Genomic DNA, 230,686 nt, shown 5'->3' with positions numbered 1-230,686 from the left:
ATACGCTTTTCCTTGTGGCCCATTTCCACAACGTCCTGCTGCCCGGCGTTCTGTTTGGATTACTTGCAGCTTATAACTACTGGTTCCCAAAGGCTTTTGGCTTTCGCTTGAACGAAAGTTGGGGCCGCATTACGGTTCTGCTTTGGACTGTCGGGTTCATGCTGACTTTCCTGCCGCTGTATTTTGTCGGTCTGATGGGCATGCCGCGCCGGTCCTACAGTTGGGAGGATCCAAGCTTTCACCCTTATATGATCGTCGCCGTTCTCGGTGCGTTGGTCATCCTGTGTGCGCTTCTGTCTGTGCTGGTGCAGTTGTGGGTCAGCATCCGGGATCGTGACAAGACCCGCGTTCTGGTTGGCGATCCATGGGACGGGCGCACATTGGAATGGTCCATTCCCGCGCCGCCACCGCCCTATAACTTTGCGATCATCCCGAACGTAACCGACCGCGACGATTTCGCCGCGATGAAACAGCGGGGCGAGGCCTACCCGACACCGGACGCCTATGAAGACATCGAAATGCCGCGCAATACCGGCATTGGTTTCATTTTGTGTGTCCTCAGTGGCGTCTGGATGTTTGCTCTGGTCTGGTGGATCTGGTGGCTGGCCATTTTGATGACCGTGATGATGCTGTTGGCCTTCATCCTATGGAGCTTTGATACCAGCACCGAGATCATCATTCCGGCGGAAGAGGTTCGAAAGGATCACGAAGCGTGGCTGGCTCGGGTCCACGGCGCTCAGGCCGTGGATCGCGATCACGAAGCCGCCCCGGAAAATCAGGGCCTGGCCCGACCGGATATGGAGGCCATCACATGAGGCGCGCACCGTCGCATAGCTATCCGGGTCTGAACCTTGGCGAAGATCACGCCAGTGCCCATAAGTTCACCGAGGTCGTCACGTTCGGCTTTTGGGTCTTTTTGATGAGCGATCTGGTCTATTTCGGCCTGATGTTCGCCATCTACATCACCATGATCGACGCGCAGGCAGGCGGACCTGGTCCGCATGAGCTGTTCGATCTGAAAAGCATCTTCGCGCAGACCCTGATCCTGCTGACCAGCAGTCTGACAGTTGGACTGGCGATGCTGGCGCTGAAATACAACCTGCCGCGTGCACGGATTGTATTGTGGTTTGGCGTGACCCTGATACTGGGTCTCTGTTTCCTGGTGCTTGAAATCCGGGATTTCATGGCAATGGCAGAAAAAGGCGGTATTCCGCAACGCAGCGGTTTCCTGTCGGCGTTCTACGGCTTGGTTCCGCTGCACGGGCTCCATGTCGCGGCCGGGTGCCTGTGGTTGATTGTGCTGGGTATTCAACTGCGTGTGCTGGGTCTGACCGATCTGGTCATGTCACGCGTCGTGCGGCTGGCGTTGTTCTGGCATTTCCTCGACCTGATATGGATCGGGATCATCACAATCGTGTATTTCGGAGGGCTCAGCTATGGATAGGCGGACCGAGCTGCACCGGCGCGAGCGTCGCCGCTATGTAATCGGGTATGGCGGGTCGCTGTTGCTGACTCTGACCGTGTTTACCATCGCCTATCTCTACGGCATCCAAACGCCCGGCGTGTACATGACGATTGGTCTGCTGGGTCTGGCGCAATTGATCGTACAGCTGGTCTATTTCCTGCATATCGACCGCCGTCGCAGCAGCCGCGAAGATCTGGATCTGATCCTGTTTTCGACACTGGTCCTTTTGATCATCATTCTGGGAACTGTTTGGATTCTGGGGAATCTCGCCATTCGCATGCACGCAATGTGACAGCAGGATGGTCGCATCAGCGGATAGGAGCGTTTCATGAGATCAATGAAGACGATCGCGGTTGTCGCCGTGCTCGCTGCCATCAGCGCAGGTCTTTTGCTGTTTTGGCGTCATCAGGAACGGTACCCGTCGACCAAAGACGCCTATATCGGCGCGAATATCATCAACGTTGCCGCGCAAGTGACAGGACAGGTTGCCGAAGTGCGCGTGGATGAAAATCAACTGGTCAAAGCCGGGGATTTGCTGTTCACAATCGATGAGACGCAGTTCAAGGCATCGGTTGATCAAGCCAACGCAAATCTGGACAGCGCCATGCAACAGGCGCAGTCCTATTCGACGCAAATCGCCGCTGCGCAGGCATCGGTCGAAAGCTCGCAATCCGCCTATGACACGGCGCAAAAAAACCTGGAACGGGCCAAGGCTTTATTTGCCAGCGGGGATGTGGCGCAGGCATCTCTGGATCAAACAACATCGGATTTTGCGCAGTCCGCGGCGCAATTGACCTCCAGCCAGTCCAACCTTTTGGCGTTGCAAAGCGGTTTGGCTGCGAAACAAGATGACATCCTGGCGGCGCAGGCTCAGCTTGAGATCGCCAGTGCTGATCTGGCATGGGCCAAGGTTTACGCCACGGCGGATGGCTGGATTGCCAACCTGACACTTAGGCCCGGCTCGTCGGTTTCAGCCAATTCACCGCAATTTTCCATCGTGGAATCCTCGGACTGGTGGGTTGACGCGAACTTCAAGGAAACCTCGCTGCCGCGTATTCGCCCCGGGCAGCCGGTGACGATCGAAGTCGATATGTTGCCGGGGACCAAGCTGACCGGAAAAGTTGCATCGATCGGGCGTGGATCGGGGGATACGTTTTCATTGCTGCCGTCCGAGAATTCCAGCGGCAATTGGGTCAAGGTCACGCGTCGTTTCCCGGTTCGCATACAGCTTGATCCGACCGACGCACCGCTGCGCGTTGGCGGCAGCAGTAAAGTCGTCGTCGATACGACTGCAGCTCAGACAAATAAATGACGCCAACCGCAGCCAGCCGCGTCAATCCGGTAATCGTTGTTGCCGTTGTGCTCAGCGCCATTCTCGAGGTCTTGGACAGCACGATCGTCAACGTCGCGCTGCCGCATATTCAGGCGGCATTTGGTGCGACGACGGATCAGGCGACGTGGATCTTGACCAGCTATATCGTATCCGCCGTGGTCATTATGCCGCTGACGGGGTTTGTCGCCCGCCGCGTCGGACGGCGACGGCTGATCCTGACTGCCGTAACCGGTTTTGCAACCATGTCCGCGATGTGCGGCCTGTCCTGGAGCCTTGAGACCATCGTCGCCTTCCGCTTGGCGCAAGGCATGTTCGGTGCCTTCCTGATCCCCCTGTCGCAATCCATCCTGTTCGATGCCTTTCCAAGGGAGAAGCGCGGACAGGCTATGGCCGTGTTTGGCCTCGGTGTGGTGGTTGCGCCTGTGCTGGGCCCGACGATCGGCGCTATTCTGACCGAGTATTTCTCATGGCGGATGGTGTTCTTCGTGAACCTGCCAATTGCGGCGATGGCATTGTTGCTACTGGCCGGTGAACTTCCGGAGGACAAAACCGAAGAGGTCGTAATCGACTGGAAGGGTCTGGCGCTGCTCGCCCTCGGAATTGGCTGCCTGCAATTCATTCTGGATCAGGGCGAGACGCTGGACTGGCTATCCTCACGCGTCATCCAAGCAGCATTGTTGGCCTCGGTTCTGGGCGCGGCCTTCTTCGTCTATCATACGCTGACAGCCAAAAACCCGGTGGTTGACCTGCGGTTCTTTGCCGACCGCAACTTTGCCCTGTGCAATCTGGTTATCGCCGGATTTGCGATTTCGCTGTTTGGCGGCATCGCGATTCTGCCGACCTTCGTGCAATCTCTGCTGGATTATCCGGTGATCGAGTCCGGACATCTGTTCATTCCGCGCGGCATTGCCGCGGGGATCTCCATGGTTGGCACCGGCGCTGTTCTGGTAACCCGCTTTGATCCCAGGGTGCTGGCTGGTATCGGGATGCTGCTGACCGCGATCAGCAATTTCATGGTTGGTACACTCAATCTGAATGCCGGGTTCTGGCAACTGGCCATGCCCGGTGCGGTCAGCGGTCTGGGGATGGGGCTGGTCTTTGTGCCCATGTCCATTCTGGCGTTTGAAAGCATCAGCAAGACGCGCCAGGACGAGGCCTCGGGCCTGTTCAACGTGACTAGGCAATTGGGTTCGTCAGTCGGGATCTCCTTGGTGGGTACCTGGGTTGTTCGGGGGTTGCAGACGAACACCGCTGCGCTCAGCCAGAATGTGACCCCGTACAATCCAGCGGCACAGGCTTACCTGCAACCGCTTGGCCTGACCCCGGACAGCGCCGAAGGTGCTGCCATTCTCGGGCAGGAGATTTACCGGCAAGCCGAGATGATTTCCTATCTGACGGTGTTCAACAATCTTGGTCTGCTGGCGCTGGCGACGATACCGCTGTTGTTTTTCTGCAAGGCGCCCAAACGCGGTGCCGAGGCCCCGGTCGCCACGCACTAACCCATCAACAACAGCCCCAGCCACAAAGCGAGCCAGCACATTGCGAGGCTGAGCAGAATGTTCCCCGCTGCAATCGCGATCGAGCGGTTTCTGTGCAATTCCAGCGATTGATAGGCAAAGCTTGAGAACGTGGTAAACCCGCCGCAAAAGCCAAAGACCAGGCGTTTTTCTTCTTCGCCCATGTCGACGGGGCCACCAAGGATGCCAATCCACAGCCCCAACAGCAGGCTTCCCAATACGTTCACGATCAGGGTAGAGATCGGTAGGTCATGGGTTATGCGCTGCGACAACCAATGCCGCATGACCGCCCCTAGACCGCCACCCAGACCGAACATGGCGTGCAGGTACAGATCGGTCACGATGCAGAACCTTTGCCGTGGAATTTACGCCCGATGGCTTCGCCGATAATCGCAGCCCCCAGACCGAAAGCAATCTCTGCAACAATAGCCACCAGTACCAGTCCGCCCCCAGAGGCAGCCAATCGCTCCAATTCGGCGACAAATGACGAAAATGTCGACAAGCCGCCGCAGAACCCAACCGCGCCCAGATGCAAGACATGGGCGTGGACCCTGTGCCGAACCGCATAGAGCCACCCCAGAACAAAACAGGCCGCGATGTTGATGCCGAATGTAGCTGTCAGGAAAGGGGCCCCCGGAATCTCGAGCGCAAGCGCTTCGCGCAGCAGAGAGCCTGCCGCGCCGCCCACAAAAACGGCACCATACATCATGGCGCGGTGCCCGGTTGCGGGTGCTGCGTTTGCCACTGGAATGATCCTGCTCTGACCTGCGACGACCCCGGCATACCGTTTGCGCAGGCTCGGATCAACTGGCAGGCGGTTCGGACTTCACGAACCGTTTGTTCCGCGTGATGGGACAAATGCTTGCACTCAAACGGCAATCTGTACCACCTTGGGTCGAAAGACAGGGCATGTTTCGACCGCGCCCATTCAGGCCCCGCCATCACCGGCGACACCCAAGGAGATCAGGTATGATTGTACGCAGGCTCTATTACGTGCTGACTTATGTTGGTCTGCCGCTGACCGTGTTGCTTGGGTATTTCTGGCCGCCTGCCTATTGGCTGCTGATCTTTCTCGTCCCCTATGCGGTCATCGGTCTGTATGACATGCTGACCACCAAGCATAACGTGCTGAACAACTATCCGGTCCTTGGACACTTCCGCTATATGCTGGAGTTTGTGAGCCCGGAAATCCGGCAGTATTTCGTTGAAACCAACGAAAGCGGGCGCCCGTTCAACCGCATTATGCGCAGCCTGGTCTATTCCCGGGCAAAAGGGCAGGTCGATACCCAGGCCTTCGGTACCCAATACGACATCATGACCGTTGGCTACCACCGCGCCGATCACTCTCTTGCACCGCAACATGTCGACGAAAGCGAAGAGCGGGTGATGCTGGGCGGGCCGCAATGTGAAAAGCCTTATCTTGCCTCTCGCCTGAACGTGTCCGCGATGAGTTTTGGTGCGCTGAGCGCAAACGCCATTCGCGCGCTCAATGGCGGGGCAAAAGACGGCGGCTTTGCCCACAACACGGGCGAGGGCGGATTGTCTCCGCACCATCTGGCCGAAGGGGGCGATATCATCTGGCAGATCGGCACCGGCTATTTCGGATGTCGCACGCCCGAGGGTGGTTTTGACAAAGACCTGTTTGCAGAAAAAGCACAGAAAGACGTGGTAAAAGCCATCGAGATCAAGCTGTCCCAGGGGGCCAAACCGTCTCATGGTGGGGTATTGCCTGCCGCCAAAGTGGATGAAGAGATCGCAAAAATCCGCGGCGTCCCGCTGCATCAGGATGTAATCTCGCCACCGATTCACTCGGCTTTTGAGGGCCCCACCGGGCTGATGAAGTTCGTCCAACACCTGCGAGAGATGTCGGGCGGTAAGCCCATCGGGTTCAAACTGTGTATCGGAAAACGATCCGAGTTCATGGCCATCTGCAAGGCGATGCTGGAAACAGGTATTTTGCCGGATTTCATAACAGTCGATGGCGCAGAAGGTGGCACCGGCGCGGCCCCGGTCGAATTTACCAACCGGCTGGGCGTGCCCGCAAATGAAGGGCTGATCTTCGTCCACAACTGCCTGCGTGGTATTGGCGTGCGCGACAAGGTTCGGGTTATCTGTTCAGGTAAAGTCGCGACCGGGTTCGACATGGTCGAGAAATTCGCTCTTGGCGCGGATATGTGCAACTCGGCCCGGGCGATGATGTTTGCTGTCGGCTGTATTCAGGCGTTGCATTGCAATACCAACCGGTGTCCCTCGGGAGTAGCGACGCAGGACCCTATCCGGGGACGGGCCGTGAATGTCCCGCAGAAACGGAAACGGGTGCAGCGCTATCACGACGCGACGGTTGAAAGCTTCCGCGAGATTTTGGGGGCGATGGGCAAAGCGACAGTATCGGATCTGCGTCCTGGGGATATTCGCCGCCGCATGGCTGACGAAGGCGAGCGGTCCTATGCAGAGATGTACGAGTTCCTTGAGGATGGCGCGTTGCTTGGCAAAAAACTTCCCCAAAGCTTTGAGGCCGACTGGACGGCGGCAAATGCCAACCACTTCTGAGCGGTAAAAAAACTTTGGTCCCGCGCCAAGGATCAGCCATCGGCCTGCGTCTTATATTCCGAGATGCGTATGATGACGTCTGACGAAGATCTGGCCCGCGCGGCTGCGCAAGGGGATGCTGAGGCGTTCGCCACCCTGTTGGCGCGCCACTATGACGGCATGTTCCGCCTGTCATTCCGCCTGACCGGCAAAACCGATCAGGCCGAAGATCTGACGCAGGATATCTGCGCGGCGTTACCCGCAAAGATTAGCAGCTTTCGGGGCCAAGCCAAGTTCACCACCTGGCTCTACCGGGTTGTGGTGAACGCGGCGCAGGACATGCGGCGCAGACGGGCCAGCCAGGCACGTGCAGCAGAAGGGTGGGGCGATCTGGAACGTATGCAACGCAGCGCGGCGATAGAGTCCGCCGCCGCTTTGGATTGGTTGCAAAGCGCTATGCGCGCGCTGCCCGAAGACCTCCGCGACACGCTGGCGCTTACACTGGACCAGGAATTGACCCATGCACAGGCAGCTGACGTTCTGGGTGTTTCCGAGGGAACAGTGTCGTGGCGCATGTCCGAAATTCGAAAGCGCCTGCGGGCGATGAAGGAAAAGGAGCTTGCCGATGAGTGATGAGCTCGACGACCTGAGAACCTTGATGGATGCGGCGACACCCGCGCCGGATGCACAGCGCCGGGCGGAAAATCTGGCGCGCGCGCAGGAAAATTTCCGACAACGCCAAGGATTGCCGATTACGGCGCGTCCTACTGACAAGCGCGGCCCGATGGCCCGCCTGACAGAAGGAGCGAAGTCCATGTTGAATGCCATTTCCCATCGCGGCGCCCTGACCGCCACGACCGCCATCGCGGCGGTCGCCTTGGTGATGATCATCCCTCAAACACGGGATGCAGTCGTCGAGCCCTTGTCTCGCGGTGAGGCTCGGGTCGCCGAGCCAGAGACCCTGGCAGATTCCGAGTCCGATTTTGCCATATCGCAACTGGCGGAACCGGTGCTCGAAGCACCGGTTGTCGTTGAAGAGTTAGCCACGCCGATCGCCAAGCAAGAGCGTAGGGCAGTCGCGCAAAACGGTCTTTCGGCTGGTGCTGTTGGATCTGCGATGCCGCCTTTGGGGGCCACGGTCGAACCCGCGCCAATCCTCGAAGAGAATACCGAAGCCTTTGCAAACGCTAATACCAACCCCCTTAAAGTCACTGCCGAGGAACCGGTTTCGACCTTTTCGATTGATGTGGATACGGCCTCGTATGCAATTGTCCGATCGTCTCTGATGCACGGCTACATGCCCCCCAAAGACGCGGTTCGGGTTGAGGAGATGGTGAATTATTTCCCTTATTCTTATCCCGCACCGGAAGGCGAGGTGCCGTTTCGTCCATCGATCACGGTGACCCCAACCCCCTGGAACGCGGGCACGCATCTGGTTCATATCGGAATTCAGGGTGCGATGCCGGACATTCAGGACCGCCCGCCGCTGAACCTGGTGTTTTTGATCGACACATCCGGGTCGATGCAGCACCCAGACAAGCTGCCGCTGCTCAAACAGTCCTTCCGGCTCATGCTGTCCGAAATCCGCCCCGAGGATCAGGTCTCGATCGTCACCTATGCGGGCAGCGCCGGGCAGGTGCTTGAACCCACAGCCGCTTCAGAACGCAGCACGATTCTGGCGGCATTGGAACGCCTTGAAGCAGGCGGCTCGACCGCCGGGCAGGCGGGCTTGCAACAGGCCTATGACGTGGCTGAGTCTATGGCCCAAGAAGGCGAGATCAGCCGTGTCATTCTCGCCACCGACGGAGATTTCAACGTCGGTCTGTCCGACCCCGAGGCATTGAAGGAGTTCATCGCCGACAAGCGCGACAAGGGAGCTTATCTCAGCGTACTTGGCTTTGGTCGCGGCAATCTGGACGACGCCACAATGCAGGCGCTGGCTCAAAACGGCAACGGTCAGGCGGCCTATATCGACACGCTGAGCGAGGCGCGCAAGGTGCTGGTGGACCAGTTGACAGGTGCGCTCTTTTCGATTGCCGATGACGTCAAGATTCAAGTTGAATTCAACCCTGCGCAGATCGCCGAATACCGTCTGATCGGGTATGAAACCCGCGCGCTGCGGCGCGAGGATTTTAGCAATGACAAGATCGATGCGGGCGACATCGGCGCCGGACACAGCGTCACTGCGATTTACGAAGTGACCCCCGTCGGCTCGGGCGCCACTCGGAATGATCCGCTGCGCTATGCTACGACCGCAAATCAGGACGGGTCAGACGAGATCGGCTATTTCAAACTGCGCTACAAGGCGCCGGGAGAAACTGAAAGCCAACTGATCGAACAGCCGATGCGATTTGCACAAGGCGAGACAACCGATGACATTCTGTTTTCGTTCGCAGTCGCCGGTTTCGGCCAGCTTTTGCGCGACGGAACCTATCTGGAAGATTGGGGATACGACGAAGCGATCGCATTGGCGGGCGCATCCAAGGGCGATGATCCGTTTGGATACCGCGCAGAGGCGGTAACGCTGATGCGTCTGGCCCAGACCCTGTCCCGCTGATTGCACGGGCTGGTCAGCTGGGTGAATTCCGAGGGCTGTTGATGCTGTGGTTATGGATCCTGCGAATGCTCCATTCCACGGCATCACGCATCGTCTTGCCCAAAGCCTCGTCGAATCCGACGACCAAGTCCGGCGTTTCATCGGAGGCCGCGACCACGTTTTCCTCGAATGAGGAAGAGGCAATGATCTTGTCATCATATTCGTCGATGACCTTGATGTTGATACGTACCTTGATCTGAACGGTTTTCCCATTTTCCGACTCGCCGATCACATGGCCCTGAAATTCGCGCAGATCAGGTGCGATAACGTAATCCGGGCGCAGACCAACTGTGGATCGCCCGACAGCAGCAACCTTGTTGGTGTTCTCAAAGCTTTCGATCAACAATGCCTGCACGATCAACGGGGCGCGATCTGCCCATCTGGCGCGTGGCAGGTACTGTACCTGCAAAGGCGTTGGTTGAACCGCGATCTGATCCGTGTTGACGGCCGCGGTCGCGGTCGGTTCCTGCACCACAATCTGCCTTTGCACGCGGGGCAAGGACGAGGAAAACGTGCTTTTGGGCGTCAGCAGATACAAATCGTTGGGCTTGGACGCCTGCCGCAGAGTGCCAAGACCTGCGCATCCCGTCAGAGCGACCAGAGTCGCGACCAGAAAAATAGACCGGATCATTGGCGAAACTCCGATGCTTGAGTACCTAACAGAAACCGCGCGGGGTCGCGTTCGACCTTGTCGGCCAACCGATCGAGGCTGACGACCAGACGCTGGGCCTCTTCCACAAAGCGAACGAATTGCGGCAAACCAACACGCAGGAAATCCGAGACCTGTCGGCGGTTGTCCTGCACAATGCCATCCACCGTTCCCAGCAACTCGGACGCGGATTGCGAGGCGCTGAGCAGATCGTCTGAAATTTTATCGAACTTCCCGGCCATATTTGACACGGTTTCCGCAACCTTCTTGGCTGCGTTGCTGACCTCTTCGGCCACAGGCGAAATATCCGTGTCGAGAACCTTGTTTGCGGACTTGAAGGCGCGGTCAGCGGATGACAGCGTGGCTTTGGCCGCGTCCATGGTTGAGGTGATCGAGTTCAGCGTGGCGTTTGCATTTGATACAGTCTCGGTGATCACACCCAGGGAATAGCTTCCCTCTTGCGACAACGCATTGAGGCTTTCGGCAAGCTGCGTTCCCTTTTCGATAAAGGGTCGGATGTCCTGCTGGATGACCTTGTCTGCGTTGGCAATCGCGGTGTTGGCAGTTTCAAGCGCCGTCTTTGCAGATGCCGATGTTTCCGTGATGCTCTTCAACGTACTGTCCCCGGTGGTCAGGGCTGCTTCGGCCTTGGCGACCAACGGGTCCAGTTTCTTGGTGAACTCGCCAATATCCTTGGCCGCGCTGCCAAGATCGCCGGACAGCGATTCAAAATCAGAAAGCGTTTTGTCCAGCTTTCCCGAGGCGTCAGCAAGGTTGGTAAGGATGTCGGACACTGCCTTTCGGTTCTTGTCATCGACAATCTTGTTGAGGTCTTCCAGCAGCGACAAGGCCTTGTCCAATACCTGGGGGGCGCCTTCCAACAAGGACTGGATCGGGCTGCGTTTGCTGGGGATCACGCTGTTTTGCGGCAGTCTATCCGCATTTACCGAACCGCCGGACAGCTCGACATAGGCAACACCAGTCACGCCCAGAGACTGCAACTGCGCTATGGTCTCTTTGGTGACGGGAATGTCAGCATCGACCTCAAGCCGCACCCGAACCTTGGACGGGTCGTCATCGTCCAGTTTCAACGAGATGACCTGCCCGACCGGCAATCCGTTATAATTTACGCCACCGGCTGCAGACAGGCCTGACACATTGTCAAAGAGCACATCGTAATACGCGTATTGCCTTGTGACCTCGAACTTCGCGAGCCACAGGAAAAAACCGAAAACGCCCAGTATGCCCGCCAAAGTGAACGCACCGATCAGAATATAGTTTGCCCGGGTCTCCATCGCCTCTACCTGTCCTGCCCCTTCTGTTGCGCCGCGCGCGCCCGGGGGCCGGTGAAATACTCCTGCACCCAAGGATGATCGACCTTGGTCATGTCTTCAATCGGACCTTCAACCAACACGCGCTTTTCCGCAAGCACGGCGATGCGGTCACAAATGGCATAAAGGCTGTCCAGATCGTGCGTGACCATGAAAACAGTCAGCCCCAGCGTCTGCTGCAATTCTCGGATCAGATCATCATAGGCGGCTGCGCCGATGGGATCCAATCCCGCGGTGGGCTCGTCCAGAAACACGATCTCGGGGTCCAGCGACAGGGCGCGCGCCAGTGCCGCGCGCTTGCGCATGCCGCCCGACAATTCTGACGGGAACTTGCTGCAACTCAACTGCGGCAGGCCAACAAGGCTGATTTTTAACCCGCCCAATGCCGACATAAGCGTTTCACTGATACCAGTATGTTCGCGCAGAGGTGCCATGACATTCTGCAAAACGGTCAGCGAAGAAAACAGTGCACCGTCCTGAAACGCGACGCCCCAACTTTTCTCGATCCGCTTACGCTCGGCTTCCGGGCCGTTCAGCACGTCGACCCCCAGAACCTCGATGCTGCCGGCGGCGGGTTGGTTCAGCCCAACGATTGTACGCAGAAGAACCGATTTGCCAGTGCCCGATCCACCAACGACGCCCAGGACCTCGCCCCGCCAGACGTCCAGATTAAGGTTGTCGTGCACGACCTGCTCTCCGAACCTGTTGGTCAGGTTGCGGACGCGGATTACCGCCTCGCGCTGCGCGTCTGCCTGGGTTTCCCGCTCCAGGGTCGTGCCATCCATATCAGACCGCCAATTCCGAGAAAAAGATCGAGAACAGCGCGTCGATGGCGATGACCATGAAAATGGACTGCACGACCGAGGCCGTTGTGCGTTGCCCGACGCTTTCCGAAGACCCCTTGACCTGCATGGCTTGCCAACAGGCAATCACGCCGATCACAAGCGCAAAGAAAGGCGCTTTGATCAGGCCGATGGCCAGTTGCCAGACGTCGGTGTTTTCCTTCAGGCGCGTTACGAACATGCCGGGGCTTACGCCCAGATCGATCCAGCTCATCAATGCGCCGCCGATCAGGCCAGCCATGTCCGCAACGAAGCCGAGGATCGGCAACATGATAAGCAAGGCCAACACGCGCGGAATGACCAGCACTTCGATCGGGTCCAGCCCCAGCGTGCGCATGGCGTCAATCTCTTCCTGGACTTTCATCGATCCGATCGACGCAGTGAAGGCCGATCCCGACCGGCCAGCCACAATGATTGCAGTCAGCAGAATACCAAGTTCGCGCAAAATCGAGATCGAGATCAGCTCGACCACAAAAATCTCGGCCCCAAACTGCTTGAGCTGCGTCGCACCCTGAAAGGCCAAAACGACGCCGATCAGAAACCCCATGAGCGAGACGATGGGCAGGGCCTTCAAACCCGTTTGCTCCATCTGCGAAACCAATGCCGCGCGGCGTAGACGCCAAGGCATAACCAACGTACGTGCGAGACGATGCAGGGTCAGCCCCAAGAATTCTATGATTGAAAGCGTATCGGTCCAGGTGCCTGCGGTTCGCGCGCCCAAATGTGCAAGGGCCTCGACAAACCCGCGCGGCGGGGCCTGTTCGCCAACTGCGTCTGGCATATTGTCGGAAACGGTTTCGATCAGTGATGCATGTGACTCCCGCACGGCTTGCAACCGAACCTGTGCGCCACTGTTTTGTACCCGGCGTTCAAGATCCGCAACCAGCCAGGCACCGCCGGTATCCAGTGCGCTGACGTCCGCCATGTCCACGATCACGTCGTTGCCGTCCGGTCGGATCGCCTGAAACGCCGCTTCAATCTGATCCAATGACTGCGTCAGCAGATCGCCCGCAATCCGTATGCAGACGCCTTCAGCGTTCCGATCCTGGGTCACCGTTGGCTGTTTCATGGGCGTATGTGATGTGAAAAACCAAGCCGCTGCAATGGGTTTATGCAACCAAAACGAGATTTCCACAGCGGAAATTGCCGAGGCGATGCAGTTTCGCACAGCCCAGCGAACGAAACCGATGCGAAACCTGCAAATTGCATTTGCAAAAAAACAGCTAGCACCGAAGGTCATATACCACGCAGCCAGTGGTCTCAGGAGCAAAGCGGCATGGATTCCGACGCGATGACCCTCTACACCTGCATCAAACGGAATGTTACGCATGATCTCAGGGAGGACCCAGTTGGAGATCAGTGAAAAACGCATCAAAGAGATGACGACGGCTGGTCTGAATCTGATCGGGCAGGCGTTGTCGATCTATGATAGCCAGCTCAGGCTGGTCCAATGCAACTCCAGGTTTCAGGAAATGTTCGATCTGCCGGACAATTTGGTTCAACCCGGTGCGCGCTTTCACGACACAATTCATTTCCTGGCCAGCCGTGGGGAATATGGAACCGTGGATCAGGTCGATGAAATGGTTCGCCAGCGCGTCGAACAGGCGCTGGCATTCGAGCCCCATTACATGGAGCGGGTTCGCCCAAACGGGCAGGTGATTTCGGTCGAAGGGGCACCTTTGCCTACTGGTGGCTGGGTGGCGGTTTATACGGACATAACCCGCACCAAGCAGGACGAGAATCTGTTGCGCGCCCGGTCCGAGGAACTGTCGGAACAACTTCTGGGGCGGGCCGAGGAGCTGTCGGCCTCAAACCGGAAACTCGCCGCAACCATCACCGCTTTGGAAGAGGCCAAGCGTCAACTGACCGAGATCGAAGCCCGCACGCGTCTGACCACCGAGATGATGCCAGCTCATATCGCGCATCTGGATGCGGATGGTCGATATGACTATTCGAACCGCCGTCTCAGTTCGGTCATGCCTGGCCGCCCGTCCGACATTTTGGGATTGCACATCTCCGAAGCCCTTGGAAATACAGCTTTCCAACGGGTTGAGGCGCATCTGCAGCGTGCCTATGAGGGCAATACATCGGTCTTCGAGTTTACCGAAGATCGCGACGCCCGCCGGTTGCGTGTATCGTTCACCCCGGACGGGCAGGGTGGGGTCTATGTCATGTCCGTCGACATCACCGAAGAGACGCAGGCACGTGTCGCTCTGCAACAGTCGCGCCGGCGCGCGATGGCAGCGCAGATGACCAGCGGTATGGCGCATGACTTTTCGAACCTTTTGACGATCATTTTGGGTATGCAGGCGCGGTTGGAGAAAATGGACCTGCCCGAGAGCGCCCGCGAGCTTGTGACTGCAACGCAAAGCACCGCGCGGCGCGGTGGCCAGCTATTGAACAGGATCGCCGACATGACCGGCAACCGCACCCCGCATCCCAAAGCCACCGATATGCGCGGGCTATTGGAAGATTTGCGGGTTCTGGCGTCTCCCTCGCTGCCACGCGGGGTTGGCCTTTCTGTTGTGAATACGCTGCCCGACCAGCCGGTAATGCTGGATCCGGGAATGGTGCAGGATGCTTTGTTGAATCTGGTGTTGAACGCACGCGATGCCTGCGGCAACTCGGGTCAGATCACTATCAGCGCCCATACAATCGGGTCAATTTGGGCCGAAATCACCGTCTCGGACACCGGGCCCGGGTTTTCGTCCGAGGCTTTGGACAAGGCGCTTAACCCTTTCTTTACCACTAAAGGCAGCGAGGGGTCCGGGCTTGGGCTGCCGATGGTTTATGACACCGTCAAACTCGCTGGCGGAGATTTGAGCCTTCGCAACACGCCTTCCGGCGCTTCGGTTGTGCTGCGCCTTCCATACCGCCCCGCGCCACCCGCACAGGAAGGTCTGGTTCTATTGGTCGAAGACAGCGACGAGCTGCGCAGCCAATTTCGGGAAATGCTCGTCGATCTGGGCTTTTCCGTGATCGAGGCAACCTCGGCGGAAGAAGCTCTGGCATTGGCAACTGATATTGACGAGATTGTTTTGGTGCTGTCCGACATCCGGTTGGAAGGGCGCGGGACCGGGTTGGATGTCATGACCTCAATCCGGCCAGGACTGGCCTGTATCCTGATGACCTCATTGCCATATTCCGACCCGTTGCACAGGCAGGCGCTTGCACTGGCGCCGGTTTTGCGCAAACCGTTCTCGCGGGCGCAATTGTCCGCTCTGATCCGCGCCGAGGCTGCCTGATGACAAAACCGCTGGTCACTATCCTTGATGACGAGCCCGAAATCCGGCGAATCCTGACGGATACTCTGGAAGAAGCCGGGTTCCGAACCCAGAGCTTTTCCCGCGCCCGCGAGTTTGAGGCTGCGTTGAATCGTGTGACACCCGATGTGTGTTTGGTGGACCTGTCGTTGCCAGATACCGATGGTCTGGCGCTGGTCCATCGTCTGGCGCTGGAACAAGGGGCCGCAGTGATAATCATCTCGGGCCGCGCGCAGGTGCAGGACCGAGTCACCGGGCTGGAGCTTGGCGCGGACGACTATATCACAAAGCCGTTCGACCCTACCGAGGTTGTTGCGCGCATTCGGGCCCGTCTGCGATCGTCGCGACCGACAACACCCAGTTCCGAGATCGCGCGATTCAACGGTTGGACAGCGCACTTCGATCGCTACATTCTGGTGGACGCCACCGGTGCCGAAACCCAATTCAGCCACGCCGAGGGTGAGGTTCTGCGTTTGTTTCTGGAAAGTCCAAAACGCCTGATCAGTCGCGGCCGCATGCAAGAAATGCTTGGCGGAGGGGCAGGGGACAGCTTTGATCGCGCGATGGATGTTCGCATCTCGCGTTTGCGGACGAAACTGGCAGAAGACCATAAGAACCCACGCCTCATCAAAACGATCTATGGCGCCGGGTATATCTTTCTGGGTGATGTTGAATGGCTGTGATTGTCACTCGCGCAGGGCCTCGTCCTTGACCTTCAGCACCGGTTGAATCACGTAATCAAGAACAGATTTGCGCCCTGAAAGGATGTCGACTTCGGTAATCATCCCGGGAATGATTTCGACCGCGATACCATCCGCATCCAGCATCGTGTTCGTCGTTCGGATTTCAACCACAAAGACCTCTTCCTCGCTCCGCTCGGACCGTGTGACCGTATCGGCCCCGATCCGGGTGATCTGCCCGTCAAGACTGCCGTACCGTAGAAAGTCATAGGCCGTGATCTTGACTTTGACCAGCTGCCCGGCGTGCAGGAAAGCGATGTCTTTTGGCCGCACATAGGCTTCGACCAGCAAGGAGTCATCCAGCGGGACAACTTCGATCAGTTCCTCACCAGCTCGCGCAAGGCCGCCAAGGGTGGTGCGGTGAATTCGGTTGACGACGCCCCGAACGGGTGCGCGAATTTGCGCGCGCGCCGCGCGATCCCGCAAGGCGGGCAGGGCAGGCTGCAAGGCGGCCAGCTCTGCTGAGACAGTCGCCAGATCGGTCAGAGCGGCGCTACGAAACCGACTGTGCGCAGCCCTGATTCTGTCATCGATTTCGTCCAAGCCGGTCTGAAGCCGATGAACGACCGCTTCGGCCCGGGTTTGTCGGCCACGCCATTCCGCCTCGCTACGCCTGAGGGTCATTAACGTGGTGGCGGGTTCCATGCGCTGTTCGACCAGAGGCTCCATCATCGCGCGTTCCTCGGCCAATACTGCAAGCGTTTCTTTCGCGGTCACCCGATCGACCAGACCCTCTTCGTATTCTCGCTGCCGCTGTTCACGCTGCCGGTTGAGAATGGCAATTTCAGCCGCAAGTTCAGTTTGCCGTCCCTGAAACAAAGCTGTTTCCGAGCGTACAACCTCCGGCGCTTCGTTGATCAAATTAGGGGCAAAAAACAGTTCAGACCCCGAGATTTCAGCCTCAAGACGCTGCGCTCGGGCCATCAAGCCAAAGGCACGCTGTTGTTCCTGGCTTAACTCGCTGGCGATCTGGGATGAATCCAAAACCATCAGAACCGACCCCTGATCTACCACCTGACCTTCGCTTACGTGCAGAGCTTGAACCACGCCGGGTTCCGTTGCCTCGATCACCTGAATATCGCCCGAGGGAACGATACGACCATCAACACGGACAACGTCATCCAACTCTGTATGCGCCGCCCAAACCACTGCGGTCGTCAGACAGATCAAAATGACCAGCAACAACAGCGAACCCCGCAGCGGTGCCCGACCGCGCATTTCGCGCGCCAGAGTCTCCAGATCAGGATGCCGCGACATTGAGGTGTCTCCTGCCGTTGGCAGCGTATTGCGTCAGCAAGGATTTGGGTCCGTCAGCGCCAATCTTGCCGTCTTCAATCACGATAACCCGGTCGACCAGTTCCAAGAGGCTGCTGCGATGCGTGACAAGAACAAGGGTCGTGTCCTGCGTTGCTGCTTTGAGATTCTGAATGACTTTGGCTTCGGTTTTGACATCCATTGAACTGGTCGGTTCGTCCATCAGCAAAACAGGGGGGCGCCCGATTAACGCCCGTGCTAGGGAAATGGCCTGTTTTTGACCGCCGGACAAACCCTCACCCTGCTCTGCCAAACCAAGGTCATACCCCGATGGGTGCCGCGCAACAAAATCCTCGACCCCTGCGATACGCCCGGCCCTGATCAAGTCGGCATCACCGGGCTCGGTCGATCCGCTGGCAATATTGTCGCGCACAGAGCCAGAAAAGAGCCAGACATCTTGAAGAACCGAGCCGATGTTACGCCGCAAATCACCGGGATCCACCTGCCGAATATCCAGACCATCCAGCATCACTGACCCGGTCCGTGGTTGGTAGAGTCCCAACATCAAACGGGCCATTGTGCTCTTTCCCGATCCGATCTGTCCCAAAATGGCGACTTTTTCACCAGGGCTGATGTCAAAGGACACACCCTTTAATGCATCCTCGGCCTGATCCTGATAAGCGAAGTGGACGTTGTTGAAGGTGATGCGCCCGTCGAATGATGGCCGGCTGATCCAGCTTTTGCCAAGGGGCCGCTCACTTTCAGCCTGCATCAGCGCGTTCAGGTTCCGATAGGCACTACGCGCCTGGTTCACTCGTGTCAGCGTCTGAGCCAATTGCCCAAGGGGTGCGAGTGCGCGGCCGGTCAACATGACCGAGGCCACAAGCGCTCCCATGCTGGTCTGCCCTTCCATGATCAGAAAGACGCCGTAAAAAACAATGAGAACCTGCGCGCCTTGTTGGGTGAAGCCGGTCAGGTTCAACGCCAATTGCGTCACGGCTCGACTACGGGTCCCATGCTCGGACTGACGTTCGATCGCCTGTTCCCAGCGATTGCGCATCAGACGCGCGGCGGCGGTGGTCTTGATAGTCTCAAGACCGGACACAGTTTCTACAAGGACAGAGTGCTTCGATTGCCCGTCGGAAAAGCTTCGTTCGGCAAGGCGGGACAAAATTGGCTGTATCGCCAGACCGGTCAAGAGGACAATGGGAACCGCAAGCGCCGGGATTAGGGCCAGAGGACCTCCTACCAGATAAATCGTCAGGACGAAGACCATGATGAATGGCAGATCGACCACCGCGACAAGGGTTGCGGAAGTGAAGAATTCCCGAAGCGTTTCAAATTCCCGAACTGTGCTGGCGGTAGCACCGGTGGAACCTTGCCGCGCAGTCATTCGAATATTCAGCAACTGGTCAAAGATCCGCCGCCCCATGACCCTGTCTGCCTTTTGACCCGCGCGATCTATGAAACCTGCGCGCAGGATTTTTAGGACAAAGTCGAAAACCAGCGCTAGGCAAACCCCCCCGGTCAGGGCGATCAGGGAAGACGTTGCCTCGTTCGGCAGAACCCGATCGTAGACGATCATGATGAACACCGAGGTGGACAGCCCAAGGATGTTCGTCAGGGCCGCCGCCAGCGCAACCTGGCTATAGGACCACCGGTTCGCGATCAACGCTGACCAGAACCAATGCCCGCTGGAATCCCTGGCGGCAGCCATGTTGTCAGTCCGACAGGCACGCCGAAACAACAGCAGATAACCGGAATAGACCTCGCCCAGAGATTTTTCGCTCATCTCACCGATACCGTCTCCCAGATCGGGGTCGAAAATCCTGAGGTCGCCACTTACGGAACGCCCGTGATAGACAAGCGCTTGGCCACTCTCCAATACCAATATCGCCGGAGCCAGTGTGGCATCGAGTGCACTCAGCTTATGAGCGCCAAACCCAACCTGCATACCGGCGCGGCGCCCTGCCAGGATCGCATCTCGGACAGTCAATCCTCCCGCCTCGCCGGATTGTGCATCCTGTAGCGCAGCCCGGGTTAGCGGTCTTTCGAGGGATTTGCCCACATGTAACATACAGGCTTCCAGCCCGCTCAGTTCGAGAGACTTTTTCTTCATTACGTCTCACCTCTGGGCTGCGCTCTCAAGGCCGCTTGGCGTCCTTCGGGGCAATACGCTTCGGCATCTTCTCGAATTGATGGTTCTTCGACATCGTCACCCTGAAACATAAATCGCCTCTGAGGTTGAGTCGGGATAGGTCTCGCGGCCCATAGCCTCGATAAGCGCGCCCGCGCTTTCGCTGATCTTTGCGGAAACAGGGGTTTGATGCTGGACACGGTGCAACCAGCCGCAGTGCGACATGGATACTTGATGGGCATGGATCAGTTTGAGCGCGCCGCTGTTCATCAAAGTCGCAATCTGGTTTTGGGATAGCCGCAGCAGTCGCCCAGCCTCGATACCGAAAACCCCTTCGGGCATCGGAATTCCGTTATGGTGTTTGATCGGAACAAAAAGATCCTGATTGGCAATTTTCCGGCAAAGCTGTCGAGTCTCAGATACACCCGCCAGGCGCGATTGCAGGAACGCCCGAACTGCGCAGAGATCCGGCGTCAATTGCTCACCATCAACAAAAAACGGCTCATCCGCAGGATCATCGGTGACCAGGCCCGATGCTTCGTTGACCATCAACAGCGACCTTTCGGACGAGTCGTAACCATTTCCTGCCAGAAACGGATAGCAGCGCATTCCGGTCGGGATGTGAAATCCCAGCCATCGGCCGTCATCTGATACAAACGGTGTTCTTTGACCCGGTTGCAAAGAAAGCAATATGACGGGCTCGAATTGGTCGCGACGATTCCGAAAAACGACAGGAAATGAAGCCGCTGCGGGCAGAACTTCATTCGCGGTTATGGGGTAGTCCTGCGCCTCTGCCGCAAAGCGGTATGACGTGAAACGCCGCCAATATCGATCGCCATGCCGCGACAGGCTTACTGGGAAAAGACCATTCTGTTCCATTTCATCCCCCTGCTACAAAGGGATGTTGCGTCTCAGGACGCAACACCGTTTTCGTGTCGCTCAGGCCGATGCCCCGGTCGGGTCGGTCAAAAGCACATTGTCAGCATCAAATTCACTCAGATCAGACAACCCGTCGAACTGGGCCATTTTTTCAACGTTGGCGTTGTTCGGAGCCGAATAGTCGACCTTGACCAAAGCGCTGTTGGTTCCGTCGGTCGCAAGAAAATAGATTTCATCCCCCGCCTGAACCCCCAAAAGTGTTTCGGCTGCGTTTGCGATCGTGTCGTCGTTCAAATCTGCCAACTGTGTGTTCAAACCCACAAATCCGGTATTTGCACCGATGCTGTCGCCCACGCTAAGGGCTTCGACGACTGTGCCGCTTCCGCGCAACGTGCTGTTATCAAGGCCGCTGAACATGAGCGCGTTGGACACGTTCGCCTCCGGTCCCAGGCTAAATCCGGTAATCGTATCGATTCCGTTATCTGTGGCGCTGGCTTCGAGCACGACGATGTCTCGCCCTGCACCCGACAGATCAATCATGTCATCACTCGCACCGCCGCGCACAATATCATCGCCGTCGGTACCTGAGAGGGTATCGGCGTCACCGGTGCCAAATGAGACATGCAGCGGGCCACCCTGCAAGGACGTGAGATCCAGCTCGATCGGTTGACTGCTATCCAGAACCGTCAGCTCAAACGTTACAAGCGGTTGCGACAAGTCGCTAATGCTGAGCGCCGCCCCCCCAAATCTGACGGGATTGCCGCTGTCGTTGACCGAAAAGATCGTGAAGTCGTCGTGCTCAACATCTGATCCCGAATTGAACGAGACGACCAGCGGATCGAAACCCAGATCGACATCGAAATCCAACCCGCTGGAAACATCCCGATCAGGGTCCGCATAAACAGCAAATGTGACGGTCGATCCGCTGCGCCCGATTTCAGTAACCGCATAGGGCGCTGCGATATAGGCAAATGCCTGATCCGAAACCGGTAGCGGGTCCGGTCCGCCCGAAACAGTCGCCCGCGCCGCGAAATCCAACGCGTCACCTGCCGAAATTCCCGAAAACTCTGAACTCGGAATGTTCGCGCTCCAGGAACCATCAGCCGCCACCGTCGCGCTTCCCGCGGGGGTTCCGTTCAACGTTACGCTGATCGTTTGGCCCAAGGTCAGGCCGACTGAGCCACCAGAGACCGTTAGTCCACCGCTCTGCGCGTCACTCAGAGTGACGGCATTGTTTGCTCCCGCCGGATCGAGACTCAGGACAGGCCTGAAATCTGTGGTAAAGCTTTCGGTCGCATCGGTTGCGGCGTTGCCGTTGGCATCCTGAACCGCGGCGGTCACGGTGTAGCTCCCGCCATCTGAAAGGGCCGCCAGGCTGGCCGATGGGACATCGACACTCCAAACGCCGCTTGAAATTGCAGCGTTGTAGGTTTGGCCATTCAAGGTCACTGAAACCGTCTGGCTGTCTGCTGCCGAGGTGGTTCCCGAAACGGTCAGGTCAGAGCCGCGCTCGATCACATCAAGAACTGCCCCCACGGGAAGCGGGTCCATCGCGAGGCTCGGCGCGGTGAAATCCGTTCCGATACTGGTTGACGCCGAAGATTGGTTGGCCGCGAGATCAGTCACGGTCGCGTTCACGCTGTAGGTTTCGGCGTCCTGCAAACCGCTCAGGCTGGCCGAAGAGGCGGTAAAGGTCCACGACCCGCCGCTGACTGTAGCGGTGCCAGCGATATCTACCGTGTTGTCCGCCCGAACGATTTCGACCGATACAACCGTTCCGTTTGCAGCATCAGAAGTGCCGGTGACAACAAAATCCGTAGCGCGTTCCGAGGCGTTCATCACAAGCCCGTCCGCCAGAGGGTCAATGGTCAGGGAAGGTGCGGTGAAATCCGTGCTGAACGAGCCAGAGGCCCGCACCGCCGGGTTGCCCGCCGTGTCCGAGATATCAGCGCTAACCGAAATGGGTGCGCCATCCGGCAGCGCAGCGAGATCAGTTGCAGACACGGTCACAAACCAGTTGCCACCGAGCGCTGCGCCTGTGTAGGTCTGCCCGTTCACGGACACAGAGACCTCTTGCCCATCTTCCGCATTGGTCGTGCCCGAAATTGTCAAATCCGACCCACGCTCGGCCGCATTCAACACCGCGCCATGCGAAAAGCTGTCAATTGTGAGCGTCGGGGCAGTGACATCTTTCGAAAGCATCACATCGGCCTGAGGCGCATCCAGCCCGTCACTGTCGGACACGTCAGCCGTCAGAGTATAGTCCCCCCCGTCTGCCAGCGCGCCCAAGTCGGTGGCCGGGATCGTGACGCTCCAACCGTTAGCTGAGACCGCGCCGGAATAGGTCTGCCCATTCAGCTCAACGGTCACCAACTGGCCATCGGACACATTCCCCGTTGTTCCGGTAACGGTCAGAGCAGAACCGGCCTCGGCCGCATTCAAAACAGCGCCAACCGACAAAGGCGCGATTGAAATCGATGGGCCTGTCAGATCAACGGGAACGGTTGTTGTCGCTTGGGTCGCGAGGTTTCCCCCCAAGTCGCTGACAGCAACGCTTACCTCTACGGGTGTACCGGTGGACAAACCTGCCAGATCGGCTTGCGGGATGTTCACGCTCCAACCGCCGCCCGCGACGTTTCCGGTGTAGTCACGACCTTCGAACGTCACTTGGACTTCCTGTCCATCTTCTGCGGTCGTCGTGCCTGTCAACGTCAGGTCACCACCGACATCGACAAGGTCAATTGACCCCCCTGCAACCGGGTCCAGCGTTACGGTCGGTGCGGTAAAGTCAGTGTGGAAACTGCCACTGGCCTGTGGTGCCGGGTTTCCCGCTTCGTCATCAACATCGGCAGTAACCGCGATCGTGGCACCATCCGTCAAAGCCGCCAGATCCGCTGCAGGTACGGTAACGCTCCAGTTTCCGCCCGAAACGGTGCCCGTATAGATCTGTCCGTTCAGTCCAACTGTGACCGTTTGTCCGTTCTCGGCATCGGTGTTACCGCTGACGGTCAAATCCATTCCCTGTTCGGCGGCATTAAGGACGTTGTCTTCAGAAATCGGCGAGATTGCGAGCGTTGGTGGGATCGTATCGACGTCAAATTGTGACGTTGTCGAGGAAATTTCTTCCCCATCCGCATCCAGCGTTCGGATAGTGACGTCAGAATGACCCTGAGGAAGCGCAGCTGCCTCAGCTTGGGATAGGGACACGCGCCAGCTTCCATCGACGTCTGGTGCCACAGTTTTTGTGACCGAGCCGATTGTAACCTCAACCATCGCCGCATCGGCCCCCGCCAAGGTTTCCGTGCTGGTGCTGTTCAGGGCGTCCGCCTGCAATTCGGCCAGGTTCAGGCTCGGCAGAGGCGGAGGCGGCGTAACTGTTGGCTCGGGGGGTGTTACCTCGGGTCGGGGTTCGGGGTCGTCATCATCGTCACCCCCGCTTCCACCGCCGCCACCTGCAGCAGCTGCGGCACCCGCAACGCCGAGTCCCCCCAGCGCCAGGCCCGTACCGCTGACCCCGCCAACGGTCGCAGCAGCCGCGCCCGCTTCGGCAACCGCTGCGAACTGTGCGATCTGACCCGCCATTTCATCGGCAACCATAATCGCGCCATTTTCGAGGACCTGCACATTTTCGGACGAGACGACCAGAGTGCGGCCGTCCTCCATCCGCAATTGGACATCGCCGTTCGACAGGATCCTTGCAGAGCGCACACCCGGGATCGCATTGGCAAATTGAAATGACTCCAGCTGCTCGGTCGTGGCCTGCGCCAGGGCAGGCAGGGCCAACAATGTTGAACCCAGCCCACCGGCCAGACCACGTCCGACCCATCGTTGCAGCTTGCGGTCGATCCAATTTCGCACATGCCGCGCGCGCCCGGCCTCAGACAAGTTGTCCAAGGTCACGCTTTCATTTGAAACGGGTTCTTTGGTCATTTCGCCCCTCATAAGTGGTGCCCGTCGCCATCCGGCCAGAGCGGTGCTCTGTCTTTGGCTCTGTAACCGGATGTCTCATGCGGGCGATCCTGAAAATTCGATTTAAACTGAAGCCGAAATCCTTGCTTTCACCACATTCGTGTTCCGTTTTCGGTCTGGGCCTCAGATCATTCTGATCTCGGTGCCAGGGGTGGCACGGGGGTGAATGAAGATGAGACTTCAGTTCGAAAGAGTGGTTGCAACGGGGACCGCAGCGCTCGATTCAGGTATCGGCGATATCGCTTTAAAAACGTTTAACGGCGATACGTTCCTCTACACGATGACGGGTGTCGGCGGCGGCATCACGTCCCGGCGATTGACCGAAGGCGCAGGTCCGCTACTGGTGGACCAGCAACACTACGGTGTCACCATCAGCAATCAGGTCGGCCGCAGCGGCGTTCCGATCACCTTGGGCGCACAAGACCATCTGGCTCTGGATGTTAATACTGCCACCGGGCTTGTCAGCTATGATCTCGGTGCTGCCGGACAGATTGGCGATCTTCAGGAAACCGGTGCTTTAACATACAGCGGTGATATTTCTGCGGCGGCACAAATCTCGGTCAGCCTGTTGACGCTCGCTCATGCAGACGCTGGTCGAATCGCCAACTATACCATCAACCCGGATGGATCGTTGGGTGTTGCCGGAACGGCATTGGCACGCGCGGATGTGTTGCAATCGATGCAGTCCGGTTCGGGGCATTTCATCGTTGCCGCAGATACGATTAACAGCACGCTCACAACTTTCAGCGTCGATCAGGGCACCGGTGCACTCGCCGAGGTCGCCGAAAACACCGCAACCCAGACGTTGGGCATAAGCGCGCCGACAGCAATCGAAGTGGTGCAGGCCTATGGCAAGTCCTGGGTCGTCGTCGCGGGTGCCGGCAGCAACTCGCTAAGCGTCATGGAACTGGGCAGCGACGGGCGGCTGACGCCGACGGATCATGTTCTGGATTCGCTCCATACCCGGTTTGAATCGGTCCAGGATCTGGCCGTCGTCGACGTCGATGGCCGCGTTTTTGTTGCAGCGGGCGGGGGTGATGACGGGATCACTCTGTTCACAATGACGCAGGACGGACAGTTGATTTACCTGGACAGTTTTGCCGACACCCTGGCCAGTGGCTTACAGAATGTCGAAGCGCTGAGCATGGCTCATGTCGGGGATGAACTGCAAATTCTGGCGGCATCACAACAGGATGCCGGGTTAACACAGCTTACTGTGTCAGTGGCGGATCTTGGGGTGGTCCGACAGGGGTTTGGCACAATCAACGGGACGTCCGGAGATGACATGCTGCGAGGCGGAATTCTCGATTCTACGCTAAATGGTGGGGCAGGGGACGACATCCTGATTACCGGGACCAGCACTACGACTCTGACAGGCGGCTCAGGCGCGGATGTGTACTTTGTGCGTCACGGCAGCGGCCACACCACGATCACTGATTTCGAACGCGGCACAGATTCGCTCGATCTGTCCGACTTCTGGTTGCTGCGAACGCCTGCGCAACTGGATATCACAACAACCTCGGACGGCGCGCAGATACAGTACCGTGGACAGACGATATCGCTTGCGTCCTCGGATGGCGCAGCGCTGAGCAGCACCGACATCTTCGGATCAGGGTTCAACGGGCCCGACCACGTCCCGGTCATCATCAGCAACGGGCCAGACAGCAATGCCGGTCCGGGCGTTCTGGGTGCTGTAAGTATAGACTCGACCACCGCCAATCCGGCGCTTTCGGGGGCTGAGATTCGGTTCACACCATCTGGCGAGGGCGCGATCGTAGCGCAAGCAAATGCACAGGGAGAGTTTGACCTCGAGATGCCCGACGGCGCGTTCTCAGGCGAGCTGGAGATCGTCAAATCCTATTCCACGGCCAGCAATCAGATTTCGGCATTGGATGCATTGCAAGTCTTGCGGATGGCAATCGGGTTGGATCCGACCTTCGGCCCGGCTGCGCCCGAAAACCTGATCGCGGCAGATATCAATCGGGATGGCACCGTCAGCGCGCTGGACGCGCTGAACGTTCTTCAGAATGCGGTGGGGCAAACGGCTCAGCACCCGGCTGAATGGGTGTTTCTGGATGATAACGTCGATCTATCAGCAATCACCAGAACCAATGTCTCTTACAGCACTGGGGCACCGGTGACCGTCGTGGACGGGGAATTTGCGACCGACATGACCTCAATCCTGCTTGGCAACATTGAAGCTGTCTGAAGAGCGGTGATAACTGTCCGGCCTATTCTCGGAACGCCCGATAGAAATAATCCGCAAGCGGTTTGACCAGATAGCTCAGGGGAGTGCGTTCATCGGTCTTTATCATCGCCTCAACCGGCATGCCCGGCAACAATTCCTGCCCGTTCAGCAACTCAATCTGACCGTCATCCGGGATAACCTCAGCCCGGTAAAAAGTGAATCCGGTGCCTTCGTCGGTATATGTGTCTGCCGACACGTTCCTGACATGCCCGTTCAACTCAGGCGTTTCGCGCTGATTGAAGGCAGGAAAGCGCAGCGCAACCTCTTGCCCGCGATGTAGTTGGTCGACATGTAAGGCGTCCACCCTTGCCGCCACCAGCAGAGGCGTATCCTGAGGCACTACGTACAGCATCGGCTCGCCCGGCTGAATAACGGACTGAAGCGCAAAGACCTGGCTGTCATAGACCGTTCCCGCAACCGGTGCGCGGATATCGAGACGCGACAGGCGCTCATTCAACGACAAGCGCCGTTCCGCCAATTCGACAACCCGGGCCTGAACATCCCGCAATTGCGAGATCGCCTCTTCACGCCGAGTCGCCTTCAGTTCGACGATTCGAATCTCGGTGCTCGAAATCTCACCTTCCAAACGCGCGACCGAGGATTCCAGACGGCCGATTTCGCCCAATAAGCTGGCCTCTTCCCGTTGCAGGGCAGAGACCCGGCTGGCTTGCGTCAGGCCGCGCTCTAACAGCCCTTCCTGATCTACCAACTCGCTTTGGATCAGTTCAACCTGGGTCCGCAACGAAATCAATTGCGCCTGATTCCCTTCGATCTCATTTTCGATCTGGGTTTTCTGCTTGCTAAGCTGCTCGGTCTGTTGCTTCAACGTGTCCACACGCGCATTGAACAGGCGCTCTTGACCGGCCAAAAGATCAGCGGAGATACCTTCTCGGCTTTGCAATTCTTGCAGGCGGTTGGCCAATTCTGCGGCGTCGACCCCATCGCGTTCCGCCTCAAGTCGGACCATACGGGCCAGCAGTTCGAACAGTTGAGATTCCACGATGGTCTTTTCCGAGGCCAGGAATGTATCATCCAGCCGCAACAGCATATCGCCACGGGCGACAGCATCGCCATCGCGCACGAAGATTTCGCCGACAACGCCACCATCCGGATGCTCGACCACCTGTCGATTGCTTTGCACTTCGACCACACCTTGCGAGATGATCGCCCCGGCCAGTTCGGTCCGTACGCTCCACACCCCAAGACCCAGGACCAGAACGCCCAGTGCTAAGATGCCCACGGTTGCAGGAACCTTGATGCTCCACGCAGGTTTCTTGACAGACTTGGACATTAATCACCCACTTTGTTTAGGTGCCGTTTGATCACGTTTGCGTTTTGCACCATCGTGTTCAGAACCTCATCACGGCTGCCGGTCTTCACGATCTGACCCTTTTCGACAACAACAAGGTCATCGCATTCCGAAATGGCCTGTGGCCTGTGGGTCATGATAATCACCGACTTACCGACCGACTTGAACTCGCGCACCGCATTGTTCAGCGCCAGGGTCCCATCCGCATCAAGGGCCGAATTCGGCTCATCCAGGATCAGCAGAACCGGATTGCCATAAAGGGCACGTGCCAAAGCAATCCGTTGCTTTTGGCCGCCTGACAGTTGGCTGTCATTGCCTTCAAGGAACGTGTCGTACCCCTTTTCAAGGCCAAGGATCAACTCGTGCGCGTTTGCCGTTTTGGCAGCGGCCACAACTGCGTCCGGGTCAGGGGTTTCCGACATCCGGGCGATATTTTCAGCGACGGTGCCATTAAAAAGAGTCACCTGCTGCGGCAGGTACCCGATATGCTGGCCCAACGCGTCCGGATCATACTGGTCCAGAGTCGCGCCCCCCAGCCGGATTTCACCCGCCGCCGGGGACCAAAGCCCAAGCAAAGCCTTGGCCAGTGTCGTCTTGCCCGAGCCGCTTTTGCCGATCACCCCCAGGGCCTTGCCCGGCTCCAGCTTCATCGATGCATTGCGCAGGGTCGGCGTCGAGATTCCGGGTGGAATGACAGTCAGCGACTTGGCCTCAAGATGCGCTTTCGGAATTGGCAATCTGGTGCGCTTTTGTTCAGGAGGAGTGTTGTCGAGGAACTTGTTCAGGCTGGTCCAGGCGGTGCGCGCACGTTCGATCATCGACCATTGACCAACAGCCATTTCAATCGGGGCCAACGCTCGTCCCAGCAGGATCGTACCTGCGATCATCGCACCAGCGGTCATTTCGTTGCGCAGTACCAGCAGGGCACCCAGCGCCAACATGGCCGATTGAAGAAACAGCCGTAGTGATTTGGTAAGAGACGAAAAACTGCCCGTCCAGTCACTGGCGGAAATGGTCTGCGCCAAAGCCTCGGTCCGTTGCTTTAACCAACGGCTGGACACGTCTTCCTGCATGCCCTGCGACCGCACGACTTCGGCCGCTTGCCGAGCATGTTCGGAGAATGAGTTTGCCCGTGCCGATGCAGCCTGAGCCTCGGCCACTTTCCGGTGGGTCAATGCCTGGTTCAGCAGCGCGATGACGACAAGAACGGTACCCCCGGCAACCGCCAACCAGCCCAGCAACGGGTGGAACAGGAAGATCGCGGCGATAAAGATCGGCGTCCATGGTATATCCATTACGGCCAGCAAAACTGGCGACGCGCAAAGCCCTCGGATCGATTCCAGATCGCGCAACGCGGTTGCCGGTGCCGAGCGGATTTGCGGGAACAAGGCGCGGCGCATGGTGGCCTCAAACACACGCTCGTCCAGGGACGATTGAAAGCGTGCGCCGAACCGGGCGACGATCCGACCTCGGGCATAGTCCAGCATCGCCATCAGCGCGTAAAGCAGGGCCACCAACAAGAACAGGGCCGACAAGGTCTCGACCGAGCGGGATCCGAGCACGCGGTCATAGACTTGCAACATGAATAACGGACCGGTCAGCATCAGCAGGTTCACAAACACGCTGAAAAGGAACGCGAGGCCTATAAAGCTCAGGCCCTGATTTCTTGCCTTACGCAGCTCGCTCATCGGTGGCGCGGACATTCTATTCTTGGATTTCACGAGCTGTCGCCCTCAGTTCAGTCACCAGATGGGGCACAGACAAAAGCCAGCCGGGTATGAATCGATACCCGGCAGCAGCCCCCTTTTGACCAGAGTTTATATCTATCGGTTAAAATTTGAACAACGGGCGTTTTTTCGGCATCGGCACCCTTTGGCACCAGTTGTCACCCTCGACAGGCGAGAACATGCCGAATGCGGGACGGTCAGTACAACAGATTCAGCATCACCAGCGAAACAACCAGGAACAGTACGGTCATCATCCCGCCAGAGCGCACAAAATCCATCACCTTATATCCCGCAGGTCCCATGATCAGTGCGTTCACCTGATGCGTCGGAATAATAAAACTGTTCGAGGTCGAGATCGCCACCGTCAGCGCAAACAGCGACGGGTTGGCGCCGGCAGCTACAGCGATCGAGACCGCCAGCGGGACCAGAAGGACGGTTGCGCCCACATTTGACATCACCAGCGAGAACGCAGTCGCTAGGATCGCCACCCCGGCCTGAAGTGACCAGATTGGCCAGCCATTCAGCAGGATCATGATCTGCTGCGCAATCCAGGCCGCAGTTCCGGTGTTCTGCACCGCCTGACCCAGCGGGATCAGACAGGCCAGCAGAAACACGGTATTCCAACCGACGGCCCGATAAGCCTCATCCACGCTCAGCACCTTGGTCAGCATCATGCCTGCTGCACCTGTCAGAAGGCAAAGCGACAGGCGCACATCCGTAAACAGGATCAGGGACAGAGAGATTGCAAAGAACGCCAGAGCCCAGCCAACCTTTTGTGGTCGCAATTCGTCTTGCGGGAAATCCGTTGTCACGACGACAAAGTCCGGATCGCGCTTGATGCGCATCAGGTTGTCCCACCGGGTGTGCGCCACAAGCATGTCCCCGGCATGAAACTCTTCCAGTCCGATCTGCGTGGATTCGTGCGTGTCGGTTTCGACATGGCTCAGCGTTTCTTCGCCACGATGAATAGCCAACAGCGACATGCCATAGGTCTTGCGGAACAAAAGCTCGCGCGGGCACTTTCCGATCAGTTTGCTGTCAGGCGTGACAACCACTTCGGCAATCCCGGCATTTGTCGGCGCAAATTCTTCCACGAAAACATCAAGTTCCGGCAGGACTTTCAACCCGAACTTCTGGGCGAACTCTTCAACCACCCAACGCCTGCCAATGATCGCCAATCGGCAAGGCGCGGCGATTTCGGCAGTCAGAACCTGAACCATCGAGGTCTTGCCGCGATAGAAGGTCGAAATGATATACAGGTGATTTTCGTGATTGATCTCTGCCAGTATCTGCCCCACCAGCGGGCTGTCGGCGGGCACGATCACCTCAAACACATCCGCCTTCAAGCCGTATACACGTTGAAGATATTCCTGAGTGCCCTGGCTTGAGCCGGTGCTATCCGATCCGGTGTCTCCGGGTAGAACCCACCGGCCCAGCAGCAGGAAATAACCGATCCCGGTCAAGATCAGAACCGCACCAATCGGCGTGACCGAAAACAGGCCGAACGGCTCCATCTTCTGGCCTTCGGCCAGGCCGTCATTGGCTGTCTGGATCAGGTCATTCAAAAGGATCAGCGGCGATGAGCCAACCATCGTCATCGTGCCGCCCAAGATCGCACAAAACCCCATTGGCATCAGCAGGCGCGACAACGGAATGCCCGAGCGCGATGAGATGCGGCTGACCACTGGCAGGAACAGCGCAGCTGCCCCAACATTCTGCATGAAGGACGAGATCACCCCAACCGTGCCCGACACGATGGGCAGCACCCGGTTTTCCGATTTGCCCCCATATTTGAGGATAACCGCGGCCACCTTGTTCATGATGCCGGTCTTGTCCAAGCCTGCCCCGACAATCATCACAGCGATGATTGAGATCACCGCATTCGACGCAAAGCCATCAAACAGGTTCGGAACATTCGCAAGATTTCCAAGCCCGGGCGCATAGCTGAGCAAGCCAATAAGGACCAAGACCAAAATGGCTGACAAGTCTATTCGGACAACTTCGGATACAAACAGAAATACGGTGAAGGCCAAGAGAGCGCAAACCACGCCCATCTCGAAGGTAAACGCCAATTGCTCCACTAAAACCACCTAGTTACGGCATGGAATGAGTAATGGAGATACTTAAGCCAAACACACATGGTTGTCATTAACTTTCGAAATGACGTCGCTTTGTGGAATAATATTGCTTTCTCTGTCAGCGTGCATCTGAAGTTTCGGGTGTCATCGCAACCCCCGCATCCGCTTGAGCCTGTGCTTTGCGAGTTCGACAAAGGCCCGGATTTTGGCCGGTGCGCGCCGACCTTCGGCATGTACAAGGTGAATCGGCAATGGCGCGGGTTCGAACTCTTGCAGAATTGGCACCAAAGTTCCGTTTTCGATGTCAGGGGCCACCTGATAGGACAAGGCCTGACATATGCCCCAGCCGTTTCGCGCGACTGCGATGCTGGCGGCAACGCTGCCAATGCACAGGCGCGGTTTCACCCGAACAACGGTTTGCAATTCGCGCCCAAATCGCCATTCGGTCACCGAATTGACAGAGTCCGCGGACACGGCCTCGTGCAATTGCAAGTCTGTCGGTGATTTGGGAACCCCATGTTTCGCCAGATATCCCGGTGCTGCACATAGGACACGTCGAACCTGCCCAACCCGAACGGCGGATAATCCCGAAGAGGGCAAATGCCCGATCCTGACAGCCAGATCAAAGCCCTCTTCGACCAGATTGACAACGCGGTCGAGCATGACGGCGTCAGCGCTCATGCCCGGATGGGCATCCAGAAACTCCGTCAGAATGGGCGTGACATAGATGCGGCCGAACTCATGCGGGCAGGTCAGCCGCAATAGACCAACAGGGTTCGTCGCCGTTCCCTTGGCGGCATCATCTGCGGCCTGTAGCTGCGCCAGAATGTGCCGTGCATCCTCGAGATAGGTCTGCCCCGCATCGGTCAGGCGCACACGACGGGTTGTCCGCGTAAACAGGCGCACACCAAGCCGATCCTCCAGCGCATTGACACCGCGTGTGGCAGAAGGAGCGCTCAGGCCTAGGCTACGTGCACCGCCGGCAAAACTCTCTGCTTCCGCAACGGCGACAAATACTTCCAGTGTTCTCAAGCGATCCAAGGGGGTTGCCTCGTATTACTACCTGAACGCAAAATAATACATTTCATATTTAGTATATTCATTCAGATTGTGATGCAAATTATCTGCTTTGAACACGCAGCCGCCGCACTGCCTGACTGCGTCAAACCGGACAGAACATCGAACTCGACCCCGCGCGAATTCGGACATTGATTGCAAAAGGACTGACTGATGACACCGATCAAACTCTACCGAAACCCGAAATCCGGCCATTGCCACCGCGTCGAACTGATGCTGGCGCTGCTGGGACTGCCTTACGAGACCATTGATCTGGATATGGCCAATGGCGAGCACAAATCGCCCGACTATCTCAAGATCAGCCCATTTGGCCTGGTGCCTGCAATCGACGATTCAGGATTCACTCTGGCGGATTCCAACGCGATTTTGGTCTATCTGGTGCAGAGCTACGCAAAGGGCTCGCACTGGCTTCCCGAAGACGCCAAGACCGCCGCCGAAGTCCAGCGCTGGCTGACGGTGGCAGCGGACAACGTCTATTCCGGCCCCTGCGCAGCACGTCTGGTCAAGGTCTTTGGCGCATCGCTGGACCATGACGCCGCAGTCGCCAAGGCGCACGCATTGTTCAAGGTCATGGAAGTGCATCTGAAGGACCGCGAGTGGTTGGCCGCCGATACGATCACCGCCGCAGACATCGCCGGCTATAGCTACATTGCCCACGCGCCCGAAGGTGGAGTGGATCTTGAACCCTACCCGAGCATCCGTCGTTGGCTTGCCAGGATCGAAGCGCAACCGGGCTTTGTGGGAATGGCAACTTCGCCGATCCCGGAATTGGCCTGAGCATCTGGGTCAGCACAGTCTTGCTGACCCAATAAATCAAGAGGAAGCCGGACATGACTTTGAACAGCGCAGAAAACCCGTTTCACGCCGGCGAGCGCTCGGCGCAATTGCGCGCGGGTGCCGGTGATGTCGCTGCTTGGGCAGGCGGATTTATCCGCGACCACTTGCCTGAACAGCATCGTGGCTTTCACAGCGCGCTGCCTTTTCTGGTCTTGTCTGGTTCCGACGAAACTGACCGTACATGGGTGACATTGATTGATGGCCCCGAAGGGTTCATCCGTTCACCTGATCCCCAAACTCTGGAGATCGCGACGCAGTTGGACCCGCAAGACCCGCTGTTCACAACGCTGGACGCCGGGACAGATATCGGCGTCCTGGGGATTGAACTGGCCTCACGCCGGCGCAACCGGCTGAGCGGGTTTTTCCGCAAGTTCGACACTGGATACAAGATCGATGTGCGTCAGACCTTTGGGAATTGTCCTCAATATATCCATGAACGCCACTGGCATCGCGTTGAACATATCGATCACACGCCCGCGCAACATGCAGCTAGCCTTAGTCCGCGACAAATCACGCTGATTTCAAGGGCTGACACCCTGTTTCTTGGGTCCGGTCACATGCACGGCGGTGATGCGCCGTCGCGCGGGTATGACGCCTCGCATCGGGGCGGCGCACCCGGATATGTGAAAGTTGAAAGCCCGAACCTGCTTCGCATTCCGGACTATGCTGGCAACAATTTTTTCAACACGATTGGAAATCTGATCTCCGACCCAAGAATAGGCGTCACCTTTGTTGATTTCGACACCGGCGGGCTGCTGCAAATCTCCGGCCGGGCGAGCATCGATTGGGAACCGCAGAATACCCATGACTCAGATGCACGGCGCATGATTAACGTAACGGTCGAGGCGGTGATCGAGCGCCCCGGCGCTTTGCATTTGCGCTGGCGCCGCAAGGACAACCGCGCCCAGTTGCTGAGCATAGTGCGACGCGTGGAGGAAGCGCAGGACATCACCTCATTCTATTTACAGTCGCCGGAAAACGCCGACTTGCCTCGTTTCAGGGCGGGTCAGCACTTGCCGATCGAAGTCGAAATCCCCGGTTACACCGCGCCCATCCAGCGCAGTTATACTTTGTCTGGCGATCCGCAAGATACACAGCAATATCGCCTTACCATCAAACGCGAGCCGCAGGGCGTGGTCTCGCAGCACTTTCATCAGTCGTTGCATGTGGGGGCCCGGATCAGGGCCTCTGAACCCTCCGGTACGTTTCTGATCCCAAAAGGCGATACACCGCTTGTTCTGGTCAGCGCGGGCGTCGGGCTGACCCCTATGGTGTCGATGCTGCATAGCCTCGCGGCGTTGCAGGACCCCAGGCCGCTCTGGTTCGTCCACGGCGCTCGCGATGGGTCACGACATGCCATGCACGATGAGGTAACGCGCCTTGTGTCGCGATTGCCTAACGCGCGGCAACTGGTGTTCTACAGCAATCCCGACGAGCGGGATAAGCTGGGTGTAAATTATCACCAAACGGGGCGCATTTCTTCTCAGCATCTGCTTGATCTGAGCGCAGGTGCCGCGGCCCAGTACTTGCTGTGCGGTCCGGTGCCGTTTCTGTCGGATATCCGTCAGGGGCTGGAGGCAGCAGGTGTTCCTGCTACCAATATTCAGGCTGAAGTGTTTGGTGCGTAGCAAACCGAGCAGTCGCGGCGACCGAACCTAAATCAAACGATTTCTGCAGGATCGACAGCGCGGCCTTCGACGACAGAATTCAACGCCGCTTCGGCCAGAATCAGCGCCTGCAACCCGTCCTGCCCCGACGGTTGCGGGGCCGACTGGTCCCGGATCGCAGCGACAAAGGCCGCGATTTCGGCCGCGTATGCCTCGGTATAGCGGGTCATAAAAAAGTCATGCAGCGGCGGGCGCAGATACCCTTCGGCAGTTGCCACCTCGATGGCAACCGGACGCTGGTTTTCGGCCGAACACGCTCCGAGGGCGCCAAAAACCTCGATCCGCTGGTCGTAGCCATAGCTCGCTCGGCGAGAATTGGTGATCGTGCATTGCTTGCCGCTTCGGGTCGTCATCAGGACTGAGGCGGTGTCGTAGTCGCCATGATCGGCCACCTTGGCATCGACCAGCACTGAGGCGGTGGCCTGAACGCTTGTGACTTCATCCTCAAGCAAAAAGCGTGCCATGTCGAAGTCGTGGATCGTCATGTCCCGAAAGATGCCGCCGGAGACATCGATATATTCGAAAGGCGGCAGCCCCGGATCGCGAGAGATGATCGTGACTTGCTCGACCTCGCCCAAGATGCCGCTCTCGATCCGCTGTTTGATACCCGCAAAATGGGGATCGAACCGCCGATTGAACCCCAGCATCAGCTGCGCACCTGTCTGCTTGACCACATTCAGGCAGGATTTCACCCGCTTCAGATTCAGGTCGATCGGCTTTTCGCAGAAAATCTTCTTGCCGGAACGGGCAAAGGTTTCGATCAGATCGGCATGCGTATTGGTCGGTGTGCAGATCACCACCGCATCTATCGCGTCATCCGCTGCAATATCGTCGATCGAGCGAACCGGGCATCCATATTGGTCTGCTATGGCCTGGGCTGCCTGCGGAAACGCGTCGTTCACGGCACCCAGTACAGCATCGGGATCACGAGAGATCGCTTGCGCATGTACTTTGCCAATCCGGCCAGCGCCGAGAAGTGCGATGGAAATTGTCACGACGTGTCATCCTCAGTTCTGCCCACGCGACATCCGAGGCATGGGAGTTGTTCTAAGTCCGGGTCGACCCGGCAAAAATGGTTTAATCCTGTCTTTCGAATTTTTGAAAGCACATTCTTTGCTGCGGCCCATCCCGCACCCAAACAGCAAGAAACTTGAAGGAACGGTAACGCCAACAATAGAGCTCGGAAAAATAATTCGCATAGGCACCTTCCACCGTTTACAGAATGCTCTCTCTCTTTCTACTATTCCTCTGAATTTCTGAATATTTTTTGACAAAAGGACATCGGCAATGTCGCAACCAATAGACCTTCACAAATTCGAGAACCTCAGCCCTTTCGAGATCAAGGACGAGTTGATCAAACTTGCGCAGAAGGAATCACGCAAATCGACGCTGCCCTACCTGAATGCGGGCAGGGGCAATCCCAACTGGATTGCCACCAAGGCGCGCGAGGCGTTTTTTCTGCTGGGCCAGTTCGCGATGACCGAGGCGCAGCGTGACCGCTATGAGCCCGAGGTTGGATTGGCGGGGATGCCGCAGGGGCCGGGATGTTACGCGCGCCTAAAGGCCTATTGCGCAGCTTCCGAGGGGCCGAACGTGCCTCCGGGCGCAAAAATGCTGGCGGCGGCCGTGGACTTTGCCATCGAGAAATTCGGCTTCGACCCGGATACGTTTGTGCTGGAACTGACCGACAGCATCGTCGGAGACCACTATCCGATGCCCGACCGGTGTCTCGAACATAACGAAGCAATCGTGCACGAATATATCATGTGGGCCATGTGCGCCGGTCATCGACCGGATGCCAAATTCGATATCTATGCGGTCGAGGGCGGGACTGCCGCGATGTGCTACATCTTCAAGTCGCTCAAGAACCAGCGGCTGTTGAACGCCGGTGACACCATCGCGCTGGCCACGCCGATCTTTACGCCCTATCTGGAGATGCCCGAGCTTGAGGATTATGCCCTGAATGTCGTGCATGTGTGCTCGGACGAGGAAGATGAATTCCAGTTGACCGACGAAGATCTCGAGGCGCTCGCCGACCCTAACGTCAAAGCGTTGTTCATGGTCAACCCCGGCAATCCTTCGGCCGTCGCGATGAGCAAGGATGCCCTTGCGCGATTGGTCAACTTTGTCAAAACCCGCCGGCCGGATCTGATCGTCCTGACGGATGACGTGTATGGAACATTTGTCCCCAATTTCGAATCCGTCATGGGCCATCTGCCTGAAAACACCATCGGGGTTTATTCTTATTCCAAGTATTTTGGCTGTACCGGCTGGCGTCTGGGCACGATTCTGGTGGCCGAGAACAACATTTTCGACCGTATGATCGCTGACGCACCGGCCGAGGTTAAGCAGGTTGTCGAAGCGCGCTACACGACATTGTCGCCCGACCCGTCCAAAATGAAGTTCATTGACCGGATCGTCGCCGACAGCCGCGACGTCGCGCTGAACCACACCGCCGGGTTGTCGCTGCCTCAGCAGGTGATGATGACGCTGTTCTCGTTGGTGGAGATGATGGATGACGACAAAGCCTACCAGGCGTTTTGCCGTGGCATTCTTGAACACCGCTTTACGGAACTGGTCGAAGGTTTGGGCATCAATGTCCCCGAGAACCCACTATTTGATCGATACTACGGCATCATTGATTTCGAGTTCTGGCTGCGGAAATATATCGGAGAAGAAGTTGTCGACTGGATCAAGGAAAACGTGCATCCGCTGGATATCTCGTTCAAACTTGCGCAGGATCACGGGATCGTTTTGCTGAACGGGTCTGGTTTCGACGCGCCGAACTGGTCAGCGCGGGTATCCTTTGCCAACCTAGACGACAGCGCTTACCGTCAGATCGGGCGCGCGGTTCGGGCCGTTGCGACCGGGTATGTTCAGGCGTATCGCGCATCGAAAGGGTTGCCATTGCATGGATGAACCAAACACCGGCCTGGACGCCCTTTGATATGCAGTTCATCGGGTCGATTTTTGGCGCGCATCCCGAGCTAGCCCTGTTTTGCAGCCTTGCCTTGGGGTATGCCCTTGGCAAGATTTCAATTGGGTCATTCAAGGTGGGCTCGGTCGCCGGGTGCCTGTTGGCCGGAGTTCTGGTTGGCCAGACCGGCGTCGTCGTATCGGACGACGTCAAGCAGGCTTTCTTTCTGCTGTTTCTCTTTTCGATCGGTTATCGGACCGGCCCACAGTTCTTTCGGTCACTTAATCGCAGCGCGTTGCCGCAGATCGCGATCACAGTGCTCTTGTGCGTCGTGGCCTTGATTACGGCAGCGCTGCTTGCACCATTGATGAGTTTGTCCGTCGGCATTGCTGCGGGTCTGTTGGCGGGCGGCGTGACGGAAAGCGCAACTCTCGGGGTCGCGATCGACGCGTTTGCCAAAACCGGCGCGGACCCTGCTGCCCAACGTATTTTTGAAGCAGAAATCGCCACCGGCTTTGCCGTGGCCTATTTTGTTGGCGTGATCGCGACCATTGTTTTTCATACGCTCGTGGCGCCAAGAATCTATGGTCGGTCGCTGAAAGACGCCTGCGCGGAATACGAAGCCGAATTGGAAAGCGACGAACACCCGGTTGTTTCACAGCATCGAGATTTTGAGGCGCGCGCCTACCGCATCAACCCCGATTTCGCCGGCCAACGCGTAGACGAACTTGAAGCCCGGGTTCCGCAACATGTTTGCGCCTATTTCGACCGCGTGCGCCGAGGTGATCAGATATTACCAACATCGAAAGACATGATCCTGCAAGACGGTGACATCGCGGCAATCGCCGGATTACGCTCTTACCTGATCGACCACGCCCATGTGTTGGGAGAGGAAATCGAAGACCCGGAATTGCTGGATCTTCCGGTTGAAACCAGCGACATCGTTGTCACCAATAGCGCAGTGGTCAACAAAACGCTTGGTGCGATGTCGCAGCATCCTCAGGCCCGAACCATTTTTCTGCGCGGTATCATGCGCAGCGGCGAACGGTTGCCAATCTTTCGCGGCGTGACACTGCACAAGGGCGACGTTCTGACCGTCTCGGGAACGCGCCGCCATATCGAGGATGCCGCCGGCGCACTAGGCTATCTCGATCGAGAAACAAAAGAGACGGATATGGTGTTCGTTGCGTTTTTTATTCTTTTGGGCGGTCTTGTTGGCATTCCAGCCCTGAAATTTGGTGCGCTCGAATTGGGTCTGGGCACGTCGGTCGGTGTTTTGCTTGGCGGGCTGGTGGCGGGATGGCTTCGGTCGGTCCGCAGAACGTTTGGATTTGTGCCCGAAGCAACCTTGTGGATTTTCGATTCACTGGGCCTGTGCGTCTTTGTCGCCTGCGTCGGCATCACGTCCGGAACCAGTTTTGTCGAAGGTGTCTTGGACAGCGGCCCGTCGCTGATCATCGGCTCAGTGCTCATTGTCCTTTTGGCCCATGGCTCGGCTGTGCTTGTCGGACGCAAGATTTTTGGCATCAACGAAGGCGTCCTGGCAGGAACCTGCTGCGGGGCTGGCACTTCGGCGCCGGGCTTGGCCGCCGTTCAGGAAGCCGCCCAAAGCCAGGTCCCAACGCTTGGCTACGGTTTGGGCTATGCCGTGGGCAACGTGCTGCTGGCGCTTTGGGGCTCAATCATCGTGCTTCTGTTGATCTGACGGGTCAGGGCACGAAGGCGACAACCAGCGGCCCCCAAAGCGTCAGGAAGATGTTCGCGACTGCGTAGGTCATCGTGAACGCGGGTGTCGGCGTCGAGTTGCCCGTCTTTTCCAGGAGCGTCGCAAAACCGGGATTGCCGGACCGGGACCCGGTTACAACTGCACAAGCCTCAACCGGATTGCGGATGCGCAGGGCAATATAGTTGATTGGGAATTGTACGATCATGGGCATCAGAGTGACCACGAACCCCAGCAACAGCAAGGTGATCCCGTATTCCTGAATCGCTTGCAGGGCGGGTTGACCGGCATTCAATCCGACCACGCCGACAAACACCGCAAGGCCAAAGCTTTGCAGGAAATTGGCTGCCCCGCGGTTGATGCCGCCGATTTTCGGGCGACGAATGCGCAGGTAGCCAATGATCAGGCCGGTGACCAGACAACCCAGCCCCGATCCAAGGGCAACCTTTGTTCCGGCGATGACAAAGCTGATCTCGCCGATCAGGTATCCGACGGCCACGCCAATCCCCAGCGCGATGAAATTCGTCACCGAAGCCGACGGCGGCACATAGCCCGCCATTTTTGACACCCGGTTCAAGTCGTCCTTATGCCCGACGATGCTGACCTCGTCGCCTGCGTGAATCTCGGTATCCTGTAGCACAGGTATGTCATGCCCCATGCGGGTGATTTTCGAAATATGCACACCACGACGCTGGTCGGCGGTCAGCGCCGTGCGCAGTTCGCCCAGCGTCTTTCCGGTCAGTTTGCGGTTGGTGATAACCACGTTGCGCCGTTCCTCGACAATGGTGAGGGCAGGGGGGTATTCTCCGACCTCCTTGCCCGAGGAGGCTTCAAATTTTGCAAGCGCGCCAACAAGTCCGGACACCACGATCACGTCGCCACTGACAATTACAGTATCGGGTTTGGGGTTCACAGGCGCGCCATCTCGCAGCAGTTTTTCGACCAAAACATCGCTGTCATAGCCGCCTTCGATTTCTGTAACCGATTTTCCGACAACCTGGGCACCATCCTCGACCCGATAAGCACGCGCATCAAACCGGTTCATCGGCAGAAACTCACCTTCTTCCAACGACCGGCCGCCGCCGCTGAGCTTTTGAGCCAGCTTGATTGCCTCTTGACGCAGGTCCCAGCGCATGATGATCGGAATGACACTGACCGCCAGAATTGGTCCGATCGAGCCGAAAATGTAGGTGACCGAGTACCCCACCGCGATATTGGTTTTCAGCTTCTCCGCTTCGTCCGCAGCCAGACCCAGCAGGTCGATGGCGTTACCTGCCGTGCCTATAATCGCGGATTGCGTTAGCCCACCCGCGGCAAGGCCCGCTGCAAGCCCCTTATCCAACCCAGCCCAGGTGGCCACGGCAATTACAAAGAACAATCCCCAAAGCGTCATCATGAACGCAGCCAGTAACTTGGTCAGCGCGGTTCGATTGAGCGCGGCAAAAAACTGTGGCCCGCCATTGTATCCAACCATGAAGATGAAGAGCGAGAAAAAGACGTTCTGGACATCGGTACTCAGATTGATCCCGCCAATCTGGCCAACAAATACCGCGACCAGCAATGTCCCGGCAATACCGCCAAGTTCGAACTTACCAATCTTGAATTTCCCAACCCCATATCCCAGGCCCAAACACAGGAACAGAGCCATGATCGGGTAGGTTCTTAGCTGGTCGGCAATCAACTCCATCGAAAAATCCCCAGGTTGCAAGTCGGTTGGATTTGGCGCTGGGTGGGTCGCTCAGAACGCTGAAAATAAAAATAAATTAGGTTGCCTGCGCCATGTTGGTGTCAGGTAAACATCCGCCCTTGCTTCTGTCAATTGCAAGGATTTGCATAAGTGGAACAAAACTCGGCACGGCCCTGACATTCAAAGCCGCCCCGCTTCATCTGCGGCGTTAACCTCTACTTGCCTTTCCAGACCGGGTCGCGCTTTTCCGCAAAGGCGCGGGCACCTTCCAACTGGTCCTCGCTTGCATAAAGGACGTCCACTGAACGCAACTGGCGCTTGGTGATACGGTTCATAGCGTCCTGGAATTTGCTGTCTTCGGCATCCCGGACCACTTCCTTGATCGCTGCGTATACCAGCGGTGGACCCGAGGCCAGCAGGCGCGCCAGTTCCCAAGCGCGGTCGATCAATTGATCAGCAGGCACGATTTCGTTCACCAACCCCCAGCGGTTGGCTTCTTCGGCGTCAAACCAACGTCCAGTCAGCAGCAGTTCCATGGCGATATGGTACGGGATGCGCTTGGGCAGTTTGACGCTGGCCGCATCGGCAACGGTGCCCGAGCGGATTTCCGGCAGTGCAAAAGTCGCATGATCCGCCGCCAGGATCATGTCGGCCGAGATCGCCAGCTCCAGCCCTCCACCACAGGCGATGCCGTTCACTGCTGCAATGACGGGTTTGTTCAGGTCGCGCAGCTCTTGCAGACCGCCGAACCCTCCGACGCCATAGTCTCCATCAACCGCATCGCCGTCGGCTGCGGCTTTCAGATCCCAGCCGGGGCAAAAGAACTTCTCACCTGCACCGGTCAGGATGGCCACGCGCAATTCAGGGTCATCCCGAAACTCGGCAAAGACCTCGCCCATTTTGCGGCTTGTGATCAGGTCAATGGCATTGGCCTTGGGTCGATCCAGCGTCACTTCAAGGATTGCTCCATCGCGGCGGGTTTTGATTGGGTCCATTTCTCAGGCCTTTCTGATTAGGGCATCCACGGCAACCGCCTTGTCCGGCGTGCACAGAAGCGGGTTGATCTCGACCTCGTCAAGCGTGTCGGCGTTTTCCATGACATAGGCCTGAACGGCCTGTACGGCGGTAATGATAGCATCCATATCAGCCGCCGGTTGGCCCCGATAGCCTGACAGCAGCGGGGCAATTTTCAGTTTGCCCAAGGCGGCTTGGATCTGCTCGGCCGGGCTTGGTATCAGCAGGGATGCGGTGTCGCGAAGTACTTCGGTCAATACGCCGCCCGCGCCCAGGGTCAGGACAAACCCGTGCGCTGGATCGCGCACGACGCCGACCAGCAGCTCTGCGACGGTTCCGGTGATCATCTCTTCGATCAGAATCTCATCCGTTCCGATCTCTGCGGCGACACGCGTCAGGTCTTTTGCGTGAACGCCCAGACGGACTGCGGAATGTTCGGATTTATGCGCAAGACCGACGCCTTTGACCGCAAAGGGGCCCTCCATGCCTTGCACGGCAACTGCAGCGTCATCTGTTCCGCGCACCGTGCAGTTTCGTGGGGTGCTCAAACCGTATGCTGCGAGCGATTGTTTGGCCTCGCCTTCAGTCAATGTACGGCTTTCCGGTGTCGGACCTGGCTGCAAAACGGGGAGCGGTGAGGGCGCAGCGATCTGCCCTGCAGCGCGGGTTGCGCACAGCATCTCGCGCAGTCCCATAAATGGCACCACCCCGCCGCTCATAAGTTCCTGGGCGACGTCTTCCGGCAGAAGCTCGGGCAGCGTCGCCGCAACGGCAAACCGCGCACCGGTTTCGGCGCGCGCTCTGATCGCTGCGCGCGTTGCACAGGACCAATCGGTGGGATCGGTGGTCGGATAGTCCACAATCGAGACTGTCAGGTCGATGTCGTCCCCGGTCATACCTGACCACGCCTGCGTCATCGCGTCTTCATCGCGCCAGACATAGGTGTGATAATCCAGCGGATTGTTCAGAGCGACCATCGGCCCGAGTGCTGCACGCAAGCGGGCTCTTTTGTCGTCGGTCAGGCGCGGGAAGGTCAGGCCGGTGCCGACGGCCATATCCGCGATCAGGCTGGCCTCGCCCCCAGAGCAACTGATCGAGGCGATGTTGCCGCCTGGCAGCGGCCCACAGCAATGCAATAGTTTCAGCGTTTCAAGAAAGTCGGGCAGGGCAGCAAGACGCGGGATCCCCAAGCGTTCCAGCAGCGCTTGCGCCCCGGCGTCGCTGCCTGCCAGAGACGCAGTGTGCGATATGGTCGCCATTTGCGCTTGTTCTGACGCGCCGACTTTCAAGGCGACCAGCGGGATACCCTTGGCATATGCTTTGGCGGCCAGTGCTTCCCACTCGCGAATGTCCTGGAAGCCTTCGATATGCAGGCCGATGGCCGTCACCCGCGGATCGGCGATCAGGGCCGCGGCAATCTCGGCCTGACTGGTCTGCGCCATGTTTCCGCAGGCCACCATATAGGCGATCGGCAGGCCACGTCTCTGCATTGTCAGGTTGATCGAGATGTTCGAACTTTGCGTCAGGATCGCAACACCGCGATCGACCGGTTTGGCCCCATGTTGATCCGGCCAAAGCAACGCTCCGTCGAGCGCATTGATAAAGCCGTAGCAGTTCGGGCCAAGAATGGGCATGTCGCCTGCTGCAGCGATCAATTGGTCTTGTAGGTCGCCCCCTGCATCATCTTCGGCCAAGGCTTCGGAAAAGCCCGAGGCAAAGCAGACCGCTCCGCCTGCGCCCATGTCGGACAAGGTTTGCACCGCCTCGACCGTCGCGTTCCGGTTGATGCCGATGAAAACCGCATCCGGCGGTCCAGGAAGGTCCGACAGACGTGCATAGGCTTTGTGCCCTGAAACCTCAGCGTCGCTGGGGTGTACCGGCCAGATATGCCCGGCATAGCCCATACGCTCGGATTGCAGAATGACCTGATGGCACCAAGCGCCGCCGCCGATGACGGCGATGGATTTCGGGCGTAGCAGCCGGGCAAGGTCTTTGCTCACCTTTTACGCCCCCAACGGACGCAGAAGATCGCGGCTGATGATGTGACGCTGGATCTCGCTGGTACCATCCCAGATGCGCTCGACGCGGGCGTCGCGCCAAAAACGCTCCACCGGGAAGTCATCCATCAGCCCCATACCGCCGAAAATCTGCAATGTGGTGTCGGTAACCCGCGCCAGCATCTCGGAGGCATAGAGTTTGGCCGAGGCGATCTCGCGATTTGAGGGCAGTTTCTGATCCAATCGCCAGGCAGCGGATAGGGTCAGCCAGTCGGCAGCGTCAATTTCGGTGATCATGTCGGCGATCTGAAAACCGACACCCTGAAACTTGCCAATGGGCTGACCGAACTGCTTACGTTCGGCGGCATAGTTCAGTGCATAATCAAAGCAGCGTCGGGCACGCCCGACCGAAAAGGCAGCGACCGTCAGGCGCGTCGCATAAAGCCATTCGTTCATGACCGCGAATCCACCATCAACCGCGCCCAGAACCTGCGCATCCGGCAGGCGGCAATTGTCGAAATACAGGATGCAGTTCTTGTACCCTTTGTGGCTGACCGAGTTGTACCCATCGCGCACCTCGAACCCCGGAGTGCCGCGATCCACAAGGAAAGTGGTAATGCGTTTCTTCGGTCCCTTTGGCGTCTCATCGACACCTGTGGCGATAAAAACGATAAAGAAATCGGCGTGTTCCGCACCCGATATGAAATGTTTCGAGCCGTTGATGACCCAATCTCCGCCATCGCGCACGGCCTGGCATTTCATGCCCCGCACATCCGAACCCGCGTCCGGTTCGGTCATCGCCAACGCATCCATCTTTTCTCCACGCACGGCTGGCAGCAAATAACGTTCGCGCTGGTCATCATTGCAGGCCATCAGGATGTTCTGTGGGCGCCCGAAGAAATGCGTCAGGGCCATCGACCCGCGTCCCAGTTCCCGCTCGACCAGGGTGAAATCAAGGTGTGACAGCCCGGCACCGCCGACCTCTTCGGGAAAGTTGCAGGCATAAAAGCCCAGATCGATGCATTTCTGCTTGATCTCATTCCCCAGCTCCAGCGGCACAGACCCCGTGCGCTCAACGGCGTCTTCGTGTGGGTAAATTTCGTTTTCGACAAAGCTGCGCACAGTCGAAACGATCATCTCCTGTTCGTCGGTCAGACCAAAATTCATGTCGCGAGTTCCTTGGATCGGTGATTGACGCAGGAAACCCGATCACGCATCAATATGGCATGCAGAATTAGCCGAAAATCATGCAAAGTTCGAAAAATTGACACATCAGTTCAACATTCTGCTCTTCGACGGATTTTCGAACCACTGTCTTGCCAACATGGTCGAGCCATTGCGGGCGGCCAATACCTTGGCGCGCCAACCGCTCTATGCGTGGCGCTTCTGCTCGTTGGACGGGAAACCTGTTCAAAGTTCCAGCGATCTGGTCATCACACCACATGGGCCATTGGGTGACCAAAAGGGCACATGTCTCGTTGTCATGCCGTCTTATGGCTATCTGAAACTGGACGCGCCCCGGATCACACGCGCATTGCTGGCAGCAGCCAAGAACCACACCCAGCTTGCTGGTTTGGACACTGGAAGCTGGCTATTGGCGCGGGCTGGTTTGCTGGACGACTACAAAGCAACCATTCACTGGGACGAACTCACCCGGTTCGAAGAGAGCTTTCCAGCGGTCCACGCGGTCCGCGAACGGTTCATAATTGACGGGGATCGCCTCACATGCTCGGGGGCGATGGCGGCGTTCGATCTCGCGTCGGCCCTGATCCAAAGAGATCACGGCCCGCTGTTGTCGATGGAAGTCGCCCATTTGTTGATGAGCCGAGGGGTCAGCACGCGGTACCCTCTGCCGATGAAGTCCGAAGATACTATGGTCAATCGCGCGCTGAGCGTAATGCAGGAGCACCTTGAAGCCCCACTGTCGATCCGTACCGTCGCCCGCAGGATCGGATGTTCCCAGAAACGGATCGAGCTGGTGTTTCAGGCTGAACTCAGAACAACGCCGCAAGCGGTGTATAAACGCCTGCGACTGAACCTTGCGCGAAGGTTGGCGGAAGAGACGCAGCAGTCTGTGGCTGAAATCGCCAGCCGCTGCGGATATGACAACGCCAGCGCCATGACCCGGGCCTTCCGGGCCGAGTTTGGACAAACACCCAGCGCGGTCAGGGCTGACGTCGGACTCTAGGACCGGACTGCGCTGATGGGTTTGCCGAATTCCCGCAGAAACGACCGACCCAGCGAGGATGAACCGGAAAACCCGCAGCGCAACGCAATCTGCTCGGAACTCAGCCGGGTTTCCTGTGCCAGATAGCGTGCATGCTGCAGCCGATACAGGCGATAGTACTTTCCGGGCGTCATTCCCAATTCATCCGAAAAAGCCCGGTTCAGGCTGCGCTCGGAAATCGACACGCGCTCCGCAAGCTCAAAAGTGGTCAAGGGGCGTTCGACATTTTCGGCGATGACATTCAGGGCCTCCAACAGCATGGGCGACCCACGGCTCATCAGGTGCTTGGCGCCGCGTTGCGCCTCTTTCTGCCGCACAGGGTCGAACAGAAACATGTTCGACGCATCAAACGCAGCAGCGGGACCAAACAACTCCTGTATCAGCTCGAGCATGAGGTCCAGCGCGGTACTTGCCCCACCGCATGTCATGATCCGGCCCGACCGGACAAATCGTGCGGTCGATACATCGACGCGCGGAAAGGTTTCGGCAAATGCATCCAGCTCCTGCCAGTGAATCGTGGCGCTGTGGCCGTCCAGCAATCCAGTCTCGGCCAACAGCCACGCCGCTGTGTCCAGGGCAAGAACACGCTTGGCGTTGCGGGCAGCTTCGCGGATTGCAGCCACCAATTGCTTTGTTACCTGCGCCCGTACGCGGTAACCCGCCACAATAACCAGAGTGTCGCTTGTCAGCTTCGGATCGAACTGCCGGTCGGGTGAGATCTTCAATCTGGACGAACTTTGGATCGTTTTGCCGTCCAGCGTTGTCACTTCCCAATCCGGATACGCAAATGTCGAACGCAGAAAAACGTCGCGCAACGGCTCGAGCGCATTGGCCAGAACCATGTTCGAGAACCCGTCGAGCAGCAGAAACTCGAACCGTTCAGGCGTGTCTGGCGAAAAAGGAGTGCTCATTGGCGAAAATAATACAGCTGGGGCGGGTGAATTGAAAGCAGTCCGCTTTGGTTTCTGCTCTAAGAACACAGACGGAACGTTGGGCCGAATGGGTCCGAGCAGCGCCAGAGAAAACCTTTTCAGGGGCACCTGCCTGCGTCGAACGGGGGTCTTCCGCAAGTCCGCCAAAAGGAACGGCTTGCATGGCAGGGCAATTGGCCCTTTACATTGGCGGCGACCTGACCGTGACGAACCATGGCGGGATCAACAAGGGCATGGACAGGTATGCGGGACACTGAATTTCTTACATCTCTCTTTGATGCAGCGGTACAGGCTGCTGATCCTCTGAAGGCGCTCGCCGGACATATGCCCGACCCACCCAAGGGACGCACTGTCGTCATCGGCGCAGGCAAAGGCGCGGCGCAACTTGCCCGCGCATTCGAAACACTGTGGCCCGGCCCGGTGTCGGGCACCGTCGTAACGCGGTATGGCTATGGCAGCAAATGTGACCGGATCAAGGTGTTGGAAGCCGCCCATCCCGTACCGGACGAGGCCGGGTTGCAGGCAAGCGAAGCCCTGATGCAAGAAGTGGCGGATCTGGGCCCGGACGATTTGGTCGTGGCCCTGATCTGCGGCGGCGGTTCGTCCTTGCTGCCTTGTCCTCCGGACGGACTTTCGCTGGAAGATGAGCAGGCGCTGAACGCCGCGCTGTTGGCATCGGGCGCACCGATCTCGGCCATGAACGCCATCCGCAAACATGTCAGCGGGCTGAAAGGGGGGCGGTTGGCCGCGATGGCCCATCCAGCGCGCGTAGTTTCACTCGTGGTGTCGGATGTACCCGGCGATGATCCGGCGCAGGTGGCGTCTGGCCCAACGGTTCCGGACGCGGTCAGCAGACAGGACGCTCTGAACCTGATCGCCGATCACCACATCGACCTTCCCGACAGTATCCTGAATCACATTCGCAACCCGGCCGCCGACGCGCCTTTGCCAGATGATCCGCGTTTCACCCAGAACGAGGTTCATGTGATCGCATCCGCAGGAATTTCGCTGGATGCTGCCGCCCAGGCGGCACAGGCGCAAGGCGTTCCCGCCGTTATCCTATCCGATGCTATCGAAGGCGAAGCGCGCGATGTTGGGCGGGTCCATGCCGCGATCGCGCGCGAAGTCGCCAATCGAAACCGGCCATTTGAAAAACCGGTGGTCATCCTGTCCGGAGGCGAAACAACGGTCACATTGCGCAGCAAAGGTCGCGGTGGACGAAATACCGAGTTTTTGCTGGCTATTGCGCAGGAACTGGACGGAACCACCGGCATTTCAGCGCTTGCAGCTGACACAGACGGCATTGACGGATCGGAAGACAATGCCGGGGCTTTTGCCGACGGATCCAGTTGCGCCCGCATGCGTGCTGCCGGGCGTAACCCAGCCGCCGATCTGGCCGGGAATGACGCGTTTTCTGCGTTCGAGTCGGTCGGAGATTTGTTCTCGCCCGGTCCGACCGGGACAAACGTAAACGATTTCCGCGCGATTCTGGTGCGCTGAGGCCTCGGGCGTACCTCCGATCTGAACGCCGGTTTTGACTGCCAGTCCGCGGTCGGCAGCCAAACTAGGCTAATCCCGCACTCGTGCATCAAGCGTTATTGACAAAACACCTGTAATTGTGATTGTTAGCGGTAACAGCACCGAGGTGCCATCTTCAGATGGTGCTCCGGGGCTCTGAACGTGATCCTGCATCGACTATCCTCAAGGGAGGCAAACATGACCGTAAAGGTTGCCATTAACGGATTTGGGCGCATTGGCCGCTGCGTTTTGCGGTCGTTGGTAGAAGCCGGGCGCAACGACATCGCGGTCGTTGCTGTGAACGATCTTGGACCGGTCGAGACCAATGCGCATTTGCTGAAATACGACACCGTCCACGGCGCGTTGAACACCGAGATCAAAGTTGAGGGCGACCAGATGCTTGTCGGTGGGCGCGAAATCCGCGTCAGCGCCGAACGTGACCCGTCCAAGCTGGACTGGGGTGATGTCGATGTTGCCCTGGAATGCACCGGCATCTTTACCAAACGGGATGCAGCTGCTCAGCATCTAGAGAACGGTTCGAAAAAGGTTCTGATCTCGGCACCTGCCAGCGGGGCGGACAAAACCATCGTGTTTGGCGTAAACCACGCAAGCCTGAGCGGTCAGGACGTCATCGTCTCGAACGCAAGCTGCACGACCAACTGCCTGTCGCCGGTCGCCAAGGTGCTTGACGACGCTTTCGGGATCGAGACCGGCTATATGACAACGATCCACTCTTATACCGGCGATCAGCCGACCTTGGACACAATGCACAAGGATTTGTACCGGGCCCGCGCTGCGGCGATGTCGATGATCCCGACCTCGACCGGTGCGGCACGCGCGGTCGGAGAGGTGCTGCCCCACCTCAAGGGCCGTCTGGATGGATCGGCCATCCGCGTACCAACACCGAACGTATCAGCGGTGGATTTGTGTTTCATGCCCAAGCGCGCGGCGTCGGTTGACGAGGTGAACGCTGCCATCCGCGCCGCTGCCCAAGGCGAAATGAAAGGCGTACTGGCCATTTCTGACGAGCCTCTGGTCTCGTCCGATTTCAACCACAACCCGCATTCGTCGATTTTCGCCACGGAACAGACCCGCCTGACAGATGGTGGCATGATGCGCATCCTCAGCTGGTACGACAACGAATGGGGCTTTTCGAACCGCATGCTGGACACCGCCCACGCGATGGCCGGCGCGAACTAAAGCAAATCGATCAATCAGCTGCGCTCTGCTTCGAGCGCAGCCACTCCTCAAGCTCGCTGATCTGTGTTTCTGACAGGCGCAGCCCCAGCTTGCTGCGCCGCCACAATATGTCGTCGGCCTGGCAGACATATTCCTTGTCAATCAACCAGTTGACCTCGCGCTCGGTCAGGGTCGCGCCAAAGTCGTGGCCCAAATCCTTGATGTCGGCGCAATCCTCGAGGATCAGAAATGCATCGGTTCCATAAGCCTTGATCAGGCGCAATGCCCAGCGTGCATCCAGAAACTGGTGTTTGTCGCGGAGCTTCGAAACAAGATCCGGCACTCCATCGACGGGAAAATCCCCACCCGGCAAAGCAACACCAGCGGTCCAGGGGCCTGATGTGTTCGGCAATTGCGTGCCAATTTCCTCCATCGCACTTTCCGCCAGACGCCGATATGTAGTGATCTTGCCTCCAAAGACGTTCAATGCAGGTGCACCGCGGCTGGTATCCAGTTTCAGCACATAATCCCGCGTCGCCGCCGTCGCGCTGCGCGCGCCGTCATCGTACAAGGGGCGAACGCCGGAATAGGTCCAGACGACATCGGATTGGGCGATCGGCGCCTCAAGATACTGGTTGATGAAGTTGATCAGGTAATCGCGTTCCTGCGGTGTACATTCCGGTGTGATCTCAGCATCCGCATGGTCTGCATCCGTCGTGCCGATCAGAGTGAAATCCGTTTCATAGGGGATTGCAAAGATGATGCGCCCATCGGTGCCCTGAAAGAAATAGCTCTTGTCGTGTTCAAACAGCCGACGCGTGACGATATGGCTGCCGCGCACCAACCGCACGCCTTCAGCGGTGTTGCTTTTCAACGTGCCGCGCAACACCTCGCCCACCCAAGGCCCCGCTGCATTTACCACCATTTTCGCGGTGCGTTTGGTAGTTTCACCGGTTCGGGAGTTCTCTGTCGTCACATGCCACATCCCGCCTTCGACCTCGGCCGAGATACACTTTTCTCGGGTCAAAATTTCTGCGCCCCGCTGTTCCGCGTCCCGGGCATTCAGCACCACAAGCCGTGAATCCTCGACCCAGCAATCCGAGTATTCAAACGCTTTTTCGAAATGCGGTTTCAACCGCGCGCCTTCGGCGCTGGATCTAAGATCTATGCTGGTTGTACCCGGTAAGATCTTCCGCCCGCCCAGGTTATCGTACAGGAACAAGCCAAACCGGATCAGCCAGGCGGGGCGTCGCCCTTTCATCCAGGGCATGACAAGACCCAAAAGACGCGAAGTTGGCGTCGATGAATCAAACCGCATGCTGTTGTGATAGGGCAGCACAAACCGCATTGGCCATGAGATATGGGGCATCGCCTGCAACAGCGTTTCCCGTTCAATCAGCGATTCCCGAACCAACCGAAATTCGAAGTATTCCAAATATCTGAGACCGCCGTGAAACAGTTTGGTCGAGGCGCTTGAGGTGGCCGAGGCGATATCGTCCATCTCGACCAGACAGACCTTCAGGCCGCGCCCTGCGGCATCCCGCGCAATACCGCAACCGTTTATTCCGCCGCCAATCACAAGCAGATCATAGGTGTCTGTCATCGTTTCGCCCCTGCGTTTTGCGCCAATTATCCGCGGTAAATTGCAAAAATCGCAAGGAAAAGGAAAGTGTCTATTTTCGTTTCTTTTCGATCTCAATAAGTTCTTGTAAATATTAATATTGTACCGATTTCATCCTGAGAATTGGGCAAAATTTACACTATTGCTAGGGGAAACGAATGTCCCTGTTTGCGATTCTGTTTGCTTTTACTCTATTGTGCGCGTGTTCGATCCAACGCAGAAACACACTATGGTGCAGACGCTTCGCAAACCCGAAATCATCAACATTGCCCGGCGCGAGGGCAAAGTAACCGTCGACACGCTGGTCGCGCATTTCAACGTTACGCCACAGACCATTCGCCGCGATCTAACGGAACTCGCTGAGGCCGGGCAGTTGGAGCGCGTACATGGCGGGGCGATCCTGCCATCGAACACGACCAATATCGGTTATGCGGATCGGCGCGAGTTGAATCAGGCCGCGAAAGTGGACATTGCGCGGGAATGCGTAAAGCACATCCCGAACGACTGCTCGTTGTTTCTGAATATCGGAACCACGACCGAGGCGGTTGCTGCTGAACTCGGTGGGCACAGCGGATTGTTGGTGGTGACGAACAATCTGAATATCGCAGTGATCCTGTCCAATCATCCAGAAATCGAGCTCGTCGTTGCCGGAGGCAGTCTTCGCGCTTCGGATGGCGGGATGGTTGGCGATCTAACGCGGCAGGTGGTTTCGCAATTTCGGTTCGATTATGCCGTGATCGGTTGTTCTGCCTTGCACGAAGAGGGTGATATTCTGGATTTCGACCTGCGCGAAGTTGGGATCAGCAAGGAAATCATCCGTCGCAGTGACAACGTCTTGCTGGCCGCTGACGCGTCCAAGTTCGAACGCAAAGCGCCTGCTTGCATCGCCTCGGTTGCGGATGTGGACATGTTTGTCACCGACCGCGCGCCTCCGTCGCGATGTTCCGCGCTCTGCGCCCAGGCCGGAACCGCGATTTCGATTGCAGTGCCGATCCGAGCCCAGCGGGCTTCACCGATCTGAGGATTTGAAAGCGGACGCAAGCGCGTCGCCCATCGCGTTATTGCGGGATGAACCGCCAGTTTTCAAGTTCTTCGAACCCGATGTCTTGCCGCGCTGACGGGGTGTGTCCGAGCGATTGGGCTTGCCACCATCCTTGCGCATGCTCAACCCGATGCGCTTGCGGGGCACATCAACCTCAACGACGCGCACTTTGACGACCTGCCCGGTCTTAACGACGTCATGCGGGTCCTTGACGAACCGATCGGCCAATTGGCTGACATGCACGAGCCCGTCCTGATGCACCCCGATGTCGACGAAGGCGCCAAAGGCCGCCACATTCGTCACGGTTCCTTCCAACATCATACCCGGTTTCAGGTCAGTAATTTCTTCAACCCCATCGGTGAATGTTGCCGTGACGAAGCTTGGCCGAGGATCGCGACCGGGTTTTTCGAGTTCTGCGAATATGTCGCGCACAGTCGGCAGACCGAAAGAGCCATCGACAAACTGCTCCGCTCGCAGGCCGCGCAGAGCGCCGTCCTGGCCCATGATCTGGCGGATATCGCGCCCGCAGGCGGCGACAACCCGGCGGGCAACATCATAGGCTTCGGGGTGAACCGAAGACGCGTCCAGCGGCTCGGACCCGTCACGAATGCGCAGAAATCCAGCGCATTGCTCAAATGCACGCGGCCCCAGGCGGGCGACTTTCATTAAATCCTTGCGTGACGCAAACGCCCCATTGAGATCGCGATGGGACACGATGGCGTCGGCAAGACCCGGCCCCAGACCCGAGACATGGGACAAAAGCGGTGCCGAGGCTGTGTTCAGATCAACGCCGACCGCGTTCACCACGTCCTCGATAACGGCCTCAAGCGACTGCGACAGCCGGTGCTGATCCACGTCATGCTGATACTGGCCGACCCCTATGCTCTTGGGGTCAATCTTGACCAGCTCTGCAAGCGGGTCCTGTAACCGGCGCGCAATCGACACCGCGCCCCGCAACGAAACGTCCAGATCGGGAAACTCCCGCGCCGCCAGTTCCGATGCAGAGTAGACAGAGGCCCCCGCCTCGGAGACGACAACCTTGGTCGGAGCCTTCACCGCTTTGGGCAACATCGACAGAGCGTCGCCAACCAATCGCTCGGTTTCACGGCTGGCGGTGCCGTTTCCGATGGCTATCAATTCGATCTTGTGGGTCGAGATGAGGTTAAGGATCGCGGCTTGCGCCCCGCGCGGATCGTTCTTCGGTTGAAACGGGTATAACGTTTCCGTCGCAACCAGCTTGCCCGTCGCATCTACCACAGCTGCTTTGACACCTGTGCGAATGCCAGGATCCAGCCCCAGCGTCGGGCGGGCACCTGCGGGAGACGCGAATAGCAAATCCTTGAGATTGCGCGCGAAGACCTGAATTGCCTCGTCCTGTGCACGGGCACGAAGATCAGCCATCAGTTCGACCATCATCGACAGCGACAGCTTGACCCGCCAGGTCCAGCCCGCCACCTTGCGCAGCCATGCGTCGCCCGGTCCCGTACCGCGCGTTTCCAGATGGGCCGCCACGATGTTTTCGGCCCGCGCGGCTCCGGTTTCCGGATCCGGTGCGATGTCCAGCGTCACGATCCCCTCTTTCGAGGCTCGAAGCATCGCCAGCGCCCGGTGGGAAGGTACTTTGGACCACAGCTCGGAATGGTCGAAATAGTCGCTGAATTTCGCCCCCTCCTGTTGTTTCCCGTCGATCACCTTGGCCGACAACAACGCCTCGCGCTGCATGAACGCCCGCAACTCGCCCAAAAGGCCCGCGTTCTCAGTCAGTCGCTCGGTTATGATGTCGCGCGCTCCGTTCAGCGCGTCCTTGGTCGTGGGCACGGCCTCGGTCACGTAATCCTGCGCCAATGTCTCGGGGTCAGCGCCCCTGTTTGCCAGAATCGCGTCCACCAACGGTTCCAGCCCGTTTTCACGCGCGATCATCGCTTTGGTCCGGCGCTTAGGTTTGTAGGGCAGATAGATGTCTTCCAATTGCGCCTTGGTTTCGGCACCTTCGATCGATTTCTGCAGGTCCTCGGTGAGCTTGCCTTGGTCCCGGATCGAATTCAGGATCGAGTCGCGCCGCGCCTCAAGCTCGCGCAGATAATCCAACCGATCCGCAAGGACCCTAAGCTGCGTGTCGTCGAGCCCGCCGGTTACCTCTTTGCGATACCTTGCGACGAAGGGCACCGTGGCCCCATCATCCAGCAGCCCGACCGCAGCTTGAACCTGCTCGGCGCGCGCGCTGATTTCCGTGGCGATGGTGCGGGCGATACGATCCAAGGTGGAACCTCCTGAAATTGAGTTGGGAGAACTTTCTAGCCAGCGGGGTCAGGAAGGGAAAGTAGAATTTGCCCGCATAGAGATTCCTACGGGTAAATCTCATGATTACAACACATTACGAGGGCGAGCCGTACGAATATCCCCTTTGCACAATTTCTGCACATCCACTGCGTGACCATCTGCACCGTTGTCCGTCAAACAGGCCCTCACAAAAACTTCGGAGCAGAAAATGGGACAGTTTGTTGTACGGGGCATTCCGCCCTCGGTTTTGCAGGACAGTTGGTGGCTTGAGGCGTCCAAGCCAAAGCCAGCCGAGGCAGCTGGCACTGCTGGGCGCAACTGGCGGCGGGCCACGGGACTTTTGGCAGTTCTGATCGCATTGGCCGATGTGCTGATGTTGGGATACGCGCCGGGCATTTCTTTGGCGGTTTTCGCACTCATTCTCGCCGGGGCGGTCTGGTGGTTGTCCGTTCGGTGCACTAGGCAGATGGGGCCAGCAATTCTGTTTGGCCTGAGTCTTCTGCCGGTTGTCGAATATGTGCAGGCGCTATCGGTGGCCTTTCTTCTCGGCGGATCAACAGTGGCAATGTGTTGGGCGCTGAAGGGGCGTTGCGAGGCGGCGGCGGTTCGCCGGTTCCTGCGACTGTTTCCCACGATAACGATCTGGCAGGCGGTGAACCTGGTGAAACAGGTGCGCCTATCCACCGGGTCCGGGAAGGCAACGCGACACCTTTTGCGCGACTGGGGTTTCCCCTTGGGTGGGGCGCTGTTGCTTGTTGGCCTCATGATCGCGGCCAACCCGGTTCTGTCGGACTGGCTGGCGAACGTCCTGAGGATGGATCTGCAACTGGACCGCATCCTGTTCTGGATTGGCGCGGCGTTCATGATCTGGCCGTTTCTGGCAGTGGCCGTGCAGCCGGGTTTGCTGGCCCCCAAAATGGGACCTTGGCGCAAAGGCCCAACACCTCGGCTGGGTCTAAATGCGCGCTCGGTGGCAAATGCGCTCATTCTGTTCAACTTGCTGCTGGCGCTGCAAACGGTGATGGATGCAGCATTTCTTTGGGGTCACGCTGAACTGCCCGAAGGGCTGAGCCATGCGGAATACGCTCATCGTGGCGCGTATCCTTTGCTTGTAACTGCATTGCTGGCGGGCGCGTTTGCGCTGGCTGCTCGGCCATATCTCAGCGAACGACGCGGGCTGACAGGGTGGATGATGCTGTGGCTGACTCAAAACGTCTTGCTGGTGGCCTCGTCTTTGATGCGACTGTCCCTTTATGTCGAGGCCTATGGTCTGACGTATCTGCGCGTTCACGCCGCCATCTGGATGGCGCTGGTCGCGTTGGGTCTGTGCCTGACCGGTTGGCAAATTCTGAAGGGGAGATCGAACCAGTGGCTGGTCGTTCGCACAGTGATCCTGGGTCTGGGCGTTCTGTATGCCTGTTGTTTTGTCAACTTTGCTGCACTGATCGCCCGTTGGAATCTGGACCACCCGACCCGGTTCGACATGTACTATGCTTGTCAGTTGGGATCGATGGCGGCAGCAGAGTTGAGCACGGACCACCATCTCAAGACATGTGCGCAACCTCCGGTCATTCGGAACTGGCGCGAATGGGGGTTTCGCGCTGATCGCGTGATCCGTAGTCTGAACGTTGAACCAAGCCCGGAGAAAGACCATGAAAATTCTCGTCGTGGATGACGACCCGCGACTACGCGAACTGGTCTCGATCACGCTTGAACGTGCGGGGTACAGCGTGATCAGCGCGCGCGACGGGCAAATGGCGCTGAATTGCGCCCTGCGCGAGCGCCCCGAATTCATCGTTCTGGATGTTGGACTACCCGAACTGGACGGGCTTGAGGTGTGCCGACGCATACGTGCGCGCTCGGATGTGCCGATCCTGTTTCTAACCGCCCGCGATGACGAGATTGACCGCATTCTGGGCCTGGAACTTGGCGCAGATGACTATGTGACCAAACCTTTCAGCCCGCGAGAGCTAGTGGCCCGCATCAAAGCGATCCTGAAACGCAGCACGGCGAGCGCAACCCAAGCCATTCTGCGTCATGGTCCAATGGAGTTGGATATGCAAAGCCACCTGGTTCGTTTGGACGGCGCGGCCTTGCCGCTGACGGCGACAGAACTGTCGATTTTGCGGCGGCTCATGCAAACGCCCGAAGCCATCGTCTCGCGCCCTCAGTTGATCGACGCGATCTACGGAACGGGCAGCCAGGTCTCGGACCGTACGTTGGACAGCCACCTGAGAAACCTGCGACGCAAACTGGGCGAGCAGGGGTGGTCCGGGGCGGTCGAAACCGTCCACGGCATCGGTTTGCGGATGGGCGCATGGCCGGGCTGAGGCGCAAGTGGCGCCCGTCGCTGGGCTTCGTTCTGGGCGGAGGGTTGGCGGGCACGCTGGCCCTGTCACTGTTGGGTCTGATCGCGCTACGCTATCTCGGGCCCGAGATTGGGTTTCGCAATGCAGCGATCATTCTGGCTGTCGGGATCGGTCTGGCGACATGTGGTCTGGGCTATTTGTTGGTCCGATTGCTGCTGCGTCCGATCGCGGCGCTGGCGCAGTATTCGGCCGCGGTACAACAGGGCCACGCGGCCGCTCCGCCGGAACATTTCGGCACGCAAGAGCTGTCGCGTCTGGCGGGGTCCGTGATGGAGATGGCCGATACGTTGCAAAGGCGCGAAGCATCGATCCGCAGTTTCGCCGACCACGTAACGCATGAGCTGAAAACCCCAGTCACCGCCATCCAAGCGGCATCCGAGTTGCTTGAGGATGCTGATTTGGCCGAACAGGACCACACGCTGGTTCAGCAGATTGCAGGCGCCAACAGCCAGATGCAAACCCATCTGGCCGCGTTGAACCGAGTCGCAGCAGCGCGGGTTCCAGAACATCACGGCAGTACCGATCTGCACAAGCTGTCGCCAGAACTGCGCGAGGCGTTTCCCGAGCTGAACCTGGATATTCAGAACGAGGCCCAATGCCTGCCGCTTGCCTCCTCAGGTCTGCGGATCGTGCTGCAGCACCTGCTCGACAATGCCAGACGTCACGGGGCAAGGCGCGTCACTCTGATTGCCGAGCCTGGACGTTTGTCAGTCCAGGACGACGGCCCGGGGATTTCCGACGGCAATCGAAACCGCATTTTCAACCCGTTCTTTACCACTGCGCGCGAGCAGGGTGGCACAGGCATGGGTCTGACCATCGCGGCAAACCTGCTGAACGCCCATGGGGCGCGGATAACGTTGGAGCCTTCAGAGGCAGGGGCGCGTTTTGAAGTTTTGTTTCCAATAAGTTAAGGCTAGTTCTTCACTTGAAATATTAACTTCTGGTTACTACCTATGGATGAGTTGTTTCATGTTCAGGAGATTGAATGAAGGTCCGCCTTGCTGCTCTAATCACCGCCTGCGCCGCAGCTTTTCTATGGTATGCCGAACCGCTAAAATCCGAGGACTTGGCAGGGATTTGCGTCAGTTCCAAGAAGCCAAGATCCGATGTGATCGCTGCCTGCACAACACTGATCGAGGATCAGAACACAACACCTGAGTATAGGCATTTGTTCCTGACTGAGCGGGCGTGGTCGCATAGCTGTGACAACCGCTATGAACGTGCGATTGCGGATGTCGATCAGGCACTAGAACTGCAACCGGATAACTACAAGACATGGGTCCTGCGTGCGCGGATTCATGCGGCCAACAAGAACCACGACGCCGCAAAATTAGATTACGACAAAGCCGTGGAACTTGGACCCCAAGCGTCATTCACCCATTGGAAGCGCGCGCGATACTTGGATCAGCAGGGCAGGGACGAAGACGCGTTCCAAGGTTACGAGCGTGTATTGGAATTGAACCCTGATGCAGACAATGCAGCAAAATACATGGCCAATCATTTGTTCAACAACAAAGAGTACGACAAAGCCCTGAGGATCGTTGAAGCTGCGTTGGAACAGTGGCCCGATAGAAAGTGGGTATACGACCGAAGAATTGAACTGGATATTGTTTACACAAAGGACGTTGCAAGCGCACTTGCTGCTTCCGAAAGCGCGATCAATCTTGACCAAAGGGGTCACGGGCCTGTGCTGGAGTTCATTTAACCGGCCGCCATTCACCTGACGATTGGAGACGAAGAAAAAGGTATAGCGATCGTTGAAAGGTATGCAGAATGGTCAGTCGAACGCGCAGGGCCTCAGCGATCAGTTTGGGATTGGATTACGGAAAAACCCGAGCGACGATCTGAGGGTCTGGAAACCAAAAAGTTCTATCTCAGGGGACTTCTATTCACGTTTATCGGAAGGGGAGATCTGGCCCGCCCAGAATTTTTGCAGTTCTTAGAGAAGTCAGGCCCCGAAGGACTGGAAGAGTTTCTTGAAGAGGCGAGAGGAGACGGCACTCAAATCTCTGATGAGAATGCAGCTAACTTTGAGTACGTCGTCGATGCGTATATCGCACGCCGAAACGAATTATTGCCCAAGTGGGCTGCACGGTACAACGAAAGCGTTGGGCGCTAGAAGGGATGTGCGAGCGCAAATAGCGATTTCGCGCACCCCCGTGTCAATTTGCGCCGCTAAACAAGATTGATCCCAAGCCAATCCTCATTTAAGGGATGCCTGTCAAATCAGAGTCTCCCGTGGGGCGTCGTTGCTCCGTTACGGCTCGGTGCCTGTTTCAGTTCGGCACACACTCTTGGATCGCACGCCCCGAAAGGCTTAAAAAAGGTAAGGGAATATGGCAGAAAAATCGAACTTCGATATATTGTATACCATTGTAGACGAAGCGCCGGAGCTGGCCAGCGCGTCGTTCCTGCCCATCATCCGCAAATTCGCCTCGGCTGCGGGCGTCAGCGTTGGAACCAAGGATATTTCTCTGGCGGGCCGCATTCTGGCGACCTTCCCGGAAAACCTGACCGACGAACAACGCATCAGTGACGATCTGGCCGCTTTGGGTGAGCTGGTTAAGACGCCCGATGCCAATGTGATCAAGCTGCCGAATATCTCGGCTTCGGTCCCGCAGCTGGTGGCGGCCATCGAGGAACTGCAAGCGCAGGGTTACGATATCCCGGACTATCCCGAAGAACCTGCGACCGAAGACGAAAAAGCGATCCGTGCGCGTTATGACGCGATCAAAGGTTCGGCCGTTAACCCGGTTCTGCGCGAAGGAAACAGCGACCGTCGTGCGGCGCGCGCGGTTAAAAACTATGCCCAGAAGAACCCGCATTCGATGGGCGAGTGGTCTGCTGACAGCAAAACCAAAGTGTCGTCGATGTCAGGCAACGACTTTTACGCCAATGAGAAATCCGCCACCATCACTGCTGCACAGGCAGGCGTTGCCAAGATCGAATTTGTTGGCAAAGATGGCAGCGTCACCGTTCTGAAAGATGGCTGGCCACTGGCAGAAGGCACCGTGGCGGACGCAACTTTCATGTCGGTCAAGGCGTTGTCGTCGTTCCTGGCGGATGCCATTGAGGACACCAAAAGTGACGGCACCATGTTCTCGCTGCACCTGAAAGCAACGATGATGAAGGTCAGTGACCCGATCATCTTCGGCTATGCGGTCAAAGCGTGGCTGGCCCCGGTGTTCGAAAAATTCGGCGCCGAGTTGGATGCGCTGGGTGTGAACCCGAATTCGGGCCTGGGTGACCTGCTAGAGCGGGTTCAGGGCAACGCTGAAATCGTTGCCGCCATCGACGCAATCAAAGGCGATCGTCCGTCCATGTATATGGTCGACTCGGACCGGGGTATCACCAACCTGCACGTGCCGTCGGATGTGATTATCGACGCATCGATGCCTGCCGTGATCCGCGCGGGTGGCAAGGGTTGGGACGAGGCCGGCGCCAAGGGCGATACCAATTGTGTCATCCCCGACCGTTGTTATGCCCCCGTCTACGACGAAGCAGTCAACTTTTTCAAAGCAAATGGCGCGCTGAACCCGGCAACCGCCGGTGCCGTCGCCAATGTGGGCCTTATGGCGCAGAAGGCCGAGGAGTACGGCTCGCACCCAACCACATTCCAGGCGCCTGCCGAGGGTACCATCCGCATCGTTTTAGCCAACGGTGACGTGCTGCACGAGCACGAGGTTGAAAAGGACGATATCTGGCGCGCCTGCACGGTCAAGAAAGCACCAATTGAGAACTGGATCCAGCTGGCAATGGACCGTCAGCGTCTGACCGGGTCCGAGGCGATCTTCTGGCTGGACGCAAATCGCGCACACGATGCGGAGTTAATCCGATATGTGAAGCCCGCTTTGGAAGCCGCTGGTGTGGCTGACAAATTCTTGATCATGGCGCCACGTGAAGCGACTCGGCAATCGCTGGAGACGATCACGGCGGGCAAGGACAGCATTGCCATCACCGGCAACGTTTTGCGCGACTATCTGACCGATTTGTTCCCGATCCTCGAACTGGGCACTTCAGCCAAGATGCTGTCCATCGTCAAGCTGATGAATGGCGGCGGTCTGTTTGAAACAGGGGCGGGGGGCTCGGCCCCGAAACACGTGCAGCAACTTGTCGAGGAAAACCATCTGCGTTGGGACTCGATGGGCGAGTTCTGCGCGCTGGGAGAGTCACTGAACTTCCTGGCCGACAGCAAGGGCAACGCCAAGGCAGGGGTCCTAGGCGCAGCCGCCGAAGCCGCAACGCAGGGAATTCTGGACAACAACCGCTCTCCAAGCCGCAAGGCCGGGCAGCCCGACAACCGCGACAGCCATTATTGGTTCGCCCGTTACTGGGCAGATGCACTGGCCGCGCAATCAGAGGATACCGAGCTCGCATCGGTATTTGCGCCCGTCGCCAAAGACCTGGCCGACAAGGAAGAACAGATCCTGTCCGAGTTGGCGGCCGCGCAAGGTGCACCTGCGGACTTGGGTGGCTACTACCATACTGATCCGGCAAAGGCTGCGGCTGTGATGCGCCCCAGCGCCACGCTGAACGCGATCATCGATTGATTTGTCGGCTTCGGGGCTTTGGCCCCTGCGTGAAATCAAAGTCGGCCTCTTGCGGCCGACTTTTTTGTTGCTGCCAATAAGAAAAGGGCCGGCCCCCATAGCCAGCCCTTTCTGAGTGAGTGGTGGGGCCAATGCCCACCGGTGAAGTTAAGTTAATCCTACTTAATTGGATCATTCTGGATATTAGGGGATTCCCGTAGGCAGCCCGAAATTACGATCATAAACCAAATTTCTTTTTGCTTATGTTCGCGCATAAGGATTCATAAGCGGGTCCGCGTTTCGTGTTTGCGCGATTCGATACGGTCGAAGCCTTGCCAAAAAAAAGAGGCCGGTCCTAAGACCAGCCCCAAGTAAAGCGTAAACCGAGGGATCAGTTTGACGCTGCGTTCAGCTTTTGGTTCTGCTCGCGCAGGGTGTCCGAAATGATCGCATACCACTCGCCGGACTCGCGCATCTCGTTCAGGCCCTTGTTCATCATCGCGATGTATTCTCGCGCGAAGGGGTTGGTGCGATGGGCAAGGAAACTCATGGAAGACAGAGTGGACACATATGGGTTCTCCACGATGTCAGCCGAGGTCAAACCCATGTCCTTCATTGTCGAAGCAAACAGGTCGACTTCGAATGCAGCCACGTCCGCCGTTCCGGTCAATACGGCGTCAAGACATTCGCGGGCCGAATTGGGTTGGACCACGGTTGTGTTTTCGCGGTTCAGCCCTTGTTCTTCCAGCACCACCATGCTCCAGCCTGCCATGCGGCAAACGGTCGAGCCCTCAAGGTCGGAGAAATCTGTCGCGCTTGCATATTCGCTTTCAGGCAGCGTGAAAAAGCCGCCGACGATGTCGTATACCGGAACCGAAGCAACGAACTGCGTGCAGCGGGCTTCGGTTTCTGCCGACCACTCGTAAGAGCGGTTGGTACAATCCGGAACGGTCCAGGCAATCGAGATGTCGAACGCACCGAGCGGCAACAGCGTGTCAAGATGCGAGCTCCAGTCATCGACGAAGCTGACGGAATAGTCACGGCTGTTACCGGCACGCTGAAGGCTGGTTGTCGCAAGACGGGTCATGATGCCGCCACCGTTCAGCGATTCCGTGGTGAAGGGCTCCCATCCGTTGCCGGCAACCATCTTGATCGGCGGCGCATAGACATTCGAGCGCTTTACACTGGCTGCGCGCTTTTCTTCAGCGGCGATGAGGTCCTGTGCAGATTGGCCATTCGGCAGGCTGCCATCCTCACAGGGCAGCGCAAGAACCAATCCCGGCTCAAGAGCGTTTGGATTGGAAATAATGTTCCTGTTTGCGTTGAAGATCGGCTGATAGTTCGACGTTCCGTATGCCGCGATTGCGATGGTCGCCATCGTGTCGCCATCCGTAACGGTATAATTCGAACAAGCCTCCTGCGCGGCGGCGGCTCCGGCACTCAGGGTGGTGACGGCGGTCGCCGACATCAAAGCTCTCTTAAGGTTAAATTCCAACATGTCCACTTCCTCCAGACGTTTGTTTTGTCAGGCCGGTTCGGGCCTTAGCCATTTTCCATTTGATGACGCAAAGCGGTTGACACGATGTCGCGCCATTCGCCTGATTGCTGCATGATTGCCAGTCCCTGGTTCAGCGTCTCAAGGATCGCTTCCCCATCAGGATTGTCTTTGTGGGTCATAATGTTAAGCGACTTGATCGCCGCCAGGTTCGGGTTTTCAACAAGCTGATGCTCGTACCCAAGCCGGTCAATCGCCTCGACCGCCAAATGGGCTTCGATGGCGACAATATCGGCGTCGCCCTGCATGACCGCATGAAAACAATCGTCAGGCGAAACCGGACGCATCAGTGTAATGACCGGCTCATACAGGCTGACCGCATCCATATGCGACAAGGACCACCCCTCGGGGCGGCAGATCGTTGCATCTGCGAAATCTGCGTAAGACAGCGCGTCTTCATAACCCGACCCGGAACGCGCAAAGAACGTATCTACAACCTCGTAGAACGGGTTCGAGAAATCATAGGTCTCGCACCGGTTGCGATCGCTTTCCGACAAGGCCTCGGCCTCTTCGCAATTGGGGCGCGACCAGGGGAATGTTCCGTCAAACGCTAGGGTCGGCATCAGCAGATCCAGATGCGACGACCAGTCGTTTACGAACTGGATCTTGTAGGCCTGTTCCGGCGCGGCGCGCAGCAAGGCGGTTTCGACGAGGTTGGTGTAAAGGCCACGATGGGGCAGGGCCTCGTCAGTGAAGGGGGCGTAGTTACCGCCGGTGATCAGCAGCAATTGACGGTCGCGGATTTCCGGGCGCTCACCCTCGCGCGAATTCTGAATCAATGCGGCGGCCTCAGCGCGGGCTGCCTCGATCTCTTCACGCGCGGCATTGCGCGCTTCGGCAACAGAACCTTCATTGGCCTGCTGGGCCTTGGCCTCGGCAGCAGCGACCCGAGATTCAGCCTCGGCAATTGCCTTTTCTGCCCGCTCTTCCGCAGCCTTTACCAGCTCGGCGGCCATTTCCACAGCCATCCGTTCCGCTTCGGTTTGCGGCTCGAACGCAACCCGGCCCACATCTTCCAGACAGGGCAGGGTCAGCGTGTCACCCACGCGGATGATATTGGGGTTCGAGCCGATGACGTCGCGGTTGGCATCAAAGATGATCCGATAGTCTTCGGTCGCATAGACCTCTAACGCAAGCTCGCGCAGGCTATCGCCGCGCTGAATTTCATAGGTCGAGCACGCCTCTTGCGCCGAAGCCGTTCCTGCGACGGCGGCCAGAGCCAGGCTGGATATGATCAGTTGGTTTCTCATGTGTCCCTGTTTCACTGCCTTGTTTAAAGTCCTGCCGGTTTCACCACGGCGATCGATATATTGTCCTGGTCGGGATGATCCCTGGCTTGCAATGCCTGCAACAGCGCATCCGCAATGTCGCGTGCAGGTGCCTCTGCGTTGACGCGGATTAAAGCCTCGATCTCGCGGTCGCTGAGATACTGCAGCCCGTCGCTGCCAAGGATCAGGATATCCGAGCCATCCAGCGCAAGCGGCAGTTCAGGGCAGTCAACCTTGGGGATCGCTGCGCCCATAATGACCGAGGTCAACTGATTGCGGTCCGGATGCGTCCGCGCCTGATCGACGGTCAGGGTCCCCTCGGCCACCTGCGCATCAATCAGCGGTGCCATGGAATGATCTTCGTTGATCTGGGCCAGCGCGCCTTCGCGATACAGGTAGAGCGGGCTGTCCCCGATCGAAATCCAGAATACCCGGTGGCCCAACATCAAGAGGCCCAGTAGAGTGGCCCCAAGTTTGACGTCGTGAACGTCACCATGACCACCCACGGCCGCGTTGGCCTGCATCGCGGCCATGGGCAGGGCGTCGAGCAGATCGCCCTCGGTCAGGTCAGGTCCCTCCAGTTGACCATCCATCATGTCGCGCCAGGCCGACACCACAAGGTCCGAGGCGATTTCACCCGCTTCATGCCCGCCCATGCCATCGGCAACCACGACATATCCCGCGCCAGACGAGTCAAAAACCCGCGCGGAAATCGCGTCTTCCTGCGTATCGCGCCGACCCTGGTCCAGGATCAGAGCGATGTCATATGCAGGTGTCGCCAGCATCAATCGGCATCCCGCCAGTCAAAACCCTCGTCACAGAAGGCCATAAAGCGGATCGATGTTTCGCTGATACGGATCAGATCCCCGCTTGAAAGCGGAACGGTGCTGAGAACCGGCTTGCCGTTCAGACGCACCAGATTGGCCTTGCCACCATGACCCAGATAGCATTTGCGGTCTTCCGGGTCATAAGCAATCACGGCGTGGTTGCTTCGCGAAATTCCGGTATCACCGAAGTCAAGCTGGATCGCCTGATCGTCGTTTCGGCCAATCTGCATCAGACCTTCGGTCAGCGTAATGCTGGAACCACGGCCCGGGCCGTTGGTCACGACCAACCAGCCGACAGGAAAGCTCTGCTGCGCCGCCTCGGTCTTGGCAACAGGTTCCGACGTCTCGATCAAGTCCTGAACATGCGTATCGGCGCGCTCGAACCCCAGGAAGGTTGTCTTTACCCGACCGCGGCGATCTTCAGCCTGCGCAGGCGCGGGTGCCTCGGGTTCCGCATCAGCCGCCGGTTCGACAACAGCCACGGGTTGGGGCGCCGGTTCCTCGGCTATAAGTTGCGGTGCCGGTTCCTCGGCGACGGGTTCTGGTGCGGTTATCGCTTCCGGCTCGGCCACGATTTCGGGCTCGGCAACAGGCTGGGGCTGGGCGATGGCCTCCGGTTCCTCAGCAGTTTCAGGCTCGGAGACCGGTTCGGGGGCCACGGCGGGCTCGACCATTTCTTCTGCTTCGACTGCCACCTCATCTGTGACAGCGGCCAGCACATCCTGTTCGGTGTCCACCGCGTCAGCTGGTGTCAGATGCAGCGTTACGATCTGGTCTTCTTCAGTGTCAGATGCGTCGGTATCCGAAGAGTCTTCGGCGGGTTCGTCAAGCTCCGCTTCGGCGTTGCCCTCAAACTCGGGCATCTGCTCTTGCGGCATCAGATCGTCCGTTTCCTCGTAGCTCTCGGAGGTCATGTTACCCCCGGCCAGTGCGGCGCGGAGAGCGTTGAAGTCTGCAATTGGCTCGGGCTGTTCCGGCTGTAATTCCACCACGTCTTCGGTTTCGGCGGTTTCATCTTTGGCTTTGCCGGCACCTTCTAGAAGCCGGCTCAGAGGGCTTTTGTATTTGAACATGGTGTCGACACCTTTTTCATTCTATAGCGGGTCACGTCCCGCAGGTCTGCCAAGGATCACCGCGCGTGAACCACGGTGAGACTGATGAAGGGAAACAGGTTTACTCTTACTTTCCGCGACGGTCCGGTCCCCGTCGGGTGGCTGAACTACTTCGCCACTCTCAGCACATACTCGCTGGCGGATTTCACACGATCCGGTTTCAATTACTCCTGCGCCAATTGCATGATCACATTCGTTTCCGAGCCATTGCGCAGGACCGTCAACGTCGCTTCGGATTGGGGTTCGGCGACAAGGTCGGCCAACGCCGCGTCCAGGCTTTCGGGCCCGTCAATCGCAGTTCCGGTATTAACCTCGCGCACCAAAACATCTCCGGGGCGCAAATCGCCTGGGTTGTCCTGCGGAACAGTAGCCACGACGGTCTGCCAACCGGTCTCATTCGCGTTGTGAATGTCAAATGTCAGCCCGTTTTCAAGCCCAACCATGCGGTGCGCAGGCAACGCCAAAAGTCCATTTTGTGCCCGGGTTTCTCCCAAAGTCCGATAGCGTGCAGCCGCGCGGATATAGCCATCCGGATCGACACTGAATTCATTCAGGATGTGCGCAGCAAAAGACAGATCCGCGCGAACGGGTTCACCGTTGAGCGTAAAGATGGTGGTGCCACGCTGAACCCAGTCGCCCACGACCGACATATCCTGACCCGCATCGACATCTGTTACCGCAAAGATGTTTCCGGTCGACGCGCGACGACGCGCAATCGTGAACGGAATTTCCACATCCCAATGGGCGAAAGACACCTGGTTTTGTGCCAGATCAATGGCCACCGAAGGTTCAGGGGCGACGACTTCGGGCTGCACCTCGGCGCTGATATCCTCGACCGGTGTCTCCGCAACGGCCAGTTCCTCTTCCGCCGGTGTGACGACATCGCTGTCGGCAGCAACCTCGGGTTCCGTGATTTCAGCTGTCGTCTGCTCGACAGGTTGGTCTTGAGCCACCTCTGTCACGGGTGCCACAGCAGTTTCGGCCTGTTCCGGCTCTGCCTCTGCTACGGCGATCTGCTCGACGGGTTCCGGTTCCACGCCTGCTGCAACCGGTGTCGCTTCGGGCGCTGATTTCTCGCCCGACATCACAAAATATGCACCCCCGGCCAATGCGGCCAGGACCACACCCAACACGGCGATCATCTTGCCGCCACCGCCCGAGTCGCTTTTCACAACCGTATCGACGGCGGTTGCAGCTTCGGCCTTGGGTGCGAACTTGGCCAGTTGTTCGTCGGTTTTTTCTTCATTGCCCAACGCAAGATCAGCATTTCCGGCCAGCAGGGCGGTCACAACCGCCTCGGCGTTTTCGGTTTCGGCCTTGATACGCTCTTTCTCGGCCTGCTGGTCCTTGCGATCCATTCCAACGATGACCGACACCGGTCGATAGGCAAAGGTGTCGAACATGACATCGGGACCACGGAACATGCGCAGCCAATCCAGCGCCGATTGCAAGCGGTCAGTGGCATGCACTTCCATTGCCTTGTCGATCGCTTCCAAAAAGCCTTCAGGATAGCCTTCGAAACGCCCGGCAAGCGGTGTGAAAGGATCAGGCTGCCCGTTGTTGAACGCGTTCAGTCGGGTCTGACCGTCGATCGGACGCTCGCCGCTGATGGCGTGGTAGAGCGTTGCGGCAAGAACATAGAGATCGCTGCTGGGACCCTGTTCTGCGCCGCGCACATAGAATTCATGCGGTGAATACCCATCCTTGATCACCCGCAGCGTCAACAGAGCAGCCGACTTGTGGGCGGCCTGTTCACGGGCGGCACCAAAGTCAATCAGGATCGGCTCGCCGTTATTGTCGATCAGAATGTTGTCGGGCGAGATATCGCGATGCAGCATCCCGCTTTGATGAATGAAGGACACCGCTGACAGCATCTTTTCGGTGACCTGAACCATAAAGTCAGGGCCGCTTTCGTTTTCCGGGTTCTCAACATAATCCAGCAGGTCGCAGCCACGGATCAGGTCCATCGCGATGTAGGCTGTGTTGTTGTCTTCGAACACCTGATGCACGTCGACGATATTGGGATGTACCAGCCGCGCGTGATTGCGCGCCTCCTGAATGAACAGGTCAATAATCGCGCGCAGGTCATCTTTGTGGTCAGGATTGGCCGCTTCGACCAGATCTCCGTTTCGTTGGCACAATGCGCCCGGATAGCACTCTTTGATCACCACATCCCGGTCCAGGCTGTCACGCGCCAGATAGGTGATCCCAAAGCCGCCATTGCTGAGAAAACGGAGGATCTCGTACTGGCCGCGCAATAATTTCGCGCCCGGTTGCAGACCTTCGAGTTGTGGTTCGTCGTGCGTTGCGCCGACCGCCTGGTTGTGGCTCATTTCTTCCCGCCCATTCTTTACGTTTTGCGGCAACATAAACCGGGCAAGGTGCCCGCGAACTCACAACCAAACACAACCGCAGTACACTTAAGAACGGTTAGACGGTTCAAATTTGACTTTATTGGGGCCGCCTGATGGCTTCACTATGGATCGACTGCGTCGTAAATCTATATGCGGTAGTCATCTTTCGTTGATACACACTATATGGTAATTCAGTAGCAAAAAAATGGACGGTTATATCGCTGATTTGCCTGTTTGGTACACGGATTCGAAACAATAGACGCCCGATTCTCGGCCCCTCGAATCGGCGTCGTGACTTTCAATTTTAACGGGAATCTTTTAAGTGCCGGTCTTTGGTGGCGCTGACGCAACGGTGCTGCCTGCCCAGGCGAGGTTGTCACTAAGCTGGGCAAGTATGCTCACCGCATCCTTAAGGGGTGCATCACCGCTTTCGAATTGCAGCAACAACAGCAGGTCGGTCGCCTTTTCGAACTCGCCCGGAATCCAGTCGGCTTTGGGGTCGATTTCAGCGCCTGACTCCAATCGTTCAGCAAAGTCCTCGACGATTTCCTGGCAGCTTTGCAGAAAGGCGGCAGGCTCCATATCGGAAGTTTCGCGCAGGTCATCATAGATGCTGGCTATGGCGGCCAGCCAATCTTCGAGGATCGGATTGTTCAGGGGCGGTAGCGCCGAGCCAAGGCTGGACTGAATGACCGACCCATCCACAACAGGTGGGCTGGTCTCGGTCAATTCGGTACCGATGTTTTCAGCCAGATAGGGCAGGAAATGATCGTTCAAATCCTTGCGCGCAGCTTCAAGGTCCCTTTGGCGGTGCGCCGACGCAACTTGCAGCACCTGTTCCGCCAAATCCTGCCCACCACAGGATTCCCAAAGGTCGAAATCGGGCTCTGGTTCCTGCGACATGGCGCGCACTGCGACGGGCGTGCCAATGGGAACAACGGCCTGGAACATCCCGGCCTTTTCCTTGTCCAGTCGCTTGACCACGCGTTCAAGCGCGTCGCCATCCGGCAACAGGTCGGCGTGGGTAACGGCTAACAGGCTGCTGTCGTGCAGTTTTTGAGGCACTTGCCGCCACAGATGACGTTCGGTTTCGCGCCACGTATTTGTACCGTTGGTGCACCAGATGGCGCAATCGACATATTCCAGCAGCGAAAGCGTCTGCTTATAGGTGTCATCCAGTGCGCCCGATCCGGGAAGATCAAACAACGAGATATCCTTAAGCGCCGGAGTGTTCAGACCGACCGAGATGAAATCCGGCGCGTCTGCCGCTGCTTTTTCCAACGCGATGCCGGAATAGGTCTTGGGCTCTTTGTCCCACCATCCAACGGTGGTTTCCGGAGCGTCGGCATAGGCTACAATCACCAAAGGCAGTTTCAGATGTTGCGGGCCGGTCGGCAGAATATCGGCACCGGCCAGCATATTTGCCAGGCTGGATTTACCTGCTCCAAACTCACCCGCGAAACCGATTGCGACCGCATTGGACAAGCGCTCGGCATGACCCAGGGCCCGCGCACGCAGGTCGTCCAGGTCCGGCGTGGACGGCGCGTCCTCGGTAGCGTTCAGAAAACGTTCGAGTTGCCGCACGTCCTGCTCGGTTCCGGGAAATTCAATCATTCTGCTGCCTCAGCCTGCAAAGTGTCAGCGCGAACTGGGCCAAGTACGAGACTCAGCTGATCCGCTATGCGCCGCGCCCGATCCACGGCTTGCTGCGCTTCGGTACGCGCATTGCTTCCACCTGATCCGACACGATGTTCCAAATGTCCGGCCAAAAGCGCCAAATAGTGATCTACAACAGTCTGCATCCGTTCTAGCAGGTCACTACGGGCAGTGTCGATCAGATCGTCCCCGATCATCTCGAATTCCTGCACGATCATCCGTTCGGCCCGATTCAGAACGCTGCGGCGCGAAATCAGACGGGACAGCCATGTAACGCGCAACTCGACCGTAATGCCGCGGGTAAGGGCGGTCGTGTCAGGGCGGAACCAGCGCACCGCGCTTGTATTCATGCGATTGTCCATCGGTTCGCGCCAACCGGGCAGGGCGCGCAAAGCCGCGTTGCTTTGCATGTCCACCGCATAGAGCTCGCTCAGCATGCGCTGGCGAATGACCTGTGTGGCACCTTGCACCAGTTCCCGCATCCGATCACGCAACGGCGTGAAGTTAAGTTCGGTTTCACCATCTCGGCTCAGCAAAGGTGACTGGCCGTCCGGGCCGCGAACAACCACCGAAACCGCCTCGGCCACAGTATCGTCCATCACGCCGCGCAGATTGGCCAAAACATCGTCCATATCCTTGGTGATGGCCCCGGATTTCTCGGCGATCAGGGTGCGAAGCTCGGTCAAGGTGCTGCTGCTTTCTTCGGTATCGCCGGCATCCGGGCCTTCCTCGTCGTCCAGAGCCCGCAACCTGGCGGTGCTGCGTTCCAGCTCACCTTGCGCAAAGCTGTTCAGGTGCTGCCAGGACATCCGCAGCTGCTCATGGCGTGGACCGTTGGTCAGGGCCTGGGTCACATGGCGGCGCAAATCCGGCAGGCCGGACGCGATCATTGCGGCAAACCGCAAGATGGCCTCGCGACTGATCGGACCGGGGCCTTGTTTGATTTCTTCCACACCGGACAGATACTGTTTCATCTGCTCGGGATGGGCCCGCAGCCAGGCAAGGATCTGGTCGTGATCCACCCCCGTCTCGTCCCCGGTCAAGGCATAGTGCGCCCATTGCGCGCTGCCCATCAGGACATCGATCTCAGAATTACCCAGCGCTTTTTCAAGTCCATCCACGACATCCGCGCGAACTTTGCCAGCGTCTTCCGCGCCGCCCCCAAGTTCATCGACGCGGTTGATAAAGACAACGATCTGACCCAATTCCAGTGCCTGCATCAGACGGAAGAGTTTGAGGTCGGCACGCGACAACGCCTGATGCGCAGAGAGAACAACCACAAAGAAATCGGATTCCTTGAGGTATTGGCGCGAAATCTCCTCGCGGATCAGCAGCGGGTCGTTGACACCAGGCGTGTCGGTAACGGTGATCGGATAGGGGAAATGGCCGATGTCAAAATAGACCTCGGCCTTGCGGGTAATGTCACTGTAAAGGCCCCGATCGGACCCCGGATCATGTGCCTCATCATCAGCCGGATCATCTCCGGCGCAGACATAGCGGGCCAGATCGTCCGAATTCAACTCGTCAAGATCGTGATGTTGACCCAACAGTTGTTCATAGCTGTCGCCGAGGCGCAGGCGGGCGCGTGTTTTCATCGCCTCGACCTGCTCTTCGATCATTTCGCGTTTATAGCTGTCCTCGTCATCGGGGAACATATTGCGCAGCTCTTCGCCTTCGGCGATCAGCGACTGCCATTGACGGTTATCGAAGAAATGGAACTCGGCCCCGGCCGTGCGGCCCGAGGGATGGCCGAAATGCATGTCTGTAATCACGGTTGTCCATGGGTTCACGTCGGACGGAAGATATTCGGCCTGTCCGGTGAAACCGTTGATCAGGCGAGACTTTCCGGCCTTGATCTGACCGACAAATGCAATCGATGGCTTAAGGTTCGACAAATCGTCAACAATACGCGAGATGAAATGACGGGTTTCGTCATTGCTCATCTCATTCATATCTTCCGCGATGCGAATAAGTTCGTGGCGGTTCAATTCACTCATTAGTTTACCCTGACAACTCGTTTCTTACGTTAAACTCTCAAAAAAGGACTCGATTGGGCGGGAACGCGGTCATTCGGCGGCGGGTTTCAATGATTTCCACAGGTTGACGACCGCACCCAGTTTCCGTGCATCGTGAAGGGCTCCGGCAATCTGTTGACCGTCGTGGACCAATGCCAGCCCGGCCCCCTGACCACCCGAAGGGCGCATGACAATCAGCTGCGGTACAGCGGTATCACTGTCCTTCTGCCAGCCGGACAGATCGCGTGCGAGGCGCAGTAACAGGTCTTTTTCCGGATGTGCAGGCTGGCCCATGGCGCACAACCCATCCGCTTGTGTGGCCTCATCAACGGCCTCTGGCACCAGAAACCGACCAAGGGCGAACCGATCTGCGCCGCCAAAGAAAGCCTCTGCCGCGCGTTCCGGTACCAGTTCGTCCTCCGCCTCGGGCACCACCGTCATCCGGGGTTCCTCAAGTATTTTGATCTTTGCGCAAGCGCTTTCGACCTCAGAGAAGGTTAGCCCGACATCATCGGCCTCCAATGCCGCATCCGGTCGCAACGATGCCAGCTTGAGCGGGCCTGGTGCCTTTGCGATTTCCGTCACCAAACGGGCAAGTTTTTCTGTCAGGTCCTCACGGGATTCAGTTTCGAAATCGGGCAGGGGGGTGCTGCGGCACTCAAACACATCCGTTATGCGCGAACTGCTAACCTCAATCGCCAGGCATGTTTCGTCTGCAGCGACAAATTCCAGCCTTCGCGGCAATATCGTGCGCTGGATAGCGGTCAAAACCTGATCACGGCGGGCCTGTGCGGTCTCGCCGCTCAGATAAATCGCCGGAGACAAGCGCGCGACCGAAGAGCGCCCGATATCTTCGAGCATCTCCAGTATTTCCGTATCCATCATGCCGTGACCCCCTCTGGTCCCGTCTAAACTGCTGCCGCTACCGGCCCCAAACTAAGATGCGATTTCGTCAAAGCGAGCCCAATATTTGCGCTATCGCGGCAGATATAACAAACCACGTGATCGGGATATTCCCGAGTGCGCAGAAAGATATGCAACCGGTCATTCGAAAACACCGCGATTTCCCCAAATCCCGGATGTTCCTCTTCTTCTGTTCCCGCTGTTCTCAACAATTCCTGAAAGGCCGTGACGCCGCGTCCCTGAAACAGGTTCGCGACTGCCAAAGCCAGATTCTCCAATACCTCGGCATCGGTGTCGTCGGGTGAACTCAACCCCAACAACATACCCGTTTCCATATCAACATACCCGGCTGCCAGGCAGTCGGGTATGGTTTCAATTGCAGCGCTCAACGCGTTTTCGATCGACATCTATCTGCCTGTTCTGCCAACCGCTGTTTCCGGTCGGTCAAAGATGCTTGCCTTGCTACAATACATGCCGCTCGGCGCCGGTGTTGTCATGCCCCTTCGGTACCGGGTGAAGTGAATCCCGCGAGCTTTCTTCGCTTTGCTCTAGCGCGATTTGGTCGAATTCGGCCAGAAAAGCTGCAAACGCATTCTTCAATCCGGCGGTGTCATCCGGCAACGGTTCACTGGCGACGATCTCTTGCCACATGGACAACGCGCTGAGTGGCGAAGAACGTTCAGACGTAAGAAGATGCTCGGAAGTCGGCGCGGGGTCTTCGTCTTCGCTCTCCGACGCATCCGGTTCGATCGAAACGACACTGACCGAGGTCAGAGCATTCGAATCCGGTTCTGGTTCGTAATCGTCGTCATTGCTTTGCTTTTGCTCAGCAAGTAGGGCGGTAATAGACGAAATCGATTGCTCGATATCCTTCTCGGGCGCCTCGTCAACCTCGGGCTCAGAGGCTTCGTCATCCTGGCCGATGACAATCAGCTCGGGTTCGTCGCTGTCCTCGTCGTCCTCATCCGAAAACTCGAACTCATCAAAGTCCAGACCGGGGTTGGCCAGCGCGCGCAGGTCAAGCGGATCCTCATCGACATCGCGGAAAAAGGCTCGCAGTTCTTCTTTCGAGCTTTCCTCTTCCTCCTGCACCATCTCGGCACGCATACGATCCGCTTCACCGGCGTCGATACGGGGGCGCTCTGCCTCTTCCGTTTTGCGTTCGACCCGGGCAGGGCGCACGGGGAAATTGGTGACGACGTCGGCCTCGTCCGCGACCGGATCAACCAACTTGAGCGGCGCGGGGTCTTCGACAGTATCAGCCGGTTTCGCCGGACGGATGGGCCGAACCCTGGGCTGATCCGATTGCGATTTGTCGATCTGATAGCGCGAAAGCTGATCAGCGCGAGCGTCCATGATCTGTTCGGTGATCTCGAGGAAGCTGTCGACCATTTTTCCGCCGCCACTGCGCGCCCACAACTCGGCATCGCCGGTTTTGTCGCGTGCCATGATCGCATCACGGGCCGAGAACAGGATCGTACGGTTGAACAGATGTCCGGCTTCGCGATTTACGCGCCGCAGAACTTTCTGACGATCTTTTTGGCCCAACGCATCTGCGCGCGTGATCAACAACAGCGACTTGTGCTGCAATCGTTCTGGAAGCGAAACCCAGGTCGCGCGTTCGGTTTCGCGCCAGGCCTGGGTTGAGTGCGTGCACCACAAGACACCGTTCGCCTGACCAACCGCGCGTTGCCACACATCGGTTGAAATCTTCGGGTCCGAGATTCCAGGCGTGTCGATCAGGTCAACCGCCTCAAGAATATCGGCTTCCAGAAAAATACGGACGAATTGTGCATCGTTGACGCCAACCGTTTCCAATTCGTCCAGCGTGATATCCTGCGTACTGCCATCATGCCGTTTGACATAGGCCGACCGTTTACCCCAGCTGAACCAAACCGGCGGCAATTGCGTCGCCGTGACCTGCGTTGGCAGGGCTTGCGTGCGCAAAAGAAAGTTCATGAGCGTCGATTTGCCGGCGCTGAATTCTCCCATAAGCGCAAACACGGGTTTGCGGCGGGACCACTGCTCGATGCGGTTCCAGGCTTTGGGAGAGACGAAGCGGGGTTCTGTGTTTTTTACCATAACTCTTCTTATGCAGCTTCGTTGCTAAGGTCTTTGAGGATGTCGCCCAGGATATCGTCGCGTGACTTCTGCGGCTGAACCCCGGCCATGAGTGCCGCGTTGTCAGCCGCAGTTTTGTCACCCGATTTCGAGATGTTGAGCAACGTATCCTTTTGTTCGGACAGAAAGTCTGCCATCGCTGCACGTACGTTCTCCAGCACAGCAGCTATCTGATTTTCCTCGATATCCTTGGTGATCGAATTCGCCTCGGACGCAATCAGACGTGTATAATCGGCAGCGTAGGCCTCGAACCCTTTGCGTTTTTGCCACCAGCGGCGCCACCAGGTGCTTTGCAGGTCCAATGCAATGGTGCGACCAATTCCCAGCGGCGGCGGAACCCGTGGAACAATTGGCGCTTCGATGTTGAATTCACCCAAATGGTTGCCAAGCAGCTTGTGATAAAGCGCGCCCATATCGGCGGCAGCGGCGCCATACAGCGCGCCCGCCTCTTTGCGCATGGACCTGCCAAAGCTGAAATACGCGGCCTTTTGCAACGTGCGCAGGCCAGCCGGATCATATTGCCAGGTCCCCTGCTCGCCATTCTGCTCCAGATGCGCGATAAGCGAATCTGTCGCGCGCTTGACAAAGTTGGCCTCGGCCGAGGCCAGACGTTCCAGAACCTTGTCACGCAGTTTGGTGGTCAGTTCTGCGACTTTCTTTTCGTATTCCGCCGAAACCGTAGCAATGGCTTCTTCCGGTGCGACACCATCGAGATCTCGCACCACGCCCTCGCCACCCGACAGGGTCTTGGCGACCGAGGTCGCCCGTATTTGGCTCGCGATGTTCCGCGCCCGATGGCGCACACGATCCAGCAGGCGTGTCCCTGCCCCTTCGGAGATGCGTTCATTCATGGCCAGAAGCAGGTCTGGCAGACCTGACAGCGCCCAGATCTTGTCAAGCGACGCTGCCTGATCGCCAAAGCCGGCAGCCAGATAAAAGGTGTTCAGCGCCTCGCGGGACTCTTCCGTCAGTATGTCTGGGTTGCCGGTCAAAGCAGCCTCAGCCCATTGCGCGCTGCCAAAGACGATGCTGGTTTCGGTGTCGATGTTGTTCTGTTTCAGCGTATCCTGAATCCGATCGCGGATCTCGGGCACCTGGTTGACCGGATCTGACAATTCGTCGATTCGATTGACGAACAGAATGATCTGCCGGTTTTCGAACTGAGCGATAATCCGCATCAGCGCCATATCCATGGTCGTCAATGCCTGGCTGGCCGCAAGTACCACAATGCACACCTCGGACCCACGCAGGCTGCGCAGCGTGATCTGTTCCCGCACCATGAAGGTATCATTCACGCCAGGTGTATCGCACAGCTTTAGTGCAATCGGATATTGCGGGATATCCATGTACAGTTCGGCCGACTTCGTCACATCCGCAAAGCGACCGGTCTTTGGGTTGATATCCGGATCATCTTCATCGCCCAGGCAGACATATCGCTGGACCAATTCCTCGTCGAAATAGTCGTATTGGTGACTTTGACCAAGGATCAGGTCGAAATGCTTGCCCAGCCTCTCTTCAGACTTGGCTTTCATTTCACCGATCTGACGGCGGATATCATCCATCTCGTCATCGGCCCCTGCCCGGTTGGCCAGTTCACCCAATCGGCCGCCACCGACCATAAGGTTGTTCCATTCTTCCTGTTCAAAGAAGGTGAACTTTGAACGGGTATCCCCTTCGGTCCGGGTGTTGATGTTCAGCGTGGTCACAACAGATGTCCACGGGTTTACATCCGAGGGCAACAGGTTGGGCCGGCCGGCAAGAATGTTGACGATCGAGGATTTGCCGGCCTTGACCTGCCCCACCAGCGTTACACTGGCAGTGAAGTTCTCCATCCGGGTCTTGAGCGTTGCCAGTCGGGCCGAGGACCGCGCGTCCGCCACCTCTGTCAGTTGGTCGATCTGTGTCGTCAGCGAGGCCATGGCCTCTGTCATTGGGGACAGAGCCTCGTTACCTACAGACAAAAGGTGGTCGTTACGCGCCATATTCAGCCTCCGGTGCCTGTCGCGGCGATGTGGTTGTTTGCGCCGATCGCAGGCGTTCTGGCCAAAGTGTCGATCCGTGCGATCAAATCCAGCGCATTGCCGAGAATTGCGGCCTCGATTCTGGGCGAGATCGATTCATAGGCAAGAGAATCGGCCAGTATTTCGATCGAGCGAAAGTGCTCTCCGTTTTCCAGCGACGCGACGCGGCGCCCGGTTGGAAAATCCTGAGATTTATGTTCCGGCAACGGCATGCGGGCATTTGCCAGCAGGTAGCGATTGCCTGCGTGTGTCTTGAGGGCGATGCCGAAACCCGTACCAGGATGCTGGTTGTTGAGGGTTTTGAGTTCGCCGATAAAGCTTTCACGAGCAAGGTCTACGACATCTTGCTCGGCAGCAGCGGAATGAATCTGATCGGTCACGATAAAGACCCTTATTCTGGAGTTGAGCAGGTACTGGTAAGGTGCCTTGCGGCAGAAAAGACTCATTAACTCCCACCGCACATCAATGATGATCACCACGGTGTTATTTTGACGCGAATAGGATATTTTGGCGTTTGAATTGTGGCGCAATTAAGACGCGGGCACATACTTATGTCGCAACCTATGCGTGTTTTAGGTGTATTCACACGTAAATCAGCGACCCTTCATCAATCGTCAAATGACGTAGCATGATCGATCCAGGCTGTTGTGCCAGCAAAGTGAAACAGATCTTATATCATTGTTATTTATGTGATATTCGTGAACTCAATCACCTGAAAATATGCCCCCTCGCTACGATCAAAAATCTAACAGCCCGCCACGACGGCACTCTTCTCCGGATGGCGTTGAACAGACTTCTCAAATTCACTCAACGTAAAATAGACCATTGGGCGCAGGCGCGCCAATGTGCGCAAACTGGAAACTGTCTGTTGAGCATATGCGGTCAATTAATGAAAACGCGCGCGAAATCGAAATTATTTGCCTTCAGCTTTTACTCGAAGACACTTGCGCCGCACATCAAATGCAAGGCCCTTATCGAACATCAGTCAAACCCATTTGAACCGCGTTTCGGTCGCGCTACCAACAGCTGCAAAACTTTCCGTCAGGCGGCAAATTTTCCCCTCGCACTTGCTTTCAAGCTTTGTTATGCAGCGCGCCATGCTGGTGCGAAGCATCAGAGTGCGGGTGTGGCGAAATTGGTAGACGCACCAGATTTAGGTTCTGGCGCCGCAAGGCGTGGGGGTTCAAGTCCCTCCACCCGCACCATTTTGATTTACAAGGATAAATTAGCACCTGGACCCGGCCAAGATTTCAGGCACAAATCTGAGTTTCCCAGTTAGATTCCCACATTCACGTTCTGGTCCTGTTCTGTTCTAATGGGCCGATGACTAAAATCCTACCGCTCCCCCTACCCTTGTCGCTCCGTGGCTTCGAGCGGTCATAGAGTAATTTGTGTGCCCCGTGGACGGCTGGCGCATCGCGCCACCGTAAGCCATTGCGATCGAAAACATAAAGCCGCTCATACCTCGCCGGCTATCAACATGTGGTTTGCCATCGAACTTCAGGAATAAGGGTCCAAAGCGCGCCATCTCCGCTTCGGTCAATCAAAAGATACCAGACATGTTTATCGCCAGATTTCTTTCCGTGAACTTCGTCGCCAAGCGCAAACCAATGGATCCTGACCCCAGGTCACGGACAAAGTCTTAGACACCGTACCGAGCCAAAAACATGTCTACAGCCTTCGTCGCGACCACGTCGATTTCTTCGGGTGTAAAACTATCCTGGATTCCCAGGACAGCCTTGTTCCAAATTCGGGCCTTACACAACTCGGAAAACTGCGCCGCTGCAATCTCGACGTCATCAATGTTCAGATCACCCTTCTCAACGGCTTTCTGAAAGTATTCGGCCATCTTGCGCTGGCCGTTCTTCGGCCCCGCTTCATAAAAGGCGCGCCCTAGTTCAGGGAACCTGTCCCGCTCGGCAACGCAGGCACGAAACACCTGCAACGAAAACTCGGAAACCAAGAATGCAGCCAACTGGGTTGCAGTGATCAACAGAACCTCTCGCAGAGGTTTTGTTTCGTCGATCATCGAGATGACCCGTTCGGCCATACGTTTGCACTCTGTCTGTGCAACCTCCACAAACAACAAACGTTTGTCGGGAAAGTAACTGTAAAGCGTCGCCTTTGAAACCCCGGCTGTCCGCGCGATGTCGTCAACGCTTGCACCTTCGAAGCCGTCCGCCATAAAGACCTCACGCGCACCTTGCAGGACCTGATCAAATTTTCGGCCCGTACGTAGTATTGTGGCGGCTTGGGTCATGTCTTCTCCTTGTGTGTGCGTGTTTCCCAAATTTTATAAACCGATCGGTTCAGATTCAAGGATTCTCGGCACGACCCCACGTTTGGCCAAATGCGGCTGGTATTCCAATGCGGCCACACGCAAGACCTTGCAGCCCCTGCGATCCGTGTTACCTCTTGATCCATGGTCGATATCTTCCTGCGCACTTTACCTTTTTTTGCGATCATCGGCCTGGGATACGGTGCCGGTCGCAGTGGTTTCTTCACCGAGCAGGCGACGGCTTACTTAACGAAGTTTGTGTTTTTCTTTGCCTTATCGGCAATGCTGTTCCGCTTTGCCGCGACGCTGCCTTTTGACGAGATATTCAACGGCAGGCTTGTTCTGGGTTACCTTTTGGGTACGCTCACCGTCTATGCTCTTGCAACTTTGGTTGCCTGGATGCGGGGGCTGGACATCCCGACCGCCGCCATCGAGGCGCAATGCGCAGCGATCGGAAACGTCGGTTTTCTGGGGCTGCCTATGCTGGCGCTGCTGTTCACGCAGGCAGCGATCGGCCCCGTGATGCTGATTCTGGCTGTCGATCTTGTCGTGTTTTCGTCCTTGATCGTCATATTGATAAATGGTGGCCGCGATGGACGGCTGACTGTGAACACTTTCAGATTGATTGGCCTTGGCCTGATAAAAAACCCAATGATCGTGTCCATTTCTGGAGGATTGATCTGGTCAGCGCTGAACATCCCCATGCCTGACCCGTTCAACGACTTCCTGACAATTCTGGGCGGTGCGGCGACTCCGGGCGCGCTTTTTGCCATCGGCGCATCGCTGGCCAGCAAGTCTGCCGAACGCATGCAGATCGCCGCATGGCTGAGTTTCTGCAAACTTGTGATACATCCCCTTTGCATCGCAATTGTTCTGATCTGGCTCATTCCGGTCGAAACCTTTCCGGCCTCGGTCGCGATTGCCGCAGCCGCTCTGCCGGTTGCGGGAAATGTCTATATGCTGGCGGCGCATTACAATGTCGCCCCGCATCGCGCGTCAGCGGCAATCCTGCTCTCAACGCTGGCCAGCATCCTGACCTTGCCATTTGTCATTGACTGGGTCGGGGGGCTTTGACCCGAAGGGGGCGAAAAATACAACGGTTATGATGCAACGGTCTTTACGCTCGCAATCAGGATCGTTAGCGATTGTGCAAACCCAAAGTAAGGAAAGTGTCTGATGGAAACCGTTTCGGAAAATGCCTGTTTTGACGGAGTGCAGGGCGTGTACCGCCATGCCTCCTCGGCGTGCCAATGTGACATGACATTTGGTCTGTTCCTTCCGGCCGAAGCCAAGGATGGCCCAGTTCCGGTCCTGTGGTATTTGTCGGGCCTGACCTGCACGCACGAAAACGCGATGACCAAGGCCGGTGCACAGGCCTGGGCGGCGGAACAGGGCATTGCTGTTGTCTTTCCTGACACCTCGCCACGCGGCGAAGGCGTGGCGGATCATGACGACTATGATCTTGGACAGGGTGCGGGATTTTACGTGAATGCGACAGAAAGGCCCTGGGCGCCACACTTTAAGATGTGGGATTACGTGACCGAGGAGCTACCGGCGCTGCTGGCAGAGAACTTCGCCGTTGACATGGACCGTCAGGCGATCACAGGTCATTCGATGGGTGGTCACGGCGCGCTAACATTGGCGATGAACCTGCCAGGCCGGTTCCGGTCGGTTTCAGCCTTTGCGCCGATTTCGAACCCAACGGGTGCGGATTGGGGTCGCAAGCAATTGGCAGCCTATCTTGGCACAGACGAGACGGCATGGGCCAAGCACGATTCGGCGCATTTGATGAAGGAGAAAGGTTTCGCTGGACCAGTCCTGATTGACACCGGTGCCAATGATCAGTTCATCGACCTTCTGCGGCCGGAAGCGCTGGCACAGGCCATCGCGGAACGCCGCCAGCAAGCCATATTCCGGCTGCAACCCGGCTATGACCACTCGTATTTCTTCGTGTCCACCTTCATGGAAGACCACATTACCTTCCACGCCGAGGCGCTTTACGGGGACTGAGGTATGAGCAAATTTGACTATGACCTGATCATCATCGGCTCGGGCCCATCGGGGCGCGCTGCAGCGATCCAGGCAGGCAAGCTGCAAAGGCGGGTCCTGGTGGTCGACCGCAAGGACCGGTTGGGCGGGGTATCCGTGCATACCGGCACGATCCCGTCCAAAACGCTGAGAGAAACCGTTTTGAACCTGTCCGGATGGCGCGAGCGCAGCTTTTACGGGCGGTCCTATCGCGTCAAAGATCAGATCCGCGCCGAAGACCTGAAAGCGCGCCTGCACATGACGTTGGATCACGAAGTTGACGTGTTGGAGCATCAGTTCAACCGCAACCACGTGGAAACGCTCAACGGTCTTGCCCGGTTCGTGGGCCCGCATGAGGTTGAAATCGCAACAGACGCGGGCGAAACCACGCGCCTAACGGCTGCAAAGTTTTTGATCGCAACCGGCACCAAGACCTATCGTCCGGATTATGTCCCCTTCAACGGTAAAACCATCGTCGACGGAGACGACTTTCTGGAAATGGCGGAAATCCCCCGATCCCTGTGCGTGATTGGTGCGGGTGTCATCGGCGTTGAATATGCCACAATGTTCTCGGCACTGGATGTTCGCGTGACGCTGATCGAACCTCGCGATACGTTTCTGGACTTCATCGACAGCCGCTTGATCCACGATTTCACCCATCAAATCCGCGAGAATGGCGTCGACCTACGGTTGGGTTCTGCGGTCGAAAAAATCGAAGATGCTGGCGGCCATGTTGAGGTCACGCTGGAAAACGGACGACATGTCCGCGCCGAAATGCTGCTGTTTGCAGCGGGCCGCATGGGGGCGACCTCGGCGCTCAATCTGGATGCGGTCGGGCTGACCACCGACCACCGCAACCGGATTGAGGTCGACCGCAAGACCTACCAAACCGAAGTACCGCATATCTATGCGACCGGTGACGTGATCGGGCATCCGTCGCTGGCCTCGACCTCGCTGCAACAGGGTCGCGTGGCGGCCTGCCATGCGCTGGAAACGCCCACGCTGCCCGAAAGCCCATGGTACCCCTATGGCATCTATTCGGTCCCCGAAATCTCCACCTGCGGTATGTCCGAGGAGGAGTTGCAGGAACGCGGAATCCCCTATGAGGTCGGCGTGGCGCGGTTTCGCGAAACCTCACGCGGGCATATCATGGGGCTTGAGCACGGGATGCTGAAGATGCTGTTCTCGCTCAAGACCCGCAGGGTTCTGGGCGTGCAGATCGTCGGCGAGGGTGCGACCGAGTTGATTCACATTGCGCAGGCGGTCCTGAACCTGAAGGGCACGGTAGACTATTTCGTGCAGAACACGTTCAATTACCCAACGCTGGCAGAGGCTTACAAGATCGCCGGGCTGGACGCATTCAACCGGATGCCGATACCGGACGAGTTCAAGGTGCGAAAGAAACCCACTGAAACATCCAAATCAAAGGCAAAGAGCGCGTGACAACGCTGTTCGTCGATGGCGACGCCTGCCCGGTCAAGGCCGAGGCCGAAAGGGTCGCAACCCGTCACAAGGTGCGGATGGCGCTTGTGTCGAATGGTGGGCTACGCCCGTCGAACAACCCCTTGGTTCAGGTCATTATCGTATCCGAGGGGGCGGACGAGGCCGACAAGTGGATCGCGGAAAGATGCGGTCCAAAGGATGTGGTGATTACATCCGATATCCCGCTTGCAGCCAAATGTGTGGAAGCCGGGGCGCGGGTGTTGCGCCCCAACGGCGAGGTGTTTACCGCCGCCAATATCGGACAGCAACTGGCCATGCGCGACTTGATGGCCGACCTGCGTGCGGCCAATCCCTTAGGCTCTGGCGGTGGCGGCAAACCCTTTGGCAAGGCCGACAGATCCCGGTTTCTGGATTCACTTGAACGCGAGCTGCGCGCTGCACTTAGGGCGTAGGGCTCCCGCCCGTCCCGGTCGCATCAAAGATGCGCCCGATCCGGTTGGGCCAGGCAGCGCTTCGCGCTGCGGGTTCGAGCTTGCAACCGGCGGCGGAGATTGGTTTTTTCGCCCTATCAGCGACTCGGACACAGGATCGTATCATGACAATTGAAGCTGTTGTTTTTGACATCGGAAACGTTCTGATCGAATGGCAGCCCGAGCGTCACTATGATCGCGTTATCGGTGAAGAGCGCCGACGAGCGATGTTCGCAGAGGTCGATCTGCACGGCATGAATGATCTGGTCGATCAAGGACATCACTTTACAGATACGATCTATGAATGGGCCGAAAAATACCCGAAGTGGCGTAATGAAATCCGCATGTGGCATGACGATTGGATCGAATTGGCAGCGCCTGAAATCCCGCACTCGGTTCGCTTGTTGAGAGCGCTGCGCGCGAACGGAGTGCCGGTTTTTGCTCTGACCAATTTCGGGGTTCAGAATTTCGACTACGCCACCTCCGTCTATCCATTCCTGGACGAGTTCGACCGGCAATATGTGTCCGGGCGCATGAAGGCCGTCAAACCTCATCCACCGATCTATCAGATGGTCGAGGCCGACTGCGGGCTGGACCCGTCAGCCCTTCTGTTTGCCGATGATCGGCTTGAAAATATCGAAACGGCCCGATCCAGGGGCTGGCGGACCCATCACTTTGACGGGCCGCAAGGTTGGGCCGATCGGCTTGTGTCAGAGGGGCTGCTGCTGCCGGAACAGGCAATCTAGGTCACGCCGCGACCGAGGATGGCGCCCGGTTTTCACGGATCGGAAGATGCACGATGGCGCTGAACGCTCCGATGGCGACACCGATCCACCAGACCGTTGTGTAGTCGCCATATTGATCGTACATGCGGCCGCCGAGCCAAACGCCCAAAAAGCTGCCGATCTGATGGCTGAGGAAAATGATGCCGTACAGCGTGCCCATGTAGCGCAGGCCATAGAGATGCGCGACCAAACCAGATGTCAGCGGCACGGTGGCCAGCCAAAGCGAGCCCATCACCAGCGAGAACGCGATGACCGACAAAGGAGTGATCGGGAATATTATGAACAATGCAGCCGCCAGTGTTCGTCCCGTATAAACACCCGCCAGCAGGTATTTTTTGGGAAAGCGGCTTCCAGCCCACCCGGCCAAAAGCGTGCCGCCAATATTGGCCAACCCGATCAGGGAAATCGACACCGCCCCTAGCGCCGAAGTCGTCGTGATCCCGATGGAATGCAGCACCCCGCCGGGTTGAATTGGCCCGCACATTTCGGTCACGAAGGCAGGGAAATGGGCGGTGACAAAACCCAGCTGATAACCGCAACTGAAAAAGCCAAGAAAGATCAAGGCATAGGATGGGTCGCGCAGTGCTTTGCCTAGAATCTGCCCCATGCTCTCTTGCAGTTCGGCTTTGCTTGCGACCTGCGGTGCTCGCATAAAAGGCAAGGTCATGATCAACGCCAAAATGGCGATGGCAAATACGATAAACACCTGTTGCCAGGGCAGGAAACTTAGCAACCATTCCGCCGTGGGCGCGCCAAGCACCTGTCCGAAACTGCCAGCCGCAGTGACAATGGCCAGTGACATCGAGCGATTTTCGTCCGAGGAGGCGCGACCGACAACCGCCAGAACCACACCAAACCCGGTTCCCGCAATTCCGAAACCGACCAGCCAGGCATACATCTGATGACCAAACGGCGTCACCGACCACGCGGACAGCACCAATCCGGCTGCGTAAGTAAGCGCGCCCAGCACGATTGCGCGCCGGTCGCCGACTTTTTCAGCGATGGCAGCAAAGATTGGTTGGCCGATACCCCAGGCCAGGTTCTGGATTGCAATGGCCATCGAAAAATCTGTCCGCAGCCAGCCGAATTCCTCCGCTATGGGGATCTGGAACACACCAAACGAGGCCCGCACCGCAAAGCTGACGGTGATGATGATGCACCCGACGATCAAGATCGGGTTCAGCAGACGTGCGGATTGTTGCATTGGGTCCTCAGCGCATTGGCAAAAAGGACGTTAGCGGGATTTTGCACCCGGTCAATTCACGAGTTTTGACCTGACGGATAAGCAAAATTGATGCGCCCGCCAAATGCTTGCTTTTCAACATGCAAACTGGGCGCTATGGCTCTGATATGACGGATCTGACTTCGCTTTATGAGGCGCGCATCGCCGATGGTTCGCTGACCCGGGACACGGCGCAAGAAGCCGTCCTGCCCCATTTCGACCGTATCAGCGCAGCACTGGCGGCGCCTGTCAAACGCGGGCTTTTCCGAAAGGCTCCACCGCCGCCAAAAGGCTTGTACCTGTGGGGCGGCGTTGGTCGCGGCAAGTCGATGCTGATGGACATGTTCGTTGATACGCTGGGGGATATTTCTGCGCGGCGTGTCCACTTTCACGCATTCATGCAGGAAATTCACTCGGGCCTGCACAAGGCGCGCGAAGACGGTGTCGAAGACGCCTTGGCCCCAGTCGCCGAGAAGGTGGTGAAATCTGTACGGGTTCTGGCCTTTGACGAGATGCAGATCACCGACATCACAGACGCGATGATCGTTGGCCGCCTGTTCGACCTGCTGAACGCGGGGGGTGTCGTGGTGATTACGACCTCGAACCGGCACCCGGATGATCTGTATAAGGACGGGCTGAACCGACAGTTGTTTCTGCCCTTCATCCAGCACATCAAAGATCAACTGCAAGTGTGGGAGATGGTTTCGCCCACCGATTATCGGCAGAACCGACTGGAAGGCTCGCCGGTCTATTTTTCGCCAATCGGCCCCGAGGCGCGGGCCAAGATCCGCGCCGTTTGGGATGACCTGTCCGGTGGTCCTGCCGAGCCTTTGGCGCTGCAGGTCAAAGGGCGCGAGGTCGCCCTGCCCGCCTTCCGCAACGGTGTGGCGCGCGCATCGTTTTATGATCTGTGCGGGCGCATGTTGGGCCCGGGGGATTACCTGGCGGTTGCCGAAGCCCTGAAGGTGCTGGTGTTGGAGGATATTCCACAGCTGTCGCGCAACAACTTCAACGAGGCCAAGCGGTTCGTCACCCTAATCGATGCACTCTACGAAGCGAAGGTCAGGCTGATCTGTTCAGCGGCAGCCGAGCCCGAGATGTTGTATGTCGAAGGCGAAGGCACGTTCGAGTTCGAACGCACTGCCTCACGTCTGCGGGAAATGCAGGACAAGGATTGGGGAAAGTAAAGCGCGGCACCTCGCAAGAGATCTGTAAGGGAGATACTCAGCCGTTTTCGCGCAGAACGTTCCCCGCCAGATAGAGCGAGCCACAGATCAGAACACGCGCCTGCGGGTCGTTTTCGGTGATCTCACGCAGCGCGTCAGACACGCTGTTGGCCGTCTTTGCGGGCAAATCGACTTGTGCCGCAGCGGCGGCGGTGTCGTCGGCGGGCAGAGTGTTCATCTCTCCGGGTATCGAAACGGCGGTCAGGCTGTCCGCCTGATTTGCAAGTGGCGCAAGATAACCGGTCACATCCTTGGTATTGAGCATCCCGCAGATCATGTGGGTCGGTTTCTTAGGCAGCATCGCCAGGACATCAGCAATCGCGTGACCTGCGGCGGCATTGTGGCCCCCATCCAGCCAAAGCTCGGCCTGAGGGGCTTGCGTGACAAGCGGTCCGGTTTTCAGCCGTTGCATCCGAGCGGGCCATTCGGCCTTGGTGACCGCGGCCTCATAGGCGTCTTCACCCAAATCCAGATGGCGCAAGACAGCCAGCGCCGCCCCCGCGTTCACGATCTGATGCGCGCCAAGCAGGTTCGGCAATGGCAGATCGCGCAGGCCAGTTTCGTCCTGATAGACAAGGCGACCGTTTTCCTTGTGGACGTGCCAATGCTGACCGTGCACCAGCAGCGGTGCACCCAGACGCGCGGCGGTGTATTCGATGACCTCCAGCGCTTCGTCTTCTTGCGGGCCAACAATGCAGGGTACACCGGGTTTGATGATCCCAGCCTTTTCCGCCGCGATCTTGCCCAGCGTGTCGCCCAGAAACTGCTCATGATCGATCGAGACCGGTGTGATCACTGTCGCGACCGGCTGTTCAATGACATTGGTGGCGTCCAAACGCCCACCCAGACCGACCTCAAGCAGCGTAAAGTCGGCGCGCGCCCTCGCGAAAGCCAGCAGTGCTGCGCAAGTCGTAATCTCAAAATAGGTAATGTTCTCACCACCATTGGCGGCGTAGCACTCGTCCAGAACCGCAGACAAAGCAGGCTCGGAAATCAGCTCGCCAGCAAGGCGGATACGCTCGTGGAACCGAGCCAGATGCGGGGAGGTATAAGCGTGGGCCGTCAACCCGGACCCTTCAAGCCCCGCACGGATCATCGCCTGAGTCGATCCCTTGCCATTGGTCCCGGCAATGTGGATCACGGGTGGCAGCTTGGTCTGCGGATTGTCCAGCGCAGCCAACAGGCGCCACACACGATCCAGCGTCAGATCGATGATTTTCGGGTGCAGCGCCATCATCCGGTCAAGGATGACGTCCGAATTCGCAGTTGTCATTTCTGGTCCGCGCCCTTGGCGGGTGCCGGTTCCTCTTCGGGTTCAGGCGCGGGCAAATCGCCTTTGACGGCGGGGGGTTGATTCATCAGCATGCGCGTGATGGTAATCAGCTCTTCGCGCATCTCGGTCCGTTTGGTGACGCGGTCCAGCATGCCGTGATCCAGAAGATATTCGGCGCGCTGGAACCCTTCGGGCAATTTTTCACGAATGGTCTGTTCGATCACCCGTGGTCCGGCGAAACAGATCAGCGCATTAGGCTCTGAGATATGAACATCGCCCAACATTGCGTAAGACGCAGTCACGCCACCCGTCGTAGGGTGGGTCAGGACGACGATGTAGGGCAAGTTGGCCTCTTTCAGCATCTCGACCGCAACAGTAGTCCGGGGCATCTGCATCAGGCTCAGGATACCTTCCTGCATACGCGCGCCACCGGCCGCAGAAAATAGGATCAACGGGCGTTTGAGTTTTACCGCCTCTTGCGCGGCGGCAATGATGGCGTTGCCGACATACATGCCCATCGAGCCGCCCATGAACGAAAAATCCTGCGCGGCGGCCACGATCGGCGTGCGCCCGATTTCACCCGTGGCAACAAGCATTGCTTCTTTTTCGCCGGTCTTCTTCTGTGCCGCCTTCATGCGGTCGGGGTATTTCTTCTGATCGCGGAAATGCAGCGGGTCATCATTGGGGGCGGGAACCGCTACCTCGGTAAAGATACCGCCATCAAACAAGTGACCGAACCGGTCGCGCGGTGTGATTGCCATGTGATGTCCGCATTGCGTGCAAACGTTCTGGTTCTCTGCAAGTTCGCGGTGAAACAGCATCGTTCCGCATTCATCGCATTTGTGCCAAAGGTTTTCCGGCACTTCCCGGCGCGAGAAGATCGAATTGATCCGAGGGCGGACGTAGTTTGTGATCCAGTTCATGTCGGAACCTTGCTGATGCGATGTTGACGTCAAATAAGACGCCCGCGCAGGAAATGCAATCAGCGCCTGAGCGCAAGCCGTGCTGATAACCACGCGACGATCATCAATCCAAAATCCACATAGAGCCACTGTCGGAGCAATCCGGTGTCGGTCGCGTCAAATGGAACGTGATACAACGCCAAACCACCCAGCATGTCCGGCAGGGAAAACAACAACAAGGCCGAGGCATTGTTGCAGAAATGCAGGGCAATGGCGGGGCCCAGTGTACCTGACCGTGCGGTCAGGTCTGCGGTCAACACCCCAAAAACCCCAGCCCAGATCACAACCAGCATCGTGTTCTCACCCGATGCGCCGGGATCGTAGTGACCGACTGCGAACAGCACCGCAGGCACGCCCATCCAGATAACCGGGGCACGGAACCGGGCAGCAAGGCTTTGCTGCAGGAAGCCACGAAACAGAATCTCTTCGGCGCTGGTCTGAATCAGAACGGCACCAACGGACAACGGCAAAAGCAAAAGCCATTTCGACAGGGGCAGATTCGGAACCAACGGTGCGCCCATGCCATAAGGTGGCAGAACAAGCACGACAGCAGCTAGAAGGACCAGAACCCGAAACACGCGCCAGAACTGCCGCAGCGCCAACGCTGGTGCGCCGATTACTGAGATCAACGCCCGGTGCTGAAACTGCCTGGCCGCCAGGGCCACACCGACTATCGCAAACACAAAACTGGTCAGAATGACAAGTAATGCCGATGGGGTTGAACCTTGCAACAATGACTCGGCCCAATTCGGACCAGCGGTACTCGCAACAATGGCAAACACCGCCGCATTCGACAACGTGACTACAAGACCGATGACGCACAGCCCCACCAGCAACCGCCACAGTTCAGGATATTCCCGCACAGGCTTGACCAACATCTCATGGCTGGAATAGGTCGCGCGCTGCATCCTATCCGGCATGGTTTGTCTCGGGCTCGTCGCCCAACGGCAGATTGGACAACCGCACCCGCTCTCCCAATGTTGTCAGGTAGCCCGCCACAGTTTCCAGCAATTGCATCGCGACGATTGCGTCGCTTTCCACAACCGCTCTGAGCTCCTCAGCTCCGATCCGCAGGAAGGTACAGTGCTGCGTCGCAACCAGATCGATTTGTCGTGGTTCGCCAGTAATCACCGCCAAATCCCCGATCAGGCGACCCGGCTCGATCGTGCTCAGAGGCCGGCGCTCGCCATCTTCGGTCTCCCAGTACAGATTGGCTTCTCCCGAGATGCAAAGATAGGCTGCGTCCGGGGCCTGACCGCGGGCAAAGATTGTCTGCCCCTCGGCAGCTTCGTACCATTGCGCGGAAAACGCCAACAGACGCTGGTTTCGTCCATCAAGCCTTGAGAACAGTTCTGTCGAGGAGATGATCTTGAGCTTACGACTCAGGTCATCGGACAGGTCGTCTTCATCCTCGACCCTGGTCCGAGACACGCCGTCGATGCGGCCCTCCTTGATTTCGACAAACAGATCATAGGCTTCCGGATGGGCGAAATGGTCCTCCATGAAGATCATGATGGATTGAGGCAGCAACTCGCGCAGTTTCAGCCGCGTCCGCAGACGGCTTTCGGTATCGTGGCTGGCCAGCGCCTTGTCGAGGATCAACACATCGGGACGCTTGATCCCTGCCCGCGAGAAAGAGACGCGTTCCTGAAAAACCGTAGGCAAGTTGTTTCCACCCAGCCCCGCTGGCAAATCGTAGATGATCGCCGCTGCCTGGCGGCGCAAATCGGCTTCGCTCAGGATCTCGGCGACCAGGTTTTCGATCTCGTCCGCCTTGGCACCGGCCATGAGCGATACGCGCCCATAGAGCGCGTTCTCCAGCGCGGTCAGGCGTGGCAGATAGACATCCGGCGCGAGCGGAACAAACATCCCGTCCATCGTATTGCGCAACTGTTCGGCCTGGTTTTGACGAATGGACAGGATCTTTTCTTTGTACTCTTCGGGAAAACTGGGACCGATCTGTTCGGCAGTCAGCATGAAGGGCACGGTTAGCAGCAGCGTCCGCTCCTGTAGGCTGATCTCATCATCGCCCTTGGCCCGTCTGCGGTCCTCGATATCCAGCAAACGGTGATACATATCCTTGGACAAGCCCAGCCTCAGAAACAGCGGGTGGTCAGTTCCGTCGCGGCCGAAGGTCTGGTTCAGGGTATCCAGCACCGCCTCGGCGATCGCAAGCGCATCATCGTCCAACCCGTGCGCTGTCAGCACTGACAAAAAGCGTCCGTCCGCTGCAAGCGACTCGGCCGAGATTTCCTTTTTAGGGGCGGAAAACAGAAGGTTACCACCTAACGGGACAGCCGGATTGAACCGGTCGGACTCGAACCGATAGACGTATTGGTCCAATCCGGATTCCTTGAGCCGTTCTGCGATTTTGCCGCGCAAATCGACGATTTCCTGCGCCAGCTCAGGGTGCAGTTCGGGGTCGAACTGGGACCGCAACGTGCGCCGGAACATGAACTCGTCAATGCCCATCGCTTCGACCAGCTGGAACCACCAGTTGCGGATCTCTTCGATGTCATCCAAACCGGCCAGAGCCGGATCGATCCATTCATCGCTCAGCGAGTCTGGTGGATTGCCTGCGCGCACGGCCTCGATCTGACGGCGGGATGGCAGTTTCAATGCATCGCTCTCATGCTGCGGATGGGTGCGCAAAGGCATCAGCAGGTTGTCACCCAAAGTGCCGTCAAACAGGTAAGGCCGCGAATGAGCATAGCCGATCCGCGCCGCGATGACCTTCTGGTGCAACTCGTTCAGCCTGTGCCCGGCCATGACGACGTCGCCCTGAACCGGCAGAACCTCGCGCGTCAACAATTGCGCCAACGCTGTGCGTTCCGCTGCATGGGTCGCCTTGATCGCCACGCGTGCGCCCTGAGGGATGGTCAGGTCGATATCTTCGAGGATGGTCTTGCCGTCATCATCCCGCACGGTGACATTGCGCAGTTCGATGTCCCCGGTCAGATGTGGGATGGTTTCCGGTTCACCCTCGAACAGTTCTTCTGGGATCATGCCGGATGGTGCGAAGCGTTCGGTCACGATCTCCCACCGAAGCGACATGTCCTGAACCTGATTGTAATAGGTTAACAGGTCCTTCCAAGGACCGCTCAGGTCCTTGTAGGCACCCAATGCCGCCACCAGGGCGCCAACGGTTACCTCACCCGTGATCGCAAGGTAGCCACCGACCGAGTAGAACAGAAACGGTGTCATCTGCGTGATCAGGTTGTTGAGGAACTTCATGAAGAATTTCTTGTTGTAGATCTTGAAGCGGATCTCGAACAAGGTTCCCAAACGGTGGCTGAATTGGGCCAACCGATAACGCCAGCCGCCATTGGTGCGCAGATCGCTGATACCTGCCGCACTTTCGCCGATCTCCGAGCTCAGGTGACGGACTTCCTGAATGCGGTCCTTGTTCAACAGGTTGATCTGGCGTTGCAATTTGGGGATCAACCAGGCTTGCAAAGGTATAAGCGCAATGCTTGCCAGACCGAACCAGACGCTTTGCATGAACAGAAATGTCACGATCGTCATCATCTGACCAAACTGAAACACGGGCTGCGCGATGGCGTCGCCCATCAGTCCGCCCATGGGTTCAGCCTCGGATGTGATCATAGACACCAGCTCTCCCTGACTGGTGGCGGCGAAATAGGAATTGGGAAACCGCATCGACCGGCTGATCAGCGTGAACCGCAGGCGGCGCAACATGCGTTCCGCCAGAATTCCCTTCATCGTGTTAATGCGCATCTTCATCAGACCACTGGCGATGACCGTGGCCAGAAACGCGAAACACAAGATCAGCAGGTACTGAATCTGCGTAACCGTGAAGCCGAAGAACGTGACCGTCGCGGTCGGCGCACCAATGGCATCGTTGATGATCTGCTTGGGCAGCTCCAGCGAAGCGTATAGGAACGGAAACGACAGAACCGTAAGCACCAGCAACACAAGCTGCTGCTTTTTCGAGTATTTCCAGATGAATGAAAATAGGGTGCGTTCCATGCCCCTGCCCTGTCTTGTTAATCAGTGTTTTTCGGAAACGATGAAAACGCCGCGCCCTGCGGTCGCCGAAGGTACGTGGCCCCCTCACCTAATGCAAGAATGCGCGAATACAAGCCAGGTGAAGCGCCATTATCGTTCGAGATACCAAAAAATTCATCACCCTTGGCTTATGGGTATCTTTATTCTCTCCCCCGATTTTGACTAAAGAGGGATAGGATTTGGGAACCGATGCTATGGGCAGAATTCTAGACCGCCATATTCATCGCCGCGTTCTTTCGCGGTGGCTGCGCGCCGAGCAAGATGCCGATCATGCCCCGATTGCTGACCTGCGCAAGCGACGCGATGAGGCGCGGCAGCTTAGGGCGCGCCTGGACCGTCTGATTCAGAAAGCCGACGGGCGACTGGTGCGACCTTTGATCGGGTCGACCCGTTTCTCAACGCCGCTGGGTACCGACTGGTCCTGGCGCCCGGACCTCTGGCGCGAGCCTCTGCACCGCGCGGGTCTGGCCTCGGCCCCACGCAAGGCGAAATTGGACGGTCAGGTCACCCTATTTCACGATTGCCCGCTGGCCGAGATCGCAATGCGCCAGATACGCAACCGCCGCGACAGGGATCTTGCGCCGTTTTCGCTGGCCATCGAAACCTTTGGCTTTGACGGTTCGTTTCTGTCCCTGTCCGTCGAACTGCCCCCGACCGTCGCCAGAGGGCTGACCCGCCAGCATCTGATGCGACTGGATTGCCTGTTGGAAAGCGAACGTTCGATCAGGATTTTCGCCCGCTTGAACGTTCAGCATGGCCCCAATACAGAAGAGGTGTTGCGCGAACTTGATACCAGCGCATCACAAGTATCGGTAGATTTCGACCTGGCACATTTGACACTGAACGAGCGGCGGATAGAAAAGCTGTGGCTGGATATGATCCTGGAAGACCCGGCTATGAACAAACTGGTGCTGCGTGATCTGACCCTATGCCGCCATCACCGGGCCGATCTTTGAGGGACTCCGAATTGACAGAGATCACCCTGACCCCCACCCGGTTTGAAAACGCCTTATGGGAAGCACACATTGCAGCGGAAACGGAACCTCGTGTCGAAGCGGTCTATTTGGGCGCGGCGCTCCCGGATGTTGCGCTGATCCAAAATGCCGAGGGGTGGACCCTCCGTGTGCCGGTTCCCAACGCCGCCTTGTCGGATGGTGTTCACTGCATCGTCATCTACAACCAGGATACAAAGGAAAAGCTGGGCGATTTCACCATCATCGCCGGTGAGCCCGCCGCTGCGGATCTGCGAGCCGAGATTGGATTGCTGCGCGCCGAGCTAGACATGCTGAAACGCGCCTTTCGCCGGACAAATACGCCCGAAGACTGACGACTCGGCACTTCTTCGCGGGGCTGCAAAGCCAGTTTTTTCTATCAATTTCACCGGTTGCGTGCATCATTGGGGCATTCCAGACAAACCGGGTGGCTCCATGAACCGCAATAGTATCCTCAAGGTCATTGCCCTGATGGTGACGGGGTTTGGCATCGGTATCGATTTCACCGGCGCGCTGATGCTGGTTCCCGCCATCGAAAACAGCTTTGATTCAGACATCACCAGCACCCAATGGGTTCTGAACATCTATGCGCTGTTTTTTGCGATGACCATGGTGGCCGGAGGGCGCCTGGGTGACATGTATGGCCATCGCAAGGTGATGATCATCGGGCTGGCGATTTTCCTGTTCGCCTCGGTTCTGTGCCTTGTTTCACCCGGGTTGGACTATCTGATCGGTGCGCGCGCGTTGCAGGGCATTGGCGCGGGCTGCGTCTGGCCCTGCACGCTGGCGTTCGGGGCAACGAAAGTTTCAAAACCGAAACATCGCGCGCTGGTCATGGGACTAATTCTTGCAGGCGTAACCACAGGCAACGTCTTTGGACCCCTGATCAGTGGGGCGGCGGTCAGTTTTGGCGACTGGAGGCTGTTCTTCCTGGCCAACGTCATATTCTCGAGCGTTTCGATGGTCACGGCGATCATCTTGTTGGAAAAGGAAACCAAACACAAACAGGGCGAGCACATTGATTTTGCCGGTGTCGGCATATTGTCGGTCGCTGTTCTGCTGCTGCTCTACGCGCTGGATGTTGGGGCAGATTGGGGTTGGACATCGGCTCCGCTTCTGTTGCTGTTTGTGCTCAGCGCGGCGCTGTTCGTGCTGTTTCCAAGGATCGAAAAGCGCGTGAAGGAACCGCTGCTACTGCCGCAGCTAATGCAGAACCGAGAGTTTCTGATCACCCTCGGCCTGAACATGTTCAACGTGGCCGCCGCGTTTGTCGGGTTGCTGTATTTCCCGCAATACATGCAGAAGGTTCTTGGATGGTCGGTCTTCCAGTCGGCTCTGGGCCTCGCCCCGCTGACCTTGTTGCTGGCGGTCGGATCCATAGTTTCAGGGACGCTCTACAACGACTTCGGCCCCAAGCGGCTGCTGTTTTGGGGTTACGTTTGCGCCACAGTAGGTGCCGCAAGTGTCGTTGTTCTTCCTGCAGGGTTCGGGTACTTCCAGATCCTGCCCGGTATGGCAATGATCGGCCTGGGCGCGACATTGACCGTAGGCCCATCCGGTACCGCTGCCGTCTGTGCGGTCAAGCCCGAACGCGCTGGTCTGGTCGGCGGGCTCAGCTTCATGACACATCTTGTGTACGGGGCCATCGCGGTCGCTTGTGCCACAGCGATCATGTATGTCACCAGCCTTGCCAGTCTGGGCAAATCGCTTGCGGCTGACGGGATTTCTCTGTCGGACGCCGACCAAAGGACGATCAATGGCGGTACTCTGGATACGCCATCCGCGCAGGCTGTATTGCACAACCTCAGCGCAGCAGAGGCGGAAAAGGTCAGATCAGCCCTCGCGGCGGCTTTTGACAGCGGCATGAACATGGCGTTTGTGTTTGCCACATTCTCGGTCGCTGTCGGAATTGTTCTCGCGCTGATGCTGGATGAGAAAAAACTGCATAAAGTTGAAGGGTAGCCGCAAAGTGAAAGGGCCGCGACTGGCGCGGCCCTTTATCGTTTACTGCGACGGACCATTCGGTCGGAACGCCGACAGCCCTTTGAGGATATCGATCGCGTAGGCCAATTGATAATCCTGCTCGCGCAGCTCGGCGGTCGCCTCGGCCTTGGCGCGGTCTTCTTCGATCTGACGGATTTCATCTTCGCTGAGGCTGTCATTGTTCAGACTGCCCCGCAGATCCGCCTCTGACCGGGTGCGGGCGTTGGATTCCTCTTCCTCTTCGGTCGCGGGTTCCGGGCGCGGTTGTTCGACGATGATATCCGGGCTGACACCCAACGCCTGGATCGACCGGCCAGACGGTGTGTAGTAGCGCGAGGTCGTCAGGCGCATGGCCCCATCGCCGCGCAGTGGCATGACCGTTTGAACCGATCCTTTACCAAAGCTCTTGGTGCCCACGACGATGGCGCGGTTGTGGTCTTGCAAGGCGCCGGCCACAATTTCAGATGCGGATGCCGACCCGCCATTGATCAGAACAACGATCGGCTTGCCACCGGTCAGATCACCAACGGTGGCATTGAATCGCTCGCCATCCTCTGGGTTGCGGCCGCGGGTCGAAACGATTTCGCCTTCGTCCAGAAACGCGTCGGACACCTTGATGGCCTGGGTCAGCAACCCGCCCGGATTGTTGCGCAAGTCCAGAACAATGCCGTTGACGTTTTCAAGGCCACCGGCCTCATCGATCTGCTCTTCCAGACCTTCCTTGAGATTGGGATAGGTCTGATCGTTGAACGTCGTCACCCGCAGCACCACGCTGGTGCCCTCGGTACGCGCGCGTACGGCGGTCAGCTTGATCGTGTCGCGGATGATCGTCACGTCGAACGGCTCCGACTCGCCCTCGCGTACAACGGTTATCACAATTTCTGAACCGACAGGGCCGCGCATCAGGTCAACGGCGGAATCGAGTGTCAGACCAAGGATGCTTTCGCCATCCACATGGGTGATGAAATCACCAGCCTCAATCCCGGCCTCATCCGCTGGAGTGCCATCGATAGGCGAGACGACTTTAACAAAGCCTTCCTCCTGCGTGACTTCGATGCCCAAGCCGCCGAACTCGCCACGCGTCTGCACGCGCATCTGCTCGGCATCGTCGGGCGACAGATAGCTGGAATGCGGGTCAAGCGAGGTCAGCATACCGTCAATCGCGGCCTCGATCAGATCATCTGTCTCGACCTCTTCGACATATTGCGCGCGAATACGTTCAAAGATGTCGCCGAACAGGTCGAGTTGCTGATAAACGTCAGCCTTCCTTTCGGCCTCTTGCGCCAGCAGCGGACCCGCGATCTGAGTGGTTGCTACAATCCCTGCCACAGTACCGGCCAGACCGGCCATCATAAATTTCTTCATACTCGTTTATCCATCCTTGTTTGTCCGGAACCAACTGTCCGGATCAACGGGGCTGTTGTCTTGTCTTACCTCTATATAGAGCGTTTCTGACCGGTCAGTTCCAGTGCCATCACCGCTTGTTGACATAATAGCGCCGATTCCGGGCGTTTCTCCGGGCATAAGCCCGACCGGAGTGCCTGCGGGGATGACCTGACCGGGCTGACCATAGACCTCTTGCAAGCCTGCAAATACAAACAACAACCCCGGCTGCGGTTCCAGAATGACCAGATTGCCAAGATCCAGCAACGGCCCGCGATAACGGATTGTGGCTGCGGTGGGCGACACCACGAGCGCGCGAGGGCGCGTACCCAACACAAGACCCGGACGGGTAACGCCAGCAGCATCCGTCTCGCCCGCGCGATGCAGAATAACGGCCTGGGTCGGTAATTCGACCTGGCCTTTGCGGGCCGATATGTCGGCGTCGGTCTCGGCAATCGCACCACCAGAGATTTCGGACAGACCGCTGGCAAACCCGTCCAGCGTTTCGGTTGACGAGATCAGGATCGCCGTTCGCACCGGATCTTCAACAAAGCGGCGCGGCAGATCGGTTCGATCAGCTATGGCATTGCTCAGTTGCGTGCGCGCATCCTGTACTCCGGTCAGCCCTTCGGTCAGCGTATCCGCCGCGTTTTGCTGCAAGGTCCGCAGCGTTTGCACTTCGTTCAGATCATTGGCCAGAGATTGCGCCCGCGCGTTCAGGCCCGGGGTCACCTCGGACAGCATCATGCCGGTGCGCGCGGCCCCCAGCGGCCCCGAAGGATGCAGCATCAGTACCGGTGGCGCTGTTGTTTCAATGGTCTGGAGAACTCCGAGCAGCTGGGCGACGTCTTCCTCGCGCGCCTGCAACTCTGCGGTCAGCTGCGCCTCGCGCAGCGCAGCGCGCCTCAGGCCATCACGCATCGCGGACAGGCCGGTTTCGTAGGCCTGAATGGTGTCGGTCAAGGCGCGGACGCGGTCGCGCGCGCTGTCTGCTTCGCTTAGGGCGACCGAGGCTTGTTCCAGCTGCGCCGCAGCCTCCAGCGCCGCCTGCGACGGATCGCTTTGCGCCATCGCCGCGCCGGGGCACAGGGACATTGCGAGACAAAGCGCGCGTAACCTCATTTGATCAGGCTTTCTCCGGTCATTTCGGACGGCTTGGGCAAACCCATCAGGTCCAGAATTGTCGGTGCAAGATCTGACAGGCGCCCATCACGCAACACGGCATCCGCCGGACCGCCAACCAATGCAACCGGAACCGGGTTCAGCGTATGCGCGGTGTGGGGGCCACCAGTCTCAGGATCGACCATAAGTTCGCAATTTCCGTGATCGGCGGTGACAATCATCGCGCCACCCGCCTTTTCGAGCGCTGCAACGACCTGAGCCAGCCCCTGATCCACGGCTTCGCACGCTTTCATGGCCGCCTGAAGATCGCCGGTATGGCCAACCATGTCCGGGTTCGCGTAGTTGGTTACGATCAGGTCATAACCTGCCTCGATCGCCTCGACAAATTTGCGGGTCACTTCCGAGGCAGACATTTCCGGTTGCAGATCATAGGTCGCGACTTTGGGCGATTTGGGCATATAGCGGTCCTCGCCTTCTTCAGGCGTTTCCTTGCCGCCGTTGAGAAAGAACGTCACATGCGGGTACTTTTCGGTCTCGGCCAGCCGGAACTGTCGCAGCCCCTGCTTGGCGACCCATTCACCCAAAGTGTTCACGATTTCCCGTTTGGGAAATACCGTCGTCATATATGTGTTGTGGCCATCCGAATACTCGACCATGCCCAAAAGCGCGGCAAGCTGCGGACGTGGGCCGGTGTCGAAGTCCGAAAACCCAGGCTCACCAATTGCGCGTAGTATTTCGCGCGCCCGATCAGCGCGGAAGTTCAGACAAAAGAAGCCGTCACCGTCCTTTAAGCCATCGAATCCGCTCAGAACTGTCGGAACGATGAATTCATCCGTCTCTGACAGGTTATAGGCCTGATCCACCGCAGACCGGGCGCTTTGCGCGGCGCGCCCCTGCCCGTTGATCATGGCAGCGTAGGCCTCGGACACACGTTCCCATCGATTGTCCCGATCCATCGCAAAGTAGCGACCGCAGACAGTGACAATGTGGGCATTGTCCGGAAGGCGTTCCTCAAGAGCGTCAACGTAGGTCAATGCCGATTTCGGGGCCACATCGCGCCCGTCGGTTATCGCATGCAAGGCGACCGGCACCCCCGCATCCGTGATCGCCCTGGCAGCGGCGACAATGTGGTTCAAATGCCCATGTACGCCACCGTCCGAGATCAGCCCCATCAGATGCGCGGTTCCGCCTGTTGCCTTCACTTGGGTAATGAAGGCTTGCAATGCGTCATTTTCGAAAAAAGTGCCATCCTCGATTGCCAGATCGATCTGCCCTAGATCCATAGCGACCACCCGACCCGCGCCGATATTGGTATGACCAACTTCGGAATTTCCCATCTGGCCACTGGGCAGGCCCACATCAGGTCCATGAGTGATCAATTTGGCGTGCGGGCCATTAGACATGATCGCGTCAAATGTCGGTGTGTTCGCCAGCAAAGGTGCGTTAGCAGTCGTGTCATCTGAAAGCCCCCAACCGTCGAGAATGCACAGGACTACGGGCTTGGGGACGGTCATTGATGCTCTCCGATGGCTGCTCTTGACGTCTCTTCTATCCCCTGCCCGCGCGGGGGTGAACCGCCTTTTGCCATGGGTTAATCAAAATTAACGTACATGGTCTTTGTTGTCGGTGCGACGTCGCGCCCTATGATAGCGGCCTGTTGAGGCACAATTCGTGACCGCCTTCGGAAAAATCGAATCCGCATCGGCTTGACGCGGGTTAGTCACGCGCGTGTCGGCACCGATGCGTCTGTGTTCGAGTTGTCAAAAGCGGCAGCTTAGCCTTCCATGCGTTGCAGCATCTTTTTCGCACGCTTGCACTGCAACTGATCACGCAAAGGGCTGTCGGGGTCGATATCTTTTTTGCAAACCACGCATTTATCCGCGCCCGAGATCGCATTCAGCCCGCCGCAACTGCCCTTGATCGTCTTGCCCATAAGCATGACGCCCAGCGACATACCAACCATGACGATCAGAAGCAGCCCAAAGGCCAAAATAAATGTGGTCATCCCGGTTCCTACCTGTCAGTTGGTCCCCAGCGCGTCCTTGAACGCGCTGCTTTGTACGGTGATATAGGCATCGTCGCCACTTGTCACATCCCGCGAGATGAAGAACACGGCAATTTTATGCTGTTCTGCCAGTTCCAGGCCCTTTTCCTGACCCAGCGCCAGCATCGCAGTCGCCCATGCGTCCGCCATCATTGCGTTCTCTGCCAGAACAGTCACCGAGGTCGTACGGTGCGTGATCGGACGCCCGGTCGTTGGATCGATGATATGGGAATAGCGCACACCGTCCTGTTCGAAGAAATTTTTGTAGTCGCCCGAGGTCGCCATGCCCAGATCAGCGACAGGAACGACCATCTGAATGCTCTGCGCACCAGCCTCGGGTTTTTCGATTCCGATACGCCAGCTTTCGCCCTTGTCGTTTTCGCCTTTGGCAACCAGGTCGCCGCCGATCTCAACCATGTAATCTTCAATCCCCTCCGCGCTCAGGGTTTCGGCAACCGCATCAATGCCATAACCTTTGGCGATGGCAGACAGGTTGATCCCAACACCGCCGTCGGATTTCGTCAGGGTTCCTGCCTCTTGGTCCAAGGTCAGCAGACGATCCTGCCCAACAGCATTCAACGCGGTCTGGATTTCGACCTCCGACGGCACCGGATCTTCCGGTTTGCGCGGGCCAAAACCCCATAGTTCGATCAGCGGGCCAAGCGTCACATCAAATGTACCGCCCGACTTTGCGTGAACCTCGTTCGCGGCGGCCAGAACCAGCGCAAATTCCTTGGAAACCGCCACCGGGTCCGTGCTGGCTGAGGCAGAGAATGTCGACACTTCCGAGTTCGGGTCCCAGTTTGACATCTTGGCGTTAACGTCAGCCAAAGCCTCTTGCACCGATGCCGCCAGCGCCTCTTCGTCCAGATCGTCCCCGATTGCGGTGATGTTGAACGTCGTGCCCATGGTTTCGCCCGACAGGCGGACCACGTCCGGTTCGTCGCCGAACAGGCAACCGGTCAGGGAAAGCGTCAAAGCCAGGGCTGTCAGGTGGCGCATCTTGAAACCTCGTGCGAGAACTGTGCCCGGCGTATGCCAGCGCCCCCAGTCAGAGTCAAACCGGGCCTAGAGTTTCAGCGGCAAAAACCCCAACGCCAGCAATCCGAGCGCGGCCGGAACCCCGAATATCCAGGCACGTGTTTTCCAGCCGGGTGCTTGCTGCTTCCAAACCCTCCGGAAATTATGACCGCAAATGACCACACCCAGGAAGATCGCCACAGCCACGGGAGGGGTCAGGTACAGGTGGCTCATGCGATAGAAATTCCCTGCGATGCGGCGCAGTTGCGCCAGATTTCCAATTTGCACCCTATACAGGACTTTCCCCTGCGATAAGGTAGAAGAGACAGCCAATACCCAAGTCTGAGGAGACCGTCCATGGCCCCAAGCTCTTACCAGCCGCCTACACGCGGCGACAAGGCCGATGCCACCACCCGCAGCCAGTCGATCGAGTCGAATTTGTCGCATTCCAATACAACCGTGGCAAAGCTGCTGGAAGGCAAAGGGGACGCCGTGATCGCCGTTCGGCCCAACGACACCATTCATTCGGTCGTCGACATTCTGCGCGACAAACATATCGGCGCGGTCGTGGTGACCGATCAGAACGGCGCTTTGCAAGGCATCCTGTCCGAACGCGATATTGTACGCCGCATGGCGGACACACCCGGTCAAACCCTACCGCAATCGGTCGAGGAGCTGATGACCCGCGACGTGCAGACCTGTGCCCCCGAAGACAATCTGAACACGGTTCTTAAAACCATGACCGAAGGCCGGTTCCGCCATATGCCGGTTTTGAGTGACGGCAATTTGCGCGGCGTTATCACCATCGGCGATGTGGTTCATTTCCGTTTGAAAGAACTGGAATACGAGGCGCTTCGTATGAAGCAGATGATCGTCGGCTAGCGACGCCGCAACTTGTCAGCCTAAAGACGGATGACGCCGGCGCGATCGGTGCAAAGAAACCTGACCTGACCGTGTGACACCTCAGCTGCGGTCAGGATATTGGTGGCAAACGCGCCGGTATCCACCGAAATCACTCCGTTCGCCACCGCCGGGTCCGTGACAATCGTGTGGCCGTGGATAACCCATTGCCCGTCCTTACGCTGTCGCTGGGGGAACTGGCGATGGCCCCAAAGGCAAGTCTGTCGGGATTGATTGCCAACGGGCTTGCCCGGATCAAGCGCTGCGTGAACAACGTTGACGTTGCCGTTGGTCCAGACCAGAGGGCGGTCCTGTAGCCAGCTGAGCAGGGTCTCGCCCATCTCGCTGCGCAATCTGTCGGCGATCTTTTCGGCACCGTCTGTCAATACAGTTTCATCGCTTATCCCGAACGACGCCAAGGTTTGCGCCCCTCCATTGCGCAACCACATTGCCGCCGATGGGTGCGGGTCGTCGAGAAACCCTAAAAGCATCTCCTCGTGATTGCCCAACAGACAGATGAATTCGCGTTGGCTATTGCTGAGTTCGTGGACCAGGCGCAGCACCTGAGCGCTGTTTTCCCCGCGATCGATATAGTCGCCGACAAAAACAACCGGGCAATTCGTATCCAGTTCCGGCAACAACTGCTCTAACAGATCGAGACGTCCATGCACGTCTCCAATAACGTAAAACCGCGCGTCCGGCGCCAGCGTCGACGGCGCCCAATCGCACTTTGGCGCAAAGAACAGGTTTTTGATCAATCGCATCACCATTGGCCATGATCCCTACCCTGCCAACGCTATTGCGGCAATTGCGGATTGCCACCTCTGCCTGCTGCCGGCGACAACGGCATTTACCCGCGTCGGATCACATGTTCATATCCCCGGACATCTTTGCGCGCCCGTATATGTGGCCGTGCGGAACCAGCACAGGAAGGATTGTTTGCCCATGGTGACCAAAGCGCAACTCGAGACCGAGTTGGAAAAGCTTCGAACACGTAATGCCCAGTTGGCGGCAAAGGCCGAAAACACCCCGGCGAACGACAAGGATTCCGACGCATCCACACCGAACAAAACGGCCGAGGAAATCAAAGCGTTGCTGTCAGAACATGGCATTGATCTGACAAAGGCCGAAGAGGTCGGCGAAAAAGTCGTGGCCGAATTCGGTCGCCTGCAAAAATCATATCCCATCACGACCCTGATCGCTGCGTTTGCGCTGGGCTATCTGGTTGGTCGAACACAAAAATAGGAAAATAATCATGAACCGGATCAGCAGGAATTTGACGACGATCTATCGAACCGAGCGGCTGATTACGCGGCGCCGATTGGCGGTTATGCAGCAACAGACCATCTTGATGGTCTTGGCCGGTATCGCGGCACTGGCTGGGCTGGTTCTGCTAAATGTTGCATTCTTTTTCGCGCTGAAAGCCTGGGTTTCGCCCGCCTATGCGGCCGCGATTTTGGCGGTTGCAAATCTGTTTCTGTCCGGGCTGCTTGTGTTGTTCACCAAAAGCATCAGTGCCGAGGCCGAAATCGCCCCAGCGATCGAGGTTCGCGATATGGCTATCACCGATATCGAGGACGAGCTTGAGGACATGGCGGCGGACGCGAGAGATCTTGTGCAAGCCGTCAAGAATATCGGAGCAAACCCCTTCGGCGCGCTTCCGGCACTTTTGGTGCCGATCCTGTCTGCGCTTCTAAAGGAAAAGCGGGACGAGTAAGTCGGCCCGCCCATAGAAGAAAACCGGCGCCAAAAGCGCCGGTTCCCCAAGCTCTACCCGCCGAAATCGTCGAGCATGATGTCTTCGCGGTCCACGCCCAGATCCAGCAGCATGTTAATGACCGACTGGTTCATGATTGGCGGACCGCACATGTAATATTCGCAATCCTCAGGCGCGGGGTGGTTCTTGAGGTATTCGTCGAACAGCACGTTGTGAATGAAACCTGTATAGCCCTTCCAGTCGTCCTCGGGCTGGGCATCCGACAGCGCCACATGCCAGTCGAAATTATCGAACTCTTTGGCAAGCGTGTCGAAATCCTCGACAAAGAACATCTCTTTCTTTGACCGCGCACCATACCAGAAGCTGATCTTGCGGTTACGGTTCTCAAGGCGCTTGAGCTGGTCGAAGATATGGCTGCGCATCGGAGCCATGCCTGCACCACCGCCGATAAACACCATCTCTTTTTCCGTCTCGCGGGCAAAGAACTCGCCGAACGGACCCGAGATCGTGACCTTGTCGCCCGGCTTGAGGTTGAAGATGTAGGACGACATCTGACCAGCGGGAATACCCTCAGAACCCGGAGGCGGCGAGGCAACCCGAACGTTGAGCATGATCATGCCTTTTTCGTCCGGGTAGTTTGCCATCGAGTAAGCACGTTCGATCGGTTCGCTCACCACGGACTTGTATTGCCACAAGTTAAAGCGATCCCAGTCCTCGCGATATTCCTCTTCAATGTCGAAATCAGTGTAGGCCAACTGGTGCGCGGGTGCTTCGATCTGGATGTAGCCACCAGCGCGGAAGTTTACATCTTCGCCTTCGGGCAAATCCAGCGTCAGGGCCTTGATGAAGGTTGCAACGTTCTCGTTTGAGCGGACCGTGCATTCCCATTTCTTTACACCAAAGACCTCTTCGGGGACTTCGATATCCATGTCCTGCTTGACGGCGACCTGACAGGACAGACGATCGCCACAGGCAGCTTCGCGCTTGGTGATGTGGCTTTCTTCGGTTGGCAGGATCGATCCGCCACCGGAATGGACGCGTACCCGGCACTGGGCACAGGTTCCGCCGCCACCGCAAGCGGACGGTACGAACAGCTTTTCGGCCGCCAGCGTCTGCAGCAGTTTGCCGCCAGCAGGTACCGAGATGGTTTTCTCGCCGTTGATTGTGATGTTCACGTCACCGGTCGACACCAATCGCGAGCGTGCGGCCATGATGATGGCCACCAGAGCAATAACGATCAGGGTGAAAAGGACGACGCCCAGGCTAAAAGTTTCCATTGCGCCCTCCTTACAGTTTCACGCCCGAGAAGGACATGAAGGCCATTGCCATCAGTCCTGCGGTGATGAAGGTGATACCCAGTCCTTGCAGACCGTCGGGAATGTCCGAGTATTTCAGCTTTTCCCGAACACCCGCCATCGCGGTAATCGCCAGTGCCCAGCCAAAGCCCGAAGACAGGCCATAAGTCGCGGCCTCGGCAAAGTTATAGTCACGTTCCACCATGAACAACGAACCACCCAGAATGGCGCAGTTCACGGTAATCAGTGGCAGGAAGATCCCCAGCGCGTTGTAGAGCGGCGGGAAGTACTTATCGAGGATCATCTCCAGGATCTGCACCATCGCCGCGATTACGCCGATATACGAGATCAGGCCAAGGAAGGTCAGGTCCACATCCGGGAACCCGGCCCAGGACAGCGCGCCTGGCTTCAGCAGGTAGTTCAGCAGCAGGTTATTGGTGGGCACTGTGATGGCCTGAACCAGCATCACTGAAATCCCAAGACCAAGCGCCGTCGAAATCTTCTTGGACACGGCGATGAAGGTACACATCCCCAGAAAGAAGCTGAGTGCGAGGTTTTCGACAAAGATGGCCTTTACGGCTAGTGAGATCAGACCTTCCATCAGTGGGCCTCTACCTGCTGGATTTTGTATTCACGTTCTTCCACCTGGTTCGGCTTCCATGTGCGGAAGGCCCAGATGATCAGACCGATGATGAAGAACGCCGAAGGCGGCAGCAGCAGCATGCCGTTTGGTACATACCAGCCACCATTGTTGACTGTTTGCAGAATGGTTACGCCGAACAGCGACCCTGCTCCAAACAGCTCGCGAATGAAACCGACCAGCAGCAGGATCAGGCCATAGCCCATGCCATTGCCCATACCGTCGATGAAAGACGCGACCGGCGGGTTCTTCATCGCAAACGCCTCGGCCCGGCCCATCACGATACAGTTGGTGATGATAAGGCCCACGAACACGGACAGGGTTTTCGAAATCTCAAACGCGTAGGCCTTGAGGATCTGATCCACCAGGATCACCAGCGAAGCGATAATCACCATCTGAACGATGATCCGGATCGAACCTGGGATCTGGTTGCGCAGGCAAGAGATGAAGAAGGATGAGAACGAGGTCACGAAGATCACCGCCAGCGCCATCACCATCGACACCTGCAGCGAAGAGGTCACCGCCAGAGCCGAACAGATACCCAGCACCTGAAGTGTAATCGGGTTGTTGTCGACAAGCGGGTCGACCAGCATTTCTTTCTTGGTCTGGGACATCAAATCTCTCCTGCTTGCAGTTTGGCCAGGAACGGAGCATAGCCCGCATCACCCATCCAGAACTTAACCAGATTGTCGACACCGACCGAGGTCAGTGTGGCACCAGCCAGCGCGTCGACGTAAAAGTCAGGCCCAGCCGCAGGCTGCGATTTCGACACGGTGATCTGTAAATCACCATTGTCGTCGCGCAGCTTTTTGCCGTTCCACAACGCCCTCCAGCGCGGGTTGTCCACTTCGGCGCCAAGGCCCGGCGTTTCACCGTGCTGATAGAACTGCAAACCGAAGATGTCGTTGCCGTTGTTTTCCAGCGCTATGAAGCCAAAGAGGGTCGACCAAAGGCCGTAGCCGTGCAGCGGCAGTACTACCTTGTCCAAACCACCAGATTCGTCGCGGAGCAGATAGATCACCCGGTATTTGGACTTGCGACCAATGCCCGCCGGATCATCGTCCAGCGCGACGCTCAACTCGGGATCGCTGGCAGCGGCGATATCATCAAACGTGGCGGCGTCGAACTGATCGTCAACGAACTCACCTGTCGACAACTCAAGCACATGCGGCTCGAACGCGGCGAAGGCTTCGGTCACGTCAATGCCAGGCTCGTAGACACCTGCGACCTGCAAAACGTTGACCTGCTTGTCCTTCAGACGGTTGACCTCCTGCACGGGGCGCAGGCTGACAGCAGCTGCGGAAACGACCATCGACGCTACCAGACAGACCGCCACCGCGATGAAGATCGTCTTGCCGACCGAGTCCGGCGAGGCCGCCAGAAACTTGGCAATCATGCCCTTGGGTTCTTGAGGTTGCGGATCAGACATGGCGACGCGCCCTCCGTTTGATGTTGGCCTGCACGACGAAATAGTCGATCAGCGGTGCAAAGACGTTGCCGAACAGGATGGCCAGCATCATGCCTTCGGGGAAGGCCGGGTTGATCACACGGATCATCACAACCATGACACCGATCAGCGCACCATAGATATAGCGACCCAGATTGGTGTGGCTGGCGGATACAGGCTCGGTGACCATAAAAGCCAGACCAAAGGCGTAACCGCCGATGACAACATGCCAGTACCACGGCATCGCAAACATCGGATTGGTGTCCGATCCGATCAGGTTCAGCAATAGGGTAAAGCCAATCGTGCCTGCCAGACATCCAACGATCAGGCGGTAGTTGGCGATCCGCGTCATCAGCAGAAAGGCCAGGCCGATCATGATGGCCAGCGTCGAGGTCTCGCCAAAACTGCCCTGAATAGTGCCGAAGAAGGCGTTCCACCAGGTGATCCCATCGGTGGCCAGCGCCTCATATCCCTTTGAGGCGGAAACCGATAACGCAGTTGCGCCCGAAAACCCGTCGACCGGGGTCCAAACGGTGTCACCCGACATGTTCGCCGGATAGGCAAAGTACAGGAAGGCACGCCCGACAAGCGCGGGATTGAGGAAGTTCTTGCCGGTGCCGCCAAAAACCTCTTTGCCGATGACCACACCGAAGATGATGCCCAACGCCACCTGCCAAAGCGGTGCCGAAGCGGGCATGATCAGGGTGTAAAGCATTGACGTAACAAGGAAACCTTCGTTCACTTCGTGACCACGCACGGTCGCGAAAATGACCTCGAAAATACCACCGGCAACCAGCGTCACGATGTAGATCGGCAGGAAGTACATCAGCCCGTGCATGACGCATGCAAAGACACTGTCGGGGTTCAGCGAAATGCCAAACGTCTGCAATATCGCAATCCGCCAGCCCGTCGCTGAATCCGGCCCTAGCGCAGCTATAGCCGAGTTCGCCTGATAGCCGGTGTTGTACATCCCCCACAGAATGCAGGGGATCGTCGCGATCACGACATAGGTCATGATCCGCTTCATATCGACGTAAGACCGAGCGTGCGGTGCAGCAGTGGTTACGGTTTTCGGAGTGTAAATGAAGCTTTCCACCATCTCGTAGATGGGAAAATATTTCTCGTACTTGCCGCCTTTGGTAAAGTTCGGCTCAATCCGATCAAAGAAGTTGCGCAAACCCATTCGGATCAGCCCTCCTTTTCAATTTTGTTCAGGCAGTCGCGCAGCGCCAGCCCGTATTCATATTTTGCCGGACAGGCAAAACCCACAAGGCCCATGTCCTCTTCGTCCAGTTCCAGCGCGCCCAGAGCCTGTGCAGTATCGGTATCCATGACCAGCAGCGCCCGCAGCAGCTGTGTCGGCAGATAGTCCTGCGGCATCAGCTGCTCGAACGTACCCGTTGGAACCATCGCGCGACGCCCGCCGTTCAGGTTCGAAGTGAACGCAAACAGTTTCTTGGCAAAGGCCGAGCCCAGAACCGGTTGCACCGCGTATTTGGACGGCATCGGAAGAATCCAGCCTAGCGTATGCTGGTCGGGATCTTCGCGAATGATCGCAACCTGACGCGCGAAACGACCAAGATAGGCTGTCGGACCTTCGGCCTGTGTACCGGACAGGATCGAACCCGAGATGATCCGCGCGGTTCCGTCAACCGATACTTCATCCCGCGTCAGATCATCGGTCGAGGCCCCCATGACGGTGCGGATCAGGCGCGGTTGACGCGCGCCCGGACCAGCAAGCGCGATCACGACATTCGGATCCAGATGACCGGTCTGCACCAGCCGACCGATGGCGATCACATCCTGATAGCCGATCGTCCAAACCTGCTTGTCACCGGCAAGCGGTTCCAGAAAATGGATATGCGTCCCAGCCAAACCCGCTGGATGCGGCCCCGAGAAGGATGCGGCCTCGACCCCCTGCACGTCAGAGCCCGGAACCGAAGCTCCTTCGCCGTGGCACAGATACGTCTTCCCATCCGTCAGATGGGTTATGGCGGCCAAACCCGCGGCAAAAGCATCGGCCGCATCGGCAATGATCAGCGCGGCATCACCGGCCAGGGGATCTGTATCTATCGCCGTCACGAAGATTGCAGCTGGTTTGCTGCCGGGTTGCGGCAATTTCGAATATGGCCGCGTGCGGAATGCGGTCCACAGACCGGCCGCGCAAAGTTTGGCCGTCACGCCTTCGGCGCTTGTTGCGTCACCAATTGCGGAAAAGTCCACGCCGGTGTCATTCGCGTCAGAAACCTCGATGACAACGCTTTGCAAAACCCGACGGGCGCCTCGGTTTATGGCCACGACCTTGCCGCTCAGCGGGGCGACCATCATCGCCTCAGGGGCATCCTTGTGGCAGAACAGCGGCGTACCGCGCTGCACGTCCTCGCCTTCCTGCACCAGCATTTTGGGTTTGAGACCGATGTAATCGCCGCCCAGCACACCAACGGTTGAAAACTCTGGTCCGGGGTGGATTTTTTGTTCGGGCGCGCCCTCAACCGGCAGGTCCAGCCCTTTTTTCAGTTTGAAAGTTTGCATGTCGCTACGTTCTTCCAAGCCTCTTTCTTGCGCCTCATGTTTCCTGCCGTCACCCGACGATCCGAAACAGTGCGAATGATCAAACCCGGCACCGACGAAACCGTCAGTAGCCAGCAAGAATCCGCGGGCGTTATTCCGATCACGGCCCCTTTACGCGGGGATGACCGCAAACGCAAACCCGTTACCGCCTAAATTTCTACGTCATTACCATATTCTGACCCGGGTGCGCCATCTGGGCATCTAAAAAAGCCACTATTTTGCCTGTCGCACCTGATGTGCAACCGGTGTAAGCACAGAAAATGACCAGCACCGATGACATGGAACTTTTTCTGATCGCCACTCCGGGACTCGAAGCGCCCTTGCTCGCCGAAGCTGTCGAGCATGGGTTTGAGTCCGCCCGCGCCGTCGCCGGCGGTGTGTCATGCCGCGGAAACTGGGCCGAGGTCTGGCGCGCAAATCTGGTTTTGCGGGGCGCCAACAAGGTTCTGGTACGGATGGGCATTTTCCCGGCGGTTCATCTGGCGCAATTGGACAAACGTGCGCGCAAGTTTCCGTGGTCCGATTTTCTACGCCCGGATATTCCCGTAAAGGTCGAGGCGACCAGTCGCAAATCCAGAATCTATCACGCCGGGGCCGCGCGTCAGCGCATAGAGCGTGCAATGGCGGAAACGTTGGGTGCGCCCATTCAGTCCGACGCCAGCCTCCGCGTTCTGCTGCGAATCGAAAAAGACATCTGCACCTTCTCGGTCGACAGCTCGGGCGAGCCCCTGCACAAACGCGGCCACAAGGCTGTAGTTGCCAAGGCCCCGATGCGGGAAACGATGGCGGCAATGTTTCTACGAGATTGCGGGTTCGATGGATCCGAACCGGTTCTGGACCCGATGTGTGGATCGGGAACCTTCGTCATAGAGGCCGCCGAAATCGCGTTGGGGCTGCTTCCAGGCCGAACCCGACGTTTCGCGTTTCAGGATTTGGCGGGATTCGACGACCCCGCCTGGCAGGAGATGCGCGGCAGCGCGCAGGTGGCGGAGTGCGACCTGGTATTCAGTGGCTCGGACAGAAATACCGGAGCGGTCGAGGCCGCATCGACCAATGCCAAGCGCGCGGGCGTCGCGCCCGTCACGCGGTTCCAACACCGCGCCGTCAGCGACATCAAGCCGCCACCCGGCCCTGCTGGTCTGGTGATCGTGAATCCGCCCTATGGTGCACGCATTGGTGACGAAAAGCGGCTGCGATCATTGTATGGCAGTCTTGGCAAGACGTTGATGACACGGTTCAAAGGGTGGCGCGCCGGGATCGTGACCAGCAATGCGGCACTCGCGCGGGCGACCCGCCTGCCTCTTCTACCACCGGGGCCGGTCGTGGACCATGGCGGAACGAAGATACGGCTCTATCGTACTGATCCACTCTCTTAGACGATCGAAGTCAGTTCATCCGTTTCCGGATGTGTCGCGCTGGGGGCGATTTGACCGTTTGACCCTGACGGTGCTGTAAGCATGCATCGCAAGTGTTGGCCGAGGTGATACCATGATCCAGAGCGCCAATATCAGAGGGATCGAGGCGATGCTGGCAAAAGCCGCTTGATACGACAGTGTGCTGACCAGCGCGCCAGCTATGATAGGACCGGCGATTTTACCTGCGTTACGAATTGCGCCGATACTGCCGAAGGCCAACCCCAGATGCTGCGCCGGTGTTGCCGTCGCCACCAGCGACAACGTAGCCGGCCCAAACGCGCCCTGACCGGCACCAACCAGAAACGCAACCGCAAACATGACGGCGGGTGTCGGCCCCGCCCCTGAAAGAAGCAGAAGGCCCGCCGACAGGGTGGCCAGCCCCAGCAAAAGCGGAACCCCGGGGCGGGTGCGATCGGCCAGCCTCCCCATGGGCGGGCGCAACATGGCGTTTGTGGCTTCTTGAACTGCAAGAAACGTACCGATCTCGATTGGCTGATGTCCGGCGATCAGGGCCATAACGGGCAAAAAGGCTTTGACCGCATAGATCGCGATGTACGTGGTGCCTTCGATCACCGCCAGAACAAACAGCGGTCGGCTGGACAGCACGACCTGAACAGCCCCGGTCAGCGACCAGTTCGACGGTGTCGCAGCCGGCCCAGTATCCCTGACATAGATCGTCGGCAGGAATGCAAGCGCTGCCAAAAAGCAGGTGCTGGCATAGATCACTTCGGGCGCGGCAAAGGTAAGGGCGACCCCCCCGATCAATGGGCCGAGGATATAGGAGAAGGTCCGCGCCAATCCGAACCAGCCGAAGGCCTCGGCAGAGTGCTTGTGCCGCCATGATGCGACATAGGCCATAGTCACAGGACCATAGATCGCGGTCGCAAGCCCGTGCACGATCCTCAGTGCAAACAGGTCGGTTGGGTTCTCGACAAACAAATAGAAGGCAGGAACCAGCGTAAACAGCGCGGTCCCCAAGATTAGCCATATCCTTCTGCCACGATAGTCGGACAGCAGCCCGAACAGCGGCTTTAGAAACAAACCCGTTGCCGTCGAAACCGACACGATTGCGCCCAAAAGCAGCGGTGTCGCGCCCAGCCCATGGGCAAAGACCGGCAGCACGGGGGCTTTGCCGATTTGATAGCTTGTCCGGACGACGAAATCAGCAAGAAACAAGGCCAGCAGCGAGGACGTGCCGGTCGCCCTCTGCGCGTTTGCGGAGGCCAGGTCCGCCTTACTCATCTCCATAGCGTCTCAGGTGCGAGACCGAGGTGGGCCGGAAAAGCTTGCGCCTTGCAAACAGGAAAGCAAAACCCGCCACCGCAAGCAGGATCGCCACTAACAGAAACAACGCCATGAAAAGCAGGCCAACAAAGGCGCCGACTAGAAACACCGCAACCAGCGCTGCAATGCCCGGCGACACGGCACCAAGAACACCGACGCGAACGCGTGGTCGCACCGGTGTGCTTTGTTCAAACCGCGTAATCTGACGACGATCGGTCAACAGGATTTCCCCGCTTTGATCATGTCGCCCAGCTCTTGCCCGGCCCAGCATTTCAAAGCCGATTTCAGCGTCCGCTTCAGATGGCCGGTCACAAAGATCGACACTTTCTTGTTGTCCGGGTCGTCGGTTTCGATCTCGATCTCGCAGCAGGCAGAATTGTTGCATGTTGGCGTATATTTCACGGTCAGGTCCAGACAGGACCCGGATTTCACCGTCGCCGGGAACGGGTTACTGACGATCTTGAAGTTCAGACATTTCTGATCGCAGCGATCTTTGCGCGGTTCGTACTTGTCGTCACAGTCGTCGCAACCACAGTCGCATCCGCAGCCTTCACCGCAATGCGCCAGTTCCTCGCACTTCGTTGGCGGCTTGAACGCAACTTTGGTGACGTGAAGATCACAATCTCCTGTATTGCAGATCGCAAAGGTGGTCAGGGTGTGAGTGCCGAGCTCGACCCCTCCGAAACATCCCGTTCCGGTGATCGTCAGCTTGCCACTTGGCGCAAATCCCGTCAGATCGATCGATGTCGGGCTTGCCGGATCGTCGCTTACGACAGTAATCGTGGTCGATTTTGCACCAAACGAGGTGGGCTGGAACCGTATCTGCACAGGCACCGCCGCGCCCGGGGCAATCACCAGCGGGAAGATCAGAACCTGCGGCACGATGAATTCGCCCGAACTCGAGGTTATCGAAGAAATCGTCAGCGGGCATTTTCCACTGTTGGACAGGACCAATGGCTTGTCGCTTATATGATCGACACAGACATTGCCAAAATCGCCGTCATCGGCAAAGGACAACACCAGCCTCGGCGGCGGAGCGTTGCCACGAACGTCCATTTGCGCCGGGCTGTCCAGATCATTGCTGCTGACAAGAATGCTTGCCGCGTCGCTGCCAAAGCCCGAAGGTTCATAGCGCAACGGCAAGGTTACACTTGCGCCGGGCGCTACCTTCAGCGGGAAAGACACCGTGTTGGGAACAAAGAACTCTGGCGCTGAGGATCCGATGCCGCTGACCAGCAGCGGACATTGGCCCGAGTTGTTTATGACAAGCCCCTGATCGCGGAACTTGCCAACGCAAACATCGCCAAAGTCGCCATCGTCAGCGATCGACAGTTCGGCGTTCGCGGTTCCACCTGTCCCGCTTGCCAGCAGATCAACCGTTGGTGACTCGGCGTCATTGGACGCGATCCGAATGGTCGCCAGATCATCTGCACCAGGTGCCGAAGGCGTATAAGTCAGGGTGAAATCGACCTCACCGCCCGGAGCAATCGACAATGGCGTTGAAGGAAACGCTTCGACACTAAATGCTGTAGAGCCGAGGATGCGCTGCACGCTTTTGATGATCAAATCGGCCGTGCCGACATTGAAAACCTGCAACGTCAGCGAGACCGGACCTTCGCAGACCGTGCCGAATTCAAACCGGTCTTGCAGATTCACGGCAATCACCGGGCCTTGCGGCTTGGCAAATTCAAAGACACCACGCCCGTAGGTCGCCGCCCGCAAAACGTTCGAGCCGCGTCCAATCACGATGTCCGTCACCGGCGCATTCGGGAAATGCAGATCGTCCATCACATACCAGGTGTTACCCCGGTCTACAGACCGCAAAACCCCCAGATCGCACCCTGCATAAAGGGTCGAGGGTGTCTCATCCCCATCCAATGCAATCGCGCCGAAAGGCACGTTCACAGCCGGCGAGATATCGGCCCATTGGGTGCCGCCAATCGTTGTTCGGAACACATGCCCCGGTGAAGCCGCTGATGCGAACCCGCCCAGCACGCAAAAGATCGCCGTTTCATCATTTGGGTCAAAAGCCGAGCGTGTGACGTTCCGGCCTGGCAAGTTTCGCGTAATATTCGCGAAGGTCACGCCGTTTGGCAATCCAACCGTTGCTGCCAGCGCATTGGTCGACACAAAGACCTGCCCTCCCGCCGAGATGACAACATTGTTGCCATTTGTTGGCGAGACGGCGATGCGCGGCGTAATGAATCCAGACGCAATCGGGAAGATTGTGCGCCAGGTCGTCCCGCCATCAAGGCTTTGCCAGATGTTGGCGTTGCTCGCCACGTAAAAGACGCCGTCATTGCCTGGATCAGCGGCAAGGCTTGCCAGATAGAACGCGTCTTCGGCGCTGCCTGCGGCCCAGGGTGTCACGTCACCCGTGCTGCCACCGTCATCAGTGGACCGAACAACACGCGTTGCGGGATTGCTGCTGTTACGGGTCAGCAGCAACCGGTCTGCGGTCAGCCCGTCATAGACGATGTCCCAACCGTCCGCACCGCCGATAGATGTCCAACCCAGAGGCCCATTCGTGCGCTTGTGACCGTTATCCTGGAACCCCGCGACGGTCACATCCCCGGCAGCTCCGGGCTTGATGTCCATGTTGTAGATCAGCGTCGTCTGGAACCCGCCCGAGTTTAACGCTGTCCAAGTCCCGCCATCGTCCGTAGACCGAAAAATACCGCCATCATTGCCACAATAAATCGTCGTCGTGGCCGGTGCCGGTGGCTGAAAGAACCCCCAGGCATGTGTGTCAGCATGAAGGCCGTTGGAGATGTTGGTGAAATTCGTGCCGGAATCATCCGAGCGCACTTGATTTTGGGTTCCCCAGAACAGGATGTCATTTGCCCCGTCACCGGGTGAGGCCGGATCGATCGCGAGCGTCATGCAATACCCGGCAAAGGTCGTGGCTGCCGCTGCGCCGCCTGCGGCCTGCTGGGTCCATGTCGCGCCCTGATCGGTACTCATGAACAGGCCGATCGGGTCCGGGGTCGAACCCCTATTGGCATGTGCGATGACCGCATAAATCACCTGAATGCCGCCCGCTGCCGGTGGCGATGTTGCAGGTGCCAGACGCGCAAGCACCTGACCCATTACAACCCCGCCGCCCAGAACAGCAGCGACGGCAGGTGTGGCAGTCGTCATTACGGGGGCCCAATTCGCACCGCCGTCAGTGGACTGCGAAACGCCCTGCCCGCTCATCCCTGCGTAAAGAATACGCGCACCGGCTGGCGAGGTTGTATCAAGCTCCAGTGACCGCGCATCCAAACCGGCAGTACCGGTGCCACGGACCCAATTCTGGCCGGCGTCGTTCGAGACCCAAACGCCAGTGCTTGTCGCCGCATAGACGATCTGAGAGTTCGCCGGATCCACGATTATGGAATTGACATTACGGTTCGCAAAGTCGTCCGCGTTTCCGTCATTGCCCACGGGATAACCCGAGCCCAGCAATATCCAACTGGATCCGCCATCCAAAGACTTGAAGATTCCGACCCGTTGCTGAACCGAAACCGCACCTCGTGTACTGGTTCCAACGTATAAAACATCGGTGTCACCAGGATCGATCGCAATGCAATTGGGCTCGCCTATTGCAAGACAAAGCTCTTCGTCGAATAGCGCCAGCCAATTTGCGCCTCCGTCGCCGGTTTTCCAGACGCCACCGTCCGCAGTACCGATATATACAATATCCGGATCGCTGGGATGGGTCGCGATGGATGTGACAAGACCGTTGTCTTCGCGGCCGCCTGTAATCGGGCTGGGTCCGATGGGTTTCCAAACTGTTCCGGGGATCATTTTTCACCTCCCGTATCGCTGTCAGATTCGTCGGTCGGTGCGGGAGGTATAAAGGCCGGCTTCCCGCGGATCGCACCGGGGAGTTTCTGAAACTGTTCAACAGCCCGCGCATAAGCTTGAGACGAGGGGTCCTCACCGCCTTCCAGCCGGTGCTTCAAGAATGCCTCATGAACGTCCAGATTTTCGGGGCCTTCACCCAGCGGTTCTTCGCCACCCCCGCCGCCATATCCGCCGCCGCTACCGCCGCCGGATCCGCCAGAGCCCTTTTTCATGGGTTTACGTGGTTTTGCCTTCGTCGTCTTTTCTTTCGCCATGGTCGGACGCTCCTCGGATGGTGAGGGTCCCGGTTCCAATCGGCAGATGATCTAACGGCCTGGCCTTCGGGTCAGGCTTGCAAGACTGGTACAAAAACAACCTGAGTACGCCCTTGTACGAGGGCGCATTTGACAGACTCTGCCATTCACAGACTTGAGCTTTCGGAACTGGGTACAGACTCAATAAATTAAGTTAAATATTGGGGCGAAGTGTACCAGTTCGCCCTGATTCCGTCAAACGCATGGCTTTCCGGTAGCGCTGCAGGGGTCGTTTGAGCAAATCGTAGGGCGAATTAGTATTCAAAGATACCGACGGCACAATTTGAAGAACCAACCCTGACGCCCTCTGCTCCAATTTTGGGAAACGCTGCGATACGCCTTCTATTCGTGCGGTTGCGACCAAGCTAAGCACCAAAAATCCCTCTTGCACATCCAACGCCTCAGGTATAGATGACCCGCCACGGTCGGAGTGTAGCTCAGCCTGGTAGAGCACTGTCTTCGGGAGGCAGGGGTCGGAGGTTCGAATCCTCTCACTCCGACCAATGAAATCAATATCTTAGTTTGATTTGAAGCCTTTCAAAAAATCCCGAATTTCTGTTGCGCGTAGCGAAAGCCCGCTATTGGCAACCCAAATCCTAACCGCTTCCGAAGTCGAGAGTGCCGGGCGAGTTCGGTCTGTGTTTCTACTGTGTCAACCCGAGAATACCCGTGTCTCTTTCTCCGACTCGACTCCGTAAAGGCAGAGACTTATAAAGAACAAATCAGGAACATTTGGTGTCTGGCATGTTCGATGGGATACAGCGTCGCGTCGTTTCCTTGTGGTTTCCCCGTCTCGCCAGTGACCGGGTTCTGCGGCGATGCCCGGTGGATGGGCCGTTTGCGCTGACGCTGAACCAGAAAAATGCCAATCGCCTTTATTGCCTCAATACCGACGCGCTGCAGCAGGGTCTGCATCACGGCATGTCTTATGCGGATGCCCGCGCCTTTTGTCCAAACCTGCAAAGCCGTGTGGCAGAGCCGGAACTGGACCAGCGGTTCCTGCACCTTCTGTGCCGATGGGCCACCCGCTATTGCCCCTGGGTCGGGCTGGAAGGAGAAGACGGGTTGGTGATGGACATTACCGGGTCGGCGCATCTTTTTGGCGGGGAAGAGGCGATGCTGGCGGATATGCGCAGCCGTCTGATGCGCGCCGGGCTATCGGTTCAGATTGGTCTGGCGGATACGCGCGGGGCGGCCTGGGCCTTGGCGCATTATGATGAGAGGATTGCCCCAAGCGGCAAGATGCTGGCCACGTTAAGCGCCTTGCCTGCCGCCGCTTTGCGCATTGACGAACAGATGTCGATCGCGTTGCAACGGCTTGGGCTGCGCAGCATTGGCGATCTGGCACAAGCTGCGCGCGGGCCACTGAACCGCCGCTTTGGACCCGTGCTGTTGCGGCGGCTGGATCAGGCTCTGGGCGCGCAGCCGGAAGAGATTTCTCCGCACCGCGCCCCGCCGCATTATGCGGTGCGGATGACCTTGCCCGACCCGATCGGCCTGCTATCGGACGTAATGGCAGGGACCGAGCGGTTGCTGATCCAACTCTGCGCAAAACTGAAAGCACAGGACATGGGTGCGCGACGTCTCTGTCTGTCTCTGCGCCGGGTCGATCAGGATCAGCAACAGGTCGAGCTGCGTCTGGCCCGTCCGTTGCGCGACCCCCACCGCATTCTACCACTCTTTGAACGCGGATTGGCCGAGATCGATGCGGGCTTTGGCATTGACATGCTGAGGCTTGAGGCCACCCAGGTGGAAGCCCTGCCCGTGCAACAGATCAGCCATGTCTCGGATGGCGGCAAAGACAAGCTGGACGATCTGATCTCGCGGCTGGGCACACGGATTGGCCTGGAAAACATCCAACGGTTTCTGCCCGCCGACAGCCATATTCCCGAGCGTAGTTTTATAATTGCGCCTGCGGCCTATTCAGAACCTGCCAGCAGTTGGGCCTGCGTCCAGTCGCGTCCGATTTGCCTCTTTCCCGCCGAACCGGTGTCGGGACAAGGGGCCCGCCCACCAAGACATTTTCGCTGGCGGCGCATGCCGCTGACCACCACCCGCGCCACAGGCCCCGAACGCATTGCCCCTGAATGGTGGCTGGATGACGAGAACTGGCGCTCGGGTCTTCGCGATTACTGGCGCGTGGAAACCACGCAAGGGCGGCGTTTATGGTTGTTTTACACACCGCAAAACCCGGGCTGGTTCGTGCAGGGGGAATTCGCATGACCGACGTCAACCATCCCCATCGCCTGGCCGAGGCCGCTCGGCGTGATGTGCTGGACAGTCGCGCGCAGCGGCAAAGCTATGCCGAATTATGCGTCACCACGAACTTCACCTTTCTGACCGGCGCCTCTCATCCCGAAGAGCTGGTGGTGCGCGCCGCAGAATTGGGCCTGTCCGCGCTGGCAATTACCGATCGGAACTCGCTGGCGGGGGTCGTGCGCGCCTGGAGCGCCTTGAAGCAGCTCAAACAGGACACACAGGACACCCTGCAAATCCGCTCTCACCAACGGGTGGACTCATCCTCTCGACAAGAGGTTGGAAACAGCGCCCCGATTGACAGGCCGCCCCTAACAAAGTTTCCAAAGCTTATCGTGGGGTGCCGATTGGTGTTGCAGGACAGCACGGTTGAATGGGTTGCACTGCCGCATGACCGGGCTGCCTATCAACGGCTGACGCGCCTGCTGACCGTCGGCAAGCGACGCGCAGAAAAAGGGCAATGCATTCTATACCCCAAGGATATGATTTCGGCCTGCAAAGGCATGAGCTTGATCGCCTTGCCTCAGGCGGGGCTGGACGAAGCGATCCGGGACATTCGATTACTCGCACGCCATTTCCCCAATCACGTCTTTCTGGGGACGGCCCCGCGCTATGACGGCGGTGATCAAGCCTATTTGGCGGCCTGCGCCCGGGCCGCGCAACGGGCATCAACCCCGATGGTGGCAGTGGGCGACGTTCTGATGCACCGCGCCAATCGGCGGCAGCTTGCGGATGTGCTGACCTGCATGCGCGAACATATCACCATTGATGAGATCGGCACCCGTGCCCTGCCCAATGGCGAGCGCCGCCTGAAAGCAGGGGCCGATATGGCGCGTGTTTTCCGGGATCATCCGGCCGCGCTGCGGCGCACGTTGGAGATCGCTGACAAATGCAGCTTCGACCTGAGCGAATTGTCCTATGAATACCCGCATGAGGAAACCGATGGCGAAGCGCCCCAAGAACGCCTGGAGCGCCTGGCGAAAGAGGGTTTGAAGCGCCGATACCCTGATGGCCCATCGGAACGGGCGATCCAGCTCATGCACAAAGAGTTGGCGGTCGTCAAAGAGCTTGAGTTCCCGGCCTATTTCCTGACCGTTCATGACATTGTGCAATTTGCCAAATCAAAAGGCATCTTGTGTCAGGGGCGCGGCTCTGCGGCCAATTCCATCCTGTGCTACCTTTTGGGCATCACAGATGTAAGCCCCGATCTGATCGCGATGGTCTTTGAACGGTTTGTGTCCAAATATCGGGGCGAGCCGCCCGATATCGACGTGGATTTCGAACATGAACGCCGCGAAGAGGTGATCCAGTGGATTTATGAGAAATACGGCCGTCACCGTGCCGGGCTCTGCGCGACTGTGATCCATTTCCGCACACGCGCCGCCATTCGCGAGGTGGGCAAAGTCATGGGGCTCAGCCAGGATGTGACCGCAGGGCTGACGGGTCAAATCTGGGGCATGAGCAATGGCGGAGTGGACATGGACCGGATCCGCGAGATGGGCCTTGATCCACAAGACCGCCGCCTGATGCAGACGATCCGGCTGATCGGTGAGATTATCGGCTTTCCCCGCCACCTGTCCCAACATGTTGGTGGTTTTGTCATCACCCGCGGGCGGCTGGACGAACTGGCCCCGATCGAAAACGCGGCGATGGAAGACCGCACCGTGATCTGCTGGGATAAAGATGACATCGATGCGCTGCGCATCCTGAAAGTGGATGTGTTGGGGCTGGGGATGCTCAGCTGTCTTCGGAAATCCTTTGAGTTGATGCAGCAGCACAACAACATCAGCCACAGCATTGCCTCTATCCCGCAACAGGATGAACCCACCTATGACATGCTGTGTCGTGCCGATGCCGTTGGCGTCTTTCAGGTCGAAAGCCGGGCGCAGATGAACTTTCTGCCCCGAATGCGGCCGCGCGAGTTTTATGATCTGGTCATCGAGGTCGCCATTGTCCGCCCCGGCCCCATTCAGGGGGATATGGTGCAGCCCTATATCCGCCGCCGGAACGGGCTGGAAAAGCCCGAGCCCTTTGGCCCGGAACTGGAACAGGTGACCAAGCGCACACTGGGTGTTCCGCTTTTTCAGGAACAGGCGCTGCAGATCGCTGTCGTGGGCGCCGGGTTTTCCGCTGAAGAGGCCGATCATTTACGCCGCTCGCTCGCAACGTTCCGGCGCATGGGCACGATTGGTAAATACCGGGACAAGTTCATCGCAGGCATGTTGAAGAACGGTTATTCTCAGGGCGTGGCCGAACGCTGCTTTGGTCAGATCGAAGGCTTTGCCGATTATGGTTTCCCCGAAAGCCACGCCGCGGCCTTTGCCATGCTGGCCTATGTGTCGGCCTGGCTGAAATGCCACCACCCGGCGATTTTTGCCTGCGCTTTGCTGAATTCCCAGCCGATGGGGTTTTATGCCCCGGCGCAAATTGTGCGTGATGTCCGCGAACACGGCGTGGAAACCCGTCCGATCTGTGTGAACCATTCCGATTGGGACAACACGCTGGAACGCCGCCCCGACGGGGCCTTGGCCCTTCGGCTCGGGTTCCGTCAGATCAAAGGGCTCAAGGAAGAGGACGCAAGGTGGATTGTCGCCGCCCGGGGCAATGGTTACCCCGACCCCGAGGCGCTGTGGCTTCGGGCCGGTGCCCGACCGGATGTGTTGGTGCGGCTTGCCGAAGCGGACACGTTTTCCGACATGGGCCTGACGCGGCGTGATGCGCTTTGGAAAGTCAAAGCCATTCAAAGCACCAAACCGCTGCCCTTGTTTGATGACCCCATCGATGGCGAAATTATCAATGAGCCAGATGTTCTGCTGCCCAATATGCAATTGGGCGAAGAGGTCGTGGAAGACTATGTCTCTACCCGACTGACCCTGCGCGCCCACCCGATGGAGCTTTTGCGCCCCATGATCCCCGGGCTTGTGACGCACGCGTCTTTGCCAGAGATCCCCCTGGGCCGTTACAGTGTCTGTGGCCTTGTCATCACCCGGCAACGCCCGGGCACGGCATCAGGCGTGATCTTCCTGACGCTTGAAGATGAAACCGGCGTCAGCAATGTGGTCGTCTGGCCCAAGGTCTATGAGCGTTTCCGGCGTACCGTCATGGGCGGACGGCTGCTCCGCGTTACAGGTTACCTACAGCGCGAAGGGATTGTCGTGCATCTGATCGCGCAGGATGTGCAGGACCTGTCACATAAACTGTCCGAATTGGGCCACCCGCAACCCGAAGCCCTGACCACCGAAGGTCCCCGGACAGATGATACCCCCAAAAACACCCGCTACCCCGCCCGCGCAATGCACCCTCGCGACCAGGCCAAGCGGCTATTCCCCAGCCGGGACTTTCACTAAAGCGAACGCACAGGGTTGGCTTGGGAAAGGTCCGGCGCAATCCGTATGGTTTCGGCCAGCTTCAGCGGTTGTGTTGCCCATCCGTTTGCAATGAGGGCCGCAGGAACGCTTGTCGCCGCCGCCAGTGCGTGCGGCAATGGAATACCCGCCTCAGCTGTCAGCACGCGAACAGCCGTGGTGAGATCCAGGTCGGCGCCAGCCAGAGTGCCGTCCTCTAGATTCAACCTGCCGTCCTTGCGGCGGATGACGCGACCTTCCAGCGTGAACTCTGACAGCGACGTGCCCGCCACCGCCATTGCGTCACTGACCAGGAACAACTTCCCGGGACCGCGTTTGGCATCCCACGCGGCACGCAGCGTTGCCGGATGTACGTGAACGGCATCGGCGATCAATCCCGCCGACATCTCACCGCAGGCCAGCGCAGCGCCGACTAAACCGGGCTCTCGGCTGCCAAGTTGGCTCATGGCATTGAACAGATGCGTGGCGCAGCGGGCACCGGCACCAACATAGTCCATGCAGGTTTCAAATGGTGCATCTGTGTGGCCCAATGAGACAATCGCACCGGCCTGCGTCAGAGCCTCAACCTGCGCCAGCGTCGTGCTCTCGGGCGCCAGTGTGACCATAAGGACCGGCAGGCGCGCCGCAGCCTCGATCATCGCATCCAGATCGGCCTGTTGCATCGGGCGGATCAAGGCGGCGGCGTGCGCACCCTTGCGCCGCTCGGACAGGTGCGGTCCTTCCAGATGCAGCCCTGCAACGCCGGGGACATTCTGATCAACGGCCGTGATGGCGGCGGCAATGGCGGCCCGCGTTTTCTCGGGTGTGTCCGTTATCAGCGTCGGCAGGATGCGGGTTGCACCTAAATCCCGATGGGCAGCAGCGATCTGCGCCAGCGTTTCGGCAGATGGGTCGTCATTGAACATGACCCCACCACCCCCGTTCACCTGCAGATCGACATAGCCCGGACTGAGAATGTCACCGGCCAGATCTTCGACCCGGTCATCAGCGGCTATCTGGGTGTCTGGGATGACAGCATCCAACAGACCGTTCCTGAAGCGCGCGGCATGACCTTCATGCAATGTGCTGCCATCAAAGATCAGGCCGCCCGCAAATGTCACCTGTGGAATGCTCATACCGTTTCAGTCACTTTTTTCAGGTGGCGCGGGGTGTCGGGGTCAATACCGCGTTGCGCGGCAACATATTCGACCATCCCGTAAAACGAGGCGATTGTCGGTATCGGATCCGTCATCCAGTGAGAGGTTCGAACATGCGGCAGCACCGTCGCCTGCTTTACGCGGCTGGTCGTGGCAAAGACTTCGGCCCCTTTCAAGGCCAACTGATCGGAGACATCGGCCATATTGGCCTCGGCCGCATCGCCCGACGACAGCGCCAGGACCGGGAACCCGTGATCAACGATAGAAACCGGTCCGTGAAGAACCTCGGCCGCTGAATAGCTTTCCGCGTGGATCTGACAGGTTTCCTTGAACTTCAGCGCCGCTTCGTTCGAGATCGCAAAAGACGTGCCACGCCCCAGCGTAAACAACGAGCTTCCGTCAACAGCATTTGCCACGACGCTCCAGTCACAGGCAATGGCCGCTGACAGGCTATCCGGAAGCCCATGGATCGCCCGCAGCAATTGGTCATCGCCCTTCACACGCGCGATCAACCAAAGACCTGTGACCAGTGAGGTCACAAATGTCTTGGTGGCTGCCACGCTCAATTCGGGTCCGGCATGGATCGGCAAAGTCGCGGTCGCCGCTTCGGCAAGGGCCGAGGCGGTGTTGTTGGTGATGGCGACCGAATAGGCCCCGCCTGCGGTCAGCGACTGCGTCAGTTGAACGATGTCAGGGCTTTGGCCCGATTGCGAAACCGATATGCACACCGCACCGTCGCACCGCATATCGACACCGTAGATCGACTTGACCGATGGCCCGACCGACGCCATCGGCAGGCCGAGCAACAACTCGGAGGCATATTTCAGAAAACTACAGGCGTGATCCGAAGATCCCCGTGCCACCGAGATCAGAAATCGCGGATCGCGGGCACGAATTTCATCGGCCGCCTTTGCAATCAGATCCGCGCCTTCCGTCAGCAGACGATCCACGGCGTCGGGTATCTCATTGATTTCCAGCCGCATTTGAGTGGTTTTGTCAGACATTTTCCCAGGCTTTCAAGTTGACAGGCGCAGCTCTGCCACGAAATCGTAGGCATCGCCGTGATAGATCGACCGGGTCAATTCGGCGACCCGACCACTTTCCAGATAAGAGGTCCGTTGGATGCGCAGCCCGGCTGTACCTTCTGCGACATCCAGAAGTTCAGCTTCGGGCGCTTCAAGATTGATGGCCGAGATCTTTTGAATCGCGCGAACCGGCCGAAAACCGGATTGCTCGAGAACCGCATAAAGCGACCCGGTCACTTCGGTCGGGTTCGGCAGGATATCCAGCGGCAGGGCCGCGCGCTCAAGCGCCATCGGCCGCCCCCCTGCTTCGCGCAGACGGTGAATGCGGGCAACCTGTTCATTCGCGGACAAACCCAGCGCCATCATCTCTTCCGGCGACGGCAGGAAAATTCCGCGTTCAAGCCATTTTGAGGTCGTCTCGTACCCGCGCCGCTCCATGTCTTCGGTGAAAGAGGTCAGGTGCGATAGCGACTGTTCGACCCGTGCCACTGGTTCGCGCACAAACGAGCCGGACCCTTGCCGCTGTTCGATCGCCCCCTTGCGCACAAGCTCTTGAATGGCTTTCCGAACGGTCACGCGCGACAGATCTGTCAGTTCAGCGATTTCGCGCTCGGGCGGCAGCGAACTGTTGGGCGGCAGGATTCCCTCTTCGATGCCTTTCTCAAGCCGTTGACGCAGTTGCACGTAACGCGGGCCGGGTGTCTGCCCCAACCACCCCTCGGGCCGCAGGAAATCAGCTACGCTCATGTTCGATCTCCCTTTGGTACGCACGCGCCAATGCCAGAGCGCCCGATAGCGGGTCGCCCAGAGGTTCGACCAGATCGGCCTGCATGGCTTTGGGCAGGTATTCGGCATAGAGCGGCCCGATTCCACCGGTCAGGCAAATCGGCAAGCCCGCGACCCAACCCAATTTGGTCATACGATCTGCCAGATAGCCTGCCCCATCCCGCAGTATTCTTTCGGCCAGCCCATCGCCACGCCTTGCGTGCTTCGTCACGATAGGCGCAAACGCGCCAAATTCACCGGGTGTCATTTTGGCGGCTGCCTGAACGATTTCGCTTGCCCCACCAAACGAAGACAAAATCTCATCCACCAATTTTGACGGCTGGGCCGTCCCATCAACGTTTTCAAGAGACATTGACAACGCTCGCCGACCGACCCATTGCGCCGACGCCTGATCCCCAAGAACTGGCCCCCACCCTCCGGCAAGTCTAACGCCGCCAGATGCTTGCGCCGCAATGAAAGACCCGGTCCCGCAATGCGCCACAAACCCGTCCTGAGGGCCCAAGGCCCCACGCAGCGCTGATGTGCGGTCATCTTCGATTCGAACTTTGTCAAAGGGCAAAGCCGCCGCGAGTCTCTCGGCTAATTCGTTGCCGGTAATACCCGCAAGCCCGAGATACGCCGGAACGCGCGCGAGCTCGTTCAATGAGCGGCCTAGGTGAGATGCCAAAACGCCAAGCCCTCGGCGCAATTCGAGGCAAGCCGCGTCAAAATCGGTAGTCACATTGGCGGCGCCAACTTCGACCCTATGATCTACGCCGCCACCGGAAACAGCGATCCGGCAGCGCGTCCCGCCGCCATCGGCGGCCAAAACGAGTGATTCCATAGATTGGTCCATGGAAATACCTTTATAATACCTTTTCGGAAATTTGAAGTCCTAAATATAACCAAATCACTGAAATTTCCCTTGTTTTTGTTAAGGCAAAATAAATGGTAGACTAATGGTATCTAAAAGGTATGATGCCAGAAGCTTTAGGGGAGAATCAGGTGACCACGCCAGTGACCGAACAATTGCACCAAGACGCACGCGGGCTCGACATCAGGCCGCTGCCCGAGGTCGCTGGTCTTCTGGCGCAGGCGCAAGCCGCAGCTGCCGCAGCCCCTTTGAACGCTGTAACCAACATTTGCGCAGGTGCAAAAGCCATGGCCGATACGATCCGGTCGGGCGGCGCTTTGCGCTATTTGGCTGCGGGATCATCGGGCCTTATGGCAGCGTCCGACGCACTGGAACTTGGGGGAACCTTTTCAATTCCGGCGGACCAGATACGCATCCACCTAGCAGGGGGTCTGCCAACTTCGGCCATGATGCCGGGTGACGTCGAAGATGTTGCCGATGAATTAGAAGAGGAACTGGACGATCTGTCCCCGCGGGACATTCTGATCACTGTGTCGGCCAGTGGAACCACCCCCTATACCATCGCCGCCGCCAAAATTGCCCGCGCGAATGGGACACCCGTCATTGGTATTGCCAATAACCCGAACACGCCGTTGCTTGAACTGGCCGATCACGCCGTTTTGCTACCTACCCCGCCCGAGCTGATCTCGGGCTCGACCCGAATGGGCGCCGGGACCGCACAGAAAATCGCGCTGAATATGCTGTCGACTTTGATGGCACTCGAACTCGGCCATATTCAGGACGGCATGATGATCAACCTGCGCGCCGACAATGACAAATTGCGCGCACGCGCCAATGGCATTGTCTGCCAATTGACCGGTGTTGCACCGGCAATTGCCGACGCCGCGTTGATGGCAGCAGATAGCAACCTCAAGCAAGCAGCCCTTATCGCCGCCGGTGCCAAAACACCGGACGAAGCAAGGGATTTGCTGCGCGACGCAAACGATCACCTGCGCCCGGCCATGGCGCAGCTGAAACACAACAACGAATCCATCAACCTGGGAGAAAACACATGAAACGCAGAGTTTTGAGCTTGGCCTTGATGAGCACCGCGCTCGTCGCAAGCAGCGCTTACGCCGAAGACGTCACACTGACGATTGAAAGCTGGCGAAACGACGACCTTACCCTATGGCAGGACAAGATCATTCCGGCATTTGAATCCGCTAACCCCGGGATAAAGCTTGTGTTTTCACCGTTTGCCCCCACTGAATACGATGCTGCGCTGAACGCAAAGCTCGAAGCAGGCTCTGCCGGAGACATCATAACTTGCCGCCCATTTGACCGGTCTCTGGGGCTCTATGACGGCGGACATCTGTCGGACCTGTCGGACCTTTCCGCAATGTCCAATTTCTCGGACGTGGCAAAAGCCGCTTGGCAGACCGATGACGGATCGGCCACGTTTTGCGTACCGATGGCGTCGGTGATCCACGGCTTCATCTACAACAAGGACGCATTCAACGAGCTGGGGATTGAGGTGCCAACCACAGAGGCAGAGTTCTTTGCCGCACTCGACAAAATCAAGGAAGACGGCACCTATATCCCGATGGCGATGGGAACCAACGATCAGTGGGAAGCCGCCACGATGGGCTATCAGAACATCGGCCCCACCTACTGGAAGGGCGAGGAAGGACGCATTGCCCTGATCGATGGCTCGCAAAAATTGACCGATGAACAATGGGTTGCGCCATATGCGACACTTGCGAAATGGGGTGACTATCTTGGCGACGGGTACGAAGCGCAGACTTATCCCGACAGCCAGAACCTGTTCACGCTGGGACGCGCAGCTGTCTATCCAGCAGGCAGCTGGGAGATCTCGGGCTTCAACACGCAGGCCGATTTCGAGATGGGCGCTTTCAAACCTCCGGTGCGTAATGCAGGCGATACCTGCTATATCTCGGATCACACGGATATCGGTATCGGCATGAACGCGGCCACAGAAAACCCCGAGGCCGCAAGGACGTTCCTCGCCTGGGTTGCGTCGCCCGAGTTTGCCAATATCTTCGGCAACGCCCTGCCCGGCTTTTTCCCGTTGTCAAACGAGCCGGTTGAGCTGGAAGACCCGCTTGCGAAAGAGTTCGTGAGCTGGCGCAATGATTGCGAAACAACAATCCGCTCGACCTACCAGATCCTGTCTCGAGGTGAACCAAACCTGGAACTGGAAACCTGGAACGCATCGGCCAATGTGGTACGGGGTGCAGAAAGCCCCGAGGATGCCGGCAAGCGGCTGCAAGACGGCCTGATCACCTGGTACGCACCACACCAGTAAAACCCAGGCCACTCACACCGGACGCGGCCAGGTCGCGTCCGGCCCCATTCCTCGGAGATTCCCATGCAAACCCGCCGCATACGCTGGCACATTGCCGTTTTCCTCGCCCCTGCGGTGCTGGTCTACACGGCGGTGATGATCTTCCCCTTGTTCAACACGCTGCGCCTTGCGCTGTTCACCGAGGTTGATCAAACCCGCATCTATGTGGGCTTGCAGAATTTCCGCACGCTGTTCTTTGACCCGATCTGGTCCGACCAATTCTGGAATGCCTTGGGCAACAATTTCTGGTTTTTCCTGATCCACATGCTGGTGCAGAACCCAATCGGGGTCGCGTTGGCCGCGCTTTTGTCCCACCCCAGACTGCGTTTCGCCGCGCTCTATCGGTCAGCAATCTTCATCCCGACCGTCCTGAGCTTTGTGATCGTGGGCTTTGCCTGGAAACTGATCCTGTCGCCATTGTGGGGCATTGCTCCGTCGATGCTGGACGCCATAGGTCTGAAATCGCTGTTTGCACCGTGGTTGGGCAAAGAAGAGTATGCTCTGACAACACTCGCGCTGGTCTCGGTCTGGCAATTTGTCGGCATCCCGATGATGCTGATCTACGCCGCCCTGCTGTCGATCCCCGAAGAGATCCTTGAGGCCGGAGAGATCGATGGCATCACCGGAGCGTCCGCATTCTGGAAGATCAAGCTGCCTTTGATCCTGCCCTCGATCGGCATCATCTCGATCCTAACATTCGTGGGGAATTTCAACGCGTTCGACTTGATCTATGTGTCACAAGGCGCGCTGGCAGGTCCTGATTTCTCGACCGACATACTCGGCACGTTCATGTACCGCACCTTCTTTGGGTTCCAATTGCAACTGGGTGATCCACATATGGGATCGGCCATCGCCGGGGCCATGTTCGCGATCATCCTTGTGGGTGTCTGTATCTACCTCTTCGGCATCCAGACCCGGATGCGCCGGTATCAGCTGTGAGGGTGAACAGATGAACAAAGCACGCCACAACCCGCTGAATACGGCCGCCATGCACGGGGCGCTGATCCTCTACACGCTGATCGCCTTGTTCCCGGTCTTCGTGATCATCATCAACAGCTTCAAAACCCGCCGCGCTATATTCCGCGAACCGCTTGCTCTGCCTGACGCGGAAAGCTTCTCTTTGGTCGGTTACCAAACGGTGATGAAGCAAGGGGACTTCTTCCTCTATTTCCAGAACTCGCTGATCGTCACTGTCGTATCACTCGCCTTCATTCTGCTGTTCGGTGCCATGGCGGCCTTTGCGCTTAGTGAATACCGGTTCAAGGGCAACATGCTGATGGGCCTGTATCTGGCGCTTGGCATCATGATCCCGATCCGCATCGGCACTGTCGCCATTCTCGAGCTGATGGTGGCGACCGGCCTGGTGAATTCGCTGTGGGCTTTGATCCTCGTCTATACCGCCCAAGGGTTACCGCTTGCGGTATTCATCCTGTCCGAATTCATGCGTCAGGTGTCGGACGATCTGAAAAACGCAGGCCGCGTGGACGGCTTGTCGGAATACACAATCTTCTTCCGTCTGGTACTGCCCCTTGTCCGCCCCGCAATGGCGACAGTGGCCGTATTCAACATGATCCCGATCTGGAATGACCTTTGGTTCCCGTTGATCCTGGCACCCTCGGAAGAAACCAAAACCCTGACACTGGGCAGCCAGGTTTTCATCGGCCAGTTTGTGACCGACTGGAACGCAGTTCTATCGGCGCTCAGCATGGCCATCCTGCCGGTGCTGGTGCTCTATGTCATCTTCTCGCGCCAGCTGATCCGCGGCCTCACTTCAGGAGCTGTCAAATGACCAAAGTTCTGATCGCTGGCCTTGGCAATATGGGCTTGAGCCACGCATTGGCCCATCACAACCACCCGGACGCGCAGATCGTTGGGTTGGTGAACCGGTCCGGTTGTGTAGATCATTCCGATCTGTCCGACTACCCGGCCTATTCGGATTTCCAAGAAGCGCTGGCCGATACCAGCCCCGATCTGGTGGTGGTCGCGACCTATTCCGACAGCCATGCCGACTTCGCCTGCGCGGCGATGGAGGCCGGGGCGCATGTCTTTGTTGAAAAGCCGCTGGCGACGACTGTGGCTGATGCCAAACGCGTTGTTGCGAAAGCCGTTGAGACCAACCGCAAGCTGGCGATTGGCTATATCCTGCGCCACCATCCTTCGTGGATGCGCCTGATCAAGGAAGCGAGCGATCTGGGCGGGCCTTACGTGTTCCGCCTGAACCTCAACCAGCAAAGCAGCGGGGCCGAGTGGGAGACACACAAGGCATTGATGCAGACCACTTCGCCGATTGTCGATTGCGGCGTGCATTATGTCGATGTGATGTGCCAGATCACCGACTCTGACCCTGTGCGCGTGCACGGCATGGGCCTGCGCCTAAGCGATGAGATCGCCGAAGACATGTACAATTATGGCCAGTTTCAGGTGATCTTCCAGGACGGCTCGGTCGGCTGGTATGAGGCTGGTTGGGGGCCGATGATGTCGGAAACCGCGTTCTTCGTGAAAGACATCGTGTCGCCCAACGGGTCGGTCTCGATCACCGATGGCAACAAGGGCGCGTCAGCCGATATCGATGGCCACACCAAGGTCGGTGGCCTTCTGGTCCACCGGCCCGAGGGTGACCAGACCATCGATATGCCTGATGAGCCCGGCCACCAGGAACTCTGTGATGCCGAACAAGCCTATATGTTGCGCGCTATCGCCGAAGACATCGACCTGACCAGCCACATGAACGACGCCGTGCAATCGCTGGCCATCTGCCTGGCCGCCGACGAAAGCATCCGCACCGGCCAACCCATTTCGCTGAAAGAGGCAAACGCATGACCGCCCTGACGCTTACGAACGTGAACAAGTCCTTTGGCAACGTCCATGTGCTGAAGGATATCAATATCGAAGTGGACGACGGAGAGTTTGTCGTCTTCGTGGGCCCGTCGGGCTGCGGCAAGTCCACCCTTCTGCGGGTAATTGCCGGGCTTGAAGATGTCTCGTCCGGTGAGGTCCGCATTGGTGGTGACATCGTGAACCTGACACCTCCGTCGAAACGGGGTATTGCCATGGTGTTCCAGAGCTATGCGCTTTACCCCCATTTGAACGTACGCAAAAACATGTCGCTGGCGCTGAAACAGGAAGGTCAGAGCAAGCAGATCATCGAAGAACGCGTCGCCAAGGCCAGCAAAATGCTGAACCTTGAGCCTTATATCGACCGCTACCCGTCCGAATTGTCCGGCGGTCAACGCCAGCGAGTCGCCATCGGCCGCGCCATTGTGCGCGAGCCCAAGCTGTTCCTGTTTGATGAGCCGCTCTCAAATCTGGATGCTGCCCTCCGCATGAACACGCGACTGGAGATCGCCAACTTGCATCAGCAGCTAGACGCCTCGATGATCTACGTCACCCACGACCAGACCGAAGCGATGACGCTTGCAGATAAGATCGTCGTCCTGCGCGACGGTCGCGTCGAGCAGGTCGGCAGCCCTATGGAGCTGTACAACAACCCGGCCAACCAGTTCGTGGCCGGTTTTCTGGGAGCGCCCTCGATGAACTTCTTTCCCGCCAGTCTGGTTGGCGAAAGTGCAGATGTCACAACCGGTATTCGCCCCGAGGATCTGTTTCTGGCGGATGACGGCCCCCTTGCCGCCCAGGTCACCCATGTCGAGCATCTGGGCGGAGACACAAACGTGATTGCGTCAATGCAGGAGCACCAAATCACCGCACGTCTGTTCGGCCAGCATGAAGTCAGCGCAGGTCAACCGATCCACTTTGGTTACCCGCCCGAGCGCACCTATCGGTTTGGCCCCAGCGGCGAACGCATCGTTTGAGGGCGCGCCTAGCCCAATAGGGCCTCGATCCTGGCAAGCGTCGCGGTGTTCACGGCAACGCCGTCTTTGCGCGCGGCCAGACGTTTCGCCCGGCGTCCGTCCCCAGGCAAATGCGCACCGTCCTGAAAGCGGATCGCCTCAACCAGGCCAGCGACACCTTTTTCGAACTGTCCGTTGGCCGTCGCGCCCGGATCGATTGCGATGAAGAACTGGCCGGTTTTCGGTGGACCCCCGGCAGTTCCCGAGAATGGCGAAGCATTGATGCCCAGAGTCGCGCCTGTAAGCGCTGCGGCAAACAACTCGACCGTTAGAGCGATGCCCACGCCCTTGTAACCACCCGAAGGTGCCATAGACCCTTTCAGTCCAACCTCGGGATCGGTGGTCGGGTTGCCATCGGAATCCAGCGCCCAGCCCACCGGGATCGGTTTACCTTCGCGCGCATGTTTCATCACTTCGCTTTTTGCGATGGTGCTGGCGCTCTGATCGATCAACAGGGCGGGTTGGCCATCGGTCCCAGGGACTGCGATCGAGAATGGATTGGTCCCCACAACAGGCTTTGACCCACCCGAGGGCGCAATCGAAGCAGGTGCGTTGGTGAAGCCCAACGCAACCAGTCCGGCCTGCGCAAGCCGGTAGGTGTGATAGCCCAAAACCCCGCAATTATAGCTGTTCCTGATGGCAAGTACCGCAACGCCCTGCTCGCGCGCAGCCGGGATCAGCGTTTCGAACCCCAGATCAATGGCGGAATGGGCAAAACCGGTCGCCGCATCAACCGTAATGACCCCCGGTTTGGGACGAGACAGCACCGGCTTCGCCTGGCCATCAACTTTACCGCATTGCACATGCTCGGCATAGATCGGGATGTAGGCCAGACCGTGGCTGGCGACGCCGTCTGCCTCGGTCGCCGCAGTCGCTTCTGCCAGCGGGCGGGCGTTGTCCTCGGAGGTGCCCGCCGCGACCAGCGCGCGGAAAGACAGGTCTTCGATTTCAGCAAGGGTGAGGGTTCGTGTGTCAGTCACTTGGATGTCTCTTCAATCGTTATCGGAAAGCCCGGCCCCTGCGCCCAGCAGACGGGATTCCTCGGTTGCGGGAGCGTAGGTGCGGTGGGCGAAATGGTTCAGCACGGCCCAATCATCCTCTGCGGGATGCGCTCGGGATTGCCGTTTACGGTGGACTTCAGGGGCAGTACCGCGCGAAACGACAACCCTGCGTGCGATGTCGGGCAAATCATCGGGCGAGGCGAGACGTTCACCATCTGTGACCACCTCTAGACCGTCGAGATCCATCGCCACCGCGCACTCCAGCACACGGGCTGTGTTCGCGGCAAAAGGTAACAGCAAAGCTGGCGATACCACGGACTGCATCTCGATCGGACCTTCAGCAAGCAAAAGCGCATAGTCCGACAGCAGCGGCCCAGCGGACAAGGGGCACAGATCACCGTCACCCAGCCAGAGGCCATCAACCTGCTGCGGACGATGTGCGGCAAGGTTTGATGCCAAACCAAGCGACAGCAAGCGAGCCAGGGCACCAGCCCCGTCCATCCCCTCGGCGCATAGCCAACGGGTCGCTTTTGACGCCTCTTCCGCCTGACCCCAACTATAGCCCGCGCCGCGGGTGGCCCGTTTGGCGGTCGCCTCCATTTCGTTCAGTGAAAGATTCATTCCGGCACCTGCGGATAGACCCAAAGATCTGCATTATCGCCAGTCAATTCCTCGGGGTACGGCGCACCGGCATACATACAGATACGCACCCAGCGATCTGAACGGGGATCAAAATGTGTGGCACCAAAGAACGATAGCTTTGCCCGCAGCATATCAATCGGCGCCACCGAAGAGCTGATCGTGTTGTCGCAAATTTCGCCATAAGGCGCGATGCCGTTCATCTGAATGCGCCGGATCGTGTGGCGATGTTCGGGGTGACGCAGCAGAAACTCGGCAACCGGTTTGGCATTGTCCCATTCGCCAAGCGCGGCATAGGCCGCCGCCGCATCGCGGGCCGGGGCCAGCGGTTGTTCATAATCGGAAATCGGCTCTTCAAACCGTTCGCCTAATCGGGGTTCCAGCTTTTCCTCGGACACATACCAGGCCCGGGCGCAGTTTTCAGCAGCCGCCCAATCCAATTCCAACGCCCACCCGAACACCTTACGAATAAGGTCGCGCACGTCACCGATCTGCATCCGACCGTCGATCACAAACGCCTTGGGGTTGCTGTCGGCCATGTTGGCGGCAAGCCCGTCTACAAGATCCGCGTAAGGTTCCAGAGCCAACGAGGCCAGAAGTTCCTGCCCTTCTTCGCTGAGCGCGCTTTCCGACCAGCTCAGCATTCGGTTCCAAGGGTGATCGCTGACAAGGTTGTCCTCGGCAAGAAAGCCCGAGATCGCTTGCACATCCGTCTTCAGATTTGCCAGTTTCTCGACCTGAATCGGATGTTCCGACCGCCACCAAGAGATCGAAAGCCGACTGCGTTCAAAGATTTGACGGAAGGTCTCCGCTTCGGCCACTGTTGCGGTCTCCAAGGATCGGACGCGCGCGATGGCTTCCTCTCTCGCCATGATCCAGTTGTTGAACAGGACTGGGTGGTTGATGATGAACGGTGCCATGCCGAGGCCGGTGGAATTGCCAATGCCCAACCACTGGGCGATGCCTGAATCTAGTTTGGCGGTCTTCTCGCCGCCCTTGGCGTTTGCCATGTGCTGCACCAGATCCCGAACAAAGGCGCGGGTCAGAAACACGGACAACATCTCGGCCTGAAACGGTGCGCTTGTTTCCGGACGTCCGGCGATTTTCTCGCGATCTGCTGCGCCAAATTTGCCTGATCCATACACGGCGGTCGTGCGCATCAGGTAGCCGACCTGGTAGATCTGCTCCAAATCCGGCTGCGTCCCATTGGCAAGGGCATCAACCACATGGGCCCACAACCGGACCGAGCGGTTGGCCCGCGACAATGACAACTCGCTTTCACTGACACGCCCAGCCTCTTGTAACGGTACGTTTTGCGCCAAACGGTCGATATCGGCTTTGGTCGGGATACCGTCAAACAAGGCAAATGTCGCGTCCCAGGCATCGGCGATGACCCGGTCCGAACGTTTCTCGGGCGGCAGGTCATGCGCGAAAGCAACCAGTGAATATGCCCGTTCCGGTCCGTGGGCGGTGTAGACAGCACGCCCGACGCCGTTGTCGTCGATGTCAAACACCGGACGCGAGAACGACCAATTCTCCCGTGCCATACGGCGCGTCAATTGCCGCATGAAACTCAATCGGCATTGATGCAGCGACCCCAATCGCGACAGGCGCATGACGGTCGCAGGATCCCGTGTCCCGAATTGTGTCTGCGCCGTTTCCATGCTGTTACCCCCGAGAGACAAAGTTTTCGGCGAAGAACCGATACCAGTTTCCACCCATGATCCCGGCCACTTCGTCGTCATTCAGACCGGTTGCGCGCAACCCTTTTTCAATATTCCCAAAGTCCCGATTGTCACTGAACCACGCCGGCATCGGCGGGAAACCGGGATTGCTGGCCGACCCCTCACCATAGTCGATTTGTTTGCTCCACCGGCCGACGCGCATCCATTCGACCACGCTGTCGGGCTGATCCTGGCACAGGTCCGTGCCGATCCCGAGATGTTCGGCGCCATATTTTTCAGCGGTCCGTGCGATCATCTCGCAAAAACTCTCCAACGTGCAGTCAGACTTGTCCTTCAGGTGATGAGGATAGACCGAAAATCCCAACATCCCACCATTTCCGGTGACCGCGCGGATCACCGTTTCACGCTTGTTGCGCAGCGCGGGCGACCACTCATGCGGGTTCGCGTGGGTGATGGCAATGGGGCGCTCGGACAGTTCTGCCGCTTCAATCGTGGACCGATCTGCCGAGTGGCTCATGTCGACCACAAGGCCAACGCGGTTCATCTCTTTGACAACCTGACGGCCCATTCGCGTCAGGCCGGTATCTTCGGCCTCGTAGCAACCTGTCGCCAGCAAGGACTGATTGTTATAGGTCAGCTGCATGAACCGCGCGCCCAGCGTGTGCACGATTTCGACCAAGCCAATATCATCTTCGATGGGTGACGGATTCTGAAACCCAAAGAAAATTGCCGTGCGACCGGTTTCCCGTGCCTCGTCGATATCGCTGGCCCACAGGCCCTTCATGATTAGATCCGGGTATTGTTCGAACCACCTGTTCCATTGTTCAAAGTTCAGAACCGTTTCCCGGAAATTCTCATGATAGGCGATGGTGACATGAACCGCATCCACGCCACCTTCGCGCAACTGTCGAAAAATCTTTTCCGACCAATTGGCGTATTGCAGGCCGTCGATCCGCATCACACCGGCGTTCCGGAGCTGATATATGCGGTTTTGACCGTGGTGTAGAACTCGGCCGCTGCCTTGCCCTGCTCACGCGGGCCGTACGAGCTGTCGCCGCGTCCGCCAAAGGGCACGTGATAGTCGGTGCCTGCGGTTGGCAGGTTCACGGTGACAACCCCTGTACGCGCGTTCCGACGGAAATGCGTGGCACGCGCCAGGCTTTGTGTGACAATGCCCGAAGTCAGACCGAAATTGGTATCGTTCACCGTCGCCAGCGCCTCGTCATAGCTGTCAACTTTGATGACCGAGGTCAGCGGGGCAAACATCTCTTCCCGGTTGATGCGCATGTCGTTGGTTGTATTCAGGAACACGCCGGGGCTCATGTAATAGCCATCGTGGGGCATATCCAAACGCTGCCCACCGTAAGCCAGTTCGGCACCTTCGGACTTACCCAGATCGACATAGGCCAGGTTCTCGGTCAACTGCTGCTGGCTAACAACCGGACCCATCTGGGTGCCATCCTCTAGCGCATGGCCAACTTTCATCGCCTGCGCACCTGTCACCAGCTTTTCAACGAACGCGTCGTGAATCGCCGAATGAACGATCAGGCGCGATGAGGCGGTACATTTCTGACCGGTGCCCCCAAAGGCCCCACCCAACGCCAGAGACACCGCCAGATCGAGATCGGCGTCATCCATTACGGCCAATGCGTTTTTCGACCCCATTTCCATTTGAACCTTGGTTAGGTTCTGGATTGCAGCGGCTGCAATACCCTTGCCGACCGGCACCGAGCCGGTGAATGAAATGGCATTGACCTTGGGGCTTTCCACCAGCCGTTGCCCAATGGACCGGCCCGAACCCATGACAAGGCTGAACAGACCTTTGGGAATATCCTGACGGTTGATGATCTCGGTCAGTGCGACAGCGGAAGCAGGCGTGATATTTGCGGGTTTCCAGACCACTGCGTTGCCGTAGCACAGCGCCGGTGCAATCTTCCACGATGCGGTGGCGGTCGGGAAGTTCCAGGGGCTGATGATCGCAACCACACCGACGGCCTCGCGCCGGACGTCGATCTCGATATCGGGGCGCACGGAATCCGCGTTCTCGCCAATCTGACGCAAACACTCGGCGGCGTAATAGGTGAAAAACTGACCGGCGCGGAAAACCTCGCCCTTGCCTTCTGCAAGCGGCTTGCCCTCTTCCCGGCTGAGAAGTGTGCCCAGCTCTTCGGCCCGGGCCATCAGTTCGTTGCCGATGTTCATCAGCACGGCCTGCTTGCGCTCGAGCCCATAGGCTGCCCACTCGGCCTGCGCGATGCGCGCCTGATCCAAAGTCGCCTCAAGCTGATCTGCGCTGGCCTGCGCGTAGAGCCCTATCACGTCGCTCAGATCTGAAGGGTTGCGGTTTTCAATCTCGCTTTCGCCAGTCAGCCATTCGCCGGCGATCAGGTTCAGGTTGTTCACGGTAAGCCCCAGGTCAAAAAATGGTTGGGAGCAGAATGGACTTTGCGACCCACATCAGTCAAACTCAAACAACTTAAAGAAACTTCAGGAAATTTGAATTATGGCCATCAAGATCGAAATGCTGCGCAGTTTCTGTACCGTCGCTCAGACCGGCAATCTTGCCGAGGCGGCCGATCGTCTGGGACGCACCCAATCTGCGGTCTCCATGACTCTCAAACAATTGGAAAGCCATCTTGGCAAGAAACTTTTCGATGGGGAACGAAAGAACCACCTGTCCGCTTTGGGAGAGCAGGTGTTCGAGATGTCACTGAAACAGATACGCCAGTTCGATCAGACGGTGCAATCCATCGAAGCGGCGGCCGATGCGGCGCATGGCTTGATGCGCATAGTGTCGGTCCCCTCAGTCGCCGCGTTGGTGTTTCCTTCGGTCCTCGAATACATGACCAAGCGATTTCCCGGGCTGAAGGTCGAGCTGCGCGACACAGATACGCAACAGGTGCTGGACTCGCTGGCCGAAGGCAAAGCCGACATTGGAATTGCCTCGGGTCTTCATCCACTAAAGGGCATCAAAGCCATTCCCTTGTTCGAAGACCAATTCGGGCTTGTATGCGCGTCCGACCATCCGCTTGTTACAAACCCGAACCCTCCGAGCATCAAGGACGTGATGGCCGCATCATTTGTACGGAATGCCCTGTGCGACCTGATCCAGACGCCAAAATTTGTGGACGCGATCAAAGGTACCGAGGTGACCATCCACAATACGCATTCGCTTATCACCATGGTCAGAACGGGCAAGTGGGTGACCGTTCTGCCGCAGACCGTTGCGCGATTCATTCCTGAATCCACTGCGTTTCGCGCGCTTTCGGATTTGCCCGATAAACGGCAGGTCTATCTGTACGTGAAAGAGAAACCCCGGTCCGCAGACCTGACCGAAGCATGCAGTTCTTTCATTCTGGACAGCAAGCTGATCTGACGTAGAAGCAATCCGTCGCATCAACAGACGTCGACGCGTCGGAATTCACGCGGCGCGGCGGTCAGACTAACTGCACTGGCGTCAGCCCCGTCCTCTGGCGCTAAAGCGCGGCAGCATAGCCGAAAAGTCGCGACCTTGACCGTCTTCATCTTCAACGAACCGGGCATATAGCTGTTCAGCCAACTGCCCCATCGGCGTGTCCGCATCTGCACTGGTGGCAGCCTGCTGGCTGAGGCGCAAATCCTTGAGCATGAGTTCTGCTGCGAACCCGGGCTGATAGTCGTTGTCCGCAGGGCTTTCCGGCCCGATACCCGGTGCGGGGCAATAGGCGTTCATCGTCCAGCTATAGCCCGACGAGGTCGAGACGACATCAAACATCTTCTGGCGGTCCAGACCCAGCTTGTCCGCCAAAGCAAACGCCTCGCAGGTGCCGATCATGGTGACGCCCAAGATCATGTTGTTGCAGATTTTCGCGGCCTGCCCGGCTCCCGCGTCGCCGCAATGCACGGCTTTCTGACCCATGATCTCGAACAGCGGGGCTGCGGTCGCGAAGGCATCAGCCGTTCCCCCTGCCATGAACGTCAAGGTTCCGGCAGAGGCGCCGCCGATGCCGCCCGACACAGGGGCATCGACAAATTTCAACCCGGCCGCTGTTGCCTGTTCCGCAACAGCACGCGCGCTGTCGACGTCCACTGTCGAACAATCCACCAGCGCCGCCCCTTTGGTCATCGCCGGGATCACCTCGTCACCGACAGCGCGCAGGATCTGGCCGTTGGGCAGCATGGTGATGATGACATCGGCATCGGTGGCGGCCTCGGCCCCCGATCCGGCGAGCGTGACACCTTCGATCGCAACATCCGCCATGTCGTACCCGACAACGTCATGACCTGCTTTGGCCAGATTGGCTGCCATCGGGCCGCCCATGTTGCCCAGTCCGATAAATCCGATCTTCATGTCTTTCCTCCGTCAGATCACAAGGTCACCGCCTCGGCTCGCTGGTATGATCGATCCGATGGTACAGCGCCGGCTTGCGGTATTTCCAGTTCGGTTGAGGGAATTTGTCAATCGCCCATGTGCCGATGTCGTCGGATTTGCACCGGCGACCATCGGCGCGCAGATACCGATCAGCTGAGCAAGGCCAGGTCCCTACCTGTCGTTCCCCTGCGTGTTGGCATCGACTTGGCGTCCCTGCCATCTATCGTCAACGTGAGGTCCTTGTAGAAACCGTCATTTTCGAACCACCAACGATGTGAAAAAACGCGGGACCGCTTGGATTTGGGAACGTCGCGCCGATATTGCTCATCGCAGAAAATGTCCCAATGTCCCTTGGTCATAAGGTCCGGCATTCCGACATGCCCCGCACGGGCGCGACCGCCGTTTATCAGTCCGCCCGACAGGGCCAGAACCTTGTCCTTTCCGCTGTAATAGTTCGTAAACCGTTTGCAGCGTTTCTTCAGGACCAGCCCGCCCCAGGCCCCTTTCTCCAGCCAGGCGGAATCCACGTCTGCCGAGGCGAACATGACTTGATCCGCGCCCCAGCTTCTGCCCGGACCGGCGGAGTCTCCGAAATCAGAAAAGGCGCGAAGCACGACGAGCGCCCCCATGGAATGCGCGATTATATGAACCTTCGGGCGCGGCGACATGGCCAACAGCGGCAGCATCCCGTCCCCGACCAGATGCGGGGCGACTTTTTTGGCGTCCGAGCGATCCTTATCATAGGCATGAACCGACCCGTCACTGGGCCAGTCGAACGCCACCACAGCGCCTTTGTACCCTTTGGCCCTGACGCCTTTTTCGATCTTTGCCAGTCGGTCCAGCATTTCCTTTTGCGAGGTGTTGAACCCGTGGACATAAATCAGAACTTCCTTGTCACCGCCCTGCTGGCGCACCAGTTCGAGCCAATTTGACTTTTTGACAATTCCACCCTTTCGGATACGCCCATCTGAGCTTGTCTGAGTGATGCTGACGTAACGTGTCTTGGCAGCCGGTTTCAGGGTAAATTTCTTCTTGGACGCATTATAGGTTCGGCGCGAAAAAAACAGTGCCATCGGGGAAACTCCTTTCAATCAACTTGGTTAGTCTGTCACGAAACACCCAACAGACAAAGGGAACGGGTTCGACTGACGCAAGACGCTGTTCAATCCATCAATGCCCAGCATAGGCCGACCAGAATCCAAACGCGCCGACGACAATCAGGCTAACGGCCCACACGACGTCGAGGTTGAACCAACTTTTTGAGATGAATGTCAGCCCCAACCAGCAATAGACGACAACGGCGGCGGCGGCGCCTACAAGCGTCATCGCGAATGTATGCACTGCAGCCACGATAAAGGCCGTTGCTATGTCGCTGCTCATCAGGTTTTGCACGGCGGCATGGCCGGTTTCGGCGATGTTGCCCGGCTCCAATATACCGCAAATTCCCAGATAGATCGGAACCAGCATCAACCCTGCCCCGTGCGCCATCGCGGCCAAGAACGACCAGAGCGCAAGCCGTGCGGGATGCACCCGGGTCAGGATCTTTGGATGTTTGCGATTGACCAGCAGGTAGACACCCATTGCAATGACGATCACACCGGCGGCCAGTCGAATTTCGGTTTCGCGCTCAACCAGAATGATCATCAGCGAGAACGGCAGCAGAATGCCGATCATCGCCAGAAAATGACCAAGCGCCAGCATTGCCAGCGCCCGCGTCATGGCCGCCGGCTTGCGCTCCATCAGCGCGGCAGAAACGGCCAGCGGCCAACCCATGCCGGGGTTGATGCCGTGATAGACGCCCGAAAAAATGACGGCCCACCAAAGGGCCGCCAAAGACAATCCGTCCATTACCACTTACACGGAGGAATAGCAGAAACTGTCGGTCGAACAGTCGCCCCCTTCCAGACGGATCTGGTGCGCTCGCGTCCCTTCCGGGAAGCTGACGTAAAAATCCTGGTCCAGCGCGAAACTGCCATCTTCGCCCACATTGGCCATCACCATCTGGCCTCCTTCGTGATGAGGGTAGAACTGATTGTCCCAGGTGGAATACAGCGAGTTGGTCCAGTAGACTCGCTTGCCATCTCGGCTGATCTCGACCATCTGTGGGCCATAGACAAAATCCTGGCCGTTGGGGTGCTTGGTTTCGCGCGCGATGCCGCCCAGCTCCACCTTGCCGTTCAGAACGGGATTGAACGGGTCGGAGACGTCATACTGGTGCATCTCGCCCAGCCCCCAGCAGGCGACATAGAGGTATTTGTCGTCCAGGCTCAGGTCGATATCCGTAACCAGCGGCGGCACGGCGCTGAAGCCCTTGAGCAACTCTGGCAGGTTCTCCGGGTCCTCGGGGCGCGGGTCGATGGTGATGACCTTCTTCGCCTGCCATTTGCCGTCGTCATCGCGCCACCAGGTAAAGATCGCGCCTTGCAGGTTGGTCGTGTCGACCACCACTCCGCAGAACCCGTAAGACTTGCTTGGGTCATGCGCGGGGCGGATTTCCAGCGCCATCTGGTAGTTTTCGCCAAAATCAATCGTCTGGATATTCTTGCGCGCGCGCAGGTCCCAGAAATGGATGGAATGGCCGTATTTGTTGCTCAGCAGGTCTTCGGGAACCACCCCGTTCTCGAACTGCGGTGGCAGACCCCATTCGGAACTGACCATGTAGTCTTGCGGCAGGTTCCACCAGAAATCATAGTGTTTGTCCTGCTTGCCGCGATCCATCTCATAGCGACCGATGATCTCAAAGCTTTCACAATCCATGATGAAAATTCCCGGCGGTCCGTCGGTGCCATCCGGCCCGGCCCCGCCAAGGGTCGAGACATAAATGCCCTCGGGTCCGCAATGGATGGTATGCGGGCGAGAGTAGCCGGTTTTGGCAAACACCTCTTCAGGCTCGATGATCTTGTGAATCTTTGCCTCAAGCGGTTCCTTGACATCGAAGATATAGATACGGCTCGAGCGGATGCCCGGAACGATCAGATAGCGACGTTCCAGAAACGCGTGGCCCGACAGCGGCGACAACGACGACGAACAGGCGTTCCAACCGAAATGGTGAAACTCATCACCGGGGGTCGGCGTCATGACGGTGTGCACAATTTGTCCGTAAGTGTCCGAACCGGACCGCAGGTCTATCACCGCCAATCCATCATGATGGCTGGCGTCTTTGCCGAGCATTATGGTGAAGGCAAAATTCTCGACCGGCGCTTCCATCGCCAGTTTTGGTGACGCATGAAACGTCGGATCTGGTCGTAGATTCATTTCAGTCCTCCCATTATATGTTTGCCCCAGGTCGCTGAGGCGCGTCCGCGATCGCCGTACCAGTGCCTCCTCTACACCTGTGCGACGTCACTACGCTGTTTGGCGCTCAGAATTTTTTGTCGCCAATTTCTTCTTTTGTGCTCCAATCTCCTGCCTGTATTCGTGATCGAAACGCCGCAGTGGTCGGACGACCAATGCGCATTGCGCTTCGCCAAAGTCGTTACCCGCAAAAAAAGCTGCGACAGTGAACTTACCGATGCCGACTTTTTGATCACAATCGGCAAAGCCTTGCTTTGGAACAGGGCAGAATTCGGTCACCCGATCGTCGCGCTTGGTTTTTGCTAGGTCCGTGAATGCGTTGAACGTAGCATTCAAATTCGTTTCCTGAAAGCCGGGTCGGATTACGCGCCGCAAGGGCGGTTCCGCTCCCACGCCCAATTCGGACGTTCGACGCCGTTTCCATCCTTGTTAAGACAAAAGAACCAGCGCCGGTGCGACGCAATATGGCATTCGGTTGCCGCCAGAGACGCTGATGTTTGGGATATCGATGAAAGCGATTGGCCCGACCTTGGGCCCAAGAACTATCAAAAGCATAAAGTCATTTTTCATCATTACGTTACGTGAATCTTGCAGAAAATAGCTCGGGCGGTTTCGAAAAATTTTGAAAATTCAGAATTCTGCCTTATCGTTACTCGTGTCCGCCGAACGGCGGGTTGGCCCAAACGCTGAAAAATATCAGCAACGAGCCAGTTTAGGGAGGAAACATGACAAAATCTTTGAACCGCAGAAGCTTTCTGCGTGGTACGGCTGTTGTGGGCGCAGGTGCGCTTGCGGCGCCCGCAGTCCATGCGCAGGAAGGAACCACGTTTAAGATGCAGGCAGCCTGGGGCGGCGGCATCTTTCTTGAGAACGCGCAATCCTACGTGAACCGCGTGAACGAAATGTCGGGCGGCAAGCTGACAATCGAGCTGCTACCCGTGAATTCGGTCGTGAAAACCAGCCAGATGCAGGACGCGGTTCATCGCGGCGTTCTGGACGCTGCGCATTATGTGCCAGCCTATTGGTACTCGAAATCCAAGACCGCGTCATTGTTCGGAACCGGCCCTTGCTTTGGCTGGTCCAGCCAGGAAGTTCTGGGTTGGGTGAATTATGGCGGCGGACAGGAGCTGTTTGACGAGCTGATGGGGATACTCGGACTGAATGTCGTATCCTTCTTCAACTCGCCGATGCCAGCGCAGCCGTTGGGCTGGTTCAAAGAAGAGATCACGGACGCGGGCCAGATGAACGGCCTGAAATATCGGACCGTTGGTCTTGCTGCGGACGTTCTGCTTGAGATGGGCATGTCGGTTGTGCAGTTGCCGGGCGGTGAAATCCAGCCCGCGATGAAGTCCGGTCTGATCGATGCCGCGGAATTCAACAACCCGACGTCCGACCGCGACTTTGGTATGCAAGACGTGTCCAAACACTATCACCTTGCGTCATTCCACCAGAGTCAGGAGTTCTTTGAGGTCACCTTCAACAAGGACAAGTTCAACGCCCTTGCGCCCGAGCTTCAGGCGATCCTGAAATATGCGTCCGAGGCCGAAAATTCCAACTTCTACTGGAACAACACCAAGCGCTATTCCGAGGACCTGGTCACACTGGCCGAGGAACAGGGCGTCAACGTCTACAGGACTCCGGACAGCGTTATGCAAGCACAGCTAGATGCCTGGGACGTTGTGGTCGAGCGTATCGCGAACGAGGACCCCTTCTTCGCCAAGGTCATCGACAGCCAGAAGGCATACGCGAAGACGGTTATGAACTACCTCAACCTGAACCAGCCTGACTATAAGCTGGCCTACAAACACTATTTCGGCTGACGTCTAAGGTCGCAAAATATTGGAGGTCGCGCTTTGCGCGGCTTCCTGAACTTCGGGCAGAACAGGCGAGGAACTGATCTTGGTCAAGACAATTCACGCCATCGAAGGGCTAAGCCAATGGGTTGGCAAAGCCTTTGGATGGTGCATCCTAATACTGACGCTTTCAGTGTCCTACGAAGTGTTTGTCCGCTACGTGCTGAACAAGCCGACGGTATGGGCCTTCGACATGATGGTGCAGATGTATGGCGCGCTGTTCCTGATGGCGGGTGCTTACGCGCTGGCCCAGGACGCGCATGTGCGCGGCGACGTCTTATACCGGCTGTTTTCGGTCAAATGGCAGGCGCGCGTCGATTTCGTTCTGTACATTCTTTTCTTCTTTCCCGGCATGTTCGCCTTGTTCTGGTACGGCTGGGAGATCGCGAAAGACAGCTGGCGCTATGAGGAAGTAAGCTGGAACAGCCCCGCGCGCATCCAGATCTATTTCTTCAAGACCCTGATCCCGGTCGCGGGCATGCTGCTGATGTTACAAGGCCTCGCTGAAATGGCGCGGTGCTGGCTGGCCATGAAAAATGGCGTCTGGCTCGAACGTCTCGACGATGTTCGAGAGACCGAGGACATGTTGATGGAATCGACTGTCGACAAACTTCAGCCAACCGACACCAAGCAAGGAGGCCGCAGCGATGACTGATCCTCAGGTCGCCATCTTGATGCTCAGCCTCTTTATCGTGTTGGTGCTGCTGGGCTTTCCAATTGCCTTCACGTTGCTGGCCATGGGAGTCGCGTTTGGCTATTACGCCTATTACCAATCCGCGCCCGAAACCATTGCGGATATCTTCAACAACAACATCTTCTATCTACTGAACCAAAACACCTATTCGGTGATGGAGAACGACACGCTGGTCGCCATCCCTTTGTTCCTGTTCATGGGATACGTGGTCGAACGGGCGAATATCGTTGATCGCCTGTTTTTCTCGCTCTACATGGCTGCGCGCAACCTTCCGGGGTCGCTGGCCATCGCGGCTTTGCTGACCTGTGCCGTGTTTTCGACCGCATCCGGCATCGTCGGAGCCGTCGTTACCCTGATGGGGCTGCTGGCCTATCCGGCGATGGCCAATGCCGGGTATCAGCGCAGTTTTGCTTCAGGTGTCATCTGTGCGGGTGGGACTTTGGGCATTCTCATCCCTCCGTCGATCATGCTGATCGTTTACGCCGCGATCGCCGAGCTATCGCCTCTGCGACTCTATGCGGCTGCGGTGTTTCCCGGGCTACTGCTTGCCGGCCTCTACATCGTCTATGTGATGATCCGCGTGTGGATAAACCCATCCCTGGCCCCCAAGCCGCAAGAAGATGACATCCCGCCGAAACGCCAGATCTATATGGATCTGCTGATCTCATTCGTACCTCTGACCGTGTTGATCATGCTGGTTTTGGGGTCGATCCTCGGTGGTCTAGCAACACCTGCCGAAGCCGCCGCAATGGGCGCGCTTGGTGGACTGGTGCTGGCGATGTTCTATCGGTCGCTGACATGGGACAAGGTCAAGCAAAGCGTCTTTCTGACCGCCAAAGCCACTGCAATGGTGTGTTGGCTGTTTGTTGGTTCGTGGACCTTTGCTTCGATCTTTTCATATCTCGGTGGCCACGACGTGATCGAGCATTGGGTGGTCGGCATGAACCTGCAACCGTGGCAGTTCCTGATCCTTGCGCAGCTGATCATCTTCCTGCTGGGCTGGCCTCTGGAGTGGTCAGAGATCCTGATCATCTTCGTTCCGATCTTCCTGCCAATGCTGGATACGTTCGGAGTAAACCCGTATTTCTTCGCGATGCTGGTGGCGCTGAATTTGCAGACCTCTTTCCTGACGCCTCCGATGGCGATGTCGGCCTATTACCTCAAAGGGGTGCTGAAAAACCAGATCCAGCTGATGGAGATCTTCAAGGGTCTGATGCCCTATCTGGCCATTGTGATCCTATGCATGGTGCTGATGTACCAGTTCCCGGGGATCGCACTTTGGCTGCCTGATTATCTGTTCGGGGTTTGGGTCCCATGACAAAACATGATTTGTCCCTCTTCTCAGCGGTTCAATCCGCCGAGGCCATCCGTTCGGGTCAAATCACATCCGAAGCGCTGGTCGAGTGTTGCCTCGAGCGGATCGACAAAACCGACAGCGAAATCCGCGCATGGGCCTATCTGGATGCGGGCATGGCGCTCGATCAGGCGCGCGAAATGGACCGCATCCGCAAGTCCGGGCGCGCCACCGGGGCGTTGCACGGTGTGCCGGTGGGTCTGAAGGACATTGTCGACACAAAGGATATGCCAACACAATGCGGCAGCCCGGTCTATGCGGGCCGCCAACCGAACTCCGACGCCCGTCTTGTCGAACGCTTGCGCGAAGCTGGCGCGGTGATCATGGGCAAAACCAAAACCACCGAATTCGCCTTCATGCACCCGACAGACACGACCAACCCCTTTGACGCAGCGCGCACTCCGGGCGGGTCGTCCAGCGGTTCGGCGGCTGCGGTCGCCGCCAGACATGTCCCGCTTGCCGTTGGCTCGCAAACCGGCGGCTCGGTGATCCGTCCGGCTTCTTTTTGCGGCGTCTACGGGTTCAAACCAACTCGCGGCACGATCTCACGCAGTGGCGTGTTCCGAACATCTGTTTCGCTGGATCATGTCGGTGGCTTTGCGAACTCCTTAGAAGACATCGCGTTGTTGACCGATGTCCTGGCATCCTACGACCAGAGCGACACCGTCAGCTTTTCCAGACCGCGCGCACCCATGCTGGACGGCGCTCAATCCGACGCGCCGGTTGCGCCTAACATAGCCTGGCTGGACTTCCCGTTTCACGACCGCCTTGATGCAAGTACCGTCGATGGATTGAATGCCGTAATTGACGGGCTGGACGGACGCGTGGAGCGCTTTTCCGCGTCGCCGCAACTGGCCGATCTGATCAATGTCCACAAGACCATCTACGATTACGAAATTCGCCAGAACATGGCGCCGGTTTCCGAGACCAACTGGGACCAGCTTAGCGAAGAAATGCAGGCGGCCATCAAACGCGGAACCGAGATCAGCGAGATGCAATATGAAGACGCGGTTGCGGTCATGGCATCCGCTCAGGAGTTCTTTTCGGGCTATTTCAACGATTTCGACGCCATCCTCGCCCCGTCTGCCACGGGCGAGGCGGTGCCGTTGAGCGCGGGTCATACCGGGGATTCGGTGTTCTGTCTGACCTGGACGCTGGCCGGGTTGCCCTGTCTGACACTGCCGCTTTTGGTCGGACAGACCGATCTGCCGGTCGGCGTACAACTAATTGGCGCGACAGAAGAAGACGACCGCCTTCTGCGCACCGCATCCTGGGTCCAGCGAAAGCTCGCCGAGCAGGAACAACAAGGAGAGTAAACATATGTCACGCCTTACAAACATTCTCATGGGTTTGATCGGCACAGGCTTGATGATGGTTTTTGTTCTGGGTCTGTCGCACAGTATTTCGACCGGTTTCGCAGGCTTCTGGGGCGGTTTCCCCTTCATGTGCATTGCGTTCTTCGTCATCGCGCTTGCGCTTTACAATTTCTGGGAAGACACCATCAAAAAGGACTGATCCGATGACCGCAAAACCAGTCCTGTGGCTGCCGCGGCGGGTCTCTGACGCCACCATCGAACGCGCCCGCCGCGACTACGAGGTGATCCTGAACGAAGCCGACACACCCGGCACGGCGGACGAGATTATCGACATGAGTGCGCGGGTGGACGCCATAATGCCCTGCCACTCCGAGCATTTCTCGGCAGATGTGGTCTCTCGTCTGAACCCGCGCCTGAAAATCGTTGCGAACCACTCGGTCGGCGTCGATCACTGTGATCTTGCCGCGCTGGCCAACAAAGGGATTGCGGTCACGAACACACCCGATGTTCTTTCTGACGCGACTGCCGAATTGGCGATGCTATTGATGTTGGGGGCAGCACGGCACGCCGTCCGAGGCGATCAGCTAATGCGCACCGGCACTTGGGACAGTTGGAGCCCATCGTTTATGGTCGGAAAGCAGGTGACCGGCGCGCGTCTTGGGATCGTTGGAATGGGTCGCGTCGGTCGCGCCTTTGCCGCGAAAGCGCGTGGATTTGACATGGAAATCCACTACTACAACCGTTCGCGCCTGTCCCCCAACCTTGAACAAGGCGCGACTTACCATGAAAGCATCGAAAGCCTTTTACCGGTCGCTGATTTCCTGTCGCTTCATTGTCCGGCGACCCCGGAAACAATGGATCTGATGAATACCGACCGAATTGCGGCGCTGCCGGATGCGGCTGTTGTCGTCAATTCAGCGCGCGGTGCGCTTGTGGACGAAGATGCGCTGTTGCATGCCGTCGAAACCGGAAAACTAGCGGCTGCAGGTCTTGATTGCTTCAAAACCGAACCCGGCGGCAATCCGGATTTTGCACGCCATCAGAATATCTTCATGCTGCCGCATATCGGCAGCGCCACGACCAGAACCCGAGATGCCATGGGCTTTCGCGCTCTGGACAATCTGGATGCGTTCTTTGCGGGCAGGACTCCGCAGGACCTTTTGAACTAGAGGGCATAAAAATGGCAAAACTTGCATTCCTCGGACTTGGCGTCATGGGCTATCCGATGGCCGGTCATCTCAAGAACGCTGGCCACGACGTAACGGTTTACAATCGCACATCCGCTAAAGCTGAAGCCTGGGTCGACACCTACGGCGGCAACGTGGGAAAGACCCCTCGAAAAGCGGCAGAAAACGCTGAGTTTGTGATGACTTGCGTCGGAAACGACGACGACCTGCGCAGTGTTTGTCTGGGTGAAGATGGTGCTTTCGCCGGAATGTCATCCGGCGCAACTCTGGTCGATCACACGACTGTCTCCGCCAAAGTCACACGCGAGTTGTTCGCTGCTGCGAAGGACCACGGGCTTGCCTATGTCGACGCGCCGATCTCGGGCGGACAGGCGGGGGCCGAGAATGCCGCCCTGTCCATCATGTGCGGGGGCGACCAATCGGCATATGATGCCGCCGAACCAATTATGCAGGTCTACGCCAAAATCTGCCGCAGACTAGGCGAAAGTGGTGCTGGCCAGCTGACCAAGATGAGCAATCAGATTGCCATCGCCGGTCTGGTACAAGGCCTGAGCGAAGCGTTGCATTTCGCCGAGAAAGCAGGGCTGGACGGCCGGTCCGTTGTCGAAGTCATCAGCCAGGGTGCGGCAGGCAGCTGGCAGATGGCCAACCGCTATGAAACCATGCTGGACGATCATTTTGATCACGGCTTTGCTGTGGACTGGATGCGCAAGGATCTTGACATTTGTCTGGATACCGCGAACGAGACCGGCGCAAGCTTACCGGTTACTGCGCTGGTGGACCAATTCTACAAAGACGTGCAGAAACTTGGCGGCGGTCGGTGGGATACGTCGTCGTTGTTCAAAAGGTTGCGCGCGCTCGACTAAGCGAGCGCATAAGGTCGGCTTACGTCGTCGTCCGCTGAGGTCACGCCTCGACGCGTTGCGAAAGTCACAATTCAGAATGTCTCAGTCGGCGTCTTCCATTTTGGTTGCGTTCAGCTGTGCGAACAGTTCCGGTCCAACCCGATCATACAAGTCGAGTTGCGTCTCGAGGAAATCGATATGGCCTTCTTCATCTGACATCAGGTCCTCGAACAAGCCCATCGAAACATAGTCGCCAGCGTCCTTGCATACATCGCGCGCCTCTTTGTACAACGCCCGGGCGCTGCGCTCCGCAGCAAGATCACATTCAAGCGTCTCACGCGGGTTTTGTCCGATCCTGAGCGGATCAAGCTTTTGCAGGTTCGGATGGCCCTCAAGGAAAATAATCCGCTCAATCAGCTTGTCGGCATGCTCCATTTCCTCAATTGACTCTTCGCGACTCTTCTTGGCCATACTGCCAAGCCCCCAATCGTCCTGAAGCCTGTAGTGCAGCCAATACTGGCTCACGGCCGTCAATTCGTGCCGAAGTGCCTTGTTCAGATATTCGATTACCTTTTCGTCACCTTTCATTTCAAATCTCCCTGGCTTTCAATGTAAACGACTTGGAAAGAAGGTCTTTGGCAACGATGCTACCACTAAAGATAGCTTCGGCCAAAATTGCGGAAAAGTGTATTTTTCCAGCGTGTTAGATGACTATCTGACGATTCTGGTTTGTTTAGTTCCAACAGACCTTCGGTTCCCGAAATCAGCTAGATCGAGAACCAGCCAGATATCTCAGCATGCCGCCCCGGGCACAACGCGCCCTTCAGGTATGTGCCTGTGCATATCCGAATAAACCCGGATCAGCGAACGGCTCTCTCCGCAACACCACGCTACCGTCTCTTTAAACAACGTGCCTACATCGTGCTGGGCAAGGCCGAACCCAGGCGCTACCGCAACGATTGCCCGTTGTGAAACAGATGAACTTTGGCAGGGTCAGCGCTCAGTTTGACTGTTTGCCCACGCAGGTTCTTTTCGATCCCAGGGAACTTGGTGACAACGTCTTCGGCACCGGGACGGTTGGCCAAGTACAGCAAGGTAACCTCGCCCAATGCTTCGATGAAATCAACTTCCCCCTCAAGGAACCCCGCCGCGTCAGCAACAAAATCCTCGGGTCGTACGCCGATGTTGACCTGTAGGCCCATTTGGTCAGGGTTTGTCGCGATAGAAGAGACGGCGGTACCGCCCGCGTCCAACGTTATTGCGGTCTGCTCTCCGGTCGCCGAGATTACGCCGGGCAGCAGGTTCATCGAAGGTGAACCGATGAACTGTGCGACAAACTCGTTATCCGGTGTTTCATAGAGCTCAAGCGGGGTGCCGACCTGCGCAATCCCCTTGTTGGCCAGAACAACGATGCGGCTGGCCAGCGTCATTGCCTCGACCTGATCGTGGGTGACGTAGATCATCGTGCTGTCGGGCATCGCTTCCTTCAGACGCGCGATCTCGATTCGGGTGGCGACGCGCAGCGCCGCGTCGAGGTTTGAAAGCGGTTCGTCGAACAGGTAGACCTTTGGGTCGCGCACGATGGCCCGCCCGATGGCGACACGTTGACGTTGCCCGCCCGACAAAGCCTTGGGCAACCGGTCAAGCAGGGGTTCCAATTGCAGAATTTTGGCAGCGCGTTCGACCGCGGCATTGACCTCGGAAGACGGCATCTTTGCAATTTTCAGCGCGAACGCCATGTTCTCACGCACAGTCATATGCGGGTAAAGCGCATAGGATTGGAACACCATTGCGATACCGCGCTGCGCGGGCGGAACATCGTTCATGACCTGCCCTTCGATCTCCAGCGTTCCGCCCGAGATCTTTTCCAACCCGGCAATCATGCGCAGCAAGGTGGACTTGCCACAGCCCGAGGGTCCGACGAACACGATCAGTTCGCCGGTTTCGATCTCAAGGTCGATGTGTTTCAGAACGTCGACCGGACCATAGGTCTTGGCCACATCCGTAAGCTTGAGTTCCGACATGGCTTACCTCTTTTCTCTGGTCATCAGACAGAATTGGTTGGCATTGAGTACCGCCGTTTCGGTCCCATCCACGCCGCCCAGGTCCTCACCGATCACACGCCAGTTTCCTTGGGGCAAGGTGAGCTGCGCCGGGTCTGCACCCAGGTTGAAGGCACAGAACACCTGTTCGGTTGCGTCCTCGCGAAGAAACGTCAGCACCGAGCCGTTCTGGTCCATTTCAATCTGCGCTCCGGCCATCAGCGCGGGATGCGCGTGACGAAGGGCGATCGCGCGGCGGTAGTGGTGCAGCATCGATTGCGGATCCTGCTCTGAGCGGTCTACGGCGTTTTCAGCCTGTACCGAACTGACCGGCAACCAGGGGGTGCCACTGCTAAAGCCTGAATGTTCGTCCTGCGCAGTCCAGACCATGGGGGTGCGGCACCCATCACGGCCTTTGAACTCGGGCCAGAACTCGATGCCATAGGGGTCTTGCAGATCCTCGTATGCCACATCTGCTTCGGGCAGACCCAATTCCTCGCCCTGATACAGGCAAGCCGACCCACGCAAACACATCATCAGAACGGCGTGTTGCCGGATTGCCGCATCGTCGAGCCCCCAGCGCGAGGCATGGCGCTGCACGTCATGGTTCGAGAAGGCCCAGCAAGGCCAGGCATCGCCGGCCTTGTCCTCAAGTTGGTCGAACACCTGCTTGGCATAGGCTGCGGTAAGCGCTCGTTTTTCAAGAAATTCGAACGCATAGCACATATGCATCCGCTTATCGCCGGTCGTGTACTCACCCATGATCTCAAGCCCACGCTGCGCGTCGCCGACCTCTCCCAAACAGGCGCGGCCTTCGTACTCGTCGGTCAGTGCGCGCAGCCGTTCGAGGAACGCGATATTCTCGGGTTGGCTTTTTGAGAACAGATGATCCTGATGATTGTAAGGGTTCACCATCGGCGCGATCGAGGCATTGCGCTGATCCATCGGCAGGCCGGGATTGTCGCGCAGCTGAGCGTCGTGGAAATAGAAGTTGATCGTGTCCAGACGGAATCCGTCGACACCCATGTCCAACCAGAATCGTGCTACATCAAGCAGCGCATCCTGAACATCCTTGCAATGGAAATTCAGATCGGGCTGCGAGGTCAGGAAGTTGTGCAAGTAATATTGCAGGCGTCGCGCATCCCATTGCCAGGCCGAGCCCCCAAAGATCGACAACCAGTTGTTCGGCGGCGTGCCGTCCGGCTTCGGGTCGGCCCAGACATACCAGTCGGATTTGGGGTTCTCGCGATTGGCGCGGCTTTCGACGAACCATGGGTGCTGGTCGGATGTGTGCGACAGCACCAGGTCAATCATGACCTTCAGACCGTGGCCATGCGCTTGATCCAAAAGCGCCTTAAAGTCCTCCATGGTGCCGAACATCGGATCGACATCGCGGTAATCGCTGACATCGTAGCCAAAATCCTTCATCGGGGATTTGAAGAATGGCGAAATCCAGATCGCATCGACGCCCAACGAGGCGATATAGCCAAGGCGCTGCGTGATGCCTTTCAGATCACCGATCCCATCGCCGGTACTGTCCTGAAAACTGCGCGGATAGATCTGATAGATCACACCACCCCGCCACCAATCGGCGGAGGCTTTGGTCGAGTTTTCAAGGTTTACATTGTTCTGCACGTTCATCACACGCCTCTATTTCACCGACCCGGCCAAAAGGCCGCGGACGAGGTATTTCTGCATTGCAAAGAAGACGATCAGCGGCACAGCAATCGACACGAATGCCGCCGTCGCCAGAATTTCCCAATTGCCGCCACGCGTGCCCAGCAGTTCCACGATGCGGTTGGTCATGACCGTGGTCTGGCCCGTTGCATCGATCAGGAACACTTTGGCAACCAGCAGATCGTTCCACGTCCACAGGAATTGGAAGATCGCAAAAGATGCCAATGCCGGAAAGCTCAGCGGTAGGATGAGTTTGGTGAAGATCTGGAACTCGGTCGCGCCGTCAACACGTGCGTTTTCGATCAGATCGCGGGGCAGCCCGGCCATATAGTTGCGCAGCAAATAAATCGCCAAGGGCATCCCAAAGCCGGTATGGGCCAGCCAGACACCCAGATACCCTTTACCGATCCCGATATTCAAATGGAACTTCAACAGCGGGATCAGCGCCAGTTGCAGCGGCACCACCAACAGGCCCACCACGGCGGCAATCAGCAGCGCCCGGCCCGGAAAATCCATCCATGCCAGCGCATAGGCCGCAAAGGCCGCAACCAGTATGGGAATGATCGTCGCCGGGATGGTCACCGTCAGCGTATTGAAAAAGGCCTTGCCCATGCTGTCAGAGCTATTTGCGTTGAACAGAACATGAGCATAGTTCTCGGTCGTGAATTCAGGCGGCAATGTGGTTGTCACAAAAACGCGGGGACCACGCTTGCCCGAGAATTCTTCGGTGTTCTCCATGCGATAGTCACCATTGGCCTGAACGGTGATCGTTCCACCCCGGCGCAACTCGGCAGTATCGCCGGGTGCGAAGGCATCGATCGCACGGGAATTAACCCCCCATCTGGTGATATCCGACGCCCGCTCACCTTCAAAGATATTGCCCTCGACTACGTACATGTCACCTTGCAGCTCCTGGGCCTCGGGCCCGGCCGCGCGAAGGGTCAGATTCTGTTCGGACGGAAACAAGGCGCGCCACCAGCCGCTGCTGGCAATCTGATCACCCGTCCTGAAGGACGAGATCAACAGGCCGAGTGTCGGAAACACCCAAAGCACCACCAGCAGCACGACTGAGGCATGGACCACCCATCTGAGGGCCGGTCGGGTTCCTGCAATATCGCTCATATCCCCAACCTCCTACTGCATTTCTTTGCGCGCATTGCGCACGTTCCAGATCAGGATCGGCGTTACCAGCAACATGATCACCATCGCCGAGGCCGATCCGACGCCCCAGTCATTGGCGCGGAACATCTTGTCATACATGTAATTGGCCAGAACCTGCGTCTCCCACTGGCCGTTGGTCATCGCAAAAACGATGTCAAAGACCTTGAGGACCACGATCGTGATTGTGGTCCAGACGACCATGATGGTTGTTTTGATCTGTGGCACCTTGATCTTGAAGAAAATCTGAAAAGGGTTCGCCCCATCCAAAATGGCGGCCTCGATGGTCTCTTCCGGGATCCCGCGTAGCGCAGCGGACAGGATGACCATGGCAAAGCCGGTTTGAATCCAGACCAACACGATCATCAGGAAGAAATTGTTCCAGAACGGCAGCGTCAACCAAGTGTGCGCTTCGGTTCCGCCAAAGAAGATGTAGATCGCATTCAGAATGCCGATCTGATCCTGATCAATTGGGCGCGCGTCGTAGACCAGTTTCCAGATCACCGAGGCGCCGACAAAAGAAATCGCCATCGGCATAAAGATCAGCGATTTGGCGACGTTGCCCCAGCTGATACGATCCGTCAGCTGCGCCACAAGCAGGCCAAATGCGGTTGACATGGCCGGTACAACAATCAGCCACAGCATATTGTTGCGCATCGCCTCCCAGAATTTCGGCTCGGCCAACATCTGGGCATAGTTGTCGAAACCCGCCCATTCATATCCGCCACCGGGCACGCGATCGGTCAGCGACAAGCGCAACGTCTCAACAACGGGATAGGCAAGATAGACACCAAGCGCGAGGATCGCAGGAAACAGGAAAAGCCAGGGCCGGATCATGTTCGCGCGGTTGATATTGCGCCCTGCATTGGGTCCACGCGGCGGGAACAAAACTTTGTCCAAGAGCTGATTGGACAGGTAGAAATAGCCCACGCATCCCGACACGCCTATGGCGATTGTCAGCAGGCCCTGAATTGCCGGGTTCATGGTGTCCTCTCCCTAGCTTCGGGTCCGGGCAACCCAATGAACAGGTTGCCCGAAGGTTCAGCGATCTACTTGAGGGCGTCCCAAGACGACTGGATTTCGCCGGTAACTTCTTCGGCGGACTTACCGCCCGTATAGTCAACCATGCCGGTCCAGAAGGTGCCCGCGCCGACGGCGCCCGGCATCAGGTCAGAGCCGTCAAAGCGGAAGGTCGTCGCGCCCAGCAGGATATCACCCAGACCGCGCAGCGTATCGTCCTTGTAGGCATCTGTATTCACGCCCTTGTGCGGGGTCAGGAACCCGGTTTGAGCCATCATCACCTCATGCGCGATCGGCTGCTTTAGGAACTCCATGAATGCGCTGGTCGCATCCGAAGGATTGCTGACCGCCATCAGGGTACCGCCCCCCAGAACCGGGTTGCCCAGATCCTTGTCTGCGAAAGACGGCATGTAGAAGAAATCTGCATCCAGGCCGAACTCGACATCTTCGGGGAAGAAGGCTGGCACGAAAGACGCCTGACGGTGCATGTAGCACTGTGGCGGCGATGAGAACATGCCCTTGGGGCTATCGCGGAAGTCGGTCGAGGCGACTGCGTCGGCTCCACCCGAGACTTTGGCATCGTCACGTGCGAACCAGCCGAATTCTTCGATCGCGGCGATCACGCGAGGATCATCAAAGGAAATCTCGTTGGTCACCCACTGGTCGTAGACTTCGGGGGGCTGTGTCCGCAGCATCATGTCTTCGACCCAGTCGGTCGCAGGCCAACCGGTCGCGGCACCAGAACCCAGACCGATGCACCAAGGTGTCTCACCATCGGCGACAATCTGTTCGGTCAACGCTTTCAGTTCTTCCATCGTGGTCGGAACTTCGTAACCGGCGTCCTCGAAGTTTTCCGGGTTGTACCAGACCAGAGATTTGACATTCACGTTGTAGAAGAAGCCGTACATCTGATCATTGCCATCGGCATCTTTGTACGTGCCAAGATCAACCCATGAATTACCGGCTGCATAGTTATCGCCGACCCAGCTGGCCATATCTTCGCCCAGAGGTGTCAACTGCCCTTTCGAAGCCATGATCGACGCCAAACCGGGCTGCGGGAATACCGCGATGTTGGGGGCCGACCCCGCTTCGGCATCAATGACGATCTGCTGCTCAAAGCTGTCAGAGCCGGTGTAGATCACATCTGCGCCAGTCGCCTTCTCAAAATAGGCAATCATATTGTTGAAATAGCCGTCCTCGGGTGTAAGCCACGGACCGAAGATCGTGACGGTCTGACCGCTCAGATCAGGAGCATTCTCGGCCCAGGCGTTATAGCTGTCCCAGTTGAACGGCCCTTCACCAGGCGCAAAAACCAGATCTTCTGCCTGAACTGACCCAGCCAGCAGGGCGATCGTCGCCGCGCCTGCATAAAGCGAGTGTTTCATGAGTTCTCCTCCCAAAATTTCCCTGCGCCTCCTGAGATTCGTTTTCCAAAGCGCTTTGAATGATCGACTTTATCCGCTAACATTCGATTCCTGTCAACAATCGGATTCGAATTCTCTTATTTACTTGCCGCGAATTCCTGAATCCTGAAACAGGTTGACGTAAGAGGAAATTCGAAACAAAACAAAAAGAGCATCTATTTGAAGGCGCTTTGGAGACCATGAACCTCAAACAGCTCTCTGAAATCCTCGGTTTGTCTCAAACCACGGTCAGCCGTGCGCTGAACGGGTATCCCGAGGTCAACGAGGGCACGCGCATTCGGGTTCAGGCTGCGGCTGAAAAACATGGATACCGCCCCAACATCCGCGCCAAGGGGTTGGCGACGGGCCGCTCGATGGTGATCGGGCATGTGATCCCAACATCGTCCCGGCACGAGATGGTGAACCCGATTTTCGGAGATTTTGTCGCCGGCGCAGCCCGGACTTATGCCGAAAACGACTATGACATGATGTTCACCCATGCGGCCGACACCTCGATCGAAGAGTCCTATCGCAGCCTGTTCACACGCGGTGCCGTAGATGGGGTCGTCTTGCAAGGCCCCAAGGTGAATGAATCACGCATCTCCGTCCTTTCGGAAATGAACGTGCCGTTTATCGTTCATGGCCGTTCGACCGGCGTGGACATGCCCTATGACTGGATCGACGTGAACAATCTGCGCTCGTTCGAGCGTGCAACTCGATTTCTGATCGATCTGGGCCATCGCCGCATCGCATTGATCAACGGGCTGGAAGTGATGGACTTTGCGCAGCGCCGTCGCAATGGCTATGAAGCGGCCTTGCAAAAGGCGGGGATCGCGCTTGATCCGGCCCTGTTGCGCAGCGCCGAGATGACGGAAATCTACGGGTATCTGACGACTTGTGACATGCTCAAGCAGGACAATCCTCCGACCGCCTTTCTGGTTTCATCGATCATCCCGGCCATCGGCATCCGTCGCGCATTGGAAGAAAACGGGTTGAAAATGGGTCGCGACATTTCGGTCATCGTTCATGACGATGAATTGTCATACATGCGCAACGGCCAGGATGTACCGATCTTCACTGCCACTCGTTCGTCTGTCCGCCACGCCGGAGAAAAGGCCGCTGAAATGCTGATCGAGCGCATCAATGCGCCGAATGATCCCCCAAAGACCTGCCTGCTTGAAGCAGAACTGGTGGTTGGAAACTCGACGGGTCCGGCTCCGCAAAGGAATTGAAATGAAATACAACCGCAGCGACTTTCCGCCCGACTTTCTGTTTGGCGTCGCAACTTCAGCCTATCAGATCGAAGGACACGCGCAGGGTGGCGCGGGCCTTACCCACTGGGACGACTTCGCAGCCACGCCGGGAAACGTTGCCAATGCCGAAGACGGCGCGCTGGCATGCGACCACTACAACCGGTTTGAGCAGGATCTGGATCTGGTCAAAGCCGCTGGTTTTGACGCCTATCGCTTTTCAACCAGCTGGGCGCGCGTGCTGCCAGAAGGACGTGGACCCGTCAATCAGGAAGGTCTGGATTTCTACGACCGGTTGACCGACGCCTTGCTGGAACGCGACATTCGCCCATGCGCAACGCTATACCATTGGGAACTGCCCTCGCCCCTTGCTGATCTGGGCGGGTGGCGCAACCGAGATATCGCAGGCTGGTTTGGCGATTTTGCCGAAATCCTCATGCGTCGTATCGGCGATCGCATGTTCAATGTCGCCACCATCAATGAACCCTGGTGCGTCAGCTGGCTGAGCCATTTCGAGGGCCACCACGCGCCGGGCCTGCGCGACATTCGCGCGACGGCCCGTGCGATGCATCACGTCCTGCTGGCCCATGGTCGTGCAACCGAAGTGATGCGCGGATTGGGGATGTCCAATCTGGGGGCGGTGTTCAATCTGGAATGGGCGGAACCTGCGGATGACAGCCCCGAGGCACAAAAGGCGGCTGCACTCTATGACGGGATTTACAACCGGTTTTTTCTGGGCGGTGTATTCGACAAATCCTACCCTGAAAACGTGCTCGAAGGGCTGGCCCCGCATTTGCCGACGGGCTGGCAGGACGATTTCGATGTGATCGGAGCGCCGGTCGATTGGTGCGGACTGAATTACTATACGCGCAAGCTGATCGCGCCTTCCGACACGCTCTGGCCGGGCCTGCGCGATGTCCCGGGGCCTCTGCCCAAGACGCAGATGGGATGGGAAATCGAACCGGAGGCTTTGTCCCGTTTTCTGATCCGTACAGCCAAAGACTACACCGGGGAACTGCCGATCTACGTCACGGAAAACGGCATGGCCAGCCCCGCGCGCCAACAGGATGATGACCGGATCGACTATTTGGATCGCCACCTGTCAGCCGTACAGGTTGCGTTAGCCGAGGGCGTGCCCGTCAAGGGGTATTTTGTCTGGTCATTACTGGACAATTACGAATGGGCCTTTGGTTATGAGAAACGCTTTGGGCTGGTGGATGTGGATTTTGGCACGCTGGAACGAACGCCCAAAGCCTCGTACCACGCGTTGAAAGAGGCGCTGTCGGCTTGAAGGTGACGAACGCTCCTGCGCGATCGCGATTGCGAACGTCAAGTTGCACACGGTACCTGCTATAGGTTCGCCAGACTGATATTCGGGGTCTCGTCGTATTCCGAGACCAGGATCCAATTTATCTGCTGTCACCTATCTTGGCGGACTTGTTGTGCCACGAACAACGCAGTCCAATGCGCAGCAAATCCTGAAGTGTTCGGGAGCATCCCTGGTTATATAGTCGGTGAACTTTTCCCCCGCCAGCGTTCCAATGGTTTCTGCCGGAATACGAATGGTCGTTAGGCCCGGCTCGACGTCAGACGACCCTTTGAAATCGCCGATGCCGATGATCGACAGGTCATCGGGAACGGTCAGGCCCAGATTCTGCGCGGCAAACAAGGCACCCTGTGCAATAACGTCGTTTCCGCACAATAAAGCCGTTGGACGCGGATGATCCGTCAAAAGGGAAATGGCAGCCTGCTTTGCCTGCGAGACACTGTAGGGCGCTTCGGAAACTCGCTTGTCCGGAAGGCAAATATCCCTTTCCGCGAGCGTATCATGTACGGCTGTGAACCGGTGCTGCGCTCGATCATTGCCATTGGTTTTGGGAAAAATCAGCCCAATGTCCCGGTGCCCCAAGGCCAGCAGATGCTCGGTTGCAAGTCGCCCGGCCAGCAAGTTGTCCGCCCCGACGCATGGCAGGTCTGAATCTTCGGAGTAGTTCCATATCGCCAACCCCGGAATTTTCTGCTGGTCGATCAGGCGGGCAGTTGCCTCGGCGTGTTCCAAACCGACAAGCGCAACGCCATCCACGCGATGCTCGAGCAGTTTGCGGACCATGGCGTATTCCCGGTCAAGATCGTATCCGTGCGACGCCAGCAACAGGCTGAACCCGGCCTTGTCGATCGAATCCGAGAATGCCTGAATAACCTCGGCGAAAATGGCATGGTTGATCGTGGGCACCACAAGGCCGATGGTCCCGGATCGTTTGCCATGCATCGTCTGCGCGGCCCGGTTGCGGATATACCCCAGTCTCTGAACCGCTCGATTGATCTTTTTGCGAGTCGCTGGGTTCACCAGATCCGGGTGATTAAAGGTGCGCGACACTGTGGATGGTGACACTTTTGCGGCCTTTGCGACCGCCACAATATCCACCTTACCCTTTTGAAAACTTGACATAATATTCTCCCAACTGGTCGAATTTATGAAAACATTTGCAATACTATTTTCATCGCCTAACCTGATTTGTCAACAAAAGTAAGAAACATGAACCGACGGGTTGGGAGGCCCTGAATGGAATTCATTTATTACTTCGGAGACGTGTTTACCCCGTTGTCATTCATGCTGCTGCTCGGCGGCACGATCGGGGGCCTGATCCTGGGTGCCACGCCCGGGTTATCGCCGACCATGGCTGTCGCGCTGCTGATCCCGTTCACCTTCCAGCTTGAGGCGGCGCAGGGTCTGATCCTGTTGGGCGCGGCCTATACCTCGACCGTGGCCGGAGGGGCGGTCAGCGCAATTCTCCTCAAGATCCCCGGCGCACCTGCCAATATCGCCACAACGCTGGACGGACACACGATGGCCAAACAAGGCCAAGGTGCGCGCGCCCTGCAACTTTCGTTTCTGGCCTCGGCGGTGGGCGGAATATTCGGGGTTTTGCTTCTGATCTTTCTTACCCCCGTTCTGGCCAAATGGGCGTTGGCGTTTGGGCCGTCCCATCTGTTCTGGCTGGCCATTCTGGGCGTGACGGTGATCGGGACGCTGGATTCTGCCTCGGTGGTAAAGGGGCTACTGTCAGGCTGTATCGGCTTGTGGCTAGCCACTATCGGCTTTGACGACATCATGGGCGCGCAGCGTTTCATCTTTCACCCGGCATTGGGCGGAGGCATCAACATCATCGCCGCGCTGATCGGCCTGTTCGCGATCCCCCAAGTGCTGACGATGTTCGCCAAAGGGCGCTACAACGCTGGGGCAGAGGTTATCGAAGTGCAGCGACACTCGATCATCGATGCATTCCGAGAGCTTTTCAGCCGTACTCGCGCACTGAGTATCGGCACGATGACAGGTTCGATCATAGGCCTGATCCCGGGTGTCGGCGGGCAAATCGCGGGTCTTGTCGCCTATGATCAGACCAAAAAATTCTCGGCTGAAAAAGACAAGTTCGGAACTGGTCATTCCGAAGGAGTGATCGCTGCGGAATCCGCCAACAATGCCATGGTCGGCCCGTCTCTGGTACCTTTGCTGACGCTGTCCATCCCCGGCAGCCCCACCGCCGCCGTTCTTCTGGGTGGTTTGCTGATCCACGGGATTTTCCCAGGCTCGGACCTGTTCGACAATCACCCCGATGTCGCCTGGACATTCATCAACTCAATGCTGATCGGGCAGGTCCTGATGTGTATCTTTGGTCTTTATGTCGCGGGGCTGGCAGCTCGCGTGGCGCAGGTGCCGCAATCTGTCATGGCGGCCATCGTGCTGGCGCTGTCGGTCTTTGGGGCCTATTCGGTGCAGGGTTCGATGGGCGACGTCTATGTCATGGCCTGCCTGGGCATCGGCATGTTCTTTCTGGAACGTTTCGGGTTTTCTGCCGCTCCACTGGTGCTGGGGCTGATCCTTGGGCCCATCGCCGAGGCCAACTTCATCCAGGGTGGAATGATCGCTGATGCCACCGTGGGCAAGGCTTCGTATTTCCTGACCGGCGGGCTTAACCTGTTGCTGATCGCAGTTGTGCTGGCTTCGATCGCCTACTCGGTCTGGATGGAATTGCGCAGCCGTCGCTACACCACCAAAGAGGAGGCACAGGCATGAACCGCTCTCAGCATATATTCGGCTCGGGTCTGGTCTTTGCCGTTGGGCTGTGGGTCGCATGGGTCAGCTATACCCAGCAACCGGCCGAAGCCTTTCTGTTCCCGCGCCTTATCGCTTCTGTTTTCTTGGTCCTTGCCGGGTGGACATTTGGCAAAGCTTTGCTGGGCTTGTCCAAGGTTGGAAACGGCGTGACGCGGACAATGTTCATCAACATGCTGCCCGGCCTGATCATCACACTGATCTATGTGTTCTGGGCGGCAAAAACGCTTGGGTTCTACACCGCTACGACCATCGCCTTTTTTGTCTTGCTGTCGATCTACGATCCCGCGCCTCATGCCGAAGCCAAAAGCTGGGTCCGGCGAGGGATCATCACGGGCGTGTTTGTCGCGGTGATGTACGGGCTCTTTGCCATGCTTCTGAACGTCTACACACCAAAGGAAATTCTGTTCTGACCGCACCAATTTGCGGGTGAACCAAATCAGGGAGGAAACGCAAAATGAAACAACTGATCGCAGGGGCCGCATTGGTTCTGGCTGGCCTGTCAGGCCCGGCAATGGCCGAAGACTATCCGGAACGACCACTGATGATGATGGTCAGCTATGGCGCCGGAGGTGCAACCGACTTTCAGGCGCGGATTGTCACCATGACCGCCGGGAACGAGGATGCGCTGGGGATGCCCATCGCCATCATCAACAAACCCGGCGCAGGTGGTCGCGTCGGCTGGAACTGGTTTGCCACGCAGGCCGACCCGGACGGTTATACCTTGGCCGCCTACAACGTTCCCCACTTCATCGCCCAATCGATCAAGGGCGGCGTCGAATACTCGACCGACAGCTTTGAGCCCATCGCCAACTGGGGGGCCGACCCGGCTGTGTTCGTCGTCGGTGCGGACAGCGAATTCAACTCGATGCAGGATGTTGTCGATTTTGCGAAGGAAAACCCCGGCAAACTGACCGTTTCGGGTGCTGGATTGTTTGTGGGCCACCACATTGCTGCATTGCAAATCGACAAGGCCGCTGGGACCAAAATGGCCTATATCCCGACAAAGGGTGGCGGGGCCGCAGCGATGAAAGCGGTGATCGCGGGCGAGGTTATGGGCGGCATCAACAACCTGTCCGATGCGTTCCGGGCGCAAGAGGCGGGTAACGTCAAAATCCTGGGCGTCGCCGATCTGGAACGCAACGCCTTCCTGCCGGATGTTCCAACGATGATGGAACAGGGGCTCGAGGTCGACAATTCGTCGGTCAACTTCCGGGGTGTGATGGTGCCCAAGGGAACTCCGCCCGAGGTGATCGAGAAACTGGCGGCCACCGTGCCCGAGATGTTTGCCAATTCCCGCGTCGCCAAAAAGATGGAGGCAGGCGGTTCGCCGATGCACATCATGACACGGGACGAAGTGATCGAGATGTGGGCACAGCGTCAACAAACGCTGAACGAGTTGCTGGCCGGTCTCTGATCCGGTGATCAAAGCGGGGCGGAACGGGTCCGCCCCGACCAACCATTCGAGGACCAAGATGAACGCTCAGGACGGGATCTCCCCCGAAATTGCTGAAATAGATCGCATAGTGGCGCGCGCGCGAAAGGCGCAGGCGGCATTTGAGGCAAGTGCCAGCCAGGCGCTGTACGACAAGGCGGCGCTGGCGGCGGGCTGGGCCATCATGGAACCGACACGCAATCAAGCGTTGGCCGAAATTGCCGTCGAAACCACGGGTCTGGGCAACGTGCCCGACAAAATCACAAAGAACCACCGCAAGACGCTGGGCTTGTTGCGGGATATTGCGGACGTTAAAACCCAAGGCATCATCAGCGACGACCCGGCGACGGGAATTACCGAGATTGCCCGGTCGATCGGCGTCATAGGCGCGGTCGTCCCCTCGACCAACCCTGCCGCTACGCCCGCGAACAACATCATCAATGCTCTCAAGGGTGGCAATTCCATCGTTGTGGCACCGTCGCCCAAAGGAGTGGCCTCGTGCGAGATGCTTCTGGGTTATATCCACGCTGAGTTTGGCAAACTGGGGCTGGACCGAGATCTGGTACAGATGATCCCCGCACCCGGGTCAAAGGCCAAAACACAACGGTTAATCGAAACTGTTGATCGGGTGATCTGCACCGGCAGTCAAAACAATGTCCAGCGTGCGCAGTCCTGTGGCACGCCGGCAGTGGCGGTCGGCGCTGGCAACGTCACAGTGATTGTGGACGAAACCGCCAATCTGCAAGATGCCGCTGCCAAGATCGCTGCGTCCAAATGTTTCGACAACGCGACGTCCTGCTCATCCGAAAACGCGCTGGTCGTAGTGGACGCGGTTTATGACGCCTTCATCGCTGCAATGGCCACCGAAGGTGGTGTTCTCGTGCCGTCATCGCAAGCAAACGGCATTATTTCACGGCTCTGGCCAGACGGTCACCTCAACCGGTCCGTTATTGCGCAGGACGCCGACAAGATGCTCGACGCCCTGGGGATGGCAGGCAAAGTCCCTGAAGGAACCCAGTTTCTTGCGGTTGAGACCGATGGTATCGGCGTGGATCATCCTTTGTCGGGCGAAAAACTCAGCCGGGTTCTGGCGCTCTATCGCGCGACGGATTTCAACGCTGCCAAAGAAATTGCTGCCCGCATTCTGGCGCATCAGGGGGCGGGGCATTCTGTCGGAATACATACCGGCGACGTCGCGCGCGCAATTGAGATGGGGCGCGAACTGCCAACATGCCGGGTGATCGTCAATCAGGCGCATACGTTCGCCACCGGCGGCAGCTTTACCAACGGGATGCCCTTTTCGTTGTCGATGGGCTGCGGCAGTTGGGGTGGAAACTCGATCGATACCAATCTGCACTGGCGGCATTTCGTCCAAACCACCAAGATCGTGCGCGAAACACCGCCGCGCGAACCCGCCCTAGACGAGATTTTCGGCACGTACTGGTCGGAGGTCGGCCAATGACCAACCCGCCCGAAGGCACCATCCGCGATTGGTTGGATCACCGAGCTATTCAGGGTGGCACCGGCTTCGTCTTCCCGGACGGCGCAGCAGACCTGACTTGGAGCGAACTGCGTGAAACTGCGCGTCGTGTTGCCGTCATGTTGACCGACTTGGGTGTGGAAAAGGGTGAAAGTGTCGCCATCCTCTACCCAAATTGTCGCGAAGCGTTGGAGGTTCTTTTCGGCGTTCTCTACGGCGGATTTCGGGCAACGATGATCAATCTCGTTGCCGGCGACAGTGCCGTTTCCTATGCGCTGGACCACAGCGGTGCGCGCTATGGCTTCGTACATTCCGATCAAATGGATCTGTTCGCGCGAACTGCGGTTCCCGCAAAGATTACTGCGCTGCAAACCTCGAACGCCCGGGATACCGGCAGCAACCTGCATGGCATCTCATCAAACAGTCATGCGCTATTGATGTACACTTCGGGGACAACGGGACGCCCGAAGGGGGTTGTGCACACCCACGCCAGTTTGCTGGCAGGTGGTTGGACAACAGCGGTTGCGCACCAGCTGACCGAGGCTGATCGCGGGTTTTGCGTGTTGCCGATCTACCATATCAACGGGCTGTGTGTGACGGTCATCGGCACCTTGGTTTCGGGTGGTACACTGGCCATGTGCGAAAAGTTTTCCGCCAGCCGATTCTGGGACAATCTCGGCAAGGTTGGCGCAACGTGGTTCTCGGTTGTGCCCACCATCATTTCTCATCTGCTGCACTCGGACACCAGCCCGGATGCCAGCACCCGACAACGCGTGCGTTTCGGGCGGTCCGCATCCTCGGCCCTTGCCCCGGACGTTCAACGCAGTTTTGAAAATCGCTTCGAAATTCCGATCATCGAAACCATGGGCCTGACCGAAACCGCAGCGCAAATTCTGTCGAACCCGCTGCCTCCGGGCATTCGCAAAATCGGGTCGCCCGGGATCGCCTATGGAAACGAAGCGGGGATTCTGGACGCCGATCTTAGTCCTGTGCCGTGCGGGACCGAGGGCGAATTGGTCATTCGCGGTCCCAACGTGATGCTGGAATACCTCAAGGATCCCGACGCGACTTCGAGCACATTTACCACCGATGGGTGGTTACGCACCGGTGACCTCGCCCGCATGGATGAAGACGGATATGTCTTTGTCACCGGGCGCTTGAAAGAGCTGATCATCAAAGGCGGGGAGAACATCGCGCCCCGCGAGATTGACGAGGCACTTTATTCCCATCCCGACGTTGTCGAAGCAGCGGCGTTCGCGCGCCCTTGCGCCAGTTATGGCGAAACAGTTGAAGCTGCGGTTGCAATTCGCGAGGGGTCTGCAGTGACCTCAATGGACCTGTCGAAGATCTGCGAGGCCCAGGTCGGCCGGTTCAAATCGCCCGATCGTGTCCATTTTTTGCCAGAACTGCCAAAAGGGCCATCGGGAAAAATCCAACGCAACCGGATACTTGAGATCGTTACAGCGCAAACTGACGGCTCAACCACGTAATCAAACTTGCGCATCGCCCGAAAGATATCAGGCCTAAGAGGGTCGTTCTAGGCCAAGCGCCGCAACAGCCTCTGTCGCGGTCAGAGCCCAACGTTCTTGCAACGCATTGTTTTCGTTGTGACGCAGGCCGTAGGCGTTCAAAAGCGCAAACCGTTTGGGGTCGTCGCCACCAAACGAAATGGCCACGCGCGGCCACCAATAGTCGACTGACCTCTGCATCTGCGCAGCCTCACCGCGTTCGACCAGTTTGAGCGCGCCCTCCAGCGCCAATTCGCCGTGATGCGCCTCGGTCGGGGCGATGGTTCGAAACGCTTCGGCCAATGGTTGGTATGAAACCATCGAGAACTCTGCCAGTTGCTCGGCCACAGCGCGGCTCATCAGCAAGTTCATCACCACTGCGTCGACCCAACCCTCGATCGGGTAGTTGAAGACCGCAAGCCGCATGTCGTGTTCGCTGCGCGTTGCACCGATATCAGCGTCGCGATCCAGGCGCGCGGTCCAAGGGTGATGCCTTGCATATCGTTGCGTATCGGCACCGAATTCACCCATGAGGTTAAGGACCCGATCAGCATGGTCGGTCTTTTCAAGAACGATCCGGGCCGCAGCGATACGCTCTTTGATACCAGGCCCCTGATTAATAACGTCGGCGAAACCGGCCGCCCCAGCCAGTTCACTATCGACAAACGTTGCCATCAGTTTCATCAACTCGGCGCGATAGCGCGGCGGCACATTCGTTGGGTTTGTCAGCACTCCGCCCGCAGCGAGATAGGTGTCGATTGACATGGCTTCGGTCATTGGTCCTGCTCCTTTACTGGTCGTAGTCAACGACCACGCGGTCGGTCACCGGAAAGGACTGGCAGCTGAGAACATAGCCCTTTTCGACCTCGTAATCCTCGAGTGCGTGATTGGCGAGCATCTCGACCTCGCCTTCAAGCACCTTGCAGCGGCAGGTCGAACAAACCCCGGCCTTGCAGGCATATGGCGCGTCAATCGCGTTTTCCAACGCTGCCTCTAGTATGGATTGATCCTTGGGCATGGTGACGGATTGCGTGGACCCATCCAGCGTGATCGACGCGTTTGTCTGGTTTGCTTTCTTATCCGCATCCACCGCACCCGTTTTGCGCTTGGCGCGTCCTGGTTGTGCGCTGGCAAACAGTTCGAACTTGATCTGGTCGTCTTCCAGCCCGTGTTCGCGTAAGGCCGCGGCAATGCCCAGCATCATGGGTTCGGGGCCGCAGATGAATGCGGTGTCCACGTTCTGAATGTCGATCCAATGCTGAAATAGCTCGCCGCATTTTTCCTGTGTCACAAGCCCGGTGAACAGGTCGATTTCCTGCGCGTCTGTTTCGAGAATATGAACCACGGTCAAACGACCCATATAAAGGTTCTTGAGATCCTCGAGCTCTTCTCGGAACATGATCGTGTTGATGCCTTTGTTGGCATAAACCAGTGTAAAGCGCGCCTGCGGTTCGCGGGCCAACGTCGTTTTCAGGATCGAAAGAACCGGCGTGATCCCTGACCCTCCCGCAAAGCCCAGATATTGCTTTTCTGCCTGCGGATCGATCGGTGTGTGAAAGCTACCCATTGGCGGCATCGCCTGCACGACCTCGCCCACCCGAAGATCCGTATTTGCCCAGCTTGAAAATGCGCCACCGTCGACACGTTTGATCCCGACCTGCAAAATACCGTCGTCCTTACCCGCGCAAATGGAATAAGACCGGCGCAGTTCCTCGCCGTCAAAGTCACGACGAAAGGTCAGGTACTGACCAGCCGTGAATTCGAACTGATCCGCCGCGCCATCCGCAGGTTCCAGCGTCACGACCACCGCATCCCGGATTGTCTTGTGGATGTCTGTGACCTTCAGGTCGTGGAAACGTGCCATCCTGGGCTCCTCCTCAGATGCACTTGAAATAGTCGAATGGCTCCAGGCAGTCGGTGCAGCGCCAATGCGCCTTGCACGGGGTCGAGCCAAACTGGCTGACCTTCTCGACCGCCTTGCTGCTGCAATGTGGGCAACGCTCGGGGCCACCTGCCGGTTGCGGCGGTGCTATACCGTATTCTTCAAGCCGCGCTCGACCCTTGGTGCTGAGCCAATCCGTAGTCCAGGCAGGCGATATGCTGGTCTCGATCTGCACATCGGTGATCCCGTGATCGCGCAGCGCCGTTTCGATATCCATGCTGATCACAGATGTCGCCGGACAACCGGAATAGGTGGGTGTAACCGTCACCTTCAGCGCTCCGGCATCCCAGCAGACGTCCCGAACAATGCCCAGATCGACCACCGAAATCACCGGGATCTCGGGGTCGGGAACTGCGTCCAGCCATTCCCATATCTCGTCGGTCGACGCGTGTTCCATGTCATCTACCAGCTGGCACCGGGATAGGCGCGTTGCAGCCACTGCATCTGCGTCAGCAAGTGACCCAGATGCTCGGTGTGCATCCGCCCGTCACGCCCGCCTTTGTGGGCAAAATCGCTGTCAGGTATCGTCAGTGTCGCATCAGTCAATACCCGCTGCACCAGCGCGTCATATTCGGCCCGAAGATCGGCAGGGTTCGGTGCGATGCCCGCCGCAACCATCTCGGCGTCGATCTCATCACCGGCAAACATCTCGCCCACATAAGGCCAGAGATAGTCCAGCGCCGCCTGCATCCGATCATGGCTTTCCTCGGTTCCGTCACCCAGACCGACAACCGTGTCGCTTGACCGTTCCAGATGATAGGCCACCTCTTTACTGGCTTTCGCCGCTATGGCCGCGACGCGATCGTCCGAAGACACCAGCAGACGCCCCAGCATGATCGAGTGCCAGGCGTCGAACAGAAACTGACGCATTAACGTACGCCCAAAATCCTCATTCGGGACTTCAACGAGCAGAACATTGCGAAAATCCCAAACGTCGCGCAGAAACGCCAGATCGTCGGCGGATTTTCCGCCATCGATCTCACCCGCCAATCCCAGCCACATCTGCGTCTGCCCGATCATGTCCAGCGCGGTGTTTGCCAGCGCTATATCTTCCTCAAGCACGGGCGCTTGGCCGCACCACTCACTGACGCGATGCCCCAGGATCAGGGTATTGTCTCCCATCCGTAGCAGGAATTGCTGGAAAGCCTCGGCGCTTGCCATCACATCGCCCCTACGTCTTCGGGGATGTCGAAAAAGGTCGGGTGGCGGTACACCTTGCTTTCGCTGGGCTCGTATAGCGGGCCTTTGTCGCCTGGTGATGAGGCCGAGATATTGTTGGCTTCAACCACCCAGATCGACACACCTTCGTTGCGGCGCGTATAGACATCGCGCGCGTTCTTGATCGCCATTTCCGCGTCGGGTGCATGCAATGAACCCACATGGCGGTGACTCATCCCATGCTGGCCACGGATGAAGATTTCCCAAAGGGGCCATTCGTTTTTCATGCGTAATCCTCCTTGGGGTGCTTATTCGGCCGCAACTTTCTGGTCGCGTTTCTTGCGGGCATGCGCCAGCAGACCATCACGCACCCACTTTCCGTCGTCCCAGGCTTTGTTGCGCGCCGCCAATCGGTCGACATTGCAGGGGCCGTTGCCTTTGATCACATCAAAGAATTCAGTCCAGTCGGGTTCCGAGAAGTCATAGTGCCCGCGTTCCTCGTTCCATGTTAGGTCTGGATCGGGAACGGTCAGTCCCAGATATTCGGCCTGCGGTACGGTCTGGTCGACGAATTTCTGGCGCAGCTCGTCATTGGTGTTGATCTTGATCTTCCACGCCATCGACTGCGCCGAATGGACCGAGTCCTTGTCGGACGGGCCGAACATCATCAGCGACGGGTACCAGAAACGGTTCAGTGCATCCTGCGCCATCTTGCGTTGCTCGGGCGTGCCTTCAGCCATTTTGCGGATAGCATCATAACCCTGACGCTGGTGAAAACTCTCTTCCTTGCAAATCCGGATCATTGCGCGCGAATAGGGTCCGTAGGAAGTACGCTGAAGCGGAACCTGGTTCATGATCGCCGCCCCGTCGACCAGCCAACCGACGGCACCGATATCAGCCCAATTCAACGACGGATAGTTGAAGATCGATGAGTATTTCATCCGCCCGTCCAGCAGCATTTCAGTCAATTCATCGCGGCTGACACCCAGAGTTTCAGCCGCACAATACAGGTACAACCCGTGCCCGGCCTCGTCCTGCACCTTGGCAAGAAGGATCGCTTTGCGTTCAAGCGTCGGCGCGCGGGTGATCCAATTGCCCTCGGGCAGTTGACCGACGATCTCGGAATGGGCGTGCTGTCCAATCTGACGGATCAGCGTCTTGCGATACGCCTGCGGCATCCAGTCCTTGGGCTCGATCTTGATACCGGCATCGATCCGCGCCTGGAATTCGGCAAGCTTCTCCGGGTCATCATTTGACGCCTCGGATTTCACCATCTGTGCGTACATGTCCCGTCTCCTTTCCTACAGTCCCGATCGAAGCCCCAACTGCATATGATCCCCTCGCCCGCCGCGTCACAAATGAATCGGCTGGTTCGAGCGGCGAATTATTAAACCGTCTGGTCGGTTTTTAATATCACGCGCGATTCGACGCAAGCCTTATGTTACCAAATCAAAGCTCGACCGACATAGTTGTAACATATCATTGCAATCTACGCGACCAGTTCTGCTTCCAAAGTCTCAAGCGTGCTGCGCGGCAGTCTTTCCAGCAGCCCGAAGACCGCCTCACGACAAGCAGCGCCCTTCCAACCGGTCGGCAAAAACATGTCGGGCAGGTTCGGGTGACGCAGAACCAAACGCCGCCAATTGTGAACGATCAGAACCCGCAACACCGCCTTCTTGACCGGGTCGCCCGCCCCTTCTGAGGGCAAATTACGGTCCACGACCTGAACCGTGTCCCAGAATTGCTCATATGCGGTTTTCAAAGCGTCCGGCCCGCAGATGTCTCGCACCCAATTCGGAACGGTGCCCGTGCTGTCTTGAACGGCAAATAACTCTTCCAGACCCTCTGGGGCCGGGCCCGCAGCCATGGCAGTGGACGCGTTCAAAGAAACATAATCGCCCACCTGCATGATGACCGACAATTCCTTGCGGGACGTGTCCGTGCTGCTGGCAATCAGCAGGTGCCAGGTATCGGGCGCATCCAGATCGCGACCATAAATCCGGGGCGTGGCAGCCGCGCTCTGACGGCGGCCATACTCCGTCAGGCGATGTACACTGTTCCGGCCGATCCGGGTGCTTTCGATCCAGCCTTCCTTGCGCAGACGATGCAGAGCAACCCGCGTCGCTTCGGCCTTGATGCCCGCAAGTCCGGTCAATTCCGAGATCAAGGCGCCGCTGATCTGATCCTTCTCTTTCTGGGCCAGATCACCGAAGATCGTCACCAGCACCGACCACACACGCAGTGTGCCCGAGCCAGTCAGCTGGGCAACACAGGTTTCAAACCAATCGGGTGCCGCATCCTTCATGCGAATAGTATACTCTGGCCGCAGCGAAACCGCCATGCGGCCCGTTGCCGTCAATAGGCGACCATAGTCAGAAGGTCATATTCCGCAACGGCTTCACCATCCTGCTGGGTCAGTGTGACGTGCCAGCGGACCTCGCCATACGCGTCACCACGACCGGTCTTGTTCTTGACCGTCAGACGCACCTTGATGGCGTCGCCAGCCACGACCGGCTTCATAAAGCGCAATCCTTCCAATCCAGTGTTGGCCAGAACCGGGCCTTCGTTCGGCTCAACGAACAAACCGGCGGCGAACGACAACAGCAGATAGCCATGTGCCACACGTCCTGGAAAGAATGGATTCCGTTCGGCCGCTGCCTGATCCATGTGGGCATAGAAAGTATCGCCAGTGAATTCGGCAAAATGCTCGATATCATCAAGCGTTACAATGCGCGGATCGGTATGAATCGTCTCACCAATCGCCAGCTCGTGGTAGTGGCGCGTGAACGGATGCGCCGGTCCTTCTATTTCGATCGAACCCGGCACCCATTTCCCCCCGATCGCAGTCAACAGGTCTGGCGAGCCCTGAACGGCAGTGCGCTGCATATAATGTTTCACACCCCGTACGCCGCCCATTTCCTCGCCCCCGCCAGCACGACCTGGGCCGCCATGAACCATGTGCGGCAGGGGTGAGCCATGGCCGGTGGATTCCTTCATCGAGTCGCGATTGTTGAAATAGAGCCGTCCGTGATATGCCCCCGCGCCCATCGCAACCTGTCTGGCGACAACGGGGTCTCGGGTGATGACCGACGCCACAAGCGAGCCTTGCCCCCTGTTCGCTAGCTCGATCGCATGATCAAGGTCGCGATAGCCCATGATCGTGCTGACCGGGCCGAAGGCCTCGGTATCGTGAACCCGTTGCGCTGCATCCGGATTGGCGCAATGAAACAGCATCGGCGGAAGGAAGGCGCCCTTGTCCGCATCAGCGCCGTCTACAATGAAATCGTCGGGATCGCCAAAGACCCGCTCGGCCTCTTGCCCGATGATCGCGGCCTTTTCCAGAACGTCATGCTTCTGTCCGTTTGAAACCAGCGCGCCCATGCGCGTGGTCTCAATCTTCGGGTCACCTATGGATGTTTTGGCCAACCGTGCGGACAAGGCGTCGATCACCGCCTGGACCTGGTGTTCAGGTGCAATGATGCGGCGGATCGCAGTACATTTCTGCCCCGCCTTTGTCGTCATTTCGCGCTGAACTTCCTTCACGAACAGGTCGAACTCGGGTGTACCTGGCTCCGCGTCAGGGCCAAGGATTGAACTGTTCAAACTGTCCTGTTCGGCCACGAACCGTACCGATTGTTCCAGAATGCGCAGGTTCGAGCGCAGTTTTTGCGCAGTCTGGGCTGACCCGGTAAAGCTGACCACATCCTGCATCGTCAGCCGGTCAAGCAGGTCGCCCAGCCCTCCCGAAACCAATTGAAGCGCGCCAGCGGGCAGAATGTTCGAGTCCAGTATAAGCCGGACGCACAATTCGGTGACATAGCAGGTGCTTGTCGCCGGCTTCACGATTGCCGGAACACCGGCAAGCAGCGTTGGGGCCAGCTTTTCAAGCATACCCCAAACGGGAAAGTTGAACGCGTTGATATGAACCGCCACGCCATGTAAGGGGGTACAGATATGCTGACCAAGAAAGGTCCCGTGGCGCGATAGCTGCTCGACCTCACCGTCAAGGTACACTTGGCCGTCCGGCAACTCGCGACGTCCTTTCGAGGCAAAGACGAACATCGTGCCGATGCCGCCGTCGACATCGATCAAGTGGTCGGATTGCGTTGCGCCTGTGTTGAACGACAGATCGTATAGGGCCTGTTTGTTCTGGCCTAAATGGGTCGCTAGCGCCTTGAGCATTTTTGCTCGGTCATGAAACGTCAGTTTGCGCAGCGCTGGCCCACCAACATTGCGCGCATAATCCAGCACTCCCTGCACATCCAGCGCGGTGTTGCCAGCCGTTGCAATGACCTCCCCGGTCACCGCGCTTGCGATAGAGCGGGCGCCTTCGCCGGGCGGAATCCACTCACCTGCTGCGAAACTTGATACCTGTTGGATCATTTTGAGCGTCTCCTCATCCCTGTATGGCATTTCGCCAGAAGATGTGTGCGTCTTGGTTTTGGTTTATATTTAACCGTACGGTCGGTCAATAGTTTTGACGACCACGCCCCGAAACCGAAACCTCAAACATGCGCCGGAAGCTGAGCGAACCCACGAAACCGAATACGAGCACCCCGTTTGGCCCCTTCGTTGATCCGGTAGTCTGGAAAGCGTTTCAGAAATCGTCCGACCGCCACGATGCCTTCCATCCGTGCCAGCGACAGGCCGACACAGGTATGGGGCCCACCAGCGAATGCGTGGTGCTTGTTGGGACGGCGATCCAGCAACATCTCGTCCGGCCGGTCAAACTGACGCGGGTCCCGGTTGGCGGCGCCAATACACAAATGGACATCTGTGCCTGCTGGAATGGTCTGGCCGTGGAACTCTACATCCTGTGTGGTCAGGCGGTTGCCGAACTGGTTGGGACTTTCCAACCTTAGAAACTCGTCGACCGCTGTGGTGATCAGATCCGGATTACCCAACAACTCTGCCCGCTTGTCGCGATGTCGGTCCAGCAAGTCCAACGCATTGCCGATCAGGTTCGTTGTCGTTTCGTGGCCCGCATTCAGAATGAAGATGCAGTTCTGATACAGTTCCGTTTCGCTTAGACCGCCGTCTGCATCGTCCTGCAACAACCGGGTCAGCACGTCCGTCGTGGGGTCGCCAGGATGGGCCCGACGGTCGTCGATCACATGTCGAAGAAACGCCTTGAACTCCAAAACGGCCTCGTTGCCCCGCGCCTCCTGCTCTGACGTCAGCTTTGGTTCCAACGCACCAAGGATGGCCAGCGACCAGCCTCTTAGCGGGTCACGTTCGGACCGGGGAATGCCCAACAGGTTGCCGATGATTTCGATCGGGATTGCCCCTGCAAAATCCTCGATAATCTCGACATCCTGTCTGTCCTGCATTTGGTCCAGAAGGCTGTCGACCAATTCGATCAAGCCCGGCTCCATCTGCGCCAGCGCACGGGGGTTCATGGCCCCGACCATCACGCGACGCACTCGGGTATGAAGCGGGGGGTCATTGAACACCAAACTGGTCGTATGGTGTTCGTACAAAGGGCTCCCGACTCCATATTTTGGCCCAAACACAGTTTTTTTGTCAGAGATGAACCGCGTGGTATCCCGATATACCCGATCCAAATCCGCGTAGCGCGACAGGATCACCGACCCGTCGGGCTGCGGGCAGACGGGCATGTCCTCTCGTAGTTGGGCATAGTATGGGTACGGATCCGCGTGAAACCCCCTCGGCAGCGCGGTGAGCGAAAAGGTCAATGGCCCATCGCCCCCATTTGTTCGGGCAATACCAGGACAAGCCACGGCACCAGTACGATCAACGCCAACCGGAAGATATCTGCCACCCAAAATGGTGTCACACCTTTGAAAATCGTTCCGGTCGATACATCACCCACAACACCTTTCAGAATGAAAACGTTCAGACCGACAGGCGGTGTTATCAGGCTGATCTCGGTCACGACAACGACGACGATGCCGAACCAAATGGGATCATAACCAAGCGACGTCACCAGTGGGAAAAAGATCGGGACGGTCAGCAATAGCATGGAAAGCGATTCGAATACGCAGCCCAGAACAATGTAGATGCCCAGGATCATCAGGATCACGGCAAAGGGCGGCACATCGTAGGCTGTCACCAAGGCGATCAACGCCTCGGGCAAGCCTGCAAGGTTGATGAAGTTCGAAAATATCTGCGCGCCGATCAGAACCGAAAACAGGGCCGCTGCGGTAAAGGCGGTTTCTTTCAAGACCTCGAAAGTCGATCCCAAAGTCAGTCCGCCTCGGGTCAAAGCAATCAGAAAGGCACCCATGGCCCCCATGCCCGCTGCCTCAGTCGGGCTGAAGGTCAGGTTCAGCGGGTAAAAGTCGAAAACACCGTACAGACCGCCGATCACCAGAAAAAACAAAAGCAGGACCGCCCAGACGGACCGCAAGGCCGACAGCCGTTCGCCCCAGTCGTGGCGCTCGCCCGCCGGACCCGAGGTGGGTTTGCGCCAAACCGTCCAACGAACAGCGAACAGATAGAACAAGATACCTAGAACGCCGGGAAGAATACCCGCGACAAAAAGCTTGCCGATCGAGGTTTCGGTCAGCAGTCCATAGATCACAAGGATCACCGATGGCGGGATAAGAATACCCAGCGTTCCCCCCGCGGCGATTGATGCGGTCGACAGTTCATCCGAATAGCGATAGCGGCGCATTTCGGGCATGGCGACCTTTGACATTGTTGCTGCCGTCGCAAGCGAGGACCCGCAGATCGCCGAGAATCCGCCACAGGCCGCAACCGTTGCCATCGCGATACCGCCGCGGAAGTGCCCAAGAAAGGCATTGGAAACCGCATAAAGCTCGCGCGCCAGACCCCCTTTGTTCACGAACAACCCCATCAGGATGAACAGCGGAATGACTGACAGGCCGTAATCCTGGGCGGTATCGGTGATCTGGCGACCCACCATGGACATGGCGGCCTTGAGCCCGCGTTCGGAAAAGATGCTGCCACCGCGCTCATAGGCGAAGCCCAGCGTGCCGACGAGCCCCATCGCAAAAACGATGGGAAGGCGCACCAGCACCAGGATGAGGACAAGGGCGAATCCGATCAGTGCCGCTGTCATTTAGGCTGCTCCGATAACGAATGTGGGGCAAAGATGAGCAACAGGCCGGTGACGATCATTGCGGCGGCCGTGATTGCGGTCGAAGCGGTGATGAACCATCCGACGTAGAACACCGGGATCGACAGATACTCGGTCACGTCGCCATATTCACGCGCGCGCTCGGACAGGATCCAGACGCGCTGGATCGGCCAGATCAACATGACGCCCGAGGCCAGATACACGACAGCATCCCGGGCACGGCTCAGGCGCAGTCGCGAAAACAACCCGTCCGTCAGGTCAACCGCGATCTGGCCCTGTGACGCCGAGATCATCGGCAAGACCGAAAACACGAGGATGGCCATCAGAATGCGCGTCAACTCTGTTGCCGCCTCAATCGGAGCGTTGAAAACCGATCGCAGGACGACATCACAGAATGTCATCACCATCAGAACGAATAGCGCCACACATGCCAGCAGCGTGGGCGCAAAGCTAATGCGACGCGCAATAGTCACAAGGTTGTGCATCATAGGATCCCAGCGAATGAGAAGGGTCGGCGATATGAAACCGCCGACCAAAGCGCTTTATTGGCCGGCCATTTCATTGACGATCATGTCATAGGCGGCCTGCGCATCCACCCCGGCATCATTGACTTCGGCAATGACCTTGGTGCGCACGTCAGCTGCAATCGCGTTGAACTTTTCAAGGTCTTCGGCCGAGGCCGCGTTGATGGCGTTGCCCTCGGTGCCTTCCGTGGCTTCGCGACCAATTGCGTCGATCTGATCCCAGATCTTACCGATTTCGCGGCTCAGCGGTTCTCCGAACACCTGCTCTTCCAATGCCTGCTGCAGATCTTCTGGCAGGTCGGCGAAAGTGTCTTCGTTCATGATGAACGCAAACGATCCGCGATAGAGGCCGCCGGGAACCTCATAAACGTTCTGCGCCACTTCGGTCAGCTTGAACCCCTTGCGGGATTCGAAGGGCATGACAACCCCGTCCGCTGCCTTTGAAGCCAGCGTCTCATAGACCTTGGGGGCCGGTACCTGAATACCGGTTGCGCCCAGCGCCGTGCCAACATCACCGCCGACACCGCCGGGAATGCGAACCTTCAGGCCCGAAACTTCGTCCAGCGACGTCACCGGGTTGCTGGAATGCAACTGCGCCGGTCCATGGGTGTGCAGGGCTATCACCTTCACTCCGCGATGTTCGTCTGCGGCTTTGAGGTGCTGGTCATAGGTGCGCCAATAGGCGACCGACGCGGCCTCGGCCGATCCTTCATAGCCGGGCAGTTCGATCATCTTGGTGGTGACGAAACGGCCAGGCTGGTAGCCGTGGAAAATAATCGAGGCATCCGCCGCCCCATCCATGATCAGGTCCATCTGCGCCGGGGGTGGTGCAATGCCCAGCTTCAGCTCGGCAGTCACTTTGCCGTCGGTGGCCTCTTCAACCATTTCGACGAATTTCGGCCACATCATCGCGTTGATGCCATGGGTCGGAGGCGCCCAGCTGGAAATGGTCAACGTATGTTCTGCGGCCATCGCAACGCCACCGGAAACGGCCAACGCCGCCGAGGCTAAAAGCGTGTTCAATCTGGTGAACTTCATGTGTCTGTCTCCTCCCTAAGAAACATGTGTAACAGATGCGTTAATTGCACTTTTTGTAACCATCAATGCTCCGGCGGCCCTCCATCGGCGCCGCATCGTTGCCGTCGGCGGGCTGATTTCAGAGTCCCGGTCGCGCCTTTCGCAGTACAAGTCCGGGCAAAGACCGCCCGAAGCAATGGGTCGGATTCGGTTTGTGTTTATATATTGACCAACCGTTCGGTTAATGCAATGTTTTAGTTGCAGCGAGAACAGGTGAAACCGAATGAGCGATACGCTTCTTGTAGAAGATCACGGGAACTGGGTCGAAATCACTCTGAATCGTCCCGACAAGCTGAACGCCTTCAATGACGAGATGCACCTCGCCTTGCGCGAAGCGTTGGAGTCTGCACGCGACACCAAGGCGCGTGCCGTTTTGCTGACGGGTGAAGGGCGCGGCTTCTGCGCCGGACAGGATCTCGGTGATCGCGACCCATCCAAGTTGGACGGGCCGCCGGATCTTGGTGAAACCGTGCGCGCTTTCTATGCGCCTCTGGTGCGTCTGATCCGGTCGCTGAATATCCCGGTTATCTGCGCTGTGAACGGCGTCGCTGCGGGCGCAGGAGCAAACCTTGCCTTGGCGTGCGACATGGTCCTGGCCGCAGAAAGCGCAAAGTTCATTCAGAGTTTCGCCAAAGTCGGACTGATCCCCGATACCGGCGGCAGCTGGCACCTGCCCCGCCTTCTGGGCGAGGCGCGTGCCAAGGGTCTTGCATTGACCGCCCAGCCATTACCCGCAAAGCAGGCCGAAGAGTGGGGCCTGATCTGGAAGGCGTTGCCGGACGATCAACTGATGGTAGAAGCGCGCAAGCTCGCCGCAGAATTTGCCAATGGCCCTACCCTTGGATTGGGCCTTACAAAGCAATGCATTCAGATGGCTGCTACCACCTCGCTGTCGGATCAGTTGGATGTCGAAGCCGGTGCGATGAAAACCTGTGGCGAAAGCGCGGATTATGCCGAAGGCGTGAGCAGCTTTCTTGAAAAGCGCGCGCCTGTGTTTCAGGGGAAATGACCATGACACCCAAGGAACGTGCCACGCGATCGGCGGCAGCGATGTGGGCAAACGACGAAGCCAGCAAATGGTTCGGAATGGAAATTGTCGAGGTGGACGAAGGCCGTGCCACTCTGGCGCTGACGGTCGCGGCGCATCACTGCAATGGCCACGGCATCTGCCACGGTGGCATCACCCACGCGCTGGCCGACAGTGCATTCGCTTTTGCCTGCAACAGCCGTAATGTGTCGACCGTCGGTCAGCATACGGTGATGAGCTATCTTGCCCCCGGCCATAAGGGGGATCGTCTGACCGCCACCGCGACCGAGGTCAATCTGGCCGGGCGCAGCGGCATCTATGACGTTCGAATTATCAATCAGGACAACACGCTGATCGCAGAGTTCCGCGGAATGTCGCGCGCAACCGGCGGTCAGAACTTTGCAGAATAACCGCGCGCCCGGAGGAACACCGCGATGGAAGATCTGAGCCCAAAGAAATCCGACCTGGATCCAATCGAAATTGCTTCGATCGATGAAATCCGCGCAACACAGCTGGAGCGTTTAAAATGGTCCCTTCGTCATGCCTATGAAAATGTCGCGATGTACAGGCAGCGCTTTGACGAGGCGGGTGTCCATCCCGACGATCTGAAGCAACTATCGGATCTTTCTAGATTTCCCTTCACCTACAAGAACGACTTGCGCGACCATTACCCATTCGGGATGTTTGCCGTCCCGAGAAGCGAAATTATCCGTCTGCATGCCTCGTCCGGGACAACGGGCAAACCCACGGTCGTGGGATATACCCGGACCGATATCGAAAACTGGGCAGATCTTGGCGCGCGATCGCTTAGGGCCGCTGGGCTGCGCAAAGGGGATCTGATCCACAACGCCTATGGTTATGGCCTCTTCACCGGCGGGTTGGGCGCCCATTATGGCATCGAACGCCTGGGCGCGACCGTTGTGCCGATGTCGGGCGGACAAACGGAAAAGCAGGTTGGTCTGATCACCGACTTTCAGCCCGACGGGATCATGGTCACACCGTCCTATATGCTCAATATCCTCGAACAGTTTCACAAGGTGGGCCACGACCCGCGAGAAAGCTCGCTCAAGGTTGGGGTCTTCGGCGCCGAACCCTGGACCGACGCGATGCGCCGCGAGGTCGAAGCCGCCTTTGATATGCACGCGGTTGATATCTACGGCCTGTCCGAGATCATGGGTCCCGGCGTCGCCAATGAATGCGTTGAAACCAAAGATGGGCCGGTCATCTGGGAGGACCATTTTCTGCCGGAAATCATCGACCCCGCAACCGGAGAAGTCCTGCCCGATGGCGAGACCGGCGAACTGGTATTCACGACCCTGACCAAAGAAGGTTTGCCGATGGTGCGGTATAGAACGCGCGACCTGACACGGCTTATGCCGGGAACAGCGCGATCGATGCGCCGGATGGCCAAAATCACCGGCCGCAGCGACGACATGATGATCCTGCGCGGTGTCAACGTGTTCCCCAGCCAGATCGAAGAACAGGTCATGGCGACAGGTGGCCTTGCGCCTTACTACCAGATCGAGCTGTACAAGGCCGGTCGGATGGACGCGATGCGGGTCTATGTCGAAGCAAAGCCAGATGCGGCTGATGAGCTCTCCCAAACAGCCGCCGCGCGCATGCTGACCAAGCGGATAAAGGACGTCGTTGGCGTGTCCACCGAAATTATTGTAGGTGACCCGGGCACCGTCGAACGCTCGCAAGGCAAGGCGAAGCGTATAGTAGACAACCGTGATAAGGAATAAACCTTGGCCCGAACAATCGCCAAAGACCATGATCAAAAGCGGAAACAAATCCTGAAAACAGCCGCGAAAGTGTTTGCCGGTCAGGGGTTTGACCGCGCTTCGATGACCCTTCTGGCGAAAGAATGCGGGATATCGAAGGCCAACATATACCACTATTACGACAGTAAGGATGCCATTCTATACGACATCCTCGACACCTATCTGCGCGAGCTTCGCGACCGGATTTGCAATGTCGACGTCGAAGGGCTTACACCGGAACAAAAGATGCAAAAAGTGGTTCGGGAAATTCTGCTTGCCTATCAGGGCGCGGATGACGAACACCGCGTTCAGATCAGCGGCATGACTGCCCTGACCGGCGAACAGCAGAAGCATCTGCGCGGCTATCAGATTGAGCTGGTGAACTTTGTCCGAGACATCCTGAACGACCTTTCGCCCGAAACCTTCGATGGCGACAAGGACAAGCTGCGGGCCACGACAATGTCGGTTTTTGGCATGTTGAACTGGTACTATATGTGGAACACCGGCGCCGGGCCCGAGGCCCGCGAAGACTATGCCGACCTGGTCAGCACCTTGACGATGCACGGAATTCGAAAACTGTAGATCGCCTACTTATCAGCGCGGACGACCGGAGCAGACAAAATTCTCCTGGTCGGAACCGACAGTTTACTCAGGTCAGTCGGTGTCAGACACCCTGCCTTTTTCAACAATGCCCTCGGCGACCCAGGCGTCGAATTTCTCCAGAACAGCCTCGGCAAATCCGGTGTCATTGATATGCGCCGCCACTTCGGTTGTTGGCGTGGCCCCGGGCAGCACCTTACGGGCTTCATCTATCATGGCAGCACGCGCTTCGGGGTCATGGGCGTCGCCGCCGACCCGGTCCCATTCCTCGATGCCCTCCAATGGAAGGAAGAAATGGGTCGGCCCCGTGGCAGCCGAAAGTCGGCTTGCAATTTCCCGAACCGTTTCGCGCCGTTCTTGCGCGTTGAAGACCGCGCTTTTGATCAGGCGGTTATGCTCGTGGAACGGGCGGTCGGCATATCGCTCGGGGATCTCCTGCCAACCGGCGAAATCCAGCAGGTCCAACGCGCCCGGAGCCACCATCTGCGGCACGCCCGCATGTCCGGCATTGGTCAAACGATCCTGCCCCGAGGACACCAGCGAACCGGCCAGCATATTGGCGAATTCCTGCATGCAGAAATCCATCACGCAACAGAACGCACCTTCGCGCGCAAGTTTCTCGAATGCCATGCCGCCCATGCCGGTCGAATGGAACACGGCCACTTCGTAGCCTCGGGATTCCAGCGCGGGCTTCAACGTTTTCATGTAGCGCAGGCAGGACGACCCCAACGACGTCATGCCAATCATTGGCCTGTCGCGCCGGGGAAACTGAACCGCTCGGGTAGCGCCCAGGACGGCACCGGCCGCCTGGCTCAATGAGGACCGGCAAACCGAGTTCATGCCATAAAGCCCCCCCGCCCAGAGGATCATCTGGATATCCGGGGCCAACCGGTGTGGCGGGATTAATGGCGAGAAGCTGACGGTCGAAACGATATATTTCGGCACCCCCATTGGAAGGGCCTGCGCGCAGTCCAACGCCAGATCGGTGCCCATGGTGCCGCCGGTGGCGAGCATCCCGTCAAAGCGACCTTCGGCATAGGCCTGCGCCACCACATTCGCGGCACCCTGCGACATGACGCGAAACGCCTTGTTTTCATCCCCGAGCGCGATCACCTGGTCGATGGACATACCGCCAGCGGCTGCAACATCGTGTTTCGAGATATCCGTTGGCATTGTCGGGTCGCCAAGAACCGAGACGTCCATCGTAACAACATCGCCACCCTGCGCCCGGATGCACTCTTCGATAAAGCGCATCTCGGGGTCCTTGGTGTCGTAGGTTCCGATCAGCAAAATCGTCTTGTCGCCCACGGGGTTCTCCTCTGTTTAAAAAGATCGGTTTACAGCTGGATCCAGGCTGTTTTCAGATCGAAGTATTTCTCCATCGCGTGAAGCGATTTGTCGTGACCATTGCCCGACTGCTTGACACCACCCAACGGTACCGTGCCATCGGCACCACCATAGGTGTTCACGTGCACAACACCCGCACGGATGCCCGCGACCATGCGATGCGCCCGGCTGAGATTCCCGGTCCAGACACCGGCGGCCAACCCATAGACACTATCGTTGGCAAGGCGCAGCGCCTCGTCGTCGTCGCTGAAAGGTGTTATCGCCAGAACCGGACCGAACACCTCGTTACGGAACAGGTTGTCTGAGGGCCGGACCCCGTCCATCACAGTAGGCGCCATGTAGTAGCCTCCGGTTTCGGTCAGGATGCGATCGCCACCGGTGCGACGTTCCGCGCCTTCGGCTTCGGCCTTGGCAACGAAGTTCAGGTTGCTTTCCAGTTCGGGCATCGAATGCACTGCACCGATCTGATTGCCAAGATCCAGCGGATCGCCAACGCGAAAGGCTTTCGCGTATTTGACGATCTCGGTGACGAACTCTTCATGAATGTCCCGCTGCACTAGCAAGCGCGAACCCGCGACGCAGATCTGGCCGGAATTGCGGAATATCCCCGCCGCCGATACCTGCGCCGCCTGCGCCAGATCGGGGGCATCGTTGAAGACGATGTTGGGGGACTTGCCACCCAATTCCAGATAGCAGCGTTTCAGGTTGGACCGCGCCGAATATTCCAACAGCCGTCGCCCCGTCGCGCCTGAGCCGGTGAAGACCAGAACATCCACATCCATCGACAACGCCAGTGTCTCGCCGACGACACTGCCCTTGCCGGTGACAACGTTCAGAACGCCATCAGGCAAACCGGCCTCATGCGCCAGATCAACCAGCCGCAATAGGGTCAGCGAGGCCGTTTCCGCCGGCTTAAGAACCAGAGAATTGCCCGCCGCCAACGCTGGTGCGATTTTCCACGCGCCGATCATCATCGGCATGTTCCAGGGTACAATCGCCCCAACTACGCCAACGGGCGCGTGATGCACAAGCCCCAGAACGTTTTCGTCTGTCGGCGCGATCTGGCCGTAAATCTTGTCGATTGCCTCGGCATAGTATCGGAAGGTACCCGCTGCCGACATTGGCTCGGCCTTGATGGCCATATTGATCTCGGTGCCATTGTCGCGCACCCCCAGAACTGCCAGTTCCAGCGCGTGCTTCTCGATCAGCTCCGCCAGTCTTAGCAGTACCTTTTTGCGCGCTGCGGGCGCCTGACGCGACCAGCGTCCATCCTCAAAGGCGGTGCGGGCCGCGGCAATTGCCCTCTCCATATCTGCCGGAGTGCCTCCCGCAATCCGGCACAGTACACGGCCGTCGATTGGTGAGATGACCTCCAACTGCCCACCTTCAGCGGCCTCGGCGTGTTTCCCGTCGATCAGAAGTGAGCGGTCCGTCACTGGGAGGTGGCGCAACGCATCGATGGCTGATTGATCCATTGTTCACTTATCCCTGCTGGTTCGGATGGTCGGAGTCCACGGGCGGCATATTCGGCTCAGGTTTCAGTTTGTTCTGGAATTCGGCGTACAGCGTACGGAAGTGCAGGATCAGGATCAGCACGATCAGAGCAAACAAGATGGCCGCGATGGGTCGGTCAATGAAATCGAGCGGCGTTTTCACCCGCGCCATGGCGCTGCGCAGTTTGGTTTCCATTATCCCGCCCAGCACCATGCCCAGAATGATTGGCACAATCGGTAGGTCCAGCCGTTTGAGGATCAGGCCAAACACCCCGAACCCGGCCGCAATGGCGCAATCGGTGATCGAGTTGCGCAAGCTGTAGACGCCGACAAAGGCCAGGATCAGGATCATCACGCCAAGAAAACGCGTCGGGATCTGAATGATCTTGAGCAGCAGGTTCGTCGAAAACAGCAAGAACACCAGCACGATCACGTTAAGAAGGATCAACGCCATATACAGCGCCATGACGAAATCCATCTGGTTTTCGAACAGCTGCGGACCGGGGATCACGTTGTGAACATAAAACACTGACAGCATCATCGCCGTAAGCGCCTCGCCCGGGATACCCAAAGCCAGAAGGGGGATCATCGCAGCGCCGGGCACGGCATTGTTCGCGGCCTCAGAGGCCACCAAACCTTCGGGCGAACCGTCCCCGAATTTCTCGGGGGCCTTGGACGTCTTTTGCGCGTAGGTATAGGACAAAAATTGCGAAGTGAATTCACCTGTCCCCGGCACCATCCCCATAAAAACGCCGATGCTTGAGGATACAGTCGCGACGCGTTTCAGGCCCAGCAGCTCTTTCAACCCGGCAAAGATGTTTCCGCTGACATGTATATCGCCCGGCGCGTGGTTCTTTTCCAAGAGCAGCAGAAACGCCTGACTGATCGCAAACAGGCCCAGAACGACAACAATAAGATCAACGCCCGAGGCAAGCCAGCTTTGCTCGAAGGTGAACCGCCGAGTGTATTTCACCGGCTCAAGCCCGACGGTGTTCAAAAAGACTCCGAATGCGGCCAGCATTCCGGCGGCAAAGATTTGCCCCCGATGCGCCAGTACAACCAGAACAATGCCCAAAAGCGCGGCCAAAAAGATCTCGCGACTGCCAAAATGCGGTGCGACAAGAGCCAGAACCGGTGACAAGACCATCAGGCAGAGGATTGCGAAAACGCCTCCGAAGAACGAGGCCGAATAGGCCAGCGACAGCGCCCGGTGCCCCTGTCCACGTTTCGTCATCGGAAACCCGTCATAGGTGGTCAGTGCATTGACTGCTGTGCCGGGCGTGTTGATCAAAATTGCGGGAATGGCCCCGCCATACATGGACGAGCCGTAGATGCCCAACAACAGGGTCAGTCCAACGATGGGTTCAAAGGCAAAGGTGGCGGGCAGCAGGATGGCGATGGCGACCGCCGCGCCGACCCCGGGCAATGCGCCGATAATGACACCGCCAATGGACCCGATCAGCAGCGCGACGATGACCTGCCACTGCAACAGGATCGAGATACCGGAAGCAAGCGTTTCCATAGCGGCCCCTTACAGATAGGTCAGCGCAAAAGCGCGCACGGAATCAGGCAGATACTCGTAGACCGCGCCAGCCGGTATTTTGACCTGCAGAAAAGCGCGAAACACGATGGTGACCACAAAGCCGAACAAGGCGGCGATGCCAACGGCGCGGGCACCGCGAAACCCCGTACGAAGGGTCAGGAAGATCGCGAACAAAACGGTTGACGGCAGGTAGCCCAGTTGTGGAACCAGCAGCACATAGATCAGGAAGTAGAGGACATATTCGAAAGACCTCAGCCAGAACCCGACCTCGGCCCAGCGACCCTCAATCCGGGGCGACATCGCCGAGCTGAGCCAATGCAGGAGAGCGAACGCAACCATGCACCAAACCGCAATCGTGGGCCACAATGACGGCTGCGAAAACCACTTGGTTCGCTTTACGACCTCGGTCTGCGTGCCCAGTTGGGACAACAGGAAGACCGAGAATGCCAGAAACATCACCGCAAACACGACATCACCTGGTCGGCGGTATCTTTTGAACATGTCCTGAAGCGTCTTTGCGATCATTGTTCCCCTCCCAATCTAAAGAAAGGGCGCGAGACTGTGTCCCGCGCCTGTCTGGGTCTTACTCGCCCAGTATCTCTTCGATTTTCGCGAATGAGGCTTTGTCCTGCTCAATCTGCGCATTGGATGCATCCGGGTCTTGCCAATAGATCAGCGCCCCGGTTTCTGCCGCCAGTTCTTTGGCTTTGTCAGATTGCAGCGCCTTTTGCGCGGCGGCCGAGATTTTTTCGCGCGCGTCAGCTGGCGTGTCCTTGTGGACGAACAGACCGTTCCACAAGGCCAGGGGCAGATCCGGGTTAAGCTCGACAACCGTTGGTGTGTCCGGCACCAGTGAAATCCGCTCACCACCGATGCTGGCCAGGACGTTTACCTGATCCAGACATGGAAGCACCAGCTGAAGCGTGGTGTTGATCACGTCCACATCGCCCGATGCCAATGTGTTGCAATCCAGCGCATCGAACGCTGCCTCGCTGGCAAAGTCGAAGCCGCTGCCAACCGCTGCCGCAAAGGTCACTTGTGTGGGCGGCAGCACCGACCCGAAATGCCCAAGCGCCACGTCGTTATCCTTGCCGTATTCCGCCAGCTCTTGCCAGCTTGAGAAAGGCGCGTCCTTGCTTGATGCGATCACGAAAGGGTAGGTCAGGAAGATCCCGATCGGGTCGAACGGATTTGGGTTCAGCTCAGGGATGCCAATTTCGGGCCCGATCACCGGCACGCCAATCACAAAGGACCCGATGGTGTAGCCGTCCGCCGGCGCCGTGGCCACCTCGACCGCACCCGGGAACGGGCCGCCGCCGCCGCCAGGCTTGTTCACCACGGCCGCCGGAACGCCGTACATCGCCTGAAACTCATCCGCAATCATCCGGGTCAGAACATCTTCCAGATCACCCGGAGGCCATGGAACCACAAAGGAAACCGGCTTTTCTGGATATTCGGCCAAGGCTGCGGTTGCAGAGGCTGCCATCACCGCGGCTGCGAGAAACTTCTTCATTTACACCTCCCAGTGTTTGGTTCACTATTTGAACCGTGTTAGCGAATTTAATATTGCTTTGTTAATTTTATTCTGTCAAGTATTAGGTAACCTAAGGAGAGCCCGAGGATGGGAACCGCGCTTAACGCTCTGAAAATGTTAGAATACTTTTCGAATTCACGGCCAGAAATCGGACTGAGTCAGCTTTCGCGATTGTCCGGAGCGAACAAGGCAACGACGCTCAGACATCTCCGCGCATTGGAAGAATTCGGCCTCATCGAACAAAATCCGATGTCCAAATCCTATATGATCGGACCCGCCGCGCTGCGGCTGGCAGCGCTGCGCGAGATTGCAAAGCCCGGCCTCGAAGGTGCACGCGCGCAGATGCGTACAGCGATGCAAGAGGTCGGCGAAAGCCTGCACCTGTCGCTGCTTGAGAAAGGCGCATTGAAAACGGCGCTGGTGGTTGAGGCGACACAACATAGCGTTCGGGTAAGTCTGGACCCGACCGAGGTTCTTCCGATCAATGCAACGGCATCGGGGCTGTGTTTGCTGGCCTTTGGACCGGAGTCACTGTCCCAGCAACTTTACCAGGGCAATCTGCAGAGCTATACCGAAACCACACTGACCGAACCCATGCAAATTCAGGACCGGGTCGAATACATCCGTCAGAAGGGCTGGTCCACCAGCGAAGGCACCTACGAAACCGGCGTCCACGGTTTTGCCGCGCCGGTCTTCGGCATTGACCGCATTGCCCTGGGCACAGTGTCGTTCGCCGTCCCCGCAATCCGCGCGACGTCAGAACTATTGCCTGCGATTCTGGCCTCGCTCCACACCCTCTCGCACACACTGACAGCAAATTTCGGCGGTCAGCTGCCCGAGAGTTTTCCAACCGAATTTCTGCCCTGACCAAACGGCGGCCAAACCCCGGAGATACGTAAAAATGAAAGACTCCAACTTTCTGAAGGAAAACAACGCCCGTCATTTCTGGCACCCGATGGCGCACCCCGCTGACAGTCAGCATAACCCGCCGACAATTCTGACAGGCGGCGACGGGGTCAGCATCGTCGACATTGATGGACACAGGGCGCTCGATGCTGTTGGGGGGTTGTGGAACGTCAACCTGGGCTATTCCTGCGACGCCGTGAAACAGGCCATTGCCGATCAGCTGAACGCCCTGCCCTATTACTCGACCTTTCGCGGGACCAGCAACGACAAGGCAATCGAGCTGTCCTATGAGCTGGCTCAGTTCTTTGCCCCCGATGGGCTGACACGTGCGTTCTTCACATCAGGCGGCTCTGACTCGGTCGAAGTAGCGCTCAAACTGGCACGTCAGTATCACAAGATCCGGGGCGAGGCCGGGCGCACCAAATTCATCAGCCTGAAACAAGGTTACCACGGGACGCATTTTGCGGCGGCTTCCGTCAACGGAAACCAAAAGTTCCGCGCGATTTACGAACCGATGATGCCGGGCTGCTTTCATGTTCCCGCCCCCTGGACCTATCGCAATCCGTTCGACGAGACCGACCCCGCGCGCCTGGCACAGCTCTGCGTCAAGGCGTTGGAGGCCGAGATCGCGTTTCAGGGTGCCAACACCGTCGCCGCCTTTATCATGGAGCCGGTCCTGGGCGCTGGCGGGGTGATTCCGCCGCACAAGAGCTTTATGCCGATGGTGCGCGAGGTCTGCTCGAAACACGGCGTGCTGCTGATCTCGGACGAAATCATCACTGCGTTTGGCAGAACCGGCAGCGAAAGCGGCGCGCGCCATTGGGGCGTGCAGCCTGATATTATGGCCACGGCCAAAGCCATAACAAATGGCTACTTCCCGTTTGGCGCGGCGATGATATCCGGCTCGGTCGCCGAAGTGTTCGAGAGCGATACAACCGGCAAGGCAAGTGTCGATCAGGGCTATACCTATTCCGGCCATCCTGTCGGGGCGGCGGCCGCGCTGGCGGCACTATCGGAAATCAACCGTCTTCGGGTTTGGGAAAACGCTGCGGCCCGTGGTGATGAACTTTTTGCTGGGCTGAAGATACTGGCCGACAAATACGACGCGATCGGAGATGTGCGCGGGGGCGAGGGCCTGATGTGTGCGCTCGAGCTGGTCTCGGATCGTGCGACGAAGGCACCCATCGCCAAACACCTTCCGTTGCAGGTTCAGAAAGCGGCCTATGAAGACGGCGTGATGGTACGTGTGTCGGGCAACAACATCATCCTGTCGCCGCCGCTTGTCGTCACCTCGGACGATGTCGCCAAGATACTGTCAGCGCTGGATACAGGACTGGCGAGTCTTTAATTGCGGTAGAGACCCCGTCCCTGCCGGCGGGGTCAGACTTTCACCGATTGCAATTCTTCCAGAAGATCCAACAATTGCCTCAGCTTTTCCGGACCCATCTGCGCCTCGATGCTGCGATAGATTTCCCGCGAGGTATTCATGTTTTCCTCCAGAATCCTGCGGCCCTCTTCGGTGATACTGACCTGCGTGCATCGCTTGTCGTTGCTATCCTGGCGGCGACTGATCTGGCCTTCGGCCTCCATGGTTCGCAGAATTCGGGTCAAGCTGGGCAAAAGCAGGCAGGCTTCTTTGGCGATCGTGCTTTGTTCAACCTCCCCCAATTCGTCCAGAACCCGCAGGATACGCCATTTCTGCTCGGTCAGGTGAATGCCGTTCAGCATGTCCCGGATTGGGGCCATGACAGTCTCGCGCGCGCGCAGCAGCGCAATGGGCAGCGAACGCGTTGTACTTCTTGTTTGGCTTTCGATCTTCATGTCGCTTTGTAAAACGCCGGTCAGGGGATTGCAAAGATTAACAAGGCAAGGACTTGACAGCGGCACTCCAATTTACTAAACATGTTTACTAATTGGAGGAGGACTGATGCCCCATTTTCACGTCGAGTATTCCGGCAATCTGGAAGACGAGATCGACATGGGTGGCCTATGCGAATGCATTCGGGCAACTGCGGCTGGGATCGACACCTTTCCACTGCCGGGCATCCGTGTGCGGGCAACGCGCGTCGATCACTTTGCAATTGCGGATGGCAATCCGGCCCACGGATTCATCGATATATCGATCCGCCTGCGCGGCGGTCGGCCAGACGACATCAAGCAGGACGCCACGACGCGCATATTTGATGCGGTCAAGACGTATCTGGCGTCAGCCTTCTTGCAGCATTCGATCGCGCTCTCGCTTGAGATGCGCGATATCGACCCTCATTTTTCGCCAAAGACCGGCACAATCCGGGATCATTTGGCCGCGACCACTCAGGAGACCTGAAGCATGAGCGCACTGGATACAAATATCGAAAAACTCAACAGATTTCTGGCGCGATTCAAGGAAACCGGTATCCGGAACCGAATTGCGGGTCAGGACCAAATCGGCGCGGCCGGTGTGTTTCAAACAACCTCACCCGTCGACAAGTCGGTGATCTGTGACGTCGCACACGGCACCGCCGAGGACATTGACGCAGCCGCCAAAGCCGCCCATGCGGCATTCGCCGAATGGCGCGATATGCCTGCCTCAGAACGCCGCCGTATTCTGTTGAACGTCGCCGATGCCATTGAGGCCCGCGCCGAAGAAATCGCACTGTGCGAATGCTGGGACACTGGCCAGACCATGAGGTTCATGTCCAAGGCCGCGCTACGCGGGGCCGAGAATTTCCGCTATTTCGCCGATCAGGTAATACTGGCCCGCGACGGCCAACATCTAAAGTCGCCCACTCTGATGAATATCACGACACGCGTGCCGATTGGCCCGGTTGGCGTGATCACGCCGTGGAACACCCCCTTTATGCTGTCGACCTGGAAAATCGCACCTGCTCTGGCCGCCGGTTGCACCGTGGTCCACAAGCCTGCCGAAGATTCACCGCTGTCTGCCCGTTTGCTGGTGGAAATCGCCGAAGAGGCCGGATTGCCCAAAGGCGTGCTGAACACCGTCAATGGCTTTGGACCGGATGCAGGCAAAGCCCTGACGGAACACCCGTTGATCAAGGCCATCGCCTTTGTCGGTGAAAGCCGCACCGGCGCCATCATCACAAAACAGGGGGCCGATACGCTCAAGCGGATGCATCTGGAATTGGGCGGCAAGAACCCGGTCATCGTGTTTGACGACGCCGATCTGGACCGCGCGCTGGATGCGGTGATCTTCATGATCTATTCGATCAATGGTGAGCGCTGCACCTCATCCTCGCGCCTGCTGATCCAGGAAACGATCAAGGATGAATTCGAGGCCAGATTGATCGAGCGCGTGAACAACATCAAAGTTGGCCACCCTCTGGACCCAGCGACTGAAATCGGCCCACTTGTAACCGAAGAGCACTATAACAAGGTTACCAGCTATTTTGACATCGCCAAAGAGGACGGCGCAACCGTGGCAGCCGGCGGTGTAAAGGTCGGTGATCAGGGGTATTTTGTGCGGCCGACCCTGTTTACCAACGCCAACAACCAGATGCGCATCGCGCGCGAGGAGATCTTTGGCCCGGTGCTGACAGCCATTCCATTCTCGACCGAGGACGAGGCATTGGCGGTCGCCAACGACACGCCATACGGCCTGACCGGTTATGTCTGGACCAACGATCTGACCCGCGCCCTGCGCTTTACCGACAAGCTCGAAGCCGGGATGATCTGGGTGAATTCCGAGAATGTTCGCCACCTGCCAACCCCCTTTGGCGGGGTCAAGGCATCGGGCATTGGTCGCGACGGCGGCGACTGGTCGTTCGAATTCTACATGGAACAGAAACATATTGGCTTTGCCACGGGCCAGCACAAGATTATGCAACTGGGCAAGTAAACCGTACTTCGTGGCGTCCCGCCGGTGTGTAACACAACAAGTTGGAATAGGATACGCGCACAAACACATGGTCTAAATTCGACGTTCGGGTTGGACCAATCGACGTTCGAACTCTCGCCCCTGCCAGGGCGATCGATCGTCACCTTTCATAAGGAGGAACTGCCATGGGAAAGATTGTACAGGCCGCAAAGATCACACATGTGCCAAGCATCTGGATGTCCCACACAATGCCGAAATACAAAGGCATCCGGCAATCTGCAATTGACGGCTACGCCCGGCTGCGCCAGGACGCAATCGACCGCAACGTCGATACGTTCATCATCTTCGACACTCACTGGATTACCAATCAGGGCTTTCACCTGAACACGAAAGAGCACCACAAAGGCCGCTTCATCAGCCACGAACTGCCACATATGCTGGCGGATATGGAGTTCGACTATCGCGGCGACCACGCGTTGGGGGAAACAATCCTCGACGTTCTGCGAGAGCGCGGCGAACGCGCGCTGGGCCATTCGCATCCGGACATGGGAATGGAGTACGGCACGCTGTTGCCGATGTATTTCATCAATGAAGGCGTCAATGCCCGAGTGCTGCCGGTGGCCGTCAATCAGTTCTCGTCGATCGCCGAAAACCGTGTCTGGGGCGAAGCCATCGCAGAAGGCATCCGCCGTTCGGACCGGAATGTCTCTGTTCTGGCGTCGGGCTCTCTGAGCCACGATTTCACACCAAACGAACGGTCCGTCGACGGGCTGAACGCAGTCAATGGAGAGTTCAACCGGCAGATGGACCTGCGGGTGCTGGAGCTGTGGGAACAGGGCCGGTTCGAAGAGTTTCTCGAGCTTTTGCCGGACTATGCCAAAAAATGCACCGGCGAATGCGCCATGAACGACACTGCGCTGTTGTTCGGCGCACTGGGATGGGGCAGCTACAAGGGTGAGATCGACATTTACACCCCGTACTTTGGCAGTTCGGGCACGGGACAGGCCAACATCAGCTTTTCGGTCTAAGAGACAGGCACCGGGACCACTCGGCAATCAAGGGCGCAGCAATAATGAATTGGGACGAGTTTTCACATTGGGGCCAGCACATATCCAGATGGGCTGCGGAGTATCACACCTCACTGCCGGACCGGCCCGTTCGCGCACAGACTGCGCCGGGTGAAATTGCGCGACAACTGGAACCTGCACCGCCAGAAACCGGTCAGCCGATGGAGGCCATCTTGACCGATTTCGAACAGATCGTGATGCCGGGCATGACCCATTGGCAGCATCCGCGTTTCTTTGCCTATTTTTCCGCCAACGCCGCACCGCCTTCGATGCTGGCCGAACAGCTGGTGACGGCAATTGCTGCGCAATGCATGTTGTGGCAGACCTCGCCAGCGGCGACCGAAGTTGAAACCGTCATGGTCGACTGGCTGCGCCAGGCACTTGGCCTTCCGGATGGCATCACCGGGGTCATTCAGGACAGCGCATCATCCGCGACTTTGTCGGCCGTATTGACCATGCGGGAACGCGCCACCGGTTACTCGAGCAATCGCGACGGACTGCACGCCAAAGGCGCGCTGCGTATCTACTGTTCGGCCCAGGTACATTCGTCGGTTGATCGGGCGTGTTGGGTTTCGGGGATCGGCCAAAACAATCTGGTCAAGCTCCCAAGCAAAGGCCCGACATTTGCTGTCGACCCATCCGCATTGGAGGCCGCAATTCAGGCAGATATCGCCGCCGGACATATTCCGGCTGGCATCATTGCGACCATCGGTGCGACCGGGGTCGGCGCCTGTGACGACCTTAACGCTGTCGCCGATATTGCGCAGAGTTACGATCTTTATACCCATCTGGATGCCGCCTGGGCCGGGTCGGCCATGATCTGCCCCGAATTTCGGGACACGTTCTGGTCCGGCGCAGAACGCTATGACAGCATCGTTTTCAATCCGCATAAGTGGTTGGGCGCGCAATTCGACTGCGCCATCCAGTTCCTCAAGAACCCCACACCGCAGTTGAACACGCTGAAAATCGAACCGGAATACCTCAAGACCTCCGGAGCGGACGTTACCAATTACTCGGAATGGACCATCCCTCTGGGCCGCCGGTTCCGGGCATTGAAGATCTGGTTCCTTCTGCGGTCCTACGGTTTGGAAGGGTTGCGCACGCGTATTCGGAACCATGTGGCTTGGGCGCAGGAATTGGCCGACATTATTGGGGCGATGGATGGGTTTGAAATCACCACTGGCCCGATCCTGAGCCTGTTTTCCTTCCGCTGCCCAGGTGACGACGACATGCAGCAACGACTGGTGGACGCGCTGAATGACGATGGCCGGATTTATCTGACCCAAGGCCTGTTTGAAGGCCGCAAGATCATCCGTTTTCAAGTTGGGCAATTTGACACCACGCGCGAGCACGTCTTGATGGCTGCTGACGCGATCCGCGACGTCTGGGAGACTCTCACGTGAATTTTGCGACCTACACCACCAAAGGCGAGACATTCTTTGGGGCTATTACCGACGACGGGGCGATTGCGCTGAACGATGCCTTCCCCGATCATGCCAGCCTGTATGAAGTGATTGCCGCCGGAAGCTTCGATCAATTGAGTCTGGCGGCCGAGGGTAGATCGGTAACACACACCGATTTCAACTTTGAAATGGTTCTGCCCGATGCCCGCCGGATCATCTGCGTGGGGGTAAATTTTCCCGACCGAAATGCGGAATACAAAGACGGCAGCGATCAGCCAAAATACATGTCGCTTTTTCCGCGTTTCGCAAGCGGTTTCACCGGCCACGACCTGCCTTTGATCCGACCGCCGGAAAGCCCCCAGTTGGACTATGAAGGCGAGGTCGCCATCGTCATCGGCAAATCGGGCCGTCGCATTGCCCAGGCCGATGCCTATGACCACATCGCCGCGTTGACGTTGTGCAATGAAGGGACGATCCGCGACTGGGTTCGCCATGCCAAGTTCAACGTTACGCCCGGAAAGAACTGGGACCGCTCGGGTTCAATCGGCCCTTGGCTGGTTCCGTTCACCGATGCGGCGCAACTGGACGAGGCTCGCATTCAGACCCGAGTGAACGGCGAATTGCGCCAGGACGACACGTTGAATCGCATGATGTTCCCGATCCGGCGCGAGATCGAATATATATCGACATTCATGACCTTGCAGTCGGGCGATATCATTGTCACCGGAACCCCCACCGGCGCAGGCGCGCGGTTCGATCCTCCGAAATACCTGATCCCCGGCGACGTGGTCGAAGTTTCGGTCGACGGTATCGGCACGCTCCGCAACACCATCGAGGACGAACAGGTATGACGCCCGAGGATCACGCCCGCGCTGCCGCCGATCTGCTGCGGGCCGAGACCACGCGCGCGCAGATCGGATTGCTGACGCGGCGCCATCCCGAGATGGGGATGGAAGACGCCTATGAGGTGCAGAACGCCATCTATCGCCAGAAACTGGCCGAGGGACGTAAGGTGATCGGCTGGAAGATCGGGCTGACTTCGAAGGCGATGCAATATGCATTGAACATCGACATCCCCGACAGCGGTATTCTCTTCGACAACATGGTCTTTGAGCACGGCGGTACCGTTCCCGCAAATCGCTTCATTCAACCGCGGATCGAGGCCGAGATTGCCTTTGTCATGAAGTCGGCTATCGGCGGAGACAGCGTCACGCGAGACGATATCATTGCGGCCACCGACTTTGTCGCGCCCTCAATCGAAATCCTCGACACCCGTATCCAAAGGATCGACCCTGAGAACGGGCAGGCGCGCACGGTCTATGACACGATCAGCGACAACGCGGCGAATGCGGGTGTCGTTCTGGGCCGGGAACGCCACGCCGTCGACGCCTTCGATCTGCGCTGGGTCGGCGCGCTGACCTTCCGCAATAACGAGATTGAGGAAACCGGATTGGGTGCGGGCGTGCTGAACGATCCGGTCGAAAGCGTCGTCTGGCTGGCCCGCCGCATGGCCCAATACGGCCAGCGTATCGAACCCGGTCAGCTGATATTGTCGGGCAGTTTCATCCGCCCCGTCGAATGCCCGTCGGGCACAGAAATTCATGCCGATTTTGGTCCGTTCGGATCGGTCGACATCAACTTTGCCTGAAGGAGCATCCTGATGCCTGCGCCAAATAACAGTTTCAAAGCAGCGCTTGCTGCGGGTCGCCCTCAGATCGGGTGCTGGATCGCGATGGCTGACGCCTACGCCGCCGAAGTCGCCGCTACCGCACAGTTCGACTGGTTGCTGGTTGACGGCGAACATGCCCCCAACGACCTGCGCTCGATCCTGGAGCAAGTAAGAGTGATCGAAGCGTCTGGCAGTCACCCGGTCGCACGTCTGCCAATCGGCGAGACCTGGATGATCAAACAATACCTGGACGCCGGCGTTCAGAGTATTCTGGTGCCGATGGTCGAAAGCGGCGATCACGCGCGCGAATTGGTTCGGGCGGTGCAATATCCGCCGCATGGTGTTCGCGGCGTCGGATCGTCTCTGGCCCGCGCCTCGCAATTTGCCGCTATTCCCGACTATCTGAAAACGGCGGATGATCAGGTCTGCCTGTTGGTGCAGGTGGAAAATCGCGCCGGTCTTGCGGCGCTGGATGATATTTTGACCACCGATGTGGACGGTGTCTTTGTCGGCCCCGCCGATCTGGCAGCCGATATGGGGCATCTCGGCAATGCCGCCCATCCCGAAGTTGTCGACGCGGTTACGGACGCCCTGACCCGCATTGTGGCAGCAGGCAAGGCTGCGGGTATCCTGACACTGGACCCTGTGATGCAGCGCCAATGTCTGGATTTGGGTGTCACATTTCTGGCGACTGACATCGATATTACCCTGTTTGCCAATTCGATACGTCAGGCCGCCGATACCGCCCTGACCCTGTTGCCGGATCAAAACGTGACCGGCATCGCCCGGACCGAAGCCGCCAGCAGATACCTGCAACAGCTGTGCAAACATTGGTCGCACAAGGCCGAAGTTTCATTTGATGCTGATCACGGCAGTGTTGCCTTTCCCGAAGGGAACCGGGTCAAACTCTCGGCGACGAACGAAAGCTTGTCGATCCTGGCCGAAACCGGACCGCGTGGCGATCTGGCGCGTTGGCAGCAGGTGATCGAGGCGCATCTGGTTCGATTTGCCTTCCGCGAAGACTTCAAGATCGACTGGGCCGATTGATCCGCCATGATACTGGCTTGACGTGAGCGCGATGTCTGAACCCATCTACGCCATCGGGGATATCCACGGTCAGCACGAGATGCTGCTCGAGGCATTGGCGCGCATCGAAGCTGACGGCGGCACCGATGCCAGAATCGTCTTTCTGGGCGACTATACGGATCGTGGGCCGGACAGCTCCGCTGTGTTGGACCTGTTGCTGCAGGGTCAACGCCAAGGGCGTGACTGGATCTTTCTGCGGGGCAATCACGATCAGATGTGCGCGATGTTCCTTGAAGACTACCCGCGCAATGATGCCAGGTTACTGCTTGGCTATCACTGGTTGCATCCCCGCATTGGCGGGATTGAGACATTGAAATCCTACGGGGTCGAAGTGGCAGATGGTGATCGAACCTATCAGGTACACACCCGCGCCAAGGCCGCCGTTCCGCAAGCCCACATCGACTTTCTACGCCAGCTTCAGCCCTATCATCTTGAGAACGACATGCTGTTCGTTCACGCGGGTATTCAACCCGGGGTACCGTTGAGCCAGCAGGATCCCGACGACATGATCTGGATCCGCGAGGCGTTTCTCGACTACCGGGCCGCTCATCCTTGGCTGGTGGTGCATGGGCACACGCCCGTGCGCAGGCCGGAACATCACGGAAACCGGGTCAATCTCGACACCGGCGCAGGCTATGGTCATGCATTGACCGTCGCTGTTTTCGATGGACCCAAATGTTGGGTTCTGGGGGCGGACGGACGCAGCCCAGTCTTGGCCTAATGCAATCGCAAATCGGCGCCGGGTGTCAAAAATCCAGCCCCAGATCTACGGTCCGGTAGGAATGCGTCAACGCACCGGACGAGATGTAATCCACTCCGGTTGCCGCAATTTTCGCGACAGTCTCGCGGGTTACATTGCCCGAGGCTTCGGTCGTCAATCGACCCTGCACCAGCGCCACCGCCTCGGCCAGTTGGCTAGGTGTCATGTTGTCCAGCAACACAGCATCTGCGCCACCAACTTCGAGAACCTGCGCCAGTTGGTCCAGATGATCGACTTCGATCTCAACCTTCATCATGTGCGAGGCGCGGGCTTTCGTGGCCTCAAGCACTGCGCGTACACCGCCTGCGGCGGCGATGTGGTTGTCCTTGATCAGAATCGCATCGGACAGCGAAAAGCGATGGTTGAACCCGCCGCCATGTAACACCGCTTGTTTTTCAACCATTCGCAGTCCCGGCGTCGTCTTGCGGGTGCATGTGATACGCGCTTTTGTTCCTATGGTCTCGGCCACCAGACCAGAGGTCGCGATTGCGATCCCACTGAGACGCCCGGCAAAGTTCAATGCAACCCGCTCGGCCATCAGGATCGAGGTTGCATTGCCGTCGATTTCCATCAACGTTTCACCCCGCGCGCAACGCTGCCCGTCCTGCACATGGTGGGTCACTTTCAACGCGGGATCGACCAGCCGAAAAGCCATCGCGGCCACCTGCATCCCCGAGACCACCGTATCCTCGCGCGCGTTCATCCGGGCGCGATAGGTCGCGCAGGGCGGGATCACCGTTTGCGAGGTTATGTCGCCATTTGCGCCCAAATCCTCCATCAGCGCCGAACGCACCAGAGGTTCCAGGATCAGGTCGGGAAGAGCGGGAACGGTCATGGGGCTTCCTTTGCGATATTGTCGCGTATCTTGATGGCATCTTGCAGTGTCAGCATCGACCGTTGGCCCGGCTCATGCGTGGTCTGTGGAAAATCGGACCGGTAATGCGCACCTCGGCTTTCCTTACGCAAAAACGCCGCAGCCGCGATCAGGGTGGCCGTCGCGGTCATGTTGAGAAAGGACGGTGACCCGGCGTTATCAGCTTCGAGCACCGCGATGCCACGCAGAGCTTCACGCAGTCCAACACCGTCACGCACCACGCCAACAAATCGAGTCATCAAATTCCGCAGCTTGTCGACCGTATCCGCCTGGTTTCCGTCCACCCCTTTTGGAAGCGCCAGTTCAAGTGTCGGCGCATCACTGGCAGGCACCTCGGCAGCAATATCGAGCGCACAGGCACGGGCAAAGACCAGTGCCTCCAGCAGGCCATTTGAAGCCAACCGATTGGCCCCGTGCAACCCGGTCGAAGCCGCCTCGCCACAAACCCACAACCCACGCAGAGAGCTGCGACCCGACATATCCGTGGCCACACCACCCATGTGGTAGTGCGCAGCGGCCACCACTGGAATCGTTTGCGAAACGGGATCAATACCATTGCGGCGGCAGGCCTCAGTCACGGCAGGAAACTGTTCAGCAATCTCAGACCCAAGCGCTGTACGCGTATCGAGCGCCGGGCGCCGGTCGGCCTCGGATTGCAGGTAAACGGCACGGGCGACGATATCGCGTGGTGCCAATTCCGCATCCGGATGCAGCTCCGGCATGAATCGGCGCCCTGTTTTATCAACAAGAACCGCGCCGTCGCCGCGCAACGCCTCGGTCGCCAGCGGTGCCGGGTCCTCACCCGCGTCAATAGCGGTCGGATGAAACTGCACAAACTCGGCATCGGCAATCTGCGCGCCTGCGCGGGCTGCCATGCCGATCCCCTGCCCCCGAATCCGGGCCGGGTTTGTCGTTCGGGCATACAGCCCGGCAGAACCGCCCGCAGCAAGCACATGTGCTGCACCGCGCAGCAGCAGCGGTTGCGCATCCGGCGCGTCCGCCCGGGTAAGGTAGACCCCACTGACCCGCGATCCATCGCTTTCAAGTCCAATGGCCTGCGCGCCTTCGATGACTTGGATCGATGGCGTCCGGCGCACCGCCGCGATCAGCGCACGCATGATTTCAGTCCCGGCCTGATCGCCCTTGACCCGCACAACGCGCGCGGCCGAGTGCGCAGCCTCGCGGGACTGGACAAAGCCCCCATCGGCGGTGCGGTCGAATCCTGTGCCAAGATCAGACAGATCAAGAACGTGATCCGGCGCGGCTTGGGTCACAAACTCGGCCACATCGCGAAGCACAACCCCTGCACCCGCGCGCATCGTGTCGTCCGCGTGTGCTTCGGCGCTGTCCGCAGGGTCCATGGCGGCGGCAACCCCACCCTGCGCCCAGGCCGAACTTGCACCCGAGCCAAGCGGTTCCGGCGAAAGGATGGCTACCGGGCGCGGTGCCAGTTTCAACGCCGCGTACACCGCAGCCAGACCGGCACCAATGATAACCACACGTGAGGTGGTGACGGTTTGCATAGCCCCGATCAGAGGCCCAGCTTGCGTGACAGGTCGATCATGCGCTGAACCGACAGGCGCGCCTTGTCGGCGATCTCCGCATCGACCTCGACCTGACCGGTCATTGTATCCAGCGCAAACAGCACTTTCTCAAGCGTGATCTTCTTCATGTAGGGACACATGTTGCAGGGGCCGACAAACTCGACCTCGGGCAGCTCGTCGGCAATGTTGGATGCCATCGAGCATTCTGTGATCAGCAGCGCCTTTTCGGGCTTTTCATCCGTGACGTATTTGATGATCCCGCTGGTGGAGCCCGAGAAATCGGCCTCGGCCACCACATCCGGGGGGCATTCGGGATGCGCGATCAATCGGGTGCCCGGATTCCATTCACGGAAATCACGCAGGTCACGGGCGCTGTACTGCTCATGCACGATGCATGAGCCTTCCCACCAAACCACGTTTTTCTGCGGTACATCGCGCGCGACATTCTGTGCCAGATACTGATCCGGCGTCATGATAACCGTGTCGCTATCCTGAGCAGCGACGATTTGCGCCGCATTGGATGAGGTGCAACAGATATCAGAGGCCGCTTTGACCTCGGCCGTGGTGTTCACATACGAGACGACCGGCGCGCCCGGATAGCGGCGGCGCATCTCTTCTATCCCGTCGGCCGTGATCGATTCCGCCAGCGAACACCCGGCTTCCATATCCGGCATCAACACGGTTTTTTCGGGACTGAGAATCTTGGATGTCTCGGCCATGAAATGAACGCCGCATTGCACGATCACATCCGCCTCGACCTCGGTCGCCTTGATGGCTAGTTGCAGGCTATCGCCACCGAAATCGGATATGCCGTGGTAAATCTCGGGCGTCATATAGTTGTGGCCCAGAATGACCGCGTTGCGCCGAACCTTCAGATCATTGATTGCCTTGATGTAGGGCGCATAGATCGCCCAGTCCATCGGCGAGACCACACGCGACATGCGGTCGTAGAGACCGCTCATGCTTGCCGCCAACTCGGGCGATGGGGTCAGATCGTATTTCTCGGAAAGATGCGCACGCTGCGCCGGTAGGTCGAACACGGGATTGTTTTCTGCCTGATGAACACGTGGCGCCTTTAATATTGAGTTTGTTTCGGAATGGCCACCACCGGGACCAGAACGATATTCCGAATTAGCAATTTGTCGCAGAATGTTCTGACTGAACCGATCCCGACGAGGACGCGAGATCGGAACCAATTGTCATTGTTTGGCCATTGATCAATCAAACGAGTTGCGACTTTGTTCGGGCCTTTCAGTCTATTTGTCGAAAAATGGTTCTGGATAGACGAAAAATGTATCGATCTGGCAACTATGTCCCGGCTACGCTCACGCGACCCGGATGAGCACTGAACGACCCCGCAAACCCCGGAGTATTGGCCTATCTCTGGGCCAGCCAGACCTCAAACGTCGATCGAAGGATAGCAAAATGCCCCTCGCAATGAACCGTGACGTATTCATCACTTGCGCCATAACCGGCTCGGGCGGCACTCAGGACAAATCCCCCCATGTGCCACGATCGCCCGAGCAGATCGCGAATTCTGCAATCGATGCGGCCAAGGCTGGTGCGGCCGTTGTTCACTGCCACGTGCGCGATCCTGAAACCGGCGCGCCCGCGCGCGATCCGGGCCTCTATCGCGAGGTCACCGACCGTATCCGCGATGCCGACGTCGATATGGTTTTGAACCTGACCGCAGGTATGGGGGGGGACATGGTATTCGGCTCGACCGAAAATCCGCTGCCGGTCAACGAAGCAGGGACCGACATGGTCGGCGCGACCGAGAGGATGGCCCATATCGCAGAATGCCTGCCCGAAATCTGCACCCTGGACTGCGGCACCATGAACTTTGCCGAAGCCGATTATGTCATGACCAACACCCCCGGGATGCTGAGGGCGATGGGTCAGATGATGACCGACCTGGGTGTCAAACCCGAGATCGAAGCCTTTGACACCGGACATCTGTGGTTTGCCAAGCAACTGGTGAACGAGGGGATTCTGGAACCCAACGCATTGGTTCAATTGTGCATGGGCGTGCCATGGGGGGCGCCGAACGACATCAACACCTTCATGGCGATGGTCAACAACGTCCCATCCGACTGGACCTGGTCGGCCTTCGCGCTGGGTCGAGATCAAATGCCCTATGTTGCGCAGTCAATTCTGGCTGGCGGCAATGTCCGCGTTGGCCTGGAGGATAACCTGTTTCTGGAAAAGGGTGTTCTGGCAACGAACGCGCAACTGGTCGAGCGCGCGGTGACAATTGTCGAGAACATGGGCGCCAAGATCATCGGCCCCGAAGCAGTGCGCGAAAAACTGGGCCTGACAAAACGCGCGCCTGTCGTCAGATGAACCAGCGCGTTCTTGTCACGGCAGGCGCGTCCGGTATCGGACGTGCCATCGCCGAACGGTTCCTGCGGGACGGTGCGCGCATCGCAATCTGCGATGCTGACCCTTCTGCGGTTGATGACTTTGCCACGGCGCATCCCAAAGCGATCGCAGCCGTGGCTGACGTGACCTCCGAAAAGGAAATGGACGCCTTCCTGAATGCGGTCGAGGCTGAATGGGGTGGTGTCGACGTGGTCTGCGCCAATGCCGGAACCGGCGGCCCTGCCGGAGCGATCGAGGATCTGCGTTACGATGATTGGCAACACTGCATCGCCACCAACCTGCATGGATCCTATCTGACCTGTCGCTGGGCGGCACGCGTGATGAAGGCGCAGAACGGCGGTCTTATCACGATGACCTCTTCAACCGCGGGCATCATGGGATACCCCATGCGTTCACCCTATGCTGCGGCAAAGTGGGCTGTCATTGGCATGACCAAGACGCTGGCGATGGAACTTGGGCCCTATGGGGTTCGCGTCAACGCGATTTGCCCTGGCGCGGTCGAGGGCGACAGGATGGAGCGTGTGCTGGCCAACGAGGCGGTGGCCCACGGTGAAACCATAGACACAATGCGGGCTGCTTATGTGACCGGAGTATCCATGAAAACATGGGTCACCGCCCAGGACGTCGCGAACAGCATTCATTTCCTTGCCTCTGACGCAGGCAACAAAATTTCCGGACAGATTCTGTCCATTGATGGCCATACGGAGACTCTTGCCCCATGACACAGAAAGCAACCATCGTCGGCGGCGGCGTCATCGGCGGCGGCTGGGCTGCCCGGTTCCTGCTGAACGGGTGGAACGTTTCAGTCTTTGATCCGGACCCGGAAGCGGAACGCAAGATCGGCGAGGTATTGGCCAACGCCAGACGCGCCCTGCCCGCGCTTTACGACAAGGCATTGCCTGCCGAAGGCACTCTGACCTTTCATGACGATATGGACGAGGCTCTGGCAGGGGCTGCGTGGGTTCAAGAAAGCGTTCCCGAACGTCTGGATCTCAAGCACAAGATCCACGCCCAGATCAACGATCTGGCCCCGGCCGATGCAATTATCGGCTCGTCGACCTCGGGTTTCAAACCCTCTGAACTGAACGAAAAGGGTGGCCGCGTGGTCGTTGCGCACCCTTTCAACCCGGTCTATCTGCTGCCGTTGATCGAACTGGTGGGTGATGCAGATACCTGCGCCAAGGCGTCAGATATTCTGCGGTCGATCGGGATGTACCCTCTGTTCGTCCGTAAAGAGATCGACGCGCATATTGCGGACCGTTTCCTCGAGGCGGTCTGGCGCGAGGCCCTGTGGCTGGTCAAGGACGGCATTGCCACGACGGAAGAGATCGACGAAGCAATCCGCATGGGCTTTGGCATCCGGTGGGCGCAGATGGGTCTTTTTGAGACCTACCGGATTGCCGGGGGCGAGGCCGGGATGAAACACTTCATGGCGCAGTTCGGACCCGCGCTGGAGTGGCCGTGGACCAAGCTGATGGATGTGCCTGAATTCACCGACGAATTGGTCGACCTGATCGCCGGTCAGTCGGATGCGCAATCCGGTCACATGTCTATCCGCGAGCTTGAACGGCTGCGCGACGACAACCTGATCGGTATGATGCGCGCGCTAAAGAAGACCGACAGCGGGGCAGGCAGTGTATTGAATGCTCACGAAGCCACCTTCCCTGACCCGGAAGGCCACGACCTGCCGATAACTGTGGATCGCGTAATCCCGCAAAGCTGGACCGACTACAACGGCCACATGAATGAGGCTCATTATGTTGAAGTTTCAGCCCAGGCGACCGACCAGTTCATGGTGATGATCGGCGCGGATGCCGACTATGTGGCAGCTGGCAACAGCTATTTCACGGTCGAGAATTTTGTGCAGTATCAGTCGGAACTGCATGCCGGTGACCGTCTTACGGTAACCACTCAGGTCTTGCGCGGTGACGGCAAGATCATGCACCTGTTCCACCGGCTGCACGGACAAAATGGCGAAGTTGCCGCGACAGTCGAGACCCTGCTGCTGCACATGGACCTGAACGCGCGCAAAACCTCTCTTCCGTCCGAGGATGTTGCCACCAAGCTTGCGACCCACGCACAAAGTCACGCCGAACTGCCGTTGCCAGAGGGCGCGGGACGGTACGTTGGGCAAAGAGGTTGACCCCAGACTAACCCGGCCAGATTGGGCGATTGGCGTCTTCTTTCGATATCGATGGAAGACGCCGGCCCGGAACATTCGCGCTCGGAAGCGTTTTTCCCACTTTCGATGGGTTTTCTTCGAAAAATCCACCTACCCCTGTTGCGAAACCCGATTGGGCGTGCGCATCCTTCTGAAAAAGTCGGGCGAACTCTTCCAGTATCACAATGAACAACACAAAGACGCGTTCTTCCAAATCCCTGGCGAATGAACGCTGCAAAGCAGAAGGCTGGGACTTTACGCAGGTATTCAGATACCAGTTTCGCGCCGCACAATCGCCGGCGTCGCTGGATCCAACATGGTGCGACAAACAGCTTGGCGGCTGGTTCATCGAACATTGTCCGATGCTGCCAAGCTGTCGATTGATGGACCAGAACGGCAATCTGTTCGGGTACGTTCTTGGTATTGCGATTTCGCCGGAAGGCACGTGTTTAGGCGAAAAAGCAGAGTTGGGCACGGACAAAACGCTGGACCAATGGATCGAGGATTTGGCAGGTCGGTTTGTGATCCTTACGGCGCATACCGGCGATCTGCGTGTCTACGGCGATCCCTCGGGCAACCTGCCGGTTGTCTACAACACAAACACCAAAGTTGCTGCATCCAGCGTCGCTCTTGCCGTGTCAGGCGAGCTTGATCCACCACCTGGCTACGACCTCGAAAAGGTCGAGGCGCGTCAGCAGTTCCTGCTGTTTGGCGACACCAGCGACCAGAATGTCACAAGACTGACCCCCAATCACTATCTGGACCTGGCCGACGTCACTCAGCACCGGTTCTGGCCCCACGAACACACCGAGTTCGAGAACCTTCAGGACGACGAAGAGGCGCTGTTCGAGCAAGCCTCAGCACGCATGACGCGCAATGTCGCAGCCCTGGCCGAGGCCTATGATTGCGCCCTTCCGATAACTGCCGGCAGAGACTCTCGCATCATATTGGGCAGCGCCATTCCGGTGCTCGACAAGATCAAGAGCTTTTACTGCTACGACCTGAACTGGTCGACAAAGATCGACTCGGAACTCGGTCGAATTCTGGCCGAATACCTCAGCGTTCCGTTTCTGGTGCTTACGCGGCAATCCCCGCGCATCCAAAACATCATGACGGATGAGGAGTTTGATGCCGAATACCAAAGATCCCTGCTGCGCACAGGATGGTGCTACGGCTTGCGTCAGGCCTGGATTCGGTTTGTAGCCGCCTCGCCCCGGGTCGATGTTGTATTGCGCGGCACCGGCGTTGAGATGACCCGCGCCAACAAGTGGCGGCGCGGCGTCGTGCGCATGCCAATAAATGCGACGACCGGAGTCGTTGCGCTGCGCAGACAATGGCCCGATGCAACGCGAACCAAAGAGGAGGCAAGCATCTATGACCAGCTGGTCGCCCGGTACCAGGCCTGGATGGACACGCTGCCGTTGCAAGCAAGAACCCGCCTCTATGACCTGGCACATATCGAACTCTGGCTACCGTCCTCTCAAACGCTCGAATTCACGGCATTTGTCGACGGCTTTGTCGTCAACCCATTCAATGATCGGCGCCTGATCCAATTGACGGCAGCCGTTCGGCCCAAATCGCGGCTTAGAAATGACCTCGTTCGCAGTATGGTCTCTTACCATGACCCCGGTCTTGGCGACTTTCCCTACCATCGCGAATATACCAAGCTTCGCAGGAAAGCCCGAGCGCGCTAAGCGCATAAATCACTCCCGTGGAAGACTGACAGCCCTCGCATATTGGTATCCCACGTTAAGCCCTAATCGCGTTGCCCCTGGTTACATCGCAAATGCGACGAGTATGAATAATCAGCTTCTTGTGATTGCCGATCATGTAGTAGTTGAACCCAGGACCTTGGTCTCTACGATGACAGCGTCATGTTCGGCAACGAACTTCATTTCGTTGGTTGCGCCAACGTCCTGACCCAGCTGGCATAGGCAGAAGACGCAACCTGGCAGAGCCCTCGGGTCGGTTTTTTGATCCTAGAGCGCCGGTTGGAAACAAACTTCATCACATTGTTGGAGCGACAACGTTTCCAACGCTCGAATTGGACCCTCGGGCACATATCTGGCTCTAGAAATTTCGGCAGCGCCCTCAAGCGCAGCGTGCGAGAAACCGGAGGGTCTGGCTTTTCCAAAAGAAAACGCGCCGCCTTTTTCAAGACGGCGCGCTGATTGTTTGCGTCAGGTTTATTCGGCCGCTTGCGCCGATGCTGCGTGTTTGTCTCGCTGACTGTCGCGATACAGCGCCTTGGCAAGCGAGACCATCATCAGGCCCATGACCATGGTGAACGGCAAAGCACCGATGATCATCGCGTTCCGCAACGCGTCCATCGGGTTGTTTTCACCCGCCGCCAGGATCAGGGCACCGATCACGGCAGTCAGGATCACACCCCAGATGATGCGATGCTTGATACCGGTCTCCTGGCTTCCGCCGGACATGATGGTGTTCATCACCAGAATGCCCGAGTCCGCAGACGTCACCAGGAAGGTCATGATCAGGATCACGCACATGACGTTCAGCATGGACAGCAGCCCACCGTCGATCATGTAGGACAGCGTCACGAACAGTTTGTTGGTGTTCGATGCCCCGATGATCGCACCTTCTGCGGCGCCTGCCAGCTCAAGATCAATCGCGGTGCCGCCCAGAACAGTCATCCAGGCAAAGCACACCAGCGCCGGTGCGAATACACAGCCCAGGATGAACTCGCGGACCGTACGACCCTTGGAGATGCGCGCCAGGAACAGGCCAACGAAGGGCGAGAATGCGATCCACCAGGCCCAGTAGAAAGTTGTCCAACCGGCCTGCCAGCCAAACTGACGACCTTGCTCACCGGCTGCGTAAGCTGCCGCCAGAGTTGCTTCGTCCAGTTCGGCCGCTGCACCTTCCAGACCACTCTTGAAGCCGTCAAAGCTACCCCAGGCGTTGGTCGCGCCGCCCATCAGGTCGGCCGCATGCGCCTGCGCCTCTGCCGGCAGAGCCGCTGCAAAGGCTTCCGCCGAAAGCGGGCCATAGGCGCCAAAGCTGAGCGAAAGGAAGTGCAGGATGTAGTCGACCATCGCCGAGCCGTAGGTGGTCAGGGCAAAGACGAACGAACCGAAAATGATGAACGTACCCAACAGGATGATCGACAGCACAAGGTTCAGGTTCGACAGGTATTTGACGCCGCGGCCAACACCCGAAACAGCCGAGATGATCGACAGCCCCATGATGACGACCAGACCCGAGATCAGTCCAACCTTGCTGGGTGTCGGAACCTCGCCGCCCAGATTCATGACCCATTCCATGCCCGTGATGGCATAGACACCGTCAATGAACTGGCTGACGCCATATCCGATGGTGACCGAAACACCCAGGATCGTGGCCACAACACCGAGCACGTCGACCAGATGGCCAAGGAAGCCATTCATCAGGCGACCGAACAGCGGTGTAAGAGCCGCGCGAATGGTTAGAGGCATACCGCGTGTATAGGCATAGTAAGCCAGCGACAGACCGGTCACCACATAGATGGCCCAGGCATGGAAGCCGTAGTGCAAGTATGTATACCGATAGGCTGACTGGATCGCTTCGGGCTGATTGCCCGGAACATCGCCGGCAACCACAACCGGGTTCGATCCCCACAGGCCCAGTGGCTCAGCGGTCGCAAAGACCATCAGGCCTACGCCCAAACCGGCGCCGAACATCATTGAGAACCACGAGAAATTCGAAAACTCGGGCTTCTCTCCCGGTGTACCCATGATCCGTTTGCCGGTGGACGGGATCAGCGCCACGATTGCGAGAAAGAAGAAGAACAGGCCGACAATGACCACATAGAAGCTGTTGAAGCTTTCCAAAAGTTTGCTGTTCAGGCTGCCCAGCGTGCCATTGGCGTTGGCCGGGAAAACCAGTGCCCATAGCACAAGGGCGACCATGATTGATTTACTGATCAGCGCGATGGGAACGCTGTAGTTCTCGTAGAAACCGGCGTCCGCCGTTTCTATCTCGAGATCCGTGAAGGGTTCGGGTACCGACATATTGTTCCTCCGTGTCGATTATATTCTTTGTTTTTGGCTGCCAGCGCAGCGTGTCCATTTCGTTTGCGTCCTGGGGTCGAGACGTTCCACAGATCGTATGACGTTTCCGCGTACGTAAGTGGTATTTCGTGACAATCTCCGATTAAGCAGCCTGTTTTCAGGCGTTTCCCATTAAGCGGTTCCGGGCCACGACGGCATCGTTCGATACACGTTGTGCCCTTCAGTTTTGGCTCGGCAAAAGCGCCCGTGGCGACAGCTTGAGCACTTGGTTTCTTGGTCTGCCTCACTACAGATTAAGCAACACTTGCGTTCGGTCAGAACCGACACATTCGTCAATTTTGACGACATAAGTCGAAACATAACGGTCAAACGCAGCTTCAGGCTATATTTATGAGGTGCACAACGACAAAAAAACTAAAACTCGGATGAATCAGCCTAAACCGAAGACGTGCGAACCCCAACAAATACGTGTGGACCGTCTGCATTCCGAAGGTGAAAGGATCATTTACCTTCGGCTCGGTTCGCCACCTCTCTGCACAAGGATATTGCGTCTGCCCGAGAAGGCTTTATTGCCGGTAATGGCACTGTAGAACTGGTTCTGGAACCGCCCGGGGGGTCACGGATGAAGATACGTAAGATCGAACTGTTCGAAGTCGCGTTGCCCTATGCGGGCGGAACCTACCAGTTGTCCGGCGGGCGCGCATATCACAGCTTTGACGCAGCGATCGTGCGGATTGAGACCGATACCGGTTTGGAGGGCTGGGGCGAAAGCACCCCGTTCGGATCAACCTATATCGCTGCGCATGCGCGCGGGGTCCGCGCCGGTATCGAAGAGATCGCACCGCATCTGATTGGTCGTGACCCGCGCCAGGTCGATCGCATCAATGACACGATGGACGAGGCGCTGGTTGGTCACAATCACGCCAAGACCGCGTTGGATATCGCCTGCTGGGACGTGTTCGGTAAGGCGGTGAATATGCCGGTTTGCGAATTGCTGGGCGGTGCGACCGGAAATCGCCTGCCGACAATCTCGTCAATTTATGCCGGTGATCCCGAGGATATGCGCCAGCGTGTCGCCGAACACCGCGCGATGGGATACCTTGGTCACTCGATCAAGGTGGGCGCGCTGGATTCCGAAGGTGGGCCTGCATTGGATGCCGACCGGATTGCGACCGCGCTGGCCGACCGGAAATCGGGGGAGTATTTCATTGTCGACGCCAATGGCGGCCTGATCCCCGAAACCGCGCTGCGCATGCTTCGGCTGCTGCCCGACGGGCTGGACTTTGTACTTGAGGCACCGTGCGCCTCGTGGCGCGAGACATTGTCTCTGCGCAAACGCTGCAATGTGCCCATCATCATCGATGAATTGGCGCAGCAGGATCAGGATATCACTCAGATCGTGTCTCAGGACATCGCGGACGGGATCGGACTGAAGATCTCAAAGGCAGGTGGCCTGACCCGGGGACGTCGCCATCGCGACATCTGTCGCGCCGCGGGGCTGACAATCAGCGTTCAGGATACGGTTGGCTCTGCCATCGCCTTTGCCGGGATCGTGCATCTTGGTGCTACGGTGCCCGAACGCTATCTGCGCTGCATTCTGAATTGCCGGGACATGGTGACACTGAAAACGGCGGAATTTGATGCGCCGGTAAAGGATGGCGGCGTTCTGCCTCCGGCTGCACCGGGGCTTGGGATCACGGTCGATCGTTCGGTATTGGGCGACCCAATTGTGTCGTGGTGAGGCCGTATCTCGACCTACCCAATCTTGTTCCTTTGCAGATGCGGCGTGACCCCAAAGCTGGTTCGGTAGACGCGTGAGAAATGGCCCGGGTTCTTGAACCCGCAGGCCAGCGCCACCTCGGTCACCGATGCCTCGGTCTGCAACAGCAGTTTGCGCGCGCGATCCAGACGCATCTCCATGAAATACTTCTTGGGAGAAGCGTTAAGGTATTTTCCGAACAACCGCTCTAATTGCCGGGTTGAAATTCCGATTTCCTCGGCAATTTCCGATGGCGAGACCGGTGCCTCGATACTGCGTTCCATAAGCTGGATCGCATTGGCCAGATGGGCATTGCGCATCCCGCTTCGCGATTGGATCGACACCCGCTGTTCTGCAGTGGAATTGCGAACAGCGTTGTACACCATCTGATCCGAGATCGACACGGCAAGATCGGGACCGTGATCCTGTTCGATCAGATGCAGCATCAAATCGGCGGTGGCGGTGCCGCCAGAAGCCGTGATGAACTTGCCTTCAACGGTGAATACGCTGCGTACAAGATTGACCTCGGGAAACGCCTCCATAAAGCTGTCGTGATATTCCCAGTGTATCGCCGCCTCGGACCCGTCCAGAAAACCGGCCTCGGCAAGCAACCACGCGCCCGAGCATAAAGCTCCGATCCGGGTTCCCATCGCCCGTTGCCGTCTGAGCGTAGCCAACAAGGTACGCGAGGCATGCGCCTGCATGTTTATGCCCGACAGAACGAATAACCGGTCGCATTTCGGGATTGTTGTAATTCCGCCATCGACAACGGTCTTTGTTCCGTTCGAGCAAGTCGCCGTTTCCCCGTCCTCGGACAAGATCGACCATTCATACAGCTCTTCACCGGCCACAAGGTTCGCGATCCGCAACGGTTCGACCGCACAGGAAAACGCCAGGTGCGAGAACTCTTCAATGAGCAAAAAGACAAAATGCTGGGGCTTGGGCATGGCGTCCTTCGTTTCTCGTCGCAACATCTGCACGGGGGCAAACCCCGCTCTCATTTCAGCTCGGACAGGCCCGTTTTTGTTGCTTTGCAGGCGGGGAACGAGGCAGCTGTCTTGTTTGGTGTAGTTTGCTACGATCCAGGGGGTGACAGGCCTGGAAGAGCTGCCACCCGCTGGTTTATTTCTGTGTCGAAACAGCGCCCATGTCAATTTTGACCCATGTCGCCACAGAGCGCATTCGGGCTGGTTGATCGAAGGTCATGAGCTGCAACGATGCGATCTCCGTCAGTGCCGCATGCCGCCGCGCATTCAATATCCATCATGGCCGCTCCTTTGGTATCCGCGCTTGAACAGCTTGCAGTTTTTACTGTACACAATTTGTATTTTGTTTTAATACACCCGAAAGACAATATGGTTGCAAGGCAAAAATGACCGCCTTTCCGGTCGAATCGCGCGGAAGCAACTGCGGAGATTGGAATGAAAGACGCATCCAAACGTAAGAAAACAGAGCTGTATGAGCATCTGAAAACCGCAATCATGACGCTAACGCTGCGACCGGGCGCTGATCTGGACGAATCCAGTCTGTCGGAAGAGTTTGAACTCTCACGTACGCCGCTGCGCGAGGTTCTGCGCCAGCTGGCAGGGGAAGGCTATGTCGATTTGCGGGAAAATCGCGGAGCGCGGGTCAGTGAAATGTCGCACATGACCCTGCGGGATTTCTTTCTTGCCGCGCCAATGATGTATGGCGCTGTGTTGCAATTGGCAGCGAAACACGCGACCGAACCGCAAATCGCCGAGTTGAAACAGGCGCAGATGACCTTCAAAGCCGCCCTGCGCAGCGGCTCGGGCGCCGAACGCGCAATGGCCAATAACCGGTTTCACGAAATCACCGGCGAGATGGCGGACAACATCTATCTTGCCCCGTCTTTTCAGCGACTGCTGATCGATCACGCCCGCATCGGGATGACATTCTATCGCCCGCAGGATCACCAGATGGTGGAAAGCCTGAGTGAAGCCAGCGCACAGCACGACGCCATCATCGCCGCTATCGAAGCAGGTGACGACCTAGCCGCAGCGCAACTGGCAATAGATCATTGGAACCTGTCGCGTGACAGGATCGAGCTGTTTGTCATGCCCGCCGGGTTGGACATGCCGCTGGGTTCGATGGAGCGCAAAACCCCTGCATGAGGACTTAGATGACACCCCTGTTCAAATTCGAAGGGATATACACCCCTGTGGTGACCCCCTTTCACGAGGACGGCAGCGTAAACTGGGACGCATTGTCGGATGTGATCGAATATCTGATCGAAAATGGCGTACACGGCCTGATCTCGGGCGGATCGACCGGTGAAAACTATGCCCAACCCGTCGCCGAACGGTTTGAGGTGGCAAAGTTCACCCATGAACGCCTCAAGGGCCGTTTGCCGCTTGTTGTCGGTACCGGCGCAATGATGACCCCGGACTCGGTTGCGTTGGCTGCTGGCGCGCGCGAGATCGGCGCGGATGCGATCCTGCTGGCCAGCCCGGCCTATTCGGTGCCAACCGACCGGGAAAACGCGCTGAATGCTCTGGCAATCGACAAGGCGGCGAACCTGCCGGTGATGTTGTACAACTATCCGCACCGCACCGGCACCATGATGGGTGAAGAGTTCCTTGACCGCGTCGGACGCAGCCGCAACTTCTGCGGCATCAAGGAAAGCTCGGGTGATATCAACCGGGTGCACCTGCTGGCGCGGGACTATCCGCATATCCAACTTGGCTGCGGTATGGACGACCAGGCGCTCGAATTTTTCGCCTGGGGCGCGCCGTTCTGGGTTTGCGGTGGATCGAACTTCCTACCGACGGAACACGTGGCGCTGTACGATGCCTGTGTCGTCGAAGGGAATTTCGACAAGGGTCGCCGCATCATGAGCGCGATGCTGCCGTTGATGCGCGTGCTGGAACAGGGCGGCAAGTTCATCCAGACCATCAAGCATGGCGTCACCATGAACGGGATCGACGCGGGTGCGATGCGCGCGCCGCTGAAGGGTTTGAACAAAGATGACAAGCGCGCGCTGGAACAGGTCACGCGCGTTCTGAAACGCAAAATCGCCGATATCGTGGCCGAGGGGTAAGAGACATGGATCTGCTGACACAGGACGAATACAAATCCATCGCTTCAGGGCTGACCCTGCCCAACAATGCCTTCATCAATGGCGGGTTCCGCCCGGCGATCTCCGGCAAGACCTTTGCCAGCACCAACCCTGCGACCGGAGAGACTCTGACGGAAATCGCCGCTTGCGGCGCCGAAGATGTGGATTTTGCCGTCGAAAAGGCGCGCGAAGCGTTTGACGATGGCCGCTGGTCGAAACTGCACCCGTCCGAACGCAAGGATGTTCTGATCCGTCTCTGCAAGCTGATGACGCGTAACGCACGTGAGCTGGCGGTGATGGAAAGCATCGACAGCGGCAAGACCATCTATGATTGCGAGACTGTGGACGTGCCAGAGACCATTCACTGCCTGAAATGGCATGCCGAGGCGGTCGACAAAATCTACGATCAGGTCAGCCCTGCCAGTGACGACCACATCGCAATGGTCGTGCGCGAACCGATTGGAGTGGTTGGCCTTGTGTTGCCTTGGAACTTCCCGCTGCTGATGCTGGCGTGGAAGATCGGTCCGGCTTTGGCCGCAGGCTGTTCGCTCGTCATCAAGCCCGCCGCTGAAACTACGCTGACCGCACTACGCGTGGCCGAACTGGCGATGGAGGCGGGTATTCCGGCAGGCGTTCTCAATGTCGTTCCCGGTGGCGGCGCTGATGTCGGTGAGCCGATTGGCCGACACATGGATATCGACATGGTGTCCTTTACCGGCTCGACCGCGACTGGCAAGAAATTCCTGACCTATTCGGCAGAGTCGAACGCCAAAGAGGTCGTGCTGGAAATGGGTGGCAAAAACCCTGCCATCGTCATGGACGATGCCGAGAACCTGGATCGCGTCGCCCAGCATCTGGTAAATGGCGCGTTCTGGAACATGGGTGAGAATTGCTCGGCCAGCTCGCGCCTGATCGTGCACAAGGACGTCAAGGCAGAGTTGCTGGAGCGCATCGCGCATCATACCAAACAGTGGAATGTTGGCGACCCGCTGGACCCGAAAACCCGTATGGGCGCGCTTGTGTCCGAGGCGCATTTTGCCAAGGTCTGCTCTTATCTCGACAAGGCCGAGAACGTGGTGATCGGTGGCAAGGCAGAGGACGGATTTGTCGAGGCGACGGTTGTGGAAGTCGCCGACAATTCGGCCGAACTGGCGCAGGAGGAAATCTTTGGCCCGGTCCTGTCAGTGATCGAAATCTCGGGCTTTGATGAGGCAATCGCGGTTGGCAACGACACAGACTATGGTCTTTGCGCGTCCCTCTTTACTGCCAATGCCAAACGCGCCATCCGCGGCGCGCGTGCCCTGCGGGCAGGTACCGTGACGGTCAACAGCTTTGGCGAAGGCGATATCTCGACTCCGTTTGGCGGCTACAAGCAATCAGGCTTTGGCGGACGCGACAACTCGGTCCATGCGCATGATCAATACACCCAGTTGAAAACCATCTGGATCGATTTGGCTGACGACGCTGACGAGGCGGTTGAGTGAGCCGATATGACGCCAAACGTCTCCCTCGGCAAACCGGTGCAGCGGGGTGGAATGCAATCTTGCCGCCCCAGACCGGCCTGCCCGAGCTGACCGAGGATCACACCGCCGATGTCACGATCATCGGCGGTGGTTTTGCCGGGCTCAGCGCGGCGCAGCGCCTTACGCAGCTAGACCCAAGCCTGAAGGTCACTGTGCTCGAGGCAGGGCGGTTTGCCGAAGGCTCTGCCGGACGCAATTCGGGGTTCATGATCGACCTGCCGCATGATCTGGCCTCGGAAAACTACGCCGGGGACGGGCTGGAAGCGGATCGGGCCGCTATTGCGCTGAACCGCAAAGCAATCGGGTTTGCCTCAGAGGTCGCGGAGCTTTGTAAATTGCCGCAGGACATGTTCGACCCTTGTGGAAAGTTCAACGCCGCCGCGACCCGGGCGGGCGACCGGCACAACCGCGCATTCGCAACCCATCTCGATCAACTGGGCGAACCGTATACGTTGTATGACCAGCAACAGATGCAGGACATAACCGGGAGCCCGCACTATACCTCGGGCCTCTATGCACCGGGCACCGTGATGATCCAGCCCGCAGCCTATATCCGGGCGCTGTCGCAGCGGTTGGCCGAAACGCTCGGCGTCTACGAAAACTCACCCGCAACCGGCTTTGAAAGGCAAGGTAGCAGCTGGGTCGTCAAAACGCCCAAAGCCAAGGTGACAACCGGGCGCATCGTGCTGGCCAACAATGGTCATCTCGAGAGCTTTGGTTTCTATCAAAGGCGGCTGATGCATATCTGCCTCTATGCTTCGATGACAGAGCCGTTGACGCTCGAGCAGATCAATACTCTGGGCGGTCAGGCGCGTTGGTCGGTGACACCTGCCAACCCGATGGGAACGTCAGTCCGACGCATTTCGGGCAGCTATGGGGATCGCATTCTGATCCGCACCTGCTCCAGCTTTCATCCGACAATCGAAACCAGCCCCATGCGCCTGCGCAACGCCGGGTGGGTGCATGACCGCAAGTTCCGTGAAAGGTTTCCGCATCTGCCGGACGTGCGCATGGAGCACCGTTGGGCGGGCATGCTGTGCCTCAGTCGCAACGGGTCCGCCGCGTTTGGAGAGCTGGACGACGGGGTATTTTCGGCCTGTTGCCAGAACGGGCTCGGCATCGCGCGCGGCACGTTACAGGGTATGGGTGTTGCCGAATTGATCACGCAAGGCGGATCCAAGATTGCCGATCACTTTCTGGCTCAACCGATGCCTTCTCGACTGCCGCCCGAACCGTTCGCCGCGCTTGGGGCGAACAGCTATCTGATCTGGAAAGAATGGCGATCGGGCAAGGAATAAGCCCGCCCGTTACGGCAGGCTGAGTTTGGCCATGCGGCCACCGTCGACCGTATAGATCTGACCGGTGATAAAGCCCGCTTCTTCTGCTGCAAGAAACGCGACGAGCGCGGCCACTTCTTCAGGCGCGCCCGTACGCGCGACGGGGTGGATGCGGCTGATTTCGCTGCGGAATCTCTCGGGATCCGGCATAGATTCGACAAAATCTTCGTTCAGTTCGGTATCGATCCAACCCGGCGCCACGGCGTTGCAGCGGATACCCTCAGCGCCGTGATCCACAGCCACAGCGCGGGTCAACCCGTGCAGCCCGGCCTTGGAGGCGCAATAGGCTGCGTGCCCGGGATTGCTGCCCAACCCCTCGATCGAGCCGGTATTGACAATACTGCCTCGGGTTGCACGCAGATGCGGCAGCGCCGCTTTGATCATCAGGAACGGGGCGGTCAGATTGACCATTATGGTACGCTGCCAATCCTCAAGGCTCATGTCCTCGACCGAGGCTTCCTGCATCATTCCGGCGTTGTTCACCAGCACATGCAATTGACCGGCTTTGCCGATCAGTTCGTCCATCACCCGGTCCGGGCAGAGCGGATCGGTGAAATCGGCAGCGATGCTCTCGAACACGGTATCCGCGCCGCGCTGCGCGGTGAACACGCGTGCGCCTTCTTGTTGTAAACGCGCTGCAATGGCCTTTCCGATGCCGCTGCGCCCGCCAGTGACAAGCGCCACCTTGCCTTCGAACCGGTTCATGACACAGGCTTCCCTCCGTTAACCTCGATCAGCGCTCCGCACATGTAGCGTGACGCGTCCGAGACGAGAAACATGATGACATCTGCAATATCTTCGGGTTCGGCGATACGCCCCAGAGGAACTGTCTGACCCAATTCGGCAACGGCGGTATCGGGATCAAAACCGCGCTTGGCAAAACCTGAACGCAACATTGGCGTGTTCACCTCGTTCGGGCAAACCGCATTGATGCGGATACCCTGATGGGCGTGGTCCATACCCATACATTGTGTCAGCGAGGCGATCGCTGCTTTGGTCATACAGTAGACCGCATGATTGGGTCCCGGGCGCAATCCCCAGCAGGACGCCGTGTTGACGATCGCACCGCCGCCCGTTTCGGCCATGATCGGGATCGCCGCGCGGCAGATGCGGAACGGTGCCTCGACATTCACGCCCAGCGACAGCGACCAGTCGTCATCCGAGGTTGCCGTGACTGCACCGCGGGTGATGATACCGGCGTTATTGACTACGATATCCAATGCGCCCAGCGCCTGGGCCGCAGCCGCGGGCAATCCATCAGCATAAGCTGGGTCCAGCAAATCACCGGGCAGATGCGCGTCGGCCTTGAGGCCATCCACGGTACGATCCGCCACGGCCACCCGTGCCCCGGCGTCGCGCAGACGCGCCACCAGTGATGCCCCGATACCTCCGGCCGCACCGGTTACAAGCGCCGCCTTTCCCGTCAGGTCCATGTATTCTTCCCCCGCCTTCAGAACGACGCGACCGGCTCACCAAACCGGTCCTCGTCAGGGACGATGCCCAGCCCCGGACCGGTGGGCAATTCGATATGCCCATCTTTGATCTGGATACTGTTTTCCGGATCGTAGTTGGTTTCAATGTATGGAGCCGCCAGCCAAACACCTTCCAGCAGGTCAGGCCGAACGGTTGCGCCCATGTGCGTACACGCGGCCGCGATGATGTCGCCACCCCAACTGTCGTCGCAGGTATGCGGCAGGTTTCGTGCTTCACAAATCTCGCGGAAGGTACGCATGTGCTGCAACCCTCCGATACGGGTGACTTTCATGCCAAAGCCGTCCACCAAGCCGGTGCCCGCTGCAGAGATCACGGCATTCAGGCTGGTGCTGTTTTCATCCATGTAGATCGCGTGACTGACCTGAGGTCTGATCTTCTGCAAATCTTCGATCGTGTTGCAGGGTTGTTCCATGATGAACGGAATCTCAGGACATTCTCGGCTGACACGCAGCGCATCGCGTGTGGTCCAACCCCGATTGCCATCGACCGCCAGACGCATGCCCGAGCCTTTGATCACCTCCCAGACCTTGTGAATGGTTTCGATGTCCAGTTCAACCGGACGCCCGCCTACTTTGACTTGCAGGCGCGGATACCCTTCTGCCAGCTTCTCGCCTGCCAGGCGTGCAATATCGTCGGGTGCGCCAACACCCGTCGCGTAATAGGATGGCACCTTGTTCGTGTTGGAGCCGCCCAAAAGATCGCAAACCGGAACTCCTAGATGTTTGCCCAGCAGATCATGCGCCGCGATGTCGATACTGGCCTTGGCGTAGTTGTGACCGTTCAGCAGCCCCTCCATCCTGCGGTGCAGGGTCAGCGGCAAAACCTGGGACCCGATCAATCCTGGCGCCATCTCGGCCAGCGCCGCGCGCGCGCCTTTCGCATGGGCTTCGGCATAGGTCGGGCCAACGGGACAAACCTCACCCCAGCCAACAAGTCCGTGGTCGGCAACCAGCTTTATCAGGGTCGTATCCAGTGCCCAGACCTGCGCATTGGCCATTGTGTAGGGGCCGTTTTTGACAGGCAGATCATGCTGGTAGATGTGGATCTCGGATATTCTCATCGAAATTCCCGTCATTTGTTTAGGATTGAACCGCAGGGCCCACAGAACCCTGCGGTCAAATGAACATTGCGACCAGATCAAGCGGTGCGCAATATCGGGTCGACCTTTTCAGTAGCTTTGGTTCAACTCATCCGCAGCAGGAATTTCCCGCTCGCGGCGCGCAATGTAATCCAGAAGCTCTTCATTCTTGGCTTCGTCCAATTTCGGCTCCTGATATTCGGCCAGCAGTTTTCTTGCGTGTTTCAATGCACGTTCGGTAATTTCGACGCTGCCTTCAGCCTGCCATTGCTCGATCGAGTTATTGTCGAACAGCTCGGGCATGAAGAACGCGGTCTGAAAGTTGTCCTGCGTATGCGGGTGGCCCAGATAGTGACCGCCCGGCCCAACATCCGGAATTGCCGCAACGGCCTGATCGAAATCATCCCATTTCGGTCCTTCGGCCATGCGATAGGCCATGGCACATTGTTCTGCGTCGACGATGAACTTGGCAACCGAGCAGTGCATACCAGCCTCGTTCCACCCTGCCGAATGCCAAATGTAATTGGCCCCCGCGTGAAGAACTGCGCTGAGCGTCGTGGCGGATTCATACCCCGCCTGCGCGTCAAACGTCTTGGCACCGCCCAACGTGTTCGAGGTGCGCCACGGTACATCATAATACCGCGCCATCTGCCCGATCATGAAGTTCATCAGGCTGATTTCGGGCGTGCCCGCCATCGGCGCGCCGGACTTCATCGACACGGTCGACAGGTAATGTCCCCATATCGCGGGCGATCCCTTGCGGATCACCTGCGCATAGGCCAGCGCCGACAGCGCCTCGGCGGTCAGCTGTGCCACCGTGGCGGGCACCGACGCCGGGGTGTTTGCGCCGCCCAGAACGAAAGGTGAGCACAGAACCGGCTGATTACGGCGGCAGAAGGCACGCATCGCGCCCAGCATCGTCTCGTCCCAGACAAGCGGGCTGTTGCCGTTGCAGTTGCCGGTGGTGACAGGGTGGTCGTCAATGAAATCCGCCCCAAATAGGATATCGCACATGTCCATGACGTCCTCGGCGTTCTTGGGCGAGGTCGTCATGCCCATGAACATCTTGTCGGAGTACTTCATCGACGAATATGTAATGCGCAGGTGCCGCTGACTGATCGGGTGATCGTAGGGTTCGACGATATGGTGGGCCGAACTGTGCATAGCTGGCATCATGTGGCTCAGCTTGTGGAACATCGCCAGATCTTCGAGCAGCGGATTGCGGCGCACATCGTCCAGATCGCGCAGATACGGCGCACCGGTCATCGGCACGAACACCGAGTGCTTTCCACCCAGCTCGAGGTTTTTGGCCGGGTTGCGCGCGTGGTAGGTAAATTGGGCCGGGATGGTCGCGATCAGTTCGCGCACCATGTTGCGATCCAGATAGACCAGTTCGCCCACGACCTTGGCGCCGGCTTTCTTCCAGTCTTCCAACGCGATGGGGTCGCGAAACTGAACACCAACATTTTCCAGAATGTCCATGGCCGCGGCGTCGATGCGTTCAACCTGGCTGCCATCCATCACCTCACATTCGGGAATGCTGCGGGTCAGGCCGGGTAGCATCTGAAAGTTCGGCGCCGTACGTATTGCACGGCGCGCCGAGCGCCCTCCAGAGCGCGAAGCAGTTCGAATATTCATCTGGCGTATCTCCAATCTCAATCATTTATTGAGAGATTCGACAGCTGCCCACGTCTCCGAATGCGATGCGACGTTGCAGGAAACGACATGGTTCAGGATGCGGGCCCCGAGAAATTTGTAACGATGGGCGAAACCCGAGGTCTACTTGCCGTAATACTCACGGAACCAGTCGACGAATTTCTTAATTCCATCCTTGAAATCCGTCTGAGGGCGATATCCGGTCAGACGTTGAAGCAGATCCGTATCCGCCCAGGTCGCGGGAACATCACCCAGTTGCATGTCCATGTAGTTTCGTATGGCCTTCTTGCCCAGCGCGTCTTCGATGGCGTCAATGAAATCCAGAAGTTTCACTTTGCCCGAGTTGCCGATGTTGACAACGCGGTAGGGCGCAACCGGGCTCAGGCTGTCGCCCTCTTCAATGTCTTCGGGATTTTCCGGGCGCTCAGGCACCGCTTTGATAAGTAAAGAGATAGCACGCACCAGATCGTCCACATAGGTGAAATCACGGTACATGTTGCCGTGGTTGTAAATGTCGATTGGCCGGTCTTCCAGTATCGCGTTAACAAATTTGTAATACGCAAGGTCAGGCCGACCCCAGGTTCCGTAGACTGTAAAAAAGCGGAACATGGTGGTGGGCAGGTCCCAGAGATGCGCATAGGAATGCCCCATGCTCTCATTGGCCTTCTTTGTCGCCGCATAAATGGTCAGTTGCGTATCGGCCTTATCGCATTCAGTGTAAGGCATGTCGGTGTTGGCGCCATAAACGGAAGAGGTCGACGCCATCAACAGATGTTGGACCTTGTGGCGACGCGCCGCTTCCATGACGTTGAACGTGCCGACGACATTGCTCTCAATATACGAACGCGGGTTTTCGAGGCTGTAGCGAACACCCGCCTGACCAGCCAGATGCACGATGACATTCGGCTCGAAACCATCTGCGGCAGCGTCAAATCGCGCAACATCTTCCAGCATCGCCTCGTCGCACGAGAAATTGGGGTTTTGCAGCAGGGTCGCATGTCGGCGCTGTTTCAGACGGACGTCATAATAGTCCGTCATCCCGTCAAATCCGTGTACCCGGTCTCCGTTCGCAAGCAGCAACCTGGCGAGGTGAAACCCGATAAACCCGGCTGTGCCCGTAATCAGTACTTTTTGCACCCGTCTGCTTCCCTGTTCTTCTGCATGTGTTTGCGCGCCTGTGTGCTTATGATGCCAATAGGATCATTGTTCAAACCAACAATTCGGCATCAAGCCCTTGCGGAACACATCGGGGCTGCATTCCAGAGCGTCAAGTCAGGACCTCGGCAAGAAATTCCCAGTCGTGTGTTTTTTTGGGGCGCCTATCCTGATCCCTGATTTGTCGAGTAATAAAATGCAATCGCCTGCGCCCGGTTCTTGACCGAAAGCTTTTCATAGATATTCGACAGGTGAAACTTCACCGTATTTGTCGAAATTTGCAGTTCCTTCGAAAGTTCGCGATTTGATAACCCTTTAGCCAATGCTTCCAAAATCACCCGCTCCTTGCGCGACAGGTTTTGGATCGGATCCCGCTGCATTTTTCGGACATCGATGAAGGGGAACGCCATCTTCCCGGCAGCGACGTCGATGCATGTCTCCAATAGACCCTCGACCTCGCCTGACCTGGGTGCGAATCCGGCGGCACCTGCCTGCATTGACAGTCGCGGAATATCACCTGCCTCGTCGCCATAGATCACAAAGCGCGGGGCGTTTTCCTGCTCGCGCAGCACTTCGATCAACTTCGCCGCCCCCAGAACCGGCAGGTTCCACGCCACAACGCAGACCTTCACCGGTACGCGCATTACGGCGCCCAGAAACCCTTCGGCTGTTGCCGAAGTCGCCACCAGAGAGAATCGGGGGTCGCGCTCGAAAATTTCGGACATCGCTGACAAGACCAGCGGATTGTTGTCTGCCAACATGATATCTATCGGAGAATGCGAATACTCAGCCATTTGTTTTCACTGTCCAAATTTTCCAATACTACCCGTTTGGGTGGTAATTTTCTTGGCATACAATGGCATTCTTACACTTTTGGGTAGTTTTTTACCCGCCAATATGGATGCCCATTAGCAGTAGTATGTTACGTTGCGTCATATGGCAAGTTTCGGATTTTCTGTCGGCGAAACCACAAACAAGGCGTCAGCGCCCGACCAATTGCCGAGGATATCTAACGATGACATTTCAGATCTTCCCTGCGCTTGAAATCCCCGACACGCTTGCGGCGGGTCCCGGCCCCGGCAACACGGATGCCCGGGTGTTGCAGGCGTTCGCCAATGCCGGGGTCGCCGACCACATGCAGGGTGATGTTCTGCGCGGCATGATTGAATGCAAACACATGCTGCGGCAGATCTGGGGCACTGACAACACCTATACCTTTGCGGTCGCCGGCACAGGCTGGAGCGCGCTGGACACCATGTTCTCGGCCGTCATGCCGGGCGACAAGGTTGTCGCTTTCGCCAATGGCACCTTCTCGGGCATCGATAGCCTGACCTTGCGTATCAAGGCAGCCACCCCCGAAGAACACTCAGCCAGCCCGCTTGACCCTCAAGCGGCAAGCGTCACGGTAATCGAGATCCCGCATGGCGAACCCGTCACCGGCGAGATAGTCGAAAAGGCGCTGGCACAGCACAAACCCAAATGGGCGTTCATGGCGCATTGGGAGACCGGCTCGGGTCGCATCAACGATTTGCGCGGTTTCTCGGATGCCTGCGAACGGCATGGGACAATGGGCCTTATCGATGCGGTCTCGTCGCTGGGCGTCGATGAGTTCCGGATTGACGATTATCCCGGTATCGCGGGTTGGGCGTCGTGCCCGCAAAAAGGCCTGTGCTGCCTGCCTTTGACCTACGCACCTGTCAGCTTTACGGACACCTATATCAGTACGGTCAATTCAACCGGCGCATATTCTTATGTCCACAATCCGATTTTCGAAGCCCGCCACTGGGGCATCGTCGACGGGCAGGACGTCGAGAAGGGAATCTATCACCGCACGCATTCGGGCTATGCGGTGGCCGCTTTCCACGAATCCCTGCGGCTGACACTGTCGGATGGGTTGGCAAAACGCGCCACCTCATACCGGATTCACGAACAGGTGCTGCGCGATGCGGTCACCGCACTTGGCTGCGAAGTGACATCCGACATGCCCAGCCTTGTTGTCCTGAACCTGCCGCCATCACTTGCGGGGCGTGAAATGGAACTGGTGCAGAACTGCCGGGCACGCGGCTTTGGCATTTGGCCGACGCTCAGCGCGCCAGTCCAGGTCCGCATCGGCATCCTCAACCAGTTGAACCGAAAAGCCGTCAGCCGGATCGTGCGCTTGTTTGCCGAAGCCATGCGTGAACTGGGGGCCAATGTCGATTTCGAAGAGGTCGAGGCGCTGCTCGAAAGCCGTTACGGCACATCGATCGCCGCCTAGTCGGACTGCATGAACGGGAGGAATGCAGATGGATATCCATGAATATCAGGCGAAAGAGGTTCTTGCGAACTTTGGCGTCGCCATCCCTTCGGGGGCGCTGGCCTACAGCCCCGAACAAGCCGCCTACCGCGCGCGCGAGTTGGGCGGCGACAAATGGATCGTCAAGGCGCAGGTCCACGCCGGAGGCCGTGGCAAGGCAGGCGGCGTCAAGCTGTGCAATTCGGAAAACGAAATTCACGAAGCATGCGACGAGATGTTTGGCCGCAAGCTGGTTACGCATCAGACCGGACCCGAGGGCAAAGGCATCTACCGTGTCTATGTCGAATCCGCCGTGCCGATTGACCGCGAAATCTATCTGGGCTTCGTTCTGGACCGGTCCAGCCAACGCGTGATGATCGTGGCCTCATCCGAAGGCGGCATGGAGATCGAAGAAATCTCGGCTGAACGTCCCGACAGCATCGTTCGTTCAATCGTCGAACCCGCAGTTGGACTGCAAGAGTTCCAGGCGCGAGAGATCGCCTTTGAGTTGGGGCTGGAGCCGCGACTGGTGCAGCAAATGGTGCGCACGTTGCGGGGCTGTTACTCCGCCTTCCGCAACCTCGATGCAACCATGGTTGAAATCAACCCTCTGGCGATCACCGGCGATGACCGCGTTCTGGCGCTGGATGCCAAAATGAGCTTTGATGACAACGCTTTGTTCCGCCATCCGCAAATCGCGGAACTGCGCGACAAAAGCCAGGAAGACCCGCGCGAAAGCCGCGCGGCGGATCGCGGGCTGTCCTATGTCGGGTTGGAAGGCAATATCGGCTGCATCGTTAACGGCGCCGGGCTGGCCATGGCAACCATGGACACGATCAAGCTGGCCGGAGGAGAACCTGCCAACTTCCTCGACATTGGCGGTGGCGCCTCGCCCGAGCGTGTGGCCAAGGCGTTTCGTCTGGTTCTGTCCGATGACAATGTTCAGGCAGTGTTGGTCAACATCTTTGCCGGTATAAACCGTTGCGACTGGGTAGCCGAAGGCGTCGTGCAGGCGCTGCGCGAGCTCAATATCGATATCCCTGTCATCGTCCGTCTGGCTGGAACAAATGTCGAGGAAGGCCAGAAGATTCTGGCCCAGTCCGGCCTGCCGATCATCCGCGCCACAACGCTGATGGAAGCAGCCGAACGCGCCGTCGGCGCATGGAAAAACGACCTGAACCAAGGCACCAGGATGAGGGCTGTGTAATGAGCATTCTTCTCGATCGTGAAACCCGAGTTATCGTACAGGGCATCACCGGGCGCATGGCCCGGTTCCATACCAAGGACATGCTGCGCTATGGCACCAATGTGGTCGGTGGTGTGGTTCCCGGCAAGGGCGGCGAAACCGTCGAGGGCGTGCCGGTTTTCGACACCGTCAAGCAGGCTGTTCAAGCGACGGGCGCTGATGCCAGCCTTGTGTTTGTGCCACCTCCGTTTGCCGCGGATTCAATCATGGAGGCCGCAGACGCTGGCATCCGCTATTGCGTCTGCATAACGGATGGCATTCCGGCGCAGGACATGATCCGGGTCAAGCGGTACATGTATCGCTATCCCAAGGACAAACGTATGGTTCTGACCGGCCCGAACTGCGCGGGAACAATCAGCCCCGGTAAGGCACTGCTGGGGATCATGCCCGGTCATATCTATCTGCCCGGGAGCGTGGGCATCATCGGCCGATCCGGCACCCTCGGATACGAGGCAGCGGCTCAACTGAAAGAGCGTGGGATCGGTGTGTCGACCAGCGTCGGCATCGGCGGCGATCCGATTAACGGGTCGTCCTTCCGTGACATTCTGGAGCGTTTCGAACAGGACAAGGATACCGAAATCATCGCCATGATCGGCGAAATAGGCGGCCCGCAAGAGGCCGAAGCCGCAGTCTATATCCGCGACCACGTCACCAAGCCGGTGGTTGCCTACGTGGCCGGTATGACCGCGCCCAAGGGCCGAACCATGGGCCATGCCGGTGCCATCATCTCGGCCTTTGGTGAAAGCGCCAGCGAAAAGGTCGAGATTCTGTCTGCTGCCGGCGTGACCGTGGCCGAAAATCCGGCCGTTATCGGCGAAACGATCGCCCGAGTGATGGAGGCCGCGTAATGGTCAAACCTTCGGTCCTTGTTACCCGTCGCTGGCCCGCCGCCGTCGAGGCGCAGCTGGCCGAAAACTACAACACGGTTCTGAATACCGGGGATGAGCCCATGTCTCCGGCCGAGCTCCGGCAAGCACTGAAATCTTATGACGCGGTGCTGCCAACAGTTACCGACGCGCTCAGCGCCGAGGCTTTGGATGTCGGCCGGGCGCAGACAAAGATCCTTGCCAATTACGGGGTCGGCTACAGCCACATCTGCGAGCCATCCGCGCGCGGGTTGGGCATGACCGTGACCAATACGCCCGATGTTCTGTCTGAGTGCACCGCCGACATCGCCATGACCCTGCTGCTGATGGTGGCACGCCGGGCGAGCGAGGGCGAGCGCGAGCTACGCGCCGGCAACTGGACCGGCTGGCGGCCCACGCATCTGGTCGGCACCAAAGTCAGCGGCAAGACGCTGGGCATCATCGGGTATGGTCGCATCGGGCAGGAAATGGCCCGCCGGGCACATCACGGGTTCGGGATGGAGATCATCGTACATAATCGCAGCCAGATCGCACCAGAGGTTCTGGCCCGGTGCAATGCGACGCAGGTCGATACGGTCGATGAGTTGCTGCCGCGATGCGATTTCGTGTCGCTCCACTGCCCCGGTGGCGCCGCAAACCGTCACCTGATCAATGCGCGCAGGCTGAATCTGATGAAGCCTGACGCTTTCCTGATCAATACGGCGCGAGGTGAAGTGATCGACGAATGGGCTCTGATTCAGGCCCTTATGTTCGACATGATCGGTGGTGCCGCGCTGGACGTGTTTAGCGGGGAACCCTGCATCAGTCCGGACCTTCTGCAATGCGACAACCTCGTAATGCTGCCCCACCTCGGCAGTGCCACCCGCGAAGCCCGCGAGGCTATGGGGTTCCGCGTCCTCGACAACCTGAGCGACTTTTTCTCAGGCCGTGAGCCGCGCGACCGCGTGATCTGAGACCTATTTCGATATCAAGACCGATACTGCCGCACGGCGGTTTCACCCTCATTTTCAGGAGATCTGAACCGTGAATGCCCCCCATCGAACAAACGGTTTTTTCACTCAATCCCTTTCGGATCGCGACCCCGAGCTTTATGGCTCGATCACGTCCGAGCTGGGCCGTCAGCGCGTCGAGATCGAGTTGATCGCATCCGAGAACATCGTCTCTGCCGCCGTGATGGAAGCCCAGGGTTCGGTGATGACCAATAAATACGCCGAAGGTTATCCCGGTCGTCGCTATTATGGCGGCTGCCAGTTCGTCGATATCGCCGAAAACCTGGCCATCGACCGCGCCAAGCAGCTGTTTGGCTGTGACTTTGCCAACGTGCAGCCGAACTCAGGGAGCCAAGCCAACCAGGGCGTGTTTCAGGCCCTGATCCAGCCCGGCGATACCATCCTGGGCATGAGCCTGGACGCCGGTGGTCACTTGACCCACGGTGCGCGCCCGAACCAGTCGGGCAAGTGGTTCAACGCCGTGCAATACGGCGTGCGCCAGCAGGACAACATGCTGGACTATGATCAGGTCGAGGCGCTGGCGAAAGAGCATAACCCCAAGCTGATCATCGCAG

General features: G+C 58.0%; 195 protein-coding genes, 2 tRNA genes and 1 pseudogene (1 of these 198 cut by a window edge). 90 read left to right on the top strand and 108 right to left on the bottom strand.

What is annotated here, in order from left to right; genetic code table 11:
• The 5 genes in view from ACR0LX_RS10745 to ACR0LX_RS10725 are tightly spaced (at most 36 nt apart) and all read left to right on the top strand, a layout consistent with a single transcriptional unit that may run on beyond the window.
• A protein-coding gene (locus ACR0LX_RS10745; protein ID WP_480783720.1) for a cbb3-type cytochrome c oxidase subunit I crosses the window boundary here: on the top strand, window positions 1–815 show its final stretch. The gene continues 1,276 nt to the left of window position 1, outside the view; the window shows 815 of its 2,091 coding nt (coding positions 1,277–2,091); its start codon lies beyond the left edge, outside the window; it ends in the stop codon at window positions 813–815.
• Window positions 812–1,444: a cytochrome c oxidase subunit 3 gene (locus ACR0LX_RS10740; protein ID WP_480783719.1), complete on the top strand. Its 633-nt coding sequence runs from the start codon at window positions 812–814 to the stop codon at window positions 1,442–1,444. Before ACR0LX_RS10745 ends, ACR0LX_RS10740 begins: the two co-directional genes overlap by 4 nt.
• Window positions 1,437–1,757 (top strand): cytochrome o ubiquinol oxidase subunit IV, encoded by a 321-nt coding sequence (locus ACR0LX_RS10735; RefSeq protein WP_480783718.1) that lies wholly within the window; start codon window positions 1,437–1,439, stop codon window positions 1,755–1,757. The genes ACR0LX_RS10740 and ACR0LX_RS10735 overlap by 8 nt, the downstream gene beginning before the upstream one ends.
• Before the next feature lie 36 nt (window positions 1,758–1,793).
• Window positions 1,794–2,777: an HlyD family secretion protein gene (locus ACR0LX_RS10730; RefSeq protein WP_480783717.1), complete on the top strand. Its 984-nt coding sequence runs from the start codon at window positions 1,794–1,796 to the stop codon at window positions 2,775–2,777.
• On the top strand, window positions 2,774–4,297 hold the full coding sequence (locus ACR0LX_RS10725; RefSeq protein ID WP_480783716.1) for a DHA2 family efflux MFS transporter permease subunit: 1,524 nt from the start codon (window positions 2,774–2,776) through the stop codon (window positions 4,295–4,297). The genes ACR0LX_RS10730 and ACR0LX_RS10725 overlap by 4 nt, the downstream gene beginning before the upstream one ends.
• On the opposite strand, the gene ACR0LX_RS10720 is transcribed toward ACR0LX_RS10725, so the two are convergent.
• On the bottom strand, window positions 4,294–4,656 hold the full coding sequence (locus ACR0LX_RS10720; RefSeq protein WP_480783715.1) for a fluoride efflux transporter FluC: 363 nt from the start codon (window positions 4,654–4,656) through the stop codon (window positions 4,294–4,296). The genes ACR0LX_RS10725 and ACR0LX_RS10720 overlap by 4 nt on opposite strands.
• Entirely contained in the window at window positions 4,653–5,060 is a 408-nt protein-coding gene (locus ACR0LX_RS10715; RefSeq protein ID WP_480783714.1) for a fluoride efflux transporter FluC, read from the bottom strand. Before ACR0LX_RS10715 ends, ACR0LX_RS10720 begins: the two co-directional genes overlap by 4 nt.
• Window positions 5,061–5,284: 224 nt before the next feature.
• Between ACR0LX_RS10715 and ACR0LX_RS10710 the strand changes: the two genes are divergently transcribed.
• The 3 genes from ACR0LX_RS10710 to ACR0LX_RS10700 all read left to right on the top strand — a co-directional run bounded on the left by ACR0LX_RS10710 (window position 5,285) and on the right by ACR0LX_RS10700 (window position 9,401).
• Window positions 5,285–6,865 carry an FMN-binding glutamate synthase family protein gene (locus ACR0LX_RS10710; RefSeq protein ID WP_480783713.1) on the top strand — a complete coding sequence of 527 codons (1,581 nt, stop codon included), beginning with the start codon at window positions 5,285–5,287 and terminating at the stop codon, window positions 6,863–6,865.
• A 69-nt stretch (window positions 6,866–6,934) separates the two neighbouring features.
• Window positions 6,935–7,477 carry an RNA polymerase sigma factor gene (locus tag ACR0LX_RS10705; protein WP_480783712.1) on the top strand — a complete coding sequence of 181 codons (543 nt, stop codon included), beginning with the start codon at window positions 6,935–6,937 and terminating at the stop codon, window positions 7,475–7,477.
• Window positions 7,470–9,401 (top strand): vWA domain-containing protein, encoded by a 1,932-nt coding sequence (locus tag ACR0LX_RS10700; RefSeq protein ID WP_480783711.1) that lies wholly within the window; start codon window positions 7,470–7,472, stop codon window positions 9,399–9,401. Before ACR0LX_RS10705 ends, ACR0LX_RS10700 begins: the two co-directional genes overlap by 8 nt.
• A 13-nt stretch (window positions 9,402–9,414) precedes the next feature.
• On the opposite strand, the gene ACR0LX_RS10695 is transcribed toward ACR0LX_RS10700, so the two are convergent.
• Genes ACR0LX_RS10695 through ACR0LX_RS10680 form a run of 4 tightly spaced genes read right to left on the bottom strand, consistent with a single transcriptional unit; the run spans window position 9,415 to window position 13,331 of the window.
• Window positions 9,415–10,071: an ABC-type transport auxiliary lipoprotein family protein gene (locus ACR0LX_RS10695; RefSeq protein WP_480783710.1), complete on the bottom strand. Its 657-nt coding sequence runs from the start codon at window positions 10,069–10,071 to the stop codon at window positions 9,415–9,417.
• Complete coding sequence (locus tag ACR0LX_RS10690; protein WP_480783709.1) at window positions 10,068–11,384, bottom strand: MlaD family protein; 1,317 nt, start codon at window positions 11,382–11,384, stop codon at window positions 10,068–10,070. Before ACR0LX_RS10690 ends, ACR0LX_RS10695 begins: the two co-directional genes overlap by 4 nt.
• A gap of 5 nt (window positions 11,385–11,389) precedes the next feature.
• Window positions 11,390–12,205: an ABC transporter ATP-binding protein gene (locus tag ACR0LX_RS10685; RefSeq protein ID WP_480573766.1), complete on the bottom strand. Its 816-nt coding sequence runs from the start codon at window positions 12,203–12,205 to the stop codon at window positions 11,390–11,392.
• A 1-nt stretch (window position 12,206) separates the two neighbouring features.
• Window positions 12,207–13,331, bottom strand: a complete 1,125-nt coding sequence (locus ACR0LX_RS10680) for an MlaE family lipid ABC transporter permease subunit (protein WP_480783708.1) — start codon at window positions 13,329–13,331, stop codon at window positions 12,207–12,209.
• Window positions 13,332–13,611: 280 nt separating this feature from the next.
• On the opposite strand from ACR0LX_RS10680, the gene ACR0LX_RS10675 reads away from it, so the two are divergent.
• Together ACR0LX_RS10675 and ACR0LX_RS10670 are read left to right on the top strand one after the other, a co-directional pair.
• On the top strand, window positions 13,612–15,507 hold the full coding sequence (locus tag ACR0LX_RS10675) for a hybrid sensor histidine kinase/response regulator (RefSeq protein WP_480783707.1): 1,896 nt from the start codon (window positions 13,612–13,614) through the stop codon (window positions 15,505–15,507).
• Window positions 15,507–16,208 (top strand): response regulator transcription factor, encoded by a 702-nt coding sequence (locus ACR0LX_RS10670; RefSeq protein ID WP_480783706.1) that lies wholly within the window; start codon window positions 15,507–15,509, stop codon window positions 16,206–16,208. Before ACR0LX_RS10675 ends, ACR0LX_RS10670 begins: the two co-directional genes overlap by 1 nt.
• A gap of 3 nt (window positions 16,209–16,211) precedes the next feature.
• Here the strand turns inward: ACR0LX_RS10670 and ACR0LX_RS10665 are convergent, their stop codons facing one another.
• The 4 genes from ACR0LX_RS10665 to ACR0LX_RS10650 form a co-directional block, all read right to left on the bottom strand.
• On the bottom strand, window positions 16,212–17,522 hold the full coding sequence (locus ACR0LX_RS10665) for an HlyD family type I secretion periplasmic adaptor subunit (RefSeq protein WP_480783705.1): 1,311 nt from the start codon (window positions 17,520–17,522) through the stop codon (window positions 16,212–16,214).
• Window positions 17,506–19,638 (bottom strand): type I secretion system permease/ATPase, encoded by a 2,133-nt coding sequence (locus tag ACR0LX_RS10660; RefSeq protein ID WP_480783704.1) that lies wholly within the window; start codon window positions 19,636–19,638, stop codon window positions 17,506–17,508. The genes ACR0LX_RS10665 and ACR0LX_RS10660 overlap by 17 nt, the downstream gene beginning before the upstream one ends.
• 96 nt (window positions 19,639–19,734) lie before the next feature.
• Window positions 19,735–20,535 carry a SapC family protein gene (locus ACR0LX_RS10655; protein ID WP_480783703.1) on the bottom strand — a complete coding sequence of 267 codons (801 nt, stop codon included), beginning with the start codon at window positions 20,533–20,535 and terminating at the stop codon, window positions 19,735–19,737.
• A gap of 60 nt (window positions 20,536–20,595) precedes the next feature.
• Window positions 20,596–24,465 carry an Ig-like domain-containing protein gene (locus tag ACR0LX_RS10650; protein WP_480783702.1) on the bottom strand — a complete coding sequence of 1,290 codons (3,870 nt, stop codon included), beginning with the start codon at window positions 24,463–24,465 and terminating at the stop codon, window positions 20,596–20,598.
• A 211-nt stretch (window positions 24,466–24,676) separates the two neighbouring features.
• Here ACR0LX_RS10650 and ACR0LX_RS10645 point away from each other — a divergent pair, with 211 nt between their 5' ends.
• Window positions 24,677–26,713 carry a dockerin type I domain-containing protein gene (locus ACR0LX_RS10645; protein WP_480783701.1) on the top strand — a complete coding sequence of 679 codons (2,037 nt, stop codon included), beginning with the start codon at window positions 24,677–24,679 and terminating at the stop codon, window positions 26,711–26,713.
• Between the two features lie 22 nt (window positions 26,714–26,735).
• On the opposite strand, the gene ACR0LX_RS10640 is transcribed toward ACR0LX_RS10645, so the two are convergent.
• The 4 genes from ACR0LX_RS10640 to ACR0LX_RS10625 form a co-directional block, all read right to left on the bottom strand.
• On the bottom strand, window positions 26,736–28,043 hold the full coding sequence (locus ACR0LX_RS10640; protein ID WP_480783700.1) for an HlyD family type I secretion periplasmic adaptor subunit: 1,308 nt from the start codon (window positions 28,041–28,043) through the stop codon (window positions 26,736–26,738).
• Window positions 28,043–29,764 carry a type I secretion system permease/ATPase gene (locus ACR0LX_RS10635; protein WP_480573795.1) on the bottom strand — a complete coding sequence of 574 codons (1,722 nt, stop codon included), beginning with the start codon at window positions 29,762–29,764 and terminating at the stop codon, window positions 28,043–28,045. The genes ACR0LX_RS10640 and ACR0LX_RS10635 overlap by 1 nt, the downstream gene beginning before the upstream one ends.
• A gap of 221 nt (window positions 29,765–29,985) precedes the next feature.
• Window positions 29,986–31,842, bottom strand: a complete 1,857-nt coding sequence (locus tag ACR0LX_RS10630; protein ID WP_480783774.1) for an SLC13 family permease — start codon at window positions 31,840–31,842, stop codon at window positions 29,986–29,988.
• 168 nt (window positions 31,843–32,010) lie between these two features.
• Window positions 32,011–32,907, bottom strand: a complete 897-nt coding sequence (locus ACR0LX_RS10625; RefSeq protein ID WP_480783699.1) for a LysR family transcriptional regulator — start codon at window positions 32,905–32,907, stop codon at window positions 32,011–32,013.
• Window positions 32,908–33,096: 189 nt separating this feature from the next.
• On the opposite strand from ACR0LX_RS10625, the gene ACR0LX_RS10620 reads away from it, so the two are divergent.
• Window positions 33,097–33,720 (top strand): glutathione S-transferase family protein, encoded by a 624-nt coding sequence (locus ACR0LX_RS10620; protein WP_480783698.1) that lies wholly within the window; start codon window positions 33,097–33,099, stop codon window positions 33,718–33,720.
• A 53-nt stretch (window positions 33,721–33,773) separates the two neighbouring features.
• Window positions 33,774–35,408 (top strand): FAD-binding oxidoreductase, encoded by a 1,635-nt coding sequence (locus ACR0LX_RS10615; RefSeq protein WP_480783697.1) that lies wholly within the window; start codon window positions 33,774–33,776, stop codon window positions 35,406–35,408.
• 32 nt (window positions 35,409–35,440) lie between these two features.
• Here the strand turns inward: ACR0LX_RS10615 and iolG are convergent, their stop codons facing one another.
• Entirely contained in the window at window positions 35,441–36,442 is a 1,002-nt protein-coding gene (gene iolG / locus ACR0LX_RS10610) for an inositol 2-dehydrogenase (protein ID WP_480783696.1), read from the bottom strand.
• Between the two features lie 292 nt (window positions 36,443–36,734).
• On the opposite strand from iolG, the gene ACR0LX_RS10605 reads away from it, so the two are divergent.
• Both ACR0LX_RS10605 and ACR0LX_RS10600 read left to right on the top strand, forming a co-directional pair.
• Entirely contained in the window at window positions 36,735–38,366 is a 1,632-nt protein-coding gene (locus tag ACR0LX_RS10605) for a bifunctional aspartate transaminase/aspartate 4-decarboxylase (protein WP_480783695.1), read from the top strand.
• Entirely contained in the window at window positions 38,363–40,069 is a 1,707-nt protein-coding gene (locus ACR0LX_RS10600) for an aspartate:alanine exchanger family transporter (RefSeq protein WP_480783694.1), read from the top strand. Before ACR0LX_RS10605 ends, ACR0LX_RS10600 begins: the two co-directional genes overlap by 4 nt.
• 4 nt (window positions 40,070–40,073) lie before the next feature.
• Here the strand turns inward: ACR0LX_RS10600 and aspT are convergent, their stop codons facing one another.
• The 4 genes from aspT to ACR0LX_RS10580 form a co-directional block, all read right to left on the bottom strand.
• The gene (gene aspT, locus ACR0LX_RS10595) at window positions 40,074–41,774 is read right to left on the bottom strand and encodes an aspartate-alanine antiporter (protein ID WP_480783693.1); all 1,701 of its coding nucleotides are present in this window, start codon (window positions 41,772–41,774) and stop codon (window positions 40,074–40,076) included.
• Between the two features lie 215 nt (window positions 41,775–41,989).
• Entirely contained in the window at window positions 41,990–42,769 is a 780-nt protein-coding gene (locus tag ACR0LX_RS10590) for a carnitinyl-CoA dehydratase (protein ID WP_480783692.1), read from the bottom strand.
• Window positions 42,770–42,772: 3 nt separating this feature from the next.
• Window positions 42,773–44,788 (bottom strand): acetate--CoA ligase family protein, encoded by a 2,016-nt coding sequence (locus ACR0LX_RS10585; RefSeq protein WP_480783691.1) that lies wholly within the window; start codon window positions 44,786–44,788, stop codon window positions 42,773–42,775.
• A 3-nt stretch (window positions 44,789–44,791) separates the two neighbouring features.
• A complete protein-coding gene (locus ACR0LX_RS10580) occupies window positions 44,792–45,952 on the bottom strand; it encodes an acyl-CoA dehydrogenase family protein (protein ID WP_480783690.1) in 1,161 nt (386 codons plus the stop codon).
• 97 nt (window positions 45,953–46,049) lie between these two features.
• Here ACR0LX_RS10580 and ACR0LX_RS10575 point away from each other — a divergent pair, with 97 nt between their 5' ends.
• Window positions 46,050–46,973: a GlxA family transcriptional regulator gene (locus ACR0LX_RS10575; RefSeq protein WP_480783689.1), complete on the top strand. Its 924-nt coding sequence runs from the start codon at window positions 46,050–46,052 to the stop codon at window positions 46,971–46,973.
• On the opposite strand, the gene ACR0LX_RS10570 is transcribed toward ACR0LX_RS10575, so the two are convergent.
• Window positions 46,970–47,923, bottom strand: coding sequence for a GlxA family transcriptional regulator (locus ACR0LX_RS10570; RefSeq protein ID WP_480783688.1), 954 nt, complete (start codon window positions 47,921–47,923; stop codon window positions 46,970–46,972). The genes ACR0LX_RS10575 and ACR0LX_RS10570 overlap by 4 nt on opposite strands.
• Before the next feature lie 264 nt (window positions 47,924–48,187).
• Between ACR0LX_RS10570 and ACR0LX_RS10565 the strand changes: the two genes are divergently transcribed.
• Window positions 48,188–49,444 carry a glycerate kinase type-2 family protein gene (locus tag ACR0LX_RS10565; protein WP_480783687.1) on the top strand — a complete coding sequence of 419 codons (1,257 nt, stop codon included), beginning with the start codon at window positions 48,188–48,190 and terminating at the stop codon, window positions 49,442–49,444.
• Between the two features lie 216 nt (window positions 49,445–49,660).
• Window positions 49,661–50,662 (top strand): type I glyceraldehyde-3-phosphate dehydrogenase, encoded by a 1,002-nt coding sequence (gap, locus tag ACR0LX_RS10560; protein ID WP_480783686.1) that lies wholly within the window; start codon window positions 49,661–49,663, stop codon window positions 50,660–50,662.
• A 10-nt stretch (window positions 50,663–50,672) separates the two neighbouring features.
• On the opposite strand, the gene glpD is transcribed toward gap, so the two are convergent.
• A complete protein-coding gene (glpD, locus tag ACR0LX_RS10555) occupies window positions 50,673–52,244 on the bottom strand; it encodes a glycerol-3-phosphate dehydrogenase (protein ID WP_480783685.1) in 1,572 nt (523 codons plus the stop codon).
• 247 nt (window positions 52,245–52,491) lie between these two features.
• On the opposite strand from glpD, the gene ACR0LX_RS10550 reads away from it, so the two are divergent.
• Window positions 52,492–53,283, top strand: a complete 792-nt coding sequence (locus tag ACR0LX_RS10550; RefSeq protein ID WP_480783684.1) for a DeoR/GlpR family DNA-binding transcription regulator — start codon at window positions 52,492–52,494, stop codon at window positions 53,281–53,283.
• Here ACR0LX_RS10550 and ACR0LX_RS10545 read toward each other — a convergent pair.
• Window positions 53,272–55,563 (bottom strand): Tex family protein, encoded by a 2,292-nt coding sequence (locus ACR0LX_RS10545; RefSeq protein WP_480783683.1) that lies wholly within the window; start codon window positions 55,561–55,563, stop codon window positions 53,272–53,274. The genes ACR0LX_RS10550 and ACR0LX_RS10545 overlap by 12 nt on opposite strands.
• A gap of 229 nt (window positions 55,564–55,792) precedes the next feature.
• Between ACR0LX_RS10545 and ACR0LX_RS10540 the strand changes: the two genes are divergently transcribed.
• From ACR0LX_RS10540 to ACR0LX_RS10520, 5 genes are all read left to right on the top strand, one after another.
• Complete coding sequence (locus ACR0LX_RS10540; RefSeq protein ID WP_480783682.1) at window positions 55,793–57,259, top strand: DUF4153 domain-containing protein; 1,467 nt, start codon at window positions 55,793–55,795, stop codon at window positions 57,257–57,259.
• Complete coding sequence (locus tag ACR0LX_RS10535) at window positions 57,237–57,914, top strand: response regulator transcription factor (RefSeq protein ID WP_480783681.1); 678 nt, start codon at window positions 57,237–57,239, stop codon at window positions 57,912–57,914. The genes ACR0LX_RS10540 and ACR0LX_RS10535 overlap by 23 nt, the downstream gene beginning before the upstream one ends.
• Complete coding sequence (locus tag ACR0LX_RS10530) at window positions 57,902–58,864, top strand: sensor histidine kinase (protein ID WP_480783680.1); 963 nt, start codon at window positions 57,902–57,904, stop codon at window positions 58,862–58,864. Before ACR0LX_RS10535 ends, ACR0LX_RS10530 begins: the two co-directional genes overlap by 13 nt.
• A 74-nt stretch (window positions 58,865–58,938) precedes the next feature.
• Window positions 58,939–59,658 (top strand): tetratricopeptide repeat protein, encoded by a 720-nt coding sequence (locus ACR0LX_RS10525; protein WP_480783679.1) that lies wholly within the window; start codon window positions 58,939–58,941, stop codon window positions 59,656–59,658.
• Between the two features lie 631 nt (window positions 59,659–60,289).
• Window positions 60,290–62,503, top strand: coding sequence for an NADP-dependent isocitrate dehydrogenase (locus tag ACR0LX_RS10520; protein ID WP_480783678.1), 2,214 nt, complete (start codon window positions 60,290–60,292; stop codon window positions 62,501–62,503).
• Window positions 62,504–62,873: 370 nt separating this feature from the next.
• Here the strand turns inward: ACR0LX_RS10520 and ACR0LX_RS10515 are convergent, their stop codons facing one another.
• The 12 genes from ACR0LX_RS10515 to ACR0LX_RS10460 all read right to left on the bottom strand — a co-directional run bounded on the left by ACR0LX_RS10515 (window position 62,874) and on the right by ACR0LX_RS10460 (window position 78,793).
• Entirely contained in the window at window positions 62,874–63,950 is a 1,077-nt protein-coding gene (locus ACR0LX_RS10515) for a peptidoglycan-binding protein LysM (RefSeq protein WP_480783677.1), read from the bottom strand.
• Between the two features lie 74 nt (window positions 63,951–64,024).
• The gene (locus ACR0LX_RS10510) at window positions 64,025–65,287 is read right to left on the bottom strand and encodes a substrate-binding periplasmic protein (protein WP_480783676.1); all 1,263 of its coding nucleotides are present in this window, start codon (window positions 65,285–65,287) and stop codon (window positions 64,025–64,027) included.
• Between the two features lie 23 nt (window positions 65,288–65,310).
• Window positions 65,311–66,090, bottom strand: a complete 780-nt coding sequence (locus ACR0LX_RS10505; RefSeq protein ID WP_480783675.1) for a PP2C family protein-serine/threonine phosphatase — start codon at window positions 66,088–66,090, stop codon at window positions 65,311–65,313.
• Complete coding sequence (locus ACR0LX_RS10500) at window positions 66,090–67,205, bottom strand: FHA domain-containing protein (RefSeq protein WP_480783674.1); 1,116 nt, start codon at window positions 67,203–67,205, stop codon at window positions 66,090–66,092. Before ACR0LX_RS10500 ends, ACR0LX_RS10505 begins: the two co-directional genes overlap by 1 nt.
• A 203-nt stretch (window positions 67,206–67,408) precedes the next feature.
• A complete protein-coding gene (locus tag ACR0LX_RS10495; protein ID WP_480783673.1) occupies window positions 67,409–69,577 on the bottom strand; it encodes a protein kinase domain-containing protein in 2,169 nt (722 codons plus the stop codon).
• Window positions 69,578–69,916: 339 nt separating this feature from the next.
• Window positions 69,917–71,212 (bottom strand): dynamin family protein, encoded by a 1,296-nt coding sequence (locus ACR0LX_RS10490; protein WP_480783672.1) that lies wholly within the window; start codon window positions 71,210–71,212, stop codon window positions 69,917–69,919.
• Window positions 71,209–73,251 (bottom strand): dynamin family protein, encoded by a 2,043-nt coding sequence (locus tag ACR0LX_RS10485; protein WP_480783671.1) that lies wholly within the window; start codon window positions 73,249–73,251, stop codon window positions 71,209–71,211. Before ACR0LX_RS10485 ends, ACR0LX_RS10490 begins: the two co-directional genes overlap by 4 nt.
• Before the next feature lie 69 nt (window positions 73,252–73,320).
• Window positions 73,321–74,154 carry a hypothetical protein gene (locus ACR0LX_RS10480; protein ID WP_480783670.1) on the bottom strand — a complete coding sequence of 278 codons (834 nt, stop codon included), beginning with the start codon at window positions 74,152–74,154 and terminating at the stop codon, window positions 73,321–73,323.
• A gap of 23 nt (window positions 74,155–74,177) precedes the next feature.
• Entirely contained in the window at window positions 74,178–74,579 is a 402-nt protein-coding gene (locus ACR0LX_RS10475) for a hypothetical protein (RefSeq protein WP_480783669.1), read from the bottom strand.
• A gap of 55 nt (window positions 74,580–74,634) precedes the next feature.
• Window positions 74,635–76,254: a dynamin family protein gene (locus tag ACR0LX_RS10470; protein ID WP_480783668.1), complete on the bottom strand. Its 1,620-nt coding sequence runs from the start codon at window positions 76,252–76,254 to the stop codon at window positions 74,635–74,637.
• A gap of 8 nt (window positions 76,255–76,262) precedes the next feature.
• Window positions 76,263–78,275: a dynamin family protein gene (locus tag ACR0LX_RS10465; protein ID WP_480783667.1), complete on the bottom strand. Its 2,013-nt coding sequence runs from the start codon at window positions 78,273–78,275 to the stop codon at window positions 76,263–76,265.
• Between the two features lie 2 nt (window positions 78,276–78,277).
• The gene (locus tag ACR0LX_RS10460; RefSeq protein WP_480783666.1) at window positions 78,278–78,793 is read right to left on the bottom strand and encodes a hypothetical protein; all 516 of its coding nucleotides are present in this window, start codon (window positions 78,791–78,793) and stop codon (window positions 78,278–78,280) included.
• A 641-nt stretch (window positions 78,794–79,434) separates the two neighbouring features.
• Here ACR0LX_RS10460 and ACR0LX_RS10455 point away from each other — a divergent pair.
• A tRNA-Leu gene (locus ACR0LX_RS10455) sits at window positions 79,435–79,519 on the top strand.
• Window positions 79,520–79,663: 144 nt separating this feature from the next.
• On the opposite strand, the pseudogene ACR0LX_RS10450 reads toward ACR0LX_RS10455, so the two are convergent.
• Window positions 79,664–79,842: pseudogene (locus ACR0LX_RS10450) on the bottom strand (IS5/IS1182 family transposase); the annotation flags it as partial.
• A gap of 114 nt (window positions 79,843–79,956) precedes the next feature.
• Window positions 79,957–80,574: a TetR/AcrR family transcriptional regulator gene (locus ACR0LX_RS10445; protein WP_480783665.1), complete on the bottom strand. Its 618-nt coding sequence runs from the start codon at window positions 80,572–80,574 to the stop codon at window positions 79,957–79,959.
• A 162-nt stretch (window positions 80,575–80,736) separates the two neighbouring features.
• Here ACR0LX_RS10445 and ACR0LX_RS10440 point away from each other — a divergent pair, with 162 nt between their 5' ends.
• From ACR0LX_RS10440 to ACR0LX_RS10420, 5 genes are all read left to right on the top strand, one after another.
• Entirely contained in the window at window positions 80,737–81,666 is a 930-nt protein-coding gene (locus ACR0LX_RS10440; protein WP_480783664.1) for an AEC family transporter, read from the top strand.
• Window positions 81,667–81,768: 102 nt separating this feature from the next.
• Complete coding sequence (fghA, locus tag ACR0LX_RS10435; RefSeq protein ID WP_480783663.1) at window positions 81,769–82,602, top strand: S-formylglutathione hydrolase; 834 nt, start codon at window positions 81,769–81,771, stop codon at window positions 82,600–82,602.
• Window positions 82,603–82,605: 3 nt separating this feature from the next.
• Window positions 82,606–84,063: a Si-specific NAD(P)(+) transhydrogenase gene (sthA, locus tag ACR0LX_RS10430; protein ID WP_480783662.1), complete on the top strand. Its 1,458-nt coding sequence runs from the start codon at window positions 82,606–82,608 to the stop codon at window positions 84,061–84,063.
• A complete protein-coding gene (locus tag ACR0LX_RS10425) occupies window positions 84,060–84,515 on the top strand; it encodes a YaiI/YqxD family protein (protein ID WP_480574026.1) in 456 nt (151 codons plus the stop codon). Before sthA ends, ACR0LX_RS10425 begins: the two co-directional genes overlap by 4 nt.
• A gap of 143 nt (window positions 84,516–84,658) precedes the next feature.
• Window positions 84,659–85,279, top strand: coding sequence for an HAD family hydrolase (locus tag ACR0LX_RS10420; RefSeq protein ID WP_480783661.1), 621 nt, complete (start codon window positions 84,659–84,661; stop codon window positions 85,277–85,279).
• 1 nt (window position 85,280) lies between these two features.
• On the opposite strand, the gene ACR0LX_RS10415 is transcribed toward ACR0LX_RS10420, so the two are convergent.
• A complete protein-coding gene (locus ACR0LX_RS10415; protein ID WP_480783660.1) occupies window positions 85,281–86,522 on the bottom strand; it encodes an MFS transporter in 1,242 nt (413 codons plus the stop codon).
• 146 nt (window positions 86,523–86,668) lie between these two features.
• Here ACR0LX_RS10415 and zapE point away from each other — a divergent pair, with 146 nt between their 5' ends.
• The gene (gene zapE / locus ACR0LX_RS10410; protein WP_480783659.1) at window positions 86,669–87,727 is read left to right on the top strand and encodes a cell division protein ZapE; all 1,059 of its coding nucleotides are present in this window, start codon (window positions 86,669–86,671) and stop codon (window positions 87,725–87,727) included.
• Window positions 87,728–87,764: 37 nt separating this feature from the next.
• Here zapE and ACR0LX_RS10405 read toward each other — a convergent pair whose 3' ends face one another.
• The 4 genes from ACR0LX_RS10405 to ACR0LX_RS10390 are packed head-to-tail and all read right to left on the bottom strand — an operon-like array spanning window position 87,765 to window position 93,991.
• Window positions 87,765–89,039, bottom strand: a complete 1,275-nt coding sequence (locus ACR0LX_RS10405; protein ID WP_480783658.1) for a bifunctional folylpolyglutamate synthase/dihydrofolate synthase — start codon at window positions 89,037–89,039, stop codon at window positions 87,765–87,767.
• The gene (gene accD, locus ACR0LX_RS10400) at window positions 89,036–89,962 is read right to left on the bottom strand and encodes an acetyl-CoA carboxylase, carboxyltransferase subunit beta (protein ID WP_480783657.1); all 927 of its coding nucleotides are present in this window, start codon (window positions 89,960–89,962) and stop codon (window positions 89,036–89,038) included. The genes ACR0LX_RS10405 and accD overlap by 4 nt, the downstream gene beginning before the upstream one ends.
• Before the next feature lie 59 nt (window positions 89,963–90,021).
• Window positions 90,022–90,921, bottom strand: a complete 900-nt coding sequence (locus tag ACR0LX_RS10395; RefSeq protein ID WP_480783656.1) for a CPBP family intramembrane glutamic endopeptidase — start codon at window positions 90,919–90,921, stop codon at window positions 90,022–90,024.
• The gene (locus ACR0LX_RS10390) at window positions 90,911–93,991 is read right to left on the bottom strand and encodes an ABC transporter transmembrane domain-containing protein (RefSeq protein WP_480783655.1); all 3,081 of its coding nucleotides are present in this window, start codon (window positions 93,989–93,991) and stop codon (window positions 90,911–90,913) included. Before ACR0LX_RS10390 ends, ACR0LX_RS10395 begins: the two co-directional genes overlap by 11 nt.
• A gap of 233 nt (window positions 93,992–94,224) precedes the next feature.
• Here ACR0LX_RS10390 and ACR0LX_RS10385 point away from each other — a divergent pair, with 233 nt between their 5' ends.
• The 3 genes from ACR0LX_RS10385 (at window position 94,225) to ACR0LX_RS10375 (ending at window position 96,984) form a co-directional block, all read left to right on the top strand.
• Window positions 94,225–94,986, top strand: a complete 762-nt coding sequence (locus tag ACR0LX_RS10385; protein ID WP_480783654.1) for a DUF6478 family protein — start codon at window positions 94,225–94,227, stop codon at window positions 94,984–94,986.
• Window positions 94,987–94,997: 11 nt separating this feature from the next.
• Window positions 94,998–95,357: a hypothetical protein gene (locus ACR0LX_RS10380; RefSeq protein ID WP_480783653.1), complete on the top strand. Its 360-nt coding sequence runs from the start codon at window positions 94,998–95,000 to the stop codon at window positions 95,355–95,357.
• 100 nt (window positions 95,358–95,457) lie between these two features.
• Window positions 95,458–96,984, top strand: a complete 1,527-nt coding sequence (locus ACR0LX_RS10375) for an MFS transporter (protein WP_480783652.1) — start codon at window positions 95,458–95,460, stop codon at window positions 96,982–96,984.
• Between the two features lie 42 nt (window positions 96,985–97,026).
• On the opposite strand, the gene ACR0LX_RS10370 is transcribed toward ACR0LX_RS10375, so the two are convergent.
• From ACR0LX_RS10370 to ACR0LX_RS10345, 6 genes are all read right to left on the bottom strand, one after another.
• Window positions 97,027–98,370 (bottom strand): S41 family peptidase, encoded by a 1,344-nt coding sequence (locus ACR0LX_RS10370; protein ID WP_480574060.1) that lies wholly within the window; start codon window positions 98,368–98,370, stop codon window positions 97,027–97,029.
• Between the two features lie 6 nt (window positions 98,371–98,376).
• Complete coding sequence (locus ACR0LX_RS10365) at window positions 98,377–99,510, bottom strand: murein hydrolase activator EnvC family protein (protein ID WP_480783651.1); 1,134 nt, start codon at window positions 99,508–99,510, stop codon at window positions 98,377–98,379.
• Window positions 99,507–101,024: a 2,3-bisphosphoglycerate-independent phosphoglycerate mutase gene (gene gpmI / locus ACR0LX_RS10360; RefSeq protein WP_480783650.1), complete on the bottom strand. Its 1,518-nt coding sequence runs from the start codon at window positions 101,022–101,024 to the stop codon at window positions 99,507–99,509. Before gpmI ends, ACR0LX_RS10365 begins: the two co-directional genes overlap by 4 nt.
• 260 nt (window positions 101,025–101,284) lie before the next feature.
• Window positions 101,285–101,515 (bottom strand): (Na+)-NQR maturation NqrM, encoded by a 231-nt coding sequence (nqrM, locus tag ACR0LX_RS10355; RefSeq protein WP_480574069.1) that lies wholly within the window; start codon window positions 101,513–101,515, stop codon window positions 101,285–101,287.
• 15 nt (window positions 101,516–101,530) lie between these two features.
• A complete protein-coding gene (locus tag ACR0LX_RS10350) occupies window positions 101,531–102,556 on the bottom strand; it encodes an FAD:protein FMN transferase (protein ID WP_480783649.1) in 1,026 nt (341 codons plus the stop codon).
• A 66-nt stretch (window positions 102,557–102,622) separates the two neighbouring features.
• Window positions 102,623–102,862: a hypothetical protein gene (locus ACR0LX_RS10345; protein ID WP_480783648.1), complete on the bottom strand. Its 240-nt coding sequence runs from the start codon at window positions 102,860–102,862 to the stop codon at window positions 102,623–102,625.
• A 69-nt stretch (window positions 102,863–102,931) separates the two neighbouring features.
• Here ACR0LX_RS10345 and ACR0LX_RS10340 point away from each other — a divergent pair, with 69 nt between their 5' ends.
• Window positions 102,932–103,456 carry a CBS domain-containing protein gene (locus ACR0LX_RS10340; RefSeq protein WP_480783647.1) on the top strand — a complete coding sequence of 175 codons (525 nt, stop codon included), beginning with the start codon at window positions 102,932–102,934 and terminating at the stop codon, window positions 103,454–103,456.
• Between the two features lie 20 nt (window positions 103,457–103,476).
• On the opposite strand, the gene ACR0LX_RS10335 is transcribed toward ACR0LX_RS10340, so the two are convergent.
• The gene (locus ACR0LX_RS10335; protein WP_480783646.1) at window positions 103,477–104,238 is read right to left on the bottom strand and encodes a metallophosphoesterase; all 762 of its coding nucleotides are present in this window, start codon (window positions 104,236–104,238) and stop codon (window positions 103,477–103,479) included.
• Here ACR0LX_RS10335 and ACR0LX_RS10330 point away from each other — a divergent pair.
• Both ACR0LX_RS10330 and ACR0LX_RS10325 read left to right on the top strand, forming a co-directional pair.
• Complete coding sequence (locus ACR0LX_RS10330; RefSeq protein ID WP_480783645.1) at window positions 104,225–104,719, top strand: hypothetical protein; 495 nt, start codon at window positions 104,225–104,227, stop codon at window positions 104,717–104,719. The two genes, ACR0LX_RS10335 and ACR0LX_RS10330, sit on opposite strands and share 14 nt — an antisense overlap.
• 10 nt (window positions 104,720–104,729) lie before the next feature.
• Entirely contained in the window at window positions 104,730–105,191 is a 462-nt protein-coding gene (locus ACR0LX_RS10325) for a hypothetical protein (protein WP_480783644.1), read from the top strand.
• Window positions 105,192–105,244: 53 nt separating this feature from the next.
• Here the strand turns inward: ACR0LX_RS10325 and nqrF are convergent, their stop codons facing one another.
• Genes nqrF through ACR0LX_RS10295 form a run of 6 tightly spaced genes read right to left on the bottom strand, consistent with a single transcriptional unit; the run spans window position 105,245 to window position 111,105 of the window.
• Window positions 105,245–106,468, bottom strand: coding sequence for an NADH:ubiquinone reductase (Na(+)-transporting) subunit F (gene nqrF, locus ACR0LX_RS10320; protein ID WP_480783643.1), 1,224 nt, complete (start codon window positions 106,466–106,468; stop codon window positions 105,245–105,247).
• A 10-nt stretch (window positions 106,469–106,478) separates the two neighbouring features.
• The gene (gene nqrE, locus ACR0LX_RS10315; RefSeq protein ID WP_480574092.1) at window positions 106,479–107,087 is read right to left on the bottom strand and encodes an NADH:ubiquinone reductase (Na(+)-transporting) subunit E; all 609 of its coding nucleotides are present in this window, start codon (window positions 107,085–107,087) and stop codon (window positions 106,479–106,481) included.
• Entirely contained in the window at window positions 107,087–107,740 is a 654-nt protein-coding gene (locus ACR0LX_RS10310; RefSeq protein WP_170710614.1) for an NADH:ubiquinone reductase (Na(+)-transporting) subunit D, read from the bottom strand. Before ACR0LX_RS10310 ends, nqrE begins: the two co-directional genes overlap by 1 nt.
• Window positions 107,740–108,555 (bottom strand): Na(+)-translocating NADH-quinone reductase subunit C, encoded by an 816-nt coding sequence (locus ACR0LX_RS10305; protein WP_480574095.1) that lies wholly within the window; start codon window positions 108,553–108,555, stop codon window positions 107,740–107,742. Before ACR0LX_RS10305 ends, ACR0LX_RS10310 begins: the two co-directional genes overlap by 1 nt.
• Window positions 108,548–109,756: an NADH:ubiquinone reductase (Na(+)-transporting) subunit B gene (locus ACR0LX_RS10300; protein ID WP_480783642.1), complete on the bottom strand. Its 1,209-nt coding sequence runs from the start codon at window positions 109,754–109,756 to the stop codon at window positions 108,548–108,550. Before ACR0LX_RS10300 ends, ACR0LX_RS10305 begins: the two co-directional genes overlap by 8 nt.
• A gap of 5 nt (window positions 109,757–109,761) precedes the next feature.
• On the bottom strand, window positions 109,762–111,105 hold the full coding sequence (locus ACR0LX_RS10295) for a Na(+)-translocating NADH-quinone reductase subunit A (protein ID WP_480783641.1): 1,344 nt from the start codon (window positions 111,103–111,105) through the stop codon (window positions 109,762–109,764).
• Window positions 111,106–111,404: 299 nt separating this feature from the next.
• On the opposite strand from ACR0LX_RS10295, the gene ACR0LX_RS10290 reads away from it, so the two are divergent.
• The gene (locus ACR0LX_RS10290) at window positions 111,405–112,520 is read left to right on the top strand and encodes a THUMP domain-containing class I SAM-dependent RNA methyltransferase (RefSeq protein WP_480783640.1); all 1,116 of its coding nucleotides are present in this window, start codon (window positions 111,405–111,407) and stop codon (window positions 112,518–112,520) included.
• A gap of 15 nt (window positions 112,521–112,535) precedes the next feature.
• Here ACR0LX_RS10290 and ACR0LX_RS10285 read toward each other — a convergent pair whose 3' ends face one another.
• From ACR0LX_RS10285 to ACR0LX_RS10270, 4 genes are read right to left on the bottom strand one after another with little or no spacing between them, the layout of a single operon-like run.
• Complete coding sequence (locus tag ACR0LX_RS10285) at window positions 112,536–113,801, bottom strand: MFS transporter (protein ID WP_480783639.1); 1,266 nt, start codon at window positions 113,799–113,801, stop codon at window positions 112,536–112,538.
• A complete protein-coding gene (locus ACR0LX_RS10280) occupies window positions 113,794–114,063 on the bottom strand; it encodes a hypothetical protein (protein WP_480783638.1) in 270 nt (89 codons plus the stop codon). Before ACR0LX_RS10280 ends, ACR0LX_RS10285 begins: the two co-directional genes overlap by 8 nt.
• Window positions 114,060–117,632 (bottom strand): choice-of-anchor D domain-containing protein, encoded by a 3,573-nt coding sequence (locus ACR0LX_RS10275; protein WP_480783637.1) that lies wholly within the window; start codon window positions 117,630–117,632, stop codon window positions 114,060–114,062. The genes ACR0LX_RS10280 and ACR0LX_RS10275 overlap by 4 nt, the downstream gene beginning before the upstream one ends.
• Window positions 117,629–117,946, bottom strand: a complete 318-nt coding sequence (locus ACR0LX_RS10270) for a hypothetical protein (RefSeq protein ID WP_480783636.1) — start codon at window positions 117,944–117,946, stop codon at window positions 117,629–117,631. Before ACR0LX_RS10270 ends, ACR0LX_RS10275 begins: the two co-directional genes overlap by 4 nt.
• Window positions 117,947–118,411: 465 nt before the next feature.
• Between ACR0LX_RS10270 and ACR0LX_RS10265 the strand changes: the two genes are divergently transcribed.
• The 3 genes from ACR0LX_RS10265 (at window position 118,412) to ACR0LX_RS10255 (ending at window position 123,588) form a co-directional block, all read left to right on the top strand.
• Window positions 118,412–118,488, top strand: a tRNA-Pro gene (locus ACR0LX_RS10265).
• A gap of 241 nt (window positions 118,489–118,729) precedes the next feature.
• Window positions 118,730–120,208: a Y-family DNA polymerase gene (locus tag ACR0LX_RS10260; RefSeq protein WP_480783773.1), complete on the top strand. Its 1,479-nt coding sequence runs from the start codon at window positions 118,730–118,732 to the stop codon at window positions 120,206–120,208.
• Entirely contained in the window at window positions 120,205–123,588 is a 3,384-nt protein-coding gene (locus ACR0LX_RS10255) for an error-prone DNA polymerase (protein WP_480783635.1), read from the top strand. The genes ACR0LX_RS10260 and ACR0LX_RS10255 overlap by 4 nt, the downstream gene beginning before the upstream one ends.
• Here ACR0LX_RS10255 and nagA read toward each other — a convergent pair.
• The 4 genes from nagA to ACR0LX_RS10235 are packed head-to-tail and all read right to left on the bottom strand — an operon-like array spanning window position 123,585 to window position 127,376.
• Entirely contained in the window at window positions 123,585–124,721 is a 1,137-nt protein-coding gene (nagA, locus tag ACR0LX_RS10250; RefSeq protein ID WP_480783634.1) for an N-acetylglucosamine-6-phosphate deacetylase, read from the bottom strand. The two genes, ACR0LX_RS10255 and nagA, sit on opposite strands and share 4 nt — an antisense overlap.
• Window positions 124,718–125,746, bottom strand: a complete 1,029-nt coding sequence (locus ACR0LX_RS10245) for an SIS domain-containing protein (RefSeq protein WP_480783633.1) — start codon at window positions 125,744–125,746, stop codon at window positions 124,718–124,720. The genes nagA and ACR0LX_RS10245 overlap by 4 nt, the downstream gene beginning before the upstream one ends.
• Before the next feature lie 12 nt (window positions 125,747–125,758).
• The gene (locus ACR0LX_RS10240) at window positions 125,759–126,514 is read right to left on the bottom strand and encodes a GntR family transcriptional regulator (protein WP_480783632.1); all 756 of its coding nucleotides are present in this window, start codon (window positions 126,512–126,514) and stop codon (window positions 125,759–125,761) included.
• Complete coding sequence (locus tag ACR0LX_RS10235) at window positions 126,501–127,376, bottom strand: glucosamine kinase nucleotide-binding domain-containing protein (RefSeq protein WP_480783631.1); 876 nt, start codon at window positions 127,374–127,376, stop codon at window positions 126,501–126,503. Before ACR0LX_RS10235 ends, ACR0LX_RS10240 begins: the two co-directional genes overlap by 14 nt.
• A 161-nt stretch (window positions 127,377–127,537) precedes the next feature.
• Between ACR0LX_RS10235 and ACR0LX_RS10230 the strand changes: the two genes are divergently transcribed.
• The 6 genes from ACR0LX_RS10230 to ACR0LX_RS10205 all read left to right on the top strand — a co-directional run bounded on the left by ACR0LX_RS10230 (window position 127,538) and on the right by ACR0LX_RS10205 (window position 133,562).
• Window positions 127,538–128,461, top strand: coding sequence for an N-acetylmuramic acid 6-phosphate etherase (locus tag ACR0LX_RS10230; RefSeq protein WP_480783630.1), 924 nt, complete (start codon window positions 127,538–127,540; stop codon window positions 128,459–128,461).
• Window positions 128,458–129,711, top strand: a complete 1,254-nt coding sequence (locus tag ACR0LX_RS10225) for an ABC transporter substrate-binding protein (protein WP_480783629.1) — start codon at window positions 128,458–128,460, stop codon at window positions 129,709–129,711. The genes ACR0LX_RS10230 and ACR0LX_RS10225 overlap by 4 nt, the downstream gene beginning before the upstream one ends.
• 63 nt (window positions 129,712–129,774) lie before the next feature.
• Window positions 129,775–130,689 carry a carbohydrate ABC transporter permease gene (locus ACR0LX_RS10220; RefSeq protein ID WP_480783628.1) on the top strand — a complete coding sequence of 305 codons (915 nt, stop codon included), beginning with the start codon at window positions 129,775–129,777 and terminating at the stop codon, window positions 130,687–130,689.
• 10 nt (window positions 130,690–130,699) lie between these two features.
• Entirely contained in the window at window positions 130,700–131,539 is an 840-nt protein-coding gene (locus tag ACR0LX_RS10215) for a carbohydrate ABC transporter permease (protein WP_480783627.1), read from the top strand.
• Window positions 131,536–132,570: a Gfo/Idh/MocA family protein gene (locus ACR0LX_RS10210; RefSeq protein ID WP_480783626.1), complete on the top strand. Its 1,035-nt coding sequence runs from the start codon at window positions 131,536–131,538 to the stop codon at window positions 132,568–132,570. Before ACR0LX_RS10215 ends, ACR0LX_RS10210 begins: the two co-directional genes overlap by 4 nt.
• Window positions 132,567–133,562, top strand: a complete 996-nt coding sequence (locus tag ACR0LX_RS10205; protein WP_480783625.1) for an ABC transporter ATP-binding protein — start codon at window positions 132,567–132,569, stop codon at window positions 133,560–133,562. The genes ACR0LX_RS10210 and ACR0LX_RS10205 overlap by 4 nt, the downstream gene beginning before the upstream one ends.
• Before the next feature lie 8 nt (window positions 133,563–133,570).
• Here ACR0LX_RS10205 and ACR0LX_RS10200 read toward each other — a convergent pair whose 3' ends face one another.
• From ACR0LX_RS10200 to ACR0LX_RS10180, 5 genes are read right to left on the bottom strand one after another with little or no spacing between them, the layout of a single operon-like run.
• Window positions 133,571–134,581: an Ldh family oxidoreductase gene (locus tag ACR0LX_RS10200; RefSeq protein ID WP_480783624.1), complete on the bottom strand. Its 1,011-nt coding sequence runs from the start codon at window positions 134,579–134,581 to the stop codon at window positions 133,571–133,573.
• A gap of 12 nt (window positions 134,582–134,593) precedes the next feature.
• Window positions 134,594–135,223, bottom strand: coding sequence for a DUF3726 domain-containing protein (locus ACR0LX_RS10195; RefSeq protein WP_480783623.1), 630 nt, complete (start codon window positions 135,221–135,223; stop codon window positions 134,594–134,596).
• A complete protein-coding gene (locus ACR0LX_RS10190; RefSeq protein WP_480783622.1) occupies window positions 135,220–136,905 on the bottom strand; it encodes a hypothetical protein in 1,686 nt (561 codons plus the stop codon). The genes ACR0LX_RS10195 and ACR0LX_RS10190 overlap by 4 nt, the downstream gene beginning before the upstream one ends.
• A 4-nt stretch (window positions 136,906–136,909) precedes the next feature.
• On the bottom strand, window positions 136,910–137,884 hold the full coding sequence (locus ACR0LX_RS10185; RefSeq protein ID WP_480783772.1) for a membrane dipeptidase: 975 nt from the start codon (window positions 137,882–137,884) through the stop codon (window positions 136,910–136,912).
• The gene (locus tag ACR0LX_RS10180) at window positions 137,884–139,329 is read right to left on the bottom strand and encodes an aldehyde dehydrogenase family protein (RefSeq protein ID WP_480783621.1); all 1,446 of its coding nucleotides are present in this window, start codon (window positions 139,327–139,329) and stop codon (window positions 137,884–137,886) included. The genes ACR0LX_RS10185 and ACR0LX_RS10180 overlap by 1 nt, the downstream gene beginning before the upstream one ends.
• Window positions 139,330–139,429: 100 nt before the next feature.
• Between ACR0LX_RS10180 and ACR0LX_RS10175 the strand changes: the two genes are divergently transcribed.
• Window positions 139,430–140,302, top strand: coding sequence for a LysR family transcriptional regulator (locus tag ACR0LX_RS10175; protein WP_480783620.1), 873 nt, complete (start codon window positions 139,430–139,432; stop codon window positions 140,300–140,302).
• A gap of 81 nt (window positions 140,303–140,383) precedes the next feature.
• Here ACR0LX_RS10175 and mmsB read toward each other — a convergent pair whose 3' ends face one another.
• The 5 genes from mmsB to ACR0LX_RS10150 all read right to left on the bottom strand — a co-directional run bounded on the left by mmsB (window position 140,384) and on the right by ACR0LX_RS10150 (window position 144,907).
• Window positions 140,384–141,256, bottom strand: coding sequence for a 3-hydroxyisobutyrate dehydrogenase (gene mmsB / locus ACR0LX_RS10170; RefSeq protein ID WP_480783619.1), 873 nt, complete (start codon window positions 141,254–141,256; stop codon window positions 140,384–140,386).
• 170 nt (window positions 141,257–141,426) lie between these two features.
• Window positions 141,427–142,350, bottom strand: coding sequence for an alpha/beta hydrolase (locus tag ACR0LX_RS10165; RefSeq protein ID WP_480783618.1), 924 nt, complete (start codon window positions 142,348–142,350; stop codon window positions 141,427–141,429).
• Between the two features lie 97 nt (window positions 142,351–142,447).
• Window positions 142,448–143,125 carry a hypothetical protein gene (locus ACR0LX_RS10160; RefSeq protein ID WP_480783617.1) on the bottom strand — a complete coding sequence of 226 codons (678 nt, stop codon included), beginning with the start codon at window positions 143,123–143,125 and terminating at the stop codon, window positions 142,448–142,450.
• A gap of 6 nt (window positions 143,126–143,131) precedes the next feature.
• Window positions 143,132–144,532, bottom strand: coding sequence for a selenium-binding protein SBP56-related protein (locus ACR0LX_RS10155; protein WP_480783616.1), 1,401 nt, complete (start codon window positions 144,530–144,532; stop codon window positions 143,132–143,134).
• A 90-nt stretch (window positions 144,533–144,622) separates the two neighbouring features.
• Window positions 144,623–144,907: a hypothetical protein gene (locus ACR0LX_RS10150; RefSeq protein WP_480783615.1), complete on the bottom strand. Its 285-nt coding sequence runs from the start codon at window positions 144,905–144,907 to the stop codon at window positions 144,623–144,625.
• Window positions 144,908–145,296: 389 nt separating this feature from the next.
• Between ACR0LX_RS10150 and ACR0LX_RS10145 the strand changes: the two genes are divergently transcribed.
• The 7 genes from ACR0LX_RS10145 to ACR0LX_RS10115 all read left to right on the top strand — a co-directional run bounded on the left by ACR0LX_RS10145 (window position 145,297) and on the right by ACR0LX_RS10115 (window position 151,841).
• On the top strand, window positions 145,297–146,391 hold the full coding sequence (locus ACR0LX_RS10145; protein WP_480578972.1) for a TRAP transporter substrate-binding protein: 1,095 nt from the start codon (window positions 145,297–145,299) through the stop codon (window positions 146,389–146,391).
• Window positions 146,392–146,470: 79 nt separating this feature from the next.
• Window positions 146,471–147,079: a TRAP transporter small permease subunit gene (locus ACR0LX_RS10140; protein ID WP_480578974.1), complete on the top strand. Its 609-nt coding sequence runs from the start codon at window positions 146,471–146,473 to the stop codon at window positions 147,077–147,079.
• On the top strand, window positions 147,072–148,436 hold the full coding sequence (locus ACR0LX_RS10135) for a TRAP transporter large permease (protein ID WP_480578977.1): 1,365 nt from the start codon (window positions 147,072–147,074) through the stop codon (window positions 148,434–148,436). Before ACR0LX_RS10140 ends, ACR0LX_RS10135 begins: the two co-directional genes overlap by 8 nt.
• Entirely contained in the window at window positions 148,433–149,788 is a 1,356-nt protein-coding gene (locus ACR0LX_RS10130; protein WP_480783614.1) for an amidase, read from the top strand. The genes ACR0LX_RS10135 and ACR0LX_RS10130 overlap by 4 nt, the downstream gene beginning before the upstream one ends.
• A gap of 4 nt (window positions 149,789–149,792) precedes the next feature.
• Window positions 149,793–149,987 carry a hypothetical protein gene (locus ACR0LX_RS10125; RefSeq protein ID WP_480783613.1) on the top strand — a complete coding sequence of 65 codons (195 nt, stop codon included), beginning with the start codon at window positions 149,793–149,795 and terminating at the stop codon, window positions 149,985–149,987.
• A 4-nt stretch (window positions 149,988–149,991) separates the two neighbouring features.
• Window positions 149,992–150,957, top strand: coding sequence for a 2-hydroxyacid dehydrogenase (locus tag ACR0LX_RS10120; protein ID WP_480783612.1), 966 nt, complete (start codon window positions 149,992–149,994; stop codon window positions 150,955–150,957).
• A gap of 11 nt (window positions 150,958–150,968) precedes the next feature.
• Window positions 150,969–151,841: an NAD(P)-dependent oxidoreductase gene (locus ACR0LX_RS10115; RefSeq protein ID WP_480783611.1), complete on the top strand. Its 873-nt coding sequence runs from the start codon at window positions 150,969–150,971 to the stop codon at window positions 151,839–151,841.
• Window positions 151,842–151,922: 81 nt separating this feature from the next.
• Here the strand turns inward: ACR0LX_RS10115 and bfr are convergent, their stop codons facing one another.
• The 6 genes from bfr to ACR0LX_RS10085 all read right to left on the bottom strand — a co-directional run bounded on the left by bfr (window position 151,923) and on the right by ACR0LX_RS10085 (window position 159,102).
• Window positions 151,923–152,408, bottom strand: coding sequence for a bacterioferritin (gene bfr / locus ACR0LX_RS10110; RefSeq protein WP_480783610.1), 486 nt, complete (start codon window positions 152,406–152,408; stop codon window positions 151,923–151,925).
• Window positions 152,409–152,767: 359 nt separating this feature from the next.
• Window positions 152,768–153,844 (bottom strand): ABC transporter ATP-binding protein, encoded by a 1,077-nt coding sequence (locus tag ACR0LX_RS10105; RefSeq protein ID WP_480783609.1) that lies wholly within the window; start codon window positions 153,842–153,844, stop codon window positions 152,768–152,770.
• Window positions 153,845–153,847: 3 nt separating this feature from the next.
• Window positions 153,848–155,503 carry an alpha-glucosidase gene (locus tag ACR0LX_RS10100; RefSeq protein WP_480783608.1) on the bottom strand — a complete coding sequence of 552 codons (1,656 nt, stop codon included), beginning with the start codon at window positions 155,501–155,503 and terminating at the stop codon, window positions 153,848–153,850.
• Between the two features lie 9 nt (window positions 155,504–155,512).
• Complete coding sequence (locus tag ACR0LX_RS10095) at window positions 155,513–156,661, bottom strand: carbohydrate ABC transporter permease (RefSeq protein WP_480783607.1); 1,149 nt, start codon at window positions 156,659–156,661, stop codon at window positions 155,513–155,515.
• A 12-nt stretch (window positions 156,662–156,673) separates the two neighbouring features.
• On the bottom strand, window positions 156,674–157,681 hold the full coding sequence (locus tag ACR0LX_RS10090; RefSeq protein WP_480783606.1) for a carbohydrate ABC transporter permease: 1,008 nt from the start codon (window positions 157,679–157,681) through the stop codon (window positions 156,674–156,676).
• 65 nt (window positions 157,682–157,746) lie between these two features.
• On the bottom strand, window positions 157,747–159,102 hold the full coding sequence (locus tag ACR0LX_RS10085) for an ABC transporter substrate-binding protein (protein ID WP_480783605.1): 1,356 nt from the start codon (window positions 159,100–159,102) through the stop codon (window positions 157,747–157,749).
• A gap of 218 nt (window positions 159,103–159,320) precedes the next feature.
• Between ACR0LX_RS10085 and ACR0LX_RS10080 the strand changes: the two genes are divergently transcribed.
• Window positions 159,321–160,352 (top strand): LacI family DNA-binding transcriptional regulator, encoded by a 1,032-nt coding sequence (locus ACR0LX_RS10080; protein WP_480783604.1) that lies wholly within the window; start codon window positions 159,321–159,323, stop codon window positions 160,350–160,352.
• A gap of 1 nt (window position 160,353) precedes the next feature.
• On the top strand, window positions 160,354–161,661 hold the full coding sequence (locus ACR0LX_RS10075; protein ID WP_480783603.1) for a GH1 family beta-glucosidase: 1,308 nt from the start codon (window positions 160,354–160,356) through the stop codon (window positions 161,659–161,661).
• Window positions 161,662–161,793: 132 nt separating this feature from the next.
• Here ACR0LX_RS10075 and ACR0LX_RS10070 read toward each other — a convergent pair whose 3' ends face one another.
• The gene (locus ACR0LX_RS10070) at window positions 161,794–162,819 is read right to left on the bottom strand and encodes a LacI family DNA-binding transcriptional regulator (RefSeq protein ID WP_480783602.1); all 1,026 of its coding nucleotides are present in this window, start codon (window positions 162,817–162,819) and stop codon (window positions 161,794–161,796) included.
• A gap of 114 nt (window positions 162,820–162,933) precedes the next feature.
• Between ACR0LX_RS10070 and ACR0LX_RS10065 the strand changes: the two genes are divergently transcribed.
• The 5 genes from ACR0LX_RS10065 to ACR0LX_RS10045 are packed head-to-tail and all read left to right on the top strand — an operon-like array spanning window position 162,934 to window position 168,889.
• A complete protein-coding gene (locus tag ACR0LX_RS10065) occupies window positions 162,934–164,445 on the top strand; it encodes a tripartite tricarboxylate transporter permease (protein WP_480783601.1) in 1,512 nt (503 codons plus the stop codon).
• The gene (locus ACR0LX_RS10060; RefSeq protein ID WP_480783600.1) at window positions 164,442–164,897 is read left to right on the top strand and encodes a tripartite tricarboxylate transporter TctB family protein; all 456 of its coding nucleotides are present in this window, start codon (window positions 164,442–164,444) and stop codon (window positions 164,895–164,897) included. Before ACR0LX_RS10065 ends, ACR0LX_RS10060 begins: the two co-directional genes overlap by 4 nt.
• A gap of 44 nt (window positions 164,898–164,941) precedes the next feature.
• Complete coding sequence (locus tag ACR0LX_RS10055; protein ID WP_480783599.1) at window positions 164,942–165,901, top strand: Bug family tripartite tricarboxylate transporter substrate binding protein; 960 nt, start codon at window positions 164,942–164,944, stop codon at window positions 165,899–165,901.
• A gap of 58 nt (window positions 165,902–165,959) precedes the next feature.
• Window positions 165,960–167,381, top strand: a complete 1,422-nt coding sequence (sauS, locus tag ACR0LX_RS10050; RefSeq protein WP_480783598.1) for an acylating sulfoacetaldehyde dehydrogenase — start codon at window positions 165,960–165,962, stop codon at window positions 167,379–167,381.
• Complete coding sequence (locus tag ACR0LX_RS10045; RefSeq protein WP_480783597.1) at window positions 167,378–168,889, top strand: AMP-binding protein; 1,512 nt, start codon at window positions 167,378–167,380, stop codon at window positions 168,887–168,889. Before sauS ends, ACR0LX_RS10045 begins: the two co-directional genes overlap by 4 nt.
• A gap of 33 nt (window positions 168,890–168,922) precedes the next feature.
• Here the strand turns inward: ACR0LX_RS10045 and ACR0LX_RS10040 are convergent, their stop codons facing one another.
• The 12 genes from ACR0LX_RS10040 to ACR0LX_RS09985 form a co-directional block, all read right to left on the bottom strand.
• Entirely contained in the window at window positions 168,923–169,684 is a 762-nt protein-coding gene (locus tag ACR0LX_RS10040) for a Phenylacetic acid catabolic protein (protein ID WP_480783596.1), read from the bottom strand.
• Between the two features lie 13 nt (window positions 169,685–169,697).
• On the bottom strand, window positions 169,698–170,771 hold the full coding sequence (locus ACR0LX_RS10035; RefSeq protein WP_480783595.1) for a 2Fe-2S iron-sulfur cluster-binding protein: 1,074 nt from the start codon (window positions 170,769–170,771) through the stop codon (window positions 169,698–169,700).
• 13 nt (window positions 170,772–170,784) lie between these two features.
• On the bottom strand, window positions 170,785–171,246 hold the full coding sequence (gene paaD, locus ACR0LX_RS10030; RefSeq protein WP_480783594.1) for a 1,2-phenylacetyl-CoA epoxidase subunit PaaD: 462 nt from the start codon (window positions 171,244–171,246) through the stop codon (window positions 170,785–170,787).
• A 5-nt stretch (window positions 171,247–171,251) separates the two neighbouring features.
• On the bottom strand, window positions 171,252–172,010 hold the full coding sequence (gene paaC, locus ACR0LX_RS10025) for a 1,2-phenylacetyl-CoA epoxidase subunit PaaC (RefSeq protein WP_480783593.1): 759 nt from the start codon (window positions 172,008–172,010) through the stop codon (window positions 171,252–171,254).
• Entirely contained in the window at window positions 172,010–172,294 is a 285-nt protein-coding gene (paaB, locus tag ACR0LX_RS10020; RefSeq protein ID WP_480579038.1) for a 1,2-phenylacetyl-CoA epoxidase subunit PaaB, read from the bottom strand. The genes paaC and paaB overlap by 1 nt, the downstream gene beginning before the upstream one ends.
• A gap of 21 nt (window positions 172,295–172,315) precedes the next feature.
• Entirely contained in the window at window positions 172,316–173,293 is a 978-nt protein-coding gene (gene paaA / locus ACR0LX_RS10015) for a 1,2-phenylacetyl-CoA epoxidase subunit PaaA (RefSeq protein ID WP_480783592.1), read from the bottom strand.
• A gap of 203 nt (window positions 173,294–173,496) precedes the next feature.
• Window positions 173,497–174,348: a PaaX family transcriptional regulator C-terminal domain-containing protein gene (locus ACR0LX_RS10010; protein WP_480783591.1), complete on the bottom strand. Its 852-nt coding sequence runs from the start codon at window positions 174,346–174,348 to the stop codon at window positions 173,497–173,499.
• 14 nt (window positions 174,349–174,362) lie between these two features.
• Window positions 174,363–176,390 (bottom strand): phenylacetic acid degradation bifunctional protein PaaZ, encoded by a 2,028-nt coding sequence (paaZ, locus tag ACR0LX_RS10005; RefSeq protein WP_480783590.1) that lies wholly within the window; start codon window positions 176,388–176,390, stop codon window positions 174,363–174,365.
• A gap of 122 nt (window positions 176,391–176,512) precedes the next feature.
• Window positions 176,513–177,625 (bottom strand): cytochrome P450, encoded by a 1,113-nt coding sequence (locus tag ACR0LX_RS10000; protein WP_480783589.1) that lies wholly within the window; start codon window positions 177,623–177,625, stop codon window positions 176,513–176,515.
• A gap of 74 nt (window positions 177,626–177,699) precedes the next feature.
• Window positions 177,700–179,052, bottom strand: a complete 1,353-nt coding sequence (locus ACR0LX_RS09995) for a TRAP transporter large permease (RefSeq protein WP_480783588.1) — start codon at window positions 179,050–179,052, stop codon at window positions 177,700–177,702.
• Window positions 179,049–179,555, bottom strand: coding sequence for a TRAP transporter small permease (locus ACR0LX_RS09990; RefSeq protein WP_480783587.1), 507 nt, complete (start codon window positions 179,553–179,555; stop codon window positions 179,049–179,051). The genes ACR0LX_RS09995 and ACR0LX_RS09990 overlap by 4 nt, the downstream gene beginning before the upstream one ends.
• Window positions 179,556–179,612: 57 nt before the next feature.
• Window positions 179,613–180,632, bottom strand: coding sequence for a TRAP transporter substrate-binding protein (locus ACR0LX_RS09985; protein ID WP_480783586.1), 1,020 nt, complete (start codon window positions 180,630–180,632; stop codon window positions 179,613–179,615).
• Window positions 180,633–180,894: 262 nt separating this feature from the next.
• Here ACR0LX_RS09985 and paaG point away from each other — a divergent pair, with 262 nt between their 5' ends.
• From paaG to ACR0LX_RS09965, 4 genes are read left to right on the top strand one after another with little or no spacing between them, the layout of a single operon-like run.
• A complete protein-coding gene (gene paaG / locus ACR0LX_RS09980; RefSeq protein WP_480783585.1) occupies window positions 180,895–181,680 on the top strand; it encodes a 2-(1,2-epoxy-1,2-dihydrophenyl)acetyl-CoA isomerase PaaG in 786 nt (261 codons plus the stop codon).
• A gap of 2 nt (window positions 181,681–181,682) precedes the next feature.
• The gene (gene paaI, locus ACR0LX_RS09975) at window positions 181,683–182,108 is read left to right on the top strand and encodes a hydroxyphenylacetyl-CoA thioesterase PaaI (protein WP_480579065.1); all 426 of its coding nucleotides are present in this window, start codon (window positions 181,683–181,685) and stop codon (window positions 182,106–182,108) included.
• Between the two features lie 24 nt (window positions 182,109–182,132).
• On the top strand, window positions 182,133–183,443 hold the full coding sequence (gene paaK, locus ACR0LX_RS09970) for a phenylacetate--CoA ligase PaaK (RefSeq protein WP_480783584.1): 1,311 nt from the start codon (window positions 182,133–182,135) through the stop codon (window positions 183,441–183,443).
• A 3-nt stretch (window positions 183,444–183,446) separates the two neighbouring features.
• Window positions 183,447–184,043: a TetR/AcrR family transcriptional regulator gene (locus tag ACR0LX_RS09965; protein ID WP_480783583.1), complete on the top strand. Its 597-nt coding sequence runs from the start codon at window positions 183,447–183,449 to the stop codon at window positions 184,041–184,043.
• A 72-nt stretch (window positions 184,044–184,115) separates the two neighbouring features.
• Here ACR0LX_RS09965 and ACR0LX_RS09960 read toward each other — a convergent pair whose 3' ends face one another.
• The 5 genes from ACR0LX_RS09960 to ACR0LX_RS09940 are packed head-to-tail and all read right to left on the bottom strand — an operon-like array spanning window position 184,116 to window position 189,957.
• A complete protein-coding gene (locus ACR0LX_RS09960) occupies window positions 184,116–185,369 on the bottom strand; it encodes a Tm-1-like ATP-binding domain-containing protein (protein ID WP_480783582.1) in 1,254 nt (417 codons plus the stop codon).
• Between the two features lie 29 nt (window positions 185,370–185,398).
• Entirely contained in the window at window positions 185,399–186,883 is a 1,485-nt protein-coding gene (locus ACR0LX_RS09955) for an aldehyde dehydrogenase (RefSeq protein ID WP_480783581.1), read from the bottom strand.
• A gap of 7 nt (window positions 186,884–186,890) precedes the next feature.
• On the bottom strand, window positions 186,891–188,423 hold the full coding sequence (locus ACR0LX_RS09950; RefSeq protein WP_480783580.1) for a tripartite tricarboxylate transporter permease: 1,533 nt from the start codon (window positions 188,421–188,423) through the stop codon (window positions 186,891–186,893).
• 9 nt (window positions 188,424–188,432) lie between these two features.
• Window positions 188,433–188,969: a tripartite tricarboxylate transporter TctB family protein gene (locus tag ACR0LX_RS09945; RefSeq protein ID WP_480783579.1), complete on the bottom strand. Its 537-nt coding sequence runs from the start codon at window positions 188,967–188,969 to the stop codon at window positions 188,433–188,435.
• 58 nt (window positions 188,970–189,027) lie between these two features.
• Window positions 189,028–189,957: a tripartite tricarboxylate transporter substrate binding protein gene (locus ACR0LX_RS09940; protein ID WP_480579086.1), complete on the bottom strand. Its 930-nt coding sequence runs from the start codon at window positions 189,955–189,957 to the stop codon at window positions 189,028–189,030.
• Window positions 189,958–190,065: 108 nt separating this feature from the next.
• Here ACR0LX_RS09940 and ACR0LX_RS09935 point away from each other — a divergent pair, with 108 nt between their 5' ends.
• Both ACR0LX_RS09935 and ACR0LX_RS09930 read left to right on the top strand, forming a co-directional pair.
• Window positions 190,066–190,845 carry an IclR family transcriptional regulator gene (locus ACR0LX_RS09935; RefSeq protein WP_480783578.1) on the top strand — a complete coding sequence of 260 codons (780 nt, stop codon included), beginning with the start codon at window positions 190,066–190,068 and terminating at the stop codon, window positions 190,843–190,845.
• 34 nt (window positions 190,846–190,879) lie between these two features.
• Complete coding sequence (locus ACR0LX_RS09930; RefSeq protein ID WP_480783577.1) at window positions 190,880–192,232, top strand: aminotransferase class III-fold pyridoxal phosphate-dependent enzyme; 1,353 nt, start codon at window positions 190,880–190,882, stop codon at window positions 192,230–192,232.
• Window positions 192,233–192,264: 32 nt separating this feature from the next.
• On the opposite strand, the gene hpaR is transcribed toward ACR0LX_RS09930, so the two are convergent.
• Window positions 192,265–192,705 (bottom strand): homoprotocatechuate degradation operon regulator HpaR, encoded by a 441-nt coding sequence (hpaR, locus tag ACR0LX_RS09925; RefSeq protein WP_480783576.1) that lies wholly within the window; start codon window positions 192,703–192,705, stop codon window positions 192,265–192,267.
• 106 nt (window positions 192,706–192,811) lie between these two features.
• Here hpaR and ACR0LX_RS09920 point away from each other — a divergent pair, with 106 nt between their 5' ends.
• The 8 genes from ACR0LX_RS09920 (at window position 192,812) to ACR0LX_RS09885 (ending at window position 200,647) form a co-directional block, all read left to right on the top strand.
• Window positions 192,812–193,210, top strand: coding sequence for a 5-carboxymethyl-2-hydroxymuconate Delta-isomerase (locus ACR0LX_RS09920; RefSeq protein ID WP_480579098.1), 399 nt, complete (start codon window positions 192,812–192,814; stop codon window positions 193,208–193,210).
• Between the two features lie 3 nt (window positions 193,211–193,213).
• Entirely contained in the window at window positions 193,214–194,722 is a 1,509-nt protein-coding gene (gene hpaE, locus ACR0LX_RS09915; RefSeq protein WP_480783575.1) for a 5-carboxymethyl-2-hydroxymuconate semialdehyde dehydrogenase, read from the top strand.
• Window positions 194,723–194,886: 164 nt separating this feature from the next.
• A complete protein-coding gene (gene hpaD / locus ACR0LX_RS09910) occupies window positions 194,887–195,729 on the top strand; it encodes a 3,4-dihydroxyphenylacetate 2,3-dioxygenase (protein WP_480579103.1) in 843 nt (280 codons plus the stop codon).
• A gap of 44 nt (window positions 195,730–195,773) precedes the next feature.
• On the top strand, window positions 195,774–197,171 hold the full coding sequence (locus ACR0LX_RS09905; protein WP_480783574.1) for a pyridoxal phosphate-dependent decarboxylase family protein: 1,398 nt from the start codon (window positions 195,774–195,776) through the stop codon (window positions 197,169–197,171).
• Window positions 197,168–198,022 (top strand): fumarylacetoacetate hydrolase family protein, encoded by an 855-nt coding sequence (locus ACR0LX_RS09900; protein ID WP_480783573.1) that lies wholly within the window; start codon window positions 197,168–197,170, stop codon window positions 198,020–198,022. Before ACR0LX_RS09905 ends, ACR0LX_RS09900 begins: the two co-directional genes overlap by 4 nt.
• Entirely contained in the window at window positions 198,019–198,819 is an 801-nt protein-coding gene (gene hpaH, locus ACR0LX_RS09895) for a 2-oxo-hept-4-ene-1,7-dioate hydratase (protein WP_480783572.1), read from the top strand. Before ACR0LX_RS09900 ends, hpaH begins: the two co-directional genes overlap by 4 nt.
• 12 nt (window positions 198,820–198,831) lie before the next feature.
• Window positions 198,832–199,887 (top strand): aldolase/citrate lyase family protein, encoded by a 1,056-nt coding sequence (locus ACR0LX_RS09890; protein ID WP_480783571.1) that lies wholly within the window; start codon window positions 198,832–198,834, stop codon window positions 199,885–199,887.
• Window positions 199,888–199,918: 31 nt separating this feature from the next.
• On the top strand, window positions 199,919–200,647 hold the full coding sequence (locus ACR0LX_RS09885; protein ID WP_480783570.1) for a metallophosphoesterase family protein: 729 nt from the start codon (window positions 199,919–199,921) through the stop codon (window positions 200,645–200,647).
• Between the two features lie 25 nt (window positions 200,648–200,672).
• Here ACR0LX_RS09885 and nadC read toward each other — a convergent pair whose 3' ends face one another.
• The 3 genes from nadC to nadA are packed head-to-tail and all read right to left on the bottom strand — an operon-like array spanning window position 200,673 to window position 204,144.
• Window positions 200,673–201,521: a carboxylating nicotinate-nucleotide diphosphorylase gene (gene nadC / locus ACR0LX_RS09880; RefSeq protein ID WP_480783569.1), complete on the bottom strand. Its 849-nt coding sequence runs from the start codon at window positions 201,519–201,521 to the stop codon at window positions 200,673–200,675.
• Entirely contained in the window at window positions 201,518–203,083 is a 1,566-nt protein-coding gene (locus ACR0LX_RS09875; RefSeq protein ID WP_480783568.1) for an L-aspartate oxidase, read from the bottom strand. The genes nadC and ACR0LX_RS09875 overlap by 4 nt, the downstream gene beginning before the upstream one ends.
• A gap of 8 nt (window positions 203,084–203,091) precedes the next feature.
• Complete coding sequence (gene nadA / locus ACR0LX_RS09870; RefSeq protein ID WP_480783567.1) at window positions 203,092–204,144, bottom strand: quinolinate synthase NadA; 1,053 nt, start codon at window positions 204,142–204,144, stop codon at window positions 203,092–203,094.
• Window positions 204,145–204,529: 385 nt separating this feature from the next.
• On the opposite strand from nadA, the gene bcoG reads away from it, so the two are divergent.
• The 4 genes from bcoG to ACR0LX_RS09850 all read left to right on the top strand — a co-directional run bounded on the left by bcoG (window position 204,530) and on the right by ACR0LX_RS09850 (window position 209,341).
• Window positions 204,530–205,447 carry a 3-dehydrocarnitine:acetyl-CoA trimethylamine transferase BcoG gene (gene bcoG, locus ACR0LX_RS09865; protein ID WP_480783566.1) on the top strand — a complete coding sequence of 306 codons (918 nt, stop codon included), beginning with the start codon at window positions 204,530–204,532 and terminating at the stop codon, window positions 205,445–205,447.
• Window positions 205,444–206,208, top strand: coding sequence for an SDR family oxidoreductase (locus tag ACR0LX_RS09860; RefSeq protein ID WP_480783565.1), 765 nt, complete (start codon window positions 205,444–205,446; stop codon window positions 206,206–206,208). Before bcoG ends, ACR0LX_RS09860 begins: the two co-directional genes overlap by 4 nt.
• The gene (locus tag ACR0LX_RS09855; RefSeq protein WP_480783564.1) at window positions 206,205–207,629 is read left to right on the top strand and encodes a carnitine 3-dehydrogenase; all 1,425 of its coding nucleotides are present in this window, start codon (window positions 206,205–206,207) and stop codon (window positions 207,627–207,629) included. Before ACR0LX_RS09860 ends, ACR0LX_RS09855 begins: the two co-directional genes overlap by 4 nt.
• Window positions 207,630–207,832: 203 nt before the next feature.
• Window positions 207,833–209,341 carry a hypothetical protein gene (locus tag ACR0LX_RS09850; protein ID WP_480783563.1) on the top strand — a complete coding sequence of 503 codons (1,509 nt, stop codon included), beginning with the start codon at window positions 207,833–207,835 and terminating at the stop codon, window positions 209,339–209,341.
• Window positions 209,342–209,833: 492 nt separating this feature from the next.
• Here the strand turns inward: ACR0LX_RS09850 and ACR0LX_RS09845 are convergent, their stop codons facing one another.
• Window positions 209,834–211,657 (bottom strand): BCCT family transporter, encoded by a 1,824-nt coding sequence (locus ACR0LX_RS09845; protein ID WP_480783562.1) that lies wholly within the window; start codon window positions 211,655–211,657, stop codon window positions 209,834–209,836.
• A gap of 622 nt (window positions 211,658–212,279) precedes the next feature.
• On the opposite strand from ACR0LX_RS09845, the gene ACR0LX_RS09840 reads away from it, so the two are divergent.
• Entirely contained in the window at window positions 212,280–213,398 is a 1,119-nt protein-coding gene (locus ACR0LX_RS09840; protein WP_480783561.1) for a mandelate racemase/muconate lactonizing enzyme family protein, read from the top strand.
• Window positions 213,399–213,412: 14 nt separating this feature from the next.
• Here the strand turns inward: ACR0LX_RS09840 and ACR0LX_RS09835 are convergent, their stop codons facing one another.
• A complete protein-coding gene (locus ACR0LX_RS09835; RefSeq protein WP_480783560.1) occupies window positions 213,413–214,363 on the bottom strand; it encodes a GlxA family transcriptional regulator in 951 nt (316 codons plus the stop codon).
• Between the two features lie 474 nt (window positions 214,364–214,837).
• Between ACR0LX_RS09835 and ACR0LX_RS09830 the strand changes: the two genes are divergently transcribed.
• Genes ACR0LX_RS09830 through ACR0LX_RS09815 form a run of 4 tightly spaced genes read left to right on the top strand, consistent with a single transcriptional unit; the run spans window position 214,838 to window position 219,313 of the window.
• Window positions 214,838–215,548 (top strand): GntR family transcriptional regulator, encoded by a 711-nt coding sequence (locus ACR0LX_RS09830; protein WP_480783559.1) that lies wholly within the window; start codon window positions 214,838–214,840, stop codon window positions 215,546–215,548.
• Window positions 215,549–215,556: 8 nt separating this feature from the next.
• Entirely contained in the window at window positions 215,557–216,474 is a 918-nt protein-coding gene (locus ACR0LX_RS09825) for a dihydrodipicolinate synthase family protein (RefSeq protein ID WP_480783558.1), read from the top strand.
• 5 nt (window positions 216,475–216,479) lie between these two features.
• On the top strand, window positions 216,480–217,976 hold the full coding sequence (locus tag ACR0LX_RS09820) for an aldehyde dehydrogenase (RefSeq protein ID WP_480783557.1): 1,497 nt from the start codon (window positions 216,480–216,482) through the stop codon (window positions 217,974–217,976).
• Window positions 217,973–219,313, top strand: coding sequence for an NAD(P)/FAD-dependent oxidoreductase (locus ACR0LX_RS09815; RefSeq protein WP_480783556.1), 1,341 nt, complete (start codon window positions 217,973–217,975; stop codon window positions 219,311–219,313). The genes ACR0LX_RS09820 and ACR0LX_RS09815 overlap by 4 nt, the downstream gene beginning before the upstream one ends.
• A 9-nt stretch (window positions 219,314–219,322) precedes the next feature.
• Here the strand turns inward: ACR0LX_RS09815 and ACR0LX_RS09810 are convergent, their stop codons facing one another.
• The 6 genes from ACR0LX_RS09810 to ACR0LX_RS09785 form a co-directional block, all read right to left on the bottom strand.
• A complete protein-coding gene (locus ACR0LX_RS09810) occupies window positions 219,323–220,057 on the bottom strand; it encodes an SDR family NAD(P)-dependent oxidoreductase (RefSeq protein ID WP_480783555.1) in 735 nt (244 codons plus the stop codon).
• Complete coding sequence (locus tag ACR0LX_RS09805; RefSeq protein ID WP_480783554.1) at window positions 220,054–220,785, bottom strand: SDR family NAD(P)-dependent oxidoreductase; 732 nt, start codon at window positions 220,783–220,785, stop codon at window positions 220,054–220,056. Before ACR0LX_RS09805 ends, ACR0LX_RS09810 begins: the two co-directional genes overlap by 4 nt.
• Window positions 220,786–220,802: 17 nt before the next feature.
• Window positions 220,803–221,906: a mandelate racemase/muconate lactonizing enzyme family protein gene (locus tag ACR0LX_RS09800; protein WP_480783553.1), complete on the bottom strand. Its 1,104-nt coding sequence runs from the start codon at window positions 221,904–221,906 to the stop codon at window positions 220,803–220,805.
• 108 nt (window positions 221,907–222,014) lie between these two features.
• Entirely contained in the window at window positions 222,015–223,562 is a 1,548-nt protein-coding gene (locus ACR0LX_RS09795) for a trimethylamine methyltransferase family protein (RefSeq protein ID WP_480783552.1), read from the bottom strand.
• Window positions 223,563–223,703: 141 nt separating this feature from the next.
• Window positions 223,704–224,717, bottom strand: coding sequence for an NAD-dependent epimerase/dehydratase family protein (locus tag ACR0LX_RS09790; RefSeq protein ID WP_480783551.1), 1,014 nt, complete (start codon window positions 224,715–224,717; stop codon window positions 223,704–223,706).
• A 182-nt stretch (window positions 224,718–224,899) separates the two neighbouring features.
• Window positions 224,900–225,529: a response regulator transcription factor gene (locus tag ACR0LX_RS09785; protein WP_480783550.1), complete on the bottom strand. Its 630-nt coding sequence runs from the start codon at window positions 225,527–225,529 to the stop codon at window positions 224,900–224,902.
• 221 nt (window positions 225,530–225,750) lie between these two features.
• Here ACR0LX_RS09785 and ACR0LX_RS09780 point away from each other — a divergent pair, with 221 nt between their 5' ends.
• The 5 genes from ACR0LX_RS09780 to ACR0LX_RS09760 form a co-directional block, all read left to right on the top strand.
• Window positions 225,751–226,992 carry a pyridoxal-phosphate-dependent aminotransferase family protein gene (locus tag ACR0LX_RS09780; RefSeq protein WP_480783549.1) on the top strand — a complete coding sequence of 414 codons (1,242 nt, stop codon included), beginning with the start codon at window positions 225,751–225,753 and terminating at the stop codon, window positions 226,990–226,992.
• A 28-nt stretch (window positions 226,993–227,020) separates the two neighbouring features.
• Entirely contained in the window at window positions 227,021–228,217 is a 1,197-nt protein-coding gene (locus ACR0LX_RS09775) for a malate--CoA ligase subunit beta (RefSeq protein WP_480783548.1), read from the top strand.
• A complete protein-coding gene (gene sucD / locus ACR0LX_RS09770; protein ID WP_480783547.1) occupies window positions 228,217–229,104 on the top strand; it encodes a succinate--CoA ligase subunit alpha in 888 nt (295 codons plus the stop codon). The genes ACR0LX_RS09775 and sucD overlap by 1 nt, the downstream gene beginning before the upstream one ends.
• A complete protein-coding gene (locus ACR0LX_RS09765; protein ID WP_480783546.1) occupies window positions 229,104–230,075 on the top strand; it encodes a 2-hydroxyacid dehydrogenase in 972 nt (323 codons plus the stop codon). The genes sucD and ACR0LX_RS09765 overlap by 1 nt, the downstream gene beginning before the upstream one ends.
• Before the next feature lie 70 nt (window positions 230,076–230,145).
• Window positions 230,146–230,686, top strand: a 541-nt coding sequence (locus ACR0LX_RS09760) for a PLP-dependent aminotransferase family protein (RefSeq protein WP_480783545.1), incomplete at its 3' end; no start/stop codon positions are given.

Source organism: Ruegeria sp. CH11, assembly GCF_056537105.1.
This window is presented reverse-complemented; position numbering and strand designations above follow the sequence as displayed.

Bases quoted from the DNA above. Each gene is read 5' to 3' on its own strand.
- ACR0LX_RS10740 (WP_480783719.1), top strand. From the start codon at position 812: ATGAGGCGCGCACCGTCGCATAGCTATCCGGGTCTGAACCTTGGCGAA.
- ACR0LX_RS10735 (WP_480783718.1), top strand. From the start codon at position 1,437: ATGGATAGGCGGACCGAGCTGCACCGGCGCGAGCGTCGCCGCTATGTA.
- ACR0LX_RS10730 (WP_480783717.1), top strand. From the start codon at position 1,794: ATGAGATCAATGAAGACGATCGCGGTTGTCGCCGTGCTCGCTGCCATC.
- ACR0LX_RS10725 (WP_480783716.1), top strand. From the start codon at position 2,774: ATGACGCCAACCGCAGCCAGCCGCGTCAATCCGGTAATCGTTGTTGCC.
- ACR0LX_RS10710 (WP_480783713.1), top strand. From the start codon at position 5,285: ATGATTGTACGCAGGCTCTATTACGTGCTGACTTATGTTGGTCTGCCG.
- ACR0LX_RS10705 (WP_480783712.1), top strand. From the start codon at position 6,935: ATGATGACGTCTGACGAAGATCTGGCCCGCGCGGCTGCGCAAGGGGAT.
- ACR0LX_RS10700 (WP_480783711.1), top strand. From the start codon at position 7,470: ATGAGTGATGAGCTCGACGACCTGAGAACCTTGATGGATGCGGCGACA.
- ACR0LX_RS10695 (WP_480783710.1), bottom strand. From the start codon at position 10,071: ATGATCCGGTCTATTTTTCTGGTCGCGACTCTGGTCGCTCTGACGGGA.
- ACR0LX_RS10690 (WP_480783709.1), bottom strand. From the start codon at position 11,384: ATGGAGACCCGGGCAAACTATATTCTGATCGGTGCGTTCACTTTGGCG.
- ACR0LX_RS10685 (WP_480573766.1), bottom strand. From the start codon at position 12,205: ATGGATGGCACGACCCTGGAGCGGGAAACCCAGGCAGACGCGCAGCGC.
- ACR0LX_RS10680 (WP_480783708.1), bottom strand. From the start codon at position 13,331: ATGAAACAGCCAACGGTGACCCAGGATCGGAACGCTGAAGGCGTCTGC.
- ACR0LX_RS10670 (WP_480783706.1), top strand. From the start codon at position 15,507: ATGACAAAACCGCTGGTCACTATCCTTGATGACGAGCCCGAAATCCGG.
- ACR0LX_RS10665 (WP_480783705.1), bottom strand. From the start codon at position 17,522: ATGTCGCGGCATCCTGATCTGGAGACTCTGGCGCGCGAAATGCGCGGT.
- ACR0LX_RS10660 (WP_480783704.1), bottom strand. From the start codon at position 19,638: ATGAAGAAAAAGTCTCTCGAACTGAGCGGGCTGGAAGCCTGTATGTTA.
- ACR0LX_RS10655 (WP_480783703.1), bottom strand. From the start codon at position 20,535: ATGGAACAGAATGGTCTTTTCCCAGTAAGCCTGTCGCGGCATGGCGAT.
- ACR0LX_RS10650 (WP_480783702.1), bottom strand. From the start codon at position 24,465: ATGACCAAAGAACCCGTTTCAAATGAAAGCGTGACCTTGGACAACTTG.
- ACR0LX_RS10645 (WP_480783701.1), top strand. From the start codon at position 24,677: ATGAGACTTCAGTTCGAAAGAGTGGTTGCAACGGGGACCGCAGCGCTC.
- ACR0LX_RS10640 (WP_480783700.1), bottom strand. From the start codon at position 28,043: ATGTCCAAGTCTGTCAAGAAACCTGCGTGGAGCATCAAGGTTCCTGCA.
- ACR0LX_RS10635 (WP_480573795.1), bottom strand. From the start codon at position 29,764: ATGTCCGCGCCACCGATGAGCGAGCTGCGTAAGGCAAGAAATCAGGGC.
- ACR0LX_RS10630 (WP_480783774.1), bottom strand. From the start codon at position 31,842: ATGGGCGTGGTTTGCGCTCTCTTGGCCTTCACCGTATTTCTGTTTGTA.
- ACR0LX_RS10620 (WP_480783698.1), top strand. From the start codon at position 33,097: ATGACACCGATCAAACTCTACCGAAACCCGAAATCCGGCCATTGCCAC.
- ACR0LX_RS10615 (WP_480783697.1), top strand. From the start codon at position 33,774: ATGACTTTGAACAGCGCAGAAAACCCGTTTCACGCCGGCGAGCGCTCG.
- ACR0LX_RS10605 (WP_480783695.1), top strand. From the start codon at position 36,735: ATGTCGCAACCAATAGACCTTCACAAATTCGAGAACCTCAGCCCTTTC.
- ACR0LX_RS10600 (WP_480783694.1), top strand. From the start codon at position 38,363: ATGAACCAAACACCGGCCTGGACGCCCTTTGATATGCAGTTCATCGGG.
- aspT (WP_480783693.1), bottom strand. From the start codon at position 41,774: ATGGAGTTGATTGCCGACCAGCTAAGAACCTACCCGATCATGGCTCTG.
- ACR0LX_RS10590 (WP_480783692.1), bottom strand. From the start codon at position 42,769: ATGGACCCAATCAAAACCCGCCGCGATGGAGCAATCCTTGAAGTGACG.
- ACR0LX_RS10580 (WP_480783690.1), bottom strand. From the start codon at position 45,952: ATGAATTTTGGTCTGACCGACGAACAGGAGATGATCGTTTCGACTGTG.
- ACR0LX_RS10570 (WP_480783688.1), bottom strand. From the start codon at position 47,923: ATGAGCACTCCTTTTTCGCCAGACACGCCTGAACGGTTCGAGTTTCTG.
- ACR0LX_RS10565 (WP_480783687.1), top strand. From the start codon at position 48,188: ATGCGGGACACTGAATTTCTTACATCTCTCTTTGATGCAGCGGTACAG.
- gap (WP_480783686.1), top strand. From the start codon at position 49,661: ATGACCGTAAAGGTTGCCATTAACGGATTTGGGCGCATTGGCCGCTGC.
- glpD (WP_480783685.1), bottom strand. From the start codon at position 52,244: ATGACAGACACCTATGATCTGCTTGTGATTGGCGGCGGAATAAACGGT.
- ACR0LX_RS10550 (WP_480783684.1), top strand. From the start codon at position 52,492: ATGGTGCAGACGCTTCGCAAACCCGAAATCATCAACATTGCCCGGCGC.
- ACR0LX_RS10540 (WP_480783682.1), top strand. From the start codon at position 55,793: ATGGGACAGTTTGTTGTACGGGGCATTCCGCCCTCGGTTTTGCAGGAC.
- ACR0LX_RS10535 (WP_480783681.1), top strand. From the start codon at position 57,237: ATGAAAATTCTCGTCGTGGATGACGACCCGCGACTACGCGAACTGGTC.
- ACR0LX_RS10530 (WP_480783680.1), top strand. From the start codon at position 57,902: ATGGCCGGGCTGAGGCGCAAGTGGCGCCCGTCGCTGGGCTTCGTTCTG.
- ACR0LX_RS10525 (WP_480783679.1), top strand. From the start codon at position 58,939: ATGAAGGTCCGCCTTGCTGCTCTAATCACCGCCTGCGCCGCAGCTTTT.
- ACR0LX_RS10520 (WP_480783678.1), top strand. From the start codon at position 60,290: ATGGCAGAAAAATCGAACTTCGATATATTGTATACCATTGTAGACGAA.
- ACR0LX_RS10515 (WP_480783677.1), bottom strand. From the start codon at position 63,950: ATGTCGGCGACCGCCGTCACCACCCTGAGTGCCGGAGCCGCCGCCGCG.
- ACR0LX_RS10510 (WP_480783676.1), bottom strand. From the start codon at position 65,287: ATGAGAAACCAACTGATCATATCCAGCCTGGCTCTGGCCGCCGTCGCA.
- ACR0LX_RS10505 (WP_480783675.1), bottom strand. From the start codon at position 66,090: ATGCTGGCGACACCTGCATATGACATCGCTCTGATCCTGGACCAGGGT.
- ACR0LX_RS10500 (WP_480783674.1), bottom strand. From the start codon at position 67,205: ATGTTCAAATACAAAAGCCCTCTGAGCCGGCTTCTAGAAGGTGCCGGC.
- ACR0LX_RS10495 (WP_480783673.1), bottom strand. From the start codon at position 69,577: ATGAGCCACAACCAGGCGGTCGGCGCAACGCACGACGAACCACAACTC.
- ACR0LX_RS10490 (WP_480783672.1), bottom strand. From the start codon at position 71,212: ATGATTGAATTTCCCGGAACCGAGCAGGACGTGCGGCAACTCGAACGT.
- ACR0LX_RS10485 (WP_480783671.1), bottom strand. From the start codon at position 73,251: ATGAGTGAATTGAACCGCCACGAACTTATTCGCATCGCGGAAGATATG.
- ACR0LX_RS10480 (WP_480783670.1), bottom strand. From the start codon at position 74,154: ATGATGGATACGGAAATACTGGAGATGCTCGAAGATATCGGGCGCTCT.
- ACR0LX_RS10475 (WP_480783669.1), bottom strand. From the start codon at position 74,579: ATGTCGATCGAAAACGCGTTGAGCGCTGCAATTGAAACCATACCCGAC.
- ACR0LX_RS10470 (WP_480783668.1), bottom strand. From the start codon at position 76,254: ATGGTAAAAAACACAGAACCCCGCTTCGTCTCTCCCAAAGCCTGGAAC.
- ACR0LX_RS10465 (WP_480783667.1), bottom strand. From the start codon at position 78,275: ATGGCGCGTAACGACCACCTTTTGTCTGTAGGTAACGAGGCTCTGTCC.
- ACR0LX_RS10445 (WP_480783665.1), bottom strand. From the start codon at position 80,574: ATGACCCAAGCCGCCACAATACTACGTACGGGCCGAAAATTTGATCAG.
- ACR0LX_RS10440 (WP_480783664.1), top strand. From the start codon at position 80,737: ATGGTCGATATCTTCCTGCGCACTTTACCTTTTTTTGCGATCATCGGC.
- fghA (WP_480783663.1), top strand. From the start codon at position 81,769: ATGGAAACCGTTTCGGAAAATGCCTGTTTTGACGGAGTGCAGGGCGTG.
- sthA (WP_480783662.1), top strand. From the start codon at position 82,606: ATGAGCAAATTTGACTATGACCTGATCATCATCGGCTCGGGCCCATCG.
- ACR0LX_RS10420 (WP_480783661.1), top strand. From the start codon at position 84,659: ATGACAATTGAAGCTGTTGTTTTTGACATCGGAAACGTTCTGATCGAA.
- ACR0LX_RS10415 (WP_480783660.1), bottom strand. From the start codon at position 86,522: ATGCAACAATCCGCACGTCTGCTGAACCCGATCTTGATCGTCGGGTGC.
- zapE (WP_480783659.1), top strand. From the start codon at position 86,669: ATGACGGATCTGACTTCGCTTTATGAGGCGCGCATCGCCGATGGTTCG.
- ACR0LX_RS10405 (WP_480783658.1), bottom strand. From the start codon at position 89,039: ATGACAACTGCGAATTCGGACGTCATCCTTGACCGGATGATGGCGCTG.
- accD (WP_480783657.1), bottom strand. From the start codon at position 89,962: ATGAACTGGATCACAAACTACGTCCGCCCTCGGATCAATTCGATCTTC.
- ACR0LX_RS10395 (WP_480783656.1), bottom strand. From the start codon at position 90,921: ATGCCGGATAGGATGCAGCGCGCGACCTATTCCAGCCATGAGATGTTG.
- ACR0LX_RS10390 (WP_480783655.1), bottom strand. From the start codon at position 93,991: ATGGAACGCACCCTATTTTCATTCATCTGGAAATACTCGAAAAAGCAG.
- ACR0LX_RS10385 (WP_480783654.1), top strand. From the start codon at position 94,225: ATGGGCAGAATTCTAGACCGCCATATTCATCGCCGCGTTCTTTCGCGG.
- ACR0LX_RS10375 (WP_480783652.1), top strand. From the start codon at position 95,458: ATGAACCGCAATAGTATCCTCAAGGTCATTGCCCTGATGGTGACGGGG.
- ACR0LX_RS10370 (WP_480574060.1), bottom strand. From the start codon at position 98,370: ATGAAGAAATTTATGATGGCCGGTCTGGCCGGTACTGTGGCAGGGATT.
- ACR0LX_RS10365 (WP_480783651.1), bottom strand. From the start codon at position 99,510: ATGAGGTTACGCGCGCTTTGTCTCGCAATGTCCCTGTGCCCCGGCGCG.
- gpmI (WP_480783650.1), bottom strand. From the start codon at position 101,024: ATGACCGTCCCCAAGCCCGTAGTCCTGTGCATTCTCGACGGTTGGGGG.
- nqrM (WP_480574069.1), bottom strand. From the start codon at position 101,515: ATGACCACATTTATTTTGGCCTTTGGGCTGCTTCTGATCGTCATGGTT.
- ACR0LX_RS10350 (WP_480783649.1), bottom strand. From the start codon at position 102,556: ATGCGCCACCTGACAGCCCTGGCTTTGACGCTTTCCCTGACCGGTTGC.
- ACR0LX_RS10340 (WP_480783647.1), top strand. From the start codon at position 102,932: ATGGCCCCAAGCTCTTACCAGCCGCCTACACGCGGCGACAAGGCCGAT.
- ACR0LX_RS10335 (WP_480783646.1), bottom strand. From the start codon at position 104,238: ATGCGATTGATCAAAAACCTGTTCTTTGCGCCAAAGTGCGATTGGGCG.
- ACR0LX_RS10325 (WP_480783644.1), top strand. From the start codon at position 104,730: ATGAACCGGATCAGCAGGAATTTGACGACGATCTATCGAACCGAGCGG.
- nqrF (WP_480783643.1), bottom strand. From the start codon at position 106,468: ATGGAAACTTTTAGCCTGGGCGTCGTCCTTTTCACCCTGATCGTTATT.
- nqrE (WP_480574092.1), bottom strand. From the start codon at position 107,087: ATGGAAGGTCTGATCTCACTAGCCGTAAAGGCCATCTTTGTCGAAAAC.
- ACR0LX_RS10310 (WP_170710614.1), bottom strand. From the start codon at position 107,740: ATGTCCCAGACCAAGAAAGAAATGCTGGTCGACCCGCTTGTCGACAAC.
- ACR0LX_RS10305 (WP_480574095.1), bottom strand. From the start codon at position 108,555: ATGTCTGATCCGCAACCTCAAGAACCCAAGGGCATGATTGCCAAGTTT.
- ACR0LX_RS10300 (WP_480783642.1), bottom strand. From the start codon at position 109,756: ATGGGTTTGCGCAACTTCTTTGATCGGATTGAGCCGAACTTTACCAAA.
- ACR0LX_RS10295 (WP_480783641.1), bottom strand. From the start codon at position 111,105: ATGCAAACTTTCAAACTGAAAAAAGGGCTGGACCTGCCGGTTGAGGGC.
- ACR0LX_RS10290 (WP_480783640.1), top strand. From the start codon at position 111,405: ATGACCAGCACCGATGACATGGAACTTTTTCTGATCGCCACTCCGGGA.
- ACR0LX_RS10285 (WP_480783639.1), bottom strand. From the start codon at position 113,801: ATGAGTAAGGCGGACCTGGCCTCCGCAAACGCGCAGAGGGCGACCGGC.
- ACR0LX_RS10275 (WP_480783637.1), bottom strand. From the start codon at position 117,632: ATGATCCCCGGAACAGTTTGGAAACCCATCGGACCCAGCCCGATTACA.
- ACR0LX_RS10270 (WP_480783636.1), bottom strand. From the start codon at position 117,946: ATGGCGAAAGAAAAGACGACGAAGGCAAAACCACGTAAACCCATGAAA.
- ACR0LX_RS10260 (WP_480783773.1), top strand. From the start codon at position 118,730: ATGTTCGATGGGATACAGCGTCGCGTCGTTTCCTTGTGGTTTCCCCGT.
- ACR0LX_RS10255 (WP_480783635.1), top strand. From the start codon at position 120,205: ATGACCGACGTCAACCATCCCCATCGCCTGGCCGAGGCCGCTCGGCGT.
- nagA (WP_480783634.1), bottom strand. From the start codon at position 124,721: ATGAGCATTCCACAGGTGACATTTGCGGGCGGCCTGATCTTTGATGGC.
- ACR0LX_RS10245 (WP_480783633.1), bottom strand. From the start codon at position 125,746: ATGTCTGACAAAACCACTCAAATGCGGCTGGAAATCAATGAGATACCC.
- ACR0LX_RS10240 (WP_480783632.1), bottom strand. From the start codon at position 126,514: ATGAGCGTAGCTGATTTCCTGCGGCCCGAGGGGTGGTTGGGGCAGACA.
- ACR0LX_RS10235 (WP_480783631.1), bottom strand. From the start codon at position 127,376: ATGGAATCACTCGTTTTGGCCGCCGATGGCGGCGGGACGCGCTGCCGG.
- ACR0LX_RS10225 (WP_480783629.1), top strand. From the start codon at position 128,458: ATGAAACGCAGAGTTTTGAGCTTGGCCTTGATGAGCACCGCGCTCGTC.
- ACR0LX_RS10220 (WP_480783628.1), top strand. From the start codon at position 129,775: ATGCAAACCCGCCGCATACGCTGGCACATTGCCGTTTTCCTCGCCCCT.
- ACR0LX_RS10215 (WP_480783627.1), top strand. From the start codon at position 130,700: ATGAACAAAGCACGCCACAACCCGCTGAATACGGCCGCCATGCACGGG.
- ACR0LX_RS10210 (WP_480783626.1), top strand. From the start codon at position 131,536: ATGACCAAAGTTCTGATCGCTGGCCTTGGCAATATGGGCTTGAGCCAC.
- ACR0LX_RS10205 (WP_480783625.1), top strand. From the start codon at position 132,567: ATGACCGCCCTGACGCTTACGAACGTGAACAAGTCCTTTGGCAACGTC.
- ACR0LX_RS10195 (WP_480783623.1), bottom strand. From the start codon at position 135,223: ATGAATCTTTCACTGAACGAAATGGAGGCGACCGCCAAACGGGCCACC.
- ACR0LX_RS10190 (WP_480783622.1), bottom strand. From the start codon at position 136,905: ATGGAAACGGCGCAGACACAATTCGGGACACGGGATCCTGCGACCGTC.
- ACR0LX_RS10185 (WP_480783772.1), bottom strand. From the start codon at position 137,884: ATGCGGATCGACGGCCTGCAATACGCCAATTGGTCGGAAAAGATTTTT.
- ACR0LX_RS10175 (WP_480783620.1), top strand. From the start codon at position 139,430: ATGGCCATCAAGATCGAAATGCTGCGCAGTTTCTGTACCGTCGCTCAG.
- mmsB (WP_480783619.1), bottom strand. From the start codon at position 141,256: ATGAAGATCGGATTTATCGGACTGGGCAACATGGGCGGCCCGATGGCA.
- ACR0LX_RS10165 (WP_480783618.1), bottom strand. From the start codon at position 142,350: ATGGCACTGTTTTTTTCGCGCCGAACCTATAATGCGTCCAAGAAGAAA.
- ACR0LX_RS10160 (WP_480783617.1), bottom strand. From the start codon at position 143,125: ATGGACGGATTGTCTTTGGCGGCCCTTTGGTGGGCCGTCATTTTTTCG.
- ACR0LX_RS10155 (WP_480783616.1), bottom strand. From the start codon at position 144,532: ATGAATCTACGACCAGATCCGACGTTTCATGCGTCACCAAAACTGGCG.
- ACR0LX_RS10145 (WP_480578972.1), top strand. From the start codon at position 145,297: ATGACAAAATCTTTGAACCGCAGAAGCTTTCTGCGTGGTACGGCTGTT.
- ACR0LX_RS10135 (WP_480578977.1), top strand. From the start codon at position 147,072: ATGACTGATCCTCAGGTCGCCATCTTGATGCTCAGCCTCTTTATCGTG.
- ACR0LX_RS10130 (WP_480783614.1), top strand. From the start codon at position 148,433: ATGACAAAACATGATTTGTCCCTCTTCTCAGCGGTTCAATCCGCCGAG.
- ACR0LX_RS10125 (WP_480783613.1), top strand. From the start codon at position 149,793: ATGTCACGCCTTACAAACATTCTCATGGGTTTGATCGGCACAGGCTTG.
- ACR0LX_RS10120 (WP_480783612.1), top strand. From the start codon at position 149,992: ATGACCGCAAAACCAGTCCTGTGGCTGCCGCGGCGGGTCTCTGACGCC.
- ACR0LX_RS10115 (WP_480783611.1), top strand. From the start codon at position 150,969: ATGGCAAAACTTGCATTCCTCGGACTTGGCGTCATGGGCTATCCGATG.
- bfr (WP_480783610.1), bottom strand. From the start codon at position 152,408: ATGAAAGGTGACGAAAAGGTAATCGAATATCTGAACAAGGCACTTCGG.
- ACR0LX_RS10105 (WP_480783609.1), bottom strand. From the start codon at position 153,844: ATGTCGGAACTCAAGCTTACGGATGTGGCCAAGACCTATGGTCCGGTC.
- ACR0LX_RS10100 (WP_480783608.1), bottom strand. From the start codon at position 155,503: ATGAACGTGCAGAACAATGTAAACCTTGAAAACTCGACCAAAGCCTCC.
- ACR0LX_RS10095 (WP_480783607.1), bottom strand. From the start codon at position 156,661: ATGAGCGATATTGCAGGAACCCGACCGGCCCTCAGATGGGTGGTCCAT.
- ACR0LX_RS10090 (WP_480783606.1), bottom strand. From the start codon at position 157,681: ATGAACCCGGCAATTCAGGGCCTGCTGACAATCGCCATAGGCGTGTCG.
- ACR0LX_RS10085 (WP_480783605.1), bottom strand. From the start codon at position 159,102: ATGAAACACTCGCTTTATGCAGGCGCGGCGACGATCGCCCTGCTGGCT.
- ACR0LX_RS10080 (WP_480783604.1), top strand. From the start codon at position 159,321: ATGAACCTCAAACAGCTCTCTGAAATCCTCGGTTTGTCTCAAACCACG.
- ACR0LX_RS10075 (WP_480783603.1), top strand. From the start codon at position 160,354: ATGAAATACAACCGCAGCGACTTTCCGCCCGACTTTCTGTTTGGCGTC.
- ACR0LX_RS10070 (WP_480783602.1), bottom strand. From the start codon at position 162,819: ATGTCAAGTTTTCAAAAGGGTAAGGTGGATATTGTGGCGGTCGCAAAG.
- ACR0LX_RS10065 (WP_480783601.1), top strand. From the start codon at position 162,934: ATGGAATTCATTTATTACTTCGGAGACGTGTTTACCCCGTTGTCATTC.
- ACR0LX_RS10060 (WP_480783600.1), top strand. From the start codon at position 164,442: ATGAACCGCTCTCAGCATATATTCGGCTCGGGTCTGGTCTTTGCCGTT.
- ACR0LX_RS10055 (WP_480783599.1), top strand. From the start codon at position 164,942: ATGAAACAACTGATCGCAGGGGCCGCATTGGTTCTGGCTGGCCTGTCA.
- sauS (WP_480783598.1), top strand. From the start codon at position 165,960: ATGAACGCTCAGGACGGGATCTCCCCCGAAATTGCTGAAATAGATCGC.
- ACR0LX_RS10045 (WP_480783597.1), top strand. From the start codon at position 167,378: ATGACCAACCCGCCCGAAGGCACCATCCGCGATTGGTTGGATCACCGA.
- ACR0LX_RS10040 (WP_480783596.1), bottom strand. From the start codon at position 169,684: ATGACCGAAGCCATGTCAATCGACACCTATCTCGCTGCGGGCGGAGTG.
- ACR0LX_RS10035 (WP_480783595.1), bottom strand. From the start codon at position 170,771: ATGGCACGTTTCCACGACCTGAAGGTCACAGACATCCACAAGACAATC.
- paaD (WP_480783594.1), bottom strand. From the start codon at position 171,246: ATGGAACACGCGTCGACCGACGAGATATGGGAATGGCTGGACGCAGTT.
- paaC (WP_480783593.1), bottom strand. From the start codon at position 172,010: ATGGCAAGCGCCGAGGCTTTCCAGCAATTCCTGCTACGGATGGGAGAC.
- paaB (WP_480579038.1), bottom strand. From the start codon at position 172,294: ATGAAAAACGAATGGCCCCTTTGGGAAATCTTCATCCGTGGCCAGCAT.
- paaA (WP_480783592.1), bottom strand. From the start codon at position 173,293: ATGTACGCACAGATGGTGAAATCCGAGGCGTCAAATGATGACCCGGAG.
- ACR0LX_RS10010 (WP_480783591.1), bottom strand. From the start codon at position 174,348: ATGGCGGTTTCGCTGCGGCCAGAGTATACTATTCGCATGAAGGATGCG.
- paaZ (WP_480783590.1), bottom strand. From the start codon at position 176,390: ATGATCCAACAGGTATCAAGTTTCGCAGCAGGTGAGTGGATTCCGCCC.
- ACR0LX_RS10000 (WP_480783589.1), bottom strand. From the start codon at position 177,625: ATGCCCGTCTGCCCGCAGCCCGACGGGTCGGTGATCCTGTCGCGCTAC.
- ACR0LX_RS09995 (WP_480783588.1), bottom strand. From the start codon at position 179,052: ATGACAGCGGCACTGATCGGATTCGCCCTTGTCCTCATCCTGGTGCTG.
- ACR0LX_RS09990 (WP_480783587.1), bottom strand. From the start codon at position 179,555: ATGCACAACCTTGTGACTATTGCGCGTCGCATTAGCTTTGCGCCCACG.
- ACR0LX_RS09985 (WP_480783586.1), bottom strand. From the start codon at position 180,632: ATGAAGTTCACCAGATTGAACACGCTTTTAGCCTCGGCGGCGTTGGCC.
- paaG (WP_480783585.1), top strand. From the start codon at position 180,895: ATGAGCGATACGCTTCTTGTAGAAGATCACGGGAACTGGGTCGAAATC.
- paaI (WP_480579065.1), top strand. From the start codon at position 181,683: ATGACACCCAAGGAACGTGCCACGCGATCGGCGGCAGCGATGTGGGCA.
- paaK (WP_480783584.1), top strand. From the start codon at position 182,133: ATGGAAGATCTGAGCCCAAAGAAATCCGACCTGGATCCAATCGAAATT.
- ACR0LX_RS09955 (WP_480783581.1), bottom strand. From the start codon at position 186,883: ATGGATCAATCAGCCATCGATGCGTTGCGCCACCTCCCAGTGACGGAC.
- ACR0LX_RS09950 (WP_480783580.1), bottom strand. From the start codon at position 188,423: ATGGAAACGCTTGCTTCCGGTATCTCGATCCTGTTGCAGTGGCAGGTC.
- ACR0LX_RS09945 (WP_480783579.1), bottom strand. From the start codon at position 188,969: ATGATCGCAAAGACGCTTCAGGACATGTTCAAAAGATACCGCCGACCA.
- ACR0LX_RS09940 (WP_480579086.1), bottom strand. From the start codon at position 189,957: ATGAAGAAGTTTCTCGCAGCCGCGGTGATGGCAGCCTCTGCAACCGCA.
- ACR0LX_RS09935 (WP_480783578.1), top strand. From the start codon at position 190,066: ATGGGAACCGCGCTTAACGCTCTGAAAATGTTAGAATACTTTTCGAAT.
- ACR0LX_RS09930 (WP_480783577.1), top strand. From the start codon at position 190,880: ATGAAAGACTCCAACTTTCTGAAGGAAAACAACGCCCGTCATTTCTGG.
- hpaR (WP_480783576.1), bottom strand. From the start codon at position 192,705: ATGAAGATCGAAAGCCAAACAAGAAGTACAACGCGTTCGCTGCCCATT.
- ACR0LX_RS09920 (WP_480579098.1), top strand. From the start codon at position 192,812: ATGCCCCATTTTCACGTCGAGTATTCCGGCAATCTGGAAGACGAGATC.
- hpaE (WP_480783575.1), top strand. From the start codon at position 193,214: ATGAGCGCACTGGATACAAATATCGAAAAACTCAACAGATTTCTGGCG.
- hpaD (WP_480579103.1), top strand. From the start codon at position 194,887: ATGGGAAAGATTGTACAGGCCGCAAAGATCACACATGTGCCAAGCATC.
- ACR0LX_RS09905 (WP_480783574.1), top strand. From the start codon at position 195,774: ATGAATTGGGACGAGTTTTCACATTGGGGCCAGCACATATCCAGATGG.
- hpaH (WP_480783572.1), top strand. From the start codon at position 198,019: ATGACGCCCGAGGATCACGCCCGCGCTGCCGCCGATCTGCTGCGGGCC.
- ACR0LX_RS09890 (WP_480783571.1), top strand. From the start codon at position 198,832: ATGCCTGCGCCAAATAACAGTTTCAAAGCAGCGCTTGCTGCGGGTCGC.
- ACR0LX_RS09885 (WP_480783570.1), top strand. From the start codon at position 199,919: ATGTCTGAACCCATCTACGCCATCGGGGATATCCACGGTCAGCACGAG.
- nadC (WP_480783569.1), bottom strand. From the start codon at position 201,521: ATGACCGTTCCCGCTCTTCCCGACCTGATCCTGGAACCTCTGGTGCGT.
- ACR0LX_RS09875 (WP_480783568.1), bottom strand. From the start codon at position 203,083: ATGCAAACCGTCACCACCTCACGTGTGGTTATCATTGGTGCCGGTCTG.
- bcoG (WP_480783566.1), top strand. From the start codon at position 204,530: ATGCCCCTCGCAATGAACCGTGACGTATTCATCACTTGCGCCATAACC.
- ACR0LX_RS09860 (WP_480783565.1), top strand. From the start codon at position 205,444: ATGAACCAGCGCGTTCTTGTCACGGCAGGCGCGTCCGGTATCGGACGT.
- ACR0LX_RS09855 (WP_480783564.1), top strand. From the start codon at position 206,205: ATGACACAGAAAGCAACCATCGTCGGCGGCGGCGTCATCGGCGGCGGC.
- ACR0LX_RS09850 (WP_480783563.1), top strand. From the start codon at position 207,833: ATGAACAACACAAAGACGCGTTCTTCCAAATCCCTGGCGAATGAACGC.
- ACR0LX_RS09845 (WP_480783562.1), bottom strand. From the start codon at position 211,657: ATGTCGGTACCCGAACCCTTCACGGATCTCGAGATAGAAACGGCGGAC.
- ACR0LX_RS09840 (WP_480783561.1), top strand. From the start codon at position 212,280: ATGAAGATACGTAAGATCGAACTGTTCGAAGTCGCGTTGCCCTATGCG.
- ACR0LX_RS09835 (WP_480783560.1), bottom strand. From the start codon at position 214,363: ATGCCCAAGCCCCAGCATTTTGTCTTTTTGCTCATTGAAGAGTTCTCG.
- ACR0LX_RS09830 (WP_480783559.1), top strand. From the start codon at position 214,838: ATGAAAGACGCATCCAAACGTAAGAAAACAGAGCTGTATGAGCATCTG.
- ACR0LX_RS09825 (WP_480783558.1), top strand. From the start codon at position 215,557: ATGACACCCCTGTTCAAATTCGAAGGGATATACACCCCTGTGGTGACC.
- ACR0LX_RS09820 (WP_480783557.1), top strand. From the start codon at position 216,480: ATGGATCTGCTGACACAGGACGAATACAAATCCATCGCTTCAGGGCTG.
- ACR0LX_RS09810 (WP_480783555.1), bottom strand. From the start codon at position 220,057: ATGAACCGGTTCGAAGGCAAGGTGGCGCTTGTCACTGGCGGGCGCAGC.
- ACR0LX_RS09805 (WP_480783554.1), bottom strand. From the start codon at position 220,785: ATGGACCTGACGGGAAAGGCGGCGCTTGTAACCGGTGCGGCCGGAGGT.
- ACR0LX_RS09800 (WP_480783553.1), bottom strand. From the start codon at position 221,906: ATGAGAATATCCGAGATCCACATCTACCAGCATGATCTGCCTGTCAAA.
- ACR0LX_RS09795 (WP_480783552.1), bottom strand. From the start codon at position 223,562: ATGAATATTCGAACTGCTTCGCGCTCTGGAGGGCGCTCGGCGCGCCGT.
- ACR0LX_RS09785 (WP_480783550.1), bottom strand. From the start codon at position 225,529: ATGGCTGAGTATTCGCATTCTCCGATAGATATCATGTTGGCAGACAAC.
- ACR0LX_RS09780 (WP_480783549.1), top strand. From the start codon at position 225,751: ATGACATTTCAGATCTTCCCTGCGCTTGAAATCCCCGACACGCTTGCG.
- ACR0LX_RS09775 (WP_480783548.1), top strand. From the start codon at position 227,021: ATGGATATCCATGAATATCAGGCGAAAGAGGTTCTTGCGAACTTTGGC.
- sucD (WP_480783547.1), top strand. From the start codon at position 228,217: ATGAGCATTCTTCTCGATCGTGAAACCCGAGTTATCGTACAGGGCATC.
- ACR0LX_RS09765 (WP_480783546.1), top strand. From the start codon at position 229,104: ATGGTCAAACCTTCGGTCCTTGTTACCCGTCGCTGGCCCGCCGCCGTC.